Origin of the sequence: Litoribacillus peritrichatus (genome assembly GCF_039537985.1) — a bacterium.
GTDB classification, from domain to species: domain Bacteria; phylum Pseudomonadota; class Gammaproteobacteria; order Pseudomonadales; family Litoribrevibacteraceae; genus Litoribacillus; species Litoribacillus peritrichatus.
The window spans coordinates 485984-716669 of record NZ_BAABBN010000007.1 but is presented as its reverse complement, the minus strand read 5'-3'; the positions used below and the strand labels follow the sequence as shown (position 1 = coordinate 716669).

Below are 230686 nucleotides of genomic sequence, written 5' to 3'. Positions count from 1 at the left end.
TTGCTTATTGGCTAAAAACACCTGAACCAAGCTGGCAGTCAGAATAAGCCCCAGCAGCATAGCAATCATTAACTCAACTAAGGTCATACCATTCTGCGACAGAGTTTTGATTTTTAAATTCTTAATCACTAATCACTACTCCGTTATTAAGGTCTGAAATCAAGACTGATGCTCTGGTTATAATTTTTAGCGTCATTCGCTTTACCCTCACCTCTACCCAACCAAGTCGAGTTGATGGTATAGGTTGAAGCGGATTGGCAAGGATCAGCATCGCAGGAGACACTTAAAACAGAAGAGTTGTCTACTGCCATAAAATCTCTCAGGCTGCTCTTATTCTCATCCTTGTTTGTATATCCACAACGAAGCTCCCACAAATCATACGTTGCCATTTGTTGCGCATTACAAGTATTAGCAACAGTAACCTTCTTACCCGTTGCCTGATCGTAATAGTCACTGCATAGGCGCGCGGGCGCAGCAGCGCATAAATTCGCATTATCAGATGCGGTTATATAATCGTTCTGGGATATACCGTCCGGATTACTTCGCATACGCTCGGCCAATTCTTGTGTCAACCATATGGCTTTACCACGTTGACCACTGTCCAGGCTGCCTCTCAAAGCGTTTGCCTGCATTGCGGCTAAACCTAATAAACCGACGGCAAGGATTAAGGAGGTAATCAGTATTTCAGTCATACTGAACCCTGATTGACGTGTTCCCACACTCAATTTACTTTTTACAATCAACATGAGCGATGTTTCCTCTTACCATGACTCGGCCAGTTCGTGAAATAGTGATCGCATTTCCCAGGACAGATTGCTTGGAATCACATACAAAGAAGGTCACATCATTGTTTTCTCTCAACGAGCCATCTGCGTTGAAGCTTAACCAGTTTTCGCCATCTTTTGTGCTCTTCAGACTCACCGTCGGGTGTGCATCAACTTCCCTTCGTACCAACACATCTTCAGAAGCCTTGTAGTGAGAATTACCACCGGAAGCATCAACAAATATCTCCCAGCCGCCACGCCACTGTGAAATGCCGCCTTTGTTTGAAAGAGTGATGATTTGATTACGCGTTACGGCTTCACTTCTGGCATAACGAATCGACGCAGCCAACCTATTGGTTTCTCCACTGACATTGTTGTTCTGAATGATTGTTTTCATTGCAGGAATGGCAAAGGTAAAAGTAACAGCAACTACGGCCAAAACGACCATAAGCTCAACTAATGTAAAACCTTTTTGTGACATGGAACGATCCCTGTACAATTATATGGACTCTAGTGGCAACCTTCTTTAATCGGCGCTAAAGAGAAGTTGATCAATAAACGGGCAGCAAGGATATAGTGACTTCCATGAAATGTCCAAACCGCCTATCTACCTTTATGCCAATTATCGGCAAAACCTTCCACCAAAAACGGCATGCATAGTGCTTCCCGTTCGATTTTATTTATAAAAACATCTTATAAAACGGGACATTATATTTATCAGACGAGCATACGATAATACCGCGCGATAGCCTAAGCAGGTCAAAGATTTCAGCTCAAAATTTGAACTAAGTCACACTAATTAACTAAAAAGTACAGTCTACAAAAGCTTACAATTTTTACACTTTGACACACTTGATTATGATCAAAAAACAAACACAAAAAAGCCCACGTCATTGCTGAGGTGGGCAAACGGTTTGAGCACAAACCTAAAAGAATTTGTTAGCCTCGTTGGAATGGGTAAATTGAACCCAGTTTCAAAAGCTGAGTTAACTCATCCAACGCCGTTCGGGATTCCACCAAAAGGTTCGGATCGGCCAGTTCTTCCGGCGACACACGATCGCGATAATGCTTCTCTACCCAAGCCACCAAGCTGTCATAAAGCGCATCCGACATAAGGACGTTTTGGTGAACTGCCGACAGTTCGGTCTGGTTCAGTGCCACACGCAATCGAAGGCAAGCAGGCCCACCGCCATTCTGCATACTCTGTTTGAGGTCAAATACCTTCACTTGTTTGATCGGGGTATTCATCGTAACCAGCGCGTCTAAATAATTAGACACCGCCGGTACTTCACGGCATTCATGTGGCACCACCAAGGTCATATAACCATCATCGTGGCTCAGCAGCTGGCTGTTGAACAGATAAGATCGCACCACATCCTGAACACTCAGGTCTTTGTTCGTTACCATCACAGGCACAAAGTTAGCGTGTACCAACTTACGGTCTATTTCTTCCATCACTTGATGCGAGTTCATAAACGCTTCTTCGTGATAGAAAAGTACGTTGCCGTTACCGACCGCAATCACGTCATTATGAAACACACCTGCGTCAATGGTTTCCGGCTTCTGTTGGGCATACACCACTTGGTCAGCTGATAAACCATGTAGCCGGGCAATGGCCCGACACGCTTCCAACGTTTGTCGTGCCGGATATTTCTTTGGTGCTGGCGCGCTTTCACGAAACGCTTCGCGCCCATAAACGAACATTTCCACGCCCGGTTGATCGTAACTGCCGCAAAAACGGGTATGATTGGCCGCACCTTCATCACCGAATTGTGCCACAGCAGGCAATGCCGGATGGTGGGCAAAGTAATGATCGTCTTTAAAAATTGATTCCAAAATGCGGGTCGTGGTTTCATGCTCAATCGAGCGATGCACTTTGGCGTTCAGGTTGGCCGCTGTGAAGTGCACTTTTCCATCTTGAGTATCAGCACTGGGTGACACCGTCGCGGCGTTCGCTGTCCACATGCAAGACGCAGAGCTGGCTGCCGCCAGCACAATCGGTTCCTGAACCGCTGCACTGGCCAGCACCTGACTGTCGGAGCCGGTGAAGCCCAACGCCCGAAGCGTTTCTATGCTGGGGCGCTCTTGAGGTGGTAATAAGCCTTGTTTAAAACCTAAATCATGCAGCGCCTTCATTTTCTGAAGACCTTGCAATGCGGCTTCTCTCGGGTTCGACGTCTGTTTAATGTTGCTTTCAGAGGCAACATTACCGTAAGACAACCCACTGTAATTATGAGTTGGCCCCACCAACCCATCAAAATTCACTTCATACGCTGACATATTGAATCCTTATTCACCGCCACCGATCAGCCTTACAGGCTTAATCCCGGAGATAATGTTGCTGGTACGGATAAGCTTTCATCTTCCAACGATGCCATCGGGTATGCACAGTAATCCGCTGCATAATACGCACTGGCTCTGTGGTTACCGCTGGCGCCGATCCCACCGAACGGTGCTGCACTGCTTGCGCCCGTCAGAGGCTTATTCCAGTTCACAATACCTGCCCGGATCTCATCCAGGAATTGCTCATAAAGATCCGGATCATCACACAACAAACCTGCCGACAAACCGTAACTCGTGTTGTTGGCACCTTCGAGCGCATCTTCAAAATCATCGTATCGAATCACACTCAGCAAAGGCCCGAAATATTCTTCATCCGGTAGGTTTTCTACGTTGGTTACATCAATGATCCCCGGCGACAACAAGGCCGTGCCTTCTTGCAAACGCTCTACTTTGAGTAAAGATTGTCCACCCAATTGCTGCAAGTTTTGTTGGGCGTTCAGAATCACGTCCGAGGCAGGCATTGAAACCAGTGCGCCCATAAACGGCTGCTCTTTTTCGTTGTAATCACCCACTTTGATTTTTTGAGTCACTTCGACCAGTTTCGCCAGAAACGCATCGCCTTGAGGCGTGTTCGGGACAAACAAACGGCGGGCACAAGTACAGCGCTGACCGGCCGAGACAAAAGCAGAGAACACCGTATGATGAACGGCAGCATCAATGTTTTCCGGGTTATGTACGATCAACGGATTGTTGCCGCCCATTTCCAACGCCAGAATTTTGCCCGGTTCACCGGCAAATTGTTTGTGCAGAATGTGGCCCGTTGCGGAGCTGCCAGTAAAGAACAAACCATCAATGTCCGGATGCCCGGCCAAAGCAATGCCCGTTTCTTTCGCCCCCTGAACCAGGTTAATCACGCCTTCCGGCAAACCGGCTTTGACCCAAAGCTTTAATACTTCTTCCGCCACCATTGGCGTTTGTTCACTTGGCTTAAATACCACGGTATTACCCGCCAAAAGCGCCGGAACTATGTGTCCGTTAGGTAAGTGCCCCGGAAAATTGTAAGGGCCAAACACAGCCACAACCCCATGAGGACGATGACGCAACACCGCATGGCCGGCTGCCACGTCGCTTTCGTGCGTGCCGGTACGATCTTCATACGCTTTTACTGAAATCTCAATCTTGCCGATCATGGCTCCGATTTCAGTGGCGGATTCCCAAAGCGGTTTACCGGTTTCAACGCCGATGCACTCCGCCAAATGTTCTTTGTTTTCGCCCAACAGCTCGGCAAAACGACGAACGACCGAGAGCTTGTCTTCGTGCGATGTTCTTCGCCAAACCGGAAAAGCGGCACGCGCCGCATCAACAGCGGCATCCACCTGTTCAACGGTAGCGGTTCTGCCTTGCCACACGACTTTTTGTGAAACAGGGTTTATAGAATTGAGTGTTTCACCCTGGCCTTCAACCCAGCGGCCATTAATGAGTTGTTTCGGTTCCATGTAACTGCTCCTGTTCACATTAATTGGAAATTTTAGAATGAGTGGAAGTTTTAGTATGCGTGGATTCTCTCAAGCTCAGAATACGCACCTGATCACCCGTTTTAAGTTTTAGGCTGTCGGCTTGAGATTTATTGATGAGCAAACGTTTACCCACCAAGGCCTGTTTAGACACCAAGCCCGCACGCGAGTCCTGGTAATGGGTATTGGCAATGATCAGCGGGTCACGGTCGTTTTCATCAAAATCCTCAGCGGTCCCCACTTCTATTGTCACCAAACGGCTTTGACGCACGGCGCGAATATTGCCGACGAACGCCTCAACCAGAGGGCCTGCATCAAAAATATCCACCAGCCCATTGAAGTTAAAGCCTTCACTTTTCAGCATGGCCAATGCCGGTCGAGTGTTATCGTGGGTCTTACCCACGGTTTCTTGCGCTTCTTCCGATAAAAACGGAAGATAAATCGGGTACTTTGGCATCAGTTCGGCAATGAACGACTTATTTCCAATGCCCGTCAGATAATCAGCATGGGTAAAGTCCAGCGAGAAGAACTTACGTCCCAAAGACTCCCAAAACGGCGAAATGCCTTCTTCATTTGAATAGCCCCGCATTTCTGCAAACACTTTTTGGTGAAACAAATGCGGAAATTGCGCCAAGAATAAAAAGCGACATTTAGACAACAAACGACCGTTATTACCTTTGCGGTAGTCGGCATCCAGAAACAACGAACAAAGTTCACTGCAACCGGTCATATCATTGGTCAAATACAGGGTTGGGGTTTGTTTGTGAATCCCCAACTCGGAAGACGCATTTACAGTCGTGCTGACCCGGTAGTTGTACCAGACGTCGTTCAGTCCAACGGCGGCTTCAATGCCACACACACCGGCAATTCGCCCTGCTGTCGTATCCTCCAGGGCGAACATGTAAAAGCGGTGACTCTCTTCGGTTTTCTGATTGAAGGAGTTCACCGAAGATTCAATTTTGGCCAGCAACAGCTCTTCATTCGCCGGTAAGGTCGTCAGCCCGGAACCGGCATTTTTAGCCATCATCAATAAATCTGAGAGATCTTTGGTTTCGATCGGTCGAATGATCATCATAGTAAAGACCCCTAAAACGCGACGACCGCAAGGCGGTCATTCTCTTCAAGTTGCAAAGCATCCACCAGTCGACTGTTCAATTGAACGGTATCATCGTGATCTTCCAGAGACGCCAGCACGCATCGGAACTCGGTCAACGACGGGTTGCAAATCATGTACTTGGAACCGGCGGAAGAAGATTCAGACGCCTTATAAAATTTGTACTGGCAATTATTCAACGTATGCAAATCATCCAAGCGGGCTTGCAAAGTTGGGCCACCATCAAAAATATCCAGGTGTTTACTGGCACGGAAACCTTCCCGCAATAACAACTGATAACCGGGTGACGCCGCATCATTCGGCTTACCCATCACACTTTGCGCTTCCGCCGTTAACAAAGGCACATAAATCGGGTGAGAAGGCATCAGTTCGGCAATGAAGGTTTTGGTTTTGATCGCTGAAAAATAATCCGCAGACTTGAAATCCATGCCGAAGAAATGACGGCCTAAACTGTCCCAAAAAGGAGAGGTATCGTTATCGGTATGCTTACCCTGAATCTCACAGATGATTTCCCGTGAAAAGTGCTCCCGGAATAAACCGATGAACAGTAATCGGGTACGAGACAATAACTCAAGCGCATTGCCCTGCTTGTAGTCACGGCGAATGGACAACGAGCAAAGCTGCGACGAACCGGTCAGCTCATGGGTTAAATACAGCACCGGCACCCGGTTGTGAATGTCCAGCTGGTGAGACGCATGAATCAATTCGTCTTTACGGTAATTGTAGAAAGGAGCCCCATTGCCTGCGCAAGCATCAATACCAGCAACACCAATAATATCAGGCGTTGCGTCTTCGGATTGAGCGTTGCCATTGGGGAGTTCTTCCATCACAAACAGAAAGCGCTCCTTACCAGCCACACTCCGTTCACCCGCAAACGCCTGCTTCGACAGCTCTATCCGCTGGCTCAACTGGTCTCTTTGATTACTCAATGTGGTCAACCGAGCTTCACTGGTTGTGACCAGCTTTTCGATTCCCGGCAAGTCCTGATGATCTGCCGGACGAACAACTAACATGGCGCCTCCAAACCGGGCTCCGAATGCTGTGTTCTGCACCCGGCACCCACGTTTATTGATAAGTATTGGATTAAGAGTAGCTAACGGACATTAACCCGCCACTAAGCACCCACCAACCCGTCCACCGCCTTGGCAAAAGCCGCCATACCTTGATCAATCAAAGCATCATCGACCACCAACGAAGGGGCAAAACGAACCACGTTTGGCCCGGCCACCAGCACCATCACGCCTTCCGCGAGGGCCGCATTCAAGAAATCTTTGGCTTTGCCTTTCCACTCGTCCACTAACTCGGCACCCAGTAACAGACCATCACCACGGACTTCGGTAAAGATGTGATGCTTCTCGTTAATCTTTTCGAGGTGGCCACGGAAACGTTCCGCTTTGGCCAAGACACCGTCCAACACATCCTGCTGACTTACGATGTCCAACAAAGCCTCACTGACCGCACAACCCATTGGGTTGCCGCCATAAGTACTGCCGTGGGTTCCAATGGTTAAGCTCTTGGCGATATCACCGCGCGTCAACATCGCACCAATCGGGAAGCCACCGCCTAAGGATTTGGCTGTGGTCAGAATGTCTGGCGTCACACCGTATTTTTGATAAGCGTAAAGATGACCGGTCCGGCCTACGCCCGTCTGCACCTCATCAAAAATCAACAGCGCTTTATGCTTATCACAAAGAGCCCGGACACCTTCGATGAACGCTTGAGTAGCTGGTTTGATGCCGCCTTCACCCTGAATTGGTTCCATCACCACCGCGCAGGTTTTGTCTGAGATTTTGGCTTCCAGCGCCGCCAGGTCATTGAAATCGACATGACTGATGCCATCCACCGCAGGCTCGAACCCTTCACGGTATTTCGCCTGGCCACCCACGCACACCGTAAATAAAGTACGGCCATGGAAGCTGCTGTTAAATGCAATGATTTCATTTTTTTCAGGGCTGAAGTTTTCCCAGCAATAACGACGGGCCAATTTAAACGCCGCTTCATTGGCTTCCGCGCCTGAGTTTGCAAAAAATACTTTGTCGGCAAATGTCAGATCCGTCAGTTTTTTCGCCAAACGCAACATAGGCTCGTTCGCCAGGACATTACTCACGTGCCAAAGGTTCTGGGCCTGATTGGTCAGCGCTTCAACCAGTTTCGGATGCGCATGACCCAAAGCACTGACGGCAATACCACCGGCAAAATCAATGTATTCATTACCTTCCTGATCCCAAACACGCGAGCCTTCGCCTTTTACCGGAATCATTTTACCTGGTGCATAGTTTGGCACCATAACTTCATCGAACAGGGCTCGAGTTACAGGTTGATCAGTCATAATGTAATGTCTCCATTGAGAACAATATTGTTGTTTGTTTCACGTTGGAGAAATTCTAATGGGAAAAACCACGTCTCAATTGTATAAATGCGACCTGTGCTTACAAATGTGCGAAGTCGCTATTTAACCGCTGAAAGCGCCCATCTAACCGCAACCAATGCCCTTCCGGCGGCCGGAAATGCCCCTTCAGAGGCTTAAAGCGCCCCTCAGCCACCGCCAAAACGACCGTTTATCACCGATTACAAAATAGTGCCTTAGCGGAATTTGCCTTTGCTCTGCTTCTAACCATACTCAATGTTGGACAGAGGTCATCAAATGGTCATATTTACTGGTGATCGATGAAGAAGCTCTGTCCTCATATAACTATTAAAAATAATTCGTTTTAAAAAGACCCAGAGAATATACAGGAAAACACCTCATGCGCATGGACGTGACTGAACAAGAACTATTGCGTGAAATAGAAGCGATTGATGCGGTACTGAATCAACAAAGCTTAACCTTTTACGAAATCCGGAAGTCCCTCAACATCCTGAAAAGCGAAAACCACCGATATTACCTAAATATCGCTGCAAAGTTATTTCTGGACATTCGTGACATTTACATCGAACAACTGCCGGTTAAAAACCTGTACCCTAAATTGGATCGGGCACTGTCGTTGGCGATTCATTTAGAGAAACAGGTGAAGAGTCAGTTCGTTGAAAGAATACCAACACTGAGGCCGGCTCAAGAAAGTGAACGGGAGTTGGTCTGCTAATACTGGGCATTAGTCCGCTAGTTATGAGTATTGCCTGCTAATTATAGAATGCCTTCTTAAATGGTTTTTCTGCGGCGCTCTTCGCTCGGTGTCATCCCAAACGTATTTCGATAGCTGGTGCTCAGGTGAGCACCGGAGGAATAGCCGCACTGCTGAGCGATGTCCATAATACTCAGGTCAGACTTATGCAATAAACTCCGCGCATGCTCCAAACGAATTTGTTGGTAATACTTCGACGGCACGGACTCCAAATGCTTTCGAAATAACCGTTCCAGCTGACGACGCGACACACCCACATGGCCTGAAATGTCATCGGTCGTTAACGGTTCTTCAATATTGCTTTCCATCAACTCCACGGCACTTTGCAACTTAGGTTGCTCACTGATTTGCTGAGCCGTTAACAGCTGCCGATGTGTTTTTGGCGTTCCGCCTACTCGGGCTCGAATAAAGTGCTGAGCCAAAGATTCTGCTAACTCCGGGCCATGATCTCTGGCCAACAAAAATGTCATCATATCCATAGTCGACGTGCCGCCACGACTGGTAGCCCGTTGCCGATCCACCGAAAAGCTGTCTGAGACATGGCGCACCTGAGGGTGTTTATCCCATAAATACCCGTCATCCCACCAGTGAATGGCGGCGCGATGATTATTTAACAACCCCGCTTCAGCAAGCACCAAGCCACCGGTAGCCAACCCGGCCACATGCCCAAAGCGATAGGCATTTTCACGCAACCATTGCACCAACCCGGAGTCGGCTTGGTAAGACACCGGCGATCCACCGCAAATCAACAGGCCATGCCCCTCATCGATGTCCAACACATCTTCCACCATCGCTAGATTACCGGCTTCTGCCATCACCTGTTTGGTTTGAAAACCTGCAAAGCGAAGTTCATACATGTCCTCACCGAGAATGCTGTTGGTTGCCATGACGGTGGCTGTGGCCGAGCCAAGCACCAGGTTGGAGAAACCCGGCAATAACACCACAACGTATTGTTTCAGTTCGGTGGTCATCAGCTTAATTTGTCCTGTTCAAAGACACCGGCCTTTAGAAGGCGCTTATCACGCATCATCAATGCACCGCGCGCAAAAACCGTCTCCAGTGTCAAAGTAGACTCATCCAGAAGCAACACATCGGCATCACTGCCGACGCAAACACGCCCCTTATTATGAAGCTTTAAAATATCCGCCGGTGATTGAGTCACCACCCGAATTGCGTCCTCCAAAGCAACGCCTTCGATGAAAACCGCATCTCGCATCTCATTGAGCAGACTGGCTAAATCGCCCACTTTTAATCCTCGCAGATTTCCCTGCTCATCAAAGTCCGGCAAACTGGCAAAACCGTCTGAACTGAGGGAAATTTGCGACGCAGGCACACCGGAAGCCAGCAATTCCGATAACGCCGTTGCACACTTCACTTCGCCTGCAGCCAGAATTTCCGGGGTCGTACTGGCGGTTAAGTCGAGATAACCACCTAATTGAGCATAGCCTTTACCGGCATCAAGCAGTGGTTGCGAGCGATTAATATGAGTGGGGTAAAACTGCCGGATTGGAATGTCCGTAGCACTGACCACGTCAAGAATTGGCTGTAAACAAGTCTCCGAGTCCCCCACATGCACGGAAACTATCCCTGCTTTGCCAGACAACATACCGCCAACCCGGGCCTGGGATGCTAAACGAGCCAATTCCTGCCTGGTCGGTTGACTGGATCTGTGATCGGAGATCGCAACTTCCCCCACCCCGATGAATTTCTCGATCAATAGTAAATCCTGATCAATGCCATCCAATAAGGTTCTGGCTGGCACCTGATAGGAGCCGGTGTGGCAGTAAACCGTCACCCCTTCTTCCTGCAACGCACTCGCTTTGGCTAACAGATTGGTTAAGGTTCGGGTGATCGAGTCCGTTCCCAGTACCCCGACCAGGGTTGTCACACCGGCACATACCGCATCAGACAAATGCATTTCCGGCGTTCGGGTGGTGTAGCCACCTTCGCCACCGCCGCCAATGATGTGCACCAAAGAGTCCACCAAACCGGGCATTAGAATCTTGCCGCTTCCGTCTATTTCATACATCGACGCACCGTCCACTGACATCGAATCCGGCTCGGCCATGGCGACAATTTTTGAGCCTGCAATGAGAACATCTTTTTGTCCCAAAAAAACCGGACTGAATACTTGTGCGCCTTTAATCAAATACAAGAAAAACTTCCTCAGAACCAACTAATCTTTAGTAGTACTAATTCATGATCAACTAATCATGATTTAGTATTGGTTAATCAAAATATTCAAACTGTCGATAACAGTAAAGACATTAATTAACGAGTACGGCAATGAAACTGTCCATTTTCTTCAAAACTTTATCCATGAACGTTGGCTTTTTGATCATTTTACTGTGCTCATTTGGCTGGTTAATTCATCACATGTCTTTGGTTATCGAGCGCATTGAAGCGAATAACTCGTACCTCGACAGCCAGGATCAGGCCGTAGGAAAGCAAAATGCACTGCTGGATTTACAAAAGTCCAAAATGGAATTGCAGGCCATTACGCTGAGTGCTTATTCGAACTATTCAAGCTACCTGACCTGGCGACTGGAATCGGCCATTTCCACAGAAAGCCGTTCCATTCAGGAAGCCGACAACGCAGAGCAAAAGCTCCGGGACGACCTCCAAAAAATCATCGACCTCGATGAAGAGTTAGGCGAAGCCGCCGATGTGGTCGCCATCTATCTGGATGATTTCAACACCACCATTCAGGAAGCCATTGATTTAAATAAGCAAGAAGCCGAATCAAGACTCATCAAATCCAAAGTCAGTGAATCTCAGTCCCACAGCGCCGCCATGAACGCCATGTTCGAGACCATTCTTGAGCAATCCGCCATTGCAGTGAAAGAATCCAGTGATGGCGTATTTAACGCAGGCAAAGAAGTACAATCGGCAGTGCAACAAGTTCGTGAAGCCAGCCAGGCCAACATCGAAGAAGGCAAAACCATGCAAAATCAAATGCTGGTTATTCTCATTGCGGCCTCTTTGTTCAGCATTGTGGTGGGTATTCTGGTGGCCATTTCAGTGACCCGCCCCATCCGCCAACTCACCAGCACCATCGGTAAAATCGAAAAAACCTCGGATCTGACCGGCCGCATCAAGATTAGCAGCCGGGATGAAGTGGCCGAAATTGCCGATGCCATCAACAGTATGCTGACCACCTTTCAGGGCATCATTCAGCAGTTGGCTCATGAAGCGGATCAGCTTTCGGACGCCGCAGAACAAAGCCGTCAGATCAGTGACCAAACCAGCGACAGCGTCCAACAGCTACGACTTCAAACGGACATGGTCGCCACCGCCAGCAATGAAATGGCCGTCACGGTACAAGGCATCAATGACCACACCGAAGAAGCCGTACATCAAGCCAACGACGCCGAAGCCCACTGCAACACCAGCCGCACAATCATCAGCCAATCCTCCAATAACATTGCGGATTTGTCCGGTCAGGTACAGCTCGGGGTTGAATCCATTGAGCAAGTGGCAAAAAACAGTCAGGCAATTGGCAGTGTTCTGGACGTTATCCGGGGCATTGCCGAACAAACCAACCTCCTGGCGCTGAACGCCGCCATTGAGGCCGCGCGCGCCGGTGAGCAAGGACGGGGGTTTGCTGTAGTTGCCGATGAAGTTCGGTCTCTGGCACAAAAAACCGGCGACTCCACCAATGAAATCCAAACCATGATTGAAAACCTTCAAAAAGGCGTGTCGGCCGCCGTTGCTCAAATGCAGTCCAGTCAACAACAAGTGGATGAAACCCAACTGGCCGCTCAAAAAGCCAATGACACTATTATGGCGACCGTTTCAGCGGTATCCGCCATTACCGAAACCAACCAGCAAATTGCTCATTCCACCGAAGAGCAAACCTCGGCAGCCCACAGCATTGATCAGAGCATAGTCACCATCAGCCAACTGTCCGATCAGGTCGCATCCGCAGCCAAAGTGAGTGCCGATTCCAGTAAAGAACTCACGAACGTAGTGGCCAATTTAAAGAACGTTATTGTTCGATTTAAAATACAATAGCGTTTGCTTATAGCTTAAAAACAGAAATTAGCAGCCAATTTCTCAAAAAATTTTTACTGCTAATTTCTACAGCAAAACAGAACTTTTTGTGTACGCCTAAAACCTATATTTAATATAGTCAATTTCCTACAAACATCCCCTATCACTCATTAACCCACTGAAAAACATAACACTATTTTTTTGACCAAATAATCAATAAAAATAATAACCTTCCTCTCCCGAATATCGGCTCGCTTTACGTTTCTATACTGAAAATTCGACCCCTGTTCTGATTGCAACAGGCAGAAAATAAGAAGCTATTCCAAGATATTTAGGGAGTGACCGGAATGCTCAAAAAACCTATATTACCCTTTTTATTTGCAGCCTCTGTGCTCGCAATACAGGGTTGCGATAACGACTCGAAGTCCTCATCGAAAGTTTTATCCAACCCTGTTTCCACATCCTTTACGGCCTGCGTGGATAACAGTAACGCAACGGCATCGTGCGATCCGAGTCAGGCGCCTCAGACGGCCTCGATACAGTTCGACCGAGCCATTAAAAACGTATTATTCAGCCCGGCCTACGCTGCCGCTGTCTCCGGTCAAACCCAGTTTTTCCTTTTTTATGTGAAGAGTGATGGCACCATTGATCCCGATTTGGCACCTGCCCAGGCCTCTGTTTCCACAACAGGTTTGAATGATGGGTTTTATCGGCTTACGGTCGCGGGGGATCTTACCACGACCATTTCGAACGCCATTGCGAACGACAGTTTTCCTGTTTTGCTCACCGACTTCAATTCGTCGTTCAGCCTGACCGACATCACCAATAGCGCCAGCTTAGCCGGCATTAACGGGGCTCAGAACGCTTTAGGCTTTAACACCGCCTTCACCCTGCTTTCTGATATTGATGATTCAGACGGTGATGGCATCAGCCTTGATCGAATCAGCAGTGACTTATCACTGTTAATCATTTCAGAGAATTTATTGGCCACTCAAACGGCAACAACCCTCAATACGTTCCTGGATGACACCACCGCGCTGTCCATCACGGCGCGAGGCACCAATCCGGACGCCGACCTGACCACCTTGGTGCAAAACAACCAACCTGAGCCAGACCCAACCCTGCAAGTCTTTGAAGACATGACCGTCAGCGGTACCGTTTCTGGCTCCTCTGGCAGCACTCAAACGGCTGCAACAGCAGCCCAGGGCGTCAAGTTAAGCGGCGTAGATATCATTGTGATTGGCTTGAATCAGGCAGGCACTGAAATCTTCCGGGTTGTAACGAAAACGGATGCAAACGGTTTATTCAACATCAACATTCCCACCGTTCAGAACTCAACCGACAGTGTTTTAACCCGCATTGAAGTCACCATGCAAAAAGACGGCTACATCGTGGGCGAAAAAGTCTTCAAAAAAGGCTTTGAGTCTGGCGCGGCCTTGTCATTACGTTCCTTGCTTGGTCAGGAAACCGTGGTCACTCAAAGTCGGGATCAACTGGCGGTTACTGCGTCTGGCGACCGCCGCTTCCGTCTGGGTTTGATCCAGTACGAAAATGGTGAAGTGGCTGCTGTGGCAGGACAACAGTTCGCAGACGCCAGAGCCTCTGCCGACAGCGACACCTTACTCGACATGGAGATTCCGGAAGATTGTGTCCCGGTTGAAACCACCGCCGTTACCGCGCGTGTGGCCTATTTTGACCCCAACGACCAAACCGACGTTCAATCGTTCCCTGGCAGCTTTGAAGGCACCGGTGACGATACCGCCGGCGGTTCAGGCATTAACCTGAGCGGCACATCCAACGATGAAAACTACCGTTTGGTGTCATCCGTGTTCAGTCAGGTGAAGCTTGAAAACCAGGACGGCGACAACCTGACCATTGACAGCAACTGTGGCAACACCTCGGGGGCAAATGCAGCAGCGGAAGGTGACGCAGCGGTCATGACGCTCAATGTCCCGACCGAAAGTTACGACACCATCACCGAAGATACCGACCCGAATACCGCCGGTGTTCAGGTACCCATTTATATTTACAGCAACGGCTGGAAATTTGCGGGTAACGGTACTTTGGTCGTATTAAGTGGTGAGGATTATGACCTTTATGACGGCACCATTCCTCCTGATGTCATCACCACTCCGGATCTGTTTGTACAAATCACCGTCACCGAAGGCAACGAATGGGTGAAGTGGGTCAATCTGGACTGGCCAATTCGCCCCATCAGTGAAGCTCAAAACTTATGCCTGACCGGCACCATCAATTACGACGGCCAGGACGAAGACGACTTAGAGCCATTTAATGGCAACCTGGAAATTCAGTCCAGTACCGGCTGGGAGTGGGCTTACGTGGATCAGGGCGAAGTGGACTTCTCCACCGTGCTTGCTTCGGGTGTAGATATTAACAGCTTCACCTATCAGGTTTGGAATCAACGTTCTGGGCAATTTGAGCAACTTACTCCAACCGATGTTGATCCTCCGCAAGAAGAAGGCTGCGACATTGAACTGACCTTTGATGCAACGCTCGAAAACCCATTGCAATGTGTGGTTCGTGGAACGATCACCAAATCCAATGGCGATCCGGCACCGTTCTTCTGGTTTGAATTGAATGCCTCTGACCAGTTCTTTAATTGGGGCAACTCCAACAACCAAGGCGCCTATCGTGTTGGCACTCCGTGCGATTTGGATGCAACCATCTACGTAGCCGGGCAGGACTTCGCAGTCGAGTCCGACAATTATGTGGACGGCGAGCAAACCGTCAACATCCAGCTTGAGAATGCGGCACCGGAAATCTGGGCCTTTGGACCTTGGCGCATGATCAACGGCAGAACCGCGCTGATTGATGTCTTTGCTTTTGATGTGGACGGCACCGTTACCGGCATAACCGCAACCACCTGTGAAGGCGGAACCTGTACCGCGCCGGCAACCCCTGGAGGCCAGTTCAGTTACACCCCAGATACGGTAGGCGAACACACCTTAACCTTCACTGCCACCGACGACAGCGAGGCCACCAACAACACCAGTAGCACCAGCATCGTGATTACCGTTGATCCTGCGGGCAACAAGCCGCCACGCATCAACAGTTTCCAAGTGGACGGCGCTTTTGGAGGTTTGCTGAATGGCATCATCGTTGGCCGGAACGAGTTTGTGGAGTTCCGCGAAGGTGATATCGCCACCATCACAGTCTCTGCCTTTGACCCGGATGCTAACCCACTCAGCTACGCCTGGACGGGTTGTGATACGGCCTCGACCACCAATCAATGCGTGGTTACAACCACCAGCGCTGGTGAAACTGTGGTATCGGTGACGGTGACGGATCAACCAACGGAGGGTAACCCTGAATCCAAAACGGCTTCCCTGACGTTGTTGGTACAGGCAGATGAACCACCGTTCATTGGCAGTATCTTCTCAACGCCGGCTCAAGCCATTGATGGCGGTACGGGCAACATCAAAGACATTACTTTCAAAGCCTTTGTCGATGATGACTTTACGGCACCGGAGAACCTGACCTTCAGTTGGAACCTCGTCGCCAGCGATGGCTCAGGCACGCCAATCACCGGTAGCAGCGCACAACTGTTGGTTCAGTCCGGTACGCTTGAAGCCGGGACCTACACCGTCAGCGTGGAAGTTACGGATGAAATGAATAACACGTCCACCCGGACAACCACCTATCAGGTCAAAGGGCATAAAGCGCCGGTCATCATAGTGCCTGACATCAAAAATGTGCTGACCAACGAAAACAACAATAACGCGGAGGACATCTTTATTTTTGCAGAAGTAACAGATGACCTAACGCTAGCAGAACAGCTGGATATTTCATGGGCAGTGACCGGAACGGAAATTACAGCCACCGGAAACGCTCTGGAGATACCGGCAGATACATTACCGAAAGGCACTTATAACGCAGTAGTCACCGTTCGGGATGGCCCTGAAGGTAATGAAGCCACGAAAACGGCGACCGCTACCGTTGTAATTAATGTCATCAGTGTTCCGAGTGATACAGATGTGATCGTTCAATAACCTCAATTAAACCAATAACGAGAGAAATCAAGAGTTTGCCTCCAACCCATTCAGGCAAACTCTTTCAAGGAGATTAGTTATGAAAATGAAATTACTAGCAGTATGTATCGCTTCAGCTTGGGCTGTAACCGGCTGTGGCGGTTCCGGTTCTGGCTCGGATTCTGTAGGCAGTGCAGGCGGTGGCGGTTCATCCAGTGACTCGGTGGCGGCGTCTTCAAGCGTCAATATTTCAGCGTCCTTTCCTCAGTCGGCTCAAGCGGCAGCGATTGATGGTAACGCTCAATCCATCAGCATCCTGTTTCACGCATCCGATGCAGGTAGCATTGATGAAGCCTTAGAGGTCGCAGAATTTACGGCTCAATGTTTACAGGATCAGGAAGTCCCTGAGTGGGAATGTTTCCCTGAAGAAGAACCTGTGGTCAATGAGGCCTTACTCACCGCAGGCTCCCCGTCCGTGTCCCTCAGTTTAGTGCCGGGCACCTACCGGGTCGAAGCACTGCAGTTTGAATCGCTCAACCCGGATTTTGATACACCGCCAATATCGGCCACCACCAGCTTTGTCACACTGGACGAAGGCAGCCACAGCATTGAACTGAACCTGGTGCATGCAACCTGGACCAATCAAACAGCGTTCAGTTTGCAGCTGCTCAACCAGCTCATTACGGATGATAACGATGAAGTCATTGATTTAAACCCGGATGAAGACGGCGACCAAACCCTGGCGGATTTGTTAGAGCTGACCGATCAACCCATCATAGGTATGCACATCATCGGTGGCCCAACGTTTGAGGAAGAATTCAACTCTGACCTTGAAAATCCGGCCAGTGGCGCCACCGCAGCATTTGATGAATTCGAGATTGACCCTTATGACGACTTTGATGAAATTGTCCAGGAAGTCATGCTTGAAACCATGGGTCCTTCGTTACACGTTCCAATGATTCGACAACAAGATGCGAATGATCCGGCAGAAGAAACGGTGGCTTTCTGGTTCGACGAACCCACAGACAACGAGTGTAATGTGGCGGATGGCGAACTTCCTGAAGGGGGGTACTATTGCGTTGAGCGACACAGTGGCCCAGCAATATTACTTCAGGAGTACACGCCTGACACAGGTAATATGAACGTGTTTAATCTCGGTGAAATGTTCGCAGAGTTTTCCATCGAAGATGAAATGGGCAACGATGAACTGGACATCGAGGGTGGACTGGCAACCGTACCGTTCCAATTTGAAGACCCTGAAATCACCACCGATGGCACTACGGTAACTCTGGACTGGGGCGATGGCTTTGAAAGAGCAGACGTTCATACCGAGCTCATCCAGACATTAGAAGGCGAAGAAGAAGTTACCTTCCTGGACTTCGAAACCGACAGTGGCACCACCACCTTCCCGGATGACGGCAATCGCTTAGATCAAGTCGATGGGCCTACGGTCACTGGTGGTACGACCATTACGGGTACCATCATTGAGTTTATGTTTGAGTTCAGCGAAGTACAAGTAGGCTTGGATGTCCCAACAGTACCAGAAGATATCGTTCCTGAAATCGACCCGGTCACTTCCATCATGGCGGCTCAAGCAGCATCTGCCGCAGGCTTAACCGCACAGGCATCCGCTACCGAAAATGGCGAAAACTGTAGCCCTATTGAGGAAATGTTCTCTGGCGTGTTCGTTAAATACGTCTGGGTAGAAGGTGAGGGAGAAGAAGCAGGCTCCTGGGAAGGAGGCACCTGGAACCACAGTTACTTCCTGGAAGATACCGACCAGGATGGCATTCCTGACACGGTCTCTGGTGATGACCTGAACGGCGATGGTGTGGTTGAACAGTTTGAGGTGGGCGTCTTTGAAAACTGGACCTGTACCTTTGACGAAGTTAACCAAACCGACGTTTGTGAAGATCTGGATGGTGTAGTTGATGACACCGACGACACCCTGGAAATCATCCCGACTGGTTGGGAAGAGACAGGTGACGGTGAATACTGCTTACATGACTTCACCATGACCGCTTCTCAAATGGAGTTTTCCCTTGAAGACCTACTTTCTGATACTGAAGTGGTTGTTCAGTCAGAATAATAATGCAATACCGGCCCTGTAATCGTTCAGGGCCAAATTTATCCAGAACCGCCGACGCAAATCGAATGACCGTTCGGCGGCTCTGTTTACGTTTTCATACATTCAACTTCGCGTATTTGAACTACCGTTATTAGTAACTCGAACAAAGTCAAAACTCTATCTGAAAGCAGTCTTTATCAGCGTGAATTGGCCACTGGGTCAAAAGGAAACCAAGCCCTATGCAATCAGACACATCATTGAAAGCCCTCTCTTCTTTGTTTTCTTTCAGACCTTCAGTCTGCCGAACGGCGCATCAACCTTTCAAGTTCATAGCTGTACTCTTAACATTGATTTACCTGAGTTTTTTCCAGCTAACTGTACATGCCGACTCCATCATAACGACCTGGCGAAGTGATCCGGCCCTGCATGGCTTTCATTTTCAATCCAGCCAAATACCGCTGACTCAAGTCATCCAAATTGGCAATCACTGGACAGCAACCATAGAAGCGCCTGAAAACGCTTCTTTGACCAAACTTTTATTAACCGCCAGACAGCACCCGGAAATCATCAGCGCAGAACAAAACCAACGGGCGCAAGTCAGTTTGATTCCCGATGACCAGAGCTTTATCGACAATGCTTTCAATCAAGCTCACCACACTCAGATCAACTCAACCGACGCCTGGGACGCCAGAACCGATTGCAGTGATGTCGTCGTCGCTGTGGTTGATACCGGCATTGATGTGGATCACCCCGACCTTATCACGAACCTCTGGCAGAACACCGACGAAATTCCCGACAACGGCATAGATGACGACAACAATGGCTACATTGATGACATCAATGGTGCCTGCGTCAGAAGCAGCTGCATCAACAATCAAATTAACGATGGCTTTGGCCACGGCAGCCACGTGGCCGGACTCATTGCCGCACAAGGCAATAACGCAACGGGCGTAACCGGCGCGTGCTGGAACGCCCGGCTGATGATAGTTAAAAGTCTTGGAGATACAGGCTCGGGCAGTGTCAGTGACGTCGCGGCAGGCATCCTGTACGCCATAAATAACGGCGCAGACATTGTTAACGCCTCCCTCACCATCAGCAGCTTCAGCAGCACACTCAAATCCGTTGTTGAACAAGCGAACCAGCAAGGTATTTTAATCGTTACCGCAGCCGGTAATTTTGCTTCCAATAATGATCAGACTCCGGTTTATCCCGCCAGTTTCCGAAACTCTTACGATAACCTGATGGCCATCGCCAATGTAAATGGCTCAGGTGCCCTGCACACGAACAGTAACTTTGGCTCAGAATCAGTGGATTTTGCAGCACCGGGCGTCAGCTTATTCAGCACCTGGAAAAACGGTCAGTACGCAAATTCCACAGGCACCTCAATGTCGGCCCCCTTGGTCAGTGGAGTCGCCGCGCTCATGTTAGCTGAAAATACCCAATCAGATGTTTCAATTAAAGCAGGGCTTTTGGCGTCAGGAACGCCGTCGGCCGATTTGGACTGGCAAATGGTGTCCCCCGTGGTATTGGATGCAAATGCGTCATTAGTCAACTCGGGGACTGCGCCACTTGCTTTATTCCGGGCGACGGCAAACGACGGCAGCTACCAACTTTTCGGTTACGATTTAAACACCGTCAACAGAGTCACCTTTACTGAGCCTCTTACCTCCGGAGAGCAAGAGACAGAATTCACCAGTTTTAATAATCACACCAGTCAGAGTTTAAACGTGACTTTGCCTGATGAAACCAAATCCGGCATTTTCCAATTGCACAGCCCGAGCAGCAGCTCCAACCAATTATTCATCAAACGAACCATCAGCGCTCCGAGTAACTTAGCGTTCACCCGCAATGAAACTCAGGTAACCCTCTCCTGGAGCACACCGCTCAACGCAGACCAAGTGCGGATCGAGCGTGGAGAACCTGGTGGTGCCTTTACAGAGATAGCCACCTTGAGCGCCCCTGCCAATGTCTACCAGGACACCGTCGATGAGAGTGTCAGTTATTATTATCGAATCCGGGGGGGTTACGATTATGTACACCCAAGAACCAGCAACGTCACCACCGAATCTTCGGCTTACAGTTCGACCATCATTACCCAACCTGAAGACGCCAACAGCTTCAGTTACTGGCTGACTGAAACGCTGCCCAGTGTCGGCCTTGGCAGCAACATTAAAATACAGCTGGCCGCAAGTTCCAGTGGTGACTATGAGCTGACTGCCGGCGCATTGCCCACAGGCCTGAGCCTCTCCGAAAGTGGCTTAATTACCGGAACAGTCACATCAATCGGTACATTTAATTTCTCCATAACCTTCCAGCCCAACGGCAGCAGTGACGAAGACGAAAAACCCTTTACCATGACCGTCAACAATTCTTCAGCGGGCATTATGCAGCTGACGGATCAGCAAAGTCTGACCATTCAGATGTCCGCCTCGACAGGAACACTGAGCAGTGTTCAGGCGCTGTCATTAAATAATTTCAGCTCGTTGAGCGGTCTATCCGTTCAGCTTGTCCAGCAGATATTGATTTCAGACCTGCCTGTATCAGCTTCAGAAACCAGCGAAATTACGCTGACCATTAACGATTCAGCCAACGGCCAATTCACCGACGTGTATCTGGCCAATAACAACAATCAATGGCTAAGCTCTGCCGAGATTGCAAACAGCCAGGTAGCCAGCGAAACCGCCAGCATATTGGTGGAGGACGGCAGTGAATTTGACCTGGACAACCAAGTTAACGGGGAAATCGTTGCACGGGTCGCTTCCGTCAGTGCCAGTGAAACCACTTCCTCCAGTTCAGGCAGTGACAGTCGCTGCTTCATCGCATCTGCCGTTTATTCAAACGGCCACCAGAATTTGTCCACACTAAGGCAGTTCAGGGACAACGTATTGGCAAAATTGCCCGGCGGGGGCGAACTGATCAATTATTACTATCAAGCCTCCCCAAAAGCGGTCGTCTGGATGCAAGACCATCCTGCCCTGCTGAACTTGACTCGATCTGTAATCTCGTTATTCTCGGCAATCCTAAGAGCTCCGGGTGAAACCCTGTTTTTCGCTCTGATCCTTCTGTTTGCCTGGAGAACGTACCATCATCGAAGAACTGATTACATTACTGACAAACGCTCTTGAGTTCATCACAGCCTCCTCTTTAATCACCCCGGAACTGTGGTTGCTGTTAATTCTGGCAGCCTTCAGTGCCGGAATGATTGATGCCATTGCTGGCGGCGGCGGTCTCATTACCATACCTGCATTGTTAATGGCCGGGCTACCGCCTCATCTTGCGCTTGGCACCAATAAGCTTTGCGCATCCTTTGGTTCTTTTACCGCCACTCTGGTCTTTATTCGCCAGGGCGTGTTCCAGCCTAAGATGTGGTACTTATCCTCAGTCGCCACGCTCACAGGCGCAGTATTTGGCACCATTTGCGCCACTCTGATCAGCATAGAATTCTTAAATCAGGTATTGCCCGTCCTTATTATTAGTGTTGCCATCTATATGTTGTTCCAGAACTACTCAAGCCTTGATCAACACCGACCTCCAGCACCGCAAAGCCATCAGGTCAAGATCACCCAGGGCACCGCCATCGGCTTTTATGATGGCATTGCGGGGCCGGGCACAGGTTCTTTTTGGGTCGTTTCAAATTTACTGCTTTATCGCCAATCCCTGTTACAGGCCTCCGGCCACGCCCGGGCAATGAACTTCATTAGCAACATCACTTCCTTCATCACCTTCGCTTTATTGGGCCAGGTCAACTGGTTATTAGGGCTGTCCATGGGAGGGTTTTTATTAATCGGCGCCTGGCTTGGCGCGCACATGGCCATTGCCAAAGGGGCCAAACTCATTAAGCCCATTTTTATGACAGTGGTGATCGCTATTTCCGTCAAATTATTAGTCAATTAATGCACAAAAAACGCAAAGCTGTTGAGTTCTGCGGCTCTCAGCTTGTTTTCCACACATTCTGTGGATAACTTTGTGGATTTTGTATTAAAAATGCCTCCAAAGCGTCATAAATGGTACAAACAGGTCAAATTGATCATTTTTTAACCAGTTAATTTACCCCTTATTTATCAACAACTTATAAATGTCAATAGATTCAAAAGCATTTTTTACATACTTTTTTCTAATATTAAATATCTAATTTGGGGTTGACAGGTCATATGTGTATATTTCACATGGGATTCGCTTCGACAGCCCCTTTTTTGTGCACTTTTTATCTGAGTTTAAAGCCGTCCTTTAGCGATGATAAACAAGCGCCCTTACAATCTGTTACGCAAAAAATAGACGAATAAATACAAATCATCGTAGTATCCCGCTATAGCATCAAAAAAATGAATTTGTGGTCAGGTTTCCATTTCGATTGTCTATAGTTAACGCCTCAATATGGCCTTTTTAAATTGTTGCAGTAACAGGAAAGTGATATGAGTTTTTCTTCCTTCGGGAAAAAGTTTACCGGTGAGTCAGGCATTCTTAATTTGATGGATGATTTGGGAAGCGCTTTAGCCGATCCAAACGCCAAAGACATCATAATGATGGGGGGCGGCAATCCGGCACACATTCCCGAAATTGAAAATATCGTTAAGAAACGTTTAGTCGATATCGCGGAAGACCAATACGAACTGCAGCAACTGATCGGTGTTTATGACACGCCACAAGGTGAAAAAACATTTCGAAACGCGCTTGCCAAGCTCTTAAAGAGCGAATTTGGCTGGTCACTTACAGAAGATAATATTGCCCTGACCAACGGCAGCCAATCGGCCTTCTTTATGCTGTTCAATTTATTGGCTGGCGAACAGAGCGACGGAAAAAACAAACACATTCTGTTTCCTATGGCACCGGAGTACATTGGTTACGCAGACGCAGGACTCTCTAAGTCATTCTTTAAAGCCTTCAAGCCAGACATAGAACTGATCGGAGACCGCCAGTTTAAATACCGTGTTGATTTCAATGCTCTGGAAATAACAAACGAGACGGCTGCTATCTGTGTCTCAAGACCCACAAACCCGACGGGCAACGTGGTCACCGACGAGGAAGTGGAACACCTGAACCAATTGGCAAAAGAGCATGATATTCCGCTAATCATCGACGGCGCTTATGGCACCCCGTTCCCGGATATTATTTTCAGTCAGGCGACGCCCGTCTGGAACGACAACATCATTCTGTGCCTGAGCCTGTCCAAGTTTGGGCTGCCTGCTGCCCGAACAGGGATAGTCATAGCGAAGCCGGAAATCATCACCGCACTGAGCAACATCAATGCCATCATGAACCTGGCAACCAACAGCATCGGAGCAAGACTGGCCCTGCCGTTGATTGAGTCTGGCAGCATTTTACACCTCAGCCAAGAAGTGATCAGACCCTTCTACCAAGAGCGTTGCAAGCAGGCGGTTGAGCAACTCGAAACGGGTTTACAAGACCTGCCGGTGCGTATTCACAAACCCGAAGGCGCTATGTTTCTTTGGTTGTGGTGCAAAGACCTGACGGTGGACAGCCAAACGCTGTACGAACGATTAAAAGCCCGTGGAGTGATTGTCGTACCGGGTCAATACTTCTTTCCCGGCATAGAAGACCCAGAATGGAAACATCAACAGGAGTGCATACGAATTAATTACTCCCAGTCTCCGGAACAGGTTAAAAAGGGCATCGCCATCATTTGTGAAGAGTTAAATGCGTTGTATGGTTAAAATCTAAAATTACGGTCATCCGGTTTCCTTGCCGGATGACTCTTCACTTCACAGTTTTGTTTTAGAACGTTTCATCTTCACCACGCCTTCCAGCGAAATAATAATCAATGCCAGCCATATCAAGCCAAAGGTGTAATACCGCTGCGTGGGGACCTCTTCACCAAACAAAGTGATCGCCAGAATAAACACCATCGATGGCGCAATGTATTGGGCAAACCCTGCAACGATCAAAGTGACGCCAGGCAACCCGGTCACGTACAACAATAAAGGCACAACCGTCACTATGCCGGCCAGCATCAACGGCAGGCTGAAATCCACCACCCCGTCAAAGAATACAAAGTCGCCGGTAGCGGTGCCTGCAATCATAACCAACAGCGCGACAGGCAGCATCCAGGTGGTTTCGGCAGAGAGGGCAACCATAGGGTGAAGCGTCAGCTTCTTGCGCGATAATCCGTACACAGCGAAACTGATGGCCAGAGACAGAGCCACCCAGGAAAGCGAGCCGACCGTCCAAATTTCAGCGACAACCCCGGACAACGCCATCAAAACACCCAGAAGCTGGAGTCGTGTTAGCTGTTCCTTTAAAAATATCGCCCCCAAAAAGATACTCACCAAGGGGTTAATGTAATAACCTAAGCTCGCTTCCACCGTTTGACCAGTCAACACAGCATAGACAAAAACCAGCCAGTTGCCGGTAATCAGAACACTGGTGAACAGCAGCCGGGTACGAGCACCTTTCTCCTTCCAAACATCAAGAAAAGCCGACCACAATCCCGAAGCGTAGAGCAGCCCCCAAAGCACAAAAGAGGACCAAATGACACGATGTACCACTAATTCGACCGCAGAAATGTGCGCCAGCCATTTAAAATAGAGCGGCGTTATACCCCAGAAAAAAAAAGCCAATAACACCATAGACAGGTGAAATGCCCCGGATCGTTGAGACTGCATAAAACTCTCGAATGTAATAAAATTTGGAAGATAATTCAGAAACTAAAAAGGCCTCCAGAACAGAGGCCTTTGGAATATTTTACGTCGTAATCAGCAAGCTAAGATAGCTTTTAAAACGCGTAAATTATTCAGAAAACACGGATTGAATAATATAAAGAATTCAACCCGGTTTCATGCGGTTTAGATGATACGAGCACGAAGCTGGTTCAACTTAGACACAAGTGGTTTCGCAGCCGGAATGTACTTACCCGCTAACGACTCAGCAGATTTACCTGCCTGGTCCACTTGCTTAGAAACCAAAGACGTCAGATTCTGAATGCCTTCTGGCTTGGTAAGATTAAGCTGCTTCAGGCTTTCAACGCCTTGTTCAACGCGAACACGAGTTGTGTTTACACGAACCTGTAAACTTTCTTTCTGACCGTTATAACGCTGCATGGTTTCAAACACGCCAGCCATCAAAGTATGACGAGTTACTTTATCCGTTACACCGTAAACAGACAGGTAGTAGCCTACGTTATCAACTTGGTTCAATGCAGTATCAGCAAGTACTTTTGAATTCATTTTCATCTCGCATATCTCACTTTTCGAATTCCGTATTGATCGAACAGTAATTTTAATTTCTAGAACCTACAACCTAATTATTAACGGTTTCATCAACAAGCTTTAAGATTTTTGCATCCCTCCGACAAAGGGATATTTTGAGACCCCTTTTCAGGTAAGTTTGATACCTGCTGGTGATGGCAGAATGGAGTGGCTGATGAGATCTGTTTTCAATCACATTCCCGTCAACATCGGAAAAACATGAAAACCCATGAGCACAATAAAAATCGGTCAAATGCGACCAGGGAAAACAATACAAGCCGCTGGAGCCTTCTTTCAAATCCGACATAATCACCTCAAGCTCCGTCAAAAACCGGTGCCCAATGCCACCATTTCTGCGATCCGCTCCGACCAACATGTTTCTCAACAACCAAAGGTCGTTCTGAAGACGCACAAATTTCACAGCCGCCACAGCCTCTTTCTCGTTCAACAATAAATAACACAAATCCGAACGATGAACTTTGATCTTCTCGCGATGAGTCTTATAGAATTGAATAAACTTTTGCCGATCGGCGTACGCAACCGAAACCACTTCAAACATGAATCACGCTTCTTATTGTAACCACTGCCACCGACCTCAGTCCCGCTGCCTGTGCCGCCTGATTACGCCCATTAATAATCCGTTCCATGTATTTATTCTTCAGCACAGCAAAGAACGCCATCACCCGAAAGGCACCGCTCAACTCGCCCATTTGTGTCTGGCAGAAAGTACTCTTATTTGCGACAAAAACTTTGAAACGGCCCTGAATACTATTTTATCGAAATGCGATCCCGTTTTACTGTACCCGGAACCGGCGGAGCAACAACCTCTTTCGAACCTTTCACCAAAGACACCTGTGCCTCAGAAAACAAGCAGCAAGGCTAAAAAACCGGCTTTGATTGTTTTAGACGGCACCTGGAAAAAGGCCAATAAGATTTACCACACGCATCCCATGTTGCACGGCTTACCCCGGTGCCACCTTGATCGTTACATCAACCAATACACACACCGAAAGTCACCGTCGGATCAACACTTATCCACACTGGAGGCCATCTGTTACGGGCTGCAACAACTGGAAGACAAACACAATATCATCCAAAAAACCGACTACAACCCTCTGCTACAAGCACAACAGGCGATGATAGAGCATTGGCAACAACGAGTATCCCAGCATCAGCCAGAAACACCCAGCCAATAAAAAGCCTCCCAAGGAGGCTTTCAAATCGCTGAAGTTAAGGCTTCCAGTTTAACAACTCAGGCTTGTAAACTGCCATCCTGAGCGGTAACCGCGAGCCACTTTCTCATGGTTTTAACCAATTGCTCTTGGGTCACCGGCTTTCTTAAAAAGTCATCCATACCGGCTTCAAGACATTTGGTTTTATCTTCAGTCATAACATGCGCGGTCATTGCAATGATCGGCATATTAGAGATTCGACCCGTCGATTCCAAAGAGCGAATTTCTCGAGTGGCTTCAAAGCCGTCCATGATCGGCATTTGACAATCCATAAACACAAGATCGTAACAGCAGGAAGTCACCATGGACACCGCTTGCTCACCGTGGTCGGCAACGTCCACCAGAAAGCCCATCTTCTGGAGCCTGGCAACAGCCACTCGTTGATTTACTTTGTTATCTTCCACCACCAGTATGTGTTGACCTTGCCCAAATGAACTATCAACAATGCCACTATTAAATAAGTGACTGGCTAAAAATTGATTCACACTTTGAGCCGGATGAACGTGTTCGTCCAGCTGACCCGCAGACAAACCTGAAACCTGCACCTTCATTGGTTTTTGCATAACCAGATACTGAGCCAGTTCATTCTGTCGTATTGGCTTACTGATGAACTGAGGCGATAAGCCTTTCAGCCAATCCGGTAAGTTATAACGACGGCTGGCACACCCCATCAGCGCCCAGCTCAGCTCTTTGCGCCCGCCTGCCGTGCGCCAAAGTCTGAATTCATCGGACTCGGTAATATCAAGATCCACCAGCAAGATCACATCATTATGCTCTCGCTCCAATAATGCTTCGGCTTCCTGCCACTGTGATACAGCAATGACATCACAACCCAGCGCCTTGGCTCGGTGCCTTAAGTTATCCCGGCTGATAACATTACTATCAGCCACCAGCATGACACCATCGTAATTCGGTTTCAGTGAATACAGCCGCTCAGGGTGCTTCTCAAGCGCCACTTCAAACCAGAAGGTACTGCCATTACCCAGCTCGGATTCCAAACCTATGATGCCGTCCATGTGGCGTAATATCTGTCGGCACAAAGCCAAACCAAGACCGGCACCGCCGTAGCTTCTCGACTCGGACTGATCCACCTGATAAAAAGCATCAAATACCTGGCTTTGCTTGGACTCGGAAATACCGATACCTGTGTCTTCCACTTCAAAGCGTATGCGGTAACTTTCCGGGTCTTCCCCTACTATTCTGGAACGAACAATAATGTGCCCTTTCGGCGTATATTTAATGGCATTACCCAGTAGATTCGTAAACACTTGCTTCAGGCGATGAGGGTCACCGCGTAAGGCGTAATGAATTCCGTAATCGTGCCAATAAACAAGATCAACATCTTTGGCCAACGCTTCTTCTCCAAAAATCTGAAGCACTTCTTCCACCAAAGTTTCGATCTCAAACAGATCATTATCCAGCCCAATATTGCTGGCTTCCAGTTTGGAATAATCTAAAATGTCGTCCAACAATAACAACAATGAATTGGCTGAGTTATCTGCTGTCCGAACGTAGTTATTTTGTTCATCGTCCAGCTTGGTTCCCTTTAATAAACTGAGCATCCCCATGACTCCGTTCATCGGTGTTCTGAGTTCATGGCTCATATTGGCCAGGAATGCAGCCTTGGTTTTTTCGCGAATTTCGGCCGCAATACGCTCTTGTTCTGATTGAGCCAAAGCAAAACTGGTTTGCTTCAAATCCTGAATACTCTGCTCCAGGCATTCATTCGAAAGCTGAAGTGCAGTGGCTTGTTCAGTAATCTGGCGCCGGCTGCGTCTTAAATCGTGCAACGAACGGCCAGCCACATACGCGGTGTACCCCATATACAAGGTCACGCCCGTCATACAAATGAACATAATGGCGACGGAAGATTCGGGCTCAAACATAAAGCCTTCGAACGGGATCGTAGCCGCCGCACCTAAAGCCAGACAAGGCAATGCCAAAAGATAGAATTTCAGACCGGCCCCGACCAGGGAATTAATCGTGGTCACCATCAACAGAGAAAACACAATCCAGGGTTGAAAGTGGGCCATGGCCATGAAATGGCCAAAGATAAAAAAGTCAAAACGCATGATTAAACGCTCTGCTTTTAGAATGTCATTGCTCTGACGACAAGCGAAATACCATAAAGGAGTATGAAGAAAAGTAGCGTAAGCCCAAATGGCCCACCCCCAGAGAGACTGGTTCATCTGGAGATACAAAACCGCAACGCACAACCCTGTGCATAAAGACATGCCAATAAGCCGGGTGATGGCATGACGTTTCAGGGATTTTAGCCCTTTTTGTCTTGCCTCATCCGAATCTGTCTCGTGTTCTAATGCACTTTCTGTTAAGTCCATAACTCAAAAGTACCGTTTAATAAGCTGCTTGGAATAACTGACCGCCAACTCAACCGTTTCAAATGATAAGTAACTGCCAGTATAGTATGTACCTTTTTGCCCCTGCATTTCTTCAAACTTTCCGTAGAAGTCGTCTTTGCCTATGTCTTGCGATGAAACGTGAGGAAAATATTGCCATTTTTCCGTATGAAAATGCTCGCCCACTTTAACAGGATAATGGCGATATAAGGTAGTGATTGATTGACGAGCCTTCTCAATAATCTCTTCGTCTTTCAAATCCCCCTTCTGAACACTGTAAGCAACGGCCCCTTCGCCTTGCGCCCAGGGTTTCATAATTTCTTTAGGGTCACCGATCTTTTCTTCATTAATGGCACCAATAACTTCATTAGGCATACCCGAAACTTTAAAGATATTCACAACATACGGGCTGTATTTAAAGCGAGTCACCAGGCTTTTTTCTTGCTGATCAAAGTCCATCACGTCAGCCAGCCGATCAGGCGGGCAGGCAATAATTAAGGCATCATACAACCGGGTTTCCAGTTTATCATGGGCTGGGTTTGCGCCTTTCTTTAACATTTCAACGGTGATTTTTTCACCTCGCTGAATGGATGTAATTTCCGTTTTTAGGCTGACATTCAGAGAGGTAGCCACCGCCTGCCACAAAGATTCAAATCCATGACGAAAACGTTTGGGCATTTTCTTACCAAAACCACTGCCGTATATTAACAGCGTAGTAAAGTTCCAGAAGTTCAGATACTTCAATACGTACAGCGTCGGGATTTCAGAAAAGCGGCCATAACCCATATCCGTAATCGTAATCCGGAATAATCCCTGCAAACCTAACATTTTGTTCTCAACCAGCCACGCCTGAAACGGTTGGCTCAATTCCTGATAGGACTGTTTCGAACCGGTAGAAGACAACCCCGGTTTGGTGAGCGCACTTCGATAACGAAGCAACTTCCAATAATAACGCACCACAGACACGAACAAAGTGAAGAAGGTGAAATCCTTCAACATTGCATCTTTAATATTCATCACCTGTTTTCGCCGCATAGAGAATGCGTGGCGCGGCGGTTGCGCTTCCAGCTCAACGCCGAACGTTCTGGCGATTTTCCTGACATTTCGGTAACCGGGCGTGACCGTAAAAGCGCCCACCTCGTATGGCAATCCCTCGTGTTTGACCGACTTACACTTACCGCCGACACGATCAGACGCTTCAACCACATCCACGTACTGATAGCCTTTTTGCTTCAAATACCAGGCAGCAGACAAACCGGCAGAACCGGCACCCACGACGAGTATTCTTCTTAATTTTGACATTTTTCTTCCCTGAGCCGTCAGTCGTTTACTTTACTAAAGTGAGTACTTACCAGAGATTTACTGTAATTAAAGATGGGTTCCACCAGCTCTAGTGCGACCAGTGCACCCACATAATAAGTATTCAGCGTTCCCTGTTGAGCTTCCAGCTTTTTATAATACCCATCCAATAAATCAGCCGCTTCAACATGGGGGAAAAAAGTCGTCCAAAGTTGTTGTCGGACAACACCGTTAAACTTTCCTCCCATTTTCTTCACATCAGCACGGATATTCGCCTCCACTACATTCGGAGATATCTCAACCGAATTAGTACGGGAGGTGGCATTAAAGGCATCTTTTAAGCCATCTTTATCCGCGACCGTAAAAAACAGGTTGATGTCCGACTCTTTCCAGAATTTGACGACGCCCCAAGGGTGGCCGATGCCAGGTAAGGGCTTGGCCGGAGGTAACTGAAGTTCATCCGTGGTAATGTCCAACATGCCCTCGACATCGCACGCCGTCACATAATAATCACGATACTTAATACGGCTGAACAAATCCCGTTCGTGTTTGGTGGCATCGGACAACACAGGCAGGACTTGCTCAAAAGGGCAAGCCAGTACAATCCGGTCAAATTCATGCAAAGAGCCGTCTGCCAGGCCAACCACCACCGAAGGGGTGCGTTTAATAGACACAATATGAGCGTTTAAACGAACATCCAGCTGTTCGGACCGAATGATGGCATCCAAAAAGCCCTGATAACCATCTTCAAAATGCCTTGGCCATTCTTTGGATAACCCGGCGCCTACTTTAGCCAGTAATATAAAGTTCTTGGCATCCATGTATTTCATGACGTAAGGCGTGGGCACGTCATCCAGCGAGCCGTAACCAAAGATAGTCACCGGAATTAAAAACAGTTGACGCAAAATGGACATGCCGTTAATGTCCAACCATTTTCCAAACGGGTGGCACAATTCAGGGCACTTTTCTAATTCAGCAAATCCGGGGGTGTCGATTTTTTTTCGATACTTGAACATTAGATAAAGATATTTAGCGGACGCTAAACCAAACTCTATTTTGGATTTACCCATCAGCGTTGTTCGAAGCGTATTCAGGTAATTTCCGGTCGAAAGGTCGAAAGATTTACGTTGAGGAGCAGGCTTAGTTTTCAGGCTTAATTGCTCAGCAATTTTAAGCACTTCTTTGTAATAAGGCGTGATGTAGTTTGCGCCTAAATCGAACTCATGTTCGCCTGCTTTAAAGGTCAGACACTTGCCACCAATGCGCTCATCCCGCTCAAACAAGGTCACCCGACTGTACCCGGCTTGTTTAAGATAATAAGCGGTCGCTACTCCGGACGCACCTGCCCCAATGACAGCCACTTTTAAAGATCTTGGCATTCCTTCGCTTCCTTTCAACACCCTGACTGAATGGTCATATCAATTTATGATGCGACAATGTATTTGAAATTACCCCAACGGTCGACCTGAAATTTGTTGTGCCATTGTAATTGCATATCGATCGGTCATTCCGGCAATGAAATCAATCACACGCATGTAACACTGGTACAAACTCCAATCTTCCTGAGGAGCGCGATACTCCATTAAGTCAATGATTCTCTTATTTTTATAGCTTAATCCCTGACCCTGATTAAATTGATGCACAGCCCCACAAAACGCAGACATCAACTCCTCCAGCACAGAATAAGCACCCACTTCCAACAAGGTTTTATTTCGACTGTTAAAAATTCGTTCTTTGGCCATATTTTTTGCAGCCAACACGCAGGTTTTTGCTCGTTCCGGCAAGTGATCCACCAAGTCGCCCTGCAATCGACCATTCAAAATATCATCTTGCTTCTCAATGAAGGTTTTTGCCGTTGCCGACACCAAATGGTCGATGGCTTTTCCCCTAAGCATAGATAACTTACGACGACCGGTGCCTGTGTCATTAATTTTACGATAGGTTTCCGGAATATCTCCTTGCAACAGATCAAACATCAGCTGCTCGATTTCATCATATGGAAGAATGTTCATTTCTAAACCGTCTTCCAGATCCAGCAAGGCATAACAAATATCGTCGGCCGCCTCCATGAGATACACCAACGGATGACGACACCAGGTGTCATCACTCAGTTGAATCAAGCCAAGCTTATCGGCGATCGCTTTCATGATCTCCAGTTCAGACTGATTACAACCGTATTTTCCCTTATTGGCCGGGTTATTCTCTAAACAAAGCGACGTCCAGGGGTACTTTAAATAAGCCCCCAACGTCGCATACGTTAACCGCATCCCTCCGTCAAACAGGTGATACTCTAATTGAGTCAGAATTCTTAGCCCTTGAGCATTGCCTTCAAAATTCAGCAGATCATTTTTCTCTGCCTCCGACAGCTCAGTCAACATGCCTTTCTCATCCGCCTCATGAAACCAGTGACGAATGGCGTCTTCACCACTGTGGCCAAACGGAGGGTTACCGATGTCATGAGCAAGACACGCCGCCTGAACAATCACCCCGATGTCATCCGGTTGGACCCATTCCGGCGTAGCTTCACTTAAATATTCTCCCACCCGGGTCCCTAAGCTGCGTCCCACACAACCCACTTCCAGACTGTGGGTTAACCGAGTATGGACGTGATCGTTTTCATCCACAGGGTGCACCTGTGTTTTTTTACCCAAGCGGCGAAACGCCCCCGAAAACACAATACGATCATGGTCTTTATGAAACGGGGACCGGGCCAGTTCAGCCTCAGTGATGGCTAATTTCCCCAAACGCTCTCTGGAAAGCAAGGACTCCCATTTCATTGTCATATTACAACCTCAACCCGAGATAAAAGTATTCCGTATAAAAGTGCTCCGTCGCCTCCTACTCTAAAACCTAACCGGCTAATCGACAACCAAAAGCTGGCTTCATACCGTTTTGACCCAGGATGTAAGCCACTTAACCGGCCGCATCAGTGTCCGTTTGGTATCAGCGCCAAGAATTTCACCGGCACCAATTGCTCCCGAGATAGCGGCACCCACCACCCCCGATGTCAGCGCATCCTGTCCGACCAAAGTAAGCCCATGAATATTGGTGGTCGGTTTCAACCCTTCTTGTTGATATCGTCTCGGAGTATGAGCCAAACCGTAAATTTCACCACGCGGGTAGTTCATGAAGTGTTCAGTAGAAAGTGGCGTAGACAACTCATAATAAGTCACTTTTCCTTTCAGCTGAGGGAAGTGCTGATACAAAGTCAGCAGTAGCTTTTCACTCCAGTATTCTTTCTTCGCTTCATAGTCGTCGCCTCGCTTGCCCCAGTCGGTGCCTGACCAAGGCTCAAACTCACGATAAGGAATCACCGCAACCAATTCCATGACCGCTTTGTCCGGGTAACGTTGGTTCCAGGTGGAGTCACGCGCAGCAGAACTCGAAATGTACACAAACGGCAAGTCAGTAGTGGCCCCCTCAGTCAACTGTGCGCAATCGGCATCGTAATTCTCTGATCGATGAACCCACAGGTTATTGGTTGGAATCTTTAACGCCTGAGGAGATTCTTCAAAGCCAACGTACAAACAAATATGGCAGGCCGAAGGTTCGATCTGTTGCGGAGCAACCTCTTTATTAATAGCAGGTAATGCATTTTCAGGTAACAGCTTTTGGGTGTTATACCAACCACAACCACTGATCACAGAGTCGCATTTAATGATGTGGCCATCGGCCATTTTAACTCCGGCCACCGAAGCCTGTTCAGTGTCATCCAGCACGATGCCTTCAACTTCGGCGTACGTCATAACCTTACCTCCGGCGCCTTCAATGGTAGGCAATAAAGATTCGGCAATTTGGGATGACCCGCCTTTGGGGTACCAGGCTCCGGCCAGGTAGTGATTTGCAATTAAACAATGCAAAAAGAAAGAAGACTGCCCCGGCGGCAGGCCGGCATCGCCCCATTGGGCAGTCAGTACGGCTTTTAAGGTTTTATTATCGGTTAAGTCGTCCAGCACTTCTGCGGTGGTTTGATAGAATGCCTGAGGAATATTGCGTTTGATCAAATCGGCAGATGATTTGATTCTGATTTTGTTGAATAACGATGAATCAAACCACTTACCGTTTAACCAGCCCGCGTTTAACCAATCACCATTGAGCCAAGAAAGACTACTGATCTTTGAAGAGAAGAAGAACGGCAGCCACCGTTCAACATGAAACAGAAGCTGACAATATTCTACGATCGCGCCAGCATCATCCGGAAACTGCTTCAACAAATACCGTTTGAATGCGCTTTTCCCCACCGGCAACTGATAACGCTTGCCCGCAATGTCAAAGGCATCGTAACAGGCACCTAAACTGTCCCACTCTAACCGACCTTCACTCAGCCAATGAAACAAAGCGCCAGGCAATGTCTTTTTATTGCCAACCTGACCAACGTAGTGAACCCCGACGTCCCATTCGTAGCCCTTTCGTAGGTAGCTGTGGGTAAAGCCACCCGCCGTATAGTGTTGTTCAAGCACTAATACTTTTCGGCCGACTTTGGCTAACGCAGCGGCACAGATTAACCCGCCAACACCAGAACCGATCACCAGATGGTCAATATCTGAATCTTTAATCAGCTCTGCAACGCGCTCAGGCCGATACCTTGAGCCGATGCGTACCGACTGCGTTTCTTTAACCAATGTTGCTTTAGACTGCAGGGAAGACATGCCTTCCTCCTTGAAAACATAATTCAACTTCCGCAGAACTTCACTAGAAAGAGAAGAGCCTTTAAGGCTTGTCGTTATGCCCTAAATCCCGATCTGGCCAAGCGTAGTTCCGCACCTTTTGCTTAATGAGTTTAGCATCTGGGAAACCACCGTCCTGTGTTCTGTCCCAAATTAAATGACCATCAATCAGAATTTTATATTCGCCGCCGGTGGCGGGCTCTAATGCCACCTGAGCTAAATCGTCCGAGAAAGTCGACAACAGCTCTTGAGCCATCCACGCCGCTCTTAGCAACCACTGACATTGGCAGCAATACCGAATCACCACCACAGGTTTTTGATCATTCATAACTGTATCCATTATTTCAAAAAACAAGGTAAAACAAATAGCGCTTTAGTATGGATTCATTCGAGCACACCAACGAATCACGGCAAATTAAATGCCCCATTCAATACCGAATGTCCAGCGATCATTTTGATCGTATTGCCCAAACACCCCCTCTTCTGAACCATAAAACACATCCAACCCAACCCAAGCTTCTAAATTGCTCTCTACCAAGTGGCTTAATTTGGTTTGTACTACACCATCTTTTCTCTCAAGAGTGTGAAGTTCCAACACTTCCAACTCCCATGTTTCATTTTCAAAATGATGACGATACAACAGAGTAAACGTGTTCTTTGATTGTCTGCGAACTATGGATTGATCATAGTCCAGCAAGTGGCTTTGAAGCCATTGAGCGCTTAAAAACACATTCTCAATGCCTTGCCAATCCACCCCAAAAACAGAAGCCAACTCCCGAGAGGAGATCACCCCGTTTTCAGATAAATCGTCAGACAACTGGTAGCTGTCCGAATTAAACCCCACCTCCGCCCGCAACGTAAACGCCCCAAAAGCATTACTGGCGGTTGCCCCCATTAAGTGATTCCTTTCATAACCCGGCGTCACTCGAACACCCGACTCAGAAACCGTCTGATACAGCACCGGCGTATCCTGAAAATGATAGAAATAATTCAGCGTAAAGTCCCAACCCTGATAGAAAACGCCATACTTAAAACCGAATTCACTGTCCCCCCACGGATCATTGGGTTTTTGCGGGTCATCAATAAACACTGGCACACCGGACGGTGACTGAGGAATGATTTCAGGCGTCGACAGCGCAAACAGTTTGTCTCTTTCTGCTAACTCATGAAAGGTTAAGTCCGGTATCCAGAGCAGTTGAATACTGGCTTCGTCTGCCACCTCCATTTCATAATTGACCATCCATAAGGGAATGCGGGAGTCATCAAAATCGTCCAGAATAAATTCGCGATAACTCTGAGGATTCACTACGTCCAACACTTTTAAGCCATCCGCCTGCCCCCAAACCACCTGCTGCTTACCCAACCGTAAATAACCTCCGAACAATTCCGTGTCCAGAAAGAACTCTCGTAATGAGAGTTCTCCATGAGCCGAGTTATAAAGAGGCGCCGATAAATCACCATAATTATCCGCTTTGTGCGCGTCAGGCCCAACGCGATCAAACCAATCCAATCTCAGTCGACCAATGGCGATGAGAGAAGCAGCCTCTGAAATATCCCCTTGCCATTGAGGTTCCACCAGCGTTTCCATTTTTTGACGATGCCCTTTGGTGTCCACAGCCAACTCTTGACTGAATAAAGCGGTAAATTCTCCATTACGGAACCCTTCGCTACTGATCGCCGAAAAGGGCGATTCCGCATGTGCATAATTGATGGCCCCGGTCATTAAGGCCCCAAACATCCAAAGGCTCTTTACCTGATTACGAAGAACCATCTTATTTACCTCGCTTCATCGCACGCTGACTGAACAAGCCATCTTTCACCCGCTTTTTATAATCAACATCACTGAACGTAAATTCGGTTCTATGGCCAGTTTTATGGTTATCTATTGCCAGCTTATGGCGAGTAAGAATGCCATCAACTTTGCGAATATCTTCGGCGACTAAGGTCTTCAGTAAGCGCCCTTTGGTATCCCAATAAATGGCTTTAATGATGATCCATTGTTCTGCATCCACCCAGAATTCCGTTTTGCTGTAGCCCAGTTCTTTGGCGATATTTTTGTTCTTCGCCACGCCTTCCATGCGATAACTTGGAATACCGTTTACCGTCTCCTCACCCAGGTAGCGATAGTCATAGTCGGCTTTTTCCAGCTTCCCATCCTGTTTGATGTCCTCATAAGTAAAGTCCGTTCCCAAGAAGTAATCACCACGATCCGCCGCCGAAATACGGCGTACTTTTCGAAGCGCTGGCAAATACAACCACTGATCATCATCCACCTCAGAGTCGGGGTAATCGAAGGTCATAAAGGCGGTGCCTTTGACGTTCGTTGGGCTGCGATAAAACAGAATGGTACGCTTCTCGTTGCCATAATATTTCCGGAAGGAATCCGTATACCGCTCACGAACTTTGCCCTTACGGTCCATCAGTTTCATATGCAGCTTACGGGCGACATGCTCGCCCTCATCAACACCGTTAACCCGGTCAACAATCGTCTCTGCATTCAGGATTGAGGCAGAAACCGTTGTTTGTTCACTGGCTTCCACCGGATTCCACAACACAGCACAGGTTAAACCACTGGCCACCGTCATCATTGTAATCATACGAGTGACACCCACCCTGGCGGTCGATTCTCGCGCAGAGGTTTTGCCGGTAATGAACGACGGTCGAATGACTTTAATCAGTGCAGGAAGCAAGGTAACGCTGGCAATAAAGCTTGTGGTAACCGCGATCACTACAATGCTGCCGAAATTATTCAGCGGCACCACTTTACTGGAGATCAACACACCAAACCCACAGGCAATCGCCAGGAAATTAAAGAATAAAGCCCGGCCTGTGGACGGATACAAGGCCACTAACGCATCGTCCAGATTCTGGTTATGAGCTTGGTATAACGTTCTTAAACGATCCAAGGTATGGATCGCAAAATCGACCCCCAGGCCAATGGCCACCGACGCAAACATTGAAGTACCAACCCCCAGGCTTATGTCCCAAGCCACCATAGTGCTGTACACCAGTAAGATGGCACCGCCAACAGGTATCAGCGTATAAACACCGGCAGTGGCCGAGCGAAATAGTGCCGAAGACACCAACCAAACCAACAACAAAGAGATCCCAAGGCCGGCAAAATGCGACTCACCTAAATCCCGAATCCAATAATAATTAACTGTGACCCGCCCGCTTAAGGTGGCTTTTAACTCGTCGCTTGAGAGATGCTGATCGATGTACCATTGCAAACGCTCGACCACACCTTCGGTATCTTTAAAAGCGCCTTTATTTAAAGTTAAACGGACATTGGCGACGCGATAATCGTAATCGACCTCTTCTTCAAAATCGGTGGGCTCAGAGGACGCCGAATACAACAGAAAATACTGAGCGGCAAGTTCCCGGGTTTCCGGTAAGCGATACTCGCTGGCCCGGCCCTCATTCAAAGACCGGTTCATCTGCTTCAGATAATCAACAATAGACACAGCGCCCTGCACGTTTGGCAACGTAAGCGCGAATTCCTGAAAAGACTCAATGGCTTTTAAACTCTCTGGTTTGAATAATCCCTCCACTTCCTTCGCTTCGATCACCACATCGATATTATTGGTGCCATCAAAGAATTGATTGATTGCCTGATCCGCCTGATAAATGGGTTCGCTCGGATCAAAAGTTTTAATACGATCTTCATTCACCTTCAATTGTGTAGTCGCAATCAAGCCGCTGAATATGATCACCACGCCTATCGCCACAGTTATCGCAGGACGGGCAAGACTGATGCGACCGATCAGCACCATGGCCCGGGCAAATACATCTTTTTTTCCTGCGTTATGAAGTCGTACAAAATGGTGACTGGCCGCCGGCTTTACCCAGGCAATAGCCGCAGGCAAAAACACCAACGAATACAGCCATGCAATTCCGACACCCACCGCAGTAAACAGGCCGAAATACTTAAACGGCGGCATATAGGCCGCAAAATACAACCCCAGGAAGCCCGCCATTGTGGTTAAAGACGTTAACGTAATCGGACGCCAAATCTCCAACATGGTATCCACCACCAGCAATCGGCGATCCTCCTCAGGCCGCTTCACCTGCAATTCAAAATAATGGCTGTAAATGTGGATCGCATCGGCAACCGATATTCCGATTAAAATCACCGGTAACGCATTGGTAATCACAAAGAACGCAACGGAGTTAAAAGCCATCGCAGATAAGGTCATCAATACCGAAGCAGCAACAATCACATTACCAAACAAAGGTGGACTGAAGCGCCTGAACGCCAGCCAAATCATGATGGTAATCACCAACCCTGCCATTGGGTTTAACCGGCTGGCATCCGCATCAATGTATGCCCCCAGAAAACCGGCAATCGCGCCTTCACCAGCGACGTGGATGACTTCGCCATTTGAGGTGTTCGCTGCGTTTACTATTGCTACGATGTTTTGATAGGTTTCCTCCACCAAATGTTCATCCAGCACCTCTGCAACGACTAAAGTCGCCTTGCCGTTTTCAGCAACCAAACTGCCTTGATACAAGGGGAATTCATTGATCGCTGCCCGCATTCGATCCGCGACTTCCTGACTGTCCGGGTAGTCATCAAAAAACGGCTCAACCGCCATGCCTTCCTCTGTGCCTGTGATGTTATTCTCTGTGGAAAGGCTCATCACCCGATCTGCATCAATATTAGGCAGCGCACTGATCCCATCCGTCAGCGACTCCACCAAGGCCAAGGTTTGAGGGTTAAACACACCGTGTTTTTGAGTATTAATCACAGCCACAACAATCGGGTCGGCCAGACCAAATTGCTCTTTCACCTTATTTCGATACACGAGCGCAGGATTGTCTTCTGCCAAAAATGCATCGGATCGGGTGTCCTTATATAAAGCAGGTAACTGAGTTAATGACAGCCCCAAAGCAGCCAGGCTCAATAAAACCATTAACTTTGGATACCTAGTGATTACTTCAAAAAAGTACCGCACTCTTGAATCGTTCAGTGTATGTTTCATATCAACACCAATGTATATACATGTTTTAATTTTATAAAGATGCATATACATGCATCTTACCCAAAGAAAGCCTGAGTGTTCAGGCTATTTAATATCAATAATGTGGTTGGTGAGATCAACCATCTGACCGACCATTTTCTCACCTAATATTTCTTTGACCCGTGTTTGCGCCTGTTTCCAATGTGGCAAGGCCTCCTGATATAAGGCTTCCCCTTCTTTGGACAACGACAGAATTTTTACCCGTTTATCGTCGCCAGATCCGACCGTAATCAAGCCATCTCTGATGATGGGTTTTAAGTTTCGCGTTAATGTCGTTTGATCCAGCACCAACACATCCTGCAACGCCCTGTTGGTCGTGGGTTGGGTGTAATGCACGGCCCTCAGGATTGAAAACTGACCACACTTTAAACCAACAACCGAGAGGTAATCGTCATACACCTGACTCATAACCCGATTAGCTTTACGTAACGCCAGGTTCAAGCACAACTCAACCATCACCCACTCCTTATAAATCAAGTTCAATCATTAAACATGCATATACATTATTATGTCAAGAGGTTTCGCCGTACCCACGTTTGAATCAAATGCCCTAACTATGCACAATGAAAATTAAGTGCCGGAAAAACCCAGTTAACGCCGACTTCAATATCTTTACACCATAAAGATAGAGCGTTATTGTTGTCCTGGATAAACAGCTCTTTTTCGGGATCTTATGCTAGGATTCTTAGTCATCAAGATCAATCAAACAGAGATAATAAAAACAATAAGTTAATCAACGGAACACAGCTATGACGGACGTTCAGAACAACACCATTCAGTTTAAACACATTGCGCCTAAAATACCCTCACTGGTCACCAACCTCCATAATGTCATCAAAGGTCTGGTTTTAGCGAACCAGACCAATCCAGATAAAAACCATGGACTGGCCTGGTGTATCGAGCGTGCAGTTAAGCGCAACCCGGACGGAATTGCGATAAAAAGTGATCAGGGAGCAATGACTTATCGGGAATTCAATCAGCAGGCAAATCAGGTAGCACACTTTCTTTTGAGTCAAGGTTACCAAATTGGTGATACGGCTGCGGTTATGATTGACAACCGCGCGGAGCTATTAATTTGTGTTGCCGCCCTGGCCAAAATCGGGGTTGCTGCGGCCATGGTCAATACGGCACAAACTCAAAAAGTCCTGGCACACAGCATCAACATAGTGAAACCCAAAGGCGTGATCGTAGGCTCAGAGCTTCATCAGTCGATTGATGACATTCGAGATCAGATTAACATAGAACAAGACCACTTCTTTGTTGTACCAGAAGGAGACATCCCAAGCGTTGAGGGCTACCGAAACCTGCTGGCCGAGGCCAGCAACAGCCCTAGACACAACCCGGATGAGTCTAAAAAAGTCCGCCGTGACGACCCGCTGTTCTATATCTACACATCGGGAACAACCGGTTTACCCAAGGCCGCCATCTTCAAAAACGGCCGCTGGATGAAAGCATTTGGCACCTTTGGTTTCATTGTCGCCCGACTGGGTAAGCAAGATACCCTTTATTCCACTTTACCCCTCTATCATGCAACGGGCTTAGTCGTACTTTGGGGCTCTGCGCTCGCCGGAAGTTCAGCCTTTGCCATTCGCAGAAAGTTCAGTGCCAGCCAGTTTTGGGACGACTGCCGAAAATATGATGCCACCTGCATTGGCTATGTGGGCGAGCTATGCCGTTATTTAATCAATTTGCCTGAGTCTCCCCAAGACAAACAACACAATGTCACTAAAATGATCGGGAATGGTCTCCGTCCTGGCATCTGGAAGGGGTTCAAGCAACGTTATGGCATCACAGGAGTCCACGAGCTTTATGCCTCCAGTGAAGGTAACGTCGGATTTTCCAACATATTCAATTTTGATTGCACCGTCGGCTTTTCCCCAATGCCTTACGCCATTGTGAAATATGATAAGGAAGCCGATCAGCCCATTCGTGATGAGCAAGGGTATTTACAAGCCGTGAACAAAGGTGAAATTGGCCTTCTCATCGGAGAAATCTGCCCTAAAGCCCCATTCGATGGCTATAACGACCCAGAAAAAAGCAAAGCCTGCATCATTGAAAATGCGTTTAAAAAAGGAGATCGCTACTTTAATACCGGCGACCTGATGAGAAACATGGGTTTCCGCCATGCCCAGTTTGTTGACCGGGTTGGCGACACCTTCCGCTGGAAAGGTGAAAATGTCTCGACCACCGAAGTAGAGCACATCGTCAGTGAACATGGCGATGTGGCAGAAAGTGTCTGTTATGGCGTTGAAATTCAAGACACCAACGGCCGGGCAGGCATGGTCGCCATTACACCGAAGGCGTCCGTTAATTTCGATCCAAACAAAATTCTCAGTCACCTCCAGAGTGAATTACCCAGTTACGCGATTCCCGTGTTTGTGCGCGAACAGCAGCAACTGCAAACCACTGGCACCTTCAAGTATCAAAAACACACCCTGAAAGACGAAGCATTTAACCCAGAGAAAGTCACCGATAAGTTATGGGCTTTGCTGCCAGGCGAAAAAGCCTATACTCAGATTAACAATAATTTGTATCAAAAAATTCAATCCGGAGATTATAGATTCTAAATGTCTATAAAAAAGTTTACGTTCCTCAGAGAGTCGATCGACCGCTATCAGAATCACAGCAACCGGTTGCTTAAGCGCCTGGAACTTCAGTTGCCTCATCACATAGACTCGATTGCGTGTGCGATGGAAAACTCTTCCATCGCATTCTTTCGCAACAAAGGCAGTCAGACACGTTGTTTGGCGGAAACGTCCGCCGACGTGGCTGAAGCCATACTACTATCGAACGACTACGCCTGTGACTTGGTGCTCGAAGCCATCGCAAAGGTCGAACAAAAGACTTTCCCTTCGTAAACAAAAAAGGCAACCCATGATTGGTTGCCTTTTTCTTTACAGTCTTTGTTTGCTTGAAGTCTTATTAGGTTTTAGGCCTGATCACTAATCGAGACCCTGAAAAATCAATGTTTTTCAACGTCAGGTCACCAAAACTCTGGGACTTTGGCGCTCCTGCTACCCTCAGGTTTTCGTAGCGAATTTCACCGATGGAGGTCGGAATAGCCAACTCAATCGAGCCATCAGCATTGATGGTTGCCTGAGGCTCATTCGCGTATTCAACGCCTTCCACATAAGTATCAGCTTCCATTAGCGCAAACACCGGCAAGGCTATTTTGGCAACGGTTTCCATCGTTTCAACACCGTCGGCGTCTTCCGGGTTAGCAATCAGCCCCAGAAGATCTTCTCTCAAGCCCTGAGCCGTCACGCTATCCATTTCTATTTCATCAAGCGGTTGCATGCCGCCCACACCCAACTTGCTTTGCAATTCTTCTGCCGGAGGTTGGTCATTTTCAATACGGGAAGCATCCGCCTTGACCACCTGAAAAGGCATCATCATTGCGGTTACCATGGTCGCAGCAAAACGAATGCTGGTCTGACGTCTTAATGATTTATTTATTTGGCGCTCAGTCAAAAAGCCTAAATGAACTAACGCCTCACCCAAACGCAGCCCAGAACTTCTCTGATGACTGATCGCCTGAGTTAATTGGTCTTCGTTAATTAAACCTTTTGATACAAGTAAGCTACCCAGACGGGATTTAAACTGGGCTTGAGCGATACGACTCATGATATTATCTCCGAACTGACGTTCTTTTATAGTTATCTGAAACATCTTTTAATTAAAGATAGCCATCTTTACGAAAGATGTGTGCCTGAAAGAGCCAATGACTCAAACTAAAACAGGCTAACAACCCAAGGTGTTTCTTTATTATTGGTATTACTTACGAAATTATTAGCATTAAAACGTGGCCCAGATGTCTGAAGAAGCAACATCCACACGCTCGCCCTGCTCTCCCCCTTCCGCTGGCGATATAAACATGCGCTTAACGGAACCGGTTAATAACCCGGTTTTATCCATAGAGTAAGCCAGGTCCTCTCCTGAGCAACGAACTAACACACGATCGCCATTCAAAACGGTTCGGGTCATCGGAATCAAAACAGATTCAGGCAACCCCACTAAGGAAATTCCGGGAATATACACTGCAGGAGAAAGTACGGCCTCGGTGTGACGGTTACGTAATATGGTACGAAAAGCGACTGGTGCAATGAGTTCTACGCCCAACTGCAATCCCTCGGGAGAAGGTCTGGACCAACGAATCACACACAATTTCCAGTTGGTTCTTGAATGTTCTCTGACCCCAATCACATCCCCAAGTTTGGGGTAGCCTGAACTGCCAGGATCAATTTCCAAGCAAAAGCCACCGGCACTCATGTCCAGAACTTCCACAGAGGCAACTTCTGTCGAGTCTGTTTCTACATCCGCCATCACTTCTTCGTAGGTAGAAAAGCGTAAAAAGCCAGCGCCGTGATTCTCCTGTTTAGCGGAATCAGTATCTGCTGCCGATGATTCTTCGTCAGACTCACACCACCCATCTTCCATCGTGGGTAAACAAGAAAAAAGTGCATCGAAGCCAAGGCAAATCTGGTATTCGGCTCGCATTCTCAAACGCGGAAAGACACGCTCAGTAAGCTGTGCAACGTTTGAATCCGTCGAACCAGGCGTTTTGAAGCAAGTATCTGATGTACTTGAAACCCCTATTTCTTTAGTGCCAGGCTGGTTCATAACCATCCTCCGACAGGCTTTAGCCTGTTCCAATTTTTGTTTTTATAATTATTACGTTTGGGACTATAGCAACTACCATACTTTTTTTCTAAGAACTGAATGTAACTAAATGTTTAATTTGTGAGCCAGTTCATTAATAAATGTGTACTTTTGCTCACACAACAAATTGATCGTTTTTCAATCTAAAATATAGCCTTGAAGACTCAGGTCGCAGAATATTGATCAAAAGATCACCCATCTCAAAAAAAAATAACTTTTTGGGAAATTAACTGTTGACGCTTCAAAAAACCATCGCTATTATCTCGCCCCGTTGCCGACATAGCTCAGCTGGTAGAGCAACTGACTTGTAATCAGTAGGTCCCGAGTTCGACTCTTGGTGTCGGCACCAAGAATTCAAAAAGCCCAATCATTGATTGGGCTTTTTTTATGCCTGTGAATAAAACAGCTGACGTGAAACAGTTACTTTTTAGGGGGCACTGATTCTTTCATCAGCAGCCTAGGATCAATTCTCTGATCAAACCAATTCATTCTCCAATCCAAATGCGCACCTGTCGCACGCCCTGTAGAGCCTACCTCACCAATAAGGGTACCTGATTCAACCCGATCCCCCACAGACACCAGTACTTTTGACATATGTAAAAAACTGGAAGATACACCATCGCCATGATCAACAATCACAGTTCCCCCTGAATAAAATAAATCCGGCTCCGCCAATACAACAACTCCGCCATTTGGTGCCGTTACCGGCGAACCTTCAGGAGCCGCAATGTCCAACCCATAATGAGGTCGTCCTGGTTTTCCGTTATAAAAACGCTGACTGCCATAAACACCGCTGATCAACCCTTTAGCCGGCCAACTGAAGTCATTCAGATAATGCGTCTCGTTGGTGGTATTACTTCTGGATTTTTTCACCAATGCGGCTTCTTTTTGAATTCGCTTTATATGTTCCGGGTCTGGCGTCACTGTTCGTTTAGGCACCCCTTCCACTTTCTGAATGTTATAGTCCCGTTTTTTGATCGGGTAGGTTTTTACAACCGTTGACTCATCCAGTAAAACAAAGGTCACGCTCAAAGTTTCAGGAAAGTCCCGGCCTAAACCAATGGCAAATTTTCCAGAAGGCGTAACCTCCAGCGTTCGCTTGACAGCTTTTACCTCTTTAATCCGGTCATTCACCAAAGTACCGATCACCAAACCGCCCTGACTGAACATTCCCTGCCAGGAAACCAAAGAATCACTGTTTTGAGCCGTACTCGCCTGAGATACAGCCGACAGGCATAACCCATTTAAAACCAACAGAATCAAACTTCTAACCAACATATAAAGTGTCTCAACGTGTGTTATTTAGACAATACTATAATTATTTTAATTTTTTTTATCCAAGGGGTTTACAACGTTTTTTTAATTCGTATAATGGGCGCCACTTGCTTAAGACAACAAGTCAACAGCAAGCTAGATGCGGAAGTGGTGAAATTGGTAGACACGCTGGATTTAGGTTCCAGTGCTTCACGGCGTGAGAGTTCGAGTCTCTCCTTCCGCACCATTACAGGGGTATCGCCAAGCGGTAAGGCAACGGGTTTTGATCTCGTCATGCGTTGGTTCGAATCCAGCTACCCCTGCCATCTCTTTTCTAGTTTCTCTCCCTCGTATTTACATCGAACAAACAATCCAAGTTATTATTTTCTAAAAATACAGCACATCTTCAAGCACCTGATGATCATCATCGCCAGATTATTTCTTCATATTTCATTGAAATTAATAACAGACAAACCTGATCAGGGACTCAATCAAGCCCCCATTACCTGTTTCTTACGATAATCGACTAAGTCTGCAAGATACGCTTGTTCTTTTCCGGTGAGCTGGCCACTGCCCATCAACTCTGAATACAACGATTTAATAGAATATTTATTGAGTGACCCGATATCCTGCGCATCCAGTGTATTTAGCAAGCGGTCTTTCCCCAAATAAAATGCCATGGCAACAATGAAACGACGCTTTGAGCTTTTTCGAACACCGCCAAATTCATTTAACAGCCATAAATAGTAACGCACCCCGATGCTCATATTATCTCTGGGGTCCAATAAATAGGAAAATACATTGTCTTCCAGCAACAGTTCAGGCTGAACCGCCATGACGCTGTCCAATGACAACCCCAACAAGCCAAACCGCTCGCCATCCGCCGACGCCATATTGTTTCTGGTAGACGCGTAAGAAATGGCCTGCATTACCTGCTGATCGCCCTTGCTGGACAAACCACTGGCCTTAAATTCCTTAATCAGCCAACTGGGCAGCCCGCGAAACTTTCTGGGCAACGGAATAATAAAGTCAGTGGATAATGTACCGAGGTTTACCGAAGGTACTGAAGAAGCAACGGTCGGATACTGAACATACGCTTTTGATAATAAACTCGACTTAACCCGTTCAATCATGCGATCTGAAGGCTTCACCGAGTCAAACAAAGCCCCCATCAGCAAAGCCTCTCCGGACGCATCCGAACCTATAAGTTCTGCCAATGCCGGGTCCTGAGCAAACGCTTCGACCACGGTCATTCGTAAAATTTGATCCAGCTGTTTTTCTGCGTGAGCACGCAACGCGGTGTGCATCCCCAAACCTTCAACATCCAGGTCATCCAATTTGGCATGCTGTATTGATAATTCAATTTTGGACTTTTTGTAATCCACTTGCCTGCGAATCAGCCAGTCTTCAGAATAACTCACCCAACGAGTGCTGCTCGACGTTAATATTTTCGGCCACACATTGGCAATACGAGACCGATACAGTTTTTGCGCTAAATTAAACTTGGTTTTAACATCCAACTTCTGTTCTTTAAGCTGCTCAATCGAGACATTCACAGCCCCGGACTTGGCTTTACCACGAGTAGACACCACCTGCTCTTGAGATAATACAACCATAGAAAACAGCAAAGTAAATACAGAAATCAGGAGTTTTTTCATTCGCATAAGTCTTAAATTGAGGTGCAAAACCTTCCCTTCCAAGAGCATCCTTTTGCTTAGTATAAACCCTATCACTTTTAGACGCAGAACAAACCGACCAACGCTTACCAAATAATGACAGCCTGTTAACAATAATTTTTCAAACAACAAAATCCCATCCTCAAATCCCTCAACCCAAGTCAAGAATACGTACGAAACACCCAGAAAATTACATTTCTTAACAGGAAAAGCCGACAGACGAACGAGAAAAGATTTGAAAAGGATCAATCCAGAACTAGATTGAGATAATCGCCCAATCACTATTCTTATATATCTTACTTTAACCACCAAGCGCTGACTTATGAAACTTATTACTTATATCAACGATCACTATTCCATTAAAAAAACACTCGAACACCTGCTTGATATGTTTCAACAACACAAATCAGCACTGCAAAACCACCTGGAGAATAATCAACGATTGCACTTACGCATTGGGGAAATCGAAGCCAACGGTCAGTTTCTAGAACTAAAATGCCCTAAGAGCTTTAAAAGCAAATACCCAAGGGGCAAACAATTAACGTCGGAATTGCTGTTTTTTGAAGTCATCAGCCAACATCAGGAGTTTTTCAATCTGATGTCAGAACTGATTGAAGCGATTACCGAATACAACCGGAGGCATAAACCACTTTGGGGCGACAAGTCCTCATTCTTCGGAATCAACATTGCCATCCCGCTAGCCACTAAAAATCAGCACTTCATTCCGGCCTTGATTCATTTTTTATCGAGCACAGACCTTCACAAAGAAAAAACGCTATCCAGCGATTTAGACCGCATTTTTACTCAGGACCAATGGACGCCGGAAGTCATGGATTTACTGGCAGCCCGGGCCACCATATTAAAGGGCCGGTTTGGTCACGTTCATATCAGTAACTTACTGACCCGAACTTCACTGCAAGCGCACCTCGCTGAAGATCAGAATCAGAATAGCCTTTTGGAAAAAATCACCATTTATGCCTTATTAAATTACACCGAATTAAGCGGTAAAAAATGCCCTCGGCTCACCATTGAAAACGCAGTACAACCCTTCCTGCCGATTTCAGAAACCATGGAAATGAAGTGCAAATTCATTATCCAAAGCTTTGTGGATAACTTTCCTAATTACCTACCCACTGCGAAGCACACCATCAACCACTCTGGTTTCAGATAACAGCTTTTAGATAACCGGTTTTAGGTAGCTATTTCTAATTTTCTTTTGCACTCTTGGGAAATCTGATCATTTCTGACTGCGCCTTGAAGTGATAACCTTAAGCGTAAAACTAATCGAGAGTGAAACCATGAAACTGTTCGAGTTAATGCCTGAAAAAATTACCGATTTTCTTCCGCCTTTACTCAATAAAGATGTACCGCCACCGATTGATCAAATTGCCTTACAAGTAACGGAAATGAGCAAACTTGCCGGTTACGCCGGAATCGGGCTTGCGGTTAAGACCCGAAATTACGCACTGACCACATTTAACGACCTCGTTGCCGCTGGCGAACAGGCTCTTGGTAAAGAAACCGCCACTCCAGAAGCAACTGCGCCTGAAACAATAGAAACACCGGTTGAGGAAGCCAAGCCTGTTGGCCCAACTCAAAAAGAACTGTTTGAACAAGCCTCCGTGGACATCAAGTCGCTGTCTAAAAAGCCAGACAATTCAACACTCGGTGAATTATACGCACTGTACAAGCAGGCAACCGAAGGCGACGCTTCAGGCAAACGCCCAGGCATCACTAAAGTGGCAGAACGTTTCAAGTTCGATGCTTGGAGTCGCAAAAAAGGGTTAAGTGAATCAGACGCCGAACGGGCCTACATAGACAAAGTTCAATCGCTCTTAGCGGCACATTAAATCAAACCTCTGAACTTAGCCGGATAGCAAAACACTGAATGACTCTCAAGAGTCATTCAGACCAACAACACCTTTGGCTTTTTCCAGCACTTCATCCCAGATGCTTTTCGTCAGCACCATAGGCAGCTCGCTGTTCTTCATAGGAAGGTCCGACTCAATCGAGCAGACACCAGAACGCTCCACTGCCACCTCTAAATCATTCAAAGCTATACCAATGGCATCCGTCATGACTTGCATGTCCGGCATCACTTCTGGCGTGGAAGTCACCGCAATATCCACCACGCCGTTGTAACTCAATGCCACCATGACCAACCCCAACCCATCAAACAGAGGGGCGGAATTGCTTTGCGCTTCCAGCCTCGCCGAAGACAAATACAGAGTTCGCTGAGGCCCAGGCACATTGGTAATCGATAAGTTATAAATGGGCGAATGACGATCTGCCAAATGCAAACCCGAATACAATCGAGCGGCCAATGCCAAGGTGGTGGTCGGGATGATTTCGGTCAGGCTGTCTGCACTGATCGCGTGATTATAAACTTTCGAGCTGGTCACGCTCTTATGAATCGACAGTAACCTCTCGACCGGGTCTTCAATGTCCGTTCCCAATCGCACCAATGTCGCCGACATCTGATTACCGAACGAAGAGTGGACGGATCTGGATCGCACCGACAGCGGAGAAAAAGCAATCAACGACTTACGAGGCAAGTTACGCTTAAAATTCAGGTAATGACGCATGGCACCGGCGCAAATAGTTAAAATAACATCATTCACCGTTGCGCCCTGGACTTGATCTCTGACGGCCTTAATTCTGGCCATATCCAACGCTTTATGGCCAAACACACGGCGACAGGAAATTGAGCCATTAAATGAAGTATGAGGCGCACTGAAAAAGCCAGACCGGTCGCCGCTGGAAGAAGATTCAATCAGACGCCGCTTCAACATACTGTTGGTCAGATTTGATAATAACTCTCGGGCAATTTGACCCAACTGAATGACTTGATTTGTTTTCTTCTTATAAGCCTTTAATAATAAATCCGCTTCCGAAGGCAACTCCTCCGGTTTCCATTCTCTGGCTATTTCAGAACGGGACTTATTAGGTTCTACATCCAGTAAAGCGCTGATCATCTCTTCGCCGGAAATACTGTCTATCGCGCAATGGTGCAGCTTAAAAATCACGGCAAAGCGATGTTCGCCGAATTCGTGCTCATCCAGACCGTCAACAAATAAGGCCTCCCAAAGCGGTTTATCCCGTTCCAACGGCTTAGCAAATTCAGCTGCTGCCATGTTGAGCAGTTTTTTGCGATTCGACGGCTTCCCTAAAGGCACATGCAGTAAGTGGTTATCTACGTGAAAGTCCGGATCATCCACCCAATATGGGTTGTCCAGCTTTAACGGAACCTCAATGATTCGTTGACGAAAGAAGCGGGCTATGTGAAGCCGGGACAGAATATGGCTCCGAAACTGAGCAAATGTAAAATCCTCGTCAAACTGACTGTTGTCGAAGAGATACAAACCACCTACGTGCATAGGTGTATGCTCGGTTTCCAAAAAATAAAAAGAAGCGTCTAACGATGAAAGCTGCTGCATAGATACCGTCCATGAATAATAAAACAGCAATAATGTGCATTAATACTAACAAACCAATGGCAAATTAACGCCAGGGAACATCAACTTTAAGCCGCATAAAGTGACAATTGTGCACAAAATAACATTCTGAAACATTTTGTAACATTCTATCGAAAATTCTCTTGAATATCACATTAATTATAAGTAGCTTAAACCCTCAGAGATGGAGAGATAAGAGCAATGAGTGTATCAGTCTAAGTTAAGTGCTGGAATCACTTATTAAATGCAATCACGCAAATGCTCGTCTTAGTAGCCAAGCAGTACTCAATAACAGTTGTAATGGTAGATCAGGATGATGCGAAAACTCATTAAGAGTCTTGTGGTTTCTAAGGATCTGGAATCACATATCGATAAAATGCCGAAGGAAGTAGGCTCGTTAGGCTATGACGCCTGGGGATTCAACAGCGACATCAACAAGATAGGTGTCGCCCTCTTCAAACAATTGTACGACCGCTATTTTCGTGTAGAAACGTCCGGTCTGGAAAACATTCCTAAAGACGGTCCATGCTTAATCATTGCCAACCACAGCGGGCAACTTCCTTTGGACGGCACCCTGATCGGCATTGCTATGGAAATGAATCAGTACGCACCTCGTGCTCCCAGAGCCATGATTGAGCGTTTCTTCCCGACCATTCCTTTCCTTGGCAACTTTTTGAATTCAGTTGGTGCCGTCATTGGTGACCCACTCAATTGCGCCAAAATGTTAGAACGAGGCGAAGCCGTAATCGTTTTTCCCGAGGGCATTCGAGGCTCAGGAAAGCTGTACAGTAAGCGCTACCAGCTGCAACGCTTTGGAAATGGCTTCATGCACCTGGCCATGAAGTACAACGCCCCAATCATTCCTGTGGGTGTCGTCGGATGCGAAGAAACGATTCCCGCCATTGCAAATTTAAAACCTTTGGCCAAAATGTTACATGTGCCTTATATTCCAATTGCCCTGCCCTTTATTTTCCCCGCCAAAGTGCACCTGAACTTTGGTGAACCATTGACGTTTACAGGCGATTGCAATACCTCAGAGCAGCAAGTAACTAAGCAAGTTGAACAGGTAAAAACAGCCATTCGCGGCCTGATCAATAAAGGCTTAGCGGAAAGGAAACGGATCTTCTAATGACCACTAAAAGCAAAAAAGAACTCGACATTAAAAAGTCGCCAAACATTGATCAGTCCAAACAGATTCTAATCACGGGTGCCGGTGGCGCACTTGCTCAACACGTCATTACCCGACTGAAGAACGACTATCGAATCGTCGCCGTGGATTTCCGTCGACGTGTTGAATTGGGTGAAGACATCCCCAGTTACAAAGTGGATTTCAACAAACGGGGCTTTGAAGACATCTTCCGAACCTATGAGTTTGATGGCGTGCTTCACTTGGGCCGTATGGGTCTGCACGAAGCGAACCGAACCCGTCGCTACAACATGAACGTTCTCGGCACACAAAAACTGTTTAATTTGTGCCTAAAATACAATGTTCATCAGGTACTCGTACTGTCTACCCACCATGTCTACGGCGCAGACGCTTACAACCCGGCACTGTTGGATGAAACCTTCCCGCTGAAAGCGTCTGAACTGACCCAGGATCTGGTTGATTCTGTGGAACTGGAAAACTTATCCACAATCTACAAGTGGAAACACCCGGACCTGCACATCACTATCCTGCGACCGTGCAACATTGTCGGGCCTGGTGTACGAAACACCATTTCCATGCTGTTGTCGCAAAAGTATGCACCGGTTTTATTTGGCTTTTCACCACTTATGCAGTTCATTCATGTGGAAGACATGGCCGAAGCCATTTCGGTTGCTTTCAGAGAAAACCACTCAGGCATCTACAATGTAGCGCCGGACGACTGGGTCGCCTATCAGGACGCAGCAACCAAGTGTGGCTGCAATCGAATCCCAATGCTGTCGTTACCTCCTGCGCTACCAAAGCTGATTTCCAAGCTGATGAAAACGCGCTCATTCCCGGAATACCTGGTGAATTACTTCAAGTATCCGGTCATCATTGACGGCTCTTTGTTTCGGGAAACCTTCAAATGGAAACCAGGAAGGAGCCTTGATGAAATATTTTCCTACTACCGGGAAATAAAATAGACTCAACGTTCTCTGTTTAAGGCTGCGTCATCAAGCAGCCTTATTTGTATTTGGTTAATGCCTGAAATGCACCACCACCCCGATGGCCTGCTCCAAAGTCAGATCGAACTCCTTCATCAAGTAATCCACATCCAACCGCTCCGACCCACTCAACTCCAAATGCGTGATTGCTTCACTGTGCTGTTGGGTCTCTTTCTGAGACTTTGCCAGTTTTCGATTGCGGCGCTCCTGTCGCTCCTGCTCTTTCATCAGCTGCACAAAAGAAGAGGCAAAAATGCCCGCAGGCATCGCTGCAACGCCAACGCCACATACCGTCACCATGGAGCCAAAGACTTTCCCTCCCACTGTAATAGGCGTGACATCACCGTAGCCAACGGTGGTCAAAGTGGCGAACGCCCACCACATTGCCGCCGGAATACTGCCAAAATCCACAGGCTGGGCCTGGCGCTCAAAAATGTAAATTCCCGCCGAAGCCATAAACATCAAGGCAATCATCACCAAAAAAGCCGCCAGCAAAATCCGTTTATTTTCCTGATAAACCCGAATCAACAACCCCAAAGAAGCAGAATACCGGGTAAGCTTAAATAAACGCGCCATCGCCACCAGCTTCAGAATTCTGAGATCTTCAAGTTGATGATCCGGAATAAACAGAAAGAAAAGAAAGGGCAAAAAGGAGAATAAATCCACAAACCCCATCGGGGAAAAAATATAGGCTCTGCGCTTTTCCCAGTTCGTTTTCGTTGTTGCAGGCCCTTCAGAGGCCACCCACACCCGCATAAAGTATTCGAAGGCAAAAATAAAAATCAGTATTTGACTGGTATACACATACCAATGTTTGATGTGAAGGCTGAAACGAGGCATCGACCCAATGACAATTTCAATAATATTCAAAGTAATGGCGGAGGCGATGAATAAAGCCACCACCAAGGACGCTTTATTTTCTACACTGGGTTCGTTGAGGTATTCATACCATCGGTTACGCAACGAAGGACGAGAACGAGTAAGGTCATTCATTAATAAAACTATTCCACGCTAAATCTGTTCATCAATCATTTAAAGAACTCTAACACAATCATTTTGAAGTTAAACAAGCGATGACATTAAGCTCACCGTCCACGACACCATGTTATCGTTACTCAAGGTATTAAGAACCAAAGCGAGGCCAGCGTCCAATCTTGCGAATTTTCCAATGACGCTTTAGAGTAAAACAGCATTAGCCTTTCAGCCGACATCCTATGAACGGTTGGCACCCTATAAAAATAATGAACACGGAACATGAATGAAATCACTACTCGTTTTTCTTATCAGCCTCATCCTCCCTTTCCAACCAGTATTCGCAGAAATAGAAAACCAGAAGCAATACGGAGCCATCATAGGCGGATTTTCTTACCACTGGAGTGAAGAACCCAAAGACAACTCCGGCGAAACACGAGCGTTCAACGAAGTCCACAATACCATTGGCGGCCTGGTTCGTTTCTATGAGGAAAACGACTACGAAATCGATTGGGCGGCCACCATTTTCACCGACTCATACGATGAATCTGCGTGGGCCGTCCGGCGCACCTGGGGCAAAGCGTTTCATTTTAATCAGGTGCGAGTTGTACCCAAGCTGGCCGGTATGATCACCAAAAAGAGAACGTCCTACAAAGACGATGAGTCCAAAATCTTTCCGGCCATCGCTCCTATGATGTATATCGGCAATCAACACCTTGGCGCCGAGTTTTTACTCTTTCCCTGGTTCGACGGGTTTGCATACGTGGAGTTTGAAGTATTGTTTTAGACGCCCGAATTCGTGAAATGATTTAGGCTCTTAAAAAAACTCGGTTAGCTCTGTACCACTTGACGTGGGGAGTCATACCAACGCCGGGCTCAACTGCGTAGCGAACTGGCTATTTTTGTCCGGTTTTTGCACAAAATGCGACACATTTTGGAGTCCGGTGCAGGTGTTGGTTATAAGCCTTTTGATGACCAGTACTCACCCATTCTTCCTCGGCTAAGCCATTTGCATTTAGGAGCTTCAACTTGCCACAACTCACTTTTTATTTTACTAGCTTTGGATAGAGCATTAAGTTTGTTAAACCGCTCGAAATACCACTCACAGACTTGAAAGTAATATGGCAACATAAACTCCAGTTCGTTATCAAGTTTATTTAACTCAACCAAGCTATCAATTTCTCTCAGAACTTTTTCTGTAATTTTTTCATCGAGTTTATTTAAACCAGATAATTGGTTTGGTTCGGAGCATTGATACCATATAAAGAATAATGTACGTTTCAGAGCTTCGATATCACCACTAAATGCGAGTTCAGAATATTTTTCGAATAGGCCTCGCCACTCTTGATATATTCCGTTCCCTTCCAAGAACTTATGTCTCTCCTCAAAAGTACCACTTTTCGGCATACGATCTTCTATACGGCTTTCCAGTTTTGTAAGTGATTCAATATTCATAGCTTATAACCCCCGGTCATATAGATGCTAGGCTCTACTGAACAAACTCGTAATTTAGCCATTCTGGCTTTGCCCCGCTATCCATAAATTCTCTGATTGCCTTAAACGCAACCTCACTTGCCAAGCAATATTTTGCTTCCAATGGCTCGGGTTCACCGAAGCTAATTTGGTTTCTTATGGACTCTGCAACTTCTGAATTTGGTCCGTTGGATAAAGCCCTATATTCACTTGAGTTTTCATCGTAAAAGATAAGCCCACTAAAATTGCTATCCCACTCAAGGGCCAAGTACATTCGAATGTAATTGCTTGCACCGAATACAAACCTTTGCCACCAAGGCCTTAAACCATCGTCAGCCGATAATGATAGCTTTCCTTTCTGTTGTGACAGTGCGTTATCTATAGTCTCAAGAGCCTCGGAAAAGCTATTAAACATCAACTCTTGGTCTCCGGCCGAAACGAAATATTTTGGATGTGAGAACATTTCCATATTGATACCTAACGCCGCCTGCATGGGCGAGGAGCGAAGCGAACGAGTCCAGCGTAGCAAGCATGGCTGGCCTTGTTAGCAGTGTAAGTTAACCAGCTATGACTCACAGGGAAAAGCCTCAGAGTACGCAGCGACAATAATAAATTTTGATTCGTACTGAAGTGACTCGGGATATTTTTCGACGAAGTCTGTCACTGCCTTAACTGGAACAGAAATAGTTTTCATATCATTAGTTGGAAATGCATGCTCTTTGCTTATGCAAAAATCAGAGACCGCGCCTTCTTGCTTGGCGAGGTATGAAGCAGCACTATATTGAAATACTTTATCAATACAACGTGATGCTTCAAGGTCTATAAGTTTTGGCCTGGTAGTTTGTAAGATTTCTAGAGCATGCTTACAATTTTTTATAAATTTTTCGCTTTCAATATTGTTGCCTGTGCTTTCAGCAAATACTTGGGCAGTGAAAACTAAAAATAGTACTAATAACTTCCTCATTTTACTCAATCTCTTCCTTTTGGAGCTGTTAACAGCTTAATTCTCCGACAGGTGTCGCAGATCAGGGTTTCCTATTTTGCGACACACCATCATTCTTAAACACTTATAAAACAACAACTTAATATAAATTACTAGAGAGCATCATCCCAAAGTGCGACAGCTGGATTAGCACGAACTCATCCCCAAAAGCGACATACCAGAAATTTATCTATTAAATTCAATAAGTTGCAAAATCATCACAATCAAAAACCGACACATGTCAGAGATCTTTCGTATTTACGGCAACGCCAGAGAGCTTTGACTGCTTTAAAAGCAGTACAGAGGGATGTGTGAAGTATTTCTTTAGTGGATGATTCAAGGAACTTATTGAGCTTTTGCGTATAACTGTCGGCGCAATAGGTGAACCGCCATCCCGATTGTTCTTTTAAGCTGACAACAGGAATACGTATAGACGCACGGCTTGAAGGCCAGCATTTCAATCTGGCCTACGCCATAACGAGTTCAGCGAAGGTCATCAGGTGCGCTAATTTAAAGGCGCGACCCGCATAACCTCTTCGATGGTCGTAATGCCTCTGGCCACTTTTTGCGCACCACTGATGCGTAATGACCGCATTCCTTCTTTGTACGCCTGCGCCCTAAGCTTAGCTACGTCTGTTTGTTCATCAATATGTTCTTTTACGGTTTCGCTCATCGGCAACACTTCATAGATGCCTTCACGTCCTAAGTAACCGGTATCACGACACTCCAAGCACCCAACCGGGCCAAAGGTTTCTGTGGGGACTCCTGCTCGCCAAGGCGTGGTCAGGCGATCCCAGGCTTTTTCATCCAAAGGCTGCGCCACTTTACAGTGTGGACACAAGCGGCGAACCAACCGTTGCGCCATCACCCCAAGTACAGTCGCCTTAATCAAATACGGTGGAATACCCAGCTCCTGCAATCGTGAAATGGCACTTGGGGCATCATTGGTATGCAACGTGGATAACACTAAATGGCCCGTCAACGCTGCTTCAATGGCGTTTTCAGCCGTTTCCAGATCCCGAATCTCACCCACCATAATGATGTCCGGATCTTGTCTTAACAGCGCCCGAACTCCGCTGGCAAAGGTCAGGTCAATGTTGTGTTGTACCTGCATCTGGTTAAACGCCGGCTCCACCATTTCGATCGGGTCTTCAATGGTACAGAGGTTCACTTCCGGTGTGGCCAGTACTTTCAAGGTAGAATACAAGGTGGTGGTCTTACCTGATCCTGTCGGCCCGGTCACGAACACAATACCGCTGTTCTGCGATGTCATGTGGTGCCAACGTTTGTAATCCTCCTGAATCAGCCCCAGTTCACTGAACGGTTTCAACAGCACGTCGGGGTCAAAAATTCGCATTACCAACTTTTCACCAAACGCCGTTGGCATGGTTGAGAGGCGCAATTCCACTTCACTTCCTTCCGGGGTTTTGGTTTTTAAACGGCCGTCCTGCGGTTTTCTTTTTTCCGCCACGTTCATGCGGCCAAGAATCTTAATCCGGCTGAGCACTGCCGTGGTGACCTGAACAGGAAATTGATAAACCGCATGCAGCACCCCATCTATTCGAAATCTCAATACCCCCTGGTCTCGCCTTGGCTCAAGATGAATATCACTGGCTCTTTGGTCGAATGCGTACTGCAACAACCAATCTACGATATTCACAATGTGCTGATCGTTCGCATCGTGGCTGCTGCCTTTGCGACCCAGCTCCAGCAGTTGTTCCATGTTGGAAACTTTGCTTTCGCCCTGCCCTTGATGATCCACCGCTGCACCACTGACAGAGCGGGCCAGGTTATAGAACTCAACGGTATAGCGTCTTAGGTCTTCAGGGGTAATGACCGCTCGGCGAATTTCTTTTCGCAACACGTGCCGAAGACCGTCTTCCCAGGCATCCAGAAATGGCTCACATGAGCCAAAAATCACTTCGGTCGGGCTTACTTCCAAAGCCAGAATTTGATGCTGTTGTGCAAACTCATAAGACATCACTGAAGTAATGGCAGTCACATCCACTTTTAATGGGTCAATGTGGTAATACTTCTGGCCAGCCAACTTGCCCAACACTTCTGCAATCGCAACCGAATCCAATGTTTTTTCAGGGTACATCAGATCAGGAACCCCGGCCTGCGCCACACGCTCTATGACGGATGCGGTTTTGGTGGCATCCATATTATTCAGAATTTTATCCGCGCAATCCTCTGATATCCGCTTTTGAGTCAGCAGAATACTGACCACATCATGGACGGTTAATTTTTTTCCCTGAAGCGTGTTTATTTCCACTTACTTATCCTTATTACCAAGCAACCAAGCATGTCGGGCTAATCGTAGCAGCCATTGAGTTCGCAATGAAAAATCAATTTTCCCCGACTGAGTCAGCAGCAACCAAGGCAGAACATCCATGGCTGGCAATCCCCCTTCATTCACCAACGAAAGGGCCACATCAGGCAACGCATCCGGCAGCAGCTCTGAATCCATTAAGTGTTGAATGATGGCGGTTAATTGATTTAACGTACCCTGGGATTCTAAAGATTCTCTGAACACTGTCCACCGACCGGGACTCAATAAATCAAATCCTCGTTGAGCCTTGGTCACATCGGATATCAATAAAGGAATATTAAGATTGATGGCTTCAGCCAAATCGAACAAACATTCAGGGTTGCCCGACAACAGTTCTAATTCAATCTCACAAATGGCCGCTTGCCCCTTCCGTGCCGAAACATGGCCTTTATCCAGTACGATCTCAACTTTTGAAGCCCGCACCGATGTCCAGATCCAGGTTTTGCGAGCGAAGTTGGTGGTAAAGATAGGCACCACATCAGCCACCTCCACGCCTGAAGGCCAGGCATCCGCAGGAAATAAGTCAGGTTGCAATGCGGGCGGATTATCACCTTCTGGCGCTGAAATAGGGTATTCCCACTCTCCACGCTGATGCAGCCCCCCTACCGAAGAGCCTTTGGTTTTAAGTGTCTGATAATAACGCTCACCGGCTTTACGGGTCCTCAACGCCGCTTTGTTCTCCAACAAGGCAAACGATGGTGAGTCATAGTAAGTATTTTCCAGGTATCGGTCGGGTTGTTGTTCAAGATTTTGGCTCGAATGAAGCCACGCCAAGGTTAAGAAGCGTTCAATGTCCGCTTCTTGGATGTCCAGTTTCAGTTCCACTTCATAGCTCATAAAAATTACAGCGTAAGCCTCTTAATGCAATAAGAAAGAATAAAGCAGACTGATTAGATTCCAGAAAACTCCTTAACGCAACATGCCAATGACTTTTGCTTCGGTAATGGGTTTAGACAAATACTCAATCCCCAGTTCTTTGACCCGAACTTTCACTGCATCCTCCTGATGGCAGGTAATTAACACAATTCTGGAATTCGGGCTTTCCTTTAACATCTCCGGCACTGCATCCAACCCGTTTCGATTCGGCATTTCCTCATCCAAGGTCACTAAATCAGGCTGATACAACTTCATCATACGAATGGCCTCATTGCCATCTCGGGCCTCATAAACCTCGATGGAACCACAAATGGCCTCGATCATTGCCTTCAATATCGCGCGCGGTATGTTGCTATCATCAACCACAAGCACTTTCTTTCCATAATACAAGGACTTAGCACTAGAAGAGGATGAACGACTTGTTGGCATGTAAACCTCCTTATCAAACATGAAAGCAGAAAAGATGATGCCATACGATCTTTCCCAACGTTAAACACTATAACTATAGATACATGTTGGAACTTTTGGTGCATAAATCGTCAAATTTGTATATTTTCACAAATAATCAACCAGATACAAAAAATACACCGAATAACTTGATGGAAAGAGCCGCCGCTTGGCTATACTCTATCGTAACCAACAAATAACATTACTGTTTAAGGTACAACAAACTCATGCTGTTACTTGGAGAGCATCCTGACCATATCGATAAAATGGCGAACCGACTGAAAGAATTAAGTAAATTCTTGGTTTCGGGCTTTATTGATGATCTTCCTAAACGTGAACTTAACCACATCGAAGATCTTTACCATGACAGTGATAGTAACACCCTCTTTTATCTGGTCAGCGGTACCATTCAGGTGGAGTCCAACGAGAGGATTGTGTATTACTATGAAGACGGCGACATTGTCGGATTACAAAATACATTAGACATTCAATCTCCAAGACTGACCAGCCCCGACCCGGTCACACTGATTGCCATTGATAAAAACAAATTTGCAGAACATGTGAATAACAAACCCCAGTGGGCTCAGTATTTATTGATTCTGTCGGCCTTTTTTACCGATGCCTATTCGCGCCTTGCTCAAATACACGCCATCCCCCAAACCGGCTTTCTCACCTTTAAAAGCGGCGATACCATCATCCAGGAAGGCGACAGCTCCAATGACGTATACACGTTATTGACCGGCCACGCCCAGGCGTTCATCAACGGCGTTCAAGTGGGAGACATTTACAGCGAAGAGATTTTTGGCGCAATGGCCGCCTTTACCAACTCGCCGAGAAGCGCCACCGTCAAAGCCAGTGAAGAATGTCAGGTGCTGGCTGTCCCCAAAGATCAGTTTGTCAACTTAATCCAATATCACCCCAAAACCTGCGTCAGTTTGATTGAAAGTATGGCCCGTAAAATTAAGTCTCTGAATGAGATGATCACCGCCTGATAAAACTTTCTAAATAATAATGATTATTATTTGTTGACATATAAATGATAATCATTATTATTAACTACAGAGATCAACGACACACTCTTTGATTTCTATCTCCTCATCAAGCTAATCACGGTTTAGCCCCTTTCTTTGGAAGGGGCCTTTTTTTGCCCGGTCGATAATCAATAGCTCACATTTCACAAAAAAAGATACTGTTTCAAGCGCACATCGCCCTGTACTGCTTACTCATTTCACGTTTCTTCGCTTTAAGTGTATTTGCTTTTTTTAGGGGGTACCCTTTCTTGAGCTTCAACCGCAGCTGCTTCATTTTTTCTTTCAGGGCCAGGCATTGCGCCTGCTTCAGTTTCCTGTCATCCCGTGCTTTTGTGGTGTTCTGGTCTGGTTTATTGGTTTGAGCCTTGGTTTTTACCGGTGCATGACTGACCATCGCGTTGGTTTTCGATACCGAGTGAAGTTGATGACTTTTATCCGCATCTACGGTTCGGTTCGAATAATGCCTGACGCCTTGTTCATCCACCCAGCTGTAGATCTGGGCATCCGCCAGCATAGTTACGCTGCAAACAAAACACACGCTTAACAGTTTCCATAAAATGTCCATGCTTCCACTCAATCGCCGTCTTTAAATTTGTTATACTGGCGCAAAATTCACGAATGGAAATTCGATGTAAGTATGAAATTTCTCTGTTTAGCATCAGACTTAGACAACAATCAAAGCAAAGGCTTTGAAATCGAGAATTCCGAGGCCGTGTTCTTGGTAAAAAAGTCTGATCAAATATACGGCTACCAAAATCACTGCCCGCACTTAGGGGTGAATCTGGAATGGAAAGAAGACCAGTTTTTAGACAGCACAGACACCCTCATTCAATGTGCCATGCACGGTGCCTTATTCAGCGTTGAGAGTGGTTTATGCGTGAGCGGCCCTTGCCGTGGCCAAAACCTAAAAACCATTGAATTGCATCAGGACAGCGACGACAAGATTTTCCTGGTAAGTAATGACTGACTATCCCTGAACAGTAACGACTAGCTATCTCTGAACAGTAGCCACTAACTAAGAACCACAGGTACAGGGCTGACCAATTCAGAACTGTCCGTTTTAAAATCCACTTTATAAGCGAGCACTTTTACGCCAGCCTGAACGGCCTCCCGCAATAGCCGACCGTAAACCGGGTCAATATGATCAGCAGGTCGGGCTTCTGTGATCGCCGAATGCTGAACGCAAAACAATAACGCGGCAGAAACACCCTGATTCACCAATTCCATGAGTTCTTTTAAGTGCTTTTGGCCTCTTTCTGTCACCGCATCCGGAAAACAACCCAGGCCATCCCCTTCGTGCAAGGTCAGGCTTTTTACTTCCACAAAACAAACCGCACCGTCCTCGGATGTGCCACAAAAGTCCAAGCGGCTGTTGCCTACTTTGACTTCCGAACGCCAGTTACCATATTCATTCAGCTCAGAAACCAAGCCTTGAGTTAGTGCTTCCGCCACCAGCTTATTGGCTCTGTGTGTGTTAATGCCGATTTTATGGCCATCGGCCTGTTCGATAACTTCAGCGGTGCCCGGCAATTTTCTTTTTGGGTTATCCGACAAGGAATACCAAACCAAATCACCGGGGTCACCACAGTTTTTCATTGACCCGGTATTCGGGCAGTGAACCGTTAAAGGCCCTTGGTTTGTTTCAACGTCCAAAAAGAACCGTTTATATCGTTTTATCCACCGACCGGAAGAAAGCTCAGATGTGTATTTCATTAGTCTATAATTATCAGGTATTGGCTTGGCTATATAATGGATGCAAGAGTATGGCATAAAAGGTTTATATCTGGTAATGTCACGCAGCTTGGATAGGGATGTCAGGTAAAGATACGTCTTAAACCGGCTCTAACAGATGAATACATCCAAGCAGATTACTTACTATATAAGTCAGGATGGGTAGTTAAAGAGGCACATTTATGCCAGAGACGCAATCAGAGAAACTTCTTTCGTCATACACACCTTATGAAATTAAGGCCGACGAAGAATATATGAATGAAGCTCAGCGTGAGCACTTCACCAATATCCTAAACAGCTGGAAACAACAGCTTATGGAAGAAGTGGATCGCACTGTACACCATATGCAAAACGAAGCTGAGAACTATGCGGACCCGAGTGATCGAGCTACCCAGGAAGAAGAATTCAGCCTGGAACTCCGTACTCGCGACAGAGAGCGTAAGCTGATCAAAAAAATCGACAAGACACTAGAGCTTATCGAAAAAGATGATTACGGCTTCTGTGATGCCTGCGGCATTGAGATCGGTATTCGTCGTTTAGAAGCCCGTCCAACGGCTACCTTGTGCATCGACTGTAAAACACTTGCAGAACTGAAAGAAAAGACCACCGGTCTTTAAGCAGCTCAAGTGCTCCAGTAAATCGGCAACGCTCCGTTGCCGGTTAAATTTCTAATGTACGCTTTTTCTGAACGACACCCTCACCTTATTACGATGCATATTTGATACTATGAGTATGTGAAACTATGTATATGTGAAACTATGTATATAGGACGCTTCGCGCCATCTCCCACAGGCCCATTGCACATAGGCTCGCTGCTTGCTGCAGTGATCAGTTATCTGGATGCCAAAGCCAACAACGGTCAATGGCTGTTAAGAATCGACGATATTGATCCTCCCCGTGAACAAGCCGGCGCATCCGACGCCATCATCAAAACACTTGAACAGCATGGCCTTCACTGGGACGGCAACGTTTTTTATCAGAGCGACAGGTTCGACGCTTATCAGGCAGCAATTGAAGCGTTACTCCGTGACGATCTTATCTACCCCTGCCAATGTTCTCGGAAACAGCTAAATGCAACTCAGGGCATACACCCCGAACAATGCATTCAACCTCTGGACACGAATGCGCCTTTCGCGTATCGAATAAAAAAAGGCCGTTATCAGTTCAACGACCTCTATCAGGGCAGTCAATCAGGCTCCGACGGCCACTTTGTGATTAAACGCAGAGACCAGCTGTTTGCCTATCAGTTAGCCGCTACCGTGGATGATCACGCTCAAAACATCAGCCATGTAATTCGGGGCTACGATCTACTGGATTCAACCCCCAAGCAACTCCTGCTGTATCAGGCGCTCAATTATCAACCCCCAAAGTTCGGTCACTTTCCGGTGATTACCGCCGCCAACGGCCAAAAACTGAGCAAACAGAACCTGGCACCCGCAATCAATAATGATCAAGCGCTCACCAACCTGCAATTGGTCATGCGTTATCTGAACATGACTCCGCCGGATACCTCATCCATTGAGGCGTTATTGCAATGGGCAACGCTCGCGTGGAAAACGGCCGCCCCTAAGAATCTCAATCAACCCGAGATTGGAATTATTACCAGCGAATAACGATTCGTTTCTTTACAATTCCTCAGGCGCTCCCTAGCATGTGCCAATACTAAGCTTATTGCATTGAGCTGTTTTAATAATCATAACAACGCACTCTAATTGGATAGCACTTTATGTATGTCTATCGTTTGCTTTTTTTGATGGTGTTGGGCATTTACGTCTTTTCACCCATGATCATGAACTGGTGGCTGGAACCTGGCGGGTCATGGTACAGACCTTACATCCTGTGGTTATTTGTGATTTTTCTCTCCTTCTGGTTAAGCAGACAGAGAGGTCCGGATGACTTTTGATTTTACCTCGATCAGCCTGATCGCGATTGGCTATTTACTTTGCCTGTTCGGCATTGCGTTTGTCACAGACAAAGGCATCTTCCCGCGCAAGCTGGTCTCTCATCCGCTGATTTATGTCTTATCGCTTGGCATCTACACCAGTGCATTCGCCTTTTATGGCAGTGTCGGCCTGGCCTACGAGTACGGTTTTGGCTTCCTGGCCTTTTATCTGGGGCTTGCGGGCGCATTCATGCTTGCGCCAGTATTGTTACAACCCTTGTTAAAACTGACCAAATCCCACCAGCTCAGCTCCTTGGCCGATCTTTTCGCCTTTCGATACCGCAGTTCATGGGCCGGTATTCTCACCACCGCCTTTATGACCATCGGCGTATTGCCCTTGCTGGTACTGCAAATCAAAACCGTGGTGGATACGGTTTTGATCATGACCAACAATGAACAACCCTCCCAGATCATCGGTTTCGGCTTCTGTATTTTGATGATCGTCTTTGCGGTGATTTTTGGCACCCGTCATACCTCAGCAAGGGATCAGCACGAAGGCTTTGTGGTGGCCATTGCCTTTGAGTCCATCATCAAGATGCTGGCCATCATTGCGATCGGTGTCTACAGCATGTTTTATGTGTTTGACGGCCCGGGGGACATGGAAGATTGGCTGGCCTCAAACCAAGAGCTATTGGCCACCATGCACACCACGCTGAACGAAGGCCCATGGCACGCCTTGTTACTCATGTTCTTCGCCAGCGCCATTGTGATGCCGCACATGTTTTATATGACCTTCACGGAAAACATGAATCGCCGGGCATTGAACACCGCCAGCTGGGGGGTGCCTGTTTTCCTCCTGATCATGAGCCTTCCGATCCCTATCATTCTTTGGGCCGGGCTGAAACTGGGGCTTCGCTATTCACCCGATTACTTTACGTTAACCATCGGCCTCCATCAGGGCGCGGAGTGGTTGTCCGTAATTACCTTCATCGGCGGTCTGGCCGCAGCCAGCGGTTTGATTATTGTGGTGACACTGGCCCTCTCCGCGATGTGTCTGAATCATTTGATTTTACCGTCCCTTCCGCTTCGAGCGGGCATTAACATCTACAAAAATGTGTTATGGATCAGAAGGTGTCTGATCGCCGCCATTGTTCTGGCCTCCTATTTTTTATACCTCGCCATCGGGACGGATCAAAACCTCAGTGATTTAGGCTTAGCTGCGTTTGTCGCCACCTTGCAGTTTCTACCGGGTGTCATGGGATTATTGTTCTGGCCTACCGGCAACCGCCAAGGCTTTTTAGCGGGTCTGATTGGAGGCATTGCGGTCTGGAGCTTAGGTATTCTCATTCCGTTAATTTCCGGCCATTCGGTTCTGGATTTTTATGACCTGACCTACACCTTTGTTGGCCAACAATCCGGTTACTTAATCGCCTTAGGCGCCACCTTGGTGAACGTCACCTTATACATTCTGGTGAGCCTGACCACAGAAACCAGTGAAGATGAACAAGCCACCGCACAAGCCTGTGCCGTCGACACCTTAATTACGCCGCAACGTCGCCAGCTCGATATTTTGAGCGCCGAAGAATTTCGGGAACGGCTGGCCAAACCGCTGGGTTCAAAAACTGCCATTCGCGAAGTGGACCGGGCATTAAAAGACCTGCAACTCCCCATTCATGAAGACCGCCCCTACGCGTTGCGCCGACTTCGTGATCAACTGGAAGCTAACCTTTCTGGACTGATGGGGCCTGTGCTGGCCAAAAGCATTCTTGACCGAAACATTCCCTACAAGGAAACGCCGATCGGTGGTGCACTGGATGACATTCACTTCATTGAAAGTCGAATCGAAAACTACAACCAGCAAATGACCGGACTCGCGGCAGAGCTTGACAGCCTGAGACGTTACCACCGGATGACACTTCAAAACCTGCCGTTAGGGGTCTGCTCCATTGGGGGGGATGGTGAAATCCTGATGTGGAACCGGGCCATTTCCGAGCTGACCGAAGTCAATGAAAGCAACATCGTGGGTGCCCACATCAGCACCGTTTCCGACCCTTGGGGCGATGTCCTGCAAACCTTCATTGAAGACGAGTCCACTCATCACCACAAAAAGAGTGTTGAGTTCAGAGGCAAAACCCACTGGCTCAACCTTCATAAAGCGGTGATTTTCCGAGATCGCCAGATAGACTCACCTTATACGGGTTCCGTGGTTATTTTGATTGAAGATTTAACCGAGACCCAATTGCTTGAAGAAGAACTGATTCACAGTGAACGCCTGGCCTCCATTGGCCGTTTTGCTGCAGGCGTCGCCCATGAAATCGGCAACCCGATCACCGGCATTAACTGCCTCGCTCAGGACATCAAGTACGACAGCGACAACCCTGAAATCAAAGAAATGTCGGATCAGATCATCGAACAGACCAAGCGTGTGTCCAACATTGTCCAGACACTGGTCAGCTTTGCGCACGCCGGAACACACAAGTCCAACCGGGTCTTGTCTCCCGTCAAAGTCAACCAATGCATCAATGAAGCCATTAATCTTTTAACCCTGAGTCAAAAGAACCAGCGTTATGTCGAATTCATTAACCATTGTGACCCGGAACTGATGGTGATTGGCGATGCACAACGACTGGTACAGGTTTTTGTTAATTTAATCGGTAATGCGAGAGATGCATCACCCGATGGCACCTGCGTTGTAGTAAACTCACGGGAACTGGAACAATCTTGCGTTATTGAAGTCATTGATGAAGGGCATGGCATTCCTGAAGAAAAGCTGGATCAAATCTTTGACCCGTTTTTCACCACCAAAGAACCCGGTGAAGGAACAGGCCTGGGCTTGGCCATGGTCTACAGCATCATCGAAGAACATCATGGCAGTATCAATGTAGACAGCCCGGCTTATCCTGAGACTGGAAAAGGGGCACGTTTTGCGATTACTATACCACGCCATAATAATGACAATGATGAAACGCTAGCACCCACGCAGCATGAAGGGAAATAAATGAAACGAATTCTGATTGTAGAAGATGAAGGCATTATTCGTTCAGCACTAAAACGGCTCTTAGAACGTAATGGCTATACTGTTGATGATGCTGGCTCAGTACAAGAAGCGCTAGACAGCTATGAATTAATTGATTACAGCCTGATCATCAGTGATTTACGTTTGCCTGGCGCGCCCGGCACCGACCTGATCAAACAATCCCCCGGTGTACCGGTTCTGATCATGACCAGTTACGCCAGCTTACGATCAGCGGTCGATTCAATGAAGATGGGCGCCGTTGACTACATTGCCAAGCCTTTCGATCATGAAGAAATGCTCAAGTCCGTGGCCGACATTCTTAACCGGCCCCACGTTTCACAGAAACCAGGCCATACCCCACAACCGGCTACGGATAAATCCCCGACTCAAATCATTGGTTCTTGCAGCGCCATGCAAACCTTTTTTAAACGGCTGAGCAAAGTAGCGCCCACGGACACCACGGTTTTGATTTTGGGCGAGTCAGGCACCGGTAAAGAACTGGCGGCCCGCTCCATCCACGAGCACAGCAAACGCGCAAACGCGCCCATGATTTCAGTCAACTGTGCCGCAATTCCTGAAACCCTGATCGAATCCGAGTTATTTGGTCATGAAAAAGGCGCTTTTACCGGTGCAACCGCAGCCAGAAACGGCTTAGTTGAAGCCGCTGATGGCGGAACCATGTTTTTAGATGAAATCGGCGAGCTGCCGCTGGAAGCTCAGGCCCGATTACTCAGGGTATTACAAGAAGGCGAAATTCGCCGGGTAGGCTCGGTTCAATCGAAAAAGGTTGATGTTCGTCTGATTGCTGCGACCCACCGGGACTTAAAACGCATGGTCAGCGAAGGTCAATTCCGGGAAGATCTCTATTATCGCCTGAACGTGGTTTCATTAAAGCTACCGCCTCTGAGAGATCGTGAAGGTGACATTGTGGAACTGGCCACAGAACTGTTAAAAATTCATTGTGAAAAAATGGAATGTGGCGACATTCACTTAACTGACGATGCCATTGCGGCCATTGAACATTACAGCTGGCCTGGCAATGTACGTGAACTGCAAAACGCCATCGAACGCTCCGTCATCATGTGCGATGAAGACAAGATCACCGCAGAAATCTTATCGCTCGACAGTGAGTCTCAACTCACCGCCTCTGTCGCTGCGCCAGTGGCAGAAGAACCAACCCCTGACGAATCCACCGACCCGTCCGCCGAAGGACTCTCCCTTGAGGATTACTTCCAGAACTTTGTATTGGCCAACCAAGACAAAATGAGCGAAACCGAGCTCGCCAAAGCCCTGGGCATCAGCCGCAAGAGTCTGTGGGAGCGCCGCCAAAGACTGGGCATTCCTCGTCGTAAAAAGTCTTAATCCAGAAAAGCCCGAATATTGGAACAAAGCGTCCCTGTCCCAACCAACAACCAAAAGATAAGTGCAACCTCACGGCTTATCTTTTGTTGCTCACCTTCAATACGGTCACCCCTGTTACCATTTGAAAAAGTGTTACCTTAATTAACACTCAACACCTACCCTAAGTAACACAAATCTGGAACACAGCGTTCTAATTTTACACACAAAAACCATAAGCAGTTGTTTTATATAAATTAATTAAAGTTGGCACCTCAACTGCAATATTAATCAGTATATAAATCGCTACCAATAAAAATAAAAACAGCGAACAAACGCTTCAACAATAAAAATAAAAACCGAAGCAGACAAAATTCTGTGAACTGCAGAGATTTGGCAAGGGCAGGATGCCCTACCGGCTTATTTGTTAAGTTGGTTAAAATCAAGGAATAGCAGTAGGCATTAAAAACAATAACAACAGCCTGCTTTATTTTATCTTTTACTTTGAGTTACCCAATCCGCTCATGTACACTTCAAGCACTGAAAATAACCAATAGAAGTAACCAATTTTATGGTGTTCAAGGGCATCAAGACTCGCGTTAAGAGTCTGCTAAGTCGATCTGCATCTCAAGTCTCGGAAGACATCCGACCTTCAATTATACCCCGTGACAACCACCCCGTTTCGCGAAAACTGATCAGCAATAACGCGCTGAAGGTACTTTATCGCCTTGAAAGTGCGGGTTTTCAGTCGTATCTGGTCGGTGGCTGCATTCGAGATGTGTTATTGAATCACACGCCAAAAGATTTCGACATCGCAACCAATGCGCACCCAGAACAAATTCATAAGTTATTTCGAAATTCTCGTCTGATTGGTCGCCGGTTTAAACTGGTTCACGTCCATTTTGGTCGGGAAATCATTGAAGTCGCTACCTTCCGCGCTGGTCACGAAGAGACCAAGTCGTCTGCGAAGTCAGCCACCAATGACAGCGGCATGCTGGTTCGGGACAACGTTTACGGCACCGTGGAAGAAGACGCCTCTCGCCGCGACTTCACTGCCAATGCCCTCTATTATTCAGTATCCGACTTCAGCATTCTTGATTACGGCCAGGGAATGGATGACATCCTGTCCAAAACACTGAGAATGATTGGTGAACCAAGAGTTCGCTATCAGGAAGACCCGGTCCGCATGTTACGTGCGGTGCGTTTTGCCGCCAAGCTTGGCTTTACCATTGAAGCAGCAACTCAGGAGCCGATCGCAGACATGGGGGTGCTGTTAGCCAATATTCCGTCTGCGCGTCTGTTTGATGAAGTACTTAAGTTATTCCAGTCCGGTCATGCTGAAGATTCGTTCCGCTTATTACGTGAACACGGTTTATTTAAGTTCTTATTCCCTGAAACCGACGAACTGCTGAACCGAGATGATTCCGGCTATATCGAAGCTCTCATTCAGGCGACCTGCAAAAACACAGACGCACGGATTCGCAGCAACAAACCTGTGACTCCGATCTTCCTGTTTGCAGCGTTCTTATGGCCAAAAGTCATGGAACATTGGGCCGAACAAAAACAGTATATGCCACCTGTGCCGGCCTTAACCAAGTCAGCGCACTTAACACTGGACGCCCAGGTTAAAGCCACCGCAATTCCACGCCGCTTTTCTACTGCCATCAAAGAAATCTGGGATTTACAACTTCGCCTTGAGCGCCGTAATGGCCGGAAGGCATTCCAACTGGCAGAACACCCAAGATTCAGAGCCGCTTACGATTTTGTACTTCTGCGAGAGCAAGCCGGTGAAGACCTGAGCGGATTAGGACGCTGGTGGACCGATTTTCAGAACAGCGATGATCAGCTCAAACAGAAAATGGTCAGCAAAACCGGCCACCCAAGCCGGACTAAACGAAGTTCAGGCAATCGACGCAACGGCCCCAAAAGCAGAAAACCGCGTAAGCCCCAGTCACCTGATTAAGTTCCGAGCAACCTATGAACTCAGCGTACATCGGTTTAGGCAGCAACCTTGAATCGCCAATCACACAACTCCGCTCAGCGGTGGCCGCGATTCAAGCGCTCCCTCAGATTCATTCGGTTGAATCATCCTGCGTCTACAATACGACCCCTGTCGGGCCACAGGATCAGCCGGACTACACCAACGCAGCGCTGAAAATCAGCACCAGCCTCACGGCCATTGAGCTTTTAGATACACTTCAGGCCATTGAAAACGCCCACGGCCGGGTCAGAACCCTTCGTTGGGGTGCCCGCACCCTCGATCTCGACATTTTATTATTTAATGATGAAGTCATTGACCACCCGAGACTGACCGTCCCTCATCGCGAAATGCTGAACCGGAATTTTGTCCTTATTCCGCTGGCAGACATCACTTCGACGCTGGTATTCCCTAACGGTTTAACACTTTCTCAAGCCATTGAGCAATGCCCTGAAAACCCGATTCAACGACTGAAAGATCAAACTTTAGTATAAGTACTTCCCCCTTCATCAAACGAATCCGAAGCAGAAAAACCACAAAAAAGGCTCTATTAACACTTAACTATCTTTTTTGGTGTGATAACATGCGCACTTCTTAAACAGCAGGGTCTTAGATGTCATGGCAGTGACAGTCAACACACTGAAAGAGATGAAACAATCGGGCGAGAAGTTTACTTGCTTAACTTCTTACGATGCCACATTTGCACAGGTAGTCAGCAGTACTGGTGTAGAGGTTATCCTAATAGGTGACTCTCTCGGCATGGTGCTTCAGGGCAATGACAGTACACTACCCGTCACACTGGAAGACATGACGTACCACACTCAATGTGTGAGCAACGGCAATCAAGGCGCGTTGCTAATGGCAGATATGCCGTTCATGTCTTACGCGACACCTGCTCAGGCCATGGAAAGTGCTGCTGCACTCATGCAGTCCGGTGCACACATGGTGAAGCTGGAAGGTGGCGACTGGCTGTGTGAAACCATTCGTTTGTTGAGCGAACGAGGCATACCAACCTGTGCACATTTGGGTTTGACCCCACAAACCGTCAACAAAATGGGCGGTTATAAAGTACAAGGTCGCCTTGATGATCAAGCCAACAAGATGGTAAGTGACGCCATTGCTCTGGCAATCGCAGGCGCAGACGTTATTTTACTGGAATGCGTCCCGGCTCACCTCGCTGAGAAAATCACTCAGTCCGTCGATATTCCGGTCATCGGCATTGGTGCTGGCAACAAAACGGACGGCCAGGTATTGGTGATTCATGACATGCTTGGCGTTACCAGCGGTCATCGCCCTAAATTCGTGAAAAACTTCCTGGAAGGCAACAGCAGCATCTCTGCCGCCATTGAGAACTACATTACAGATGTAAAGTCCGGCGCCTTTCCTTCAGAAGAACATACCTTCAAATAACTTGACCGAGCGGTCACAGTGCCGCTCTTCAATCTGCCTTAAACTCTTTTCGTGTAACCAAGATATTTTTGTATGAAAATCATTCATAGCATTCAAGAACTTCGTAAAGAACTCCACATGCGTCGCTTTGACAAAGAGCGAATCAGCTTTGTTCCTACTATGGGCAACCTTCACGAAGGCCACATCAGCCTGATTCATAAAGCCGCAGAAAAAGCTGACTGTGTGGTCGCAAGCATCTTTGTGAACCCTCTGCAATTCGGAGCACATGAAGACCTTGAGTCTTACCCAAGCACCCCCGCAGAAGATGAAGCCCAATTAATAGAAACCGGTTCCGTCGATTTCCTGTTCCGCCCAAGAGTGGAAGAAATCTACCCGGTCGGGCAGGAAAATCACACCATTGTCGAAGTGCCCAATATTTCGGACGTTTACTGTGGTGCCAGTCGCCCAGGCCATTTCCGTGGAGTGGCGACCATTGTTTGCAAACTGTTGAACATCGTACAGCCGGACTTCGCCGTATTTGGCAACAAAGATTACCAGCAACTGATGGTCATCCGAAAAATGGTCGAAGACTTATGCTTGCCAGTTAAAATCATTGGTGCCGATACCGCCCGGGCCAAATCAGGCTTGGCATTGAGTTCCCGCAACGGCTACCTAACGCCAGAAGAGCTCAAGATTGCGCCAAACCTGTACAAAGCGCTGTCTCAGGCCAAAGAGGCCATTCTTGAGGGCCAGGCCGACATCAAAGGCATTGAAGCCAGAGCCAATCAGTTCCTGGAACAAGCGGGCCTGCAACCGGACTACTTTGACATCTGCAACGGCAAAACTCTGGAACCGGCACTGAAATCGGATCAACAACTGGTGATCCTGGCGGCGGCCTATTTAGGAAAAGCCAGATTAATTGACAACATTGTCGTCAATGCAGATATTAACGCTTAATCCGATCAGGCGATTTATATGACAAATCCGCCATGCTTAAAGATTGATCAGCAGATCGGTTTCGGGCATACTGCCTCGCTCGTTGCGCGAGGCGCAGAACAACTGGTACATACTGTAGAGGGGAGTTAAATCCATGCAATCCATAATGTTAAAGGCTAAGCTTCATCAGGCCCGCGTGACCCACGCAGTATTAGAGTATGAAGGCTCCTGTGCAATCGACAGCAAGTTTCTCGATTTGACAGGCCTGAGAGAGTACGAACAAATCCAGATTTACAATCTGGACAATGGTGAGCGTTTCACAACGTACATCATCCGTGGGGAAGAAAACTCTGGCATTATTTCAATGAACGGCGCAGCCGCTCACAAAGCTTCGCCAGGTGATCGCGTGATCATTTGTGCATACGGTAACTACACCGATGCAGAAATCGCCAATCACAAGCCATCTATGGTGTACCTGAAAGAAGGTAACGAGATCAGCCATACGGCCAATGCCATTCCTGTTCAGGTTGCCTAATATCGGAACTTTCGAACAAATTAAAAAGGCCTCTTACTGAGGCCTTTTTTTTGCATAGCATATACAGATAAAATAAAGCTTTTTCGACATTAGCGACTTCGTCAGGGATTTATGTCATGTCAGAATTACCGTATTCATCAGCTTATCCGAGTCAGTTACCGATTTGGCAAAAACTGAAAGATCATCAAGTAAAACAAAGCAAAATGCATCTTCGCGATGAATTTAATAAAGATTCTGACCGCGCCAAACGCTTCTTTCTGCAAAGCGAGCACATTTACCTCGACTACTCCAAAAACCTCATCACCGATGAAACCATTAAGCTACTGGAAGAGCTGGCCAATCAAGCCGGTTTGCCAGCTGCCATTCAATCTATGTTCGCCGGTGAGAAGATCAACAACTCGGAAGAACGCCCGGCGCTGCACGTCGCCCTCAGGAACCAGGCTGGCACGCCCTTCATGGTGGACGGCGAAGATGTCATGCCGGAAGTCAAAGCAGCACTGAACCAAATGGAGCGATTCGTTTGGTCCATACACAGCGCACAGGCACGGGGTTACACCAACAAACGTTTCACAGACATAGTGCACTTAGGCATTGGCGGTTCTTACCTTGGCCCCAAAGTGGTTTCAGCCGCACTGAAACCGTATTGGAAAGCCGGACTGAACCTGCATTATGTGGCCAACATCGATGGCACCCACATCACCGAAGAACTGAAGCACCTGTCACCGGAAACCACGCTGTTCATCATTGCCTCGAAGTCTTTCGGCACTCAGGAAACCATCATGAACGCCCGCTCGGCCAAAGACTGGTTTCTTCGCAATGGCGGCAACCAAGATGACATCCACCGCCACTTTGTAGCCATCTCATCCAACGAGAAAAAAGCCGTTGAATTTGGCATCGCCAGAGAGAACATTTTTCCGATGTGGGATTGGGTCGGAGGCCGTTATTCGCTCTGGTCAACCATTGGCCTGCCCATCGCTCTGACCATTGGCATCGAGAACTTTAAAGCCTTACTTTCTGGTGCACATGAAATGGACGAGCACTTCCGAACGGCCCCGTTCACTCAGAACATTCCGGTCATATTGGCGTTATTAGGCGTTTGGTACAGCAATTTCTTTCAAGCGGATTCCCATGCCATTCTCCCTTATGACCACTATTTAAGAGCACTGCCAGCACACATTCAGCAGCTCGACATGGAAAGTAACGGTAAGTCCGTCACCCACTCAGGCGATCCGGTGGACTGGTCTACAGGCCCTGTTATCTGGGGCGGCGCCGGCGCTAACGGTCAGCACGCGTATCACCAACTGCTTCATCAGGGAACGCATTTCTTACCGGCAGATTTCATCATGCCACTCAGAACCCATAACCACATCGGTGATCATCACGCATTGCTATTGTCGAACTGCCTCAGCCAAAGCCAGGCATTAATGCAGGGCAAGACCTTAGAAGAAGCCAAAGCAGAGCTGACCGCCCAAGGAAAAACACCGGAGCAGGTGGAAGAACTCGCACCACACAAAGTGATTCCCGGCAACCGACCGAGCAACACCATTTTGTTTGAAAAATCGACGCCTCGAACCATTGGTGCCCTGGTCGCGATGTACGAGCATAAAGTATTCGCCCAAGGGGTCATCTGGAACGTGAACTCATTCGATCAGTGGGGCGTAGAACTGGGCAAAGAACTGGGTCAAGAAATTTACGACATCATCACCGGCGACAACACGCCGAACGGCCAGGACAGCTCAACCAAAGGGCTGATCGACCTCTTTAAAAAGATCAATAATCGCCTCTGATGCGCCAGCTCAAGCACTCAGGCATCTGAGTGCTTTCCTGATGTATATAACTTGAAGCCACCTGCCTCACTTGGTAACCTGCGCGCTTTCCGACAGTTATCAACTCCAGAGGCAATCATGACTAAAATTTGCGTTATCGGTGCAGGCACAATGGGAGCCAGCATTGCTCAAGCATTTGCAAGCAACGGATTTCAGGTAGTACTCAGAGACATCAAACCAGAATTTGTAGAACGCGGCGTCTCTTTTATTCAAAAGAACATTGACCGCCTGGTAGCCAAAGAGAAAATCAGTGCTGAGCAAGCTTCCGAGATCATGGCGAACATCGAAGGCACTACCGAACTGTCTGCGGCGTCCGATGCAGCGCTGATTGTTGAGGCTGCAGTTGAGAATATGGAAATCAAAAAGAGCATTTTTGCCGAACTTGATAAAGTCTGTGGCCCGTCAACCATCTTTGCAACCAACACCTCTTCATTGTCCATCACCGAAGTAGCTGCAGCCACCAACCGCCCGGACCAGGTGATCGGCATGCACTTTTTCAACCCAGCGCCCATCATGAAGCTGGTTGAGATCATCAAAGGCATTGCCACGTCCGATGAGACCTTTAACACCGTCAAAGGCATCACAGAACAACTGAAGAAAACTCCGGTTGAAGTGGCCGAAGCGCCTGGCTTCGTGGTTAACCGCATATTGATCCCTATGATTAACGAAGGCATCGGTATTCTTGCAGAAGGCGTTGCCAGTGCCGAAGACATTGATGCTGCGATGAAAATGGGCGCCAACCACCCAATGGGGCCACTGGCTTTAGCGGACTTGATTGGCCTGGACGTATGTCTGGCTATTATGGAAGTGCTTCAGGATGAGTTTGGCGACAGCAAATACCGCCCACACCCACTATTGAGAAAGTACGTTCGTGGCGGCTGGTTAGGTCGTAAGAGCGGGAAAGGGTTTTACAACTACAGTTAACGCTTCTGATAAAAACAAAAAAACCAGCGCTCAACGCTGGTTTTTTTAACTAAAGACCCGCAAACAATTAGCCTAAGCCAAGGGTGCCTAACGTTTCCTTACGGACGGTTTTCAACAGTTCTCCATCCTCAATCAATGACTTGCCGTAAGCAGGGATCATTTCCTGCATTTTCGCCTGCCATTCCGGCTGAGCAATCTTATCTTTAAAGCAACGTTCAATCACATCAACCATCGCCTGTACGGCTGTTGAAGCCCCCGGAGAAGCCCCCAATAACGCCGCCAAACTGCCGTCCGCAGAAGCAACCAATTCAGTACCGAATTCCAGCTTACCCTTGCCGCTTTCATCTTTCTTAATGATCTGAACGCGCTGACCGGCTTTTGCCAACGTCCAGTTCTCATCCTTCGCTTGCGGGTGGAAGTTTCGCAGTGCTTCCACACGCTCCTTCTGAGACTGGAACACTTCACCAATCAAGTACTTGGTCAAGTCCATGTTATTAGCACCCACCGACATCATAGGCTTTAAGTTATTGCCTTTGACCGAACCAAACAGATCCAGCTTAGAACCTTTTTTCAGGAACTTAGTAGTGAAGCCTGCAAACGGGCCAAACAACAGAGCTGGCTCACCATTAATGATGCGTGTATCCAGATGAGGTACGGACATCGGCGGCGCACCAATTGCTGCCTTACCATACACCTTAGAACCGTGCTTCTTAACAATTTCAGGGTTTTTACACACCAACCACTGGCCACTCACCGGGAAGCCACCATAACCTTTACGCTCAGGAATCCCGGACTTCTGAAGCAAAGGCAACGCACCACCGCCTGCGCCCAAGAACACAAAACCGGCATCAATGGTTTTTACAATCTTGGTGTGTTTTTCTTTTACCCGAACACTCCAGCGACCGTCTTCTTGCTGTTTGATTTTGGTCACCGAATTATTCAGCATCAATTCAAAGTTTTCAGATTTTTGTAAATCTTCGACCATATTGCGAGTCAACGAACCGAAGTCTACGTCTGAACCGTGTTTAACGCGCGTCGCAGCCACCGGTTGGCTAGCATCACGCTCCGCCATCACTAATGGCATCCAGTCCGCTAACACCGCAGGATCTTCGCTGTATTCCATCGCATCGAACAAATGGTGAGCACTCAGTTTCTTATAACGCTCACGCAAGAACTTCACATCGTCTTCACCCCAGACAAAGCTCAAATGCGGCACAGGGTTAATAAAATTCGTTGGTGCCGGTAAGGCATCATTTTTAACAAGATATGACCACAGCTGCAACGACGATTCAAACGCAGCATTGATGGATAAAGCACGATCGATTTCTACACTGCCGTCTGCGTTTTGAGGCGTGTAGTTTAATTCACAATAACCCGCATGGCCTGTGCCTGCATTATTCCAACCATCAGTACTTTCGTGAGCAACATGATCCAAGCGCTCAACCATGACAATTTTTAACGATGGGTCGAGTTGCTTTAGCATCATACCCAACGTTGTGCTCATCACTCCGCCACCGACTAACAATACATCTGCAGTTTTTACAGCCATTACCTTCGCCCTACAAAGAATAAACACTTCACAAAATACGTTTTCCAACCGTATTCCAATCTCACGTCTGTACAGGCAATCACAATTCCAAAGTCAAAAGTGCACTATAAATAAACACTCCGCACCACGATAGATCAGCCGCAAAGCCAATAACTACGGGGCCTGTACAGGCGGGCGCATTATACACAAATAAATCAATTGTTGCTCTTTTTTAGAGAAAACAAGCGTACGCCGGAAATAAAAAGGCAAAAAAACACATACCTTTCACTTAGAACAGTAGACGTTTATTCTTCATTTGCCCACGCGTCATATTCTTCTGGCATCGCATCCACAAAGCGAGAAAAAGCACCCTCAAAACGGATTGGCATAGAACCAATCGGACCATTACGCTGCTTACCAATGATGACTTCGGCACGTTCCGGAGGAGATTCCTCGTTGTAGACCGCGTCACGGTAAAGAAACATAATGACGTCCGCATCCTGCTCAATCGCACCCGATTCACGCAAGTCCGAGTTCACCGGACGTTTATTCGGTCGCTGTTCCAAACTACGGTTTAACTGAGCAAGCGCAACAACAGGACACTGTAATTCTTTTGCCAAGGCTTTCAGGGAACGGGAGATCTCAGAAATCTCCTGAGTTCGGTTATTTTCGAAACCCGGAACTCGCATCAACTGCAAGTAATCGACCATAATCATGCCAACCCCACCCTGATCTTGGCATTCACGGTGAATTCGGCGCGCCCTGGCCTTCATTTCATTGGGAGTGATCCCCGCCGTATCATCGATAAACAAAGGCTTATCGTTCAGCATTGTGACCGCAGCACTGAGCTTGCTCCAGCCCTCTTCATCCAGCTTACCGGTACGCACATCAGTTTGGTTAATCCCGCCTAACGAAGCGATCATCCTCATCACAATCTGCTCGGACGGCATCTCCAAACTAAATACCAGACAAGGACAACCTTCCTTACTTTTAAGCAAGGCATTTTCAACCAGGTTCATCGCAAAAGTGGTCTTACCCATGGAAGGTCTTGCTGCAACAATCAACAAGTCAGAGGGCTGCATACCGGACGTCATTTTGTCCAGTTCGGTAAATCCAGTAGTGACACCGGTGATGTCTCCGCCCTGCTTCACCAAAGCTTCAATATTATCGAGGGTTTTTTTCAGAACGGGCTTAATATGTTGTGGGCCGTCGTCTTTTTTGTTTCTGGACTCTGCAATTTGAAGGATACGCCTTTCAGCATCATCCAAAATTTCATCACTGCTGGCGCCTTCGGGGCGATACGCACGATCTGCAATATCTGAGACCTCGCCCAACAGCTGACGAATAATCGAACGTTCACGAACAATGTCAGAATACGCCAGAATGTTACTGGTGGTTGGAGTGTTATGGGCCAACTCGGCTAAATAAGCCTGACCACCAACCTCATCCAACTCACCTAATCGTTCCAATTCGTTGCTGAGCGTTAGCCAGTCAATGGGCTTTTCCTTCACCACCAACTGCTGCATCACACTGAAGATTTGCCTGTGTGAGCCTTGATAAAAATCGCGCTCCATCAGCTTTTCGGCCACGCCATCCCATGCTTCATTATCCAGCATCAGGCCGCCCAGCACAGACTGCTCAGCTTCCAGTGAAAAAGGTGGTTTTCTCAAAAAATCTAAATCTTCAGTCTCAGCCATAGTCTTTTTTCAATCACTGCTCAACAAAAAAGGCACCGGCAGTATAAACCACCGATGCCTTTTCCTGGTAGTTCGAAAACCACCCTGCGTTTCATTCTTTACAGGAAAGAATTACTCAGCAACAACTACTACATTGAAAGTAGCTGATACGTCGCTGTGCAACTGAGCAACGATCTCATATTCGCCAATATTGCGAATAGGACCTTCAGGCATACGAACTTCGCTTTTAGCAACGTCAATACCTGCTTCAGTTAGCGCATCAGAAACATCACGCAAACCGATAGAACCAAACAACTTACCTTCGTCACCGGATTTTGCTTCGATGTTCAAAGTAAAGCCACTGATCTTCTCTGCACGAGCTTCAGCTGTCGCCAATTTCTCAGCAGCGGCTTTTTCAAGCTCAGCACGACGTGCTTCAAAATCTGCTACGTTTGCTTTAGTTGCAGGAACTGCCTTACCGAAAGGGATAAGGAAGTTACGACCGTAACCAGCTTTAACAGTAACCTGATCGCCCAAGTCACCTAGTTTACCAACACGTTCGAGTAGAATAATTTCCATCTCGCTGTCCTCAAAAGTAATTATTGTGAGTCGCTATTTATTTTATTCGCCAGACGCTTTCGAAAATCAAAAGCACTGTCCAACACCGCAAATACCACCAACAATAAAAGAGTTAGAGAACCCACCAGTACTAAACTTATATAAAAGAGTACCAGCCAGTTCCCACCGAGTTTTTTAATTCCAATACTGCCATGGACCAAGGATATTCCGGCAATCGCCAAAGGTAACATCATCATCGGGATCAGCCCGTTCAACGAGCCGTCGGTCAAACCCACAAGCAACGTCACCAGAATCAACAAAGACACAAATGATGAAGGCAATCGGATCGAGTGAAACTCTTTCTGAAAGCCGCCCGGGTTATAGATGGCTGCTTGCAACATGCGAGCAAACATCAGGCTGATCAAAGCGCCGAACATAACGGCAAACTGAATCATTCCCGAGTACATTACCGGGTCAGGGGCCTGAAAGACGCCAGCTTCCGGATTCTGCTTTGCAAGCTCTTCCAGTAACTTTCCGACCTCATTAACCAATAAGGTTAATTGCTGGTCGGTTACCACCGGAAATAACAAATGCTGAGCCGCACCTGCCACCACCAAAGCCCCTAAAACCCATATCCATGATCTTGACCACCAAAGCACCACAGCGATCAGCCAGGTGAGCGAAAGATAGATGAAGTCCGCGCGCTGCCCTTCACCTTCAACTGCAAAATAAATTGAAGGTATCAAAGCAGCCACAAAACAACTGACGCCGTCTTTGGGGCCCTTGGCCAGCATAATCAAAGCTGCAATTGCAGCGCCTAGCCAAGTCAATAAAGGCAGTATGGTAAAGCCAACTGCCAAAGAGATTGCATGCAACGGGCTAGACAGAGCTGTTCGAGCCAGCCAGAGCATGAGTCCCTCCTAACTTATTCGTGTGCGTCAGTGTATGGCAATAAAGCCACGTAACGTGCACGCTTAATAGCGGTTGCTAATTGACGCTGATACTTAGCTTTTGTACCTGTGATACGGCTAGGTACGATTTTGCCAGTTTCAGTAACATAGCCTTTTAGGGTATCCAGATCTTTATAATCGATCTCAGTTACGCCTTCAGCTGTAAAACGACAGAATTTTCTACGACGGAAAAAACGAGCCATTGTAAATCTCCTATTAAATAATCAATTACTCTGCAGATTCTTCAGAAGCCGGAGCTTCTTCAACTGGAGCAGCCGCTTCTGGCTTAGCTTCAGGACGAGACTCATCGCGTGAACGACGTTCTCTTGAGTCTGCTGCTTTGATTGGAGATACTTCAGTTACAGGGCCCTTTTGACGGATAACCATGTTACGAAGTACAGCATCGTTGTAACGGAAGTTGTTGTTTAGCTCTTCCAACGCTTCATCACCACACTCGATATTCATAAGAATATAGTGTGCTTTGTGAATCTTGTTGATTGGGTAAGCTAACTGACGACGACCCCAGTCTTCTAGACGGTGGATAGAACCGCCAGTAGTTTCGATCGCTGAACGGTAACGTTCAATCATCGCTGGAACTTGTTCGCTTTGGTCTGGGTGTACCAGGAAAACGACTTCATAATGACGCATATAAATGCTCCTTATGGGTTCATAGCCTCCCACATTTAAGGTGAGGCAAGGAGTGAATAATAATTCTTTTTAAATGACGGCCAATAATTGGCTGACATTTACAGAAAGAGGCAGGCATTCTAAAGATTGCACAGAAAACAATCAAGATATTTATGGGTCTCAGGGATGAGTAATCGGCAGTTAATCCAAACTCACCTGCACCCCCGACTTCGCCAGCGAGAGCTGAACTTTAGGTGCAATCCGATCTACCAGGTGATGAATCATTTTTACGGTGGATGTGCTGACGTCTTTATGCAGGGCGCTGCGTGTTGAGATAAACTTCTTTCCGGCCTCCGATGCAAAGAAACGATTGATCTCTTGCATATCCTCAAGTGAGAAATGCTTGATATAGGCCTGATAATATATTTCAAAGAAATAGGCATCTTCGGACAGCAAGTTGACTTCCTCGTCAACGACCGCCTTTACCGTGTCATAGTGCAATTGCCGCACGCCCGAGTTATTTTGCTTAAGTTTACGGTTAATCAGAGAACCCACCCGCTTCTTAATGGGCTTAACACTGATCGCGTCCGTCAACTCAAAATACCGGGCAACCGCCTGCCTTAACAAACGGTCATCTGCAACATGTTCGCCGGTGCTCGGTAATTGCGTACTCGCAACCCCAATACCGGGCAACAATAAAATTATCATCAACCAACTACGAACGGATTTCATACAGCTCACTTAGTAATAACGATCCATATCCATACTGTTACATCATGTAAACATTGCAAGCCATCATACGACGTTTTGCCAACAACGTCTCAGTTTCACATAGCCATCAGACCGATGAGCGCTGCCTGACCGCTTCAAACAAAATCACACCACTGGCCACCGACACATTCAAACTGCTCACTTCACCAGCCATCGGCATAAACGCAAGCTGATCACAGCATTCTCGAGTCAAACGACGCATGCCTTTGCCTTCAGCCCCCATCACCACTGCAACCGGCCCCGTTAAGTCGGTTTGATAGATGGACGCTTTAGCTTCACCTGCCGTGCCGGTAATCCAAATACCGCGCTCTTGTAACTTTCGCAAGCATCGAGCCAGATTAGTCACTGCGATAAAAGGCGTGTTTTCAGCAGCACCACAGGCAACCTTGATTGCCGTACCGTTCAATGTACCGGACTTGTCTTTTGGCACAATCACCGCATGAACACCCGCTGCATCAGCCGTTCGTAAACAGGCGCCAATGTTGTGCGGGTCCGTGACACCATCCAGCACCAACAGAAACGGCGGCACATCCAGATCATTCAGCAGTACATCCAGCGCAGATTCATCTTGGGTGTAGTTTTGCTGCGTTTCAACCAAAACCCCCTGATGAGCACCTTCAAGTTGTTTCTGATCAAAAAACTCGGCACCCACCCGCTCAACCCGAATATTCAGGTTTTTGGCAATGTCCATTAAATCATTTACACGCTGATTACGCTTGCCAGTTAACACGTATAAAGTACCAATTTGCTTTGCATTATTTTTCATCAAAGAAAAAACTGCATTAATACCAAACACGTAATTCGCATCACTCATGAACGTTTACTACCTTAACCGTCTTGGTTCAAACGAAGTCAAACCGACTCCGTTATTTCTTTTTTGCATTCGTTTTAGAAGAAGAACGTCTGGATTTTTTCTTTACCTTCTTCTTTGGTTTTTTAGCGTCAGAGTCTGTGCTTGCCGCTCTGCGCTTAACGCCAGAACCAGAACGCCGACCTTTCTTCTTCGGCCCTAAAGATTCCGCCTTGGAAGCGTATTTTTTCTTGGCTCTGCGTGCTTTGACCGACCCTTTGTGACCCACTAATTCTAAATCAATTTTGCGCTCATCCAAATCAACCCGAACAATTCGAACCTCAACACTGTCGCCAAGAGCATAAGCGGTACCGCTGCGTTCACCCACCAACATGTGCCGAGCAGCGTCAAACTCATAATAATCCCGAGTTAAGTTACTGACATGAACCAGCCCTTCCACAAATACATCGGTCAACTCAACAAACAGACCAAAACCTGTCACCGCAGACACCACGCCAGGGAAAACATCCCCTACATGGCCTTCCATGTATTCACACTTCAAAAAAGCCATCACATCGCGGGAGGCATCATCGGCGCGGCGCTCCGCCATCGAGCACTGCTCACCGAGATTCAACAATGCCTGCATGTCATAAGGGTAAATGGCATCACGCTTCAGAAATGCGGCCCCCTCAACTTGCTTAATATTTTTACTGGCCGCGATGTCTGGGGTTTCGGATCGAACCGCGCTTCGAATCGCACGATGAATCATCAAGTCCGGGTAACGACGAATCGGCGAAGTAAAATGGGTATACTCTGGGTACGCCAAGCCAAAATGACCTTGGTTATCCGGTTGATACACCGCCTGACTGAGAGATCGCAACATCATGGTTTGAATCAGGTGTTTATCCGGGCGCTCCTCAATCTGTTTGGCCAGTAACAAATAATCCCCCGGAGTCGGTTTTACGCCGCCCCCCAAGTTCAAACCACGTTCAAACAAAAATTCTTTCAGGTTCAGTAAGCGCTCTTCTTTCGGGCCTTCGTGCACCCGGTATAAACCTTCCAGCTTATGTTTTCGTAAAAAACGCGCTGCCGCCACGTTCGCACTCAGCATGCATTCTTCAATGATCCGGTGGGCATCATTACGAACCACAGGAACAATAGTCTCAATCTTTCGGTCCGGTGAAAAAATAATGCGGGTCTCGGTAGTATCGAAATCCATTGCACCGCGTTCTTCACGACAAGCCACCAATTGCTTATAGAGTGCGTACAACTCTTGAATATGCGGCACCAAGTGCGGCGCTTCTTTCTTAAAGTGCTGCGCTTCTTTGGTTCTTGGTTTTTCAAGCAAGGCCGAAACACGGTTATAAGTTAAACGAGCATGAGATTGAATCACCGCCTCATAAAATGTATATCCGCTCATGCGCCCTGCGGCACTGATGGTCATTTCACACACCATCGCCAAACGATCCACCAACGGCTTTAACGAACACAAACCGTTCGACAGCACCTCTGGCAACATAGGCACCACATGCCCGGGAAAATACACGGACGTTGCCCGGTTCTGCGCTTCCTTATCCAGCCCGGTTTTTAGCTTCACATAATGCGAAACATCGGCAATCGCCACATAAAGCCGCCAGCCACCGCCCTTTTTCTTCTCACAGAACACCGCATCATCAAAATCTTTGGCGTCTTCGCCATCAATCGTCACCAAAGGTAAATCACGCAAATCGACCCGATGCCGCTTGGCATCATCCGAGACTTGCTCACTGAAACCGGCAATCTCGTCCAGCACGTCAGCGGGCCACTCGTTCGGAATGTCATGGGTATGCAAAGCGACATCAATTTCCATCCCCGGCGCCAAGTGGTCGCCCAGAATTTTGATGATCTTGCCTGCCGCTTTTTCTTTGCGGGAAGGATGGCGCTCTATCTGAACGACCACGTACTGTCCTGTTGATGCTTCACCGGCATTACCCGAGGCAATGTACACTTCCTGAGACATGCGTCGGCTGTCCGGCACCACAAAACCGGCATTGCCATCGGCGTAGTAACGGCCCACTAACTCAAGCGTATTACGCTTCAGCACTTGAATAATTCGGGCTTCACGTCGTCCTTTATGATCAACACCACTGACCATCACTCGAACTGAGTCACCATCAAACACCTTACCCATTTCTCGGGCATGAAGGTACAGATCACTGGAACCGTCTTCCGGCTTCACAAAGCCATAACCATCACGATGGCCTATCACAACGCCATCAAAAGTAGGGATCGCGGAAATCGGCTTATAGCGCTGTTGCCGATCGCAAATTAATTGGCCATCTCTTGTCATCGCAATCAATCGGCGACGCATGGCCTCAACGCGCTCATCATCGAAAATATCAAATGAGGAACACAGCTGCATATGAGTCAAAGCCTTATCAGCTTGCTCCAGGTAAGATGTAATAAATTCCCGGCTAGGTACCGGATTCTCATATTTATCAGCTTCTCGCTGACTATTAGGGTCTTTCAAGATAATTTTCCTATTACGCCCGATCAGGCTATTTTTCTTAGAGTTTAATACAGTTTACTGGATGCTTGAGGGAAGGACATTGAATAAAATGAATACAAACAAAAAAGGGGCCGAAGCCCCTTTTCGCATTAAGCGTCGAATGGATCTCGCTTAACAATGGTTTCGCTTCGGTCTGGGCCCGTTGAAATAATGTCAATTGGCGCACCGATGGCCTTCTCAACAAATGCGATATACGCTTTTGCATTCTCAGGCAATTCTTCCAGTGTCTTAACACCCACGGTCGATTCGCTCCAGCCAGGCAGTGTTTCGTACACAGGCACCAGACCTTCATAATCGTCCGCATGCAATGGAGTAGTGCAGTCTGCGCCCGCTTTTGTATAGCCAACACACACTTTCACTTCGTCCATGCCATCCAGCACATCAAGCTTGGTCAAACAAATCCCTGAAACACTGTTCACCTGAATGGCGTGTTTCAAAGCAATGGCATCAAACCAACCACAACGACGAGCGCGGCCCGTGGTTGAACCAAATTCATGACCACGTTCGGCCAGGCCAGCACCTACATCGTCAAACAATTCCGTTGGGAAAGGACCAGAACCTACGCGTGTGGTATAAGCTTTAGTAATGCCCAAAATGTAATCCAGATACAAAGGACCAAAGCCACTGCCGGTTGCCGTACCACCTGCCGTTGTATTTGAAGACGTTACGAACGGATAAGTACCATGGTCGATATCAAGCAAAGACCCCTGAGCACCTTCAAACATAATCTTAGCACCAGACTCTCGCAAGCCGTGCAACAAACATGTGACATCAGCAATCATTGGTGTAAGCTGCTTCGCCATTTCCAATGTTTCTGATAAAACCGTGTCAAAGTCCAACGCATCAACTTTGTAGTAGTTCGTTAAAACAAAGTTATGATATTCAAGTACTTCTTTTAACTTTTCAGCAAACTTTTCTTCGTTTTGCAGATCACCCAGACGCAAACCGCGACGAGCCACCTTGTCTTCGTAAGCCGGGCCGATACCACGACCGGTAGTACCGATTTTTTCGCTACCACGAGCCAGTTCACGAGCCTGATCCAAAGCAACGTGATACGGAAGAATAAGCGGGCACGCCGGGCTTATCTTCAAACGATCACGAACAGGCACACCTTGCTCTTCTAACTTCACTATTTCCTTAAGCAAAGCCTCAGGCGAAAGAACAACCCCGTTACCGATCATGCAGGTTACACTTTCACGCAAGATACCAGAAGGAATCAAGTGCAAAACCGTTTTCTCGCCATTTACCACCAGGGTATGGCCTGCGTTATGACCGCCCTGAAAGCGAACAACCGCCGCTGCCTGCTCAGTCAACAGATCAACAATTTTACCTTTTCCTTCGTCACCCCACTGGGTGCCTAGAACCACGACATTTTTGCCCATAGTTACTTTCTCTAGACCACGCTAAACACAAAGATTAATTTAATCGTTACGATCAACCACGCACCACTGACCATCTTTCTGGTCAATAACTGCATCGCTATTCTCAACATCAGAATCAGCTAACTGTCGAATTACTCGATGGCCATCTGATCGTAATTGCTTAATAAATTCGTAAAGGCCTTCACCATCAGAATTCGGTGCCAGTATTACCTTTCTAGTTTCTACCGTCAGTTCCGACGCGTCGGCGACTTTCAGTAAATTCAGGCTAAAACCCGTTGCCGGACGCGCACGCCCAAACACCTTACCTGTCTCATCGTATCGGCCGCCCGATGCCAATGGCTGGCTGCCACCCGTTTTATACGCTGCAAACACCATACCCGTATGGTAGTTATAACCACGCAGCTCACTTAAATCCATGTACAATTTAACTTTCGGATAACGGGCAGTAATGCGACTGACCAATTGATTCAGTTCATCCACCGCTTCCACTGCGTCCGCAGAAAGGGGCGCTACCAGCTCCCGAATGCTTGGTATGATTTCCGGGCCACCACACACATAAGCCATCTGACGAACCGCTTCACCAAGCGACTGATTTTTAAAGTGAGCAGGCACAAAAAGTTCGAGTTCCGGCAAAGCTTTGCGTGCCAGAATATCAAACAATTGAGTTTCTAAATCTTTATCCAAGCCAGCCTTGATCATCAACTGACGAAACACACCAACATGACCCAGATCCAAGGTCACATTATCAATACCGGAAGCACCCAATGACTCGATCATTAAAGAAATAATTTCAAAGTCGCTTTCAACGCCGGCATGACCATAGAGTTCGGCACCCAGTTGAATCGGGTTACGGGTGTCCATGATATTGGCTGCTTTGGTATGCAACACCTGGCCCGCATAACAAAAGCGTGAAACGCCTTCTCGCGCCAGAGAGTGTGCATCAATACGAGCAACCTGAGGAGTAATATCTGCCCGAATCCCCATCAGACGACCATTCAACTGATCCGTCACTTTAAATGTTTGAGTGTCCAGATCATGACCGGCGCCGGTCAACAGAGATTCTATGTATTCCATCATTGGCGGCATCACTTGGTCGAAACCCCAAGTCTGATACAGCCCCAATAAATTCGATCGTAATGTTTCTATTCGTTCTGCCGCCGGCGGAAGAATATCTTCCACGCCTTCAGGCAACAACCAACGATCTGCAATCGTCATAAATCGACTTCCCGCTTCTTTCTAAGAAGTAATTATCCACAGGTGTTCAGACCAGAAAATAAAGAAGAACCACACCTGCAATCATTGACCCCAATCCAATCTTACGGATCGTAGCATCGTTTGCCTGAGCTATGCGCGTCACCGTCTCCCGCCACTGTTGCGGCGCCAAAAAAGGGAGCACGCCTTCAAAAACCAGCATAAGACAAAAACCAGCAATCAGACTTTCCAGAAATTGATCCGACATAAATTAGGCTTTCACAAACACAAAAAAACCGGGTCCTAAAGACCCGGTGCGGTATGATAACACGAACTTTTCAAATAACCCCAATAAATTGGCGTTTCATTTGACTATTTTGCGTTCGGAGTTCCTAAGTACTTGAAGAAGTCACTGTCGGAATCAAGAATCATCACATCGCCTTCAGACTTAAACGTTTCCGAATACGCCTTCAAACTGCGAACAAACGAATAAAACTCGCGATCCTTATTAAAAGCTTCCGCGTAAATTTTAGCCGCCTGAGCATCACCCTCACCACGCAGCTTTTCAGCATCACGATAGGCATTGGCTTTAATAATTATCTGACGACGATCCGCATCTGCTCTGATACCTTCAGCCAACTCGCGACCACGAGAACGATACTCTCTTGCCTCACGATTACGCTCACTTCGCATCCGCTTATAAACGTCTTCGTTTACACGCTCAGGCAATTCAATACCCTTCACACGAATATCCAGCAATTCGACACCGATATCAGCCAGTACAACTTGGTTCAGCGACTTGGTCAGATCCTGCATCAACTCATCACGCTGGCCAGAAATCACCTCGTGAACCGTACGTTGTGCGAACTGACGACGGAGACCATCATCCACGCGAGACGCAAGCAGTCGAGAAGCAGAAATCTCTTCACCCGATGTGGCCGTATAATATTTGGATACATCCTTGATACGCCACTTAACAAACGAATCCACAATCAGCGGCTTCTTATCCTGAGTTAAGTAAGACTGAGGGTTGTAGTCCAAAGTCAGAACTCGCGCCTCAAACTTGCGAACTTTATGAACCAAAGGAATCTTTGCATGAAGTCCAGGCTTCAGGTTTTCATCAACCACTTCACCAAACTTAAGCAAAACACCGCGTTCCGTTTCCTTGATGATAAACAGCGAGTTTGCTGCCACAACTAACAAAAGCAAAACAAAGATTGAAGCAAATAAACCTTTTGACGACATTATCTAGCCTCCCTTGTTCTACGGATACTTGGTTGACGCTGACGAATTTCATCCATAACCTGGCGAGTTACCTTATCCAGATCAGAAGCCGTTAAGTGTTGACCGCCAGATTCAGAAACGGAATCACTAACACGGTTGCCAACGATCTTATCCAAAGGCAGATACATCATGTTATTGCCGCCTTCGACATCCATCAGCACTTTAGGCGTTTTTGCCAGCACACCCTGAACCGCATCAATGTACATACGCTCACGAGTAACCTCTGGAGATCGCTGATACTCAACCAACAGCTGCTCAAAACGGGAAGCCTCACCAATTGCCTGAGCCACCACTTGCTCTTTATAAGCATTGGCCTCTTCCAATTGACGCTGCGCCTGACCACGGGCTTCAGGAATGATCCCGTTAGCATAGGTTTCCGCTTCGTTACGAAGGCGAACCTCATCTTCTCTGGCTTTGGTTACATCCAAAAAGGCATCCTGTACTTCTTCCGGCGCATGCGCGCCTTCCAGGTTGACCTTACTGACGGTCAAACCAATGCCGTAAGAATCCAGATACTTCTGAGTACGAGCATGCACTTCAGACGCCAACGACTCACGCCCTTCCGTCAACACAAAGTGCATTTCAGAAGAACCCACTTCATGACGAAGCGCACTTTCTGCCGCCTGAACCAAACTGCTTTGCGGATCACGTACATTCAGCACATAGTCTTTGACATCACTGATCACATACTGAACAGAAATTGCCACATCAACGATATTCTCGTCTTCCGTCAACATTTTACTTTTCAGTGATTTAGACTGAACTCGGGTCACGTTTTCTTTGATCAAGGTATCGATCAATGGCAACTTAAATTGCAAACCCGGCCCAAGCGTTTCGTAATACTTACCTAATCTAAGTACGACCGCTTGCTCACGCTGATCAATAATATTGACCGAATCATAAAGCGCAGCCAATACACCAATGATCAAAGCAATCACAACGATAGGGCCAAAGCCACCACCTGAGTTGCCCGCTGGCGGTTTACTGCCAAACAAACCACCCATTTTATCCATTGCTTTCTTAATTACTTGATCCAGATCGGGCGGACCATCATTTCCACGACGGCCACCCCAAGGGTCCTGATTATTGCCACCCGGCTCGTTCCAGGCCATGTCGACACTCCATTAAAGTTCCAAAAACAGCGCAAAAGTGTACCTAATTACGCACCATAAATGTAAGTAAATATTTCAATTTACTCCCAATCTTCTTTTTCGTCTTCAGGCAAATACCCCTTTGGGTCCACCCCAGACTGCTTCAAAACTTTCAACAAGTCTGATTTCGGCCCCAAGACATCCAGCACATAGCGGCCTTGCTCATCGAAGGACTCATGCTGCAACAAATCAAGCTCATAAAGCTTAGCTCGAACGCCAGCATTAACATGCTCAATCACCCAAGTGCCTTTGAACACATCGTCCGCCAACAGCTCACCCAAGGCTTCAAGCAAGCCATCAAAACCACGCTCTTCTTTGGCCGTCAGCCAAACACGAATAGGCCGCCCTTGGTCGTCTCGCTCGACCCTGGGCTCTGCATTGCTCAGGCAGTCAATCTTATTAAACACCTGTAAACATGGGATTTCATGCGCATCAATCTCTTTCAACACCGCATCTACTTGCTCAATGTTGTCATACCGCTGTTGATCACTGGCATCCACGACATGCAACAACAAGTCCGCTTCACAGGTTTCTTCCAATGTAGCACGAAATGCCTGCACTAACTTGTGAGGCAGGTCTTTAATAAAACCCACCGTATCTGCAAGCACAACAGGCCCGGCGCTCGGCAAAGTAATTCGCCGCAAGGTAGGGTCCAATGTTGCAAACAACTGATCCGCTGCATACACATCCGAATCAGTCAGCGCGTTGAACAACGTCGATTTACCTGCGTTGGTATAACCCACGATAGAGATGGTAGGAACTGATGATCTTTTTCGTGCCTTACGGCCCTGATCGCGCTGCTGACGCACCTTACCGAGACGCTTCTGGATGGTTTTCACCCGATCTCTCAACAATCGGCGATCCGATTCCAGCTGAGTTTCCCCAGGGCCTCGCATGCCTATCCCGCCTTTCTGGCGTTCAAGGTGAGTCCAACCTCGAATCAAGCGTGTCGACATATGCTGTAACTGAGCAAGCTCCACTTGAAGTTTACCTTCATAGGTACGCGCTCGTTGAGCAAAAATATCCAGAATAAGGGTTGTTCGATCAAGCACCCGACATTGAAATTCGGCTTCTAGGTTACGTTCTTGGCTGGGCCTCAATGCATGATTAAAAATCACCATCTCAGCTTCATGAAGTTGAATTGCTTGTTTAATCTCTTCTAACTTTCCTGCCCCGACAAAGAATTTGGAACTAGGCTGTTTTCTAGACCCTCTTATCAGGCAAGCAGTTTCAGCACCGGCGGAATCCACCAAATCCTGAAATTCATCCACGTCATCAGAGTTGTTTTCACTTGTGAAGTCTAGGTGAACCAATACGGCCAGCTCACCACCTTCGGGACGTTCAAATAACAATCGGCCTCCCGACACACATACGACAAAGCACTCTCAACAAGTGCTTTAGTCAACTACGATCAAATTCGGAACACGACAAAGTACCCGACTGGATTTCAAGCCAAGCACTCAGAGAACCAAAAATAAATCGATTAAGCTTCAGCGCCGTCTTTCTCAGCGACATCTTGCTGAGGTAAACGAACATTTCGAGCTGGAACAATGGTCGAAATCGCGTGCTTATAAACCATTTGACTGACCGTGTTCTTTAATAAAATTACGAACTGGTCAAATGATTCGATCTGCCCCTGCAATTTAATACCATTTACCAAAAAGATAGATACTGGTATGCGTTCTTTACGAAGCACATTTAAATAAGGGTCTTGTAAAGAGTGCCCTTTTGACATTACGAATTCTCCTTAAGAGGTTGTTTTAATTATTGCATTCAATCCAAAAAGTACTGATTGCCTATTACCAACCGATTCACAAAGTTCAGACTAGTTTTTTAAAATTGACAACTTCAACGTAAAAATTAGTCTGCTATTTCAATAAATTCCTGCACTTTTCTGACAGTTTCAGGAATTAAAGCAGGATTCAATGAGTCCAACCATTCCAGCTCTTGCCAACTTCTAAGCCAGGTTATTTGCCTTTTCGCCAACTGCCGGGTTGCAAATATCCCCCGATTGACCATTTCTTCGTAATCGAAGTCACCATCAAGATATTGCCAGGCTTGGCGATAACCCACTGAACGAATGGCAGGCATGGCTAGATGCAAATCATTGCGTTCTCGTAGTTGTTCGACCTCATTTAAGAAGCCTTGTTCCAGCATGATGCGAAATCTTTGCTCAATTCGCTCATGCAGAACCTTTCGTTCTACTGGTGCAACAGCCAAATTCAGCTCTCGGTAAGGTGAATTTTGTTGCACGTCTCGTTTTTGTTCAGCCCATAACTCAGTAAGGGTTTTGCCCGTCAGTTCATGAACCTCCAATGCCCGCTGCAAACGCTGGGGGTCATTAGGGTGTATTCTTTCAGCGGAAACCGGATCTATCTGCCTAAGCCGGTCATGAAGCGGTTGCCAACCATGTTCATTTGCTTCATTCAATAAGCGCTGACGAATCGTTTCATCCGCTTCGGGCAAGTCTGCAATCCCATCCCTTAACACTTTGTAGTACATCATAGTACCACCAACCAACAAAGGGATTTTGCCTTTTTGACGTATTTCAGCCATAGCATCTAAAGCATCATTGCGAAACTCAGCGGCAGAATAGCTTTCAGACGGATCACAAATGTCTATCAATCGATGTGGCGCTTTCTCCAACACCTCTTTACCCGGCTTCGCAGTACCTATGTCCATCCCTTTATATATCAGTGCGGAATCGACACTTATAATTTCGCAATTACAGCGCTGAACCAACTCCACAGCCAAATCGGTTTTTCCTGCGGCCGTCGGCCCCATTAACCAAATCGACGGATACTTACTTTGGTGCTGCAAGGCAAGATTACCTTTATTAATTAACAATGATTAAAACGGCATTTAATGGAATAAACATACTAATAAACAGATCAATAATCTGATGCTATTCATCGACCACGTAAAAATAATTTATCAAGATCACCCATGGATAAACTTGTCCAAGTAGGACGACCATGATTGCACTGCCCGCTGCGTTCAGTGGCTTCCATATCTCGCAACAATGCGTTCATCTCAGGAATCGTCAACTGTCTGTTCGCCCGAACGGCGCCATGACAAGCCATGGTAGCCAACACTTCATTTGCTTGGGCGGCTATTCTATCACTAATTCCGTATTCAATCACATCTGAGAGAACATCACTAACCAGTTGTTCAATTTTTGCATTTCTTAACAAAACAGGGACTTGCCGTATCGCCAAGGTTTCAGGACCAATTCGCTCCAAGGTGATGCCAAAAGACTTAAACACCTCCTCGTTCTGTTCTGCACAATCGGCCTCTTTTGAACTCACCGCCATGGATATGGGCACCAACAAAGGCTGAGCCTGAATGCCTTGTTCGTTATAGGCCACTTTCATACGCTCATAAGTAATTCGTTCATGAGCGGCATGCATATCCACGACCACCATGCCCTCACTGTTTTGAGCAAGAATGTAAACACCGTGTAACTGAGCCACCGCATAACCCAGCGGCGGCACATCCTTATCTGAACCGGTTAACTCGGTTATTTCCTGCCTGGCGACCGAGGAGGACACAACTCCCGGATTGGCCGCCAAACGGCCGTCCGACAGCGAGCCACCAGGCAAACCTTGACCGCCCTGATACGAAGCCCCCTGATGTAAATCGCCATAAACGGCCATATGCTCCTGAACCTGGCCTGCTGGCGAGGGCGCATTAAAACTCATCGCGTTTTGGCCAGCAAACACACCGGCCGACAAACCACTGGCCTGAGGCGTTGCAGACGCATAACTGTTCTCAACTGACCCGGTCAATGAGTCACTGCTCGCTGTGGGCTTTTGGTCATCCGGGGTCACTTCCGCCAAAGCTCGGTGCAAGCTTCGAAACAGAAAGTCATGAACCATTCTGGAGTCACGAAAGCGCACTTCGTGTTTAGTCGGGTGCACATTCACATCAACTGTGGCCGGATCAAGCTCCAAATAAAGCACGAAAGCAGGGTGTCGCCCACTGTATAAAACATCCCGATAGGCTTGCCGAATGGCGTGCGCTACTAACTTATCCCGAATCACCCGACCATTCACAAAGAAATACTGAAGATCCGACTGGCTTCGGGAAAACGTCGGCAAACCCACCCAACCCCAAAGCTTTAACTCGCCAACTTCAACATTCACCGTCACTGAATTCTGAATAAACGCAGGCCCACAAACCCCTGCGACCCGACGAGCCTTCTCCTGTTCCGAGGACGCAGGCCTTAAGCTGTGAATGATACGTTGATTATGTTTAAGAGAAATTCCAACATCAAACCGACTCAGCGCGATGCGTTTCACTACTTCTTCCAAGTGACCAAACTCGGTCTTTTCTTTTCTTAAAAATTTACGGCGCGCCGGCGTATTAAAAAATAAATCACGGACCTCTACGGTAGTGCCTACGTTATGGGCCGTCGGCTTAACCTGAGGCGTCATATCCTGCCCCTCTACCGACACCTGCCAACCCTCGTCACTGTCCTGATGACGAGAAGACATGGTCAACCGCGAGACCGAACTGATACTGGCCAAGGCCTCGCCTCGGAACCCCAAGGTCGCTACCGCTTCCAGATCATCCAGCTCTAAAATTTTACTGGTGGCATGGCGAGACAACGCCAACGCCAAATCCTCTTTGACCACGCCTCGTCCGTCATCCCGAATTCGGATTAACTTAACACCGCCTTGCTCAACGTCGATATCAACACGCGTAGAGCCGGCATCTATGCTGTTTTCCAACAGCTCTTTCACCACTGACGCAGGGCGTTCAACAACCTCTCCGGCGGCAATTTGGTTCGACAATCGGGGAGACAATAATTGGATTCGATTCATGATGCAGACGCTAGTTGATTCCGAAAACTAAGAAGATTTAACAGGCACTTTCAAGGATTGACCTACGTGAATAACACTGTTTTTCAAGCCGTTGATTTTTTTTAAGTCATTAACACTGACATTGTATTTTCGAGCCAAACGGCTCAGGCTGTCGCCGTGCTTTACCTTGTACTTGGTCAGCGAATTTTTATTCACCTTAGAACGTGCTGCAGTGGTACTGGCCGATACAACCTGCTCTGCTTTTCTAGGCGTTGAGTCGGCCTGAACCCGCTCTACCGTCGGCCGACCCGCTTTGACCCAGGCCAGATACGTGCCTACCGGCGGCTTAGCTTCAAAGAACCGCTTCACCCCTTTGGTCAATTGCCCGGCCATTTTTTTGCGATAATTGAGGCTGCCAAGATTCTTGGCTTCGGTGGGATTCGAAATAAAACCGGTTTCCACCAGAATGGAGGGTATGTCCGGTGATTTAAGTACCGCAAAACCGGCCTGCTCCACATGTTTTTTATGAAGGTGCGCCACTTTGCCCATTTCCCCTAACACAATGCTGGCCACATCCAAACTGGATTTCAGGCTATTGGTCATTGATAAATCCAACAACACTTCCTTCAAGACATCCGACTTATCATCAAGGGATACATTACCCACCCCCCCGATTAAATCGGCGTCGTTTTCTTTCTGGGCCAGCCAGCGTCCCATTTCACTGGTTGCGCCTCGATCCGACAAGGCCCACACCGAAGCCCCCCTGGCCGATTTTTTATGAAATGCATCGGCATGAATCGAAACAAACAAGTCCGCTTTTTCCTTTCGGGCAATTCGTGTTCGGCCACGTAAGCTGATGTAATAATCACCGGTTCGGGTTAATTTCGCTTTGAACCCCTTAGTTGCATTCAGTTGCTTTTGCAGTTCTTTCGCAATGGACAAAACAACGTCTTTTTCTCGCAATCGTCCTGGGCCAATTGCCCCCGGATCTTCACCACCATGGCCCGCATCGATCATGACCAGAATATCGCGTTTACCGGAAGCAACAATCGTTCGTGCAGCATGAACGCTCTCTTTCGTGCGGTTCACTTTACTAAGCGGGTAGATATCCACCACCAACCGGTCACCATACCGATCGTTAGGCTTTAGCAAAAAGCTTTTAGGTTTGACCGGTTCTTTCATGTCCAGCACAAACCGCACATCATTTGACTGACGCTTTGCGTGTCGAATGCCCGCCACCGGGCTGCCTGAGAAATCAAGAGAAGAAAGCGATTTTGGTGACACCGTATTGCTTAAATCCAGTACTAAACGATCCGGATTTTTGAGCATAAAAACCTGATGTTCCACCGCCCCGGTTAAATCCAAAACCACACGGGTATACTCGGGCGCTTTCCAGACGCGAAGGCTTTTTACTTTTTCAGCGGCAACCAATTCCAGCGAACATAAGCCAAAGAAAAACATCAGCGCTGACAGCCATGACTTCCTGATCAAAAAATTATCCCTCAACACTGCGATGTACAATCCGGTCAAATTTATTCAAGGTTGTCCGTCCGTACTCAGAGAACGACTCGATGGTCATTGAGCGACCACTTTCGTCGGCCTGAAGGCGGACATACAAATCCGGTTGAGGCAAGATGCCCTCGCCTTGTTCAGGCCACTCAACCAGACACAGATTGCCTTCATCAAAGTAGTCCCGAATACCCATGTATTCCAGTTCTTCAGGATCTGACAGGCGATATAAATCAAAATGGTAAACGTTCAAATTATCCAGTGTATAAGGTTCAACTAAGGTGTATGTCGGGCTTTTCACTGCCCCCGTATGACCGTAAGTTTCCAACACGCCACGACAAAACGTGGTCTTACCTGCGCCTAAGTGCCCTTGCAAAAATACGACACCCCGGCCTTCGAGCGCCTGAGCCAACGATCGAGCCACCTGCAGTGTCTCTTTTTCATTTTCAAGATATCGACTAAACAACATGATTAATTGATCCCTAGCACTTCTGTTCCGAATACAGTTCAGGCAAAATAAACAGTCTACCCAAGCTGGGATGATTTTTCACTGCCCAGATGGTCGCTAACTGTTATTTCGTCGTTCTTTTCTATGCAACAACTCGCCAACCGGATCAAACAAGAAGGTGCAAAGCTGGGCTTTCAGGATGTTCGCATCACCTCCACCGATGTATCCAAGCATTTTGGCCACCTGAAAGATTGGCTGGAGCAAAAACTCAACGGTGAAATGGCGTGGATGAACAACAACCTCGAACTCCGGGCTCACCCTGAGCATTTACAAGAAGGCACCTTACGCATCATCTCCGTCCGAATGGACTATATGCACGATCAGGCACAGGCAGAAAACGTACTCAACAACCCTGAAAAAGCCTACATATCACGCTACGCTCTGGGCCGGGATTATCACAAACTGATCCGAAAGCGACTCACCCAACTGGGCAAAATCATATCCGACATGGGTCAGGAACACGGATACCGGGCATTCGTAGACAGCGCGCCGGTGCTGGAACGAGGACTTGCCGAAAACGCGGGCCTCGGCTGGATTGGCAAAAACACCATGCTCATCAATGCCAAAGCAGGTTCCTATTTCTTCATCGGAGAGCTGTTCACCAACCTCCCTTTACCTGTTGACCCACCCCTGGAGAAAATGCACTGCGGCAGCTGCACAGCTTGTCTGGATCTGTGCCCAACCAATGCGTTTATTGGCCCGCATAAACTGGATGCCCGAAAATGCATTTCATACCTGACCATTGAATACGATGGCATCATTGATGAAGCCCTGCGGCCACTCATGGGCAATCGAATCTATGGTTGCGATGACTGCCAAGTCGTTTGCCCCTGGAACAAATTCACCCAAACCAGCCAGGAACAGGACTTTAAAGCAAGAAACCAGTTAGATGACAGCGACTTATTGACGCTGTTCGAGTGGTCGGAAGAGGCTTTTCTTAAAAACACCGAAGGCTCGCCTATTCGCCGGGCTGGCTACCAAAAATGGCAAAGAAACATTGCTATTGCGCTAGGCAATGCGCCACAAAGTGACGCAACGCTAAATGCTTTAATGAATAAACGCGATACCGCCTCTGAAATGGTCAAAGAACACATCGACTGGGCCATTGCTCAACAGCAAAGTAAAGCCAGCCAGATCAAAGCTGCGCAAGTGCCATAACTCGCAAGACTGCTCAGAAATCAAAAATCAGAAAACGAAGACCTTAATCGATCTTCAGGAAAGTGGCCCGGTAGTGCTTCAACTCAGCAATAGACTCACGAATGTCATCCAGTGCTTTATGGGTGCCCGCTTTAGTAAAACCGTTTAACGCCTTCGCATTCCAACGTTTCGCCAACTCTTTAAGCGTGCTTACATCAATGATGCGATAGTGCAGGTAATCATCCAGCGCCGGCATGTAGCGATCCATAAAGCGACGGTCCTGACCCACACTGTTTCCACACAACGGCGAAGACCCTTTGGCTACGTGCTGGGCCAAAAACTCAAGCGTTTGTTGCTCGGCTTCTTCGACAGAAACCGTACTGGCTTTCACACGAGCCGTCAGACCACTGTCGCCATGGGTTTTGGTACACCAATCATCCATTGCATCAAGAACTTCATCGGGTTGATGAACAGCAATCACAGGACCTTCAGAAATAACGTTCAAATCAGAATCGGTAACAATGGTCGCAATTTCCAGGACACAATCCGTCTCTGGATTCAGGCCTGTCATTTCCATGTCGATCCAAACTAAATTACTCTGCTCTGCCATTCCTACATTACCCATAAAATCAATATATCCATCAATTCTAGCAAGTAGTCTCCAGATAAACGAGCACCAAATTCATTTGACTTTTCATAGGCAGATCGCAATGCTGGGCACAATTGATATATACCTCTGATATATACGTCCATCTTTTTCTGTTCAAAGCAGAAAACCAGTAAGGTTAAATACGGATTCATGGCCAAACGCAAACTTACCCGTCAACAGGCTTGGCGGATTAAAAAAGTGCAAGACGAGCGTTCCAAACGCGCCGAACAACGAGATCAAAAAGCCGAGCAAGCGCTCTCTGAAGGAGACCTTGGCCCAGAGCAACAAGGTCGGATTGTATCGCACTTTGGCGTACAGGTTGATGTAGAACCCCACCCCTATACACCGGACGAACACAGAATTATTCGCTGCCACAAACGCAGCAACCTCGGCGACATTGTTACCGGAGACATCGTCGTTTGGCGTGAAAATACGGACGATACGGGCGTTATCGTCGCTGTCAATGACCGTAACAATCAACTGTCCCGCCCTGGTTTTCGCGGTGAGATGAAGTTAATCGCCGCCAACATTGACCAGATTATGGTGGTCATCGCGCCAGAGCCCGAACCGTTTCAAGGGTTGGTGGATCGATACTTCATCGCTGCGGAGCATTGGGGCATCACGCCGACACTGGTCATCAACAAAGCGGACTTACTGGAAGACAGTCCTTATAAATCACGATTAAATGAATTGCATACACTTTATACCGGACTAGGTTATGACGTGATCACTGCGTCAACTCACTCCGATGCAGGTATGAATGAGTTACATCAAGCCTTAAAATCCAAAACAAGCGCGTTTCTAGGGCAGTCCGGCGTAGGTAAGTCCTCACTTATCAACACCCTACTGCCCGGATCAGACATTCTGACCGGCCAGCTGTCCGAAAGCACCCGCAAGGGCAAGCACACCACGACCACCGCCCGAATTTATCATTTTCCAACCGGCGGAGACCTGATCGACTCCCCTGGAATTCGGGAACTGTCTCTGACGAACCTCACCAAAGAAGCCATTCTTGAAGGATTTAAAGAACTGCACCCTTACATTGGTAATTGTAAATTCCGAAACTGTAATCACCAGTCCGAGCCTGGCTGTGCAATTCGTGGTGCCCACGAAGAAGGACACATCAGCGACGAGCGTTTTAACAGTTTATGGCGAATCATTGACTCACTGGAAGAGAGCAGTTTCTAGTTCACCCGCCCCAATCAGAAGTCGTCCAAGTTCCAGATTTCCTGGTTATCTTCGGCCTCACGATACTGGTTTGGCGCGGGCAGGTTATCCGCCTCTATGCCTTTCAAGTCATCCGATAACCGCTGAGTGTTCTCTCTCAGCTCTTTCTTAGTAAAGGGCTGCGATCTCGGACGCACCGGCGGGGCATCCTCTGTTTTCTCTTCCTGACCACCAGCGGCATTTCGTTGGATCTCTGCGGCCGAGCGTTTATTTAATACAATCAAGGCAATACGCCGGTTTACCGGATCTAATGGTCGCTTCTCATCGAACAGCGCCCGATCCGCCAGACCAACCACTTCCGCTACTTTCTCCAACGACATCCCCCCTTCCACTAACGTTCTGCGCGCAGCATTGGCTCGATCAGCCGACAACTCCCAGTTTCCAAAGTCATCGTCGTCGGCGTATTTGGCCGCATCGGTATGCCCTGTGAGTTTGATGCTGTTTGGAACGCCGGACAAAAAGCTGCCCAGCTCCAATAAAATGTCCCGAGTATAATACTTGAGCTGAGCACCGCCCGGATCAAACATGGGTCGCTTGCTTTGATCGATGATCTGAATTCTCAAACCTTCTTTGGTAATATCCAATAGCAGCTGATTTTTGAACGGCCGCATGGCTTCACTTTCTTCAATTCGTTGCTCCAGTTCGGCCATCAAATCTTTCAAACGTTCGCGTTCAATCTTATCCGCCGCTGACTCAATGGCTGCGGCACTCAACACCCCTTCCGGGTCAACATAATCACTGTCATAGTCTCGTGTTTCATTATTGGCATCCAGTGCCTGGGGGCTTCCTCCCAAATCAATTACATACCGACTGCCACCGCTCTGACTAACACCAGCCGGATCTTTGAAATAGCCTTCAATTGCTTTCTTTTGCGTCTCGTTGGTACTGTTCAGAATCCACATCAAAAAGAAAAACGCCATCATGGCCACAGCAAAATCCGCAAAAGCCACCTTCCATGAACCACCGTGGTGGTCATGCTTCTTGATGACTTTTTTGACAATGATGGGTTGAAATTCTTCCACGGACTATCCTGAACACATAAATAAATTGGGTGAGTGATGCCGCGCCAAACGCGCCTGAACAATACTCTCTGGGGTCATCGGTTACGAACGCGCTGATCCAGTTGCGCAAACGTTGGTCGATAATGCGTTGGTATCGTTTTACGACCAAACTCCACCGCCAGCTGTGGAGGCATTCCGTTTTGTGAAGCGACAACACACGCCTTAATGCACTGATAAACGTCCATTTCCTGATCAATGCGATTTTGAATCGCGTTACTGGCCGGGCCAATAATACCGTAGGCCAATAAAATACCGGTAAATGTGCCCACCAAGGCCGCCGCAACCTTACCCCCCAAAACCTCTGGCGGCTCAGCAATGGACGCCATACTGAGGACAATTCCCATCACCGCCGCCACAATACCGAAGCCAGGCAATGCATCTGCCACCCTAGCCAGGCCGATCGCCGGCGCTTCCCGTTCATGACGCATCGTATCCATCTCAATGTCCATCAGGTTGTCCAGTTCATGAGAAGCCATATTCCCGGACGTCACCAGCCTCAGATAATCACAAATAAAAACCGTCATTTGCTGGTTAATTAACACCGACGGGTACTTTGAAAACACAGAACTGCTGTTCGGTTCTTCATAGTCGGCTTCAATGGCCATCATTCCTTCCCGGCGACTTTTAGCAAACAAATCAAATAACAGGCTCAGGACATCCATATAGTAGTTTTGGTTCACTCTACTCGGCAACATAAGACGACCAAACCACATTACCGCTGCCCTCGCGGTATAGCCGGTGTTGGCAACCACAAAAGCCCCTGCAGCACCACCGCCGATAATCAACAGTTCATGAGGATGCCACAGCGCATAAAGCTCACCACCCGCCAGGATAAAACCGCCGCCAACCGACCCCAATACAATGATCCAACCTAAAAGAATGAGCATTCAATCTCCCAAAACATACAAATTTTGTACGAGCAGTGCTGCATCACACTGCTTCCTACCGATAGACAAGATGCAAACTAAGAAGGCTCTGAATATCTTCACGAAATTTTTTATTCTTCTTAAATATCGACCATCCGTCACTGAATATTAGATAAATTTTATAAGTCACTATAGAACACGACTGTACTATCATTGTAAATCAAAGCATTTTATTCTGTTGGATAAGCCAATTTAGTACCAAAGATTCAAGCCATTAGGCCGATAGTAATAAACTCTAACCAGATAAAGCGACTCAATGGAAACAAATAAACGTCCCAATACAGCGGAAGGCTGGGCACATCTGATTAAAGATCAAGCTCTGCCCTTATTGCCAAATACCAGCGCGCAACTGATCACCGCACTGAAGCAAACAGACCTGCCCTTCAGTAAATTAGCCGCACTCATTCACCGGGACCCTGTCGCTTGTTTGTATTTGATTAAATTTGCCAACCAACAATGCAATAACCCGGACACGGAAATACACTCTCCGGATCTGGCGATCAGCATGCTGGGCATGGACAAAGTCCGCACCATCATGAAGAAACTTCCGACATTAAAATTAAACCCAAGAAACATCGCCCACCGGGAATACCTTCAATCCATCTGTAACAGCCTGCATGCTGCCGCTCAGGTGGACCACATGGCAGAATCCAAACCAATCCTGCCAAGAGAACTGCTGTACTGGTCTACCCTCTTTGCAGGCACCGGCTACTGGTTAATGTGGTCTACCGCACCTCATGAAATGCGCATTGCTCAGTATCTTACGTTTGAAGAACGTATGCCGATGGAAAAAGCGCAACGACAAATATTGGGGTGTACTGTCCTCGATATCAGTCAGCACTTGGGCACCATGTGGCGTTTACCCACCTTCACTCAGGCCAGCATGCTGGAAGGATTACGCCCCACCAGCCGACAATTAGTGCAGCTCAGCCAAGCTTGCCCGCAAAAGTCTGAAATACCGCCGAGTTTAGATCGCAATTTAAAGCTGATGATGAATTCTCTGGCGTTTCCAACCTTTCTCGGCAATTTCCTTGCAATGGAAAGTTATAAAAACTGGCACGGAAGAAACTTTGATCGCGCCCTGTCCATTTACGGTACATACATGGGCATCGATCATCAAACCGCGTATCAGCGTATTCGGGACACCGCCATTCAAGTGTCGGCTGAGCACCCTATTCCTTATATATTGCTGCCAGCCAAACATTTACTGCAAATTCCTTCAGACATTTCAAGGATCAGCAAACCCAGCTGGGCCGGCGATGACATCCCCGATTCATCCAAGAAGAGGAAAGCCAACAACAAAACAACATCTTCTCAGGCAACGACATCAAAGGCCAGATCAAGTTCTTCCGGCATTGAGGACCTACGCAGCAAAACATCACAGCAAGGCGACGTGGACTTTGTGCCGAAAGAAGCCAGACCTCGATCTGAGAAGCACAACCCGGCACTGGACAGAGATGTTCCAACCGTCAAGCTGAAAGACAAACGCAACATGCAAATGTTCAGCGAACTGACCAACAACATGTTAAAACATCCAGAACGCTTCCAGGACATCCATGAACTCATGAACGCCGCTGTACAGTGCATCAAGTACGGCCTGGGCCTTGAACGCAGCTCTGCGTCATTAATCAGTGCCTCCGGCCATAAGCTCGTTGCTTATTACACCGCCGGAATGATGGACAGCCCAAAACTGGCCGATCTGGTCATTGATCTGAAGCGCCCCAGTATTTTCCAAAAGCTGTCTCAAAAGCCTTTAGGTGCCTGGATTAATAAATCCAATCTGACAAAATTACGGACTTCCATTCCCAGTACATTAACCAGTGCATCTCAAGCTCACTACTTCTTTGTTCAGTCCATTTTCGCCAAGGGCAAACCGGTGGTTATCATTTATGCCGACTCGGGCGCGAGAGGCGATGACTTCACCGAGGAGGATTACAAGTATTTTAAAGTACTGTGCCGGGCACTGGGACACTGCGTGGAACATTTCAGTGAGAGAAAAGCCACCCTGAAAAAAAGCCAACAAATCAACCCATAATCATCCGTTTTGGCTTTCTTTTCGACCTTTCTGACCGTATGATTTTGCTATTCCGAGCACTAATCTGCTATCCCACACAATAAATAACTGCGAACCGACCTATGACCGCCGAACAAAACAACCCATTGCCATTGGTGATCGAGGCACAACAGCTTCAAGATGCACTGAACACCCCCGCTCTGCGCAAACAACTGATCGTCCTGGACTTATCCACTCAGGAGTTGTTTGAACTTGGCCACATCCCGGATGCCATCTTCGTCAACCATAAACGATTGACCTGTGCGCAACCACCGGCCCCCGGGAAACTGCCCTCGTTAGAACAACTGTCAGACCTTATGTCCAGCATTGGGCTGCAGGACGATAAACATGTCGTGGTGTACGATCATGAAGGCGGCCCTTGGGCCGGTCGTTTCATTTGGACTCTGGATTTGCTGGGACACAACAAATACTCATTCCTGAATGGCGGCCGCGACGCCTGGATAGCCGAGAAACTGGATTTAAGTAACCAACCTTCAAGTGCAACCCCGTCAGGCTATCAGGCTGAAATCAAGAACCCCGAGGTGCTTGCAAGCAAAGAAGAGATTCTCGCCGCACTGGATCAAATTCCTGAATCCGTAGCCATTTGGGATGCCCGCTCCGCTGACGAGCACTCAGGTGCAAAAGTTCTTGCTGCCCGAGGCGGTCACATCCCTGGCGCCACCCATCTTGAATGGACTGACACACTGAATAAAAATGAGTTCAGTAAATTGCATCCCACTGAGACACTGACTCAGCTTTTGGAAAACAAAGGCCTGACCAAAGACAAAACAATTATCTCTCACTGCCAAACTCATCGCCGCTCCGGCCTGACTTATTTAGTTGCTAAATACTTAGGCTATCCAGTGAACAAAGCGTATGATGGCTCTTGGTCTGAATGGGGCAATGACCCCGATACGCCAGTTGAAACCGACTGACATTCAGCCTCAGATTTCATAAAAGCCAAGTCTCAGGTCATGGGTTTGTCATGTCGGCTTGGCTTAATAACACAACCTACTCTGGACATAGTGATCGTTTAAATGAAAGACCGTTTATTTGCGTTTTCTCAGCATTTCATGCCTCAACACGCCATTTCTCGTTTGACTCGATTAGTTGCTGAATCCAAAGCCTCAACCATCAAAACAACCTTCATCAATACCTTCATCAAACAATACGGTATTGATATGTCGGAAGCGGCGAATCCTGATCCGGCCAGTTATGCCAACTTCAATGATTTCTTCACCCGCGCCCTGAAGCCTGGCGCCCGGACGATTGCCGAAGGCGAAAAGAATTTGGCTTGTCCGGCAGATGGCGCCGTTAGCCAACTAGGTGATATAAAACAAGGGCGCATCTTTCAGGCAAAAGGCCACGACTTCGGCCTGAAAGAATTGCTAGGTGGCAGCAAAGAACTGGAAACCGAATTTCAAGATGGCAAGTTCACCACTATTTACCTGTCACCAAAAGACTATCACCGAGTACACATCCCATTTTCCGGCACCCTGAGATCCATGACCTACATTCCGGGCAAACTGTTCTCAGTAAACCCGGCTACGGTCAACAACGTAGACAACCTGTTTGCCAGAAATGAACGCGTCAGCTGTATTTTCGACACGGACAACGGGCCAATGGCGGTGGTATTGGTAGGCGCAATGATTGTCGCCAGCATTGAAACGGTCTGGGCAGGGTTAGTCACGCCTCCCCGTCAAAAACTGACCACCTGGGACTACCCTGCTACGGGTGAAGGCGCTGTCGTGCTAAATAAAGGGGATGAATTGGGCCGCTTCAAGTTAGGCTCCACAGTGGTTCTGTGTTTCCCTAAAGACTCCATTGAGTGGAACGAAAATCTGCAAGAAGGCTCCGTCACTCGTATGGGTCAGGAAATCGCTTCTTACTGATAAAAACGCCCTACAAACTGGTCATCGATTGAAGTACAGCAAGCCTTCATTATAAGGCTTGCTATACCCGATCAAACGGAAATGCAATCACGTCAGCAATCGATTGATAACCGTATCGCAACATCAATAATCGTTCGATCCCCAAAGCCACGCCGGTACATTCCTGAAGTCCATGGTTGAGTGCGGCCACCAGTTTATCATCCCAAGCCACCTTAGGTTTACCCTGAGCCACCCGTTCGTCCAAGTCGCGAAGAAAACGCTGCTGCTGTTCCTCTCCATCAATCAACTCATCGTAACCGTTTGCCAGCTCCGAACCTCCGACATACAGCTCAAAGCGCTTGGCCACTTTGATGCTATCAACCACTTGAACTTTCGACAAGGCCGCCTGACTGGCCGGAAAATCATACACAAAGGTCAGCTTGTGTTCTCCGGAAACCCGGTTAACTCCAAGTTCAGGTTCAACGCAGTGACTCATCAACAAGTCCAGACAATGACTCACCGGCTCACCGGTCATATCACAGCCCGTTTTTTGCAGGCACAAGGCCTCCAGCTGTTGTTCGGTCGCCACAAACGGGTCTAAATCCAGAGTTTGCTGAAACAGCGTCCGATAAGAATGAAACTCCACTTCATCCACCTTCAGTAGCGCCTTGACCAAATCCGCTACTTCCGCCATCAATTGCTCAAAAGATAACCCAGGCCGATACCACTCTAACATCGTGAACTCGGGGTTGTGGCGACTTCCGGCTTCTCCATCCCGAAACGCCTTTGCGATCTGAAAAATACTTCTGCCATGTGTTGCCAGCAACCGTTTTAAAGCAAACTCAGGTGAGGTTTGCAAATACATTGTTTGCTTTCGACCTGCCACATGAACACTGGCAGAAATGGAATCCAAATGAAGATCCGTGGCTCCGGCACGCATTAACGCAGGGGTATCCACTTCCAGTACATCCCGCTCAGAAAAAAAACGGCGGATCTCATTTAGCGTTGCCGCCCGCCGTTCCAATGCATGCCAACTGGTCGTAGCTTGCCAATTCTGGTCACTCATTTTTCTCTCTCATCTTTTCAACAGTTATAGCCATCACCAACAAACAGGCACAAAAAAAGCGGGAAACTCCCGCCTTTTTCTAACTCACTCACCGGGTTCACTAACTCACCTGGCTTAGTGAATCATTAAGCACGTGATACATAGTCACCGGTACGCGTATCAACTTTCAGCTTATCTCCGATGTTCACAAACAAAGGAACTTTCACAACGGCACCGGTCGTCAGTGTTGCAGGCTTACTGCCACCTTGCGCTGTATCCCCTTTCAAACCCGGGTCTGTCTCTATCACTTCCAGCTCCACAAAGTTCGGAGGAGAAATCGCCAACGGCTCACCGTTATACAAAGTCACTGTATAGATGTCTTGCTCTTTCAACCACTTTACCGTATCGCCCAACGCCGTTGAGTCTGCCGCGTGCTGTTCAAAAGAACCGTCGTTCAGCATGAAGTGCCAGAACTCACCATCGGTGTATAAATATTCCATATCCAGGTCAATAACATCGGCGCCTTCAAGGCTCTCGCCTGACTTAAAGGTTCTTTCCCAGACTCGACCAGATCTAAGATTGCGCAGCTTAACACGGTTGAATGCCTGACCTTTTCCTGGCTTCACATAATCGTTCTCAAGAATGGCGCAAGGATCGCCTTCTAACATTACTTTAAGACCGCCACGAAATTCATTGGTAGAATACGACGCCATAATTACTCGCTCACATCAATTTGGTTATAAAAATGAAACTTATCTTATCGGATTCAGACACCCGACCTCAATGGAAGCAACAATTATCCAATTCAATCGTGTCTGTGCATAAATTGCTGGCTATTTTAGAGATAAATCCATCAACATTAAACCTCAGTGAGCAAGCAAACCAACAGTTTTCTTTACGAGTTCCCCTACCTTTTGTGGAAAAAATGACAAAAGGTGACCCGAATGACCCCTTGTTACTGCAGGTTTTGCCTGTCCTTGCAGAGGAAGAGCAATCTCCCGGTTTTAGTCTGGACCCATTACAAGAAGCCAACGCAAACCCCGTCCCCGGGCTTATTCATAAGTATAAAAACCGGGTCTTGTTGATCGGCGCCCAAACCTGTGCCATCAACTGTCGATACTGCTTTCGCCGCCATTTCCCTTATCAGGAAAACCGAATCGGCAGCAAGGACATTGAATCCATCATCCAGTACATTACACAACACACCGAACTGGATGAAGTCATTCTCAGCGGAGGCGACCCGCTGGCAAACAACGACAAAACCCTAAACCAGCTCATCAGCCAACTTAACAACATCAAACACCTCAAACGGTTGCGTATTCACACGCGCTTGCCAGTGGTGATTCCAGCCAGAATCAATCAGGATTTAATCAACTGGGTTAATCAGAGCAGACTCCCTATCACGTTTGTCATTCATGTGAATCACCCCAACGAAGTGGATTCGGCCTTAGCCGATGCGATGGCTAAGCTCAGAGCCACAGGAAATATGGTCTTAAACCAATCCGTCATCCTGAAAGGCATCAACGACAACGCAAAAACCCTGATCCGGTTAAGTGAAAAGCTGTTTGAAGCAGGAGTGATGCCTTATTACTTAAATGTGCTGGATCGTGTACAAGGCAGTGCTCACTTCGAGGTAACTGAAGCCGAGGCATTACAATTAATCGAGCAAATGATGATTAACACTTCCGGCTATTTAGTGCCCAAACTGGTTCGGGAAAGCGCCGAGATTCCGTATAAAATGCCGATCAAATAAAGTACAAAAACGATAAGCAAGTCAATTTAACTTCTTGATATTCCAAACTCTTCCGGTATGATCTTGAGGGTAATAATAATAAATTTATAACAATAAATTCACGAATCGAACTACATTTGTATCTTGACGTATTTTTTTCGTCGAAATAAATCAAGCCAATATAAATTATAAAACTATACTTATGTTTTAACGTGAAATGGACGATTGGTTCTTAGGCATGAACGCACCGAAATCGATAAAACTGAATATTCCAGAGCAGGATTTAAACCGCCTGACGTTTTGTGATGCAAATGTAAGAAGCCTACAGGCCTGGGTGGATGCACTTCCTATGACCAACATAGGAGAAACGTCCAAGCGCCTTTATCATGCCATTATTGAATTGAACCGCTTACACCTGACACCTCAAGTCCGTTACCAACTTCTCGAATTGTTACGCCCCCCGATTTACTTTATCTGTAAGGCATTAGGTAAACACTACCTTCACCAGCCTGTGGTCATGGCTGAAAAACCGTTAAAGATTGCAAACTTAGCTCAAGCCATACAGTCTCACTTAGCGGCCGGATACAAAATTGGCATCGCTCACAGCCTTGAGCTTTCAAACAACGAAAAAAACCGCAAACTGCTTGCCTTCTGTATACACAGAGCAATTTCAGATCTGGGCCGAACCATTGTAAGAGCGTACCAGCTTTACCGACCGACCCCTGCGAATACCTGGGCCGAGATACATCAGTTGTATTTACTCGCTGAAAGTCGGAACCTGCTGAATTATCAGGTCATCGACAAAGCCAACAGCAAGCGTGAAACATCGACCATCAACCATTGTTACTTACGAATCTGTTTGCTTGGAACCGCGAAGCCGAACCAAATTCGACAACAAGAGCTGGTCAGGGCTTACGATGCCCTGGAGTCTTGGGTCGACCAGGTAAAAGTGTGTGCTCCGACAGAAAAGCATGCGTTATTCGTAATTATGCTGGCGGACGACGCGCCTCCGATCTATCGCATAAAGGCATCCGGCACTCAAAAAGACATGCAGCGCGGCATTGAAACCCAGCTGCTGGTGGACTTACTCAATAAACAAAGCAATCTGCCTGAAAACACCGAAGAATCCTATATTGATATCCCCAAAGACATTGGGCCAAACCTGCTGCAACACCTCACGATCTCCTGGGGCAGAATGACGGAACGAGGGTTCGCAAGAGCTCCGTCCCAAGGCGCAATGCAACTCCTGATTGGTCTGGCATCTGTCCATTTTCATCTGGCAGGTGAACGCTCGCTTCAGGAACAACTGGGTCAGGACATCGAGACCGTCCTGCTGGGCGGCTCAGACAACCCGTTTCTTCAAGGAAAAGTCGGCCAAAATGGCGTTGGCAACGGTACCGACGCCTGGTCTTCGGCGTTTGATGCCGGAGGCAGCAAGATGCCTGAAATCGAAGGCATGGACGCGGGCACAATCAACTTCATGCCAAACAAGATGTCCGAGGTAGAGCGTGAGCACGTTAAAACGCATCAGGCTCCTGTACATATCATAGATACTCTGGACACCAGCCCCGGCGGCTATTGCCTGCGCTGGTCATCGGATGTCCCTCTGAAAGCACAATCCGGAGAGATCATAGCGCTTAGGGAAAACCAACACCAAGGCTGGAGCATTGCAGTGGTGCGCTGGATTCGTCACATCAACCACAAAGGCACGATGATGGGCGTTGAGTTATTAGCCCCGTCAGCCTCGCCGTGTGCAATTCGCCTGATTCAGAAAAACGGCACCATGTCTGAATACTTGCACGCTCTGTTGTTGCCGGAATTGGCCGCCATCGGCAAGCCCATGTCGATCATTGCGCCAAGATTGCCTTTCCGGGTTGGTCAAAAAGTTATGGTCAACCTGGCGGGTAAAACATCCCAGTACCAGTTAAACAAACGATTAACCGCCACGGCAAGCTTCAACCAGTTCCAATTAAAGTCGACGGCGGCAAATATCACTATCGAGAAACAACAAATAACCAAAGAAACACCCACTACGGGTGATGACTTTGATTCTTTATGGCCAAATCTATAACTATGTCCATTCCTGCCTAGGTATAAAGGTGTAGAATTGCCATAAAGATCCTAAGGACAGAGCATATCTCTCAATGCGTGAAATCAAATTCGATCAAACAATAAAATTACTTATAATTGACCATACTCAAAATGACGCAGAGCTCATGGTCAGCTACCTCAGAAACTCTGGGCATGCTACCCGTGCCGAATACGTTGACACCCCCGACAAGTTTTCTGAGCTGATCCGCTCTACCCACTGGGATTTATTAATCGCAAGACGCGAAACAGAGAACATTCCTTACAACCAAGCCATTGATGAGATTTTAAAACAGGACAAAGACATTCCGTGCATTGTTACCTGCGACGAATACAATGCGGAGCATGTCGTGGAATGCATCGCCAATGGCGCAGCGGGCATTGCCAAGCGTGATGACGCAGACCACCTATTACCGATCGTCAGAAAAGAACTGCTGAATCTTGCTCACCGACGTGAATTAAGAAGCACTCTGATCAACCTGAAAGAAGCAGAAAAACGTTGTAACTTATTGCTCGCCAACTCAAAAGACGCCATTGCGTATGTGCACGAAGGTATGCACATTTACAGCAACGACGCTTATATGACGTTATTCGGTTACGATGACCCGGACGAGTTGGCCTGTATTCCGATCATTGACCTGGTCGCCTCCAACGATCAAGACCGCTTCAAGCAATTTCTGAAAGATTATCGCGTTGACTCAACCCAACCTGAATTTACTTGTTTGGCTAATCGCTCAGATGAAAGTGACATCAAAGTCATTATGGACTTTACGGATGCCACCTACGATAACGAACACTGCACTCAAATTGTGATCAGGCCGGATCAGGATAATGAACAACTCGAAGCCAAACTGAAAGAAATCAGCAATCAGGATTTGCTCACCGGGCTATACAACCGTAACTACCTGAATGACCAACTTGAAGCAGCATGCAGCCGAGCCATTCAGCATGAAAAGCCCAGTGCCTTCATGTACATTGAACTCGACAATTTTACACCCGGTGAACTCGGCGCCAGCGTATCCGATCTCGACATCATTTTGACCGACATCGCGCAACTCATTCTCGAACATCAGGGAGAGCAGGGAATTTGCACCCGCATCGGTGACGATGACTACGGGGTTCTTCTGCATCAATCGGACCTCGACCAGGCACAGAAAAGCGCGGAAGCATTGAGACACACCATTGAAGACCACCTGTCAGAAGTGAGCAGCCGGACCGTTCAGGTAACGGCCACCATCTGTATTGTTCCGATCAATGAAACCACCACCAGCGCCAGTGAAATTCTTACTCGCGCCTCAGAGACGGTCATTAAAGCTCGCGAAGCAAACAATGCCAAAGGCAACTCTGTTCGACTTTACGTCCCTGAAAAACCAAAGCTTTCCGGCGAATCCGCCATGGCGGAAGAACTGAAAAACGCCATCGAAGAAAACCGTTTAAAAGTAATGTTCCAACCGATCATCAGCCTTCGTGGAGACTCTCGGGAAATCTATGAAGCATTGATTCGGATGATTGACGAGGACGGCAAAGAAATTGAGCCCTCGGAATTTCTTAAAGCCGCAAACTTGCATGGCATGTCTTTGGCAATGGACAAGTGGGTAATCATCAACAGCATCAAGCTGTTAAGTGCACATTTAGCAAAAGGCCATAATACCGTGTTATTCATAAACATCACGGCAGCCAGTTTACTTGAGCCAACGCTTCCGGCCTGGATCAGCAAAGCATTAAGAGCCGCTCGTTTGCCGAGTGACTCAATTGTCTTCCAAATCTCCGAAGAACACGCGATCACTCATTTAAAACAAGCGAAAGACTTTACCCAAAAGCTGGCTGAGCTGAAATGTAAAGCATCACTTTGCCACTTTGGCGGCGCCACCAACCCATACAACACACTGAAACACTTAACGCTTGAGTACATTAAGATTGATGGATCTTATACCAGCCAGATGGAGTCCAGTGAAGACGGTTTTGAAGTATTGACGGACATGATCAACACCATCCAGAGTCAGGGGAAAATGTCGATCATTCCTATGATTGAAAGTGCTTCGACACTTGCTCAGCTTTGGCAAACCGGAGTGAACTACATTCAGGGGTATTTCTTGCAAGCACCGTCCGACGCCATGAATTATGATTTTGGTGGCGATATTTAGTACAGGCATCAACTCAACACAGCAGCAAGCACAAAAAAAGCACCTTAAGGTGCTTTTTTTGTGCTTGCTGTGACAGATACAAATCTTCGGCAAGATTAAATATATAAAAATTTACTTGGGCTGAAACGGGCTTTCGTCCCGGTCTCTCATTCCAATCAAGTAAAGAATGGCATCCAGACCTAAATTTGAAATTGCATGTTTGGCGCTTTCACGCACCAAAGGTTTTGCCCTGAAAGCAATCCCTAAACCGGCGATGCTTAACATCGGCAAATCATTGGCACCATCCCCCACCGCAATGACCTGATCCAGCTTTATGCCTTCATGGTGAGCGATTTCTTTAAGTAATTCGGCCTTACGTTCGCCGTTTACAATTACGCCTTTCACTTCACCGGTGACTTTGCCATCCTGAATATCAAGTTCATTGGCATGCACATAATCAATCTTCAGCTTCTTCTGCAAATGACGCGCAAAATAGGTAAATCCGCCGGACAAAATGGCCGTTTTATAGCCCAACGTATTCAACATGTGAAGCAATTGCTCCGCACCTTCAGTCAACTTCAGTCGCTCAGCAACTCGCTCAAGAACTGACTCATCCAACCCTTTCAGTAACGCTACACGACGTCTGAAGCTTTCATCAAAATCTATTTTTCCCTGCATGGCCTGTTCGGTGATTTCAGCCACCTGATCACCAATACCCGCTTCAATAGCCAACTCATCAATCACTTCGGCTTCGATCAGGGTGGAATCCATATCAAAACAGACCAAACGCCTCGTTCTTCGGTACATATCGTCTTTCTGAACTGCAATATCCAGTTCAAGCTCGGAAGATATTTCTAAAAACTTAGCTTTCAGATCAGCTAAATCGGTCGACTCGCCACGAATAGACAACTCCACACAGGATTTATTACTTTCCTCAGAGTCTATCCCCACGCGGCCAGATAAGCGGCTGATGTTATCAATGTTCAGATTATATTGAGCAATGATGCTCGAGACGCGAGAGATGTGCTCTGCAGTGATCTTTCTCGCCAATAAAGTCACAATATGGCGATCTTTGCCTTTATCCGCGACCCACTCTTGATAACTGTCCGCACTGACCGGAGAAAACCTGGATTGAAAGCCTAACTCATTTGCCCGAAACAGGACTTCCTTCAACGCAGGCCATGAATCATTGTCCGAAAACTCAGCCAAAATACCTAAGGCCAACGCATTGTGAATCACCGCCTGGCCGATATCTAAAATATTCACGCCATGCTTGGCCAGAATCGCCGTAACAGATGAAGTAACACCTGACTGATCAGGCCCAGACAAATTAATCAGAATAATCTCTTTCACTGCAAGCAATCCGCCATTCAATTAAAACTGAAGTTTGAAGGCGCAAATGGTACCAGAGTCCTTAGAAAAATGAGAGCCTGCAGATAATTTATATCGGCGTGAACAGACTTTTGCTATACAATTCTCCATTTTTAAACAACAATTAAAATATCGGTTTTCTTATCAGCAGCGTACTCAAAGTGAAACAGTTCCTATCCGTTGTCGTTTCTAAATTTCGATCCATACATGTCATTTTTGTGTTGATTTTTTCTGGTTTGCTTTGTACATCCACATGGCTGACTTGGAATCAACTGGATTTTCATGTCCGTTCGGATTTACAACATCAATACCGTTCCATTGTTAAAACCACTGCGGAACAGGCAGCCCAAACGGCAAAACCTCTGATTCAGTCTGACGATCGCCTAAGCCTCCAGGTTTACGCCAAGGAAAGCATTGAAAAGAGAAAGCTGGACAGCATTACGTTTTACAGCCCATCGCAAGAAGTATTGGCTTACGCTAACCGAGCGGGCGCAGCACATATCACACAACGAGTAACCAGCTCAGCAGAAATCACATCAGGCAGCACAGCACTGGGTAGCGTCAGCGTGGTGTTATCTACCGAACCACTTGAAAAAATACTGAATCAAACATCCAGCCAGATCGTCTTAATCGCCCTGGCGGTTTGGGTCTTGGGGCTTATTCTCCTACGTTCGCTGTTTCACGTTTACGAACAAAAAGTGGCTGCCATGGCCAAGAAGATCCAAAACCCGATAGCCACCAAACACCAAGCGCCTGACACCAGAAACTTTATCGAACTGCAACCAATTGCAACCGAACTAGAAGCCTTCATTCAAAAGAATACCGAAAAAAACAACCTGGAAAACAGTCTGAATCAATTATTGAACCATCAGATTGCCAGTCAGATTTCCAAAGAATCGGCACCAAGAGAATCTCAGATACAGCCGTTCCATGCGTCCGTGCTTTATGTCAGAGCCAGTGGCCTTGACCAATTAAAATCCAACTTGCCAAATCACGAAGCAGCAAAGCTCGTTTCTGAATACGTCGCCATCGTCCAGCAAGCCGCAAAACTCTATAACGGTTTCGTAGAAGTACAGGCAAATGGTTTGGCTGTTATCTTCGGTGCCCCTCAAAAAATGAATGAGCACTGCCTTCACGCCGTTTGCGCTGCCAGCTTCTTGTACCGTTTATTAAATAATTACAACAGCCAACGAATTGTTCAGGCCAAAGCCTTACTAAAATTCCAAATCGCGATTCATAGTGGAGATGTGTACTGCTTTGACACGCCTGAGCAGGCATCCATGGCAGTATTTGGGGATATTATTTTTGAAGCTGCTCAACTGGCAAACCTTGCCAAAGCAGGTCAGATCCTGCTGAGCGAAAACGCCAGAAATGAACCAGACCTCACCAACAAAGTACATTGTAAAGGCCCGTACAATTTGAGCACGAGTAGTTTCACATGCCCGCTAACCTATCAAGTCAGCAGTCTGGATGATAATTACAACACCTTAATTGAAAGGCAAGTAAAACACATCGCCTCACTCCGACAACCCGCCTGAGGCTGGGTCAATCGAGTTCCTTACCATTCAATGGTGTCGATGATATCATCGTCTGACTCTTCTGCCTCGAATTCCTGACTGATAAACTTCTTACCGAATTTATCGTCCTTGTCAGACACTTTGCCAAGACGCATGTCTGCAATGTCGGTATCCGTTACTGTGCGGTCTATCAGCGATGTGCTACTGAACACTTCAACGGATTCGGCAGGCGACTCCCCTAACATATAAGCATCGCAGGCTTCCAGATAGTCAATGCAAATGCGTTGCTGATAGCCATTCGTTTGCTCAACACGAGCATACTCACGGGCTTCACGCTCAGCTTGTTCAATCGCATCATCAAAAGATTCGGCACGAAACAAAACTACTCGCTCTTCCAGCATATCTATATCTTCACGATATGCTTCATCCTGATCTTCAGCAAAGCCATCCGTAAAAGTTCTGTATAACGTTTTAACAGCGTACCAATTCATTGAGAGCTCCTAAGTCCAACTACCCGCATTGTAGTAAATTTCCTACCGCTTACAATCGCTTTCTGACAGTTTCGAATAATTCTGTAGATTTATCTCAGTTAATTAGCACTTAACACCCTATTTCGGCCTTCTGCCTTGGCCTGATATAACGCTTCGTCCGCTGCTTTAATCAATTCTTCGTATCGCCCGGCTTCTTTGGGTACCGTAGATACTATGCCGATACTAACCGACAAAGGAACTTTCTTTCCTTCGTAGCTCATGTTCAAAGACATGATGCTTAAGCGAATCATCTCGGCCAGATAACGCGCCTTTTCTTTTGAAGCCCCAGGAAGAATCGCCACAAACTCCTCACCGCCATAACGAGCAACCGTATCGGATGTTCGCTGGACATTATCACCAAGCACTTTGGCGGCGGCGATCAAACACTCATCCCCAAACTGATGGCCATATTGGTCATTAATTTGTTTAAAATGATCTAAATCTATCAATAACACCGCCAATGGGTTTCGCTCTCTCTGCGCCCGTTTATATTCTTCTTCGGCCTTAGTATCTAAATGTCGTCGATTATAGAGTCCGGTCAAGCTGTCTTTGATGGTTAATTCTTTGAGCCGTTCATTCAGAGATTCCAGCTCGGCAGTCCTTTCCTGAACCCGTAACTCAAGGCGTTCATTATCCTGACGCTGCAAAGTCAGAGCATGCTCTTGCGCCTCTCTGGCCAATCGCTCCTGAACAATCGCTCGCTGTTGGGCCGCAAAGCGCTTTTTACGCTCCATGGTTAACTGTTCAACTAAAGCCATCGACAATAAAATAATTTGAATGGCCGAGCCATATAAAGAAGCATTTTCAGTCAAAAGATTTCGAGGCAACACCCCGAATTTATTCATCGCCAGAATAAAGCCACCAAAAAACAGAAATAGCCATGCCAAGGTGAAATACTGAATAGAGCGACCGATGGACCGCCATAAGTACAATCCGCCCGCCATGGCTCCCAGACAAATAACAATACTGAAAGACACCATCAGACGAATCATGACATCGTAAGACAACACAAAAGAGAGCCCTACAAAGGCCCCACCAATCCAGGTTGCAACACTGTACAAACGATTCATTCGGGGCGACTTATGATTCAGGTTCAAGTACGAACGAATGAATAAAGTCCCGAACATTAAGGATAAAGCCAAACAAAAGAGAATACTTTGGTCGTTCCAGTGAATACTGGAAGGCCAAATATACTGGTAAGCCAGACCCATTAACGCAGCCTGAAAAAAGCCATAACAGATCACATACAAAACGTAGTGCAAATTGCTTTTCTGGCGAACGGTCAAATAAATCATCCCGTTATAAAGTGCCATTACTAATAACAGTCCAAAATACAGACCAATAATCAGACTATCCAGCTGATCGTATTTCATTAAGCCGCCGTACGTCCATAAACTGACGGGCACTTGGACTGCACTGCTGGTTTTCACCCGGATATAAATCCCAACCTGATCCAAAGGCTCCAGGCTGACCGGAATACGAAAGTTTCTATGGTCAAACACCCGATTCGAGAAAGGCTGTTTATCCCCCAGCTTGTAAAAGCTCTGTACTTCGCCTTTTCGCACCACATACAAATCCACGTAATCCAGCACAGGATAAGCGATTTCCACCACCCATTCGGAACTGTAGTGCGCAGCATTTAATAAAGGAAGATAAAACCAATAAACAGAAGACGAGTAGCCAAAATTCGGGGGATTGTGTTCCACCGGTTTCCATAGCGCTTCAATTAACGGTACAGACTCCGAGCTTTGCCATTCCATAGAAGATAACAGCACCTCCTCCAAAGTTGCCTGGCCATCCTGATCTTCAAGATAGAATAAATGCTCTGCAACTTTTTGATCAGAAATCGACTCTATGCCAGCCAAATCGAGGCGCTTATGAACCATCTCCGCATTGGCAGAAGCAATCGCAAGACAAGTAAATACACAACATATAATTAAGCGTTTAACAATAAAAGCAAAATTCAAAAGACAACAACCACACGTTGAAAATGTACAAGAGAACCTATATTACCATCAATACAAACGATCTCATTAAAAACTGACTTACCTTAGATGTTTGACTCCCTAATCTCAAGCATCACAAGAGGCTGAACAGTATTTATTTCCAACCAAATCAATACCCCGCCGCTTTATATTGCCGCCATAATTTATTCACCCGTGGTAACAAAGCACTCGGCATGGGATCAACAACGTACAAACGCGACTTCATTTTTTCGGTGGGATAAACAACGGGATTGGCCAACACTTCGGAGGCCACCAATGGAGTGGCAGCCATATTCGCGTTGGCATAGGTTACATAATTGGTAATATCTGCAATTACATTCGGCTTCAATAGGTAGTTAATGAATTGATGTGCATTATCAACCTGCTCAGCATTTGCCGGGATTGCAAACAAGTCGACCCAGAGTGCGGCGCCCTCTTTCGGAATGACATACTTAATCTCAGCACTCTCAGCCATCTTCGCGGCCTGAAGAATGTCACCCGACCAGCCCACCACAAGACACAACTCGCCGGAAGCCAAGTCTTCAATGTATCGGCTCGAATGAAAATATCGAATAAATGGCCTGACAACCTGGAGCATGTTATTGACCGCGCCTTTTAAATCAGACAAGTTATAAACGCCTGGTGGCTTACCCAGGTAGTTCAAAGCAATCGGATAAATTTCCGTTGGAGAATCAAGAAAAGCGACACCACACTCTGAGAGCTTACTCATAATGGAAGGAGTAAAAATCACCGACCAACTATCAATCTCATAACTGTCGCCCAATACCTGACGTATTCTTCGCTGATTAAAACCGATGCCGGTCGTCCCCCATAAGTAAGGCACACCGTATTGATTGCCAGGATCGATGTGTTGCATTGACTTTAAAATACCTCGATCCAGATTCGAGTGATTTGGAAGCTTAGAATGATCCAGCTTTTGCAACAAATCGGACTCAATATGCCGAGATAAAAAATCCGCAGAAGGAACAACTAAGTCATACGCCTGATCCGCCGATAACAGTTTCTGCTCCAAAGTCTCACTCTGATCAAAGGTTTCATAAACAACCTCAACACCCGTTACTGATTCGAAGTCTGCAATGACATTCGGCGCAATGTAATTATTCCAGTTTAAAATACGTAAGGAATTCGGTTCAGCGCAACACCAAGCCGACCATAACAGCAGCACGCTCATCAAACCACGCAAAAGCAACTTTTGAATAAACAAGCACATATGACCTTAATATCCCTTTGAGCTGCCATGAGTCGACTTGCAACAACGCAAAACATATTCATTTAAGAAAAACGACTGAATTAACTAAGGATAGCTGGAAAAATAAAAAGAGAGTCACGATACAAACGAGAAGTATCATCTAAAGACAAGTTCAACGGCTTTCAGGCAAAAAGCACAATTACCGCCCAAAAAACTCAAACTTTCGCCTGAGCAAAAATCGTCAAACTTCACAGAATTGACAAAAAGCTTATTTAATACCTCGACCTAAAAAATTACACACCCAGAAGACCTCGACGCTTTGGCCGATAAACATTACTGAGGATCGAATACCATGAATCCGTTCTAGTTCCCACCGCAGCCTGCCCTACTGGGGCGGTCGCAAATATTGGTAATTTACTCTGCCGGTTAAGCCGGTAAGCAGCTCATAAGCAATGGTGCCACAAAACTCTGCTACCTCTTCCACCCGAATGTTCTGCCCCCACAACTCCACTTGGTCGCCAAGCTGCACGTCAGCGACTTCAGATACGTCGACAGTAATCATATCCATAGAAACACGACCGACAATTTCACAACGCTGCCCATTAATAAAACAAGGCGTGCCCGATACCGCAGCTCGTGGATAACCATCACCATACCCAATGGATACTGTGGCGATTCGCTTCGCTTGGGAACAGACATAACTGGCACCGTAACCAATAGCATCGCCAACCTCTACCTTTCGAATGGCAATCACAGAGGCGAGAAGTGTCATAACAGGCTCATATTCACTGAGAACACGCTGAACACCAAACGGAGATACCCCATACAGCATGATGCCAGGGCGAATCCATTGAAAATGTAAATCAGGCCGGGAAAGAATGGCGGCCGAGTTAGCAATCGACTTGGCGTTTGGCAACTCTTCTACCACGCTCTGAAATGCCGACACCTGTTGTTCATTGAGTGCGTGGTCAGGCTCATCCGCACACGCCAAATGGCTCATACAAATCGCGGACGCTGAAAATCGAGTTTCTTTCAGTCTCTCCAAAGCCGCTGGCCACGACTCAATAGGGAATCCCAGACGATGCATCCCCGAATCAAGCTTCAACCACACTTTGGGAACCCCGTTAAATGAAGAAGACAGTAGCAGCTCTAACTGATCCCAGTGATGAATAACCAAGTCCAGCCCGAGTTCATCAGCAATGGCTAACTCATGTGGGAAGTTAAACCCTTCCAACAACACGATTGACGAATTAATGCCGGCATCTCTCAGCGCTTCAGCCTCTTCCAGCGTTGCTACGCCAAAACCAGCCACATATGACTCAAGGACATTCGCGACCTCGCTTTCGCCATGACCGTAAGCATCGGCTTTAACCATAGCCAAAATATTACTGTGAGGGGCGATTGTCTGAATTTGCTGACAGTTATTCACCAGTGCGGCCAAATTGATTCGTGCGGTAACCCTTTTCGACATACTCTCTTCCCTCAATAAGCACGTAATTCTACCAAAAAACCACAAGAAATTACGAATTCTGCATGATCGATTTAGGTTGACTCCTCAGTAAAAACAAACCAGATAGGAAACAACCACTTATCAGCATAATGTAAAGTAACTTATTTTTTTTGCATTCTAACTCGACAAATGGAAAACTATGGCTACACTACGGTCATATAAAGATATAACTGGTGCGCCAGTCATTGACACTGAGCTTATGAGTTTGTATTAATGGCGGGTGTGGTTATCTAAATAATAATATTCAGGATGCTTTCTAGTCTCACGGAATGAGTCGAAAAACCAAAATGCTCATTACCTAAAAGAATAAAAGCATTAACCAAAACAAGGTTAACTTGGATTTTTAACGTAAGTAAAAAGGAAAACACTATGGCACAATTTACTCGTCTTGCAGCAGCGATTGCAGCGGCTTCTCTAGCAGGTGCAGTACAAGCTGGTACTATGAAGACTGGTGATGTAGAAGTAACATTCGGCGGTGAAGTTGACTTCGCATTCGAATACCACGATAACGATAACACTAACAGCAGTTCAGATGTTTACCTTGATACAGCTGAATTTTCCGTTGAAGCAACCGACGGAAAAACAACTGCTGGATTTACAGCTGAATTTGGTACAAAAAGCGGTGCCGATAACGCACGCGGAAACTCTAAAGGCGGCGGCGATGAATTTGGTATCGACAACGCTTTCCTAGAGTACAAAATCAACGACAACTACACTGCGTTTGCAGAGTACGACGACACTCAGATTGGCCTGCAAGGTAAGTCAATCATGTGGAACGACTCCATGCACAAAGATGCTGTGTATGACTACACCGATACAATGACGGGTGTAAAAATCGCTGGTGGCCCAATCTCTTCTACCATCTACCTAGCTCAAGGTCGCAGCGGTGACGACGATCTACAAGAGTTCGGTACATCTGTAGACTACAGCCACGACATGTTCAACGCACACTTCGGTTACGTAAGTGACGCTATCGCGAACGTTGGCAGCCCAGTTGGCGCATTTTCTTTCGGAGCAGATGCAACTATCAACAACATCACGTTGATTGCTGAGTACGTATTCCTTTCAGACGAAGTGAACAACGAAGATCCTACGTTCCTTCAGCTTGAAGCAAACTACGAAATGAAAGGCTACACCTTCGGCGCAGCTTACATGACATCTGATGAAGCTGAAGCACTAAACAGCACAGAAGATCGTATTGCTCTGACTGTAATCAAGGACATCACTGATATCCTATGGGTACAAGCAGAACTTGACTTCGACAGTGCTTACAGCGATGACGATGACAACTCTCTATGGCTAGTAGCGGGCGCTTCTTTCTAATCGAAGCCCTTCTATCTACCTAGAATGAAAAAGGCACCTTCGGGTGCCTTTTTTAGTATTTACTGAATACGACTCAAAACCTACGACATTTTAGCAATGACCGATTCAGGCACCGCTTTCATCATTTGAGAAACAACACTCCAGGGCTTTTTAGGTACGGTTGAGGTCTTAACTCCTTTTTCAATCAAGACCAGCATTTGCTTTGCCCCTTCTTCTGCCGAAATTAAAAACGGACGATTGACCATATGCCGGTTGATGTCAGTATCTATGTAACCCGGAAACAAAGTTGTCGTTAAAATCCCTGACCCAAGCAGTTCAGCAGATAAAGACTCCATATAGGATTTCACCGCAACTTTGGAAGCACAGTACGATGAGTGCTTAGGCAGCCCTCTGAAAGCTGCAACCGAAGATACCGCCACAAATTGACCTGCGTTACGTTCCTTGAAATACGGGAGCACAGCCTCTGCCGTGGCCATCAAACCCAGTACATTGGTTTCAATTACCGCCTGGTGCTCTTTAAAACCACCCACACCAATAGGTTTACTGACGCTGATTCCGGCATTCGCAACGACGACATCCAAACCACCCAAAGACGTTTCAAAACCATCAACCACAGCGCCAACCTGATCGTAATCGGTAATATCCAACATCCTTGTTTCGACATGCGCACTGGGCAGCTGCGCAATGATCTCATCTCGAACGCTGTGCAGTTGAGCCTGATCCCTGCCTGTCAGCGCCAACAAATAGCCTTTTTTCGCCATCGCCAAGGCCAGCGCCTTACCAATTCCGCGACTCGCACCCGTGATCAGACATGTCTTGGCCATTAATCCCACTCCTATCCTGAAATGTAAGCAATGAAAACACTACCATATCATCACTCCAACCGGATTCGATAGGCTTCTTCCAAAGAAATCAATCCATCCTTTGCCAAAGCCAATGCATGCTCTGTCAACGGCTTCATGCCATCTTTTCTTGCTTGCTCTTCTATATCGGTGGGGTTGGGGTCATTGACAATCAAGCGTCGCATTTCCGGCCCGACCTGCAATAACTCATAAACCGCTTTTCTGCCTAAAACGCCAGACTGCATACAATCCACACAGCCTTTTCCTTTATAAAAAACATGCTCGTCCGTCACTCCCAGCAAAGCCCTGATTTCAGGGTCAGGCACATATTCTTCAGTGCAGTGAGGACAATTGGTTCTCACCAAGCGTTGAGCCAAGACCGCCGCCAAACTGGAATTAATCATATAAGGCTCAATGCCCATTTCTAATAGTCGGCTGATCGTCAGGCTCGCACTGTTGGTATGCAGAGTAGAAAGCACAATATGGCCCGTTAAGGCGCTTTCTGCTGCAATGAGTGCAGTTTCTTGATCCCGAATTTCCCCCACCATAATGACGTCCGGGTCATGCCGCAGCATTTGTCTGAGAACTTTCGCAAAATTCATCCCGATTTTGTGCTGAACCTGAACCTGCAATACGTCATTCATATGGTATTCAACTGGGTCTTCTACCGTAATCACATTCACATTTCGCTTAGTGACCTCCTGCAAGGCGGCGTATAACGTCGTGCTTTTTCCAGACCCTGTTGGTCCTGTTACTAAAATCATACCCGCCGAGCGATTAATCAAATGAGCAAACTTAACTTTATCCGTTTCAGAAAACCCGATTTCATCTAACCCTTTCATGCCTGCGCTGGTATCAAGCACACGCATAACCACACTTTCGCCATAAACACTGGGTAAAATAGAGGTTCGTAAATCCACCGATTTACCCGCGTGCATCAAATGAGTTCGCCCGTCCTGCGGCAGCCGGTGCTCAGCCACATTCATCCGACCAATAATTTTGATACGGCTGACAATGGACGACAACATCGACTTTGAAAAACGCTTTATAGGAACCAAGGTCCCATTTATTCTAAAGATTAAATCCACGTGTTTTTCTTGTGGACGAATGTGGATATCAGATACTTTTTTGTTAATTGCATCAGATAAAATAGAAGACACCAACTTAACTGTGGGTCGATCTGATCCATCGTTTGAGTCATGAACCTCCTGTTCAAAATCAACACTGACTTCAACGGAAGCTTCCGCCTGAAAAAACATTGCATCGGAAGACAGCGGACTGTATAAGCGGTCAATCGCATGCATCATGGCACGGGAATTGGTTACTACAGGTTCTATATCTTTGCCAACCCGAAACCGTAATTGAGTCATCACGGAGTAGTCCGCAGGATTAACCATGGCCACCACCACCCGATCCTGGAAAAACATCACAGGAAAGATATTAAGCTCCCGGGCTGTTGCCTCATCAAACAAAGCAATGGCTTTTTTGTCCGGTTCTATTTTATCGGCTTCAACGTAGGGCAAACCCAGGCATTGGGCACGCGCCATTTGAATGTCTTTCTCTTTATAAAACCCTGTGGATAACAAATACTTAATTACTTCTGGTTCTTTGTGCTTCTCTCCCAACTCCCTTAGCAGGCTGCTCAGCTCTTTGTCTGATATACAACCGTTATGATGAAGCTGTTTCAAAATAGTATTTCTGGTCGGCAATAACCCACGTTTCAAGATATCTGAAAGCTGGGCTCTGGAAGTAATTAGCTTATCTAAAGCCTGCTGACGGTCTTCATTGACCGTCTTTACAGAAATTTTTTCGTGATACTCCTCCAATTTGGCCTTTGGAACTAAAACCCGATACACGTTCCCGTCATGCACCCGAAAAACATGAACCACTCCCTCAACTTCTTGAACATCGACTGCCCGACTGATAAACACTTCGTGATCATTAAATACAAACTCGTAACAACGAACATCGGACTCCAGATCCTCTTCTACGTCCAACAAAGGGTCTGATAAGACAATGGCACGATACTCGGATAAATAATCAGTACGTTTGTGCCCATGCTCAAACAGCGATATCGTGCCCTCTTTAATATCAATATTAAGAAGGGTGGCATTCCCCCCTTTCTGATCACAACGAAAATAAGACACAGACGGCTGTTCAAGGTCCATATCCTTGCCGTAGCCGTCGGGAGGTGAGCACCAAAAAGAAGAATCTGAAATCATATACTTTTCCCTGAAGACACTCCTTGAGTATATGCCATGTCAGAAAAAAGGGGATGAATTCAAAACGAAGAAATCAACAACTCATTGCAGCCTCAAATAACCCAATTTGGCGTTATTTGAGACCAAGCAATTAGCAAGTGCGGGCTGACCAGCCAAACTGATTCGCCAGAGTAAGCGTAATATCTTGATCCGGACGGAGCACCCCGACCCCTTTCGGCGTGCCGGTTAGAACCACATCGCCCGGCATTAACGTAAAGAACTGACTGCAATAACAAATCAATTCCAGTACACCGGTCAACATATCACTGGAGTTACCCGCCTGAACCGTAACCTGGTCAAGGTCGAGGCGAATTTCCAGTTGATCCAATGCGCCAAGACGCTCTCTGGGAACAAATGTTGAAACAGGACAAGCACCATCAAACGCTTTCGCTTTTTCCCAGGGCTGCCCTTTTGACTTCAGGGTTGATTGCAAATCCCGTAGCGTTAAATCCAACGCCGTACCGATACCAGCCAAAGCCGCTTCAGCGACGTTCAGATCCGTGACATTTTGTACTTTCTCTCCGATCAACACAGAGATCTCAGCTTCGTAATGCACTTCACCAAACGCTTTGGGGAGCGTCAACTCATTGGAAAGCGCAACCAAAGAGGTTGCAGGTTTCATAAACAGAAGCGGCTCGGAAGGAATAGGATTGTTTAACTCCTTCGCATGCTCCGCATAGTTCCGTCCAATACAAACCACCTTACCAACAGGCAGCGAAATATCAGTTCCGTCAAACCACTGATGTTGATAAATGCCAGAATCAGACATCTAAAATTTTCCCCGGATTCATTACATTGTTCGGATCAAACGCCAGTTTCATGGCTTTCATGTAGCCAATTTCCGCCTCGCTGCGGGTGTAGGAAAGTGCATGCTTTTTGGTCATACCCACACCATGTTCTGCAGAAACGGAACCATTGTATTTTTCAACGATTTCAAACACCCAGCGACTGACGTCTTTACACTTAGCAAAGAAATCTTCTTTAGGGAGGTTTTCTGGTTTCAGAATATTCAAATGCAGATTACCATCGCCAATATGACCGAACCAAATAATTTCAAAGTCCGGATACTGATCATTCACAATGGTTTCAATTTCATTTAAGAACGGAGGTACTTTTGATACCACCACCGAAATATCGTTTTTATATGGAGTCCACTCTGAAATGGTTTCTGAAATATCTTCACGTAAACGCCACAAGTTCTTCGCCTGCGTTTCACTTTGACTCATCACCCCATCAAGCACCCATCCTTGCTCAACACAGGTTTCGAACAGCGCCATGGCCAACTCAGCGGTTTCGTCGGAAAGGTTTTCAAACTCAAGCAACGCATAATATTCCGCTTCCGTATCGAACGGGCGCGGCACATCGCCACGGGCAATGACTTTTTGCATTGCTTTTTCAGAGAAAAATTCAAAAGCGGTTAAATCCATCTTTGACTGAAAAGTATTCAGCACACTCATGATGGCTTCAAACTCAGGCACACCCAACACCAAAACCGTCAAAGGCAAAGGCTGACGCGCCAGACGCATGGTTGCTTCTGTAATGAAGCCCAATGTGCCTTCGCCACCAATGAACAAATGGCGCATATCGTAACCGGTGTTGTTTTTTACCAAGTCTTTGTTCAGATCAAGCACATCGCCTTTACCAGTGACTACTTTCAGGCCAGCCACCCAATCCCGGGTCATACCATAGCGAATCACTTTAATGCCACCGGCGTTGGTCGAAATATTCCCGCCGATCTGACTTGAACCCGCAGACGCAAAATCCACAGGATAAAACAAACCGTTATCTTCCGCGTATTGCTGCAATTGCTCGGTAATCACACCTGACCCACAAACCACCGTCCGGTCTACCGCATTAAAATCACGTATTTCATTCATGTGATCAAACGCAACCACAATTTCACCATTGGCTGCTACCGCGCCCGCACTCAACCCGGTGCGACCACCCGACGGAACAAGCGCAACCTGATGCTCATTGGCCAGTTTTACAATACCCTGAACCTGTTCTGTTGTTTTTGGGAACACGATGGCCAATGGGGCTGGCTCATATATTTTGGTCCAATCTTTACCAAACTGTTCCAGGGAGTCTTTATCGGTTTTAACCTTCTCTGCTCCGACCAAACCTTCCAATTGTTCAATAATTTGTTCCGAACTAAACGTACTCATGCTCATCTCATCCAAAATAATGCAGCAAATCGCTACAAGCCACTACCATTGACGGGTGCCTATGGTAACATAAGTGCCCTCAAATTTGAGCGCCCTGTGTGCAACAGGGAAATCACTCGATAGATTGGCAATTTAAGTAAGGTCAACGAAATATGTCTAAGACATCACTCGACAAGAGCAAGATCAAATTTCTACTTCTGGAAGGCGTTCACCAATCCGCGCTGAATACCTTAAACGATGCGGGTTACACCAACATCGAATACATCAAGACTGCTCTCCCAGAAGAAGAGCTGAAAGAAAAGATCAAAGACGCCCATTTCGTTGGCATCCGCTCAAGAACCCAGTTAACTGAAGAAATCTTCAACGCCGCAGAAAAGTTGATTGCTGTCGGTTGTTTCTGTATCGGTACAAACCAGGTTAACCTGCAAGCAGCTACTGAGCGCGGCATCGTTGTTTTCAACGCACCATTCTCTAATACCCGCTCTGTTGCCGAACTTGTGATTGCAGAAGCGATCATGCTGCTTCGTGGCGTCCCTGAAAAGAGCGCCGTTTGTCATCGCGGCGGCTGGATGAAGAGTGCCGTTGACTCTTTCGAAATCCGAGGAAAGAACTTAGGTATCGTAGGTTACGGCAGCATCGGTGCTCAAGTCAGCGTACTTGCAGAATCACTGGGTATGAAAGTGTTCTTCTATGACGTGGTAACCAAATTGCCATTAGGCAACGCAACTCAGATTCGTGATTTAAACGAACTGCTGGCAATGTCTGATATTGTCACATTGCACGTGCCTGAAACACCGGCAACCAAGTACATGTTCGGCAAAGAACAGTTCGACAACATGAAAGACAAGAGCATCCTACTGAATGCTTCTCGCGGTACCGTTGTTGATATTGATGCACTTGCAGAAGCGCTTTCCAGCAAGAAATTGCTTGGCACGGCTATTGACGTATTCCCGGTTGAACCTCGTGGCAATAATGACGAGTTTGTTTCACCGCTTCGAGGCTTCGATAACGCTATCCTGACACCACACGTCGGCGGCAGCACCCAAGAAGCTCAGGAAAACATCGGCTTGGAAGTTGCAGAAAAGCTGGCTCAGTACTCAGACACAGGGACTTCCATTTCTTCAGTCAACTTCCCTGAAGTTGCTTTGCCTGCTCACCCGGGTCAGCACCGTTTGTTGCACATTCATGAGAATGTTCCTGGCGTACTTTCAGAAATCAACCAGGTGTTCTCTAATAACAACATCAACATCTGCGCGCAGTACCTGCAGACCAATGAAAAAGTGGGTTATGTTGTGATTGATGTTGCCGCAGACGTCAGCCAATTAGCGCTGGAAAAACTGCAGCAAGTCAACGGAACAATCCGTATACGTCGTCTGTTCTAATTTTCGGCACACAATCACCGAAAAAAGCGACTAAGCCTGTGGATACTTTCTGTACCCCACAGGCTTTTTTGTATTAGACTTATATAACACTTATATAGAAATATGGATGTTGGCCTTACCTTTTTCATCGGTAAGTTCAGCAGGGCATTCCCTCAACGGAGAATTATAAATGAAGAAACTACTACCGCTTGGAGCAGCCATCGCTATTGCTGCAACATTGACTGGTTGTGAAACGCAACAACAGCAAGTTGCCGTTGCTGCACCTGTGTATGATTGTGTTTTCCCGGATTCACCAACCACTCCAGCCCCTGGCTGGGTTTGTGATGAGCCCGTTGAAGGGGTTGAAGTGTCAGCGGTAGGTTCTTCACAGAAATCCGCAGCTGGTCATTCGCACATGAAACAAATGGCAGCCACAGACGCTCGAGTTCAGCTGGCGCAACGCATGAAAGTCCATGTTCAGAACATGGTTAAACAGTACGTTGAAACCACAGGCGCTGGCGACACTGAAACAGTTGACCGTGTAATGACGTCCGTGACCAAGCAGATCACTGATGAGTCTTTGGTTGGTAGCCGCATCTATAAAACACGCACCAGTCCTTCTGGCACGCTTTACGTATTGATTGGCCTGGATGACATGAAGACAGAAGAAGCCGCTAAGGCAGCGCTTAAAACGTCTATGAACAATGAACGCGCATTATGGCAGCAGTTCAAAGCTCAAAAAGGTCACGATGAGCTGGCGGAAGAAATCGCTAAGTACCGCGAAGCAAACTAACGCTCTGCCAGTAAGTTAAAAGCAGAACGAAAAAAAGCCCCGAAGCTATTCGCTTTCGGGGCTTTTTTATAACATCAAAAAATGAAGTAATAACAAAGACGGCCTAGATTGCCTCCAGTATGCCTTTCACCACTTCGGTTTCGAGCTTATCCGAAATTTTTGCTAAAGCCCGTTTGTAGGCAATGTCTTTATCGTAAGCACCGCCTTTGGCAGACAGCACGCCAGCAGTAATCACATGGTTGCCAGCATCAACCACCTTCACATCGGCATTCATTAAAATAAAGTGGGTGTTTTGTTGCTCTTTCTCAATGATATCCAGCGAGTACTTGATGACCAACTCAGAACTTTGATCCGTCACCACATCCATTTCCAGCTTGGTCAACTGATGAGTTAACATCGCTTCAAGCCGTTGTGCCTTTTGATTTTGCGGCTCCAAACGAACACTGACTTTAGAAATCAATTCATAAATACGAAGTTTTAAATCCGTAGGTTTATAAATCCCGGCCAACTTGTCCTTATCGTTTGCAGACAGTAACTCCAGTTTCTCCAGGTTCAGCTCATATTTGCGAATCAAGGGCAGCGCAGGCATTAAGGCCCGAATGTCACGCATCAAATCAGAGCCGACCGGATATCGTTCATACACAGCAAGCTCAAGCTCTGTCTGTGCAAGCCCTGACTTCAGGCTACGAATCGCCTGAGGACGATCCAAACGCACCAAGACATAGGCGATCTGTCGCTGTTGATCCACATAGGTTTCAAGGCGTTCGATGCCCACCATCTCCGTCTCAGGCACTTTGCTGCTGACGATCACTTCCGTTTTAAGAAAGGCACTGTCATTTTCAGTCTGAGTGGTGGCAGTTAAGCTTTGAGAAACACTGACTTTCAACTGCTTGATTAAATCACTGCGCGCAACGTCATCCGCTTTTTGAATGGCCCGCACACGATCGCCATACACTTCTGAACTACCGATACCATAAAGGTACTGAGCATCCACCGGAGGCGAGACCACCCAAGATGGTGCCCCTTGGCTGACTCGTTGATCGGACGGTGCCGGTTCCACAATATGAGAAGATTTACAGGCTACCAAACCCACCAGCATTAAACCGGCCAGCGCGGCTCTTAGAATAACCATAGAGACCCCTTGTATCGACAGAGCGGACGTCCTGTCCGCTCAAAATTAATCACTCGTTTCTATTTAGAAACCGAAACTGCTCTTTTCCTGGAATTTCTGTATCTTCTTCGTGCCGTTCCACACTTCACGATTGGTCAGCATGTCGATTAACTTCAAATCAATCTGATAAGACGTAACACGATCGCCTTTCAAAGAATCCACAAACGAGTTGATAGAACCCGACATCGCAAAACGAGCACCGGTTTCTTCACCCATCGCGACCTGAGTATCAGCACGGGCGTTAAATTCCTGCTCTTTACGCTCACCACGAATATCTTCACGCTCATCACCGCCCACCACGAAGTCGGCACGACCACTGCGAATCACGGCACGCTTCAAGTCGTTGGTGAAGGTGTCCACCGCAATATGTTCATGAGATTTATTACGAATACGCTGAATAATCACGGTAGGACGCTTGCCCGGGTTATTCCGCTCGTAGTCCGACGCCCAAGGGAAGGACAACATATCAGTAATCATTTCTTCCGACACCAAACGTGAATCCGTCGCATTCCAGCGATCGGTCAATGCAACTTCGGTATTGGTATCCACCCGAGAAACGCTGGTTGAACCACAACCGGCCGCCGTAAGCGCCGCCACCGCCATCATTGAAACTGCAAATTTCTTAACTGCACCTGTCATAAAGGGCTCCTTGAAAAATCATTGATTAAATGAATTGTAACGAATTTATTTTAACCAGCTACTAAAACCTGTACTTTCCTTCTGACCTTCGGCAGCAGCTTTCACCAGTGTTTGCTGCTTCGCTGCAGACAATTGCGGAAAAGAACGATGACGCCAAACATGAATATCACCTTTCTTTAAAACCACCTGTTTATCCGCTGACACCAAACCACCGCTCTTCACAAATGTATTGGTCAGTCTTAAATCGTACTCCCCTTCTTCCAGAGGAATACGCTGAACCAAAATCTCCGCCGGCAACGTCAACCAAGTTCGGGTATCCGCCCTGGCAGTGGTCGCCGTCAAAGCCTTCAGCCCGAACTCCAGTAACTTATTACTTTCGCCTAACGCACTCTGGGACGTTTCAACCAACAAGGTATTTTTTAACGTCTCTCTCGCCAACGCCATGTACAAATCGGTACGAGCATTCAAAACCTGCTCGTTGATCGCATGACGTGCCAAGGATTCCGCTTTCACCAGTGTATATTCTGAACCATTAACAGAAACTGAATTGGACGAACTGATTTCACGAATCGGCGGATAATAGGGCACCGCCACCCGCACACCGCCATCTTTTAAAGCACTGTCAATGCCAAGACTTTCCACCACGTCCCAGGCCGGTCCCAAAATCACTCGTTTGTTAATGATGGTACGAACCACATTATCCAAGCCACCGTTGGAATAGCGCTCCACCACATCAAAAATGCCTTTATCGGCGTACATCATCCAAAACCAAGCGTACTTATCCTGGCTTTGTTGCGCAGAACCGGTTAATAACGGTGTTAATACCATTTCTTTACGAGACGGTTCCACGTACATCACAAAATCCAGTTCTCGTTTCTGAGGAATAAAGTCCAAATGATTGAGAATCACCAACTCAGCGTCTGAGTTTCGGTAGTCTCTTAATTTGTCGCGAAGATCATCGTCCAGTTTTTCCCACTTCAATTTCTTAATGCTTGAGCCCCAACCACCGGCTTTTTGCATCATTCGAATGGTGTCCAGCCAGGCCTGACCAATCATATCATCGCCGACACCCACCTGATCCGCATACCCCTTTTCATAAAGCTCGGCGGCTTTTTGATACGAGATACGGGCGTCATCCCACTCTTTTTGCTGTTCATACAACAAGCCTGATAGGTAATGCGCGTAAGCATTTTCACGAAAAACGAGCTTTTCCTGGTCAATGTAGTTGCCTAAGAACTTTTCAAACAAAGACAATATCTGAGTAAAGGTTTCTTCTTCCTTTTCTTTGGCATCATCAAAGGAACCTTGTTCACTACGAAGTTTGGTGAGTTTATTATCCAGACGCCGAGCCTCAACCAAGGCGCTGTCAAATAAATCCGCACGGGCGATTCGGCCGCTGGCCTGACTGGCTAAAAAGAAATAATTCAGAGACTTGTAATAATTAATATATACATCTTCAAACACCTGACCTTTATAGTCCGCCAAAGTAGGGTTGGTCATTGCCACCAGCAAGGCTTCACTCACGCTTTGGGTATAAAGCTCCTCATAAATGCGTTCGGCTTGCTCCAACAATTGGTTACTGCGCTCATAGTCACCACTGAGATGTTTCAGAACCCCCAGCTCCATGTAATAAAGAATTCTGTCCGAGCTGTCAGGCTGAATGACTTTTTTAAAGGCATCCGCCGCCTTGGAAGGCTCTCCGGCCTGGGTGTAGTCCAGCGCCGTTTGAATGTCATTGCCGTAAGTGGCACAGCCCGATAAAAAAGCAAATACAATTAAAATCAGAAAATTACGTGGCATCTCTTACCCGTTCCTTACCAAAAATATTAAACGTCTTGGTTTCTCTACTTTCTTACGATAGTTGATCATCTTCAATTCACCCCATTTCAGGGTGCGTTTTAAGCAACTGAATTCATCCAGAATTAATCAAGCGCACTAAGTACCCGCTTTAAGTGGGTGAAGACTTTATTTCTGAATTCCTGGCTTTCACACACCAAATGATGGCGAGCATCCTCCACTTTAAAGACCGACACATCTTTAAAGAGTTTCTTAATCACGCCGATGTTATGTCGCCAATCCACCGTTTCATCATCGGTTCCCTGGATGACCGACACCGACAAATCCGAAGCTGGTCTGCGCTCCACCTTGGGAGTCCATTGCTCCAGCGCCGCAACCCAATCCACCTCAAGACGGTTATGCTGAAGCGGATCTGTGTATCGAATAAAATTCAAGAAGGCCTGATCATGGCTATTATTGGAAAAGCCCCGTTCGATACTGTCCACAAACGGGCGAAGTATCTTAAGCAGAATACGGCCTTTCAACCAACCTTCAGGCCGAACCAATGGCGCTAAAAGCACCACATTTGAAAACGGGGTATTAGAGCGGTCGTAATGTTGACGGGAAAGGTAATCGATGATCACCGCACCTCCGGTACTCTGACCAACAATACTCCAACGCTCCGAAGCATTGATATCCAGATCGGTAATGATCGATACCAAGGCATCCTGATAGCTGTCAAATGAGTCTATGTTAGCCCGGTCGCCACTGGACAAGCCATGACCAGGCAGGTCAAATGCCGTAACGGATAACCCCAACTCCAGACATTCCCGAATGAGATACTTATAAAGACCCACATGATCATAATAACCATGCAGCACGAGCACATTGCCACGTTCGTTCTTGGCTTGAAAGTGCTGGACACAAAGATCAAACGCATTAGATTTGAGTAACCGGGCCGACTGTTTAGCCAACCCCAAACGATGGAAGTCCAAGCCATAAAACTGCCAATAGGGTTCCATCACGGCATTGGACGTTTCTTCTTTCGAAGCAAGGCGATGTCGTATATTTTCCTCAGACCAATCCATGTCTCAAATCTTTATCAATGAACCAACTGACAAGATTAGATTGATGCCCGCAAAATGAAAAGCATTTTACGAAATTTCCTGCATTTTTAAGCAGATATCCGTCCTTACTGTTTTAATGGTGAGCAGAATGCGCCGAATGCTGCGAGTGGTGCATAGGCTCACCTAAATCCATTGCCTGATCGTTCAGTTTTGTCAAAACAGCGAGATCAATTTCATCAAACGTCATCACCTCGCCATTGTGTTTCCGGGAAAATGACTCCGCAGCGTCCTTGGTGGCAAATGAAGCCAAAGTCGGCCCCATTGCTCCATTTAAGTTATGCCCTACCACAAAATACGCGGACGCAGCATCTATGTATTTCGCATCGCCTTGTTTATCCCAGGGCGCAGAAGCAACATCATGCACATAAATTTGTTTCACCCGGTGCTGATGCTCCGGCTGCAGCGCGTAAGCAAATAAATCTCGGGTTGAACAAAAGCGCTTGGGGTCACTCCCTCCCCTTTCAAACAACTGACCTTTCGGGCCGGGAAACTGATTAATCAACATACCGCACAAATCGCATTCTTCACCGTTGTGAATAATGACAGCCTCATGCACTTCAGTAACTTCAACGTTTTTGCTGCAACCTTGAATCAGAAGACCCAGCGCCACCAGCACGCCAACCAAGGTAACTTTCACAGTTTGTTTTATGGCAACCTGTTTCATGACAACTCCTTTCTTTTCAGCATCAACCAACATCCAAGCAATGGCACTGCAACCCAAAGCCCCATAGCCATAACAAGCGCAGCCAAACCGTCCGCACCTTTGTCCGCCAGATCCAACACGCCGGTATAACTTTGGGCGTCCACCACCTGATAAATAAAAATACGAAACACGTCTGTAGGGTTCAACCATAACAAGTAAGGCACTAAGGTTTGATTAATGTCGCCTTCACTGGCCACCAGAATGGCCATCAGAACCAAGTCAAATACCAATACAAAAAAGAACCAAACCACCAACGCCAAACCCGCCGCCTTAGACTTCTCGGACACCGCCAGACTGATCACATACGCCAACGCAATGAACACCCAACCCAAAACACTGGCCGCCATAATAAACAATCCAAATGCCTTCAGTACTTCGAAAGTATCCACCTCACTGACCGCCGAAATCACCAGCGCAGGCAAACCAAATCCTATCAGGGACGCCACCGTTAAAATCAATGCCTGCCCTAAAAACTTACCAAGCAACAACTGCCCCTGAGAAAGCGGATAGGTAAACAACAGGAGCAAAGTACCTTGCTCCTGTTCCCCCACAAAACAGTGATACGACAACATCAGAGCAATCAAGGGAATCAACATCACCGAAAGGCTGGCCAAACTGACCAGGGTTGACTCCAGCGATGCAAAGCCCAAAACACCCGCAGTCGCGGAGCCAAAATAGGCCAAACCCAAGGACAACAAAATAAAAATCAGCGAAATAGCGCCTGTCCAACGATTCCTTAAGCCATCACGAAATTCTTTCTGAGCCACAATCCAAACTTTACTCATGACCCACCCCCTGTGATTCAGCGCTCTGGCTGTGGAAATCAGAGATGTAATATCGGTACAAAGCCTCCAATGACGGCGGCGTAACCTGCAGGTCTGTTACATTCTGATTTGCCAGTAAATGCTTCATCACGATCATCTTTTCCGGCGTCGGAACCGTAAAACGACTGGCGTTAGACGTCGTTTCCAGAACGGTTGATATGGATTGATAGCCATTCAACGCTGTACTGAGTTCTGAAGAACTCAAGCCAGATACATTAAACTCAGTCGGCAACTTCGCCTGAAGTCTCAGCTCATCCAGAGACCCTAACGCCAGCTTTCGACCAGCGCTTAAAATCATGGCCCGATCAATATGATTCTCAACATCGGGCAAGACATGCGAACATAAAATCACCGCACAGCCACTGGTCTTTAACCGATCAACCATTTGATAAAAATCCCGCGTCGCAACCGGATCAAGCCCCACGGTCGGTTCGTCCAGAATTAAAATTTTAGGCTCACCTAAAAACGCCTGAGCCAAGCCCAAACGCTGGCGCATGCCTTTTGAATAAGTCTTCACGGGTCGGTCAGCGGCATGCGCCAGATTTACTTCTTCCAGCAATGCATCCGCATGCGCTAAAGAATGACCTTTCAACCGGGCAAAATAACGTAACACCTCACGGCCAGACAGGTGTTCATAAAAGCTGACATTTTCCGGTAAATATCCGAACTGACTGCGGTAATCATGATCCGAATTCGTTCGCGGACAATAACCCAGCACTTTTAACTGGCCTGAAGAGGGTTTCAACACACCCAGTATTAATTTCATCAAAGTACTTTTTCCGGCGCCATTATGACCGAACAACCCAAGCACCTCGCCAAACGAAATGTTCAACGAAAGCGGATGTAACGCTTCTACCGAACGGTAATACTTACTTAAATCGGTGAGTTCTACAGCATATTCTGACATCAAAGCCCTCCTAGGAGCGTTTTCTCAGCCACAGGGCGATTCGGTTTCATCAAAGGAAAAGAGTCTTTCACACCGGGCGCTTTTAAGACCGGAAACTGGCCTTGCACCCATCGCAATAACAACACTGCGGGGCTATCCATTAACATCTTCGCTTCCGGGTATTTCCAAAACAGCTTATCAACCCCGTCGTTGGGCTCGAACGGTACATCGCCATGACCGTCGCCATCCATATCCCAGCCGTGATAATTACTCCAATAATTGCCTTTTCCTTCCTGACTCCACTCCTGAAACCGATTGGACACGTATTTCACCTGAATGGGGTTATCAATAAAAGAATTACCAAACACTTTGACCTTCTCAGAACCAGCAGTCAGATGAATGCCTATTTCGGCGTGTTCAACGTAATTGTTACTGATGGTGTTGTAACCCGAATTATAAACAAACAGGGCTTTGCCATCGCGACCCGGCACTTTGTTTTCCGGTTTGGTCCAGACATTTTTTATGATATTACTGTCGATTTCTGAGTAGATGATGTAATTGAGCAGGAAGCCGTAGTCTTCCGTATTTTCACTGACGTTGCCTCGAATCTCTAGATACCGGGAGTTCATCATGGCGTAGCCTGCCCGGGTCGAATAGGCATAATTATTCAAAATTTTATTACTGTACGAATACATGTAGTGAATGCCATATCTGAGATCATGCATGGTGTTGTTTTCCAATACATTATCCTTACTGGCAATCACATAAAGACCATCACGGGTTTTACTGATTTCATTCCCCCGAACCAGAGAGTTCTTCATGTTTGACAATTGAATTCCATTGCCCCGATCCGCTGACCTCAGTGCGGTGTTACCAACCACTTGGTTATTAATCACTTGGCAATCTTTACCGCCTTGCAACCAGATACCAAAGCCATCGCCCTCCAGGTACGTATTCTGAATGATGACATTTTCGGGCTTTTTATCGGCGTAAATACCGGCGTTTTGCTCGGTCAAATCATCGCCCCAGTTTACAATGCGAATGCCATCAATGGTGACCTCAGAAGCGGTGATGTATAAAGCATGGCCTTCACCTTGCGCATCAATCACAGCACCCGCATCTCCTTTTAACGACATCGATTGAGCAATAACGAAGCTCCCCAAATAGCGGCCTGCAGAAAGAATGACTTCATCACCCGAGGAAGCACGATTCAGTACCATCTGCAAATCCTGATCAGGAGAGACCTGCCACTCTTGTGCACTGGCACTGAAACTCACCCACCAGAACAGCACCAGAACAGTAATGAAACCACGAAATCTTTTTGTCATGCCTGCCAACCACTCATAAACGCACTTAATGACGCTTCTTGATAGCCCTTGATCTTGACTCTCAAAACCAAAAGACAAACCCCGAGAATAAAAAAAGCATAACGCCATTTGACGTTATGCTTCTTGAGCTAGATTAATAAATCAAACAATTTAACTGTCAAAAACAGAACAATTGAATTGACTTATTGCTTGCTTCTTACGCTTCCACCAGCATACGTCCACGCATTTCCATGTGCAGTGCATGACAGAACCAGTTACAGTAGTACCACTGAACACCCGGCTGATTTGCAACAAATGTAATGGATGACGTGGCCTTCGGACCAATTTCCATCTGCACTCCATGATTGGTCATACAGAAACCATGAGTTACATCTTCAACCTCATCAAGGTTTGTTACGATAACCGTAACTTCGTCACCTAACTTCACTTTGAACTCAGTCAAACCGAAATTTGGTGCAACGGAAGTCATATAAACACGCACTTTCTTACCTTCACGAATGACTTTGTTGTCATACTCAAGATCAACGCCGTCCTTCTTGGCCATAGCAACGGTTTCTGCGAAAATCGGATCATCTCGGGTCCACAGTTTATTCGGCTTCATTTTACTGCGGTGAACGATCATACAATCGTGTGGTTCCGCATAAGTCGGACCATCGTGAACCAACTTCATTTCATCACCGGAAATGTCGATCAGCTGATCGTTCTCAGGACGCAGCGGACCCACTGGCAAGAAACGGTCTTTCGAGAACTTACAAAGAGAAATCAACCACTTGCCGTCCGCATCACGGGTTTCACCGGCAGACGTGTGGTTATGCCCCGGCTGATAATGCACATCCAGTTTTTGACGAATGTAATTTACTTTCTTACCTTGATAAGCAGCGATCGCATCTTCCACGTTCCACTTAGCAATCTGGCTGTCCAGGAACAAGGTGGTATAAGCGTTACCCTTGTTATCAAACGCCGTATGCAAAGGCCCTAAGCCTAATTCAGGCTCTGCAACGATGGCATCTCTTGGCTTGATTTTATCAGCAAACAAGTCATCCAGTTTGTCGATCGCAATTACAGAAACGGTTGGGGACAACTTACCGTTTGCAACAAAGTATTTCCCGCTTGGAGAAGTGTTCATGCCATGCGGTGACTTAGGTACAGGGATGTAACGAGTCAGATCCGAGCCTTTAGTACCGTCCAATACAGGAACATTATTGCCATTATACGTTTTGAACTTTCCGGCTTTCACTGCCGCTTCACATCGCTCTAGACTGAAGACCACCACGTGATCACGCTCTGCCGCGATCATTTCTCCTAATGTCATTCCCATTTCAGAGTTATAACAGGTAGAAGCGAAATACTTACCGTCATAATCGGCATCGGTGTTATCCAGGTTACCATCCACCATTACCTGGAATGCTACTTCCATCGTTTCAGCGTCAATGACATTAAATAACGAACGGTAAGTGCTTACGTCTTCCAAGGACGCCTTACCATCGTTCACAATGGGTACCTCAAATTCACCATTACAAATCACATACTTTGTATACGGTACTTTCTGAACACGCAGACCATGAATCGCCTGAACATTCGGAACCGTTAACATCTTATCCGTTTTCATTACATCACAACGAATACGGGCAACACGCGTGTTTGCTTTATCGTTAATGAATACATATTTACCGTCGTAACGGCCGTCCTGCATCGACATATGCGGGTGATGAGAGTCGCCCGCTAATAAATGAGCACTGTCACCTTTAATACGCTTACTTTCATTCGTCAAACCCCAGCCCGTAGCACTGTCTACGTTAAATACAGGAATACGCATCAGCTCACGCATGGACGGAATGCCCAGAATACGCACCTCACCTGAGTGTCCGCCACTCCAAAAACCATAATACTCATCCAGATCACCGGGATGAATAAAGGCTTTATTATTACCGGCCTCTGCTGCTTGAGCTTTCGCTGCTGAAGCAAACATAGCTGCCGTCATTGGCACTGCCGCTGCGCCAGCCCCTGCTAACGCGCCGGCACCTAAAAAGCTACGGCGACTCAAACCACCTGTTTCTTCGGTTGTTACTGTTTTATCTTTATCGTTGTTAGTCATAATTAGCTCCCGGCTTTCTCTCGTTTCTTTAAAATTTCCACTGTCTTAATTTCCTCTCGTACAGGCCTAGCCCACAATCTTGATTGGCTCTGCCTCTACGGTGTTCTGAACCTTTTTGTTACGTTTTTTCTGCTTGTTTACCAGCGGCGGACATTTATTTTCGTTCCAGTAAGTCACCTGACAATCCAGGCAGTGATGACACTCACGTAAATTAATTTCACCGTTCTTTTCAATGGCGCCGATTTCACACTCCACCGCACACAACTGGCATGGCTGACCACATTCTTTACGGCGTTTCAGCCAATCAAATAAACGAACCCCAGACGGAATAGCCAAAGCCGCGCCCAGTGGGCAAATGTAGCGACAGTAAACTTTCCGGCTGAACAAAGAGATCACTAACAAGGCAACCGCATAAATAATGAATGGCCAGTCGCGATCAAAGCGAAGTAAAAATACAGTTTTGAACGGTTCCACTTCCGCGTATTGTTCCGCCGTCTGCAACGACTCCAGAGACAAACCAAACAGTGCCAACAAAATCAGATACTTCACCGCCCACAGACGTTCATGAATGGCAAAAGGCACGACGTACTGAGGTATTTTTAATTTCACCGCAAGTTCGCCCAACAGCTCCTGCAAAGCGCCAAACGGACACAACCAACCACAAAATATCCCCCGGCCCCACAATAAAATACTCACGGCCACAAACACCCATAAGCAGAAGATCACCGGATCAAGCAAGAAGGTTTCCCAATGAAATTCGCTCATCAGGTTTTGGGTAAAGGTGAATACATTGACCACCGAGATTTGCCCCAACGAATACCAGCCAATGAAGACAATGGTGTAGAGCAAAAAGACCCGACGGAAGTTATGTAAGAATTTTGGAAAACGAACCAGCCAGTCTTGTAAGAAAATCACCACCAACAGAATGACCATGCTGATGATCAAAATCACCACAGACGTTTGTTTTTCATCCCAAACCTGCTTCCAAAGCGGCAAATCTTCATCCACTTCTTCGATGACAGGCTCTGGGCGATCCACATATTTATCTAACGGTTGGTAGTCGGCTTTGAAACTGCTGAACAAGCTGTCAACCGGGCCGGTCTGACGGCGAACCAACAGCTCAACCTGCCAATCCTGCCCCGGATTAAATTGATGGTGTTCACGCACAATAAAAATCGACATTTCACGGAAATACGGAGTGCCTTCCGCATAGAGATCATTCACCCGATAGTGATCAAGATCCCTGAAACTGAAAACATTGTCGCCCTGGTGAATCTGAATGCGATCAAAAATACCGCCACGAACATAACCTGATCCTTTGAAAGAGAAGCCATTACCCAATAAAGCAATGGCATGCTCGCCAGGCTTCAAGGTTTCCGTTAACCACTGAAATTCGCTATCACCGAGCAAAGACCGGCCAATGGTAGGCACATCCAATAAGGTGTAATACAAATCAATAAAAGAGGATTCCGCCTCCTCTTTGGTTAGAGGCGATGCAGACTCCGCCTCAGTACCTTTAAAAGATGCTTCAACTTGCTGATTATTCAGCGTCAAACGACGGATCGAGCCATCGCCGGTCAATGCAGTCCATGAGCTTTGCTGGTAAACGTCCTGCTTAATGGTCGCCATCGCCGTCGCTGCCACTTCGTCAAATTCAAGAATACCTTTTGAACTGGCTACTTTTTTAGCTGCACGCATAATGGCTAAATTTTCAACCATGACGGTCACCGTCGCGCCGGACAAGCCGTCGACATGAACCACGCCTTCTTCCTGCAAACCGCCAATTTTTACCTTATCGGACGCCATCAACCCTTCATATTGATCGGTGAAAATCTGCAGCTTTTTTTCTGGTATCCCTACCAATAAAATCGGCTCGTGGTGCTCCAATACCTTGGCGGTCAGAATTTTTCCTTCCGGGTCAATGACCACCAAGACATTCACAGGCTCACCAGAATAAGCGGGAATCCGCGCTACATCATTGGTTTCAAAGGCATAACCCAATATTTGATCTTGTTTTTTAATCGTCCAGGAAGCGGGATCTCCGGATTTATCTTCAATAGAGGTGGCATTAGGAAAGGTCGCCTCAATGAATGGCATAGGGTCTTTTGCCGGACTGACGGTTAGTCCACCAGCAAACAATAACTCCGAAACTAACAGCAAGGAGAAAAACAGCCACACAGCGTGGACAAATCCTTTACCATTCGTAATTGTTGTATCCATTTCCAACCTCAGACATCACTTCAAAATAATTGTCTAACTCAATCTTTGAGATCAGTATCCGAGCAGTGCGACAAATTGTCACACCCCTATTCGGGTTCTATTGATATACATCAAACGAATAAATAATGTTTTTTGGGAGGGAAGAAACTGGCAAGCGCCGGGTGGGGATTTTCAATTATTTCAGACAAAAAAACCCTTATTTAATAAAGGGTTAATCATAAAAAACGCGACCATATAGTCGCGTTTTTAGAACAATACAACAACTTAGCCGATCTTAGGATCAAGCGAACCTGACTCGTAACGCTCAAACATGTCATCCAATGACAAAGCCGTCATTTTGGATGCATTGCCCGCCGTGCCGAATGCTTCGTAGCGAGCCACGCAGATTTCTGTCATCGCTTTCGTTGCAACAGCAAGGAACTTACGAGGATCAAACTCAGACGGGTTCTCGGCCATAAAGCGACGAATCGCACCTGTGGATGCCAAGCGCAAATCGGTATCAATATTCACTTTACGAACACCGTGTTTGATGCCTTCACAAATTTGTTCAACCGGTACACCATAAGTTTCTGGGATTTCACCACCGAACTCATTAATAACCGCCAACCACTCCTGAGGAACAGAGGAAGAGCCATGCATTACCAAGTGCGTACCAGGAATGCGCTTGTGAATTTCTTTAATACGGTCAATCGCAAGAATATCGCCGGTAGGCGGACGCGTAAACTTGTAAGCGCCGTGTGATGTACCACATGCGATGGCAAGGGCATCCACACCCGTCTTCTTAACAAAGTCTGCGGCTTCTTCAGGGTCAGTCAGCATTTGATCGTGGGTCAACTTGCCCACAGCACCGATACCGTCTTCTTCACCCGCTTCGCCCGTTTCCAGCGAACCAAGACAGCCTAATTCACCCTCGACAGAAACACCGCACGCGTGCGCCATTTCTACGGTACGGCGAGTCACGTCTACATTGTACTCGTAGCTGGCAGGGGTTTTACCGTCTTCGCCCAATGAACCGTCCATCATTACTGATGAAAAGCCCAATTGAATAGATCGCTGACAGATCGCCGGTGAAGTACCGTGATCCTGGTGCATACACACAGGAATGTGTGGAAATTCTTCAATCGCAGCCAGAATCAAATGACGTAAAAACGGCGCGCCTGCGTACTTACGTGCGCCAGCAGAGGCCTGAACGATTACCGGAGAGTCAGTCTGGTCTGCCGCGATCATGATTGCGCGCATTTGTTCCAGGTTATTTACGTTGAATGCCGGTACGCCATAACCGATTTCAGCGGCGTGATCCAACATTTGGCGCATAGAAATAAGAGCCATAATACAATTCCTTATAAATAATGATTATTTTGCGCGTTCTTCTAGGACAGCAACCGCCGGTAATGTTTTTCCTTCAACGAATTCAAGGAACGCACCACCACCCGTCGAGATATAGGATACTTTGTCGGCAATGTTATATTTATCCACTGCCGCTAACGTATCACCGCCTCCCGCAATCGAGAAACCTTCAGATTCAGCAATCGCCAAAGACAATTCTTTGGTGCCTTCGCCGAACTGATCAAATTCAAAAACACCCACAGGGCCATTCCAGATGATGGTCTTGGCCGCTTTCAATGCTTCCGCCAATGCCTTCGCTGAGTCCGGGCCAATATCAAAGATCATGTCATCATCCTGAACGTCTGCAGCCGCTTTTAGCGTCGCCTCAGCCGTTTCAGAAAATTCCTTACCACACACAACATCCGTAGGCACAGGAATGGTCACTTTTTCCATCAACGCCTTGGCATTCGACACCAAGTCAGCTTCATACAATGACTTACCTACCGGCTTGCCATCTGCGGCCAGGAAGGTATTGGCGATACCGCCACCCACAATGATCTGATCACAAAGATCAGACAGGCTTTCCAATACTTCAAGTTTAGTCGAAACTTTCGAGCCACCCACAATCGCAATCAATGGCCGGGCCGGGTTGTCCAGCGCTTTGCCTAATGCATCCAGCTCAGCAGATAATAATGGGCCTGCGCACGCTACTGGTGCAAATTTAGCCACACCGTGCGTCGATGCCTGAGCACGGTGAGCCGTACCAAATGCATCCATTACGAATACATCACACAAAGCGGCATAGGCTTTCGCCAGTGCATCTTCGTCTTTCTTTTCGCCTTTATTAAAACGGACGTTTTCCAACAACACCAATTCACCGGCAGCAACCTCAACACCTTGGTTGAAGTCTTTAATCACGGGGACGCTTTTGCCCAGTTTTTCCGCCAAATAGGTGGCAACCGGCTGCATGGAGAATTCTTCAGCGTATTCGCCTTCGGTCGGCCGTCCCAAATGAGACATTACAATCACTTTAGCGCCTGCATTCAATGCGTGCTCAATGGTCGGCAACGATGCTCGAATACGAGCATCTGACGTGACTTTACCGTCTTTTACAGGAACATTAAGGTCTTCACGAATCAGGACTCGTTTTCCCGCCAAGTCCAAATCAGTCATACGAATTACAGACATGTCTTTATCTCATCTCTTTAAATTTAAACTAATTATTAGTGGTTAAATCCACACTTACTGACGCCATTAAGCGCCCATCGTCAGCGCGGTATCCAACATTCGGTTGGCAAAGGCCCACTCATTATCAAACCAGACAACCAGCTTTGCCATTTTGCCATTCACGACTCGGGTTTGAGTTCCGTCTACGATGCCCGAACGACTGTCATGATTAAAATCGATCGAAGCATGAGGTTCTTCGGTATACCCCAATACTCCCGCCAAGCCATTCTTAGACGCCTGGCTCAGCGTTTGATTTAACCGCTCAACATCGACTTCCGAACTGAGTTCAACGGTTAAGTCCATCAGCGATACGTTCTGAGTCGGCACTCGCATATGCAAAGCGACGAACGCATCCTTAAATTCAGGCAACACCCGCTCAATCCCCGCCGCCAAACCAGTGTCCACCGGAATGATCGATTGGCCGGCACTTCGGGTGCGACGTAAATCACTGTGATAAGCATCAATGACCGGTTGATCATTCATCGCCGAATGTATGGTGGTGATGGTGCCACACACGATGCCATAGCTGTCATCCAGTACCTTCAACACCGGAATAATACAGTTGGTGGTACACGACGCATTCGAAACAATCACTTCCTCACCGGTCAGCGAGTGGTGATTCACCCCGTAAACCACGGTTGCATCCACATCAGAAGACGCAGGTTGCGAAAACAGCACCTTGCTGGCACCGTTACGAATGTGTAATTCCGCCGTGGAGCGATCCTGAAATGCACCGGTGCATTCCAACACCACATCCACATCAAGGTCATGCCAGTTCAATGCCTGCACATCAGGTTGATTGAACACCCGAATCGTTTCACCATCAATCTGCAAGTAGTCCTTCCCGGAATCTGAGTGAGTAGTCACTTCGAACGGAAAACGTCCGTGGGTGCTGTCGTAGCGCGTCAAATAGGAGACGGTTGCTAAGTCTGCCAACTCATTTATCGCTACGACCTGAATGCGATCACGATAATTATTTTCGAATAACGCCCGGACAATGCCCCGCCCGATTCGACCATAACCATTTACCGCAATTCTTAGCATTCAATCCATTCCAGACAGTTTCTAATTCAATATGAGACAATCACCAACCGCATTTCAAGCATCAAACAAAGGGCTTTAAAAAAGCCCTTCCGTTTCCTGCTTTATGCTGAAACACGCTCAGCCACAGCCACTACGTTTTCAACCGTAAAGCCGAACTCTTTCATTAACTCATCAATCGGAGCTGATTCACCAAACGTGGACATACCAACGATGTCACCGTTCAGGCCAACCCACTTGTACCAGTAATCTCGGTGTGCTGCTTCAACCGCAACGCGGGCAGCCACTGCCGCAGGCAGTACACTTTCACGATATTCAGCGGATTGCGCCTCAAAGATCTCTGCACAAGGCATAGAAACCACACGTACCGCTTTGCCTTTGGCCGTTAACGCTTCTGCAGCCAGTCGAGCCAGCTCAACTTCAGAGCCTGTTGCGATCAAGATCAAATCAGGTGTGCCAGCGCAATCTACTAAGGTATAACCACCTTTCTCGATGTTCGCTAATTGCTCGTCATTGCGAGTCTGATGCGGTAAACCCTGACGAGAGAAAGCCATGGCCGTCGGACCATCCAAACGCTCAATTGCGCTCTTCCAGGCCACAGCCGATTCCACTGCATCACATGGTCGCCATGCGTGCATGTTCGGGGTGCCACGCAGGCTTGGAATTTGCTCGACCGGTTGGTGAGTCGGGCCGTCTTCGCCCAGACCAATGGAGTCGTGCGTGTAAACATGAATCACAGGCTGCTTCATCAATGCCGACATACGAACGGCATTACGCGCGTATTCCATGAAGATCAGGAAGGTTGCACCGTACGGGCGGAAACCACCGTGCAGGCTCAAACCGTTCATGATCGCAGTCATACCAAATTCACGCACACCATAGAACACATAGTTACCAGAGGCATCATTAGCTTCGATGCCTTTGGAGCCGCTCCAAAGTGTCAGGTTAGAACCCGCTAAATCCGCTGAACCGCCCAACAGTTCTGGAAGCATTGCCGCATAAGCTTCAATGCTGTTCTGAGACGCTTTACGTGAAGCCACTTTCTCAGCTTTTTCATTCACTTCTTTAACGTAAGCTTCGGCTTTTTCAGAGAAGTCTTCAGGCAACTCACCCGCCATACGACGCTCTAGCTCAGCAGCAAGCTCAGGGTAAGCCGTTTGGTAGGCTTTGAATTTTTCATTCCAGGCAAACTCAGCCGCTGTGCCTTTTTCGCGAGCGTTCCACTCCTCTGAAATTTCAGCAGGAATTTCGAACGGACCGTAGTTCCAGCCCAAACGCTCACGCGTCAGCTTAATTTCATCGTCACCCAATGGTGCACCGTGACAATCTTCTTTGCCTTCTTTGTTTGGCGAACCAAAACCAATGATGGTTTTACAACAAATCAAAGTCGGTTGATCCGGATTGGCTTTGGCGGTTTCAATGGCCATTTTGATCTCTTCAGGATCATGACCATTCACCTTAGGAATTACCTGCCAGCCGTAAGACTCAAAACGTTTTACTGTATCGTCAGTGAACCAACCTTCAACTTCACCATCAATGGAAATGCCGTTGTCGTCATAAAACGCAATCAGCTTACCCAGACCCAGTGTACCCGCCAGTGAACAAACTTCATGGGAAATGCCTTCCATCATGCAGCCATCACCCAGGAATGCGTATGTCGCATGATCGACGATGTCATGACCTTCGCGGTTGAATTGGTCAGCAAGAATCTTTTCACCCAGCGCCATACCAACGGCGTTGGCAATGCCCTGACCCAACGGGCCGGTGGTTGTTTCTACACCCGGCGTGTACCCATATTCAGGGTGGCCCGGTGTTTTGGAATGAATCTGACGGAAATTTTTCAGGTCGTCGATGGAAACGTCATAACCGGACAAATGCAACAGTGAATAAATCAACATGGACCCATGACCGTTGGATAATACAAATCGGTCACGGTTCATCCAGTCCGGGTTTGCCGGGTTATGGGACATAAAATCATTCCATAAAACCTCTGCAATATCCGCCATCCCCATCGGGGCACCTGGATGACCTGATTTAGCTTTTTGAACCGCGTCCATGCTCAATGCGCGAATTGCATTAGCGCGTTCGGTACGAGTTGCCATTAAATAGACTCCTGAACAGTGTATGTTCACACAAGATTAGTTTGAGAACCAAAAAATGGGCGTATTTTCGCCTTTTTAAAGCAAGACATCAATCACTTGTAGTCGATCAGCGCCGTATGGCTTTAAATCTCGAAGTCCGCAATGTTTTTACCCCCTATTTTGAAACTCATATTTGAAACTCATAAAATAGAACCAATTAAAAATACACCAGAAGCTTCTAAAGCATTATTTGAGAAAGAGTTCTAACTTTTCCGAAATAAAAAGTTGGGGTTTGAACATCACTGGTAATTTGGATCTGCTACACAAGGAGATCCAAGCATGGTACTAAGGAATGATGTTTTTACAGTTGTTACCCCAAACAACCTTTGGAAGGAATACAGCCTTCAGGATGGTTTATATCGATGTGGTCGGCCCACCCATCCAGCATTGAAAAAGTTAAGGCTGGGCAAGGATATACACTTTGCATTAGACCCGTTCGTTAATGAGGAATTAATTCTGCCTCACCCAAAAATGGGCATTAGTTTTGGCGATTCAATAGCAACCTTGAAAAAACAACCCGTTAGCGGTGTCGCCTGGATACTTCCTAAGTATAAAATACTCCCGGAAGGGTTATTATTTAACTATCGGGATAAATACCACCCTCTCTTAAATGTATCTCGAAAAATGCCAGCCACAGAGCTTCTGGCGAAGCTTAATGAGCTTAGTAAATTGATGACATGCACCAACGTCCGAGTATAGTTTATGACTAAAGAATATTTCTTGCCTCCCGCCTTTTTCAATGAAATAGAAGTTTTTGCTAAAAAAGAAGGTCTTATCGAAGTTTTAAACGTTACCAATAAGCATACCAACGGAACAATTTTTCTCGAACCCTGGGAGTGCAAAATCCTACTTAACATTGCCAAGTTTTGGCGACTTAAAGCAGAGTTAAATTTCCCCTTTTGGGACGCTGAGCATCCACACTACAACCCTGAGCACGAAGAAGCGTTCTTTGACGCACAAGAAGAAACGTGGGGAAAAATAGCAATGACCTTTCCTGAAACACCCGACCACTAAGACCTATATCAATTTATTTTGATATAGGTATTGACCAAAAAAAATTTGGTGTTAGTCTAATTAGCCATGACAAACTCAACACCATTACCAACGATGCCAACCGAAGCATCCATCGACACCGCTAAACTGGCGCAGCTTTGCAAAGCCAGCGCAGACCCGTTGCGTCTCGATATTTTACGAGTATTGCGAGATGGCTCATTTGGGGTAATGGAACTGTGTAAAATTTTTAATGTGAAACAGTCGGGAATGAGCCACCACTTAAAAGTCATGGCCACCTCCGGTTTGCTGGAAACACGCAAAGAAGGCAACTCCATTTTTTACCGTCGCACGGTCAACCTGGAGCAACATGCACTAAAACCATTAATCGACACCTTGTTTCAGTCCGTTGATCAAACCGTGTTACCGGAAAGCATCCAAACCCGATTAACTGAAACTTATCAGGAACGGGCGCAGGTTTCGCATCAGTTCTTTGAAAAAAATGCAGCACGCTTCAGAGCACAGCAGGACTTGATTGCCAGCTGGAAAGACTACGGCACCAACGCCGCCAACTTACTCGGCGATATCGAACAACCCACCAAAACATTGGCGGTCGAATTTGGGCCTGGCACCGGTGAAATGTTGATTGAACTGGCCAACCGCTATCAGTCGGTAGTCGGCATCGATACCTCTGAAGAAATGCTGGCTCAGGCTCAACAGAGTATTCAAGGGTTAGATAATGTTGAACTTCGACATGGCGACGCCAGCGAACTGTTTCATCAACCGGTCTCTGTTGCTGATCCCCATCAGCCCAAAGCCAACTTGGTCACGTGCAACATGGTGCTTCATCATGTCCCTGCGCCTGAAAAACTGATCGAATCCGCTGCGAACATTCTTGCACCGCAAGGCTTGTTATTAATTACCGAGCTGTGTGCACACGATCAAAAGTGGGCTCGGGAGCACTGCGGTGATTTATGGATGGGCTTCGAGCAAGACGACATTGATCGCTGGGCCCACAGTTTTAAATTAGTGCCCGCCAGCACTCAATACTTGGCATTAAGAAATGGTTTTCAAATACAAGTACTGATTTACCGGAAAGATACTCAGTAAATATCTTGCGTCTAAATTCAGTCAACCAACTGCAACACATGGATCTTTGATCCTTAAAATAAAAAGGAAAGCGGAATGAGCGAATACAGTATTTTTACTTCTGAGTCCGTATCAGAAGGACATCCGGATAAAGTTGCTGATCAGATTTCTGACGCAGTACTTGATGCCATCATTGCTCGTGACCCTTATGCACGAGTGGCAGTAGAAACATTAGTTAAAACAGGTATGGCGATTGTTGCAGGTGAAGTAACCACCTCTTGCTACGTTGACCTGGAAGACATCGTTCGTGATGTAATCACCGGCATTGGCTACAACAGTTCAGACGTCGGTTTCGATGGCGCAACCTGTGCTGTATTAAACGGCATCGGAAAGCAGTCGGTAGACATCAACCAAGGCGTTGACCGTGCTAAGCCGGAAGATCAGGGCGCTGGCGACCAAGGACTGATGTTCGGTTATGCCACCAATGAAACACCAAGCCTGATGCCTGCACCTGTGTATTACGCGCACTTGCTCGTTGAACGCCAATCAGAATTGCGCCGCAATGGCACTTTGCCTTGGTTACGTCCGGACGCTAAGTCTCAGGTAACCATCAACTACGAAGGCGGCACGCCGAAAGTGGATGCTGTTGTACTTTCGACTCAGCACGATCCAAGCATTTCTTTGGAAGACCTACGCGAAGCTGTGCTTGAAAACATCATCAAGCCAGTCATACCTGCGGAGTGGCTGACTTCCGACACGCTTTATCACATCAACCCAACCGGCAACTTTGTGATTGGCGGCCCGGTGGGAGATGCAGGTCTGACAGGCCGTAAAATCATTGTTGATACTTATGGCGGTATGGCCCGTCACGGCGGCGGCGCTTTCTCAGGCAAAGATCCATCAAAAGTAGACCGTTCAGCCGCTTACATCGGCCGTTATGTGGCAAAGAACATTGTTGCTGCTGAATTGGCAGAACGTTGTGAAATCCAGGTGTCTTACGCCATTGGTGTGGCTGAGCCAACCTCCATTTCGGTCAATACATTCGGCACCGGCAAAATTTCTGACATCGAGTTGGCAAAAGTCATTCGCGAAGTGTTTGATCTGCGCCCTTATGCGATTCAAAACCAACTTGAATTGCTTAACCCTATGTATCAACTGACAGCTGCATACGGTCACTTTGGTCGCGAGCCATTCGAGCACACTTACACTTACACAGAAAACGGCGAAGAGAAGTCCAAAACCTTCACCGCTTTCACATGGGAAAGAACGGACAAAATTGACGCACTGAAAGCAGCCGCTAACGTTTAATCCCAAACACCTTAAATAACAAGGCAGGTTGAACAGTCCGCTGTTTAACCGCCACAACGAGATAAGATCATGACAGCATTTACAGACTACAAAGTTGCAGCGCAAACACCGGAAGCATTCAAAGCAGATGCAGAATGGGGCCGTAAAGAAATTGATATCGCAGAAGGCGAAATGCCGGCATTGATGGCGCTTCGCCGCAAGTATAAAGCCGACCAGCCATTGGCCGGTGCAAAGATCATGGGATGTATCCACATGACCATTCAAACTGCGGTATTGATCGAAACACTGGTTGATCTGGGCGCAGAAGTTCGCTGGTCATCATGCAACATTTTCTCCACTCAAGACCACGCCGCTGCAGCGATCGCCGCAGCCGGTATTCCTGTGTTCGCATGGAAAGGCGAAACCGAAGAAGAATTCCTATGGTGTATTGAGCAAACCATTCTTGCTGAAAAAGATGGCCGCGACGTTTGGGACGCAAACATCATTCTTGATGATGGCGGCGACCTGACTGAAATGGTACACAACAAGTACCCACAAATGCTGAGCACAATTAACGGCATCTCAGAAGAAACCACCACAGGCGTACATCGTTTGTTGGAAATGCTGGAAAAAGGCGAACTGAAAGTACCGGCGATCAACGTAAACGATGCGGTCACTAAATCTAAGAACGACAACAAATACGGCTGCCGTCACTCGTTGAACGATGCGATCAAGCGCGGTACAGACCACCTGTTGGCAGGTAAAAAAGCGTTGGTTATCGGTTACGGTGACGTAGGTAAAGGTTCTGCGCAGTCGCTTTCTCAGGAAGGCATGATTGTAAAAGTTACTGAAATTGACCCTATCTGTGCAATGCAAGCATGCATGGACGGCTTTGAAGTGGTTTCTCCTTACATCGACGGTATCAACACCGGCACCTTGGAAGGCATTAACAAAGATTTGTTGGCAAAAACCGACCTGATCGTAACCACCACAGGCAACGCAAACGTTTGTGATAAGAACATGCTTCAAGCGCTGAAGTCCGGCGCTGTGGTGTGTAACATCGGGCATTTCGATAATGAAATTGATACCGCGTTCATGCGCGAAAACTGGGAATGGCAAGAAGTTAAACCACAGGTTCACAAAGTGATTCGTAACGCGGACAACAACGATCACCTGATCCTGCTTTCAGAAGGCCGTTTGGTGAATCTGGGTAACGCAACCGGCCACCCAAGCCGTATCATGGATGGCTCCTTTGCGAACCAGGTATTGGCTCAGATGTATCTGTGGGATGCCAAATTTGCTGACCTGCCAGAAGCAGAAAAAGCAGAAAACATTTACGTGAAAGTTCTGCCTAAGAAGCTGGACGAAGAAGTAGCAGCCGACATGGTTGCCGGCTTTGGTGGCGTGTTGACTCAGTTAACGCAAGAGCAAGCGGATTACATCAATGTACCGGTTGAAGGCCCATACAAGCCAGAGTCTTACAAGTACTAATCACCAGGTGAGTGATTAAACGTTAGACCCGGCCGGAAGCAGGCATCCAATGATGCCTTCTTCCCCGCCTCTGTTGTATCTTTACCCCAGCTACTTTCTGTATTTTGCCCGAAATCACGGCACCTTCCTTTTAATTACACATACTCAAAGACGCTATACCACCGAGAACAGTTATGAACAATTTCAGATTAAGTTTCGAGTTTTTCCCAACCAAAACCGAAGAGGGTCACAAAAAACTGTTAGCTACCCGGGACATGTTGGCCACTGAAGCTCCGGACTTTTTCTCTGTCACTTACGGCGCAGGCGGCTCGACCCGAGACCGAACCCTCAGCATTGTTTCTGAATTGAACGAGCTGGGCGTACCTGCAGCGCCTCATTTATCGTGTGTCGGAGATTCCATTGCCGAGCTTCGCGACCTGCTGAACATCTATAAAGAAAACGGTGTTAATCGTATCGTGGCCTTACGTGGAGACTTACCTTCTGGCATGAAGGCTTCCTCAGGCGAACTTCGTTACGCCAATGAACTGGTAGAATTTATTCGCAAGGAAACCGGAGACCATTTCCAGCTGGAAGTGGCTGCCTATCCGGAAATGCACCCTCAGGCTGCTTCCTACGAGGCCGACCTGGACAACTTCGTGCGCAAAGTGGACGCCGGAGCCAACAGCGCCATTACTCAATATTTCTATAACATTGATGCGTTTTATTACTTCGTCGACCGTGTTCAAGCCAAAGGCGTGAACATTCCGATTGTTCCGGGCATCATGCCAATCACTAATTACAGCAAACTGGCACGCTTTTCAGACGCTTGCGGTGCAGAAATCCCACGCTGGATACGCAAGCAATTGGAAGCTTATGGCGATGACATTGAAAGCATTCAGAAATTCGGTGAGGAAGTGGTCACAGCTATGTGTCAGGAACTGGTGGATCAAGGCGTGCCTGGCCTGCACTTCTATACACTGAACCAAGCAGCGCCTAACCTGGCCATTTGGCGCAATCTGGAACTTGATGAAGGCAGTGAAGCCTAACTTCATTCAGGGAAAGCCAAGCCCTCACTCAGGCTTTGCTTTTCTCCGGTTCCATTGTTACCGTAAAGCGAATCAATGTTGACGTCCACGTCGCTGTCATTCGCTTTACGGAGCAAACCATGAAAATAAAAATAACAGGTAATGTAGGCGAACATGACGTCAACTTAGACGTAGACCTGCCCGAAGAAGCACTTCAACAATTCTTCAGTCAGCTATCCATCAAACCCTCTGAAGCGACGGTCTCACCATTGGTGCGAAGCAGGCCCGAAGCAAAAACGTCGGAGCTGGCCGAATCTCTCGATTTCATCAAAAAACAGATTAAAGTCTCTCAGTATCAGTTAATTGATCATCTCGCCGATCTCGGACTGGAAGACTCCGAGATCAAACGTGCCATCATGTGGCTGAATCACCACGCAGACATTCACGTCGAAACCCAAACCAAAGGCCCACACAGCCAGTATCATATTTTTCACTGGCAACCCACGGAATAATCCCTGCAGGCTGCCAATCATTCATCCAGCCACATGCTAAGTGTCCGGGCTGATGGAGTCCGGCAAAGTTAAAATGGCCAATCGCCTGGACAAAGAATAAATATGACGAACTTGCTCGCAAAAAGCCATTTCTAACCGAAACACCATGGGCCGGTTCCCCTCATCAACCAACTTATTGGCCAATCGATTGAGGATCGTGGTGATCGCATTTTCAATATCATCGGCCATCACTAATACTTGCTGGGCCGCTTTTTGGTCTTCAGAACTCACTGCTTTCAGAGCATACACAAAAGCCTTTTCCATTTCGGTAAGCAAATGCATGAAATCGGCACGAGTTTCTGGACTGGCCAGAACATTATACTTAATGAATTTTTTCGAAGTGCCAGCCAGCCCGACAGAAACCCCATCTCCAACATGCTCGATATGATCAATGGCCGCCATCAGCTGCATGAATTCCCGAGTTTGGTTCTCTGATAATTGCGTTTTCCGTATTCTTCCTAAAAAACGCAGAATCTTCTCTTGCAGCACATCCACCTGATCATCAATTTTGCTGACCTCTTTGATTTCAGCTTTATTCCTGTTGCCCACCACTCGGCTGAAATGTTCAATCATCCCAACCACTATCTGCCCCATATGCGAGACTTCCAGTCGTACTCTCGCCAGAGCCAGTGCAGGTGAATTTAACAGCTCTCTGTCCAGGTATTTAGCAACCACAATTTCTTTCTGTTCGACTTTTTTCTTAGGCAACAGCCAACAGGTAAGCTTGCCGAAATACATTGCAAACGGCAAAAATAATAAGGTATTAATCACATTGAACAAGGTATTGGCGTTGGCGATTTGCCGGGGCGAATCCACCGCCATTCGGCTGATGACATCCAACTCAACGGTCTCGGGAGAAATCATACGACTGAGCGCAGCCAATAGCGGAATAAGTGGCAACCAAATGATCACCCCGATCACATTAAATAAAATATGCACCATCGCAGCTCTTTTCGCTTCAACGCTTTTACCAATGGAAACCAGAACCACTTTGACACAGGTACCAATGTTGGCACCGAGGGCCAGCGCAATACCCGCTTCCAAATTAAGAAAGCCCTGGCTGGCCATCACGATCACAATACCTGTTGTGGCCGAAGATGACTGAATCACGGCAGTGAACAAGGCGCCGGCAAAAATACCCAACACAGGTGAGTTCATATCCCGCATAAACGCCAGAAAAGGGTCATAACTGCGCAACGGAGACATAGAGTCACTCATGATCTCCATCCCAAAAAAAATCAAGCCCAATCCCATTACAACCAGGCCGTAAGCTTTTATTTTTTCTTGCCGTCCAAAAAACCAAAACCCAAAACCCGTTGCAATAAAAAACAAGGCCGCTTTAGAAACCTTAAACGCGACTATTTGCGCGGTAATGGTGGTTCCGACATTAGCGCCCATAATCACCCCGATGGATTGCGTCATGGTCATCAAACCGGCAGATACAAACCCCACCACTAAGACCGTTGTCACCGAAGAGGATTGAATGACCGAAGTCACCGCCGCCCCGGACAAAGCCCCCATGACCCGATTTCGGGTAACACTGGCCAGCCATCCCTTCAATCGCTTGCCGGCCACAGTTTGCAAGGCACCACTCATGAGTTCAATGCCATATAAAAACAGCGCTATTCCCCCGAAAAGACTGATTAACATACCCAACCAGCTGGCTGAGCCGTTTAACGAAGAAGGTTCAGAGGGTAACGAAGGGGCAGCAACAACAATAAAAGGCAGACAAACGAAAGCCAAAACAAAAACAGGCAGTAATTGACGTTGGCAAAAAGACTGAAGAGATCTTAAAATCATACGCCTCACTCGTTACGATTTTTCAAACACACAAAATGCGCATCCCTCGAATATATAACAAAGCACTTAGTCACGAAAAAAACAACCTGATGCTCGACGCTGAACTCAGCCATTATCTGGGTCGGGTATTAAGAATGAAGGCCGGTCAACAGCTCTACATGTTCGATGGCCAGGGTTATGAAGTGTTAGCCGAAATTGAAGAATTCGAAACAAAAAGCTGTGTACGAGTCGCAGTTGTGGATGTCGTTGAGAACGATAAAGAATCACCGATCTACATCCACCTGGGGCAAAGCATTTCCAAAGGGGATCGAATGGAGTTCACCATTCAAAAATCGGTTGAGCTGGGCATTTCAGAAATCACCCCCATTTTTGCTGAACGCAGTGAAGTCAAATTAAAAGGTGAACGGTTGCAGAAGAAAGTCGACCACTGGCAAAGTATCGCAGCGTCTGCCTGTGAACAGTGTGGCCGAAGTGTTGTGCCTAAGGTCAACCCTCCTGTATCCCTTGAACAGTGGCTAAGGCTTCGTCAGGAACCGGTTCGCATCACGTTACACCATAGGGCAACAGCTGACTTAAGAACACTGGAAAAGCCACTCACTGCGGCACTTCTGATCGGGCCGGAAGGCGGTTTGTCTGAAACTGAAATTAAAATCAGTGAAGAAAGTGGATTTAAATCCATTACCATTGGGCCCAGAGTATTAAGAACCGAAACCGCCAGCTTGACGGTTTTATCGTTAATGCAATACCAGTGGGGCGATCTGTAGTCATTGGCGACGTACTTAATTCAAAAATACGGCCAAAAAAGTGAATAAACGAGAGCAACGCCCTCGAACCGCAACTAGCCCAGCTGGGTTAGCATCAGTTCAATTTTTTCCAGATCCGGGATGACCACCGTCTGGTCCTCCAATTCCGCCGCCGCTCGCTCAACCGGCAATAAAAACGCATCGGACGACTTCATTTCATCGGCGTGAACACGCACCAATGTCGGTAGATCCGCAAACGGAACCGCAAAGAACTCAAACTTGGATTTGCCGGACAAACGATTAATAACCGCTAAGCGAGTTCGTTCATTCACCTCAAACGGCTTTTCTTCATTCAGCAGCTCGATAGAAACAATTGGAACCTGGATGTTTCGCCAGGAAAAATAGCCCAACAGCCACTCCGGCCCGGTTTCCTTCTTCGGAGCTTGGTAAGGAATAACTTCAGCCACCGAAACGTTAGGAAGCACGATGTTTTTAGGTTCCTTCGGAAAGCGCAAACAAGCAACCTGACTTAATTGTTCAGCCATGAACTCTTACCTATCAATTAAAAAGGATAAATTGGATCATCAATGGACACATCTCCCGTGTGTTCATCAACAATAACGGCATCTTGATATCGGGAAGCAATTACCTGAACCAGCTTCTCTGCAAGCTCCTCTGGCGTCCCCTGAAAAGAGCTGCGTCCGGTGCCTAATACCGATTCCGGCATAGACGCACTGGCGCACGTTGAGAGCGTCTGCACCCAAACTTGCGCACCTGAATCCGTCATCGCATTGGCACCATCTGAGGCATCATCGCCCATCCCACTGAATATAATGGAGCCGGTATCAGGCCCATAACACAGTGCGAACTCTTTCATCACATGAGAAATCGACGGGCTATACAACCCCTGCCAAGGGCGATTATGAACAAAAATAACCCCCTCTTCTTTGGTGCACTGAATTTGGTGGTTGACCGGTACAATATGGACTTCGCCAACGGCCACTTTCTTTTTATGACCGCAGTGCTTCATATCGAATGCAGAGTGTCGGCCCAATACCTGATTGAGCACCGGTAAAAAGTTGTTATCAATGTGCTGTGCGTACACAAACCCCACTGGCAAACCTTCCGGCAAAACATCCAAAAACCGCTTAACCGCACCCGGCCCACCCAAAGATGCACCCAGCACCCATACATAGGGCGCGGGCGTTCCTTTAGGCAAAGGCTTAGTGATGTTCGCTGGCAATGAAATTTTCTGGGCCTGGCTTTCCGTTGACATCAACTCCGGCGTTTTTTGAGAGACGTTCGACTCAGCCTGCTCTTCCTTCACTGACGAAGAAAGCAAAGGCACTTTCAACTCAGGAATCACAATCGTTTCACTGGTTGTCAGTAACGAGCGTACCTTTTTATTAAAACGCTTCTGCCAGCGCACAAACTCATCGCTGTTAAACGGCGGCACCTCACCTTCACCAAACAAAATGGGCACCGTGGTGGTATCCAATACCTGGTCAAGAAAATCAGACCATTTATCTTCATCCGCAAGATCAATGATCCATGCAGCTATTGTTTCATCTGTGATTTCATCGTCCGATACTCGATCCGGTGATGTATTCACAGCAACAACCAAGCCGATCTCTTCCACTGCTTTGCCCAGTGTGTTCGTGTGAAGCGGCTTGTCTGAAACAATACCTATTTTCATGCCTGTAACTGTCAACCTGATACCTACTGTTTTCCAACCAACAACTCAATGGTTTCTAACAACGTCGTCTCTTGGAAAGGTTTGCCCATATAATGGTTCACGCCAATCGACATTGCTCTTTCACGATGCTTTTCGCCCGTTCGTGAAGTAATCATAATAATAGGAAGATCGGCCAGTTGTTCATTGTGACGAACAAAAGAGGCGACTTCAAAACCGTCCATACGCGGCATTTCAATATCCAGCAACATGATGTCAGGACGCTCATCCTGCAGCTTAGCGATGGCATCCACTCCATCTTTGGCCGTTGATACATCATAACCCTGGCGCTGGAGTACACGTGAAGTTACCTTACGCACAGTGACAGAATCATCCACCACCATGACTCGTAACGGCCGTTCCTCGTCAACAACCTCAGGTGGTTCAGCAAGCGCTGCGTTGTTAGCCAACTCTTCCAGATGCGCATGTTCGGAACGGATCAATGCAGCCAGATCAAGAATGATCACCACACTACCATCACCAAGAATGGTAGCGCCTGATACGCCTTCAACCGTACTGAACTGAGCACCCAAGGATTTCACCACCACCTCACGGCTTCCCATCAGGCTATCGACTTGCAAGGCAATCGGGTGCTCAGCACCACGAACCAGCAACACAGGCAGAGGCAACACCTGTCCCTGCAGTTTTGGTGTGTGTCCTGATTTCAGCAAGTCCCCCATGTACTCCATGCGGTATTCTTTACCGGCATAAACGTAAGGGAGAGTCGATCCTTCACGGTAGAACTCTTCCAGCTCATAAGGGCTGACACGAACAATACCCTCAATGGTATTCAATGGAATGGCGTAAAGGTCATCACCGATTTTCACCATCAATGCCCGGTTTACCGATACCGTGAATGGCAAGCGAACATCAAATTCAGAGCCTTTGCCGTAAACAGAGTCAATAGCAACATTACCACCGAGTTGCTTAATTTCACTGTTCACAACGTCCATACCTACGCCACGACCGGATATTTGAGTGACTTTTTTGGCCGTTGAGAAACCTGGGCTGAAAATAAACTGAATTACTTCATGATCCGTTAAATCAGACTCAGGTTTCATTAATTGACGTTCGATCGCTTTGTTACGAACCGCTTCAAAATTAACACCAGCACCATCGTCTTTCAGCTTCAGGACAACTTCACCGCCTTCACGGCCTACAAATAAATCAACGGTGCCTTTAGGTTTCTTGCCTGCTTTCTTACGAACATCCGGCATCTCAATACCATGATCCACCGCATTTCGAAGCATGTGCTCAAGCGGTGCAACCATGCGTTCCAGCACGGTTCTGTCCATTTCACCTTCCGCATTATGGACCTTAAAGTCCACTTGTTTGCCCAGCTCCTGACTGACCTGGCGAACAATACGGCGCAAACGAGGAACCAGACGACTGAATGGAACCATTCGGGTTCGCATCAGGCCTTCCTGCAGTTCGGTATTAATGCGCGACTGCTGTAGCAATAAGGTCTCTGAATCACGCACTTTGTTTTCAAGTGTCGCGCGCAAGTCCAGAATATCGGTCACGGACTCAAGCAGAGAACGAGACAACTGCTGCATGTTGGTGTATCGATCCATTTCTAACGGATCGAAGTCATCATAGTCATGAGACTGTTGCATCTCGGTACGGTACGAGATTTGAGCCTGCGTTTCCAAATCCAAACGCTTCAACTGCTCCTGCAGACGACCGACCGTAATATCCATATCTTCCAGTGTGAAGCCGATATCAGACACTTCCGTTTCCAGACGTCCGCGAGAGATCGAGGTTTCACCGGCAAGGTTCACCAGATTTTCCAGCAACTCGGAAGAAACTTTCACTTGCTCCTGACCCGAGCCCACCTTAGTTTGGTCTGCAATGCCTTCCCGAACCACAGGACCAAATTCCGGCGCCGGAATCAATTCAATTTCAACTTCATTACCAAGAATCAGCTCTTCTGGCGCGTCTTCCATTTCGTCCAGGTGAGAAAGCTCATCGAGCAACTTATCTTCATCAACAACGTTGAGCTCAGCGTCCAGAGGCTTAACTTCTTCAATCTGTAGCTCCGCCGAACCCGCTGACAAGGCATCATCATTCGCAATCGTCGGTAACGAAAGCTCAGCATCACCCTCGGCAACTGCAGGTGCTTGCGACGACAAAGACAGCCCGGAAATCTTAGACTGCAACACATCAATGCGTTTCTCTAAACCGGAGAAATATTCTTCATCCAGCGTGTCCGATGCTCTTTCCACATAACTTTCAAGGTCGTGGGTACTGCCTGCTAACTCATCCATCTTGGCCACACGCGCGCCGCCTTTGATGGTATGAAGTAAACGTAATACTTCAGACTTCAGCTTTTGGTTGGCTGGATCTGTCCGCCATGAATGAGCCACGTTATCCAGAGACTCAAAAAGCTCCTTTGCTTCTTCATGGAACATGCCTGAAATTTCCAGTTCTGCCGCGTCCAGTGCTGACAGACCCAAATCACTCAGATCAATGTCCAGATCGCCAGAGAGGTCCTCTTCCGACAAACCAAGCGCTGCCAGATCAATTTCGTCTTCTATCTCGGGAAGTTCGAAGTCATCTTCGGCAACAGGCAGCGTTTCATCAAAACCAGTTTCATCAGCAGAAACCTCTTCCGAAGCAACCTCCTCAAAGGTTAGCGCTTCCGGAATCTCAGCATCCAATGAATCATCCACTTCCAGAGTTTCGCTTAATTCAGGAATGTCAGTTAATTCTGGAATGTCAGTTAATTCTGGAATGTCAGTTAATTCAGGAATGTCAGCCAGCTCTGGAGTATCAGATAGATCAGGAGTATCAGTAAGCTCTTGAATGCCAGACAGTGGAATATCAGTTAAGTCCGGCGATACGGAAAGATCGGCAGGCAACTCCACTTCCGGTTCAGTCACCGGTTGTTCATCGGTAAGAACAGGAATATCCAATGCGTCTGTTTCGGAGTGCGTTTCTGTAACCTCTACATCATCCAGCGACAACTCTGAAATGTCATCCAACGCGACGTCAGCAGTGCCATCCACTGCAGGCAGATCAACACCTGCTTCAACGACGGTATCCTCTTCAAGTTCAGACGCTGTGATTTGAGGTTGCGAGTCTTCAGAAGCAAAAGACGAATCTTCAGAAACGTCCGGTGTCACTGCCAGGTCAAACTCTTCAACACCATCCTGAGCCGTCAGTTCGATGATTTCAGAATCAGTCTCTGATGCAATGTCTTCCTCAGCCGTATCTGTAGACAAGCCATAGCTTTCGTCCAGCGTCGGAACGTCCAAGGATTCTACATCATCAAACCCAACAGATAGCTCTGTCTCTTCTTCAAGAATCGAGTCATCAACCAAGTCTGGTTCAACGCTCTCTTCAAAACCAGCTTCGGCTGCGTCTTCCACAGCGCTTTCTTCCAGATCGCTCTCTGCCAGCGCACCATCTTCCGTGTCCGCTGGTGATAAATCATAACTGCCTGTCTTGCAATAACTGGTGACAGCCTGCACCAGGTCACCGGCTGCAGTCGGCATCACACCTGAATTGACGGCATCTATCATGTCCGCTAAGCGATCATGGCACGAGCGCAACAACTCCAATAAAGGCTCTGAACTCTTAAATACGCCCTGAACCAATCCCTCATAGAGGTTTTCAAGCTCATGACCCAAGTCACCAATCGGCGCCAACTCGGCCATTCGCGCGCCACCTTTGAGCGTGTGCAATTCACGTTGCAACTCTGCCACAGGTGTTAAATCTTGTTGATTATCCGCCCAGCTCTCAAGCTGCTCAGTAATACTTTCGAGAATTTCTTCCGCTTCTTCAAGGAAGATTTCAACCAGCTCCGGATCAACGTTACTGCTTAACGGTACAGGCGCGGCCTGAGATAACTCTCGATCAGCCACAGAACTCAGCTCACTGAATTCTTCTGTTTCAGCAACAACTTCAGCCACTGCGCCACCTTTCATGTAGCCCAGAATGCGTTGTTCTAGTTCAGGAAAAGAGCCCGGTGTTTTGTGATCATGAATGTCCCCGATTTGACTGGCAATAGCATCATGACAATCCTGAAGTAAATTGGCCAACGGTTGGCTGTACTGGAATCGGCCTTCAGACAGACCTTCATACAGATTTTCAAGCTCGTGACACAAGTCACCAACCGCTTCAAATTCGGCCAGTCTCGCGCCACCTTTTAAGGTATGAATCGAGCGCTGAAGTTCATGCACAGGCGTCAGCGAATCCGGCTGCCTTTGCCACCCCTGAAGGTTCTCATCCAGGTGGGAGACAATATCATCGGCTTCTTCAAGGAAAATGCTGACCAACTCGCTTTCATCTTCATCGGTCATGTCAGACGTTTCAGGTAAAACCTCTGGCTCGGCATAGGCATCAACGCTTTCACCAAACTCATCAAACTCATCAACCAATGCCGCTAAATCGTCATCGCTGGCTAAATCGTCCTGTTCTGCCGTATCGGTAGGCTGTGCAAACCCTGTCGGTTCTTCCAGTTCACCTAACGAATTAAGATCGTCTGCTTCGTCAAATTCGAAATCGCCTTCCAGCGATACTTCACCACCAAAGTCGTCGGTAAGTGGCGCTTCTGCTTCCGGAGATAAAGACGCAACCATAGCGTCCCGATCCAACCCATGAATGGCCCCAATCAAAGCATCATTGGACGGTATCGACTGACCCGCAGCCAACAGATCCATCAAGGACACTAAATATTCATAACCTTTTTCCAGTTCATCAAAAAACGCCGCGTTAGGCTCACCGGCAAGTGAACTGACCTCTCCAATCAGCTTAGACAAGGCTTCTGACACATCAGAGAAATGGTCCACACGCGACATCTTCGCAGCTCGAGCCAGCGTAATGTACTCACCTTCCAGGTCACCGGAAAGTTGAGTATTCAGCGCATCTTTTCGCCATTGGCCCGAAAGCAATTCAATATCACCCAGAATGTCCATGCCTTCCATCAGGAAGATATTCATCATTTGATGATCAGGCGACGCATCCACCTGAGACGCCTTCTCTGAATTTTCGGTATGTCTGACTTCACTCGGCAAGCGAGACAAAGTCTCCGACAATGTGGTTAACCATTCATCATCCATGTCGAAAGAAACCTTTGTTTCTTTCGACATATCTTTAATCGCTGCTGCAATCCACTCAGCCGCATCATTCAATTGGCCTAGCAAGATGCTATCGGCCATCAAGTGCGCAGAGCGAGCTTCTTTGACAATGCGTTCACATTCACTGGCCAGATCGGCAACGGCCGTCACACCCGCCATATGAGCACTGCCCTTGAGGGTATGAAGTGCTCTTTGCACGTCGTCATTCAAACTGACCTGATCAACGTTTTGGTTGTCCGTATAAAACTCGTGAATCACCGCCAGATGAGTTTCTGCTTCGCTCTTAAAGATATTGAGCAGATCCGACGCTTCATCAAGTTCTATGGTGATTTCTTCATCTACATCGTGTTCTTCATCTGCACGATGCTCAACGTCTAAGCTAGGTTCGGAATCGTTCTGACCTGAAGCATCCTCAGAAACACCACTCGCTTCTTCGGCTTCGACGATTAATTCCGGAGCATCTTTTGGTTTATCTGCACTGGCAGACAGAATGGCCGGAGTCTTGCCTTCCAGAACTTCATCGGCTGCGTTCATCAGAGGCGTCACATCGGCGCCAGATTTCTGGTGCTTTGAGAAGTCGTCTACCAACGAAGGCAATACTTCGCATACACGATCAATAAGATCGAACATAACCGGTGAGGCTTCGATCGTTTGGTCAATCACCCGGTTAAGCAGGTTTTCCACTTTCCAGGCCAGCTCACCAACGTCCTCAGCCCCTACCAGGCGACCACTGCCTTTCAATGTATGGAAAGCTCTGCGCACTTCTGTTTGCGCTTCAGTATTAGTGTAATCGGCTTTATAAGCAGGCAAAAATTCTGCAATGGTTTCCTGAACTTCTTCGGCTTCCTCGGTAAATATCTCGATGATTTCCTCATCGATCATATCATTACCCGATGCCTCTGGTTCTTCAGGCTCGACAGGCGCGTCAGTTGTAATTTGTGGAGTATTTTCTTCAAGAATCAGCTCAGATAACACATCATCCGTCGCTAATCCCACGTCCAACGCTACGTCATCACTTTCTGTTTCGGCATCTTCCGCTGAACTTTCACTGACAAAAGAATCTTCAACCCGGCTGCCTTCACTTACAGAAAGCTCATCACCTAATTTAATTTCAGTTTCTTCAGGTAATTCTATAGGCGAAATCAGCGGCTCTTCATCGGCTGAATCAACCTCCGTTTCAGACGTAACCTGCGTTTCTTCATCCAACGTGAAGTCTAATTCAAGCCCATCATCGGCATGGTCAATTGCATCGGAAACTGCGTGTTGAATGTCAGAGGAGTCAAAACCACTAATACTGTAGCCCAAATCGTCTTCGGAAGAAGTTTGATCACTTTCATCCGGCAATTCAAAATCAAGATCCGGTAGCGCGTCCGCTTCTGCTGACCCATCGGCCAAGTCCAGATCAACGCTCAATTCAGGCACTTCTGGCTCCGGCTCTTGGGCAGTTTCAGGTGTGCTATCAAGTTCAACGGACGTCATGGGATCAGGTTCCAGACTAACCGTGTCAGTAAACTCTGATGTTTCTTCGTCAGCTAAATCGACGGTAAACTCTGAATCCGGCTCAGGCATCAATTCAAGAGACAGTTCGTCGCTGTCGTCTTCGTGTTCAGTGCTAATATCCGCACTGTGATCTGCCATCAACTCTTGAGTAACAATCTGCTGGCCTGTGATTGCAGAAATACTTTCTGCTGCCACATCCAATACTGAACCGCCTTCTTCCTGGGCACTTTCCGTTACCCGCTCAAGATAATAATCAACGCCAGCTACAGCGTCTGCCAATCCATCCATCATTTCCCAGGACGGATTTTCGCTGCCAGGCGCCAGAATTCTGGTTTCAACCACGTCTCGGGTTTGCGCTAGAATCTCAGCCGCTCTTGCCAGCTGAGGCACCATAAACAAGGCGCCTTCCACACTTTTCAGCAACTCAGGCACGGCTTCAACTTCTGAAGTCTCCCATTGAGATGCGATGAAGCTGATGATCGAGTCTTTAACTTGCTCCAGGCCGTTGCGACATTCTTTTACTACTGCCGCCTGGGCTGTATTCAATGCATCGACCGGAATATCAGAAGTCGAAGTAGACGCACCACCGCTGGAGGTTTTATTAGCAGCGGCATTTAAGCCCACTTCCACCATGAGCAGCTCACTGGCAATGGCCATTAACTCTTGCTGCTCAGGCTTTTGTTTTGTCTCTATCCAACTTTCAATTTTATCGTTTTGATCAAGCAGTGATTTACGCTCAGGCCCAAGACCCAAAACCGCCAACGTATCTGAAATTTGCTTGAACGTAGAACCTAACTCGGCCAACTTATCAAAGTCGTAGTTATCCGAACGCGTGAACAAATCAAAACGCTCTTTTAGGTTCACTAATTCTTCAGTCAGAGCCGAAACCACCGAGTCCATTGCGGACTTATAAGAACCTTGCAAGGCCTTAGCGCTCTCTTGCTCGGTAGGTAACGCTGAAATTAAGCCAAATACTTGTTTAATACTGCGTACGGAAGAAGCATCCGAAGAGGACTTAGCAATGTAATACAGTAGATTCTTAGCCAGCTCTTCCGGCACCGGCTCATTCAACGCCGTTTCGCCGTCCGTTTGAAGACGGCCAATTTCTTTTTCAACCTGCCTTAGCAAGGTTTTTACCGCCAAACCGCTATCAATAGTATTGCTCGACATGCCCTCAACGACGGCACCAGCAATCCACCACAATCTTGCAATAGGGGCTTCACCGCAAAGCTGCTCCAAGTGCATACAGACTTTTGCCAAAGTGCTGAAACTTTTATCCAGGTCAACGTTACGAATGACTCCGATCAGACCAAGCCGATACGCTTCACGAAGGCGGGGAATCTTTTCGAAAGCCCCCGGCGCATGAAACGTAAAATGCTCATCAGAACGCAAAGGCAATAAATTCGGGCTGAACAGAGACGTTTCTGTCAACAAGCTGTCACCACGAGCAGAACGCAAATCGTTCAGCAAAGGCAATAACGTAACCGGTATATCATCTTTACCAGCCTGCAGGTGTTCCAAATACCCTGGTAACTGGAGAATGGCTTGCATCAACACTTCTTGAGCGTCTTTTACATGCGGCACCTTGCCATTGATGATGGCCTGGGCAACCGTTTCCATTTCTTCTGCAAGTAATGCTGCACCATAAAACTCCACCATCTGCAATGTACCATGCACTTGATGGATATAGGTCAAACAGAAGCGCATCCGAGTCCCGTCATCCGGCGACTCCACAAATGCCTCAAGAGACTGTTCAGCCTGCTTCAGCGTATCCTCAATTTCACCTTTTACCCACTCCAGGGCAACGTAGTCGTGGTGCTCAGCCATAACGACTCCAATCTCACCTATTATGTTCTGTAGCGCTCAAATGCAAGCACTTCTCTGCAGTTCACCTGTCGTAGTTTGGGGTGTGTCCAATCAGTGACTTCCCCCAAACCTAATACCAAAACACCGCCAACCTTTAACCGTTCTGCCAAACGGTTAACCACTTCTTTTCGGCGCCATTTTCTTAAATATATCAACAAGTTCTGACAGAAAATAACATCCATATCGCGTATCGGTACGCGATCCAGATCCAGAATATTAACCCGCGCAAAACAAACACGATCTGCAATGCGCTGTTTGATTTTAATTTTATTATCCAGTGTTTCTATATTATCTAGGAAAGGCTCAGGAATCAGTTCTGCTTTGCGGGCATTAAAAATTCCTGATTTTGCTTTGGCAAGTGCTGAAGTGCTGATATCGGTTCCAATAACACCATAGCTAGTAAGACAATCCACTTCAGATAATATTTTATCCGCCAGCATCGCCAGACTGTAACTCTCTTCCCCGGAAGAACAACCCACGCTCCAAATTTCAATGGAGCGCATTAACTCAGTTTGTTCAATCGAATTCCTAAGGTAATCCTCAAGAAACTGATACGACGCCGGATGTCTGAAAAACTGAGTCTCCTGAACCGTCAATGAGTCAACCAACTCAGACCATTCCCTTAACCCGTTTCTCTCATCCGTTACAAACTCAAGATACTCTTCATAATCCGTTATCTTGTGTTTTTGCATTCGCCGGTTCAGACCACTCTGAAGATAAGTTCTCAGGTGGTCTGCGAGTTGCAGCCCTGTCCTTTGCTCAATTAACGCACGCCACTGCTCGTAGTCCTGATCATCGAACTCTCCGAGCGAATAGTTTTGAAGCCGACTACCTGAAAAGGCTTCGTACTTTTTAGACATGCGTTACAGCCATTCCTCTTTACTGGATAACGTTGTTAGTAATCACACCTAAGCATGTTCTTCTTCAACGATTGCTGCCAATTCGGAATCAGGCAGCTTAAAGCCGGCCACAGACTCACGAAGGTGGTTCGCCAATTCAGCCAGGTTACCAATAGACTTCGCAGTGGCTGTTGTACCAGAAGAAGTCTGAGAAGTAATTTCCTGAATCACGTTCATCGTATTTGAAATGTGACCTGCAGAAGATGCCTGCTGACGAGCAGCGTTCGAAATATTCTGAATCAAGTCAGCAAGGTTTTTGGATACCGTCTCAATTTCTTCCAGGGCAACACCCGCATCCTGTGCAAGGCGGGCACCGGTAACCACTTCAGAAGTGGTTTGTTCCATTGAAATAACCGCTTCGTTGGTATCACTCTGAATTGCTTTCACCAGAGATTCAATCTGTTTGGTTGCCGCAGCTGAACGTTCCGCCAGTCGCTGAACCTCATCCGCAACCACCGCAAAGCCTCGACCGGCTTCACCCGCCATGGACGCCTGAATAGCAGCGTTCAAAGAAAGAATGTTGGTCTGGTCGGCAATGTCGTTAATCAGGGATACGATATCACCAATTTCCTGTGAGGACTCACCCAGGCGTTTAATACGCTTGGACGTTTCCTGAATCTGCTCACGAATGGTGTCCATGCCGTTGATGGTATTCTGTACCACTTCAGCACCTTTGTTCGCGATCGCAACCGATCGCTCCGCTACCGCTGACGATTCCGCCGCGTTTGCAGATACCTGGTCAATCGACACCGCCATTTCGTTAATCGCCGCAGATGCACCGGCAATTTCTTGCGCCTGATGCTCAGAAGCCTCAGCAAGATGCATCGCTGTCGCCTGAGTTTCCTGGGCTGCAGCGGAAACCTGTACCGCCGTTTCGTTAATCGCCGATACCAAGCCGCGCATCTGATCGATCGCAAAGTTAATGGAGTCCGCAATCGCGCCCGTAAAGTCTTCGGTTACCGTTGCCTGAGTAGTAAGATCACCGTCTGCAAGGTCAGCAATTTCATCAAGAAGTCGAAGAATCGCAGTTTGGTTCTGCTCGTTACTTTCCGCTTCTTCCATACGTTCTTTTTCAGATTCTTTAAATACAACGTAACCATAACCAGCGCCACCCACAAACAGCAGGATCAAACATAAGTAAACGCCTACGGCCGTCTTATAGAAAGGACGATCATCAGATAGTTTCTGGAAGCGTACAGACAACGCACTTGAACGATCCAACAGGGCTTGAGAGTCCAAGAAAATAGAGTTTGCAGATTCACGAACATGGAACAAGTCAGGAGAGTTATCCAGAATTTCATCAACACTGCCGCTTACGAACTCAAACAGGTCTGAAATTTCTTCAAGGCTGAACACAGCCTCTTCGTCTTCCACCTGTGAAATATTCATCGCCACGTTGCCTTCCAACATGCCGTTCATTACACGACCAAACAAGCTGGCGTCACGGCCAAAGTTATCCGCAGCCAATACCGCATCATCACCACCGGCAAGTACCTTGTTAACGCTTCGAACAATACGCTCTGCAAGTAGCGACTGCTTCTGAGCGATCACAACCTGTTCCGCCGGTGCTTCTACTTCCAGTAGAATCTCAACAACTTCTTCATATTCAATCTGCAGCTGAGGAATCGTTTCACTCAGGGTCGCCGCTACTTCATGAAGTGTCAGTACAACTTCCTGAGACTCAAGAATCTGGTCAGCGTTATCACGAACACGCCCCCAAACGTCCTGCAGGCCGTCCATCTCAGCCTTTACTGACTCCGGGCTTGAAGGCAGATCCACATCCGGGTTGCCATTCAACAGGTTATCCCAGTGAAGCTCAAACGCCTCACGAGAAATTTGAAGCTGCTTAAATGCTTCTTCTTTACCACCCGCCGCTTCGGTGGAGTTTTTTGCAATCGCTTGCGACAAAACTCTCAACTCACCAGCGTTAGCAAGGTATTCTTTATCTCGAGCACCCTCAACTGTTTGGATCCATGAGGTTACAAACAATCCAATGATCGCTAAGACCATCAGTACCAGAGAACCCCCCATTAAAGGGTTTTCGAACAGCTTATTGGTATTAATACCACCTGTTGGTTTCATGCTTCGGACTCCCAGCCGCACTTCTTTTAATTCTTCTAGTTCAATTGATATTCATTTAAATTCAGCTGGCGACCTGAACGAATTCCTGGTCTTGGGCCAATTTAAATAAACTCACTACTGTCCACAGACGATCATCCCGAGGGAATTCGCCCAGAACATAAGATTCCATTTCGGGAATAACATTCGCCGTTGATTTCTGAAAGTCATCCGCAGGGAAATGTTGCATCCCCATGACTTCATCAACGATTAGCCCCGCCAATACACTTTTGTATTCGACAACCAAAACCTTTCTTGCCCGCATCAATTTATTTGAGGAAGTCCCCAGATACGAAGCAAAATCCATAACGGGCAATAAACGCCCCCGAACGTTAGCAATCCCTTTCACCCAGGGTTTAACACCTGGTATTTGAGTAAAGCGAGGTACATCAAGTACCTCCACGACCTCACCAAGCGGTGACAAAAAACGCCCACCAGCAACGCGAAAAGCCACACCACTCCAGTTCTTAACCGCTGCTTCCTGAGCGGGTAGACCTGAAGCATTAGCGCGACTTTTCTCGGCCAGTTCCTGTAATATTTTAAATGGATTCATTCTAAATTCAGGTAGTTGTTGTTATCAGAATAGAAAATCATTAATCGTCCAGAGGTTCACCGGCAAGTGCTTTATTCACCGTTGTCATCAACAGATCTTCTTGAACCGGTTTCACAAGATAGCCTTTAGCTCCCTGACGCTTACCCCACACTCGATCCGTTTCCTGATCTTTAGTGGTAACAATGATCACAGGAATGTGAGCTGTCTCACCGCCTTTTGATAATTGTCTCGTCGCCTGAAAACCGTTAAGGCCAGGCATTACAATATCCATTAACACAAGATCAGGTTGCTCCTGTCTGGCCAAAGCCACACCGTCCGCACCGTTCTCAGCACTCAGGACTTCGTATCCGTGCTTTTCTAACACCGTTCTAAAAGCAAACGTTTCTGTTGGCGAATCATCAACAATCAATATGCGCGCCATTCTTCTCTCCAGTTCTATAAAAGACCCTATCTTTCGAATCAGTCTTTCTTAATATGTGCTTTAATTGCCCCAAGCAATTCATCTTTACTGAATGGCTTAGTCAAATACTCATCAGATCCTACAATTCGACCTTTCGCTTTATCAAACAACCCGTCTTTACTGGAAAGCATGATAACCGGGGTCGATTTGAATGCACTGTTATTTTTAATTAACGCACAGGTTTGATAGCCGTCTAAGCGAGGCATCATGATATCCACAAAAATGATATCAGGATGCGTATCCGCAATTTTAGCGAGCGCATCAAATCCGTCCGTTGCTGTAACAACTGTACATCCAACTTTTTTCAAAAGAGTTTCGGCAGTACGGCGTATCGTCTTACTGTCGTCAATCACCATTACTTTCAAACTCTCAAAGTTTTCATCCATAATCTCGGCCTTTTATACCGTTCGCAATATTTCTTTTTTTAGCTGCGAAAAGGCTCCTGAACCATCCAAGAGCCAAGAAACACTAACTGGTCAGTTTTAACATATAACTAAAGACTAAATCCATAGATATTAAAAGACTAGTTATCGTTATTACAAAAAGACACATCTTTAGCGAACTTTTTTCCAAACAAGATTTCAATTACCTGTCTAAGTCTAAACTAATCTCGGATAAGCAAGTACAATAGTATTGAATAACTTTAGGGCATATTTTAGAAATGACTACAAAGCTTGGCATCGTGATGGACCCAATCGCTTCCATCAACTACAAAAAAGACACTTCACTTGCTATGTTATGGGCAGCGCAGGACCGAGGCTGGCAACTGTTCTATATGGAACCGCAAGACCTCTTTCTTGAAGACGGCATCGCCAAAGCTCGCGTTACTGAGCTTTCTGTATCCCGATCCGAGCAACAATGGTACGAACTGCAAGCCGCGAGCGACATCCCGCTTTCTGATCTGGACGTTATTTTAATGCGCAAAGACCCGCCATTTGATAACGAATTCATCTACGCAACATACCTGCTTGAGCGCGCAGAACAAGAAGGCACACTGGTGGTAAACAAGCCGGAAAGCCTTCGGGACTGCAACGAAAAGATGTTTGCTACGGCGTTTCCTCAGTGCTGTCCCCCACACCTGGTTTCAAAAGACGCCAACCGACTTAAGGCGTTCCATTCGAAACACCAGGACACTATCTTTAAACCACTCGACGGCATGGGTGGCGCGTCCATCTTCCGAGTCAAAGAAAATGACACCAACCTGTCGGTGATCGTTGAAACACTGACCAATCATCAACAAGAACAAATCATGGCGCAAAAATATCTGCCTGAAATTGTTGATGGCGACAAACGCATTCTGATGATTAATGGTGAACCCATCCCTTATTGTCTGGCACGCATTCCGGCACAAGGAGAAAGCCGTGGCAACCTGGCAGCGGGAGGCAGCGGTGAAGTCCGCCCTCTGACAGAGCGCGATAAATGGATATGCAGCCAGGTATCGGAAGAGCTAAAAAAGCGTAAGCTGTATTTTGTCGGCTTGGACGTAATTGGCGACTATTTAACAGAAATTAATGTGACCAGCCCAACGTGTCTGCGTGAAATCAGCAATGAAACAGGCATTGATATTGCCGGAAAGTTAATGGATGTCATCGAAAGCGAGCTATCCTTAATAAAGAAGCGTACTGAATAAGAGAAAGTTAAGCCCGACCTTTCCAAAATGTGACATTAGAGGTTGCTTGAGCTGCGTTAGAAAGATAACTTAGGCGCCTCTACTATTAAGACGTTAGATAGCACATCAATGGACTCACCAACCCCTCAAAACATCAACCCCAACGTTTCCTCTTCCGATAGACTGGGGTTCACTGTTTTTTTAGCCGTCGCATTTCACCTGATTTTAATCATGGGGTTAGGGTTTGAAGCACTCAAAGCCACCAACAAGCCCACCACCATTGAAGTCACTTTGGCGAAGTTTGAACATGTCAAAGAGCCGGATAACGCCGACTTCCTTGCACAGATAAACCAGCAAGGCAGCGGCCAGGACATCGACAAAGCACAAAAACTGACCACCACTGAAAAAGCCCCGATTCAAGACGCCAAAATCCACAAAGCTTCCCCAGAGCTTGAAATGGCCCCCGTGGCACCCGTGGATCAGCAAGAACAGCAAGCGGTTCAGGCACAACCAACGCCTGAGGTGGTCACCAGCACCGTTGCCAAAAAACCGATCAACCAGCCGGAACAACCTAAATCGACCAAACGCCTTCTTCAGCGTTCACTGGAAATTGCCAGCTTAGAGGCAGAACTTGACTATCAACAGCAAGTGATGACCCGCAGTCCAAGAATCAGAACCATCACCACCACCTCAACAAAGCGCGCAGTAGACGCCTACTACGTTAAATCCTGGCTGGATAAAGTTGAGCGCATTGGTAATTTGAATTACCCCGAAAAAGCCCGAAAAAAAGCCATCTTCGGAGACCTCAGATTGATGGTCACCTTATTGCCAAACGGGACACTGAAGACCATTCGGGTACTGGAATCGTCCGGTCACAAGATACTGGATGACGCAGCCATCCGCATTGTTCGGTTGGCCGCGCCGTTTGCGCCTTTTCCGGACGAATTAGCCAAAGACACCGACGAACTTGAAATCATTCGCACCTGGCGCTTCCAAAAAAACAATGTTCTTTCTCAGCATTAAGCCTATAGTGATAAGAACAGACACAACGGAGAATCCATGGACAGCTTAAGACACCACTTCCTCATCGCGATGCCTCACCTTCAGGGTGACATATTCAGTGGTGCTTTAACCTACATTTGCGAACACAATGAAGAAGGCGCCCTCGGCCTGATCATCAACAAACCCCTGCCGGTTAAACTCAGTGAAATCCTGGTGGAGCTGGACGCCTACCCAAATAAAAAAAGCGAAAACACCCAAGTACTCGCTGGCGGTCCAGTCAGTACCAATCAAGGTTTTATACTGCACAATGATCCGGATCACATGGAAAATTCCCTGCGTACTGGCCCGGAAACGTACTTAACTACCTCTAAGGACATGTTAATCTCCCTGTCCGAAGGCAAAGGCCCGAACAAATTCCTGATCACACTGGGTTACGCTGGCTGGGAAGCCGGGCAACTGGAAGACGAACTGGTCAATAACGTCTGGCTAACCTGCCCGGCCCAAAGCGACATTTTATTTGACCTTGAGCTGGACCAACGATTATCCGCCGCAACACGCACTCTGGGTATCGACCCGGAACAACTCAGCTCTGAAGCTGGTCACGCATAAACGCAGACAAAACACCCCCCAATATCTCCTGAAGTTCATTATTCTTATGTCAAACATCAAACAAGCGCTTTCTTTCGATTACGGCATCAAACGCATTGGCGTTGCCATCGGCCAAACCATTACCGGCACAGCCTCAGAGCTTGCCCCGTTAAAAGCCAAAGACGGCATTCCCAACTGGCAGGACATCGAAAAACTCATTAAGGAATGGCAACCGGATGTATTACTCATCGGATTACCACTGAACATGGACGGCACCGAAAGCGAGATGTCAAAACGCGCCAGAAAATTTGCCAACCGCTTGCACGGCCGCTTTGGCAAACCTTTTGAGATGGTGGATGAACGACTCACCAGCGAAGAAGTGAAGTATGAATTAAGAGATCGGGGAGTTCATGATTTTGGCGCCCACTCCGTGGACGGCATGGTCGCCAAAATTCTGTTCGAAGACTGGTGTGATCAACAAAGTCACCACCAAAGTTAAAACGGCCAGTCATTAACTGGCCACCACCACTTCCTTGTTAAACGACTTCTCACAGTACTTACATTTCATTTTGACCTGAGTGGCCGTTGGCTGAATATAGAAAAAACTCTTCACCGGCTCATTCAGGGAAATGCAATTGCTGTTCGGGCAACTGAATACACCCTCCAAAGTTTCCGGCAAACGCATAGCAAACTTATTCACCACCTCATAATCATCAATCACATTGATGGTGCCTTCAGGGGCAAACAAAGCCAGCTGGTGCGCTTCGTCTTCGGTAAACATCCGACCTTCGACTTTGATCAAGTCTTTCAGCGACATATCCTTACTGGGCAAGTTCAACCCCACCGTAATGCGATTACCCGCTGCTTCAAGATGCAAACGTTTCAGAATCCGAATGCCCTGACCGGCCGGAATATGATCAATCACAGTCCCTTGCTGAATCGCTTCAACCTGCATTTTTTCTGTCATACTCAAGCCTCCTAATTAAATTCAGGGTTTAAAACCAACGCCAACAAGGCTTCACGGGCATAAACACCATTTTCAGCCTGTTGGAAGTAATACGCGTGCGGCGTGGCGTCCACATCCACATCCACTTCATCCACGCGCGGCAACGGATGCATCACCTTCATATTGGGTTTAGCCGACGCCAACATCTCAGCCTTCAACACGTATTTCGAAGCAACGTGCATGTATTCCGTATCATCAAAACGTTCTTTTTGTACGCGCGTCATATAAATAATGTCGCATTCCGGGATGACATCTTCCAGGCTTTCCGAGACGTGTAATACCACACCGCGCGATTCCAGATCTTCAACAATATAATCCGGCATCGCCAATGCCGCTGGTGCAACCAAATGGAACTCACAGTCAAATAACGATAACGCTTGAGCCAAAGAGTGTACTGTCCGACCGTACTTCAAGTCCCCCACCAAAGCCACTCTAAGGCCGCTTAACGTGCCCTGGGATTCATAAATGGTAAACAAGTCGAGCAATGTCTGAGTCGGGTGCTGATTCGAACCATCGCCGCCGTTGATCACAGGCACACTGGAAAACTCGGACGCCAAACGCGCCGAACCTTCCTGAGGGTGACGCATAATAAATGCATCCGTATAAGACGAGATCACACTGACCGAATCCGCTAACGTTTCCCCTTTTTTCGCCAACGACGTATTGCCCGCATCATCAAAGCCAACCAAAGACCCTCCCAAGCGCAGCACGGCCGTCTCAAACGACAAACGCGTTCGGGTGGAAGCCTCAAAGAAACAACTGGCAATCACTTTGCCTTTGAGCAAGTCAGGTCTGGGAGAAGCCTTCAGCTTCCCGGCAACTTCGACAATGAGTTCGATGTCTTCCCGAGATAAATCGGCAATGGAGACAATGTCTTTTTTAAATAACGGATTCGTCATAACGCAGCACCAAATTTTCTTTCGTCTTTTTCAGGCAAAAAAAAGCCCCTGACAGAGTCAGAGGCTATTAAAGGAATCCACAACAGGCATTTGCTGAATAAAGTTACCAATTCGACTCACAATCATCATGATCACATCTACTCCTGCCCGCAGAAGCCACCAACACAATGGCTCCATAGTAAACGGGCGCGATTATACACAGCATGGCCAATGAATCAAGATTTCCGAACAGTGAATTTCACCCTGTTAAGAAATCCGCGCTTAAATACGGTGATAGTCCTCATCGTCCAGCGACAAGCTCGAACCGGCACCGTCCATTTGATCAGCATCCGCATCGGCACCCATCTTAATCAACAACCTCAGATCGTTGGCAGAATCCGCATGCGACAGTGCGTCGGCATAGGTGATCTCGCCCTGGCTGTACAAATCGTAGAGCGCCCGGTCAAAGGTTTGCATCCCTTGTTCCGTGGAGCGATTCATCAACTCTTTCAATTTGTGTACTTCGCCCTTACGAATCAGGTCAGCCGCCAGCGGAGTATTCAATAACACCTCAATCACCGCCCGACGACCTTTACCATCCGGGGTGGGAACCAGCTGTTGAGCAACAATCGCTTTTAAGTTAAGCGATAAATCCATCCAGATCTGGCTGTGGGTTTCCGGCGGGAAGAAGTGAATGATCCGGTCAAGCGCCTGGTTGGCATTATTGGCGTGCAACGTAGCCAAACACAGGTGGCCGGTTTCAGCAAACGTGACCGCATGATCCATCGTTTCTTTAGATCGAACCTCCCCAATCATGATCACGTCCGGCGCCTGCCGAAGGGTGTTTTTCAAAGCAACTTCAAAGCTTTCTGTATCCAGCCCAACTTCTCGCTGCGTGACAATACAACCTTGGTGCTGATGAATAAATTCGATCGGGTCTTCAATCGAAATGATGTGCCCTTTGCTGTTTTTATTCCGGTGACCAATCATCGCCGCCAACGAAGTGGATTTACCTGTTCCGGTCGCACCCACAAAAATGATCAGCCCGCGCCGTGTCATCGACAATTCTTTCAATACTTCTGGCAAACCCAGCTCTTCAATGGTCGGAATTTGGGTTTCAATCCGACGCAACACCATGCCCACCAAGTTTCTCTGATAAAACGCGCTCACACGAAAGCGACCAATGCCTCGGGCACTGATTGCAAAGTTACATTCACGTTTCTCTTTAAACTCTTTTCGCTGCCCTTCCGTCATGACACCCAGTACGGTTTGACGAGTCTCTTCCGGAGACAGCGGATTTTTAGTTAACGGCGCCAATTTACCATTTAGCTTTACGCTGGGCGGAATCCCTGCAGAGATAAATAAATCTGACGCACCGTTATCTACGACATATATTAAGAGTTTTTCAATTTCCACCAGCACAACCTTGTTTTATAGTTACTTCAGGCAAGCAGTCTCCGGCCTGAAGCTTTGATATAGAATATCTTTGGTAAATTAAAAATTATCCGGCATTTTGGCTTTCTCTCTTGCCGACTCAACCGAAATAATATTTTTCTGCAACAGACCCTGCAAGCACTGATCCAACGTTTGCATACCCAATGAACCGCCGGTCTGAATGGCAGAGTACATCTGAGCAATTTTATCCTCACGAATCAGGTTTCGAATCGCTGGCGTCCCCATCATGATTTCATGAGCAGCCACACGTCCGCCACTCACCTTCTTCATCAGCGTCTGAGAAACCACCGCCTGCAAAGATTCCGACAACATCGAACGCACCATGGATTTTTCTTCTGCCGGGAACACATCAACAATACGGTCAATGGTTTTCGCAGCGGAGGTGGTATGCAAAGTACCAAAAACCATATGGCCGGTTTCTGCCGCCGTCAAAGCCAATCGAATGGTTTCAAGGTCACGCATCTCACCAACCAGAATGATGTCCGGGTCTTCACGGAGCGCAGAGCGCAATGCTTCGTTAAAGCCCAGCGTATCTCGATGGACTTCTCGCTGATTCACCAAACAACGCTTACTTTCGTGAACAAATTCGATCGGATCTTCAATCGTCAGAACGTGCTTATATTTGCTTTCATTCAGGTAATCAATCATGGCTGCCAGGGTAGTCGACTTACCAGAACCGGTTGGCCCCGTCACCAAACACAAACCACGAGGATTATCGGCAATGCGTTTGAACACCTCACCCATACCAAGATCATCCATGGTCAAAACCTTGGAAGGAATGGTTCGGAATACAGCACCGGCACCCCGATTCTGGTTAAAGGCGTTTACACGGAAACGCGCCACACCAGGAACTTCAAACGAGAAATCGGTTTCCAGGAACTCTTCATAATCCTTGCGCTGTTTGTCATTCATGATGTCATAAATCAAAGAATGGACTTGCTTATGATCCATCGAAGGAACATTAATACGTCGCATATCGCCATCAACACGAATCATTGGCGGCAAGCCGGCGGATAAGTGTAAATCCGATGCCCCTTGCTTCGCACTGAAGGCCAATAGTTCCGTAATATCCATTTAAGCGTCCTCTTTGAGCGTCTTAGTAATCTAAATGAGAGTGCTGACAATACCAAAAATAGTCATAAAGTTAATACTTTATTTCTATAAACAGTAAGCACTTAGTCACACAATTTAATAAAATAAATGATATTTACCAAAAATATTTAACTGCCGGACACAATCGGAGGTTAAACACCTTCAGTTTTACTACACCGTCATTAATATTAGGCGTAAGATCGAAATTTGTCTTAAGGAATTCACGAATATGAGTACATTATCTGAGCGTTATCAGTGGGTCTGCGAGCAAATAGATGTTGCCTCCGCCAATCGTCAGCATGTGTCCTTACTGGCGGTCAGTAAAACCCGTTCCAGCGATGAAGTGCTCGACCTGCACCGGCTAGGCCAGGTCGCATTTGGTGAAAACTACATTCAGGAAGCCGTCGATAAAATCAATGATCTGAAAGAACATAATATTGAGTGGCACTTCATTGGCCCGCTTCAATCCAATAAATCCCGACTGGCCGCAGAAAATTTTGCCTGGGTTCACACCGTCGATCGACTGAAAATCGCCAAACGGTTAAGCGATCAACGCCCTGCTGAGCAACCTCCTTTGAATATCTGCCTGCAAATTAACATTGATCAAGAAGACTCCAAATCAGGCTTTTTAGCCGACGAGGTGGTTCAGGTGGCAGTCGAAGTCAGTCGCTTGCCCAACCTGTCTTTAAGAGGTTTGATGGCCATCCCTAAGGCAGATACCACCGAAGCAGAACAAACCCGTTCATTTCAGAAAATGGCCGACTTACTTCAAACCATCAATCAAACGCTCAGCCAGGAAAACCCGGATCATAGGCCACTGGACACTTTATCCATGGGCATGTCGTCCGACATGGCCACAGCTATACATTGCGGGGCAACTGTCGTTAGAATTGGCACCGCGATCTTTGGTCCCCGACCTGTCAGTCCCAGACCAGCAGAAACAAAACAAGATGATCACTAACCACCAAACGTATTAAAAACAGCCCAGTCACTGATCATGACTCAAACAAGCGTCTGCCCAGGCGCTTGCATGGAACCTGTTTACAATTGAATTCGCTCAAGGAATCTGTTTTATGAATCAACCTACTATCGCATTCATCGGCGCGGGCAATATGGCATTCAGCATCATCGGAGGTCTGGTAAAACAAGGCTATGACCACACCAAAATCTGGGCGACGAACCTCACCGAAGACACACTGAAAGACGTTAAACAGTCATTTAATGTCAACACCACCACCGACAACGCCACCGCAGTAAATGAGGCCGATGTTGTGGTCTTGTCGGTCAAACCTCAAGTGATGAAAGAGGTGGTTCAGTCGCTGGCCGAAACCTTTAAATCCCAAAAGCCACTGATTATTTCCATAGCCGCCGGTATCACGGCGACCACACTGCAAGAGTGGATCGGCGCACCCTCGGCCATTGTTCGATGCATGCCAAACACACCGGCGCTTTTACAATGTGGCGCCTCCGGCTTATACAAAAACCCTCAAGTATCTGACCAGCAAGCAGGCATTGCTGAAACCCTGCTCAAAGCAGTGGGCATCACCCTTTGGGTGAAAGAAGAGTCCGGTATTGATGCCGTAACCGCCGTATCAGGCAGCGGCCCGGCGTATTACTTCTTATTCATGGAGGCCATGCAGCAAGCCGGTGAAGCCTTGGGACTGGACAGCGAAACCGCCAAACAGCTCACCCTGCAAACCGCACTGGGCGCAGCTCGTATGGCGTTAGAAAGCTCTGATGATCCGGCCACTTTAAGAAAAAAGGTAACCTCACCGGGCGGCACTACGGAACAAGCAATCAATACATTCAATGAAGGCGAACTGTCTGCGCTGGTCGGCAAAGCGATGAAAGCGGCTGCGGATCGCTCTGAAGAACTGTCTGACATTCTGAGTAAATAGCAAACAAGCATGGCGCTAGATTTAGACCGGCTACACTCGTAACGCGTTCGCTTTTACTTTCATCAGTCATTGGCTTCGTAGCCACTTGTTTTTCACAGAAAGCGCCTTACTTTATAAAAATAAGGTGAAACATTGCAGCCAACAAATGGCTGCTATCTTTCGCCCGTTAAGGATCACTTGCCAGCGCGCCCAGAGATCAAATAAACTTGTTTGGCGATCCACCAGCAATGCACGTAAGATCAGATCATTTCTTAAATCCAAGATAAAAAAGGAAATTTCGTGGCAGGCCCATTCACAGAAGTCGCTTTATTGTTGATCAACACCTTTGTTAGCCTTTATGTATTGATTATTTTACTTCGCTTCCTTTTGCAAATGGCAAGAGCTGATTTTTACAACCCGGTTACTCAGTTCTTTGTAAAAGCCACCAACCCCTTGCTGGTTCCGCTGCGCAGAATCATTCCGGGACTGGGCGGCATCGACCTGTCCTCTTTGGTGCTGGCCTGGATTATCCAAACTGCAGGCATGGCCATTATTTTTACACTGCTTTACGGCGGCCAGTTCCCACCATTTTTATACCTGTTAGGCTGGGGTGTGCTTGCCATCATTCAGACTGTTCTGAATATTTATTTATTTTCAATCATCATCATTGTCATCCTAAGCTGGGTAGCGCCTCAAAGTTACAACCCAGCCGTATTGATGCTGAACCAGTTAACCGGACCACTGTTAAGTAAAATCCGAAAAGTCATGCCAGACATGGGCATGCTGGACTTATCCCCGCTGATTGCATTGCTCGCTATTCAGGTGATTGAAATTTTCATGAGACACCTTGCCGCCAGCATTTCGTTACCCTCGCAATTAGTTCTGGGCCTGTAACGCCAACGATTCAAATAAGCGCCATTGCTCAAGTAAAAGGTGACGCCACCAGAACAACCAGAGTGATGAACAGCCTGCTTGCTCATCACTCTGGTTGATTTTCAAATAACCGATTTCATACTTATATCCGACACATTTCGGCCTCACATCCCAGGCAAACCGGTCTCAAACAACAAAACACAGGGTCATCAGGCCTTTTCCCGTTCTAAATCTCGGATTAACGGTCAAATTTTCAGACTGAGTGATTTCCGTACTATTGCGCTCGACCGCTTGTCAGCCCATACTTAGAAGTTATGACTCAGAAATTCGTCAAATACCTATAAATAACTATTATATAAAGCTAGCAGAAGTAGACCGGAGTTCGTTTCAATGAAAGAAAGTGAACTATCATCACAAGTCGGTGCACATTGGGCTTGGAAGCAATCATTGGTAGAAAGCATTTGCCGATATGAAGAATGGCTCAAGAAAAATCAGTTACTGACTGAAGAAGCGAATTCTCGTCTGCAAGAAACCATCCATACCCTCGGAAATGAAGACACCCTCATTGCCTTTGTCGGTGAGTTTTCACGAGGTAAAACCGAATTAATCAACGCCTTGTTTTTTGCGGATTACGATCAACGTATTCTTCCGTCAAAAGCCGGCCGGACCACCATGTGTCCGACCGAAATTTTTTACGACCGACAAGATCAGCGTTGTTACATCAAACTCTTGCCGATTGAAACACGTCAAGCCGACACCAGCATGAAAGAGCTGAACGAATTGGGCGACTGGTGGCACGAAGTTGAAATTGACCCTTCTAAGCCAGAGACCATGGCAGAAGCATTAAAGCAAGTGTCCAAGGTAAAAAGCGTTCCGCCCAAACAAGCGGAAGAGCTGGGCTTTGACCCGCACCATTTAGAAAAGTGTGCTGAAGCTCCGGGCTTAGTGATTATCCCTTGCTGGCGCCACGCCATCATCAGTATTGAGCACCCGCTGTTGCAACAAGGCTTACGAATTCTGGACACCCCCGGATTAAACGCTTTGGGCTCAGAACCTGAGCTGACCTTAAACATGCTGCCTAAAGCCCAGGCTGTGGTTTTTGTGTTGGCGGCCGACACCGGCGTCACCGCCAGCGATATGGAGGTATGGGAAAGTCATATTGGCGCCCTCCCGCAATCCCGCTATTTGGTGAAATACGCGGTAATGAATAAAATCGACTCACTATGGGATGACATTGACGGGCCTGACGTAGTCACTCATTCAATCGAGCAGGTTCATCGCAATACCGCCCGAATTCTTGATCTGTCGCCCGAAGACATCATGCCGCTATCTGCCAAAAAAGGGCTGGTTGCGAAAGTACGGAAAGACTCCGACTTACTCAAGAAGAGTGGTTTGTTATCACTTGAGAATGCCTTGGCAAAACGCTTATTAAGCACTCGCGAACACATCATTAAAAACAAGCTGTTAAAAGACATCACCACCATGGCATTGGCCAGCCGAGCCACGGTATCCGGTCGCTATCAAATGCTACACGACCAACTCGACATACTTGCTAAGGCCACCGATTCTGCGAAAGAAATTAATCGCATGAACGAGAACCTCAGGCACGAATACGCCATCTACCAGAAAAAGCTACTGACCATTAAATCCAGTAAAAATCTGGTCAAACAACAATGGAAAGTGCTCAACGATAAAACCTCAGCCAAACAGCTGAACACCGCCATTTTTGAAGCGCATCATAAGCTCAGAAGCAGCTGGAGCACATTAGGCATGGGCCGGGCTATTGAACGATTCTTCTTGCACATTTCCAATGAATTGCATCACTTTCATAAAGAATCGGAATTGGCCAATAAGATGCTGCACGGCATCTATGGTCGTTTCGAGCAATCCGGCGACCCGATTAAATCACCTGAAATTGACTCCGAACGATATATAAAACGGCTGGACGAACTTCATATTCAGGCGGATAAATTCCGAACTCAGCTGAAAACGATTCTGACCGAGCAAAACATTGTAGTAAAACGTTTTGTCGGCACCTTGGTGAATCAGGTCAAAGACCTGCACGCGGATCTCAGAAATGAAGTTAATCACTGGCCAAATGAAGCCATTCGTCCACTCATTCAAAATACGTTTGAACACAAACGCATTCTTGAACAACAAATGATGCGCCTCAAAGAGCTGGTGCAAACAGGCAAAACCAGACAACAACAAAAAGTCATTACCGAAAAAATGATGGCCGAATTTGAAGAAAACATTCGCACCATCGATGAAATTTGTCGGGACATGCAGTTACCAAGCTCATCCAGGAATAAGGTCATCGATCTGGAGCATGCCAAGCAAAACCGAAAGAAAGCGGTCTAACTGATTGATCCAACTTAGCTAAGGCTTGGTTTTTTATTGAATAGGGCAGTCTCAGCGTTTAGACTGCCCTTTTTGTATCCCGCTTCTTAAAGAGTTAGATCTAAGTTCTTATGCCAGCCCAAATTCCAGAGAATTCTGTAGGTATTGTTGAACCTCAAGTGCATCAATTCGACGAACCGCTAAAACTGCGGTCTGAACAAGTGTTGCCGAATTACCAGCTGATGGTTGAAACTTACGGCACTTTAAATCAGGACGCCTCCAACGCAGTCCTGATTTGTCATGCATTAAGTGGTGATCACCACGCCGCCGGCTACCACGCTCCCGAGGACAAAAAACCGGGATGGTGGGACAGCGCCATTGGCCCGAATAAGCCGATCGACACCAATAAATTTTTTGTGGTTTCGTTAAATAATTTAGGCGGTTGCGCAGGCAGTACCGGTCCAACTTCAATCAACCCTGAAACGGGCAAAGTCTACGGTTCCGATTTTCCGATCATGTGCGTCAGGGACTGGGTAAACAGCCAGGCCCGGCTGGCAGATCGATTAGGCATTCAAAAGTGGGCCGCTGTGGTCGGCGGCAGTTTGGGTGGCATGCAGGCGTTGCGCTGGTCCATTCAGTATCCGGAACGCGTGGCCAACTGCGTAGTGATAGCTTCCGCACCAAAACTCACCACCCAGAACATCGCGTTTAATGAAGTGGCACGTCAGGCCATTATCAAAGACCCGGAGTTTCATGATGGCCACTACCTCGAAAAGAACACCATTCCGAAAGGCGGATTAACCCAGGCCAGAATGCTTGGTCACATCACCTACCTTTCTGATGATGGCATGGCATTAAAGTTTGGCCGCGACCTCAAAACCGGGAAATTAAACTTCAATTTTGATTCTGAATTCGAAATTGAAAGCTATTTAAGATATCAGGGTGAGCGTTTTTCAAACCAGTTTGATGCCAATACTTACTTGTTGATGACCAAAGCCCTGGACTACTTTGACCCAGCGGCGGCGTTTGATAACGAGTTGTCTGAGTGCTTCAAATCGGCTCAATGCAAGTTCATGGTAATGTCGTTCAGCAGCGACTGGCGCTTTTCACCGAAACGATCCGAAGAAATAGTCAATGCCCTGATGGAAGCCGACAAAGACGTCAGTTACGTTGAGATCGAGTCCGACAAAGGCCACGACGCCTTTTTATTGCCAATTCCAAGGTACATGCAGGTATTTGATGCCTTCATGCAGCAAGTGGCGCTCACTCAAGGGATTAACTGAGGATACGTTGAATGACAGACAAGAATTTACGCGCTGACCTTGAAATTATCGCGAACTGGATTTCCCCCGATCAACAAGTACTGGATCTGGGGTGTGGTCAGGGCGAGCTGTTAAGCCATCTGATGACCACCAAAAAAATTAAAGGTTATGGCCTCGAAATTGAAGAAGACGCCATCACTGAATGCATTAAAAAAGGCATTAATGTGGTTCAGCAAAACCTGGATGATGGTTTAAGCAATTTCGAAGACCACAGCGTTGACACCATAGTGATGACTCAAGCCCTGCAGGCGGTGAAACGACCGGATTTACTGCTGGATGAAATGTTGCGTGTTGGCAACGAAGCCATTATTACATTCCCCAATTTCGGCCACTGGAGCTGCCGGGCGTACTTAATGTTTAAAGGCAGAATGCCGATGTCAGATACCTTACCCTTCAGTTGGTACGACACGCCAAATATTCACCTATGTACTTTTAAAGACTTTGAAGCCCTCTGCTATGATAAAGAGATCAAAGTTTTGAATCGAACGGTGGTTGATAACGACCTCAAAGATAATTGGGCCATTCGCCTCTGGCCGAACTTGCTCGGCCAGGTCGCTATCTATCACATTAAAAAGCGTTAGGAGTCCGTCATGAAGCAGTATCAGCACACCCCCTCACTCTTTCGCACCCTCATGGGCCTGATGATGACGGCCCTGGCCACATTGGCCTGGGCAGAGCAAAAACAAACGTTTGGCGACTACGAAGTACACTACAGTGCATTCAACAGCTCATTTCTGCAACCGGACGTGGCCAAATCCTACGATATTCAGCGCAGTAAATATCGGGGTTTGGTCAACATCACAGTGTTAAAAAAACAACCCGATGGCAGCCAAAAGCCTGTTCGCGCAGTCATTCAAGGAAAGATCAGAAACTTAATTGAGCAAGTTAATCGTCTGGATTTCCGTCCGGTCATCGAACAGAATGCAATCTATCATATTGCAGAATTTAAGATCGCCAGTCAGGACACCTTAACGTTTAATCTGGAGATTCAGCCAGACCCGAACCAACCTGGGTTTACGCTTACCTTCAGACAAGCGGTTTATCCTGACTAGCGACCCCGGCCGATTACCTCAAAGTAACAGCGCGAATGAGTGAGCCAGCCCACAGCCCAGACTCGCAAAGCCGCCTGTTGCCAACCATGCAACACACCGAAAGCACAAAAAGGAACGTTTGAATGCGCCAAACCATCGTTCTGGCCAGTAACAATCAGGGAAAGATCAAAGAGCTGACCCGAATTCTGGCAGACCTGAATGTTGAAATCCTGCCAATGAACCATTTCAACATTCCTTCGCCAGAAGAAACGGCCTGCACCTTTGTAGAAAATGCGCTTTTAAAAGTCAGACACGTCGCTCAACTAACCGGTTTACCGGCCTTAGCCGACGACTCTGGTTTGTCTGTGGATGCCTTAAACGGTGCACCAGGCGTGTATTCGGCCCGATACGCAGGGGAAAATGCCTCGGATCAGGAAAATTACCAGAAATTGCTCCACGATATGAGCAACCATCCGGACAACCGCAGCGCTCATTTCCATTGCCTGCTGGCCTTTGTCCGAGACCCTCAAGACCCAACCCCCATCATCTGCGACGGAGTATGGCACGGCAGGCTTTTGGCCGAACCTCAAGGCAGTAACGGTTTTGGTTATGACCCTGTTTTCTGGTGCCCGGAGCTGAAGACCAGTTCTGCCAACCTATCTCCGGAACAAAAAAACCAAGTCAGCCACCGGGCCAAAGCCCTGGCCGAGTTTAAAGCGCGCTATCAACAGCTTTACGGCCAATAGCTTTCCAACAAAAACCGTCGATCGAGACGGTTTTAGATCATTGGCTGCCACCAAAAAAGTCGACACAACGTTTAAGCTGACTGGTTTGATATCGATCCAGCTCGGCAAACTGCAAACCGTAGATATTGCGTCCATGTTCCGTAATGATTTTCCGGGCCACCTGAGCGACCAAACATACCGGCTCCTGTTGATTGTAATCTTCCAGTTTATTGCTCGGCATTCTCATTTGGAGTTCAATCTGTTGCCCTTCCTGAAGCTCTGTCGCCACTGAAACCCGCATCCCCGATAAACTGACATCCTGACAAAAACCATCGGTAAGCTGGTTATTACTGTTAATTTGGACCAATAGATTGCTACTGGCTCTTGGATGCTGACGGCGATCATCCTCACTGGACGAAGCCTCCAGATCAGCCACATTTAAGAAACTGAAGCCCTCAAGCATCGCCGACATTTTATTGGTCAACTCATATAACGACTCACCGATGTTCGCAGTGTTGGATACCTTGGAGGTATTTTGCTGCAAGCCGCCCAATAGTTTATCCATGGCCAATTCAAGGCTGGTAAAGGTTTTCAATTGGCGATCACTGTGCCCTTCGATTTCTTCCGCTTGTTCAGCCGCAGATAACGCAGCCGTTTCCATCTCTGCAATTTGTTGAGCGGTGTCTTCTGCAGAAACGGTATTATTTCTAACTCGGGTGGCGACCTTCGCCATGGTCTTAGTGACATCGGTTACTTGTTCAGAAAACGCTTCAATGATCTGATTAATCTCACCGGACGAGTTCGTTGTTTTTTCTGCTAACGCACGCACCTCATCAGCAACGACAGCAAAACCCCGGCCCTGTTCACCGGCTCTTGCCGCCTCAATTGCAGCATTTAATGCTAATAAATTAGTCTGTTCAGCAATCTCCCGGATACCGCCGACGATTTTAGTAATTTGATCTGCTGACTGATCCAGCTGTTGCACTTTATCTGACGCTTGCTCCACTTCACTGCTGACATGCGTCAGCTCCTGAATATTATCGCGCAGGTTTTTAACCCCAAGTACGGCCGAGTCCTTAGCGATTGTAGCTCTCTGATGGGATTGACGTGCAATGGACTCAACGTCCTCTGAAATCTGGTGCAGATCCTTAATGACTTGCGCCACATCTTCAAAATGACCGTTTTCCTTTTCACCAATTTCTGCAATTTCCTGGGAGACCAGGGCTATTTGATAAGCCGATTGTTTCATGTGTGAAGAACTGGCATCCACACTCGATAACACTTCGTTGAGCTTGCTCAGCATCGCATTAAAGTGACGAACCAATGTGCCAATTTCATCTTCAGCGCGTGTTTCAATGGTTTGGGTTAAATCGCCTTTGCCAACCGCCTTTAAGCTCTCAATAAGCTCCAGAAGCGGTCGCACAAAGATGCTGGCAACGATCCCGATCACAGCAAATTGAATGGTGAACTCAATGCCTGATTCCCAAACGGAGTTAAAAATGTAGGTTTCTTTCTGTACTACCAGCGCATCAATTAAGTCTTGTGGGGCCAAGAACTCCTCGGCTGTATTAATTGCTTTATCCAGTTCTTTGGTCGCCAGCCAACGATTGAACAAGGTAGTAAACATAGTTACGACAAAAAAGCCGAGTTGTAATTTCCAACGAATACTTAAACGAGAATACCATGCCATTTTGTTATTATCCGGCCACTTATTTTTTTGTTAAAATACCAAACCTCAAACCGGGCTATTGATATTTAAATTGAAGAAATAGCAAACCTTCCTTATCGGCCTTTCACCTGAAATCTTAACCAACCAGAAAGTATCTTTATAGATAAAGTCGGTTAACATCAGTAATTTTCGGAATCAAACGTTACAATAAAATCCTATGAATCTGCCTCCCCTTAGTCTTTATATACATACACCCTGGTGCATCCGTAAGTGCCCGTACTGTGACTTTAATTCACACCAAACCACCAAGGAAGCCATACCGGAACAAGCGTATTTGGAGCAGCTGATCAAAGATTTAAAGGCCGACAAGGCGTGGGCGCAAAACCGACCCATCGAGTCGGTATTCATTGGAGGAGGCACCCCCAGTTTATTAAGCGGACGTTTCTATCAAACACTGTTTGAACAACTTAACCAACATTTAAGCTTCCGCACAGACGCAGAAATCACTATGGAAGCAAACCCCGGTGCTATCGAGGCAAGTCGCTTCAGCGAGTACCGCTCAGCAGGCATCAACCGGTTATCATTAGGGGTTCAGAGCTTTCAGGACGACAAGCTGACTGCTTTGGGAAGAATACATTCCGCCACCAATGCCATAACAGCTGTGGATGTGCTCAGAAGCGCCGGTTTCGACAACTTCAATATTGATTTAATGCACGGCTTGCCGAATCAAACCATTGAAGACGCCTGTTTCGATTTAGAAACCGCAATCAAGCTCAAACCCAGCCATTTATCCTGGTACCAGCTGACCATTGAACCCAACACCGAATTCTTCAGCAAGCCACCTCCTTTGCCGGAAGAAGATGCCCTTTGCGACATTATTGATGAAGGACAGCGACTCATTGCCAATGCAGGATTTCAGCAATACGAAGTATCCGCTTACGCCCAACCCGGCAAACAAAGCCGCCATAATACCAATTACTGGCAGTTTGGTGACTACCTTGCGCTGGGAGCCGGAGCGCACGGAAAAATCACACTCGCAAATGGCGAATTGTTTCGCTATCGCAAAGTCAGGCAGCCCAATCATTATCTGGACACCCGTCGTCTATCTTTGACTGCATCCGTTGATCCAATCCACCAGGAAGACATTCCTTTGGAGTTTTTAATGAATACCTTGCGTCTCACTCAAGGTTTTGAAGAAAGCTTATTAGAAAGTACGACGGGCCTGCCATTAAGTACTATCAGCGCTCCGTTGGACAGAGCCATAAAGGAAGGATTACTGGAAAAGGTCGACACCAAAATACGCCCCACCTTGAAGGGGCGTATGTATCTGAATGAACTGCTCGAGCGGTTTCTAAGCTGACAACTTACTCAACACGTTCGAACATCAAGTCCCAAACACCATGACCCAGACGTTCACCGCGCTGTTCAAACTTGGTCAAGGGACGGCTTTCCGGGCGAGGAACATAGCCTCCTTCACCGGCAATATTTTTAAAACCTTCGGCAGCGGACATCACTTCCATCATGTGTTCTGCGTAAGGTTCCCAGTCGGTAGCCATATGCCAAATGCCACCGACAACTAATTTACTGCGCACTTGCTGAACAAATTCAGGCTGAACGATTCTGCGTTTGTTATGGCGTTTTTTATGCCACGGATCAGGAAAAAACAACTGCATACGGTCAATGGCTCCGTCTGGGATGCAGTCCTGAAAGACTTCCACCGCATCATGACAATAAGCACGCAAATTGGTTAACTCTTTCGTCACCACACCGTTAATCAAGCGTCCAACGCCGGGCTCATGCACTTCGATACCAATAAAATCTTTTTCTGGCGCTTTCTCCGCCATCTCAACCAAAGAATCACCGTTACCAAACCCCACTTCCAGCACCAACGGTGCCTTACGGCCAAATACCGTTTCTATGTCCAGCATGCCCTGCTGATGCGTCAGCCCTAACTCTGACCAATGCTCTTCCATGGCGCGTTGCTGCCCTTCGGTCATACGACCCGTTCGCTTTACAAAACTACGAATAGAGCGCTTATGCTCAACAGAATCTGACATTCAATACACCAATAAATTAACTAAGTTGATATGTTTATTTTTCACCACCGACGTCCACCGATGATTTTGAAATTCTCAATCCTGCTGCCGCCAAGCATCCCCAACCAATGAGCAATGCCACACCGCCAATCGGGGTAATCGCCCCCACAGGCTTCACTCCGGTCACCGCCAGTGTGTACAAACTGCCGGAAAACAAGATGATTCCCACCAAAAACGAACAGGCAGCCGCTTTCAATATCTTCAACGTCTGATAACGGGTCATCAACACCGCCACCAACGCCAAAACAATACTGTGCGTAAGGTGATAATGCGCTGCCGTTTGATAAACCGCCACATACTCAGGTGTTAACAGCGTTTTCAAGGCATGTGCCCCAAACGCCCCCATCGACACCGCCAGAAACCCACTGATCGCCGAAATCATCAAATAATTCATGGAAACGCATGCCTGTTCCGATTCAGTGGTGCGCATTATAAGGGGCGAACCCCCGAAGACAAATAGCAGGCATAAAAAAACCGCTCAACAGAGCGGTTTTCATTGCATTGTCGGATCAGAGTGGTAACAAAAGCATTAAGCCGCTTGCTCCATCGCTGATTTAATTTTCTTCATTGCATTTTTCTCAAGCTGTCGAATACGCTCAGCAGAAACGTCGTATTTTTCAGCCAGGTCATGCAAAGTCGCTTTTTCTTCGTTCAACCAACGCTGCATCAAAATATCCTGACTGCGCTCATCCAGTTGTACCAGAGCCTCATGCAAACGGTTTGTGGCGTTCTCTGCCCAATTCGAATGCTCCAGTAAAGCAGCCGGGTCTGCACTTTTGTCTTCCAGAAAATAAACCGGTGCGTTTGGTGCCGACTCATCGTCTGCATCAACAGGCGCATCAAAAGAAGTATCTACCGAAGATAAGCGACCTTCCATTTCGCGCACCACCCGAGGTTCAACCCCCATGTCTTTGGCGACCGCATCAACTTCTTTGTTCGTGAACCACGACAGGCTCTTTTTAGCACTGCGTAAATTAAAGAACATCTTACGCTGCGCCTTAGTGGTCGCAATTTTAACAATGCGCCAGTTCTTTAGAATAAATTCATGAATTTCGGCTTTGATCCAGTGCACCGCAAAAGAAACAAGGCGAACACCCACGGTTGGGTCGAATCGCTTGACGGCCTTCATCAGACCTACGTTGCCTTCCTGAATCAAATCAGCCTGCGACAAACCATATCCAGAATAGCTTCTTGCTATATGCACAACAAAACGCAAGTGCGACATAACCAATTGACGCGCGGCTTCCAGATCGTTTTCATAATGTAGACGTTCAGCTAACTTGCGCTCTTCTTCGATTGTTAAAACCGGAATTGCACTCACCGAGGAAATATAGGCTTCCAGGTTGGCACCCGGTGTCGTTATATCTACGGCTTGTAACTGTGTATTCATATAATTCCCACATTTGTTAATGTCTATCGATTGGACTTAACTGTCAGAAAAAAGTTCCAAGGGTAATTTCCGTTCACCAATGATGATCCAATCAGCAATTAATATAACCGTTTTGGTTTCTTATTCAAGCACAGAGGATCAAATTTAGTTTATTCCGGCTCTATTTCTCCAAGATGACGATAAACAGCCAGCCAAGCCCCTAACACGGAGATCAGAACAGAGAAACTGAACAACCCGAGAAGATCGGAGAAGCCAAAATAAACCACATCAATGTCGGACGAATATAAAAATAATAAATCACTGACGATGGGCGATAACCAGACGCTGATCAAGATCAAACAAACGGAGGCAATCACTGCACCCAAAACACCATACCAGAAGCCGCTATAGAGGAAAGGCAAGCGAATGAAACTGTCTGTTCCACCAACCAACTTAATCACTACAATTTCCTGCCGGCGGTTTTCAATTTCCAGACGTATTGAGTTACTGATTGCAAGCACGGCGGCCAAAGCCAGCAGGAACCCCACCAACCAAGCAAAACGTTCCGCAAGACTGACATAATTCAATAACCGCTCAACCCACTGCAAATCCACGGCAACATCTTCAACCCCGTCAATGGCTTTGAGCTTTAACGCCAGTTGATTCAATGCAAATTGAGGGTTTTCGAGATGCTCTGCCAGCGGCACCACCTCAATGACGGCCGGTAATGGATTCTGATCGAACAGAGACAATAAATCGGAACCGGCAAATGATTTAAAATCGGCCAACCCCTGATCCGGAGTAATTAATTCCTGACTTGATACCCCGGGCATTTGCTGGATTTCACGTTCAACCCCAGCGACACTTGCGTCACTCAAACCAACGTCCAGATACACCGACACGGACAACTGATTTTGCCAACCCGCAGACAAGACCTGAAGATTGGACACCACCAGCAGCAATAACATGGGAAGGGTCAGCGAGACAGCCACCAATGATGAGGTCATCAGGCTGGCCAGCTTAGTTAACCGGATTCGGGTAAGACTGGATTGAATGCAATCCCGGTGATGTTTCAGTAACCCCGAAGCATTCGACGCGTTTGCGGATTTAAGCGACTTCTGCTTCGGCTTTTTAGGGCGTTTGGTTTTCTCTGAGGTTGCATTTTTAGTCGCTTTACGCGGTTGCGAGCCACCTTTTAAGGTAGCCCCCTTACGAACCGCACCGGATTTAGGCGAAGGCTGCTTTGGCTTTGAATCTCTGATCATAACATCACCCGAAACTGACCAATTCACCCGACGCTAAGGTCATGACCGGCAAAGACATGGACTGAATCAGCTCGTGGTCGTGGCTGGCAATCAAAACCGTCACACCCACTTGTTGGAAATCACGAAATAAGTTCATGATTTCTTCCGAAAGCTCAGGGTCCAAGTTACCGGTCGGTTCATCGGCAAGTAACAACGCTGGTTTATTGACCACCGCTCGGGCAATCCCAATCCGTTGTTGCTCACCGGTAGACAGCGCGATCGGGTTCGATTTTTCTTTATGAAGTAAGCCCACTTTATCCAAAGCAGCGCGCACTCGCTTACCGATTTCCAGCTCATTACTGCCGCTGATTCGCATCGGCAATGCGACATTTTCAAACACGGAGCGATCAAACAGCAACTGATGATTTTGAAACACCACGCCAATATGGCGACGGTAAAAAGGGATGTCCTTCCGGTCCAGTTGCGCGATGTTTTGACCGGCGATCATCACATTGCCGACGGTCGGGGTTTCCATGCGCATGATCAGTTTCAGCAACGTACTTTTGCCGGCACCGGAGTGGCCCGTCAAAAATGCCATATCGCCCCGGTTAATATGAAAGGAAACATTACTCAATGCTTCCTGCCCGGAGTCGTATCGCTTTGTAACCTGCTCGAATTTAATCATCGGTAAGCGTTATCTAAATTTCCAAGTCTTCAAATAAAGCTTCAACAAAGTCTTCAGAACGGAATGGACGCAAGTCATCAATCTGCTCACCCACCCCAATGAACCGGATAGGCAAACCCAGTTGCTTGGCAATGGCGAAAATGACGCCGCCTTTGGCGGTGCCGTCCAGTTTAGTCAGCGCAATCCCGGTCACACCCACAGCTTTTCTGAAGTGTTCCGCCTGACTCAGCGCATTTTGACCGGTGGCAGCATCCAAGACCAATAAAACCTCATGCGGTGCAGTAACATCCAGCTTTTGCATCACACGCACAACTTTCGAGAGTTCTTCCATCAGGTTGCTCTTGTTATGAAGACGACCTGCTGTGTCTGCAATAATAATGTCGGTATTACGTGCTTTCGCAGCCTGCACTGCATCAAAAATAACCGAAGCGCTGTCAGCCCCAGTGTGCTGTGCAATTACAGGCACATCGTTACGTTCGCCCCATACTTGAAGCTGCTCAACCGCAGCGGCACGGAATGTATCACCGGCGGCCAACATCACACTCTTGCCTTGCTGCTGATAGAATTTTGCCATTTTGCCAATGGTCGTGGTTTTACCCACCCCGTTGACGCCAACCACCAACAGAACAAACGGCCCTTCTTTGACAGAATCAACATCCAACGGTGTCTGACAAGGCTCAAGAATGTTCGTCAATTCTTGTTGAAGCGCGCTCACCAGCGCCTGACCATCGGCCATTTCCTGACGTTCAACGCGCTGTTCAAGGTTGCCAATCACCTGGCGAGTCGCATCGACCCCCACATCCGACACCACCAGCTGCATTTCAAGATCTTCAAACAATTCGTCATCGATTTCACGACGACCCAACAACAGGGTTCCAAAGCCGCTCGACATGGCCTGACGTGTTTTAGACAACCCCGATTTCATTCGACTTAGAAAACGTTTCTTTTCTGCCCCTGCATCCGACACCTCGGTTGGCTCTGCAGCACCGATCTGGCTCTTTTCTGCAGCCGTCGACTCTGATGATTGTTCGGCTGTGTTTTCTGACTTTTTGAAACGGCTAAAAAAACCTTTCTTGCTTTGCTCTTCGGTCATTCAAATCTTCTCAATCAACATACACCAACCCGATCGAAAACTCAGGCGGAATCAAAGGAACTATCCTAACATGACAGAAGCAATATGTAATATTATTCGATAGAATTGCCTGAAAGCACTCTCCCTTTTACTCAAAAGAAATACATCGAAGCTTATGAGCAATCAATGGCCGGAACCCAAACGTTCTAAACCCAAATCCATGTTTCATTTGACGCCAAAACAACTTTGGTTGGTTATAATCGTTCTTTTTCCGCTGATATGGTTTTTACATACGCTATAACAGTACCCACTTTGTATTTCTGATTCGTTGTTAAGTGAAAGTTCATGGCCCCAAGAAAACCCCACAATAAAGCCCCAAAACGCAATACAAAAGATACCGTCAAAAAACCCTCCGAGTTACGAATCATTGGTGGCGAATGGCGCAGCAGGAAAGTGGCGTTTTATCCGGCAGAAGGCCTGAGGCCCACTTTAGACCGGGTTCGTGAAACCGCATTTAACTGGTTGCAACCATACATCGAAGGGGCCACTTGTCTTGACCTGTTTGCCGGAAGCGGGGCCTTAACTTTTGAGGCGTTATCCCGCCACGCCAAAAAAGTACATATCAACGAACTGAACGTTCAGGTTCGAAATACCTTGGCAGACCAACTGAACCTATTAAAGTGCGACTCAGCAAGGTATCAACTGACAGGGTTTGATGGCACTCAACCACAATTAAGTGATCGCTTTGATGTAATCTTTCTCGATCCCCCGTTCCGAAAAGGTCTGCTGGAGGACTGCTGCTCGGCGTTGAACAAGCTGGATATATTCAAACACCACTGTGTGATTTACATTGAATCCGAATGCACTCTGGAATCATTAGCCTTACCCGACAGCTGGCATGTGTTAAAACAAAAAAAAGCAGGTCAGACACATTATGGCCTGATAGAGCGGGTTTCAGGCGACTGAGATCCGAAGCTCAGCACCGCCTGCTTACCTACTATTAACCTCCTTGCTTACTACTGTTAGCCCCCTTAATAGCTTACTTGCCTGGGTCATTATTGTCGGACTGAAATAAGTCAAAATACCTTAACATGGCTCGTGCGCTGTCTTGCTCATCCAACATCGCCATGACGTTTGCTATCACTTCGATGGTCGAGCACCCGCCCTCAGCCTGACCTTTTCTGAGCTGATAACGAAAGCCAGGCAACACTTCTGGCAGAGTCTCAGGCAACGACCAAACGTCCAGGCTTTGTAACCAAGGGCTTTGACGGTACATTTTTTTCGCCTGTTGCCAGGTCGCATCGAGAACAACCACGGGCTGGTCACGCCATTGCTCACAATACGACTCAGACACAAACGTCGTTTCAGCCGTAAACGCTTTTGGAAACAGTAACACCGGAGACTTATCTTTTAAGACTTCTGACTGATATACGACGTGCTCTTGTTTACGTTGCCAGTATTGAACCGAAACCTGCTCTCCCAGTATTTTTTTTGCATGAAAACCGCTGTTGTTACGTTTCTTCGCCTCAGATGAGTGCGTCAGCAACAGCCAATGCTTCGATGTCTTGCAATTTGGCCGAAATTTACAGATACAATTTCCGAGCAATAACCTGCAACCCGAACAATAAACCATCATTTGAGGCATTTCTGATCCCGTTTCATCGTCATTTACCTTGCCTTTCGCTTTGAAATCACTACATTATAGGGATTGTCATACGTTGCAGAAGAGACGAATCTGCTACATGCACTAAAAAATATAAAGAATGACAAGAATAATTGGTTCTCTTTTTGCTAACTATTAAGTCAGAAATTGAACCTTAAAAACAAAACGGGAAAATGACCTTAACAGGGAGACACACACTGTGAGAAAAATTCTTTCAACAGCAATCGTTTCAACTTCTATGCTGGTTGCGGCTACTGCTCAAGCAGGCACTTTAGCGGACGTAAAATCAAAAGGCTTTATGAACTGTGGCGTAAGTACAGGTCTTCCTGGCTTTTCAAACACGGACGACAAAGGCGAGTGGAAAGGCATCGACGTTGATACCTGTAAAGCGGTAGCTGCTGCAGTTTTCGGCGATGCATCAAAAGTTAAATACGTTCCCTTGACTGCAAAAGAGCGATTCACCGCATTGCAATCCGGTGAAGTTGACCTACTGAGCAGAAACACAACCTGGACTTTAACCCGTGATACCGGTTTGGGTCTGAACTTCGCCGGTGTTAATTATTACGACGGTCAGGGTTTCATGGTCAGCAAGAAAATCGGTGTTAAAAGTGCGTTGGAACTGGACGGAGCAACCGTGTGTGTTCAGGCGGGCACCACCACCGAGCTTAACTTAGCGGACTACTTCCGTGCCAACAAGATGTCTTACAAGCCAATCACGTTTGATACCTCAGACCAAACGGCAAGTGCGTTCGACAACGGCCGTTGTGACGTATTAACCAGTGACCAGTCTCAGCTGTACGCACTGCGCATTAAACTGAAAAACCCAAGCGATGCAGAAGTATTACCAGAAGTCATTTCAAAAGAACCTTTGGGCCCTGTGGTTCGCCAGGGCGATGACGAGTGGTTCAACGTAGCTAAGTGGTCGTTGAATGCCATGATCACGGCAGAAGAATTGGGTGTATCCCAGGCTAACGTTGACGACATGACCAAATCCACCAACCCGAACATTCAGCGTCTTTTGGGTGTTACCGGTGAACTGGGCACGAAACTGAAACTGAACAACGATTGGGCTTATAAAATCGTGAAACAAGTGGGCAACTACGGCGAGTCCTTTGAACGTAACGTAGGGACAGGCTCCCCACTGAAAATCCAACGAGGCATCAACGCTCTTTGGAACAAAGGTGGCTTCCTTTACGCTCCGCCAATCCGCTAAAACTCTGACACGACGGGTCCCTTTATGGGGCCCGTTTTTATTTCACTTTTAGCAACACAGTAGTTTCTTATGACAACTCCACAAAAAGACTCTAGTAAGATTTGGAATGACCCTGTCTTTCGCGGTCGAGTATTTCAAGGCGTTGTGCTCGCAGCAATCATTGCTTTCTTTGCGTTCATCATTAACAACACCTTAAACAATCTGGAAGTTCGCGGAATTTCTACCGGCTTTGGTTTTTTGAACCAGGAAGCCGGCTTTGGCATCATCCAGTCTCTGATCGAATACAACGAGACCCATACTTATGGCCGAACTTTCGTTGTTGGTATTCTTAATACGTTATTGGTTTCTCTGGTCGGGATATTTTTTGCGACCATCTTAGGCTTTCTGATGGGAATTGGCCGGCTATCAAACAACTGGTTAATCTCAAAACTGGCTGCCATCTACATTGAAACCTTCCGAAACATTCCACTGCTTCTTCAAATTTTCTTCTGGTATTTTGCCGTCCTTGGCGTCATGCCTCACCCCCGTGAAAGCATGTCCTGGGGAGAGCTGGTCTTCTTAAACGTGCGAGGCCTATACATTCCCAACCCTCAATTCAGTGACGGCATCGGCTATGTGCTCACCAGTATTTTCCTTACCTTCGTAGGCATTTGGTTTTTAAGACGCTGGGCTCATAAACGCCAGGATGATACAGGCCAGCAATTTCCGGTATTTTATACTGCGCTTGCAGCCCTGATTTTGATCCCGGGTATCGTTTACCTGTTATCAGGAACCACCACAACCTGGGACGTTCCTGCACTGAAAGGTTTTAACTTTAAAGGCGGCATCACCATCCTGCCAGAGTTCACAGCATTATTGCTGGCGTTGGTCATCTACACGGCGGCGTTCATTGCCGAAATCGTGCGAGCAGGCCTGCAATCGGTACCAAAAGGTCAACTTGAAGCATCACGGGCATTGGGTTTAAAGAATAACCAAATGTTGCGTTTGGTGGTCATTCCTCAGGCGATGCGGGTGATCATTCCACCTTTAACCAGCCAATATCTGAACCTGGTGAAAAACTCGTCACTGGCAACGGCGATTGGCTATCCGGATTTGGTCGCCATTTTTGCTGGCACCACACTCAACCAGTCAGGTCAGGCAATTGAGATCATCTTTATGGTGATGGCCGTTTATTTAACCATCAGTCTGGTCATTTCACTCATCATGAACATATACAACAAGCGCATGGCGCTGGTTGAACGATAGGAGGCGGCACATGTTAGAACCTATTCACTCACCGCCATTTACGAAGCACCCTATACGCTGGGCGCAGGTGAACTTATTCTCAAATTGGTTCAATAGCCTGCTCACCCTGCTGGTTGCTTACCTTTTGGTGTTATACGTGCCGGGCATGTTGGACTGGGCTTTTCTCAGCGCTGACTGGTCTGGTCAAACTAAAGACGACTGTTCTGGCGTCGGCGCTTGCTGGGTATTCATTGATGCCCGCATGAACCAGTTTATGTATGGTTTTTACCCCACAGAAGAACAATGGCGCGTCAACCTCGCATTCATAATTCTGCTGGCGCTGGTGATTCCTTTATTCATTGAAAAAACGCCACGTAAAGGCTGGATTATTGGTTTCTTACTGGTGGGTTATCCGGTCATCGCATTCTGGTTGTTTGGTGGCGACATCTTCGGCTTGATTCAGGTAGACACCGAGCAATGGGGCGGTTTAATGCTGACCCTGATTATTGCTACGGTTGGCATCATTGCGTCTCTGCCGATAGGCATCATCCTTGCCTTGGGCAGACGTTCCGAGATGCCGATCATCCGTTATATTTGCATCAGCTTTATTGAAGTCATGCGCGGTGTGCCTTTGATCACCATTTTATTCATGGCCTCGGTCATGCTGCCGTTGTTCATGCCTGAAGGCGTCACCTTCGATAAGCTGATGCGAGCCATGATTGGTATCACCTTGTTCCAGTCAGCGTACATGGCAGAAGTGATTCGTGGCGGCTTGCAGGCCATTCCGAAAGGCCAGTACGAAGCAGCCGACGCTTTAGGCTTGAATTACTTTCAGAAAATGGCGTTGGTGATTTTACCTCAAGCACTCAAATTGGTGATTCCTGGCATCGTAAATACCTTCATTGCCTTATTCAAAGACACCAGTCTGATCCTGATCATTGGTTTATTCGAACTGTCCGGCATCATGAAAGCGGCGTTGAACGATCCTGAGTGGCTCGGTTTTGCAACGGAAGGCTACTTGTTTGCTGCACTTATTTATTGGATGTTCTGCTTCAGCATGTCTCGTTACAGCCAGCACATTGAACAGAAGCTCCACACCGGGCATCGTTAACAGAATTTGTGAGAAACACTATGAATCAATCTCATATTAAAGACGAAATTGAAATTGAACTGAAAAATGTAAACAAGTGGTACGATGACTTTCACGTACTAAGAGACATCAACCTTCAGGTTCGCAAAGGTGAACGTATTGTCATCTGTGGCCCGTCAGGCTCCGGCAAGTCTACTATGATTCGCTGCCTGAACCGTCTGGAGTCGCACCAGAAAGGCGACATCACCATTGAAGGCACACCCCTGAACAATGACGTCAGAAACATCGATGCCATTCGTAAAGATGTAGGCATGGTGTTCCAGCACTTCAACTTGTTCCCGCACCTGACGGTTCTTGATAACTGCTGTCTGGCCCCTCAGTGGGTTAAGAAGCAGCCAAGAAAAGAGGCCGAAGCGACCGCAATGAAGTTTCTGGAACGCGTTAAGATTCCGGATCAGGCATTGAAGTACCCAGGCCAACTGTCCGGCGGTCAGCAACAGCGAGTGGCGATTGCACGAAGCCTGTGCATGAACCCAAACATCATGTTGTTCGATGAGCCCACGTCTGCGCTTGACCCTGAAATGATCAAAGAAGTATTGGACGTGATGGTGGAATTAGCCGACGAAGGCATGACCATGTTGTGCGTCACCCACGAAATGGGCTTCGCTAAAAAGGTGGCGGATCGTGTGATCTTTATGGATGCAGGCGAGATCATTGAAGAAAACAATCCACATGAATTCTTCGACAACCCTCAATCCGAACGTACTAAGCTGTTCTTAAGTCAGATTCTTCATAACTAAACCAAGCACACTTAGAGCAAAACGTTTAAAGCGTTCAGCATTCACAAAAAAGGCTTCATAACGAAGCCTTTTTTGCGGGTACCTATGAACAGACTTCAACTAAATCTCTGTCGACAGCGCTTCAATCTGATCAACTTTTTGGAACCCTCTCGGTAACTTATTACCACGACGGCCCCGCTCACCATGATAATGCTCAAGATCAGCGGCTTTAAGAGTCAGCGTGCGTTTTCCGGAGGTAATCATCAATGCATCGCTCTCAGCAAGTACCGCTAAAGACACCACCAGCTCTTCCCGGTCTTTTGCCCTGGCGGCAGGAATATTAATGATCTTATTTCCTTTGCCTTTACTTAACACAGGCAAATCAGCCAGTGGGAACACCAGCAGACGCCCCTCGTTGGTCACTGCAGCCAACAACCCCTGTTCTGTTGAGTCCGTTTCTAACACCGGCAGAATTTGAGCATTGGCAGGCAAGGTAATGGCCGCCTTACCGGACTTATTCTTGGTGAACAAATCGCCGAGTTTAGTAACAAAGCCATAACCGGCGTCACTCGCCAAAACCAAAAGCTGATCATCGCTGCCCATATAAGCGGCGGCAATGCCATCACTTGCATCCAGGTTGATTCGACCCGTGACAGGCTCACCCTGTCCCCTGGCTGAAGGCAGAGTATGTGCCGGAATCGAAAACGCCCGACCGGAAGAAGACAATAACGTCACTTGTTGATTACTTTTACCGCGAACCGCCAGATCAAATGCATCACCCGACTTATAGCTTAACCCTTCTGCGTCCACTTCATGGCCTTTGGCAGCACGAATCCAACCCTTTTTGGAAAGCACAACCGTTACCGGCTCGGATGTGGCCAAATCGGCTTCCGTCATCGCTTTGGCTTCTGAGCGAGCAACAATTGGTGAGCGTCGATCATCGCCGTAGGTTTCTGCGTCGGCCAACAATTCTTTCTTAATCAGATTACGCATACGGGCCGGTGATTTCAGGATTTTTTCAAGCACATCACGTTCTGCGCTCAACTCATCCTGCTCACCGCGAATCTTCATCTCCTCGAGCTTGGCCAAGTGACGAAGTTTCAATTCTAAAATGGCCTCGGCCTGAATGTCAGAAATCCCGAAGCGTTCCATCAGAACCGGCTTTGGTTTCTCTTCGGTACGAATGATTTCAATGACTTCATCAATGTTCAGAAAGGCAACCAACAAACCCTCAAGGATATGTAAGCGTTTATTAACCTTATCCAAACGATATTCAAGACGGCGGGTTACCGTCTGGCGGCGATACTCCAACCACTCGGTCAGAATTTCCTGAATATTACGAACCTTCGGCAGACCATTCAGGCCTACCATGTTCATGTTGACCCGATAGCTTTTCTCAAGGTCAGTGGTTGCAAACAGGTGCGCCATCAACTGCTCCACATCCACCCGATTAGAGCGGGGAACAATCACCAACCGAGTCGGATTTTCGTGATCCGACTCATCTCGTAAATCCGCCACCAAAGGCAATTTTTTGGCCTGCATCTGAGCCGCAATTTGCTCTAAAACCTTCGCACCGGACGTCTGATGTGGCAGCGCAGTCACAATCACATCACCGTCTTCTTCCAGATAGGTCGCGCGCATTTTGATCGAGCCACGGCCTTGTTCATACAACTTAATCAAATCCGCTTTCGGCGTAATGATTTCAGCGTCTGTAGGATAATCCGGACCCTGGATGTTTTCACAGACTTGCTCGACGGTTGTGTTCGGATCATCCAGCAACCGAATACAGGCACTGGTGACTTCACGCAAGTTATGAGGCGGAATGTCCGTTGACATCCCCACGGCAATCCCCATAGAACCGTTTAGCAACACATTCGGTAAGCGCGCAGGCAAAGTCGAAGGCTCTTCCAGGGTGCCATCAAAGTTAGGCACCATATCAACGGTACCTTGCCCCAGCTCCGACAACAAAACTTCCGAATACTTGGCCAGTTTTGATTCGGTATATCGCATGGCCGCAAACGATTTAGGATCGTCTGCTGAGCCCCAGTTACCCTGACCGTCCACCAGCGGATAACGATAAGAAAACGGTTGCGCCATTAAAACCATGGCTTCATAACAGGCACTGTCACCATGAGGGTGAAACTTACCCAACACATCACCCACCGTACGAGCGGATTTTTTGTATTTGGCACTGGCTTTCAGACCCAGTTCAGACATGGCATAAACAATACGCCGCTGCACGGGTTTCAGGCCATCGCCAATGTGGGGTAACGCACGATCGAGAATGACGTACATGGAATAGTCGAGATAAGCTTTCTCGGTATATTCGCTTAACGAAAGCCGTTCAACACCTTCGTCAGTAAAGTTAATCGGGTCAGTCATGTACTACCTTGTAGATGTGTTAAATAGATTTTGACGCGAACCAACATAACCGTATTCGGTCTTGGCATCAAACAATAATAGTAACGCAGGCAGGAACAGAAAATCGACCACCAATGCCAACCCTAAGGTTAAAGACATTAATGCCCCTGTAGCCACGCTCGGGGTAAAGTGCGAAAACAGCATCACCGCAAAGCCCGCCACCAAAGTGACCGTGGTAATGGCCAACGCCACCCCCACGGTTTTAAAGGCATAACGAATGGCATCTACCGCACTCATGCCATGCTCCCGTCGTGCTCTTAGATACTTACTCATAAAATGAACGGTATCATCCACCACCACCCCCAGACTGATACACATCACCACCGCCACTGCAGTATCAATGTAGCCTTCAGTTATCCCCCAAATACCATAAGCCAAGGCAGCGGGCGCCACATTAGGAATCAAGCTCAGCAGCCCCAATTTCACGGACCGTAATGTCACAATCAGAATCAGGCAAATCACCAGCATCGCCATCATGGTGCCTATCACCAGGCTGATCACATTTCGATGTACGATGTATGAAAAAATAACGGCGTAGCTTGTGCCCTGAGTCTCCACCAACTCAGGCGCATGCTCAACCAACCATTGATGAGCGTTTTGCTGAATAGCGATGATATCCCCGGAAGGCATTTTCTTCAGCGTTACCCCAACCCGAGTGGCCGACCTATCTATATCAATCGAATCTTCAAGTCCTAACCCCATGGGTAATGACAATTCATAAAGCAGGAATTGCTGGGCAATCATTTCTCTGGAATCAGCTATCCGATAAGACGCCTGATCGCCTTGATTTAAATCCCGGTTAAGCCGTTTGGCCACATCCGACATGGAGTACACATGAGCCACGCCCGGCTCGTTCCTTAGCCAATCGGTAAACTCGGCCAAGCGCTTCATATACGAAGGATCATAGATACCATCCGACGTCCCGGAGTCAAGGCTGAACTCCATCAGGTTATTACCACTGATCGTCTCATTAATGCGATCCACCGCTTGGCGAACTTCAAACGTATCATCATAAAACTCATGCCAGCTTTCACTGAGTTTATTTAAAGATACGCAAAAACAAAGTACCAATACCACCGACCCCATGATCACAAACCAACGTTTAGGCCGTGCTATCACTTGTTCAGCCACGCGTAATAACCAGCGTTGCTGAGCCGTCAGAGATTCAGCGGGTTGATCTACCATGGCCTTCGGAGGATTTAACCAAAACAATAATGCCGGCGTCAGAGTCATCGATAATAACCACGCCAAGAACACCCCCACAGCAATCATGTTGCCCAAATCTTGATATGGCGGGGAATCACTGGTGTTCAGGCACAACACACCAATGATGGTGGTCAGGCTGGTGACAAATACCGGGCCTACATTAATACGGAGACTTTCCTTAATCGCGCTGTGTTTGTCTTTTCCCGCAGACAACTGCTGAAAATAGCTGACCAAAATATGCACCGAATCAGCAATAGCCAGCGTCATGATGGCAGTCAAAACAAACCCGGCCACCGGAGTCAACGTCAACCCCAACCAACCGAAGAAACCCAGTGTCCCCAGCGATGACATGGAGATCACCCCAAGCGCAATCATCATCGCAAAAACGCTTCGCAATAAAATCCACAACAACAGCAACAGCATGAGATAACTGAAGATGGCCAGTGATTGTAAATCCTGGGCCACAGCTTCCTGCATAGTCACGTTGGACGCCACCGAGCCAGCCAATAGGAAGTTCACATCGGAGTATTGTGCTCGGTACGCCGCCACTAACGCGCGCGCTGCGGACAAAGTTTCCTGGCCGGCAATGATTCGTCCCTGCCCTTCATCCGGCAAAGCCAGCCTCAGTTGCACCAAAGATGCTTGCCCATCGGGACTCATTACATTGTTTGTGAGTGACGGTTCCTGGTTGACGACTCTACGGATGGTTTGAAGCGCTTCTTCACTCAACGACTCAGCGTCTTCCACCAGAAAATCCACCCACAGCTCATCTTCTACCACTCGGGTGTGTTGGTAATTGGTCACCGACGACACCCGAATAACGTGCGGCAGCTGCCATGCATCGTTAGTCATGCGCTCTAAAATGGCCAATCGGGAAGGGGTATAAAAGTCAGAGGTTTGGGTTTCCACGAACACCCAAAGATTGTCCAATTTGGAAAACTGATCTTCCAATGCGTCGAACGTTTTGAGCTGGGGATTATCCTCGCTGAAGTACACCCGAAAATCAGAGCTTAACCCCAAACGACCAATGCCCGCAGTCAAAAGTACACTGATAAATAAAGCAATCATCACTACGATTTTATGGTGACGTGCTATACGTTCTAGATATGGATCAAACACAATGATGCCCCTGATTCGCTCCGATCAACTGAAAGCTTTTTTATTGTTATTGGATTTCTTTAACAGGCTGTTGAGTTTCGTTATCAAGGTAGGACTAACAAGGCAAAATCAGGCGAAAACGCGGAATTTATAATCATAAATGAGCATTTTGAGCCTAATTTTAACGCCGTTAGGGCAACGCAGATAGGAAATTAACAACCTGTTAGATCTGACCGAAAAAAGCATACCACTGCCCTCAACATCGCAACAGCGCCTGCACTCAAAAGCGGAAACAAACGTTAATTATCCGAATCATCAATACTGAACAAAGCATCCAGCTCAGTCAAAATTCGCATTTCACCTTGTTGAAAACCATCCCCCAGGCTGGCTTCCAACTCCATCAGGTCAAACCCGCCAAGGCCAGCCAGGTAACCTATTTTTTTAAGCAATCGCTCCATGACCAATTGCTGATCCGTATTGTACTTTTCCGTCACATCCGTCACGGTCTCAGCGGCCATTTCGACCAAGGCATCTATGTCTTGTTTTGCATCATTATGCATACATCCACCTGCTCAACCAGCCAAGTTTTCACTCTTATCTTCTATTCAGTATAAGACAAGCGTGGCCCAATGACGTGTTCTAGCCATGAAAGCCCGCTAAACAAGAGGCTCGACTGGCAGCTTTACGGTAAAAATGGTGCAGCCTGGTACACTTTCAAAACTCATCTCTCCGTGATGTTTATCAATGATCCGTTTGCATATCCCCAAACCCAGGCCACTGCCTTCACCGGCCGGTTTAGTCGTAAAGAAGGTTTCCCAAACCTTGTTTTTCAAAGTATCAGGAATACCTGGGCCATTATCCGTGATACTGACAACCACATAAGGCTTGCCGGTCTCATCCTGCTCCACACAGGAAGCCAACCTCAATACCCCCCGGTTATCCATCGCCTGGAGCGCATTATGAATCAGGTTCGTCCACACCTGATTGATTTCATCCGGATGACAAATCACCGCCGGTAATTCCTTAAAATCCTTAACCACTTTGCAGCCATGTTTCAGCAAACCACGATACAGTACCAGAACCGTGTTAATGCCCTGATTAATGTCCGCCGGAATTTTTTCACCAGAACTGTCTTTATGGGCAAACTGCTTGAGAGCAAACACCACTTTTGAGGCTTTTGAGGTGGCCGTATGAATCGTATCCAGGCTACTTCGAACACTGAACAGTTCATTGGCCTGCTTAATAATAGACATGCACGAGGGAGAACGGAGCATCGGTAAAAACTCTGGCAACTGTTCAACAATCCCCATTTCCGCAAGCGTTTCCGACATGGTTTCCGCATCTTCCACGCCGGCTTCTTCCAGAAAATTCAGCACTTTTCTGCGAATTTTTCGTTCTTCCCGCGTGGTCAAGCCGGGCTCTACGTGAGCACAAGACACCAACTTTACAAAAAACTGTTTTTCTTCGGCGGAGGATAAGGCAACGAACCGATCAATGTTTTGTATAAATGCTATATAACCGTTTTCAGCATTACCCACTGAAGCCTGAATCGCACCCAGCGGAGTATTCACTTCGTGCGCGATACTGGCCACCAACTGCCCCAAAGCCGCCATCTTTTCAGATTGAATCAGCTGCTGCTGACTTTCTTCCAGTTCGTACAGCGCATTCTCCAGCTCTTCATTTTTATCGTTGAGCGCTTTGGTTCGTTGGGCAACCCGACGTTCAAGCGTTGCATTGTACTCTTCCAGTTCTGCATAACTGCTTTGCAGCTTAGCCGCCATATCGGCAAAGTTATTGGCCAATACGCCCACTTCATCCTTGCTTTTGGTACGAATGTGCTGGCTGATCGAGAAGTCCCCCTGGGCCACTTGTTTCGACAACTTTGATAACTGAATCAAGGGCGCGCTCAACCTCTGAGACAGCTGTGAGATCACTAAATACGTCACGATCAACACAATAAATACAATCACTAAAGTCTTCAGGGTTTCGCTTTTGATGGTTTCTTCAATGTCCTGCTGCGAACGAGCAATCTCATCCCTTAAATTCTGAAGCGAGTAAGCCAAGATCAACCGCCCCCAAGGCGTTGACCCTATGTTGACAGGCACTTCATATTCTAATAGCTCGGTACTGGCTTCAATGGTGTTTGAAGCCACCACATCATCGTTCTCAACGTTCGCGTACAAAGCATTCAGCACCACTTTCTGATGTTTGTAATTCGGCGCGGGGGAATAATACTTTTGCTGTAAGGTGGGGTCCAAACTGTGAAGAACCACCTTATTCTCTTTATTAAGCAACACCACATACTTCAGCTCAGGGGTATTTTGTACGTAACGCTTTAATTCATTGGATAAATAGAAAAGATTATAAGAGGCAATGTCATCCTCTGAGCGGCGTTTCAGTTGGTCAGCCACCGAAATGGCCCGATGATGAAGGTTATCCTGCATCAAAGACATTCGTTGCTGTAATTCGGACTGCAACACCTGGCGTTGGCTGGAAATCTGGAAATAGGTCAGCAAAGCCAATACGGCTAACACCAATACAATCATGGCAAATGCAAATCGCCACCGAATACCGTATTGTGCTTTAAACCCTAGCCCGTGAACGTCCATAAGTTCCTGTCACTGCATTATTATTTTTAGACCATCCTAGCAGGTATTTTTAGTTTAACCTAAGTAATCAGACCAAGTAGTATACAACTAGTATAAGAGCCCTTTCTGGGCTGCCTGATTCGCCCTAACAAAGAAAAACATCAGGAAATCTTTCGAATGTCTGTACCTGGAATCGCAGCTTTTAACTCGTCCAACGTCCAGGGCTTAGACAGGCAACACTCCAGATTGGCTTGCTCTTCGGTGCGCTGAACTGCATCAGGGTCTGCTTGCCCGGTCAGCATGATTTTTACAATATCAGGGTGTTTTTGATGAACACCAATCAAAAACTCATCGCCTTTCATTTCTGGCATCAGCCAATCCGAAATAACAATGGCTATGTGATCGCCATCGTCATAAATCTCGTCAATGATTTCCCACGCTTCGGCGGCACTTTGAGCCACCTCATAACAATAAGCCGTGCCAAAGAGGTGCCTCAACTGCGCTTTTAAACTCATTAGTATGGTACGATCATCGTCCACACATAAAATATACTCTTTAGCCACTATGCCCGCCTTATCCAAAAAGCAACCCAATCTGTTAAACTATAATCATAGGTTGAATTTGACTATATCGACAATCATTCCTATATATTGATCAATAAATTAACCTTTCAAGGTTACAGGTTCCGAACAACAAATGCGCTCCACACTTAAATCAATCAGCCTCAAGCTGGCCTTTACTCTGGTAATGATGGCCACCAGTGTGCAGTCTTTTGCTCAATCACCCCTGACAATCTACTTTTATAACCCCGAAATTAACATCAACCGTAACTCCATATTAAAGCACAAGTTTGATCAGTTTTTGGCTACTTTTGGGAACTATCAGTTTCAACCCGTCAGTGACCAAGCCACTTTTGAGCACCTGGTTCGGACCGAAAATCAAGCCCTGTTTATGATGTCCAGCTGGCTGTTCCATTCGTTCCGAAAAGAGCTCACCCTCGAAGCGCAGTTGGTTGGAATGAAAAACGGCAGTATCTATTACAAAAAACTGCTGGTTCTCAACAAAGCCACCCCAATCACCGACTGGGCTAATATCACCATAGCGTCTGCCGGGACTAAAAAATACAGCTTAGCCGTACTCAAGGGAATGCAAAGCAGTCACAAATTATCAAATATCCATGCTGATCAGCTCTTAATTGTGCCAAAAGACGTCGATGCGCTGTTGGCGGTGGGTTTTGGCATGGCCCAGGGAGCACTGAGCACCGAAGACAGCTTCGACCAATTAAAAACCTTATACCAAAATCAATACGACCAACTGACGGTGGTAGGTCGTAGCCAGGTATTCCCAAGACTGACGGTGGTCGCTTCCAACAAACCAAGCAAGCACCAAGAAAAACTCATTACGCTTATTAACCAGATGAGTGAAACCCCGAGCGGAAAAATACCTTTATCCATACTAGGGTTAGACAACTGGAAACATATCGATAACGCAGACACTTTTTATCAGTCTGGCTTGCAAATAAGTCAGGGTTTGCGTGAGGGCAGGAAGCCATGAAAAGATTAATGAAACCGGTCATGTTTAAACACCATCATGCTCAACGCCAAAGGTTCTGTCGCAAGGACACTTGCTGCAAAGAGCGCTGCCGAATGACGACCATCATCCGCTGGTTCTCGGCTCTGTTGGTAAGCCTCGTCTTGTCAGGTTGCGTAACGCCAGCCAAGCACTCACCGGCTTTGATTCAACAACCTGCGGCTCACGGCAATCAGCCTAGTGTCTTATTAATCAACTCAAACGCATCTGTTGAACGCTATAAGACAGCGCAAAACGCCTTCACCAATAACATTAACGGTAAAAATATTTCCATTCTGAACCTTCAGGATAATCATGCGCCTGTCCAGCACATCCAAGACGCCCTTAACAGCCATCACTTCGATGCCATCTACGGTATCGGCGCCAAAGCACTGGGCAGTGTTGACCACATAGCGCCCACACAACCTGTGGTATTCAGTTCAGTTTTGAACTGGCGATCATTTCAAGACCAGAAAAACTTCTACGGCGTGTCCAGCGACATTGCTCCGGCCTCGCAACTGGCCATGTTTAAACACTTCTTCCCGGATATAAAAAGCATTGCCGTCATGTTCAATAAAACCAACCTGGCATTGGTCAAACAGGCCATCGCGGCCAGCAAAGAACTGAACTTAACCCTGATACCACTGAAAGTGGAATCATCCCGCAACTTATCGGTCTACATCAATGAAGCGGTAACCTCAGCGGATGCTTTATGGTTAATAGCCGACCCGGTTATCCTCAACTCCTCCGAAAAAGTACACGCCATCTTCAAGGCGGCTAAAATCAATAAGCGCCCGGTATTTGCGACCAATGAAGTCTTTGCCGAATTCGGCGCGACCTTAACCATCAGCGCCGATTTACCCACAGTCGGTCGCCAAGCGGCGATTCTTATTAACAACGTCATTAAACAAAGACCGCCAGCCCAAAGAATTCAATTTCCTGCCGGCAGTAAAATTTCGCTTAATCTCAATAAAGTGGAGGCATACCAGTTAAACCTCAATTACGAGGCTCTGGATGCGGTCAATGATTTAATTGAATAGATACTCTTCTGCCCCGATACCATCATGAAGCAGGCAACGAGCACTTAAATACAAACCTGCATCTCAGCTGGAAAACCATCTCTAATCAGCAAATGGAAAACAACACCCTTGTGATGAGGGTTATCTTTCCCCCTTCTACCAGAGAGCTTCAGGTTTCTTTCAAACTGACACTTTCCCAGTTTTGCTTGGCAAACAAAAAGACCCTATCCGTGGAACAGGGCCTGAATGTATGCATCAGCAACTTAGGATAAAAACGCGCAACCATTAAAAATGATATAAGGCATCCACGAAAAAGCTTCGTCCGGGTTTAGGGTAGTCTGACTCCATCACACCTATCGGAGTAGGATCAAAGTATTGCTTATCAAACACATTGTAGGCGGTCAGCTTTAAGTCCAGATTCTCAGCCACATAACCCTGTGTCACCAATGCCAAATCCAAGGTAACGTACTCATCCACATTATCGCGGGCATCGCTACTGACTCGATACGTTTCACCTTTGTACATCAAACCGCTGAAAAAGCTCAAATTGCGTGAAATGTAATAATTAAACGTCAGGTTTGCCCGATGCAAAGGCACATCCGCAGTTCGCTCATCAGTCACCTCATTAATCGCGTGTTGATATGTGTAGTTGGCCGCTAATGTTGAGCCATCCTTTAACCGAGTTTCTATCTCCAACTCAGCTCCTTGAACACTCAGCTTGCCGGCGTTTCCGTGTGTATTTGCAGCACTATCACCCTCAACACTCGCGATCAGCTCATCAATTTGATTGTAGAACCAAATAAACGAAGCCGAGGTTTTTCTGTTTAGGTTCCCTTGGAAACCTATTTCAAAAGTTTCTATTTCCTCAGGATTAACATTTGGATTACCTACAATAGCCGGATTATTAATATTATAAAGTTCACCAAAGGTCGGCGCTCGGAACGCAGAACCGTAGGTCGTGATAAATCGAACATCCGGGTGAAACGCCCAGGTCAGGCTTGCACGAGGGTTAAAGGTATCGCCAAAGTCACTGTAATAATCGTAACGAGCTCCGGCAATTAAACGGATGTCTTCGGTAATATCCCAGATGTCCTGAATAAACGCAGCTGTAATGTCACGCACATGACTATCATTCCAATTCGCATTTTCTGAAATATCGATCAATGGACCACCATCCGCGCTTAACCAATGTTCAACGCCGTACTGGCTTTGGTGCTCAAACAAAGTGCCAAACAGCAGTTTTTGATTCAACGACAGCTGATATTCAAGCTGTAACTCAATACCGGTTACATCGTGGTTAATAGGGCTGCGTACTCGTAAACCTTGAGGGTATTGGGTTGTACTGCCATCAGCATTAACTACAGTGGAACCTTCCGGGTAAATTTCCCAAAAATTATCAAATTCAAAATGATTAAAATAAACTTTGCCGCTGAAGCCCAGCTTGCTGGTCAGGTCTCTGCGGTAACCGCCCTCAATAAAATAATCGACATATTTTTGCTTAGATTCATTATTCAACACATTATTAGCGCCTAGGTATGGACCACTCTTGCGCTCAACGTATTTGCCCTGCCCCCAGAAATGACCAAAACTGAAATTCATTCCTACTTCATAACGCTCACGCCAATAATCGGTTCTTCCCGAGTTACCTATCGCATCAGAATCGACTTTACCTGCATCGCCATCAGTATCCAGCGCATTGAAGTTGACGGCCATGTCGAAATCCCCTTGCTGAACGCCCCCCTGAATATTTACTTTGCGAGTGTCGTAGCTGCCCGCGCCCACAGAAACTTCGACCCCACGCAAATCATCCACTTGCTTGGTGATGACGTTAATCACAGCCACAAATGCGTTAGCCCCATACAAAGAAGAGCCAGGCCCACGAACAATTTCCACCTGCTTGATGTCTTCCACGATGAACTGGTTGTAACCCCACATGGCACCACCGTTCACAAGGTTATTATTGATGGGATGACCGTTCACCAAAAACAGTACTTTTTCAGCAAAGTCGGTTTTTACCCCACGGACTTCCACAGATGCACTGCCCATGAAGAATTGATGGACACCTAGCCCTGGCACCCGTTTTAACGCATCCATCAGTGTGCGGGCACCGGACGCTCGTAAGTCTTCCGCCGTGATCACGGTCACCGTCGCGCCGGACTTTTCTATGGTCTCTTTCGTTTTGGTTGCAGTCGTGACAAACACTTCTTCCTGAAGCCATCGAATCTCTTCCTCTAAAGCTCCGACAACGTGCTCTTCTGCCCAAACGGAAGAAATACAACAAAATATCAACAGCCAGATGGAAAAGCCTGTCTTTACATACGCCATGGTTCACTCCTAAAACACCAAGATGCCCTCTCTTTACTACCAATATCACAGAGCACCCTTTTCTATCATCCAGTATTACTTCTGATTACTGGCAACTGATGGCTTCAGTTATCGACTCGCCCTTCAAAAAATTAAGACACCTACTCTCTCATTTTTCTGGTGGGTATTTCAAACATCACGCACTATTCTCATATCACGTTCTCTTCAAGTATCAGAGTGTAGTTCAATTTTCATCGGCTATTTTTGTAACAACAAACTTCCACCTCACAACGAATATTCTGTTCCCGAATAATTGGGCGAGGTGACATAGGTCAGCCGACTTTGGGACAGATTATTTCTGATTAAACCGTATAAGTAACTCACCGCCGCATGGTTTGGATCAATCACCGGCACATTGACCTGATATTTCTCCTTGAGTAACCGGGCAACAGGCTCGGCAATATAGTTAAACCCGGTACAACCAAGAATAATGGCATCGGCACCATGGGCCTCTATTGCTGTCAGGCTGGCCTGATAGACCTTTTCCACCACTTTATCCCGGTCCACCAGTTGATGAACTGTTAAATCAATTGGGCTAATGGAGGCAAAATTCGGCGCGATACCAAACAGCCGACTATGAGATGACTGCATGTCCATGACCGAGTGGGCAAAAGTGACAATGGAAAATTTTTCCGCCAACATCATGGCGGTGTAAGCGCTGGGTCGAAAGCCTCCAACGACTGGGATATCCACCAGCTCGCGAGCCTCCTCTACGCCACAGAAATCAAAATCCGACACAAATACCCCATCAAATCCATCGTGCTCGGCCTGAACAACCATAGCGACCACGTGCGGAGCATTCACTGTTTTGTCCCAACGACTTTCTATGGATGTATTCCCTGCCTTGATGTTATCCACTTCAATGTATAAATCCGGCGGGGCCACAGCGGTGACCACTTCTTTCAACTCATCGTTATAAGAAGCGTTGTTGATGGGAATAATGACTTTCATTCGAAACGGCTTGGTCATGGGAGACACCTCAATATTTCAATCAAAATTAAAAAAGAAACGCGGTATTCATTCAAAACGATCGGAAACTATGCTCGGGATGAGACGAAAGCCACCCCGAACAAAGCCAATATCACTCATGTAATTTCTGCTTCTTCTGTATTCAGAATAAAGATATCGGCTACAGCCCCCATGACAGCCTGAGTTTTTTCTTCTTCCCACTGAATGGATTGCTCGTGCATGATAAAACCGGAATGAATTTGCTCTGCCATTACGTCAGCCAACTCCGGAGAGTCCAGGGCGATCGAGGCCGTTTGCAGAAAGTTTTTTGCGACCAGATTGTTCGACATTACATCTTCAATCTGGCTGAGATAATCTTCGGTAAAAAATAAACGATCCCTGAAGTCCGACATATGCACTTTGATGGGCACCAACCACTGCATGCATAAGGCGGCACCGTATTCTTCCGCTAATGCCCGCTTGTACCAGTGCATCACAGGGCTTTCGTGGGTGGGTAATAACGACATCACTTCACGGTCACCATGTTGCACCACAGACATAGCCAGATTCGCGCTGTAATCCATGTAATTAATGGATAAAAGATCCCCTAAATCAATCTTCAGCTGACCTTCGTTCACCTTAGTACGCACTTCATACCAGAGGTCACTTTCTGCCACCGGTTGGTTGGCCAGAAACGTCCACATGGCTTCGGATACCTTCGCCCGATAAGCGGTTATCTCTTCCTGGCTCAAGGTCTGACAGTCCCGCTGCTCCACACCAATCTTATTCAGTAAAGAAGTTAATAATTGATGGGTAGGCGTCTCCACCAACGCCAAAGACTCTATGGTGTTGGAGGTCAACACAGTGATACCGTGTTCTCTTTCAAACCCCGCCAAAAAGGTTAAATGATCTCCGGCCCGCTCTTTGACTAAATCAATGTACTGCAACAGAGATTCATAGGTCAGTTGGCCTTTGAAGTACCAATTGAGGCCATAAATAATGTAATTCGCCAAAGGCAGGTGATAACGGAGCTTAATCGCTTGCTCATGACTGAGGGCTTTCATCATAGGTACAAGGTTGATTAGCGACTGGCGAGTTAACAATTCATCCGGGTGACTATCGTAGGGGCAATAAATACTTTCTACGATACGCCCTTCTGGTATTTGATGATGAGGGTTGGTCAGAGGGTGACGTTCTCCCTGCTGGTCAACACCGTACAAGGTCGAACCGAACAAACAACCCCCGGTATGGAATTCCTTAATCGGCTTATCTGCAATTGGCGCCCGCTGAACTTTACTTTGCTCTGGCGTGGCCGCCTGCCATAAATACGTGTAAGCGCCACCTAACGCACGATTGCCTTTAAGAAAGGCCATAGGGAAATAAATTTCGTCCCGTGCTTCCAGTGTCGAGATCACAGATACATTGTGTGACAAACGGCTGACCAGCGAATATTGGTCACTGGAATACATCAAATCCTCATCGTGTTGAAATAAATCTGCCCACAATTTTTGCGTGCGACGTAACCGGTTCCGCCGGTGCGATGAGTGTTCCAGTGACAGCTCTTCCAATTCCGGGTGTGCATAAATTTCATTACAAACACCCAGACTTTTACCGGAGTTATACATCCAGGCATCGCCAAAATCGGTATTGGTATCGTCCGGAGATTTTTCTGAAAAAGCGGTAAACCCTTCTGGAAACTGCTTAATAGACAATCGCTTATTGCGTTTTTCTGAGACTGCGGAATGGTATTGCTTGTGAAACTTGTCCATATAATAAGGGGTCGAAAGCTCGGCTCGAACTTTATTTACGCCACTCGCAGAATTAATCACATTACCACTTACTTCATTGCTATGAATATGGGAGTTTTTCATGGTCTTAACCTCGTTTGCGTCATGAACATCCATAAGTCGAATATAGATATGGACATTCTGATTTCGCATCCAAGTTGCCACTCAAAACCTAAAAGTAGGTGAATTTTTATACCAATTCATACTTTAGTATTACGAAAAAAGCATTAACTTGACAGTAAATGAGAATAAATACCAACAAATTCAATGTATTATTGTTATGTAATTTAAGTGCGTTTAAGAATAACAGCCAAAACAGTTAGTGATATTTACTCTTAAAAATACAACTTATATCCTAGATTTTGGCACGAAAGATTCCTGCTTGTATCTAAGTGATCGGCATTCAAACGCCGGGTTTCCAGCCTATATTTAATAAAGAGATAACTTGTTATTTTTGCAGTCAACCTCATATTTCAACCTGATCCTTTGGCCTTTTTCAACAAAAGTCCAACTAAAACACCGAGTCCTTCGCGTGACCATCAATCATACTTACAAATTCGGGCACTAAGGCTTCCGGCAAATCATGCCCTAACCCCCGAACCAATTTAAACCGCGCACCCGGTACTTTGCGGTGAATGGCTTTGCCACACGCAGGTTTGAGCAGCGGGTCACAACTGCCATGAATGACCAAGGTCGGAACTTGTATTCGACTAATCGCCTGTTCAAGACTGCCTGTGGCAAGAATCGCCTGCAATTGTCGAAGCGTTCCTCCGGCGCAATAGTTCCTTTGATACATGGCCTCTACCAACCCCGTCACATCGGCTAATGATGTGGGGTACTCAGGGCTTTGAATGGCCTGCCAGAAACGAATCCAGCGCTTCACCACGGCCTTTTCATGGTGACCTGAAGCCGGCGCTCCTAATTTCAGCATCAAACTGAACTCCGGCAATGGCAATCTCGCTGAGTTTGTCGACGACATCATGGCCGTTAACGAGGCCACCTTATGCCGATAATGAGAAGCCAACAGTTGAGCGATCATGCCTCCCATCGAAACCCCCACCACATGCGCCTGATCAATGCCCAACGCATCCATCAAACACGCGGTATCCTCAGCCATATCATGCAAGGTGTAGTTTGCTCTGGGTTTTAATCCGAATTTATGAAATAAAAAAGCGAGGCGAATATCCACACGTACGTGCGATTGAAGCTTGTCTGTTAAACCAACATCCCGATTATCAAACCGGATAACCCGATAACCTTGTGCCGCTAAACCATTCAGCAAAGATTCTGGCCAACTGATCATTTGACACGCCAACCCCATGATTAAGACAATCGGTGGGCCATTGGGGTTTCCGCGTTCCTCCACGCAGAACTTAAGTCCGTTGGCTTCGATAAAATATTCGGTCGGCTCAACAACCACAGGCCTCAAGGATTGCTGCATGCAATAACCTCCTGATTCATTAGGGCCCGGATCAACACAACCGCCCTCATTATCTAGAACTTAGCTGTTACACAGGGAAATAGCCTAAATAATTAACTGGAAAACACCTTCCCAAAAATCAGAAAATACTCACGCAAATTTAAGAAAACCGGAAATCCAAATCATATCGACTCGCAAAACGATCCCTCAATGAAGGGCAAACCCATGCTATGAGCTACGCAACAAACCGCTCACAAATAGAGACGCGCCGAAAGGCAACTGAATCAATGCAGGTTTCGTGCAGGAGGAGGGAGAGAAAAGAAACGAACCTCTCGAACGGGAGGTTCGTTAGAGCATTTATTTCAACAAAGCTTTCGCTTGTTCCTGCCAGGTATCAAAACCTCTGACGCTACTAAAGCCTTCCAATGTCTTTTTCTTTGCTGCGGAAGGGGTTGCCAAATCTTCCAGGGTTTTAATGCCTGCATCTTCCAGCTTCTGAATCGTCACAGGTCCAATGCCTTTAACGGAAGCCAACGGAGATTTAGTCGCTTTTGAGGCTGCTTTCGGTTTTGCTGCTTTCGCGGGTTTAGCCGCTGCGGCTTTCGGCTGAACTTCAGGTTTAGCCTTGGTTTTAGTTGCTGTTTTAGCAACCACCTTTTTAGCCGTTGTGGTTTTCGCCTTAGCTGTTTTAGCCCCATCGGATTTTGACGTTGCAACTTCAGACTTTGTTGCTTTCTTTGCTTTCGGCTGCGAAGGAGCTTTGACTTCCGCTTTCGGTTTTTCGGCCGGCTTCTGATCAGATTTGGCCTTCGGCGCTTTGCCAAACCGGGTGGCAATTTCATCTTCCAGCTGAGCAATCAACTTATCCTTCGCTTTCACCAAGGCTTCCGTGCGCTCATCAAATTCTTTGTGGATGTTCGCCAGTTGTTTTTTGTATTGTTTTTCAGCTTTTTTAAGCAGTTTCATCGCTTCTTTTGCTGGGTCTTTACTCAACAACTTCACTTGTTCTGTCAGCTCATCCATTTGCTTTTGAAGGTCGTGTTTTGCCGATGCAATGATGTCGTTTATGTCTTTCAATAATTCAGAACTTTTCTCTTTTGCTTTTGCCAGTTCCTTTTCCACTTTCTTCTTGGTCGATTTGGCCATCATAAAAACTCTCGATTTTAGTTATAAAAGTTTAGAAATATCAGCCTGCTTCCCTGCTACCAGGAGCAACCCTGAGATTATTGAATCATTGATAGATTAAAGTTTATTGGGCAATCATTTCAAGAACCCGACCCATTTATTTCCATGTATAAAGCGCCAGATCAATTCAGGTTCAAGGTAACCCTTGTTTTATTTTTCCAACAGCATCACGGCGATGCCCAAAAAGTCAGTATTACTGATGATGCCGATCAGTTTTCCATCTTCCACAACAGGCAATGCCCCCACCCGCATTTCCTGCAGGGTCAAAGCGGCGGAGGCCAAATCATCATTAGGAGACACCGTGCGCACATCTCTGGTCATAATCTCTTCAACACTGATATGGCTTTCTATCAATTTCTTTTCTCGTTCATAGTTTTTCGATAAAACGGAGACACTGGCGGCATAAATATCACGTTTGGACAAAATGCCCACCAGCCGGTTTTCCGCATCCACCACAGGCAATTGGCGCACCCGCCTGGTCTCCATTAATTCACGCGCCTGAGCCAGCGTGGAATTGGGTTTCAGCGTCAGACACTCAGAAGACATGTAGTTTTTGATGATCATTGTTTTACCTCGACAAAAAGTAACGGCGCACAACAACCATAGACGATTTTAAAAAACTTAGCGGGGATCTGTCCGACAGAAATTCAGCAAATATCAAACAAAAAAAAGCCCATTACTGAAGAGTAACGGGCCTGAATCACTGCTTACCAATCCTATCGACGCAAACTAATTGGCACGAACCGGAGCATAGGCTTTTCGCAATGCCTGCGCAGCGGCCACCATATTCTTCAATGCAGGTCGAACTTCATCCCACTGCCGGGTTTTTAAACCACAGTCCGGGTTCACCCACAATCGTTCAACCGGGATTCGTTGAGCCGCCTTTTTCATCAGTTTCACCACTTGCGTTTCACTTGGAATGTTCGGTGAGTGGATATCATACACGCCCGGACCTATTTCATTCGGATAACGAAAGTCATCGAAGACGTCCAGCAATTCCATATCAGAGCGGGACGTTTCAATGGTGATCACATCGGCATCCATATCGGCAATGGCTTGAATGATGTCGTTGAATTCGGAATAACACATATGGGTATGAATTTGGGTTTCGTCCTTAACCCCATTGGCAGCGATTCGAAACGAAGCAACCGCCCAGTCCAAGTAAGACTGCCATTGAGATTTACGCAAAGGCAGCCCTTCGCGCAAAGCCGCTTCATCAATTTGAATAATTTGAACGCCACTCTTTTCCAGTTCAAGCACCTCTTCCCGAATGGCCAAAGCTAACTGATAACAGGTAGTCGCTCTCGGCTGGTCATCTCGCACAAATGACCAATTCAAAATGGTCACAGGCCCGGTCAACATCCCTTTCATTGGCTTCTGAGTCAGAGATTGAGCATACCCTGTCCAGGTTACGGTCATGGCCGAAGGTCGAGCAATGTCACCATAAATGATTGGCGGTTTTACACAACGAGAACCATACGACTGAACCCAACCGAACTGGCTGAAAATATAACCCTCCAGTTGTTCACCAAAATATTCCACCATGTCGTTCCGTTCGGCTTCACCGTGCACCAACACATCCAGCCCTAACGCCTCTTGTTCTTCCACACAACGCTGAATTTCTTTCTGCATCAGGGTTGTGTAATCGGCTGTATTCAACCGACCGGCTCTAAATTGTTGCCTTGCCTGACGAATCTCCGTGGTCTGCGGAAACGATCCTATCGTCGTCGTTGGAAACGCAGGAAGGTTTAATAACTTGCCTTGTTTTGTCGCTCGTTGTGCGTAGTCACTGGCTCTTTGTCCCCAAGCAGAATCCAGTTCCGCCACTGCCGACTTAACCTTAGCGTTATGGACGCGTCTTGAGTTACGGCGGCTGGCAATGGCTTCAGCGTTTTCAGTTAGCTCCGCCTCCACACTGGCTCTGCCTTTGTTCAACGCAGTCGCCAATACCTGCAACTCTTCCAGTTTTTGTAAAGCAAAAGCCAGCCAATTACTGACTTCTGTATCCAACTGAGTTTCAACACCCAAATCCACAGGCACATGCAATAGCGAACAAGACGGAGCCAACCACAACCTGGAAGACAATTTTTGGTAAACAGGTATTAGCCACTCCAACGTGGCGTTTAAATCCGTTTTCCAAACATTCCGGCCATTAATCACCCCTAACGACAACACTTTATGAGCAGGCAGCCAATCAATCACCCGGCTGACTTCATCCTGAGCAGAAATCGCATCCAAGTGCAGTCCTGCCACCGGCAATTCACAGGTCAATTGGAGATTATCCTGCAACGCGCCGAAGTACGTCGCCAACAACAATTGAACCGGTGTGCTTTTCAGGTGATGGTAAGCCAACGTAAATGCGTGTTTCCACTCGGCCGATAATTCAGTGACCAACACAGGCTCATCAATTTGTACCCAAGTCACCCCCGCCTCAGACAGGGCATTTAATAACTCGGCATAAACGGGCAATAAACGCTCCAGCAGAGCCAACCGATCCGAGGCATCTTTCGACTTACCCAGCCACAGATAACTCACCGGACCGATAATCACTGGCTTAATTTGATGACCCTGTGCCCGACTCTCCTCGATTTGTGCCAATAAGCGTGAAGCATCCAAGTTAAATGCAGTGTCAGCGGTGAACTCAGGCACAATGTAATGATAATTTGTATCAAACCATTTCGTCATCTCACCAGCATGGACACAACTGCAATCTGAATCCCCGGCAGAACGACCACGAGCCACCCGAAAGTAATTATCTAGCGCAATGCCTTCCCGACCACTCACTCGCTCAGGCACATTGCCCAGAGTGAAGCTCATGTCCAATACCTGATCGTAAAAAGAAAAATCGCCCACCGGAATAAAATCCAGCACAGACTGTTGCTGCCAATGCAGCGCTCTTAGCTGAGCCGCTAACGAAGTCAGCGTCTCTTGATCCGACAGACCTTTCCAGTATGACTCCAAGCCAAATTTTAATTCCCGTTTCGCACCGATGCGCGGAAAGCCTAAGTTGTGTGTGGTTACCATGTGATGACTCCTTTATTTAATGGAGCCGATCATAAAACGCAAAACCCATGAATAATAATGGTATTATCTCATCAACCCATTAATTTTATTCATGAATAAAATTCGCTAACGACAGCACACGAGTTAACCATGATTGAACGAAGTCACCTCGCAATCATTCGCGAAGTCGAGAAACAAGGATCATTAACCGCCGCCTCTGAAGCACTTTGCTTATCTCAGTCGGCCCTCAGCCACGCCATCAAAAAACTGGAGCAGCAAATCAATACCCCGGTTTGGGTCAAAGAAGGCCGGAACCTTCGCTTTACACAAGCAGGCAACTTCTTACTTTCTCTGGCCAACCGGTTGCTGCCACAATTCGAACACGCCGAACAGGTAATGAACCACATCGCATCAGGGCAGCGAGGCACATTACGAATAGGCATGGAATGCCACCCCTGTTATCAGTGGTTGCTTAAAGTCGTTTCGCCTTACTTAAAACAATGGCCCGATGTCGATGTGGACGTGAAACAAAAATTCCAGTTTGGCGGCATTGGCGCATTATTTGGCTACGACATTGATATTTTGGTGACACCAGACCCGTTGTTTAAAGAAGAATTGACCTTTGAACCCGTATTTGATTATGAACAAGTGTTGGTTGTTGCCAGAAACCACCCTTTGGCTCAAGCACAGCAAGCAGAACCAGAACAACTCAGAAACGAAGTGCTGATCACTTATCCGGTGGAAATTGAGCGACTGGACGTTTACAACCAGTTTCTACTGCCCGCCAATTGCAGCCCGAAGCAACATAAAACCATCGAAACCACCGACATCATGCTGCAAATGGTAGCAGCGGGTCGAGGCGTGGCGGCCCTGCCGAAATGGCTGGTCGAAGAGTACGCCCATAAAATTCCGGTCGCGCCGGTACGGCTGGGCGATCACGGCCTGGCTAAGCAAATTTTTCTGGGAACACGAAAAAGCGATAAAGAAATCGACTATCTAAAGTCGTTTATTGATATGGCCAGGGTTACCAAATAAGTTACCAAGCAAAGCACTCAAAGTGCTTCTATCTGATAACCTGGCCATGAATGTGCGGCATAGCAACGTTTATGTGGATTATAGGAAAACATTATAAAAACATCTGCCTACACCCACCTAATTCCAGTCATTTTTATCAAAAACCTATAAGCTGTTTTATAGGGAAAGGTTATAAAAATTCCCAAATTGACTATTCTCGACCTGATCATATCCAAACCGTACTATTAAGTCTCATCACCCCGCCAATCGGGAAGCCGCTTGTTCATATACCCCTGAAGCGTTCATTGTGATGATCCTGCCAATCACCCAAATGGCGATAGCCTAAGTCCGTTAAAAAAACCAACAATACACTGTTAGCTTATGCGGTCGCGCTGTCCTACGTTACTCATGTCTCATCCTTGGCTAACGATATAATACAGTTTTTAGATGATCATCGGTTAATTCAAACTCTGGCTCTTTACCCGTGAGCGCTCTGGTTAGCGGAACAATTTTTGTTCTTACTCCCATCCCACGATAATCGACATAGCCATAATCACGTAAAACCTCCATGACAATGGTATTCCTCGGCGAGCGCTGGCCAGCCTTCATTTTTTCTATTGTCATCGAGTTTGGTAACGCCCCTGGACTAATGACCTCAAGGCGATTTGAATAGCCAGAAACTTCGATTTCAACAAATCGAGTCCAATCACGGTGCGCCAACGCATTTATCAATGCTTCCCTAACCGCCTCAATCGGATAAAACCATTGTATTTCTCGTCTCAGCCCCTCGTTTACTTCTCCGGATTCCTGAGATATAAACGGTGTCATCGCCTCCATGAAGCGCTCAATAACTCCACCATCAACTAGGCGCTTATCACCACCATCGAGATCCCAGCGACCAACCATCGGACCATCAATAATGTCATCCAGCGCGGCTTGGTACTCCTTATCATCGCCAGTAAATGCCATCACTCTTAATCCAGCTTGCTTTAAATAACGGCGCGGGCTTTTGCCAAATAACACCAGCCCTGCAATGGTGCAGCAAATGTTGCCTGCCGCTTCCGTTAAAAACCCAAGCCCGAGAAGCCTTGTCTGCCATTCTTCTGGAGACTGCGGCACATCTGGATCACGCAAGATATCCCTAACATAATTCATCAGCCGCGCATCATCCAAACAACTGATATCTGTGCGAGGAACGGGCATGACTTCAGTGTGTAACATGCCACCCAATTCAAACAGCCGCATTTGCTGCTCTCTGGTAGCCAGTCTAGACGTTGTTCCTACACGAATGTAGATTTCTTCTTTCCCGCTGTGACGAACGACATAAGGCTTTGAGATACCAATAGGAAAGCTCACAACCGCCACTGTTTTGTCATCGTCCAACTTTACCTCTTCATAAAAGGGCAAAATCATAGGGTGGATTTTGTTCTGAAAAACATTCATAACCCATTCTTCGAGATCGCCCCTTTGGATACCGTTGATTACCCCGTCGTCTTCGACGCCAAGTAGAATTCTTCCACCTTGGAAGTTGGCCATAGCCACCACTTCTTTTGCCAGTTGTTCAGGGCGAATATCGTCACGCTTAAACTCCACACCTGAGTTTTCACCATTGGCAATAATTTCTAATAATTCTGTCTTTAACATGCTTTTCTCCCAAGGGGCACAAGTGCTCAATTAAAACCGTATTTCTCACGGCGCTGATTGAACGCACTCTTGCCGCCTTCCAAAATATCGGCTGCCAGCTCTTGAACTTTGGGTACATCAATAGCCCCTTGCTGCTCTGGCAAAATCATCCCTTTATTATCTTCAACACTTAACACACCTATCCATTCTGCATCACCGAATACTGGAATATTGGCGTTATGTGTGGCAAACAGAAATTGGCGGCTTAGTTTTGCTCTGCGAAGTTCTGCGACAATACGTTCGGCAATAAATGCGTTATCCAAATTGTCTTCCGGTTGATCCAAAATCAAAGGATCTTGATTATCCAAAAGCAACAGATGCAAAACAGCGGTACACTGCTGCCCCGTCGATAAGTCATCAATAGGGCGAAATACCGCCTCTCGCTCGCCATGGGTCACATTCAGTTCAATGGCCATAGTATCGGGCAGTTGCAGCTCTTCCAGCTCTAAGAGCTTTATTTCTGGCAATCGGGTTAAGGCGGTAATAACCGTACCAGTGATGCCGAAGTTCTGGGCTAATTCTGTTTCTCCCTGGCGAATAGTCGCAGCGAGATTACTAGGTGAAAAATCGCCATCCAACACCCAAGCCAAGCGCTTAGACCCTACGCCTTCTAAACTGCATTCGCTAAGAAAATCAACAAACGCTTGGCGGTTCCCTTCCGGCTGCAAGGTAAGCCGAACCTTTTGCTCCAGCTTTCGCGTTAAGCGTTTGACTGACTTCAAAATACTGGTCGCTCTGGCGCTAGTATGCTGATCCAACTCCAGTAATAGCTTTTTGCGCTGGCCGTACAACTCGTCAATTTGCGCCTGACGATGTTGCAACGTGGTTTGCTTGGGTCTGATCTGCTCAATTTGCTTCAGCAGTGTCTGATACTCTGCGCCAATTTGACGCCCCGTTTTTCCTTGGCTTGCAGGAATATCTTTAAAGGCTTTTTCTAAATTCTGCTCTTCAGTCTGCTGTCTTTCCAACAACGACTGCTTAAGCGGTGCCAACTGTGTATCTGCGTTCAAAGCAAGCTGTTCCAGTTGCACTAGCGCTTGCTGTACACCTGCTTTTAAGGCGTCCAACACCATACGCTGCGGCCTAAATAAATCAGCATGAGGCAAGCCATCCAATGCGCTATCACTTAAAAAAACCGTATCAGGCAAGCTGTCTTTAAGTGCTTCAATGGCGTCTTTTACGTGAGTCACATCTTCATCAACACGCGCATTCAACTGTTTCTCTTTTTCGAGCTTAGGAATAATCTTCAGCTTTTCTTCAATCCCTAATGCTTGATACTGTTTAGCTTGATCCAACAACTTGGGCAAGCGTTCCACCTCTGCTTCAACATCGTCTTTTTGACTCAGGGCACGCTTGATGGATTCTCGATTTTCTTTCAGTTTTGCCAGCACCTTGGCAATATCGGCATCGAATTGCTCGTGTTCCCCCTCCAAAAAGCGTTCTATAAGCTGATTGCGGCTATGCTCATCGCGGGTCATTTCATAGATTTCATTTTGCCCGTAAAGCTCTATGCCCGGCAGCAGATCGGTGGGGTGATAAGGAGAAACATTGCCTTGTTCATCCACCACCACAGGTTGGTTGCCATATTTTCGACTGACTGTGAATTTACGGCCATGCAGTACGGCTGAGCGCAGCGTAATTTCAACCAACCCCCGCTCTTTGCCAAGGTTGGTATCAATCACACTCTTATGCTGTTTTAACGCGTTTTGAGTCTTAGGTTCCAACGCGAATGCGTAGCGAATACACTCCAACAAGGTTGATTTGCCCGTACCACGGCCGCCAATAACAGCATTTAGATGGTCAGACAACTCAATATCAACTCCGTCCAGATAACCGCCAACAAAGCGAATACGCTCAAGGGCAGATGCATAGTTTTCCGGCTTATCGGAATTTAAACGAACCCTTGAGCCTGCATCCAAAAATGCTTGTTTAAACGAGTCAAAACAAGGCTTGGTCATCTTGATTAAACAGGAAGCCCCAGCTTCTTTTATTTTTTCAGGTGCCTCAACATCAGCCGCGTTAATCGCGGCCATTTCCCGTTCACGCTTATAATTAGCCTCTTTGTTCAGGAATACTTTGCGGTAAAAATCGCTTTCAACACCGTTTAAATCTTCGATAGAACCTGGAATTTGAGCAGCCAGTAGCCCTTTATGTTGCCAAACATGGTTCATCCGACGCTTTAATACACCATCGTCATTGGTGCAGTGCGCAGCGTATATGAAACCGCTTTTTTCATTGACGTAATTGATAATATCAATTGCAGACTTTTGTACAGGCGCCGCAGGCTGATTAATATCTACACCTAACGCGCCCAAATGCATTTTTATTAAATCTGCCGTGGTGGATTCGTTAAACAAACAGACTAAGTGAACTTTTTCACTGGAGGCAATTTCAAAACCGGGAAACACCACGATGTTATGCGATTGAAATAAATCTCTTATTTCTTCGTAGCCATTTATAGAGCCATGATCAGCCAAACCGATAATCTCAATGCCTGCCTCCAGTGCAGCATTTAACAACTGCTGGTTATAGTCAGATTCAGACAGAGCCTGCTGTTGGCCACGGTATTGAATATAACCCACTGGATTAACCTGCAACGCACATTTAAAAAAGCGAGCTTTTTTATAACTTTGCTGTTGGTCAGCCATGTTGTGACTCCTTATTTATCGGTTGCACCAAGCGTGTCTTACCAATCAGCAGCTCGTCGCAGCTGGCCCAAAGGGAGGAGTAAAGTTCGGTCTTCTTAATGGCCATGGTTATTCCTCACAGTGCCGAGCATTGGCCCAGCACGATTAAATTTGAGTCGTTATAGTTTGGCTGTATCGAGCCCGGCAGCTTTCAGGCGCTGAGTCAGATTGCGCATTTTGCTAAATTCCGTACCAAAACTGCTTCGCAGGCCCACCCCTTCACAAAACTCTTTGGCGGTAATGTTCTTTAGCTCATCGGCATATTTGATCATTTGCAGATGCAGCTCGGCGGTGTACTGATTGCGAGGGGCATCAGCCAGAACCTGTTTGATGCGCCCGTAAATGTCGTTCTCGTTCATTTTTTAGCCTGCACGACTGTAACTACTAGATAATTTAGCTAATTTATATAGAAAGAATGGATCGCACAAGGGCAAATAGGCAGTTTTTGAGCAACGTCCCAATATCAAATGGCATGCGTGACTAGCCCCCAGAAAAAGCCACCGCTTACCAAGCGTTTAAGGTAGAGTTACGCCATCTTGTTGTTTTTAAAGCCGAAGAATTGTTTTAGGCTTGTTGTGGCATCACCATCGGCAGCAACACTATACTGAAGTTCGCCACTCTGCATAGACAAAACAAGTTGGACTATTGAATACCCTTGGCGCTGGGCACCCGCCATAGATACAGCACCCGAAGGAGGCTCTGACTTGCGAGCATTGCTCCGCAGCACACTAATGAGGTCAAGGCAGCCTAGTTTATCGACAATCCAGTCTCGATTCAGACTATCCGGCTTTTGTAGTGCAGGGATAACTCCTGCATCCAGGAGCTGTTTGAGTTGGTACCGGGTTACTTCAAGGGCTTCGCAGGCTTCGGCCATCGTCCAGTTTGACGATATTTCATTCGCAAGCGCTTCCACCTGATTCCGCTGATAATGCGCCTTACCTTTGAAGACAACCGGCGTTATACGCCCCTGCTGAACAAGATTATCAATCCTTTCGAGGCGAGATCCCAGTATACGGGCAGCTTCCTTTTTGGAAATAATATTTCGTGTTGCTGACGCTAGCTGTATTCGGGTGATCCGCTCCGGCTCCAAAACGCCAGGCCAATATTCCTCAATGTATCGATCAAATTCTGCCTTAATGCGAGCAATGCCTCGATTCTCTTGTTGCCGATGTAAGCGTTCGTACAGATCTCTAAAGTGCTTATTTAAACCAGCTTGACCTTTGGTGCTCATTGGCCGGTCAACATACTGGCCTAGCAGTGAATAAAAGTTGTCTGGCCATGCTTGTAGCATTCCCCATACTTGTTCGTAAACATGGGCTAATTCATAGTTTCGCAATGCAACAGGGTTAAATGATCCACCACCCTGCAATCGCGTTTGATAATGTGCTACGAAATGAATCAGGCTAAGCACTTCCCTAAATTCCAACCCCATCAGCACAGCAGGGCTTGAGCTACCTGGCTGTTTACCTGCAAGTAGCGCTTCGATATATAGTAAGCGATCAACAAACCACATCTAGTTTTGAACTGTCGGCTCTGGTACCACCTCAAGTTCAACATTCCAAGGCAGTAATTTTTCAAAGTCGTTCAGTTTTTCACAGT

General features: G+C 47.1%; 190 protein-coding genes and 3 tRNA genes (1 of these 193 only partly in view). 72 read left to right on the top strand and 121 right to left on the bottom strand.

The genetic code is table 11. The annotated features are described in order from the left end of the window. The 8 genes from ABD744_RS12865 to ABD744_RS12830 form a co-directional block, all read right to left on the bottom strand. On the bottom strand, positions 1-129 hold the 5' end (the start) of the coding sequence (locus tag ABD744_RS12865; protein ID WP_344798909.1) for a PilW family protein. 804 nt of this gene lie to the left of the window's left edge; only the first 129 of its 933 coding nucleotides appear in the window; it begins with the start codon at positions 127-129; its stop codon lies beyond the left edge, outside the window. A 17-nt stretch (positions 130-146) separates the two neighbouring features. Further along, on the bottom strand, positions 147-746 hold the full coding sequence (gene pilV / locus ABD744_RS12860; RefSeq protein ID WP_344798908.1) for a type IV pilus modification protein PilV: 600 nt from the start codon (positions 744-746) through the stop codon (positions 147-149). Then, a complete protein-coding gene (locus ABD744_RS12855; protein ID WP_344798907.1) occupies positions 727-1245 on the bottom strand; it encodes a GspH/FimT family pseudopilin in 519 nt (172 codons plus the stop codon). Before ABD744_RS12855 ends, pilV begins: the two co-directional genes overlap by 20 nt. Positions 1246-1703: 458 nt before the next feature. Next, on the bottom strand, positions 1704-3044 hold the full coding sequence (gene astB / locus ABD744_RS12850) for an N-succinylarginine dihydrolase (protein ID WP_344798906.1): 1341 nt from the start codon (positions 3042-3044) through the stop codon (positions 1704-1706). Positions 3045-3076: 32 nt separating this feature from the next. Next, positions 3077-4543: a succinylglutamate-semialdehyde dehydrogenase gene (gene astD, locus ABD744_RS12845; protein WP_344798905.1), complete on the bottom strand. Its 1467-nt coding sequence runs from the start codon at positions 4541-4543 to the stop codon at positions 3077-3079. A gap of 19 nt (positions 4544-4562) precedes the next feature. Next, positions 4563-5636: an arginine N-succinyltransferase gene (gene astA, locus ABD744_RS12840; protein WP_344798904.1), complete on the bottom strand. Its 1074-nt coding sequence runs from the start codon at positions 5634-5636 to the stop codon at positions 4563-4565. Between the two features lie 11 nt (positions 5637-5647). Further along, positions 5648-6688 carry an arginine N-succinyltransferase gene (locus tag ABD744_RS12835; protein ID WP_344798903.1) on the bottom strand — a complete coding sequence of 347 codons (1041 nt, stop codon included), beginning with the start codon at positions 6686-6688 and terminating at the stop codon, positions 5648-5650. A 101-nt stretch (positions 6689-6789) separates the two neighbouring features. Then, positions 6790-8004: an aspartate aminotransferase family protein gene (locus ABD744_RS12830; RefSeq protein WP_344798902.1), complete on the bottom strand. Its 1215-nt coding sequence runs from the start codon at positions 8002-8004 to the stop codon at positions 6790-6792. A gap of 418 nt (positions 8005-8422) precedes the next feature. Here ABD744_RS12830 and ABD744_RS12825 point away from each other — a divergent pair, with 418 nt between their 5' ends. Beyond that, positions 8423-8758 (top strand): hypothetical protein, encoded by a 336-nt coding sequence (locus tag ABD744_RS12825; RefSeq protein ID WP_344798901.1) that lies wholly within the window; start codon positions 8423-8425, stop codon positions 8756-8758. Positions 8759-8814: 56 nt separating this feature from the next. On the opposite strand, the gene ABD744_RS12820 is transcribed toward ABD744_RS12825, so the two are convergent. Then, positions 8815-9768 carry a GlxA family transcriptional regulator gene (locus tag ABD744_RS12820; RefSeq protein ID WP_344798900.1) on the bottom strand — a complete coding sequence of 318 codons (954 nt, stop codon included), beginning with the start codon at positions 9766-9768 and terminating at the stop codon, positions 8815-8817. After that, on the bottom strand, positions 9768-10952 hold the full coding sequence (iadA, locus tag ABD744_RS12815; RefSeq protein ID WP_344798899.1) for a beta-aspartyl-peptidase: 1185 nt from the start codon (positions 10950-10952) through the stop codon (positions 9768-9770). The genes ABD744_RS12820 and iadA overlap by 1 nt, the downstream gene beginning before the upstream one ends. Positions 10953-11083: 131 nt before the next feature. Here iadA and ABD744_RS12810 point away from each other — a divergent pair, with 131 nt between their 5' ends. From ABD744_RS12810 to ABD744_RS12785, 6 genes are all read left to right on the top strand, one after another. Beyond that, the gene (locus ABD744_RS12810; protein ID WP_344798898.1) at positions 11084-12811 is read left to right on the top strand and encodes a methyl-accepting chemotaxis protein; all 1728 of its coding nucleotides are present in this window, start codon (positions 11084-11086) and stop codon (positions 12809-12811) included. A 326-nt stretch (positions 12812-13137) separates the two neighbouring features. Further along, a complete protein-coding gene (locus tag ABD744_RS12805) occupies positions 13138-16800 on the top strand; it encodes an Ig-like domain-containing protein (protein ID WP_344798897.1) in 3663 nt (1220 codons plus the stop codon). Between the two features lie 79 nt (positions 16801-16879). After that, the gene (locus tag ABD744_RS12800; protein ID WP_344798896.1) at positions 16880-18868 is read left to right on the top strand and encodes a hypothetical protein; all 1989 of its coding nucleotides are present in this window, start codon (positions 16880-16882) and stop codon (positions 18866-18868) included. A 218-nt stretch (positions 18869-19086) separates the two neighbouring features. Beyond that, positions 19087-21972, top strand: a complete 2886-nt coding sequence (locus ABD744_RS12795; protein ID WP_344798895.1) for a S8 family serine peptidase — start codon at positions 19087-19089, stop codon at positions 21970-21972. Next, on the top strand, positions 21914-22741 hold the full coding sequence (locus tag ABD744_RS12790; RefSeq protein ID WP_344798894.1) for a TSUP family transporter: 828 nt from the start codon (positions 21914-21916) through the stop codon (positions 22739-22741). Before ABD744_RS12795 ends, ABD744_RS12790 begins: the two co-directional genes overlap by 59 nt. Before the next feature lie 518 nt (positions 22742-23259). Then, the gene (locus ABD744_RS12785; protein ID WP_344798893.1) at positions 23260-24519 is read left to right on the top strand and encodes a valine--pyruvate transaminase; all 1260 of its coding nucleotides are present in this window, start codon (positions 23260-23262) and stop codon (positions 24517-24519) included. A 48-nt stretch (positions 24520-24567) separates the two neighbouring features. Here ABD744_RS12785 and rarD read toward each other — a convergent pair whose 3' ends face one another. From rarD to ABD744_RS12770, 3 genes are all read right to left on the bottom strand, one after another. Next, on the bottom strand, positions 24568-25467 hold the full coding sequence (gene rarD / locus ABD744_RS12780) for an EamA family transporter RarD (protein ID WP_344798892.1): 900 nt from the start codon (positions 25465-25467) through the stop codon (positions 24568-24570). A gap of 180 nt (positions 25468-25647) precedes the next feature. Next, complete coding sequence (locus tag ABD744_RS12775) at positions 25648-26028, bottom strand: hypothetical protein (RefSeq protein WP_344798891.1); 381 nt, start codon at positions 26026-26028, stop codon at positions 25648-25650. 73 nt (positions 26029-26101) lie between these two features. Further along, positions 26102-26608 (bottom strand): GNAT family N-acetyltransferase, encoded by a 507-nt coding sequence (locus ABD744_RS12770; RefSeq protein WP_344798890.1) that lies wholly within the window; start codon positions 26606-26608, stop codon positions 26102-26104. Between ABD744_RS12770 and ABD744_RS12765 the strand changes: the two genes are divergently transcribed. Further along, positions 26607-27245: a tRNA-uridine aminocarboxypropyltransferase gene (locus ABD744_RS12765; protein WP_344798889.1), complete on the top strand. Its 639-nt coding sequence runs from the start codon at positions 26607-26609 to the stop codon at positions 27243-27245. The genes ABD744_RS12770 and ABD744_RS12765 overlap by 2 nt on opposite strands. A gap of 56 nt (positions 27246-27301) precedes the next feature. Here the strand turns inward: ABD744_RS12765 and ABD744_RS12760 are convergent, their stop codons facing one another. From ABD744_RS12760 to ABD744_RS12720, 9 genes are all read right to left on the bottom strand, one after another. Continuing rightward, positions 27302-29620 carry a response regulator gene (locus ABD744_RS12760; RefSeq protein WP_344798888.1) on the bottom strand — a complete coding sequence of 773 codons (2319 nt, stop codon included), beginning with the start codon at positions 29618-29620 and terminating at the stop codon, positions 27302-27304. 3 nt (positions 29621-29623) lie between these two features. Continuing rightward, positions 29624-30940, bottom strand: coding sequence for a flavin monoamine oxidase family protein (locus ABD744_RS12755; protein WP_344798887.1), 1317 nt, complete (start codon positions 30938-30940; stop codon positions 29624-29626). A gap of 17 nt (positions 30941-30957) precedes the next feature. Next, positions 30958-32316, bottom strand: coding sequence for a protoporphyrinogen/coproporphyrinogen oxidase (locus ABD744_RS12750; protein ID WP_344798886.1), 1359 nt, complete (start codon positions 32314-32316; stop codon positions 30958-30960). Between the two features lie 69 nt (positions 32317-32385). After that, complete coding sequence (locus tag ABD744_RS12745) at positions 32386-33720, bottom strand: deoxyguanosinetriphosphate triphosphohydrolase (protein ID WP_344798885.1); 1335 nt, start codon at positions 33718-33720, stop codon at positions 32386-32388. Between the two features lie 99 nt (positions 33721-33819). Beyond that, positions 33820-35586: a phytoene desaturase family protein gene (locus tag ABD744_RS12740; protein WP_344798884.1), complete on the bottom strand. Its 1767-nt coding sequence runs from the start codon at positions 35584-35586 to the stop codon at positions 33820-33822. A gap of 61 nt (positions 35587-35647) precedes the next feature. Beyond that, positions 35648-35932, bottom strand: a complete 285-nt coding sequence (locus ABD744_RS12735; RefSeq protein ID WP_344798883.1) for an Rdx family protein — start codon at positions 35930-35932, stop codon at positions 35648-35650. 87 nt (positions 35933-36019) lie between these two features. Further along, positions 36020-37375, bottom strand: coding sequence for a DUF1302 family protein (locus tag ABD744_RS12730; RefSeq protein WP_344798882.1), 1356 nt, complete (start codon positions 37373-37375; stop codon positions 36020-36022). A 1-nt stretch (position 37376) separates the two neighbouring features. Then, complete coding sequence (locus ABD744_RS12725) at positions 37377-40517, bottom strand: outer membrane lipoprotein-sorting protein (RefSeq protein ID WP_344798881.1); 3141 nt, start codon at positions 40515-40517, stop codon at positions 37377-37379. Between the two features lie 153 nt (positions 40518-40670). Further along, entirely contained in the window at positions 40671-41081 is a 411-nt protein-coding gene (locus ABD744_RS12720; RefSeq protein ID WP_344798880.1) for a MarR family winged helix-turn-helix transcriptional regulator, read from the bottom strand. A gap of 293 nt (positions 41082-41374) precedes the next feature. On the opposite strand from ABD744_RS12720, the gene ABD744_RS12715 reads away from it, so the two are divergent. Together ABD744_RS12715 and ABD744_RS12710 are read left to right on the top strand one after the other, a co-directional pair. Continuing rightward, positions 41375-43192 (top strand): long-chain-acyl-CoA synthetase, encoded by a 1818-nt coding sequence (locus ABD744_RS12715; protein WP_344798879.1) that lies wholly within the window; start codon positions 41375-41377, stop codon positions 43190-43192. Then, positions 43193-43483 (top strand): hypothetical protein, encoded by a 291-nt coding sequence (locus ABD744_RS12710; protein ID WP_344798878.1) that lies wholly within the window; start codon positions 43193-43195, stop codon positions 43481-43483. A gap of 64 nt (positions 43484-43547) precedes the next feature. Here ABD744_RS12710 and ABD744_RS12705 read toward each other — a convergent pair whose 3' ends face one another. Next, positions 43548-44249, bottom strand: coding sequence for a cyclic di-GMP-binding domain-containing protein, MshE-related (locus ABD744_RS12705; protein WP_344798877.1), 702 nt, complete (start codon positions 44247-44249; stop codon positions 43548-43550). A 171-nt stretch (positions 44250-44420) separates the two neighbouring features. Beyond that, positions 44421-45245 (bottom strand): hypothetical protein, encoded by an 825-nt coding sequence (locus ABD744_RS12700; protein WP_344798876.1) that lies wholly within the window; start codon positions 45243-45245, stop codon positions 44421-44423. Between the two features lie 312 nt (positions 45246-45557). On the opposite strand from ABD744_RS12700, the gene ABD744_RS12695 reads away from it, so the two are divergent. Beyond that, a tRNA-Thr gene (locus tag ABD744_RS12695) sits at positions 45558-45633 on the top strand. Positions 45634-45704: 71 nt separating this feature from the next. Here the strand turns inward: ABD744_RS12695 and ABD744_RS12690 are convergent. Continuing rightward, the gene (locus ABD744_RS12690; protein WP_344798875.1) at positions 45705-46562 is read right to left on the bottom strand and encodes a M23 family metallopeptidase; all 858 of its coding nucleotides are present in this window, start codon (positions 46560-46562) and stop codon (positions 45705-45707) included. 138 nt (positions 46563-46700) lie between these two features. Here ABD744_RS12690 and ABD744_RS12685 point away from each other — a divergent pair. Together ABD744_RS12685 and ABD744_RS12680 are read left to right on the top strand one after the other, a co-directional pair. Continuing rightward, a tRNA-Leu gene (locus ABD744_RS12685) sits at positions 46701-46785 on the top strand. Between the two features lie 4 nt (positions 46786-46789). Next, a tRNA-Gln gene (locus tag ABD744_RS12680) sits at positions 46790-46864 on the top strand. A gap of 165 nt (positions 46865-47029) precedes the next feature. Here ABD744_RS12680 and ABD744_RS12675 read toward each other — a convergent pair. After that, positions 47030-48196, bottom strand: a complete 1167-nt coding sequence (locus tag ABD744_RS12675; RefSeq protein WP_344798874.1) for a hypothetical protein — start codon at positions 48194-48196, stop codon at positions 47030-47032. Positions 48197-48536: 340 nt separating this feature from the next. Here ABD744_RS12675 and ABD744_RS12670 point away from each other — a divergent pair, with 340 nt between their 5' ends. Both ABD744_RS12670 and ABD744_RS12665 read left to right on the top strand, forming a co-directional pair. Then, positions 48537-49385, top strand: a complete 849-nt coding sequence (locus tag ABD744_RS12670; protein ID WP_344798873.1) for a hypothetical protein — start codon at positions 48537-48539, stop codon at positions 49383-49385. A gap of 127 nt (positions 49386-49512) precedes the next feature. Beyond that, complete coding sequence (locus ABD744_RS12665) at positions 49513-50064, top strand: acyl-CoA-binding protein (protein WP_344798872.1); 552 nt, start codon at positions 49513-49515, stop codon at positions 50062-50064. 45 nt (positions 50065-50109) lie between these two features. On the opposite strand, the gene ABD744_RS12660 is transcribed toward ABD744_RS12665, so the two are convergent. Then, on the bottom strand, positions 50110-51651 hold the full coding sequence (locus ABD744_RS12660) for a WS/DGAT/MGAT family O-acyltransferase (RefSeq protein WP_344798871.1): 1542 nt from the start codon (positions 51649-51651) through the stop codon (positions 50110-50112). Between the two features lie 331 nt (positions 51652-51982). Between ABD744_RS12660 and ABD744_RS12655 the strand changes: the two genes are divergently transcribed. Then, positions 51983-52798, top strand: coding sequence for a lysophospholipid acyltransferase family protein (locus tag ABD744_RS12655; RefSeq protein ID WP_344798870.1), 816 nt, complete (start codon positions 51983-51985; stop codon positions 52796-52798). Further along, positions 52798-53778 (top strand): SDR family oxidoreductase, encoded by a 981-nt coding sequence (locus ABD744_RS12650; protein WP_344798869.1) that lies wholly within the window; start codon positions 52798-52800, stop codon positions 53776-53778. The genes ABD744_RS12655 and ABD744_RS12650 overlap by 1 nt, the downstream gene beginning before the upstream one ends. A 54-nt stretch (positions 53779-53832) precedes the next feature. Here the strand turns inward: ABD744_RS12650 and ABD744_RS12645 are convergent, their stop codons facing one another. Beyond that, a complete protein-coding gene (locus tag ABD744_RS12645) occupies positions 53833-54792 on the bottom strand; it encodes an ion transporter (protein ID WP_344798868.1) in 960 nt (319 codons plus the stop codon). A 265-nt stretch (positions 54793-55057) separates the two neighbouring features. Between ABD744_RS12645 and ABD744_RS12640 the strand changes: the two genes are divergently transcribed. Continuing rightward, a complete protein-coding gene (locus tag ABD744_RS12640) occupies positions 55058-55558 on the top strand; it encodes a hypothetical protein (protein WP_344798867.1) in 501 nt (166 codons plus the stop codon). Positions 55559-55728: 170 nt separating this feature from the next. On the opposite strand, the gene ABD744_RS12635 is transcribed toward ABD744_RS12640, so the two are convergent. The 6 genes from ABD744_RS12635 to ABD744_RS12610 all read right to left on the bottom strand — a co-directional run bounded on the left by ABD744_RS12635 (position 55729) and on the right by ABD744_RS12610 (position 60863). Then, complete coding sequence (locus ABD744_RS12635; RefSeq protein WP_344798866.1) at positions 55729-56226, bottom strand: hypothetical protein; 498 nt, start codon at positions 56224-56226, stop codon at positions 55729-55731. A gap of 34 nt (positions 56227-56260) precedes the next feature. Further along, the gene (locus ABD744_RS12630) at positions 56261-56713 is read right to left on the bottom strand and encodes a hypothetical protein (RefSeq protein ID WP_344798865.1); all 453 of its coding nucleotides are present in this window, start codon (positions 56711-56713) and stop codon (positions 56261-56263) included. 96 nt (positions 56714-56809) lie between these two features. Further along, positions 56810-57208 carry a hypothetical protein gene (locus ABD744_RS12625; protein ID WP_344798864.1) on the bottom strand — a complete coding sequence of 133 codons (399 nt, stop codon included), beginning with the start codon at positions 57206-57208 and terminating at the stop codon, positions 56810-56812. A gap of 523 nt (positions 57209-57731) precedes the next feature. Next, a complete protein-coding gene (tfpB, locus tag ABD744_RS12620; RefSeq protein WP_344798863.1) occupies positions 57732-59501 on the bottom strand; it encodes a type IV pilus assembly ATPase TfpB in 1770 nt (589 codons plus the stop codon). After that, positions 59502-60395, bottom strand: a complete 894-nt coding sequence (locus tag ABD744_RS12615; protein ID WP_344798862.1) for a CYTH domain-containing protein — start codon at positions 60393-60395, stop codon at positions 59502-59504. 72 nt (positions 60396-60467) lie between these two features. After that, on the bottom strand, positions 60468-60863 hold the full coding sequence (locus ABD744_RS12610; RefSeq protein WP_344798861.1) for a response regulator transcription factor: 396 nt from the start codon (positions 60861-60863) through the stop codon (positions 60468-60470). 245 nt (positions 60864-61108) lie between these two features. Here ABD744_RS12610 and ABD744_RS12605 point away from each other — a divergent pair, with 245 nt between their 5' ends. Then, a complete protein-coding gene (locus ABD744_RS12605; protein WP_344798860.1) occupies positions 61109-61873 on the top strand; it encodes a cyclic nucleotide-binding domain-containing protein in 765 nt (254 codons plus the stop codon). A gap of 202 nt (positions 61874-62075) precedes the next feature. On the opposite strand, the gene ABD744_RS12600 is transcribed toward ABD744_RS12605, so the two are convergent. Continuing rightward, positions 62076-62477 (bottom strand): DUF4124 domain-containing protein, encoded by a 402-nt coding sequence (locus ABD744_RS12600; RefSeq protein ID WP_344798859.1) that lies wholly within the window; start codon positions 62475-62477, stop codon positions 62076-62078. A 72-nt stretch (positions 62478-62549) separates the two neighbouring features. On the opposite strand from ABD744_RS12600, the gene ABD744_RS12595 reads away from it, so the two are divergent. Next, positions 62550-62879, top strand: coding sequence for a Rieske (2Fe-2S) protein (locus ABD744_RS12595; protein ID WP_344798858.1), 330 nt, complete (start codon positions 62550-62552; stop codon positions 62877-62879). Between the two features lie 44 nt (positions 62880-62923). Here the strand turns inward: ABD744_RS12595 and sfsA are convergent, their stop codons facing one another. Further along, positions 62924-63625, bottom strand: a complete 702-nt coding sequence (gene sfsA / locus ABD744_RS12590) for a DNA/RNA nuclease SfsA (protein WP_344798857.1) — start codon at positions 63623-63625, stop codon at positions 62924-62926. A gap of 200 nt (positions 63626-63825) precedes the next feature. Here sfsA and dksA point away from each other — a divergent pair, with 200 nt between their 5' ends. From dksA to ABD744_RS12535, 11 genes are all read left to right on the top strand, one after another. Next, complete coding sequence (gene dksA, locus ABD744_RS12585; protein ID WP_344798856.1) at positions 63826-64260, top strand: RNA polymerase-binding protein DksA; 435 nt, start codon at positions 63826-63828, stop codon at positions 64258-64260. A 141-nt stretch (positions 64261-64401) separates the two neighbouring features. Then, positions 64402-65256, top strand: a complete 855-nt coding sequence (gluQRS, locus tag ABD744_RS12580) for a tRNA glutamyl-Q(34) synthetase GluQRS (protein ID WP_344798855.1) — start codon at positions 64402-64404, stop codon at positions 65254-65256. Positions 65257-65535: 279 nt separating this feature from the next. Beyond that, positions 65536-68523, top strand: a complete 2988-nt coding sequence (locus ABD744_RS12575; RefSeq protein ID WP_344798854.1) for a sensor histidine kinase — start codon at positions 65536-65538, stop codon at positions 68521-68523. Further along, positions 68524-69903 (top strand): sigma-54-dependent transcriptional regulator, encoded by a 1380-nt coding sequence (locus tag ABD744_RS12570; RefSeq protein WP_344798853.1) that lies wholly within the window; start codon positions 68524-68526, stop codon positions 69901-69903. Positions 69904-70450: 547 nt separating this feature from the next. Further along, the gene (gene pcnB / locus ABD744_RS12565) at positions 70451-71842 is read left to right on the top strand and encodes a polynucleotide adenylyltransferase PcnB (RefSeq protein WP_344798852.1); all 1392 of its coding nucleotides are present in this window, start codon (positions 70451-70453) and stop codon (positions 71840-71842) included. Positions 71843-71856: 14 nt separating this feature from the next. Continuing rightward, positions 71857-72351: a 2-amino-4-hydroxy-6-hydroxymethyldihydropteridine diphosphokinase gene (gene folK / locus ABD744_RS12560; protein WP_344798851.1), complete on the top strand. Its 495-nt coding sequence runs from the start codon at positions 71857-71859 to the stop codon at positions 72349-72351. 124 nt (positions 72352-72475) lie between these two features. Next, the gene (gene panB / locus ABD744_RS12555) at positions 72476-73267 is read left to right on the top strand and encodes a 3-methyl-2-oxobutanoate hydroxymethyltransferase (RefSeq protein WP_344798850.1); all 792 of its coding nucleotides are present in this window, start codon (positions 72476-72478) and stop codon (positions 73265-73267) included. A gap of 72 nt (positions 73268-73339) precedes the next feature. Further along, positions 73340-74203 (top strand): pantoate--beta-alanine ligase, encoded by an 864-nt coding sequence (gene panC / locus ABD744_RS12550; RefSeq protein WP_344798849.1) that lies wholly within the window; start codon positions 73340-73342, stop codon positions 74201-74203. Positions 74204-74336: 133 nt separating this feature from the next. Continuing rightward, positions 74337-74717 carry an aspartate 1-decarboxylase gene (gene panD / locus ABD744_RS12545; protein WP_344798848.1) on the top strand — a complete coding sequence of 127 codons (381 nt, stop codon included), beginning with the start codon at positions 74337-74339 and terminating at the stop codon, positions 74715-74717. Positions 74718-74833: 116 nt separating this feature from the next. After that, the gene (gene pgi / locus ABD744_RS12540; RefSeq protein WP_344798847.1) at positions 74834-76504 is read left to right on the top strand and encodes a glucose-6-phosphate isomerase; all 1671 of its coding nucleotides are present in this window, start codon (positions 74834-74836) and stop codon (positions 76502-76504) included. A 117-nt stretch (positions 76505-76621) separates the two neighbouring features. Beyond that, a complete protein-coding gene (locus ABD744_RS12535; RefSeq protein ID WP_344798846.1) occupies positions 76622-77467 on the top strand; it encodes a 3-hydroxybutyryl-CoA dehydrogenase in 846 nt (281 codons plus the stop codon). 67 nt (positions 77468-77534) lie between these two features. Here the strand turns inward: ABD744_RS12535 and mqo are convergent, their stop codons facing one another. From mqo to tsaE, 20 genes are all read right to left on the bottom strand, one after another. Continuing rightward, positions 77535-79043, bottom strand: coding sequence for a malate dehydrogenase (quinone) (mqo, locus tag ABD744_RS12530; protein ID WP_344799619.1), 1509 nt, complete (start codon positions 79041-79043; stop codon positions 77535-77537). A 257-nt stretch (positions 79044-79300) separates the two neighbouring features. Beyond that, a complete protein-coding gene (gene dnaB, locus ABD744_RS12525) occupies positions 79301-80692 on the bottom strand; it encodes a replicative DNA helicase (RefSeq protein ID WP_344798845.1) in 1392 nt (463 codons plus the stop codon). A gap of 111 nt (positions 80693-80803) precedes the next feature. Further along, positions 80804-81250 (bottom strand): 50S ribosomal protein L9, encoded by a 447-nt coding sequence (gene rplI, locus ABD744_RS12520; protein ID WP_344798844.1) that lies wholly within the window; start codon positions 81248-81250, stop codon positions 80804-80806. 20 nt (positions 81251-81270) lie between these two features. After that, positions 81271-82140: a hypothetical protein gene (locus ABD744_RS12515; RefSeq protein ID WP_344798843.1), complete on the bottom strand. Its 870-nt coding sequence runs from the start codon at positions 82138-82140 to the stop codon at positions 81271-81273. A gap of 14 nt (positions 82141-82154) precedes the next feature. Beyond that, positions 82155-82382: a 30S ribosomal protein S18 gene (gene rpsR, locus ABD744_RS12510; protein ID WP_344798842.1), complete on the bottom strand. Its 228-nt coding sequence runs from the start codon at positions 82380-82382 to the stop codon at positions 82155-82157. 25 nt (positions 82383-82407) lie between these two features. Continuing rightward, a complete protein-coding gene (rpsF, locus tag ABD744_RS12505) occupies positions 82408-82827 on the bottom strand; it encodes a 30S ribosomal protein S6 (protein ID WP_344798841.1) in 420 nt (139 codons plus the stop codon). Between the two features lie 180 nt (positions 82828-83007). Then, on the bottom strand, positions 83008-83538 hold the full coding sequence (locus ABD744_RS12500) for a DUF2059 domain-containing protein (protein ID WP_344798840.1): 531 nt from the start codon (positions 83536-83538) through the stop codon (positions 83008-83010). A gap of 106 nt (positions 83539-83644) precedes the next feature. Next, the gene (rlmB, locus tag ABD744_RS12495) at positions 83645-84391 is read right to left on the bottom strand and encodes a 23S rRNA (guanosine(2251)-2'-O)-methyltransferase RlmB (protein WP_344798839.1); all 747 of its coding nucleotides are present in this window, start codon (positions 84389-84391) and stop codon (positions 83645-83647) included. A gap of 52 nt (positions 84392-84443) precedes the next feature. Next, positions 84444-86876: a ribonuclease R gene (rnr, locus tag ABD744_RS12490; protein WP_344798838.1), complete on the bottom strand. Its 2433-nt coding sequence runs from the start codon at positions 86874-86876 to the stop codon at positions 84444-84446. 128 nt (positions 86877-87004) lie between these two features. After that, positions 87005-88297: an adenylosuccinate synthase gene (locus ABD744_RS12485; RefSeq protein ID WP_344798837.1), complete on the bottom strand. Its 1293-nt coding sequence runs from the start codon at positions 88295-88297 to the stop codon at positions 87005-87007. Positions 88298-88336: 39 nt separating this feature from the next. After that, entirely contained in the window at positions 88337-89512 is a 1176-nt protein-coding gene (locus ABD744_RS12480; protein ID WP_344798836.1) for an ATP phosphoribosyltransferase regulatory subunit, read from the bottom strand. Positions 89513-89558: 46 nt separating this feature from the next. Further along, entirely contained in the window at positions 89559-89756 is a 198-nt protein-coding gene (locus ABD744_RS12475) for a DUF2065 domain-containing protein (RefSeq protein WP_344798835.1), read from the bottom strand. 104 nt (positions 89757-89860) lie between these two features. Beyond that, positions 89861-90733: a protease modulator HflC gene (gene hflC, locus ABD744_RS12470; protein WP_344798834.1), complete on the bottom strand. Its 873-nt coding sequence runs from the start codon at positions 90731-90733 to the stop codon at positions 89861-89863. Further along, positions 90733-91884, bottom strand: a complete 1152-nt coding sequence (gene hflK, locus ABD744_RS12465) for an FtsH protease activity modulator HflK (RefSeq protein ID WP_344798833.1) — start codon at positions 91882-91884, stop codon at positions 90733-90735. The genes hflC and hflK overlap by 1 nt, the downstream gene beginning before the upstream one ends. An 80-nt stretch (positions 91885-91964) precedes the next feature. Then, on the bottom strand, positions 91965-93275 hold the full coding sequence (gene hflX, locus ABD744_RS12460) for a ribosome rescue GTPase HflX (RefSeq protein WP_344798832.1): 1311 nt from the start codon (positions 93273-93275) through the stop codon (positions 91965-91967). 131 nt (positions 93276-93406) lie between these two features. Continuing rightward, positions 93407-93658 carry an RNA chaperone Hfq gene (hfq, locus tag ABD744_RS12455; protein ID WP_344798831.1) on the bottom strand — a complete coding sequence of 84 codons (252 nt, stop codon included), beginning with the start codon at positions 93656-93658 and terminating at the stop codon, positions 93407-93409. Positions 93659-93783: 125 nt separating this feature from the next. Continuing rightward, a complete protein-coding gene (miaA, locus tag ABD744_RS12450; protein ID WP_425562169.1) occupies positions 93784-94743 on the bottom strand; it encodes a tRNA (adenosine(37)-N6)-dimethylallyltransferase MiaA in 960 nt (319 codons plus the stop codon). Between the two features lie 89 nt (positions 94744-94832). Further along, entirely contained in the window at positions 94833-96749 is a 1917-nt protein-coding gene (mutL, locus tag ABD744_RS12445; RefSeq protein WP_344798830.1) for a DNA mismatch repair endonuclease MutL, read from the bottom strand. Between the two features lie 27 nt (positions 96750-96776). After that, positions 96777-98219, bottom strand: a complete 1443-nt coding sequence (locus ABD744_RS12440) for an N-acetylmuramoyl-L-alanine amidase (protein WP_344798829.1) — start codon at positions 98217-98219, stop codon at positions 96777-96779. Between the two features lie 4 nt (positions 98220-98223). Further along, positions 98224-98706, bottom strand: coding sequence for a tRNA (adenosine(37)-N6)-threonylcarbamoyltransferase complex ATPase subunit type 1 TsaE (gene tsaE, locus ABD744_RS12435; protein ID WP_344798828.1), 483 nt, complete (start codon positions 98704-98706; stop codon positions 98224-98226). 123 nt (positions 98707-98829) lie between these two features. On the opposite strand from tsaE, the gene queG reads away from it, so the two are divergent. After that, a complete protein-coding gene (gene queG, locus ABD744_RS12430) occupies positions 98830-99903 on the top strand; it encodes a tRNA epoxyqueuosine(34) reductase QueG (RefSeq protein WP_344798827.1) in 1074 nt (357 codons plus the stop codon). Between the two features lie 43 nt (positions 99904-99946). Here the strand turns inward: queG and orn are convergent, their stop codons facing one another. Further along, a complete protein-coding gene (orn, locus tag ABD744_RS12425; RefSeq protein ID WP_344798826.1) occupies positions 99947-100507 on the bottom strand; it encodes an oligoribonuclease in 561 nt (186 codons plus the stop codon). A gap of 174 nt (positions 100508-100681) precedes the next feature. On the opposite strand from orn, the gene rsgA reads away from it, so the two are divergent. Continuing rightward, positions 100682-101719, top strand: a complete 1038-nt coding sequence (rsgA, locus tag ABD744_RS12420; RefSeq protein WP_344798825.1) for a small ribosomal subunit biogenesis GTPase RsgA — start codon at positions 100682-100684, stop codon at positions 101717-101719. Between the two features lie 14 nt (positions 101720-101733). On the opposite strand, the gene motB is transcribed toward rsgA, so the two are convergent. Then, positions 101734-102780 (bottom strand): flagellar motor protein MotB, encoded by a 1047-nt coding sequence (gene motB, locus ABD744_RS12415; protein ID WP_344798824.1) that lies wholly within the window; start codon positions 102778-102780, stop codon positions 101734-101736. Positions 102781-102854: 74 nt separating this feature from the next. Then, positions 102855-103706, bottom strand: a complete 852-nt coding sequence (motA, locus tag ABD744_RS12410; protein ID WP_344798823.1) for a flagellar motor stator protein MotA — start codon at positions 103704-103706, stop codon at positions 102855-102857. 295 nt (positions 103707-104001) lie between these two features. Between motA and ABD744_RS12405 the strand changes: the two genes are divergently transcribed. From ABD744_RS12405 to asd, 3 genes are all read left to right on the top strand, one after another. Then, positions 104002-105780 (top strand): HDOD domain-containing protein, encoded by a 1779-nt coding sequence (locus ABD744_RS12405; protein ID WP_344798822.1) that lies wholly within the window; start codon positions 104002-104004, stop codon positions 105778-105780. A 101-nt stretch (positions 105781-105881) separates the two neighbouring features. Beyond that, on the top strand, positions 105882-106733 hold the full coding sequence (locus tag ABD744_RS12400; protein ID WP_344798821.1) for a sulfurtransferase: 852 nt from the start codon (positions 105882-105884) through the stop codon (positions 106731-106733). A 102-nt stretch (positions 106734-106835) separates the two neighbouring features. After that, the gene (gene asd, locus ABD744_RS12395; protein WP_344798820.1) at positions 106836-107690 is read left to right on the top strand and encodes an archaetidylserine decarboxylase; all 855 of its coding nucleotides are present in this window, start codon (positions 106836-106838) and stop codon (positions 107688-107690) included. Between the two features lie 61 nt (positions 107691-107751). Here the strand turns inward: asd and epmA are convergent, their stop codons facing one another. Both epmA and efp read right to left on the bottom strand, forming a co-directional pair. Further along, the gene (epmA, locus tag ABD744_RS12390; RefSeq protein WP_344798819.1) at positions 107752-108735 is read right to left on the bottom strand and encodes an EF-P lysine aminoacylase EpmA; all 984 of its coding nucleotides are present in this window, start codon (positions 108733-108735) and stop codon (positions 107752-107754) included. A 125-nt stretch (positions 108736-108860) separates the two neighbouring features. Continuing rightward, the gene (gene efp, locus ABD744_RS12385) at positions 108861-109427 is read right to left on the bottom strand and encodes an elongation factor P (RefSeq protein ID WP_344798818.1); all 567 of its coding nucleotides are present in this window, start codon (positions 109425-109427) and stop codon (positions 108861-108863) included. Between the two features lie 32 nt (positions 109428-109459). On the opposite strand from efp, the gene epmB reads away from it, so the two are divergent. From epmB to ABD744_RS12370, 3 genes are all read left to right on the top strand, one after another. Continuing rightward, a complete protein-coding gene (epmB, locus tag ABD744_RS12380; RefSeq protein WP_344798817.1) occupies positions 109460-110467 on the top strand; it encodes an EF-P beta-lysylation protein EpmB in 1008 nt (335 codons plus the stop codon). Positions 110468-110663: 196 nt separating this feature from the next. Further along, positions 110664-112517: a GTPase gene (locus ABD744_RS12375; protein ID WP_344798816.1), complete on the top strand. Its 1854-nt coding sequence runs from the start codon at positions 110664-110666 to the stop codon at positions 112515-112517. 73 nt (positions 112518-112590) lie between these two features. Continuing rightward, on the top strand, positions 112591-114678 hold the full coding sequence (locus tag ABD744_RS12370) for an EAL domain-containing response regulator (protein WP_344798815.1): 2088 nt from the start codon (positions 112591-112593) through the stop codon (positions 114676-114678). Positions 114679-114789: 111 nt separating this feature from the next. Here ABD744_RS12370 and serB read toward each other — a convergent pair whose 3' ends face one another. Beyond that, positions 114790-116010 carry a phosphoserine phosphatase SerB gene (gene serB / locus ABD744_RS12365; protein WP_344798814.1) on the bottom strand — a complete coding sequence of 407 codons (1221 nt, stop codon included), beginning with the start codon at positions 116008-116010 and terminating at the stop codon, positions 114790-114792. Positions 116011-116246: 236 nt separating this feature from the next. Between serB and ABD744_RS12360 the strand changes: the two genes are divergently transcribed. Further along, positions 116247-117566 (top strand): adenylate/guanylate cyclase domain-containing protein, encoded by a 1320-nt coding sequence (locus tag ABD744_RS12360; protein WP_344798813.1) that lies wholly within the window; start codon positions 116247-116249, stop codon positions 117564-117566. Between the two features lie 20 nt (positions 117567-117586). Here the strand turns inward: ABD744_RS12360 and ABD744_RS12355 are convergent, their stop codons facing one another. The 4 genes from ABD744_RS12355 to alr all read right to left on the bottom strand — a co-directional run bounded on the left by ABD744_RS12355 (position 117587) and on the right by alr (position 122741). Beyond that, positions 117587-118036: a DUF4288 domain-containing protein gene (locus ABD744_RS12355; protein ID WP_344798812.1), complete on the bottom strand. Its 450-nt coding sequence runs from the start codon at positions 118034-118036 to the stop codon at positions 117587-117589. Between the two features lie 98 nt (positions 118037-118134). Beyond that, a complete protein-coding gene (locus ABD744_RS12350) occupies positions 118135-120042 on the bottom strand; it encodes a sensor domain-containing diguanylate cyclase (RefSeq protein ID WP_344798811.1) in 1908 nt (635 codons plus the stop codon). Positions 120043-120190: 148 nt separating this feature from the next. Continuing rightward, positions 120191-121291, bottom strand: a complete 1101-nt coding sequence (locus ABD744_RS12345; protein ID WP_344798810.1) for a polyamine ABC transporter substrate-binding protein — start codon at positions 121289-121291, stop codon at positions 120191-120193. A gap of 364 nt (positions 121292-121655) precedes the next feature. After that, on the bottom strand, positions 121656-122741 hold the full coding sequence (gene alr, locus ABD744_RS12340; protein WP_344798809.1) for an alanine racemase: 1086 nt from the start codon (positions 122739-122741) through the stop codon (positions 121656-121658). A gap of 408 nt (positions 122742-123149) precedes the next feature. On the opposite strand from alr, the gene ABD744_RS12335 reads away from it, so the two are divergent. Further along, entirely contained in the window at positions 123150-124103 is a 954-nt protein-coding gene (locus ABD744_RS12335) for a porin (protein ID WP_344798808.1), read from the top strand. A gap of 80 nt (positions 124104-124183) precedes the next feature. On the opposite strand, the gene ABD744_RS12330 is transcribed toward ABD744_RS12335, so the two are convergent. The 4 genes from ABD744_RS12330 to ABD744_RS12315 form a co-directional block, all read right to left on the bottom strand. Continuing rightward, entirely contained in the window at positions 124184-124927 is a 744-nt protein-coding gene (locus ABD744_RS12330) for an SDR family NAD(P)-dependent oxidoreductase (RefSeq protein ID WP_344798807.1), read from the bottom strand. 50 nt (positions 124928-124977) lie between these two features. Continuing rightward, positions 124978-127167: a GspE/PulE family protein gene (locus ABD744_RS12325; protein ID WP_344798806.1), complete on the bottom strand. Its 2190-nt coding sequence runs from the start codon at positions 127165-127167 to the stop codon at positions 124978-124980. Between the two features lie 130 nt (positions 127168-127297). Continuing rightward, positions 127298-127975: a fumarylacetoacetate hydrolase family protein gene (locus ABD744_RS12320; protein ID WP_344798805.1), complete on the bottom strand. Its 678-nt coding sequence runs from the start codon at positions 127973-127975 to the stop codon at positions 127298-127300. Then, positions 127968-129371 (bottom strand): FAD-binding oxidoreductase, encoded by a 1404-nt coding sequence (locus ABD744_RS12315; RefSeq protein ID WP_344798804.1) that lies wholly within the window; start codon positions 129369-129371, stop codon positions 127968-127970. The genes ABD744_RS12320 and ABD744_RS12315 overlap by 8 nt, the downstream gene beginning before the upstream one ends. 152 nt (positions 129372-129523) lie before the next feature. Here ABD744_RS12315 and serA point away from each other — a divergent pair, with 152 nt between their 5' ends. Together serA and ABD744_RS12305 are read left to right on the top strand one after the other, a co-directional pair. Next, positions 129524-130753 carry a phosphoglycerate dehydrogenase gene (gene serA, locus ABD744_RS12310; protein WP_344798803.1) on the top strand — a complete coding sequence of 410 codons (1230 nt, stop codon included), beginning with the start codon at positions 129524-129526 and terminating at the stop codon, positions 130751-130753. A gap of 169 nt (positions 130754-130922) precedes the next feature. Beyond that, entirely contained in the window at positions 130923-131525 is a 603-nt protein-coding gene (locus tag ABD744_RS12305) for an LPP20 family lipoprotein (RefSeq protein WP_344798802.1), read from the top strand. A gap of 103 nt (positions 131526-131628) precedes the next feature. On the opposite strand, the gene ABD744_RS12300 is transcribed toward ABD744_RS12305, so the two are convergent. From ABD744_RS12300 to tkt, 14 genes are all read right to left on the bottom strand, one after another. Continuing rightward, on the bottom strand, positions 131629-132657 hold the full coding sequence (locus tag ABD744_RS12300) for an LPP20 family lipoprotein (protein WP_344798801.1): 1029 nt from the start codon (positions 132655-132657) through the stop codon (positions 131629-131631). A gap of 63 nt (positions 132658-132720) precedes the next feature. Then, on the bottom strand, positions 132721-133335 hold the full coding sequence (locus tag ABD744_RS12295) for a penicillin-binding protein activator LpoB (RefSeq protein WP_344798800.1): 615 nt from the start codon (positions 133333-133335) through the stop codon (positions 132721-132723). A gap of 45 nt (positions 133336-133380) precedes the next feature. Beyond that, the gene (locus ABD744_RS12290; protein ID WP_344798799.1) at positions 133381-135135 is read right to left on the bottom strand and encodes a COG3014 family protein; all 1755 of its coding nucleotides are present in this window, start codon (positions 135133-135135) and stop codon (positions 133381-133383) included. A gap of 122 nt (positions 135136-135257) precedes the next feature. Next, positions 135258-136199 (bottom strand): alpha/beta hydrolase, encoded by a 942-nt coding sequence (locus ABD744_RS12285; RefSeq protein ID WP_344798798.1) that lies wholly within the window; start codon positions 136197-136199, stop codon positions 135258-135260. Between the two features lie 112 nt (positions 136200-136311). After that, the gene (locus tag ABD744_RS12280; protein WP_344798797.1) at positions 136312-136902 is read right to left on the bottom strand and encodes a nitrous oxide reductase accessory protein NosL; all 591 of its coding nucleotides are present in this window, start codon (positions 136900-136902) and stop codon (positions 136312-136314) included. Beyond that, positions 136899-137726, bottom strand: a complete 828-nt coding sequence (locus ABD744_RS12275; protein ID WP_344798796.1) for an ABC transporter permease — start codon at positions 137724-137726, stop codon at positions 136899-136901. The genes ABD744_RS12280 and ABD744_RS12275 overlap by 4 nt, the downstream gene beginning before the upstream one ends. Then, positions 137719-138672 (bottom strand): ABC transporter ATP-binding protein, encoded by a 954-nt coding sequence (locus ABD744_RS12270; RefSeq protein ID WP_344798795.1) that lies wholly within the window; start codon positions 138670-138672, stop codon positions 137719-137721. Before ABD744_RS12270 ends, ABD744_RS12275 begins: the two co-directional genes overlap by 8 nt. Then, positions 138672-139979, bottom strand: coding sequence for a nitrous oxide reductase family maturation protein NosD (locus tag ABD744_RS12265; RefSeq protein ID WP_344798794.1), 1308 nt, complete (start codon positions 139977-139979; stop codon positions 138672-138674). Before ABD744_RS12265 ends, ABD744_RS12270 begins: the two co-directional genes overlap by 1 nt. Positions 139980-140175: 196 nt before the next feature. Then, the gene (gene nosZ, locus ABD744_RS12260; protein ID WP_344798793.1) at positions 140176-142074 is read right to left on the bottom strand and encodes a TAT-dependent nitrous-oxide reductase; all 1899 of its coding nucleotides are present in this window, start codon (positions 142072-142074) and stop codon (positions 140176-140178) included. A 66-nt stretch (positions 142075-142140) separates the two neighbouring features. Further along, a complete protein-coding gene (gene nosR / locus ABD744_RS12255) occupies positions 142141-144294 on the bottom strand; it encodes a transcriptional regulator NosR (protein WP_344798792.1) in 2154 nt (717 codons plus the stop codon). A 264-nt stretch (positions 144295-144558) separates the two neighbouring features. Further along, a complete protein-coding gene (gene fba, locus ABD744_RS12250) occupies positions 144559-145623 on the bottom strand; it encodes a class II fructose-bisphosphate aldolase (protein WP_344798791.1) in 1065 nt (354 codons plus the stop codon). Positions 145624-145647: 24 nt separating this feature from the next. After that, positions 145648-146808, bottom strand: coding sequence for a phosphoglycerate kinase (locus ABD744_RS12245; RefSeq protein ID WP_344798790.1), 1161 nt, complete (start codon positions 146806-146808; stop codon positions 145648-145650). 66 nt (positions 146809-146874) lie between these two features. Continuing rightward, positions 146875-147891 carry a glyceraldehyde 3-phosphate dehydrogenase NAD-binding domain-containing protein gene (locus ABD744_RS12240; RefSeq protein WP_344798789.1) on the bottom strand — a complete coding sequence of 339 codons (1017 nt, stop codon included), beginning with the start codon at positions 147889-147891 and terminating at the stop codon, positions 146875-146877. Between the two features lie 101 nt (positions 147892-147992). Beyond that, positions 147993-149990 (bottom strand): transketolase, encoded by a 1998-nt coding sequence (gene tkt, locus ABD744_RS12235; RefSeq protein WP_344798788.1) that lies wholly within the window; start codon positions 149988-149990, stop codon positions 147993-147995. Between the two features lie 318 nt (positions 149991-150308). Between tkt and ABD744_RS12230 the strand changes: the two genes are divergently transcribed. From ABD744_RS12230 to ABD744_RS12200, 7 genes are all read left to right on the top strand, one after another. Next, positions 150309-150728 (top strand): hypothetical protein, encoded by a 420-nt coding sequence (locus ABD744_RS12230; RefSeq protein WP_344798787.1) that lies wholly within the window; start codon positions 150309-150311, stop codon positions 150726-150728. A 3-nt stretch (positions 150729-150731) separates the two neighbouring features. Beyond that, positions 150732-151043, top strand: coding sequence for a hypothetical protein (locus ABD744_RS12225; RefSeq protein ID WP_344798786.1), 312 nt, complete (start codon positions 150732-150734; stop codon positions 151041-151043). 66 nt (positions 151044-151109) lie between these two features. Continuing rightward, positions 151110-152129: an ArsR/SmtB family transcription factor gene (locus tag ABD744_RS12220; protein WP_344798785.1), complete on the top strand. Its 1020-nt coding sequence runs from the start codon at positions 151110-151112 to the stop codon at positions 152127-152129. Between the two features lie 75 nt (positions 152130-152204). Next, complete coding sequence (gene metK / locus ABD744_RS12215) at positions 152205-153416, top strand: methionine adenosyltransferase (protein WP_344798784.1); 1212 nt, start codon at positions 152205-152207, stop codon at positions 153414-153416. Positions 153417-153485: 69 nt separating this feature from the next. Then, positions 153486-154886, top strand: coding sequence for an adenosylhomocysteinase (ahcY, locus tag ABD744_RS12210; protein ID WP_344798783.1), 1401 nt, complete (start codon positions 153486-153488; stop codon positions 154884-154886). Positions 154887-155059: 173 nt separating this feature from the next. Next, positions 155060-155911: a methylenetetrahydrofolate reductase [NAD(P)H] gene (metF, locus tag ABD744_RS12205; RefSeq protein WP_344798782.1), complete on the top strand. Its 852-nt coding sequence runs from the start codon at positions 155060-155062 to the stop codon at positions 155909-155911. Between the two features lie 119 nt (positions 155912-156030). After that, positions 156031-156402 (top strand): hypothetical protein, encoded by a 372-nt coding sequence (locus ABD744_RS12200; RefSeq protein WP_344798781.1) that lies wholly within the window; start codon positions 156031-156033, stop codon positions 156400-156402. 36 nt (positions 156403-156438) lie between these two features. Here the strand turns inward: ABD744_RS12200 and ABD744_RS12195 are convergent, their stop codons facing one another. Next, positions 156439-158241: a Na/Pi cotransporter family protein gene (locus ABD744_RS12195; RefSeq protein WP_344798780.1), complete on the bottom strand. Its 1803-nt coding sequence runs from the start codon at positions 158239-158241 to the stop codon at positions 156439-156441. 35 nt (positions 158242-158276) lie between these two features. Here ABD744_RS12195 and ABD744_RS12190 point away from each other — a divergent pair, with 35 nt between their 5' ends. After that, complete coding sequence (locus tag ABD744_RS12190; RefSeq protein ID WP_344798779.1) at positions 158277-159005, top strand: 16S rRNA (uracil(1498)-N(3))-methyltransferase; 729 nt, start codon at positions 158277-158279, stop codon at positions 159003-159005. 74 nt (positions 159006-159079) lie between these two features. Here the strand turns inward: ABD744_RS12190 and ABD744_RS12185 are convergent, their stop codons facing one another. The 8 genes from ABD744_RS12185 to pilG form a co-directional block, all read right to left on the bottom strand. Continuing rightward, complete coding sequence (locus ABD744_RS12185) at positions 159080-159529, bottom strand: chemotaxis protein CheW (RefSeq protein WP_344798778.1); 450 nt, start codon at positions 159527-159529, stop codon at positions 159080-159082. 17 nt (positions 159530-159546) lie between these two features. Further along, positions 159547-160680: a chemotaxis protein CheB gene (locus ABD744_RS12180; RefSeq protein ID WP_344798777.1), complete on the bottom strand. Its 1134-nt coding sequence runs from the start codon at positions 160678-160680 to the stop codon at positions 159547-159549. Positions 160681-160703: 23 nt separating this feature from the next. Continuing rightward, the gene (locus ABD744_RS12175; RefSeq protein WP_344798776.1) at positions 160704-169124 is read right to left on the bottom strand and encodes an Hpt domain-containing protein; all 8421 of its coding nucleotides are present in this window, start codon (positions 169122-169124) and stop codon (positions 160704-160706) included. 20 nt (positions 169125-169144) lie between these two features. After that, on the bottom strand, positions 169145-170023 hold the full coding sequence (locus tag ABD744_RS12170) for a CheR family methyltransferase (RefSeq protein WP_344798775.1): 879 nt from the start codon (positions 170021-170023) through the stop codon (positions 169145-169147). A 48-nt stretch (positions 170024-170071) separates the two neighbouring features. Beyond that, positions 170072-172144 carry a methyl-accepting chemotaxis protein gene (locus ABD744_RS12165; RefSeq protein ID WP_425562168.1) on the bottom strand — a complete coding sequence of 691 codons (2073 nt, stop codon included), beginning with the start codon at positions 172142-172144 and terminating at the stop codon, positions 170072-170074. 61 nt (positions 172145-172205) lie between these two features. Next, positions 172206-172733 (bottom strand): chemotaxis protein CheW, encoded by a 528-nt coding sequence (locus ABD744_RS12160; RefSeq protein WP_344798774.1) that lies wholly within the window; start codon positions 172731-172733, stop codon positions 172206-172208. 40 nt (positions 172734-172773) lie between these two features. Continuing rightward, on the bottom strand, positions 172774-173154 hold the full coding sequence (gene pilH / locus ABD744_RS12155; RefSeq protein WP_344798773.1) for a twitching motility response regulator PilH: 381 nt from the start codon (positions 173152-173154) through the stop codon (positions 172774-172776). A 38-nt stretch (positions 173155-173192) separates the two neighbouring features. Then, complete coding sequence (pilG, locus tag ABD744_RS12150; RefSeq protein WP_344798772.1) at positions 173193-173579, bottom strand: twitching motility response regulator PilG; 387 nt, start codon at positions 173577-173579, stop codon at positions 173193-173195. A 275-nt stretch (positions 173580-173854) separates the two neighbouring features. On the opposite strand from pilG, the gene gshB reads away from it, so the two are divergent. The 4 genes from gshB (at position 173855) to ruvX (ending at position 176891) form a co-directional block, all read left to right on the top strand. Then, positions 173855-174823, top strand: a complete 969-nt coding sequence (gene gshB, locus ABD744_RS12145) for a glutathione synthase (protein WP_344798771.1) — start codon at positions 173855-173857, stop codon at positions 174821-174823. A 108-nt stretch (positions 174824-174931) separates the two neighbouring features. Beyond that, complete coding sequence (locus ABD744_RS12140; RefSeq protein ID WP_344798770.1) at positions 174932-175825, top strand: energy transducer TonB; 894 nt, start codon at positions 174932-174934, stop codon at positions 175823-175825. Between the two features lie 36 nt (positions 175826-175861). Further along, positions 175862-176413 (top strand): YqgE/AlgH family protein, encoded by a 552-nt coding sequence (locus ABD744_RS12135; RefSeq protein ID WP_344798769.1) that lies wholly within the window; start codon positions 175862-175864, stop codon positions 176411-176413. 46 nt (positions 176414-176459) lie between these two features. Then, complete coding sequence (ruvX, locus tag ABD744_RS12130; protein ID WP_344798768.1) at positions 176460-176891, top strand: Holliday junction resolvase RuvX; 432 nt, start codon at positions 176460-176462, stop codon at positions 176889-176891. A 12-nt stretch (positions 176892-176903) separates the two neighbouring features. On the opposite strand, the gene pyrI is transcribed toward ruvX, so the two are convergent. The 4 genes from pyrI to ABD744_RS12110 form a co-directional block, all read right to left on the bottom strand. Then, positions 176904-177359, bottom strand: coding sequence for an aspartate carbamoyltransferase regulatory subunit (gene pyrI, locus ABD744_RS12125; protein ID WP_344798767.1), 456 nt, complete (start codon positions 177357-177359; stop codon positions 176904-176906). A gap of 11 nt (positions 177360-177370) precedes the next feature. After that, a complete protein-coding gene (pyrB, locus tag ABD744_RS12120) occupies positions 177371-178297 on the bottom strand; it encodes an aspartate carbamoyltransferase (RefSeq protein ID WP_344798766.1) in 927 nt (308 codons plus the stop codon). A 261-nt stretch (positions 178298-178558) separates the two neighbouring features. After that, positions 178559-179692 carry a PilT/PilU family type 4a pilus ATPase gene (locus ABD744_RS12115; RefSeq protein WP_344798765.1) on the bottom strand — a complete coding sequence of 378 codons (1134 nt, stop codon included), beginning with the start codon at positions 179690-179692 and terminating at the stop codon, positions 178559-178561. 78 nt (positions 179693-179770) lie between these two features. Then, a complete protein-coding gene (locus tag ABD744_RS12110) occupies positions 179771-180805 on the bottom strand; it encodes a type IV pilus twitching motility protein PilT (RefSeq protein WP_344798764.1) in 1035 nt (344 codons plus the stop codon). 247 nt (positions 180806-181052) lie between these two features. On the opposite strand from ABD744_RS12110, the gene ABD744_RS12105 reads away from it, so the two are divergent. From ABD744_RS12105 to rdgB, 8 genes are all read left to right on the top strand, one after another. Beyond that, positions 181053-181784: a YggS family pyridoxal phosphate-dependent enzyme gene (locus ABD744_RS12105; RefSeq protein ID WP_344798763.1), complete on the top strand. Its 732-nt coding sequence runs from the start codon at positions 181053-181055 to the stop codon at positions 181782-181784. 112 nt (positions 181785-181896) lie between these two features. After that, entirely contained in the window at positions 181897-182721 is an 825-nt protein-coding gene (gene proC, locus ABD744_RS12100; RefSeq protein ID WP_344798762.1) for a pyrroline-5-carboxylate reductase, read from the top strand. Between the two features lie 279 nt (positions 182722-183000). After that, positions 183001-183594 carry a YggT family protein gene (locus ABD744_RS12095; RefSeq protein WP_344798761.1) on the top strand — a complete coding sequence of 198 codons (594 nt, stop codon included), beginning with the start codon at positions 183001-183003 and terminating at the stop codon, positions 183592-183594. A gap of 369 nt (positions 183595-183963) precedes the next feature. Then, a complete protein-coding gene (locus ABD744_RS12090) occupies positions 183964-185934 on the top strand; it encodes a dynamin family protein (RefSeq protein WP_344798760.1) in 1971 nt (656 codons plus the stop codon). 110 nt (positions 185935-186044) lie between these two features. Then, a complete protein-coding gene (gene metX / locus ABD744_RS12085) occupies positions 186045-187196 on the top strand; it encodes a homoserine O-succinyltransferase MetX (RefSeq protein ID WP_344798759.1) in 1152 nt (383 codons plus the stop codon). A gap of 11 nt (positions 187197-187207) precedes the next feature. After that, positions 187208-187816, top strand: a complete 609-nt coding sequence (metW, locus tag ABD744_RS12080; RefSeq protein ID WP_344798758.1) for a methionine biosynthesis protein MetW — start codon at positions 187208-187210, stop codon at positions 187814-187816. A gap of 9 nt (positions 187817-187825) precedes the next feature. Then, the gene (locus ABD744_RS12075) at positions 187826-188287 is read left to right on the top strand and encodes a DUF4426 domain-containing protein (protein WP_344798757.1); all 462 of its coding nucleotides are present in this window, start codon (positions 187826-187828) and stop codon (positions 188285-188287) included. Positions 188288-188409: 122 nt separating this feature from the next. Further along, complete coding sequence (gene rdgB, locus ABD744_RS12070; RefSeq protein ID WP_344798756.1) at positions 188410-189012, top strand: RdgB/HAM1 family non-canonical purine NTP pyrophosphatase; 603 nt, start codon at positions 188410-188412, stop codon at positions 189010-189012. A 37-nt stretch (positions 189013-189049) separates the two neighbouring features. Here the strand turns inward: rdgB and ABD744_RS12065 are convergent, their stop codons facing one another. Beyond that, positions 189050-190681, bottom strand: coding sequence for a methyl-accepting chemotaxis protein (locus ABD744_RS12065; RefSeq protein WP_344798755.1), 1632 nt, complete (start codon positions 190679-190681; stop codon positions 189050-189052). 196 nt (positions 190682-190877) lie between these two features. On the opposite strand from ABD744_RS12065, the gene hemW reads away from it, so the two are divergent. Then, positions 190878-192020 carry a radical SAM family heme chaperone HemW gene (gene hemW, locus ABD744_RS12060; protein WP_344798754.1) on the top strand — a complete coding sequence of 381 codons (1143 nt, stop codon included), beginning with the start codon at positions 190878-190880 and terminating at the stop codon, positions 192018-192020. 4 nt (positions 192021-192024) lie between these two features. Here hemW and trmB read toward each other — a convergent pair whose 3' ends face one another. The 6 genes from trmB to ftsY all read right to left on the bottom strand — a co-directional run bounded on the left by trmB (position 192025) and on the right by ftsY (position 197147). Then, entirely contained in the window at positions 192025-192717 is a 693-nt protein-coding gene (gene trmB / locus ABD744_RS12055; protein ID WP_344798753.1) for a tRNA (guanosine(46)-N7)-methyltransferase TrmB, read from the bottom strand. Positions 192718-192751: 34 nt separating this feature from the next. Further along, positions 192752-193186 (bottom strand): DUF423 domain-containing protein, encoded by a 435-nt coding sequence (locus ABD744_RS12050; RefSeq protein ID WP_344798752.1) that lies wholly within the window; start codon positions 193184-193186, stop codon positions 192752-192754. Between the two features lie 99 nt (positions 193187-193285). Continuing rightward, positions 193286-194146: an RNA polymerase sigma factor RpoH gene (gene rpoH, locus ABD744_RS12045; protein ID WP_344798751.1), complete on the bottom strand. Its 861-nt coding sequence runs from the start codon at positions 194144-194146 to the stop codon at positions 193286-193288. Positions 194147-194295: 149 nt separating this feature from the next. Next, positions 194296-195390 (bottom strand): permease-like cell division protein FtsX, encoded by a 1095-nt coding sequence (ftsX, locus tag ABD744_RS12040; RefSeq protein ID WP_344798750.1) that lies wholly within the window; start codon positions 195388-195390, stop codon positions 194296-194298. Positions 195391-195394: 4 nt separating this feature from the next. Then, positions 195395-196054: a cell division ATP-binding protein FtsE gene (gene ftsE / locus ABD744_RS12035; protein ID WP_344798749.1), complete on the bottom strand. Its 660-nt coding sequence runs from the start codon at positions 196052-196054 to the stop codon at positions 195395-195397. Positions 196055-196067: 13 nt separating this feature from the next. Then, positions 196068-197147, bottom strand: coding sequence for a signal recognition particle-docking protein FtsY (gene ftsY, locus ABD744_RS12030; protein WP_344798748.1), 1080 nt, complete (start codon positions 197145-197147; stop codon positions 196068-196070). Between the two features lie 324 nt (positions 197148-197471). On the opposite strand from ftsY, the gene rsmD reads away from it, so the two are divergent. After that, positions 197472-198092, top strand: a complete 621-nt coding sequence (gene rsmD / locus ABD744_RS12025; RefSeq protein ID WP_344798747.1) for a 16S rRNA (guanine(966)-N(2))-methyltransferase RsmD — start codon at positions 197472-197474, stop codon at positions 198090-198092. Positions 198093-198165: 73 nt separating this feature from the next. On the opposite strand, the gene ABD744_RS12020 is transcribed toward rsmD, so the two are convergent. Continuing rightward, the gene (locus tag ABD744_RS12020) at positions 198166-198759 is read right to left on the bottom strand and encodes a DTW domain-containing protein (protein ID WP_344799616.1); all 594 of its coding nucleotides are present in this window, start codon (positions 198757-198759) and stop codon (positions 198166-198168) included. 268 nt (positions 198760-199027) lie between these two features. Here ABD744_RS12020 and ABD744_RS12015 point away from each other — a divergent pair, with 268 nt between their 5' ends. From ABD744_RS12015 to ABD744_RS12000, 4 genes are all read left to right on the top strand, one after another. After that, a complete protein-coding gene (locus ABD744_RS12015) occupies positions 199028-200002 on the top strand; it encodes an amino acid ABC transporter substrate-binding protein (RefSeq protein ID WP_344799615.1) in 975 nt (324 codons plus the stop codon). Between the two features lie 69 nt (positions 200003-200071). Continuing rightward, positions 200072-201247, top strand: coding sequence for an amino acid ABC transporter permease (locus ABD744_RS12010; protein ID WP_344798746.1), 1176 nt, complete (start codon positions 200072-200074; stop codon positions 201245-201247). Between the two features lie 10 nt (positions 201248-201257). Continuing rightward, positions 201258-202337 carry an amino acid ABC transporter permease gene (locus ABD744_RS12005; RefSeq protein ID WP_344798745.1) on the top strand — a complete coding sequence of 360 codons (1080 nt, stop codon included), beginning with the start codon at positions 201258-201260 and terminating at the stop codon, positions 202335-202337. A gap of 20 nt (positions 202338-202357) precedes the next feature. Then, entirely contained in the window at positions 202358-203116 is a 759-nt protein-coding gene (locus ABD744_RS12000) for an amino acid ABC transporter ATP-binding protein (protein ID WP_344798744.1), read from the top strand. A gap of 99 nt (positions 203117-203215) precedes the next feature. On the opposite strand, the gene parC is transcribed toward ABD744_RS12000, so the two are convergent. The 5 genes from parC to ABD744_RS11975 form a co-directional block, all read right to left on the bottom strand. Next, positions 203216-205477, bottom strand: coding sequence for a DNA topoisomerase IV subunit A (parC, locus tag ABD744_RS11995; RefSeq protein WP_344798743.1), 2262 nt, complete (start codon positions 205475-205477; stop codon positions 203216-203218). Between the two features lie 3 nt (positions 205478-205480). Further along, on the bottom strand, positions 205481-207841 hold the full coding sequence (locus ABD744_RS11990) for an efflux RND transporter permease subunit (RefSeq protein WP_344798742.1): 2361 nt from the start codon (positions 207839-207841) through the stop codon (positions 205481-205483). 278 nt (positions 207842-208119) lie between these two features. Further along, a complete protein-coding gene (locus ABD744_RS11985) occupies positions 208120-208380 on the bottom strand; it encodes a hypothetical protein (protein ID WP_344798741.1) in 261 nt (86 codons plus the stop codon). A gap of 96 nt (positions 208381-208476) precedes the next feature. Beyond that, complete coding sequence (locus tag ABD744_RS11980) at positions 208477-210429, bottom strand: sensor histidine kinase (RefSeq protein WP_344798740.1); 1953 nt, start codon at positions 210427-210429, stop codon at positions 208477-208479. Positions 210430-210569: 140 nt separating this feature from the next. Next, on the bottom strand, positions 210570-210971 hold the full coding sequence (locus ABD744_RS11975; RefSeq protein ID WP_344798739.1) for a response regulator: 402 nt from the start codon (positions 210969-210971) through the stop codon (positions 210570-210572). A 133-nt stretch (positions 210972-211104) separates the two neighbouring features. On the opposite strand from ABD744_RS11975, the gene ABD744_RS11970 reads away from it, so the two are divergent. Together ABD744_RS11970 and ABD744_RS11965 are read left to right on the top strand one after the other, a co-directional pair. Next, on the top strand, positions 211105-211962 hold the full coding sequence (locus tag ABD744_RS11970; RefSeq protein ID WP_344798738.1) for a PhnD/SsuA/transferrin family substrate-binding protein: 858 nt from the start codon (positions 211105-211107) through the stop codon (positions 211960-211962). A 92-nt stretch (positions 211963-212054) separates the two neighbouring features. Then, positions 212055-213017, top strand: coding sequence for an ABC transporter substrate-binding protein (locus ABD744_RS11965; RefSeq protein WP_344798737.1), 963 nt, complete (start codon positions 212055-212057; stop codon positions 213015-213017). A 264-nt stretch (positions 213018-213281) separates the two neighbouring features. Here the strand turns inward: ABD744_RS11965 and ABD744_RS11960 are convergent, their stop codons facing one another. The 7 genes from ABD744_RS11960 to metE all read right to left on the bottom strand — a co-directional run bounded on the left by ABD744_RS11960 (position 213282) and on the right by metE (position 223724). Beyond that, entirely contained in the window at positions 213282-215321 is a 2040-nt protein-coding gene (locus ABD744_RS11960; RefSeq protein WP_344798736.1) for a TonB-dependent receptor plug domain-containing protein, read from the bottom strand. 264 nt (positions 215322-215585) lie between these two features. Further along, the gene (locus ABD744_RS11955; protein ID WP_344798735.1) at positions 215586-216329 is read right to left on the bottom strand and encodes an aspartate/glutamate racemase family protein; all 744 of its coding nucleotides are present in this window, start codon (positions 216327-216329) and stop codon (positions 215586-215588) included. Positions 216330-216445: 116 nt separating this feature from the next. After that, positions 216446-218179, bottom strand: a complete 1734-nt coding sequence (locus ABD744_RS11950) for a hypothetical protein (RefSeq protein ID WP_344798734.1) — start codon at positions 218177-218179, stop codon at positions 216446-216448. Between the two features lie 427 nt (positions 218180-218606). Further along, positions 218607-219536 (bottom strand): alpha/beta fold hydrolase, encoded by a 930-nt coding sequence (locus ABD744_RS11945; protein WP_344798733.1) that lies wholly within the window; start codon positions 219534-219536, stop codon positions 218607-218609. A gap of 336 nt (positions 219537-219872) precedes the next feature. Further along, positions 219873-220664 carry a helix-hairpin-helix domain-containing protein gene (locus ABD744_RS11940; RefSeq protein WP_344798732.1) on the bottom strand — a complete coding sequence of 264 codons (792 nt, stop codon included), beginning with the start codon at positions 220662-220664 and terminating at the stop codon, positions 219873-219875. Positions 220665-220850: 186 nt separating this feature from the next. After that, complete coding sequence (locus ABD744_RS11935; protein ID WP_344798731.1) at positions 220851-221264, bottom strand: CBS domain-containing protein; 414 nt, start codon at positions 221262-221264, stop codon at positions 220851-220853. A 165-nt stretch (positions 221265-221429) separates the two neighbouring features. After that, entirely contained in the window at positions 221430-223724 is a 2295-nt protein-coding gene (gene metE / locus ABD744_RS11930) for a 5-methyltetrahydropteroyltriglutamate--homocysteine S-methyltransferase (RefSeq protein WP_344798730.1), read from the bottom strand. A 129-nt stretch (positions 223725-223853) separates the two neighbouring features. Between metE and ABD744_RS11925 the strand changes: the two genes are divergently transcribed. Beyond that, the gene (locus ABD744_RS11925) at positions 223854-224738 is read left to right on the top strand and encodes a LysR family transcriptional regulator (protein ID WP_344798729.1); all 885 of its coding nucleotides are present in this window, start codon (positions 223854-223856) and stop codon (positions 224736-224738) included. Between the two features lie 402 nt (positions 224739-225140). On the opposite strand, the gene ABD744_RS11920 is transcribed toward ABD744_RS11925, so the two are convergent. From ABD744_RS11920 to ABD744_RS11905, 4 genes are all read right to left on the bottom strand, one after another. Beyond that, on the bottom strand, positions 225141-226361 hold the full coding sequence (locus ABD744_RS11920) for an RNA-binding domain-containing protein (protein WP_344798728.1): 1221 nt from the start codon (positions 226359-226361) through the stop codon (positions 225141-225143). Positions 226362-226387: 26 nt separating this feature from the next. After that, complete coding sequence (locus ABD744_RS11915) at positions 226388-229048, bottom strand: TrlF family AAA-like ATPase (protein WP_344798727.1); 2661 nt, start codon at positions 229046-229048, stop codon at positions 226388-226390. A 158-nt stretch (positions 229049-229206) separates the two neighbouring features. Further along, a complete protein-coding gene (locus ABD744_RS11910; protein ID WP_344798726.1) occupies positions 229207-229446 on the bottom strand; it encodes an HTH-like domain-containing protein in 240 nt (79 codons plus the stop codon). A gap of 167 nt (positions 229447-229613) precedes the next feature. Then, a complete protein-coding gene (locus ABD744_RS11905; protein WP_344798725.1) occupies positions 229614-230498 on the bottom strand; it encodes a hypothetical protein in 885 nt (294 codons plus the stop codon). Positions 230499-230686 lie beyond the last annotated feature (188 nt).

Coding starts and splice junctions, on each gene's coding strand:
- pilV (WP_344798908.1), bottom strand. CDS start 746: ATGTTGATTGTAAAAAGTAAATTGAGTGTGGGAACACGTCAATCAGGG.
- ABD744_RS12855 (WP_344798907.1), bottom strand. CDS start 1,245: ATGTCACAAAAAGGTTTTACATTAGTTGAGCTTATGGTCGTTTTGGCC.
- astB (WP_344798906.1), bottom strand. CDS start 3,044: ATGTCAGCGTATGAAGTGAATTTTGATGGGTTGGTGGGGCCAACTCAT.
- astD (WP_344798905.1), bottom strand. CDS start 4,543: ATGGAACCGAAACAACTCATTAATGGCCGCTGGGTTGAAGGCCAGGGT.
- astA (WP_344798904.1), bottom strand. CDS start 5,636: ATGATGATCATTCGACCGATCGAAACCAAAGATCTCTCAGATTTATTG.
- ABD744_RS12835 (WP_344798903.1), bottom strand. CDS start 6,688: ATGTTAGTTGTTCGTCCGGCAGATCATCAGGACTTGCCGGGAATCGAA.
- ABD744_RS12830 (WP_344798902.1), bottom strand. CDS start 8,004: ATGACTGATCAACCTGTAACTCGAGCCCTGTTCGATGAAGTTATGGTG.
- ABD744_RS12825 (WP_344798901.1), top strand. CDS start 8,423: ATGCGCATGGACGTGACTGAACAAGAACTATTGCGTGAAATAGAAGCG.
- ABD744_RS12820 (WP_344798900.1), bottom strand. CDS start 9,768: ATGACCACCGAACTGAAACAATACGTTGTGGTGTTATTGCCGGGTTTC.
- ABD744_RS12810 (WP_344798898.1), top strand. CDS start 11,084: ATGAAACTGTCCATTTTCTTCAAAACTTTATCCATGAACGTTGGCTTT.
- ABD744_RS12805 (WP_344798897.1), top strand. CDS start 13,138: ATGCTCAAAAAACCTATATTACCCTTTTTATTTGCAGCCTCTGTGCTC.
- ABD744_RS12800 (WP_344798896.1), top strand. CDS start 16,880: ATGAAAATGAAATTACTAGCAGTATGTATCGCTTCAGCTTGGGCTGTA.
- ABD744_RS12795 (WP_344798895.1), top strand. CDS start 19,087: ATGCAATCAGACACATCATTGAAAGCCCTCTCTTCTTTGTTTTCTTTC.
- ABD744_RS12785 (WP_344798893.1), top strand. CDS start 23,260: ATGAGTTTTTCTTCCTTCGGGAAAAAGTTTACCGGTGAGTCAGGCATT.
- rarD (WP_344798892.1), bottom strand. CDS start 25,467: ATGCAGTCTCAACGATCCGGGGCATTTCACCTGTCTATGGTGTTATTG.
- ABD744_RS12775 (WP_344798891.1), bottom strand. CDS start 26,028: ATGAATTCAAAAGTACTTGCTGATACTGCATTGAACCAAGTTGATAAC.
- ABD744_RS12765 (WP_344798889.1), top strand. CDS start 26,607: ATGAATCACGCTTCTTATTGTAACCACTGCCACCGACCTCAGTCCCGC.
- ABD744_RS12770 (WP_344798890.1), bottom strand. CDS start 26,608: ATGTTTGAAGTGGTTTCGGTTGCGTACGCCGATCGGCAAAAGTTTATT.
- ABD744_RS12760 (WP_344798888.1), bottom strand. CDS start 29,620: ATGGACTTAACAGAAAGTGCATTAGAACACGAGACAGATTCGGATGAG.
- ABD744_RS12755 (WP_344798887.1), bottom strand. CDS start 30,940: ATGTCAAAATTAAGAAGAATACTCGTCGTGGGTGCCGGTTCTGCCGGT.
- ABD744_RS12750 (WP_344798886.1), bottom strand. CDS start 32,316: ATGCCAAGATCTTTAAAAGTGGCTGTCATTGGGGCAGGTGCGTCCGGA.
- ABD744_RS12745 (WP_344798885.1), bottom strand. CDS start 33,720: ATGACAATGAAATGGGAGTCCTTGCTTTCCAGAGAGCGTTTGGGGAAA.
- ABD744_RS12740 (WP_344798884.1), bottom strand. CDS start 35,586: ATGTCTTCCCTGCAGTCTAAAGCAACATTGGTTAAAGAAACGCAGTCG.
- ABD744_RS12735 (WP_344798883.1), bottom strand. CDS start 35,932: ATGAATGATCAAAAACCTGTGGTGGTGATTCGGTATTGCTGCCAATGT.
- ABD744_RS12730 (WP_344798882.1), bottom strand. CDS start 37,375: ATGGTTCTTCGTAATCAGGTAAAGAGCCTTTGGATGTTTGGGGCCTTA.
- ABD744_RS12725 (WP_344798881.1), bottom strand. CDS start 40,517: ATGGTTTTATTGAGCCTGGCTGCTTTGGGGCTGTCATTAACTCAGTTA.
- ABD744_RS12720 (WP_344798880.1), bottom strand. CDS start 41,081: ATGGTTGAGTTGTGCTTGAACCTGGCGTTACGTAAAGCTAATCGGGTT.
- ABD744_RS12715 (WP_344798879.1), top strand. CDS start 41,375: ATGACGGACGTTCAGAACAACACCATTCAGTTTAAACACATTGCGCCT.
- ABD744_RS12710 (WP_344798878.1), top strand. CDS start 43,193: ATGTCTATAAAAAAGTTTACGTTCCTCAGAGAGTCGATCGACCGCTAT.
- ABD744_RS12705 (WP_344798877.1), bottom strand. CDS start 44,249: ATGAGTCGTATCGCTCAAGCCCAGTTTAAATCCCGTCTGGGTAGCTTA.
- ABD744_RS12700 (WP_344798876.1), bottom strand. CDS start 45,245: ATGAACCAGCCTGGCACTAAAGAAATAGGGGTTTCAAGTACATCAGAT.
- ABD744_RS12690 (WP_344798875.1), bottom strand. CDS start 46,562: ATGTTGGTTAGAAGTTTGATTCTGTTGGTTTTAAATGGGTTATGCCTG.
- ABD744_RS12675 (WP_344798874.1), bottom strand. CDS start 48,196: ATGAAAAAACTCCTGATTTCTGTATTTACTTTGCTGTTTTCTATGGTT.
- ABD744_RS12670 (WP_344798873.1), top strand. CDS start 48,537: ATGAAACTTATTACTTATATCAACGATCACTATTCCATTAAAAAAACA.
- ABD744_RS12665 (WP_344798872.1), top strand. CDS start 49,513: ATGAAACTGTTCGAGTTAATGCCTGAAAAAATTACCGATTTTCTTCCG.
- ABD744_RS12660 (WP_344798871.1), bottom strand. CDS start 51,651: ATGCAGCAGCTTTCATCGTTAGACGCTTCTTTTTATTTTTTGGAAACC.
- ABD744_RS12655 (WP_344798870.1), top strand. CDS start 51,983: ATGATGCGAAAACTCATTAAGAGTCTTGTGGTTTCTAAGGATCTGGAA.
- ABD744_RS12650 (WP_344798869.1), top strand. CDS start 52,798: ATGACCACTAAAAGCAAAAAAGAACTCGACATTAAAAAGTCGCCAAAC.
- ABD744_RS12645 (WP_344798868.1), bottom strand. CDS start 54,792: ATGAATGACCTTACTCGTTCTCGTCCTTCGTTGCGTAACCGATGGTAT.
- ABD744_RS12640 (WP_344798867.1), top strand. CDS start 55,058: ATGAAATCACTACTCGTTTTTCTTATCAGCCTCATCCTCCCTTTCCAA.
- ABD744_RS12635 (WP_344798866.1), bottom strand. CDS start 56,226: ATGAATATTGAATCACTTACAAAACTGGAAAGCCGTATAGAAGATCGT.
- ABD744_RS12630 (WP_344798865.1), bottom strand. CDS start 56,713: ATGGAAATGTTCTCACATCCAAAATATTTCGTTTCGGCCGGAGACCAA.
- ABD744_RS12625 (WP_344798864.1), bottom strand. CDS start 57,208: ATGAGGAAGTTATTAGTACTATTTTTAGTTTTCACTGCCCAAGTATTT.
- ABD744_RS12615 (WP_344798862.1), bottom strand. CDS start 60,395: ATGAGCTATGAAGTGGAACTGAAACTGGACATCCAAGAAGCGGACATT.
- ABD744_RS12610 (WP_344798861.1), bottom strand. CDS start 60,863: ATGCCAACAAGTCGTTCATCCTCTTCTAGTGCTAAGTCCTTGTATTAT.
- ABD744_RS12605 (WP_344798860.1), top strand. CDS start 61,109: ATGCTGTTACTTGGAGAGCATCCTGACCATATCGATAAAATGGCGAAC.
- ABD744_RS12600 (WP_344798859.1), bottom strand. CDS start 62,477: ATGGACATTTTATGGAAACTGTTAAGCGTGTGTTTTGTTTGCAGCGTA.
- ABD744_RS12595 (WP_344798858.1), top strand. CDS start 62,550: ATGAAATTTCTCTGTTTAGCATCAGACTTAGACAACAATCAAAGCAAA.
- sfsA (WP_344798857.1), bottom strand. CDS start 63,625: ATGAAATACACATCTGAGCTTTCTTCCGGTCGGTGGATAAAACGATAT.
- dksA (WP_344798856.1), top strand. CDS start 63,826: ATGCCAGAGACGCAATCAGAGAAACTTCTTTCGTCATACACACCTTAT.
- gluQRS (WP_344798855.1), top strand. CDS start 64,402: ATGTATATAGGACGCTTCGCGCCATCTCCCACAGGCCCATTGCACATA.
- ABD744_RS12575 (WP_344798854.1), top strand. CDS start 65,536: ATGACTTTTGATTTTACCTCGATCAGCCTGATCGCGATTGGCTATTTA.
- ABD744_RS12570 (WP_344798853.1), top strand. CDS start 68,524: ATGAAACGAATTCTGATTGTAGAAGATGAAGGCATTATTCGTTCAGCA.
- pcnB (WP_344798852.1), top strand. CDS start 70,451: ATGGTGTTCAAGGGCATCAAGACTCGCGTTAAGAGTCTGCTAAGTCGA.
- folK (WP_344798851.1), top strand. CDS start 71,857: ATGAACTCAGCGTACATCGGTTTAGGCAGCAACCTTGAATCGCCAATC.
- panB (WP_344798850.1), top strand. CDS start 72,476: ATGGCAGTGACAGTCAACACACTGAAAGAGATGAAACAATCGGGCGAG.
- panC (WP_344798849.1), top strand. CDS start 73,340: ATGAAAATCATTCATAGCATTCAAGAACTTCGTAAAGAACTCCACATG.
- panD (WP_344798848.1), top strand. CDS start 74,337: ATGCAATCCATAATGTTAAAGGCTAAGCTTCATCAGGCCCGCGTGACC.
- pgi (WP_344798847.1), top strand. CDS start 74,834: ATGTCAGAATTACCGTATTCATCAGCTTATCCGAGTCAGTTACCGATT.
- ABD744_RS12535 (WP_344798846.1), top strand. CDS start 76,622: ATGACTAAAATTTGCGTTATCGGTGCAGGCACAATGGGAGCCAGCATT.
- dnaB (WP_344798845.1), bottom strand. CDS start 80,692: ATGGCTGAGACTGAAGATTTAGATTTTTTGAGAAAACCACCTTTTTCA.
- rplI (WP_344798844.1), bottom strand. CDS start 81,250: ATGGAAATTATTCTACTCGAACGTGTTGGTAAACTAGGTGACTTGGGC.
- ABD744_RS12515 (WP_344798843.1), bottom strand. CDS start 82,140: ATGCTCTGGCTGGCTCGAACAGCTCTGTCTAGCCCGTTGCATGCAATC.
- rpsR (WP_344798842.1), bottom strand. CDS start 82,382: ATGGCTCGTTTTTTCCGTCGTAGAAAATTCTGTCGTTTTACAGCTGAA.
- rpsF (WP_344798841.1), bottom strand. CDS start 82,827: ATGCGTCATTATGAAGTCGTTTTCCTGGTACACCCAGACCAAAGCGAA.
- ABD744_RS12500 (WP_344798840.1), bottom strand. CDS start 83,538: ATGAAATCCGTTCGTAGTTGGTTGATGATAATTTTATTGTTGCCCGGT.
- rlmB (WP_344798839.1), bottom strand. CDS start 84,391: ATGAGTGATGCGAATTACGTGTTTGGTATTAATGCAGTTTTTTCTTTG.
- ABD744_RS12485 (WP_344798837.1), bottom strand. CDS start 88,297: ATGGGCAAAAATGTCGTGGTTCTAGGCACCCAGTGGGGTGACGAAGGA.
- ABD744_RS12480 (WP_344798836.1), bottom strand. CDS start 89,512: ATGACGATTGCAGATCGTTGGTTGTTGCCTGAAGGCGTGGAAGATATT.
- ABD744_RS12475 (WP_344798835.1), bottom strand. CDS start 89,756: ATGTCGGATCAATTTCTGGAAAGTCTGATTGCTGGTTTTTGTCTTATG.
- hflC (WP_344798834.1), bottom strand. CDS start 90,733: ATGTCGTCAAAAGGTTTATTTGCTTCAATCTTTGTTTTGCTTTTGTTA.
- hflK (WP_344798833.1), bottom strand. CDS start 91,884: ATGGCCTGGAACGAGCCGGGTGGCAATAATCAGGACCCTTGGGGTGGC.
- hfq (WP_344798831.1), bottom strand. CDS start 93,658: ATGTCAAAAGGGCACTCTTTACAAGACCCTTATTTAAATGTGCTTCGT.
- mutL (WP_344798830.1), bottom strand. CDS start 96,749: ATGAATCGAATCCAATTATTGTCTCCCCGATTGTCGAACCAAATTGCC.
- tsaE (WP_344798828.1), bottom strand. CDS start 98,706: ATGTTGTTTAGTCGATATCTTGAAAATGAAAAAGAGACACTGCAGGTG.
- queG (WP_344798827.1), top strand. CDS start 98,830: ATGCAACAACTCGCCAACCGGATCAAACAAGAAGGTGCAAAGCTGGGC.
- orn (WP_344798826.1), bottom strand. CDS start 100,507: ATGGGTAATGTAGGAATGGCAGAGCAGAGTAATTTAGTTTGGATCGAC.
- rsgA (WP_344798825.1), top strand. CDS start 100,682: ATGGCCAAACGCAAACTTACCCGTCAACAGGCTTGGCGGATTAAAAAA.
- motA (WP_344798823.1), bottom strand. CDS start 103,706: ATGCTCATTCTTTTAGGTTGGATCATTGTATTGGGGTCGGTTGGCGGC.
- ABD744_RS12405 (WP_344798822.1), top strand. CDS start 104,002: ATGGAAACAAATAAACGTCCCAATACAGCGGAAGGCTGGGCACATCTG.
- ABD744_RS12400 (WP_344798821.1), top strand. CDS start 105,882: ATGACCGCCGAACAAAACAACCCATTGCCATTGGTGATCGAGGCACAA.
- asd (WP_344798820.1), top strand. CDS start 106,836: ATGAAAGACCGTTTATTTGCGTTTTCTCAGCATTTCATGCCTCAACAC.
- epmA (WP_344798819.1), bottom strand. CDS start 108,735: ATGAGTGACCAGAATTGGCAAGCTACGACCAGTTGGCATGCATTGGAA.
- efp (WP_344798818.1), bottom strand. CDS start 109,427: ATGGCGTCGTATTCTACCAATGAATTTCGTGGCGGTCTTAAAGTAATG.
- epmB (WP_344798817.1), top strand. CDS start 109,460: ATGAAACTTATCTTATCGGATTCAGACACCCGACCTCAATGGAAGCAA.
- ABD744_RS12375 (WP_344798816.1), top strand. CDS start 110,664: ATGGACGATTGGTTCTTAGGCATGAACGCACCGAAATCGATAAAACTG.
- ABD744_RS12370 (WP_344798815.1), top strand. CDS start 112,591: ATGCGTGAAATCAAATTCGATCAAACAATAAAATTACTTATAATTGAC.
- ABD744_RS12355 (WP_344798812.1), bottom strand. CDS start 118,036: ATGAATTGGTACGCTGTTAAAACGTTATACAGAACTTTTACGGATGGC.
- ABD744_RS12345 (WP_344798810.1), bottom strand. CDS start 121,291: ATGTGCTTGTTTATTCAAAAGTTGCTTTTGCGTGGTTTGATGAGCGTG.
- alr (WP_344798809.1), bottom strand. CDS start 122,741: ATGTCGAAAAGGGTTACCGCACGAATCAATTTGGCCGCACTGGTGAAT.
- ABD744_RS12335 (WP_344798808.1), top strand. CDS start 123,150: ATGGCACAATTTACTCGTCTTGCAGCAGCGATTGCAGCGGCTTCTCTA.
- ABD744_RS12330 (WP_344798807.1), bottom strand. CDS start 124,927: ATGGCCAAGACATGTCTGATCACGGGTGCGAGTCGCGGAATTGGTAAG.
- ABD744_RS12325 (WP_344798806.1), bottom strand. CDS start 127,167: ATGATTTCAGATTCTTCTTTTTGGTGCTCACCTCCCGACGGCTACGGC.
- ABD744_RS12320 (WP_344798805.1), bottom strand. CDS start 127,975: ATGTCTGATTCTGGCATTTATCAACATCAGTGGTTTGACGGAACTGAT.
- ABD744_RS12315 (WP_344798804.1), bottom strand. CDS start 129,371: ATGAGTACGTTTAGTTCGGAACAAATTATTGAACAATTGGAAGGTTTG.
- serA (WP_344798803.1), top strand. CDS start 129,524: ATGTCTAAGACATCACTCGACAAGAGCAAGATCAAATTTCTACTTCTG.
- ABD744_RS12305 (WP_344798802.1), top strand. CDS start 130,923: ATGAAGAAACTACTACCGCTTGGAGCAGCCATCGCTATTGCTGCAACA.
- ABD744_RS12300 (WP_344798801.1), bottom strand. CDS start 132,657: ATGGTTATTCTAAGAGCCGCGCTGGCCGGTTTAATGCTGGTGGGTTTG.
- ABD744_RS12295 (WP_344798800.1), bottom strand. CDS start 133,335: ATGACAGGTGCAGTTAAGAAATTTGCAGTTTCAATGATGGCGGTGGCG.
- ABD744_RS12290 (WP_344798799.1), bottom strand. CDS start 135,135: ATGCCACGTAATTTTCTGATTTTAATTGTATTTGCTTTTTTATCGGGC.
- ABD744_RS12285 (WP_344798798.1), bottom strand. CDS start 136,199: ATGGATTGGTCTGAGGAAAATATACGACATCGCCTTGCTTCGAAAGAA.
- ABD744_RS12280 (WP_344798797.1), bottom strand. CDS start 136,902: ATGAAACAGGTTGCCATAAAACAAACTGTGAAAGTTACCTTGGTTGGC.
- ABD744_RS12275 (WP_344798796.1), bottom strand. CDS start 137,726: ATGAGTAAAGTTTGGATTGTGGCTCAGAAAGAATTTCGTGATGGCTTA.
- ABD744_RS12270 (WP_344798795.1), bottom strand. CDS start 138,672: ATGTCAGAATATGCTGTAGAACTCACCGATTTAAGTAAGTATTACCGT.
- ABD744_RS12265 (WP_344798794.1), bottom strand. CDS start 139,979: ATGACAAAAAGATTTCGTGGTTTCATTACTGTTCTGGTGCTGTTCTGG.
- nosZ (WP_344798793.1), bottom strand. CDS start 142,074: ATGACTAACAACGATAAAGATAAAACAGTAACAACCGAAGAAACAGGT.
- nosR (WP_344798792.1), bottom strand. CDS start 144,294: ATGGATACAACAATTACGAATGGTAAAGGATTTGTCCACGCTGTGTGG.
- fba (WP_344798791.1), bottom strand. CDS start 145,623: ATGGCTCTTATTTCTATGCGCCAAATGTTGGATCACGCCGCTGAAATC.
- ABD744_RS12245 (WP_344798790.1), bottom strand. CDS start 146,808: ATGTCTGTAATTCGTATGACTGATTTGGACTTGGCGGGAAAACGAGTC.
- ABD744_RS12240 (WP_344798789.1), bottom strand. CDS start 147,891: ATGCTAAGAATTGCGGTAAATGGTTATGGTCGAATCGGGCGGGGCATT.
- tkt (WP_344798788.1), bottom strand. CDS start 149,990: ATGGCAACTCGTACCGAACGCGCTAATGCAATTCGCGCATTGAGCATG.
- ABD744_RS12230 (WP_344798787.1), top strand. CDS start 150,309: ATGGTACTAAGGAATGATGTTTTTACAGTTGTTACCCCAAACAACCTT.
- ABD744_RS12225 (WP_344798786.1), top strand. CDS start 150,732: ATGACTAAAGAATATTTCTTGCCTCCCGCCTTTTTCAATGAAATAGAA.
- ABD744_RS12220 (WP_344798785.1), top strand. CDS start 151,110: ATGACAAACTCAACACCATTACCAACGATGCCAACCGAAGCATCCATC.
- metK (WP_344798784.1), top strand. CDS start 152,205: ATGAGCGAATACAGTATTTTTACTTCTGAGTCCGTATCAGAAGGACAT.
- ahcY (WP_344798783.1), top strand. CDS start 153,486: ATGACAGCATTTACAGACTACAAAGTTGCAGCGCAAACACCGGAAGCA.
- metF (WP_344798782.1), top strand. CDS start 155,060: ATGAACAATTTCAGATTAAGTTTCGAGTTTTTCCCAACCAAAACCGAA.
- ABD744_RS12200 (WP_344798781.1), top strand. CDS start 156,031: ATGAAAATAAAAATAACAGGTAATGTAGGCGAACATGACGTCAACTTA.
- ABD744_RS12195 (WP_344798780.1), bottom strand. CDS start 158,241: ATGATTTTAAGATCTCTTCAGTCTTTTTGCCAACGTCAATTACTGCCT.
- ABD744_RS12190 (WP_344798779.1), top strand. CDS start 158,277: ATGCGCATCCCTCGAATATATAACAAAGCACTTAGTCACGAAAAAAAC.
- ABD744_RS12185 (WP_344798778.1), bottom strand. CDS start 159,529: ATGGCTGAACAATTAAGTCAGGTTGCTTGTTTGCGCTTTCCGAAGGAA.
- ABD744_RS12180 (WP_344798777.1), bottom strand. CDS start 160,680: ATGAAAATAGGTATTGTTTCAGACAAGCCGCTTCACACGAACACACTG.
- ABD744_RS12175 (WP_344798776.1), bottom strand. CDS start 169,124: ATGGCTGAGCACCACGACTACGTTGCCCTGGAGTGGGTAAAAGGTGAA.
- ABD744_RS12170 (WP_344798775.1), bottom strand. CDS start 170,023: ATGTCTAAAAAGTACGAAGCCTTTTCAGGTAGTCGGCTTCAAAACTAT.
- ABD744_RS12165 (WP_425562168.1), bottom strand. CDS start 172,144: ATGAAACCAACAGGTGGTATTAATACCAATAAGCTGTTCGAAAACCCT.
- ABD744_RS12160 (WP_344798774.1), bottom strand. CDS start 172,733: ATGAATCCATTTAAAATATTACAGGAACTGGCCGAGAAAAGTCGCGCT.
- pilH (WP_344798773.1), bottom strand. CDS start 173,154: ATGGCGCGCATATTGATTGTTGATGATTCGCCAACAGAAACGTTTGCT.
- pilG (WP_344798772.1), bottom strand. CDS start 173,579: ATGGATGAAAACTTTGAGAGTTTGAAAGTAATGGTGATTGACGACAGT.
- gshB (WP_344798771.1), top strand. CDS start 173,855: ATGACTACAAAGCTTGGCATCGTGATGGACCCAATCGCTTCCATCAAC.
- ABD744_RS12140 (WP_344798770.1), top strand. CDS start 174,932: ATGGACTCACCAACCCCTCAAAACATCAACCCCAACGTTTCCTCTTCC.
- ABD744_RS12135 (WP_344798769.1), top strand. CDS start 175,862: ATGGACAGCTTAAGACACCACTTCCTCATCGCGATGCCTCACCTTCAG.
- ruvX (WP_344798768.1), top strand. CDS start 176,460: ATGTCAAACATCAAACAAGCGCTTTCTTTCGATTACGGCATCAAACGC.
- pyrI (WP_344798767.1), bottom strand. CDS start 177,359: ATGACAGAAAAAATGCAGGTTGAAGCGATTCAGCAAGGGACTGTGATT.
- pyrB (WP_344798766.1), bottom strand. CDS start 178,297: ATGACGAATCCGTTATTTAAAAAAGACATTGTCTCCATTGCCGATTTA.
- ABD744_RS12110 (WP_344798764.1), bottom strand. CDS start 180,805: ATGGATATTACGGAACTATTGGCCTTCAGTGCGAAGCAAGGGGCATCG.
- ABD744_RS12105 (WP_344798763.1), top strand. CDS start 181,053: ATGAGTACATTATCTGAGCGTTATCAGTGGGTCTGCGAGCAAATAGAT.
- proC (WP_344798762.1), top strand. CDS start 181,897: ATGAATCAACCTACTATCGCATTCATCGGCGCGGGCAATATGGCATTC.
- ABD744_RS12090 (WP_344798760.1), top strand. CDS start 183,964: ATGAAAGAAAGTGAACTATCATCACAAGTCGGTGCACATTGGGCTTGG.
- metX (WP_344798759.1), top strand. CDS start 186,045: ATGCCAGCCCAAATTCCAGAGAATTCTGTAGGTATTGTTGAACCTCAA.
- metW (WP_344798758.1), top strand. CDS start 187,208: ATGACAGACAAGAATTTACGCGCTGACCTTGAAATTATCGCGAACTGG.
- ABD744_RS12075 (WP_344798757.1), top strand. CDS start 187,826: ATGAAGCAGTATCAGCACACCCCCTCACTCTTTCGCACCCTCATGGGC.
- rdgB (WP_344798756.1), top strand. CDS start 188,410: ATGCGCCAAACCATCGTTCTGGCCAGTAACAATCAGGGAAAGATCAAA.
- ABD744_RS12065 (WP_344798755.1), bottom strand. CDS start 190,681: ATGGCATGGTATTCTCGTTTAAGTATTCGTTGGAAATTACAACTCGGC.
- hemW (WP_344798754.1), top strand. CDS start 190,878: ATGAATCTGCCTCCCCTTAGTCTTTATATACATACACCCTGGTGCATC.
- trmB (WP_344798753.1), bottom strand. CDS start 192,717: ATGTCAGATTCTGTTGAGCATAAGCGCTCTATTCGTAGTTTTGTAAAG.
- ABD744_RS12050 (WP_344798752.1), bottom strand. CDS start 193,186: ATGCGCACCACTGAATCGGAACAGGCATGCGTTTCCATGAATTATTTG.
- rpoH (WP_344798751.1), bottom strand. CDS start 194,146: ATGAATACACAGTTACAAGCCGTAGATATAACGACACCGGGTGCCAAC.
- ftsX (WP_344798750.1), bottom strand. CDS start 195,390: ATGATCAGAGATTCAAAGCCAAAGCAGCCTTCGCCTAAATCCGGTGCG.
- ftsE (WP_344798749.1), bottom strand. CDS start 196,054: ATGATTAAATTCGAGCAGGTTACAAAGCGATACGACTCCGGGCAGGAA.
- ftsY (WP_344798748.1), bottom strand. CDS start 197,147: ATGACCGAAGAGCAAAGCAAGAAAGGTTTTTTTAGCCGTTTCAAAAAG.
- rsmD (WP_344798747.1), top strand. CDS start 197,472: ATGGCCCCAAGAAAACCCCACAATAAAGCCCCAAAACGCAATACAAAA.
- ABD744_RS12020 (WP_344799616.1), bottom strand. CDS start 198,759: ATGGTTTATTGTTCGGGTTGCAGGTTATTGCTCGGAAATTGTATCTGT.
- ABD744_RS12015 (WP_344799615.1), top strand. CDS start 199,028: ATGCTGGTTGCGGCTACTGCTCAAGCAGGCACTTTAGCGGACGTAAAA.
- ABD744_RS12010 (WP_344798746.1), top strand. CDS start 200,072: ATGACAACTCCACAAAAAGACTCTAGTAAGATTTGGAATGACCCTGTC.
- ABD744_RS12005 (WP_344798745.1), top strand. CDS start 201,258: ATGTTAGAACCTATTCACTCACCGCCATTTACGAAGCACCCTATACGC.
- ABD744_RS12000 (WP_344798744.1), top strand. CDS start 202,358: ATGAATCAATCTCATATTAAAGACGAAATTGAAATTGAACTGAAAAAT.
- parC (WP_344798743.1), bottom strand. CDS start 205,477: ATGACTGACCCGATTAACTTTACTGACGAAGGTGTTGAACGGCTTTCG.
- ABD744_RS11985 (WP_344798741.1), bottom strand. CDS start 208,380: ATGCATAATGATGCAAAACAAGACATAGATGCCTTGGTCGAAATGGCC.
- ABD744_RS11980 (WP_344798740.1), bottom strand. CDS start 210,429: ATGGACGTTCACGGGCTAGGGTTTAAAGCACAATACGGTATTCGGTGG.
- ABD744_RS11970 (WP_344798738.1), top strand. CDS start 211,105: ATGCGCTCCACACTTAAATCAATCAGCCTCAAGCTGGCCTTTACTCTG.
- ABD744_RS11965 (WP_344798737.1), top strand. CDS start 212,055: ATGACGACCATCATCCGCTGGTTCTCGGCTCTGTTGGTAAGCCTCGTC.
- ABD744_RS11960 (WP_344798736.1), bottom strand. CDS start 215,321: ATGGCGTATGTAAAGACAGGCTTTTCCATCTGGCTGTTGATATTTTGT.
- ABD744_RS11955 (WP_344798735.1), bottom strand. CDS start 216,329: ATGACCAAGCCGTTTCGAATGAAAGTCATTATTCCCATCAACAACGCT.
- ABD744_RS11950 (WP_344798734.1), bottom strand. CDS start 218,179: ATGAAAAACTCCCATATTCATAGCAATGAAGTAAGTGGTAATGTGATT.
- ABD744_RS11945 (WP_344798733.1), bottom strand. CDS start 219,536: ATGCAGCAATCCTTGAGGCCTGTGGTTGTTGAGCCGACCGAATATTTT.
- ABD744_RS11940 (WP_344798732.1), bottom strand. CDS start 220,664: ATGATGGCCAAATCGACCAAGAAGAAAGTGGAAAAGGAACTGGCAAAA.
- ABD744_RS11935 (WP_344798731.1), bottom strand. CDS start 221,264: ATGATCATCAAAAACTACATGTCTTCTGAGTGTCTGACGCTGAAACCC.
- metE (WP_344798730.1), bottom strand. CDS start 223,724: ATGGTAACCACACACAACTTAGGCTTTCCGCGCATCGGTGCGAAACGG.
- ABD744_RS11925 (WP_344798729.1), top strand. CDS start 223,854: ATGATTGAACGAAGTCACCTCGCAATCATTCGCGAAGTCGAGAAACAA.
- ABD744_RS11920 (WP_344798728.1), bottom strand. CDS start 226,361: ATGTTAAAGACAGAATTATTAGAAATTATTGCCAATGGTGAAAACTCA.
- ABD744_RS11915 (WP_344798727.1), bottom strand. CDS start 229,048: ATGGCTGACCAACAGCAAAGTTATAAAAAAGCTCGCTTTTTTAAATGT.
- ABD744_RS11910 (WP_344798726.1), bottom strand. CDS start 229,446: ATGAACGAGAACGACATTTACGGGCGCATCAAACAGGTTCTGGCTGAT.